The organism is Micromonospora sp. NPDC005324 (assembly GCF_040607155.1).
GTDB classification, from domain to species: domain Bacteria; phylum Actinomycetota; class Actinomycetes; order Mycobacteriales; family Micromonosporaceae; genus Micromonospora; species Micromonospora trifolii.
This window is the reverse complement of the sequence record NZ_JBEXGE010000007.1, coordinates 1-230,686: the sequence shown is the minus strand read 5'-3', so window position 1 is coordinate 230,686 and position 230,686 is coordinate 1. Positions and strand designations below refer to the sequence as shown.

Annotated in this window: 207 protein-coding genes and 3 pseudogenes (1 of these 210 cut by a window edge); 124 read left to right on the top strand and 86 right to left on the bottom strand. The window is 71.2% G+C overall.

Translation table 11 applies throughout. The features are described 5' to 3' along the window. The 10 genes from ABZS40_RS10355 to ABZS40_RS10310 all read left to right on the top strand — a co-directional run. A protein-coding gene (locus ABZS40_RS10355) for an ATP-binding cassette domain-containing protein (protein ID WP_354943024.1) crosses the window boundary here: on the top strand, window positions 1-658 show its 3' portion. 131 nt of this gene lie to the left of the window's left edge; 658 of the gene's 789 nt are visible here — the last part of the coding sequence; its start codon lies off the left edge, out of view; the stop codon is at window positions 656-658. Window positions 659-716: 58 nt separating this feature from the next. Then, complete coding sequence (locus tag ABZS40_RS10350) at window positions 717-1,439, top strand: ABC transporter ATP-binding protein (RefSeq protein ID WP_354943023.1); 723 nt, start codon at window positions 717-719, stop codon at window positions 1,437-1,439. Window positions 1,440-1,472: 33 nt separating this feature from the next. Beyond that, the gene (locus ABZS40_RS10345; protein ID WP_091399163.1) at window positions 1,473-2,351 is read left to right on the top strand and encodes a branched-chain amino acid ABC transporter permease; all 879 of its coding nucleotides are present in this window, start codon (window positions 1,473-1,475) and stop codon (window positions 2,349-2,351) included. Then, window positions 2,348-3,460, top strand: a complete 1,113-nt coding sequence (locus tag ABZS40_RS10340; RefSeq protein WP_354943022.1) for a branched-chain amino acid ABC transporter permease — start codon at window positions 2,348-2,350, stop codon at window positions 3,458-3,460. Before ABZS40_RS10345 ends, ABZS40_RS10340 begins: the two co-directional genes overlap by 4 nt. 85 nt (window positions 3,461-3,545) lie before the next feature. Further along, entirely contained in the window at window positions 3,546-4,832 is a 1,287-nt protein-coding gene (locus ABZS40_RS10335) for an ABC transporter substrate-binding protein (protein WP_354943021.1), read from the top strand. A 141-nt stretch (window positions 4,833-4,973) separates the two neighbouring features. Continuing rightward, complete coding sequence (locus ABZS40_RS10330) at window positions 4,974-5,741, top strand: SDR family oxidoreductase (RefSeq protein WP_354943020.1); 768 nt, start codon at window positions 4,974-4,976, stop codon at window positions 5,739-5,741. A gap of 94 nt (window positions 5,742-5,835) precedes the next feature. After that, window positions 5,836-6,447, top strand: a complete 612-nt coding sequence (locus tag ABZS40_RS10325) for a TetR/AcrR family transcriptional regulator (RefSeq protein WP_354943019.1) — start codon at window positions 5,836-5,838, stop codon at window positions 6,445-6,447. 82 nt (window positions 6,448-6,529) lie between these two features. After that, on the top strand, window positions 6,530-9,334 hold the full coding sequence (locus ABZS40_RS10320; RefSeq protein ID WP_354943018.1) for an AAA family ATPase: 2,805 nt from the start codon (window positions 6,530-6,532) through the stop codon (window positions 9,332-9,334). A 46-nt stretch (window positions 9,335-9,380) separates the two neighbouring features. Further along, window positions 9,381-10,529 carry an acyl-CoA dehydrogenase family protein gene (locus ABZS40_RS10315; RefSeq protein ID WP_354943017.1) on the top strand — a complete coding sequence of 383 codons (1,149 nt, stop codon included), beginning with the start codon at window positions 9,381-9,383 and terminating at the stop codon, window positions 10,527-10,529. A gap of 17 nt (window positions 10,530-10,546) precedes the next feature. Next, window positions 10,547-11,011: a MaoC family dehydratase gene (locus ABZS40_RS10310; RefSeq protein ID WP_354943016.1), complete on the top strand. Its 465-nt coding sequence runs from the start codon at window positions 10,547-10,549 to the stop codon at window positions 11,009-11,011. A gap of 50 nt (window positions 11,012-11,061) precedes the next feature. On the opposite strand, the gene ABZS40_RS10305 is transcribed toward ABZS40_RS10310, so the two are convergent. Both ABZS40_RS10305 and ABZS40_RS10300 read right to left on the bottom strand, forming a co-directional pair. Continuing rightward, window positions 11,062-12,060, bottom strand: a complete 999-nt coding sequence (locus tag ABZS40_RS10305; protein ID WP_354943015.1) for an acetylxylan esterase — start codon at window positions 12,058-12,060, stop codon at window positions 11,062-11,064. A gap of 22 nt (window positions 12,061-12,082) precedes the next feature. Next, window positions 12,083-12,403, bottom strand: coding sequence for a substrate-binding domain-containing protein (locus ABZS40_RS10300; protein WP_354943052.1), 321 nt, complete (start codon window positions 12,401-12,403; stop codon window positions 12,083-12,085). 68 nt (window positions 12,404-12,471) lie between these two features. Here ABZS40_RS10300 and ABZS40_RS10295 point away from each other — a divergent pair. From ABZS40_RS10295 to ABZS40_RS10260, 8 genes and pseudogenes are all read left to right on the top strand, one after another. After that, window positions 12,472-13,056 (top strand): annotated as a pseudogene (locus tag ABZS40_RS10295) (ABC transporter permease subunit); the annotation flags it as partial. Beyond that, on the top strand, window positions 13,053-13,961 hold the full coding sequence (locus tag ABZS40_RS10290) for a carbohydrate ABC transporter permease (RefSeq protein WP_354943014.1): 909 nt from the start codon (window positions 13,053-13,055) through the stop codon (window positions 13,959-13,961). The pseudogene ABZS40_RS10295 and the gene ABZS40_RS10290, both read left to right, overlap by 4 nt. Window positions 13,962-14,016: 55 nt before the next feature. Next, a complete protein-coding gene (locus tag ABZS40_RS10285; RefSeq protein WP_354943013.1) occupies window positions 14,017-15,654 on the top strand; it encodes an extracellular solute-binding protein in 1,638 nt (545 codons plus the stop codon). An 88-nt stretch (window positions 15,655-15,742) separates the two neighbouring features. After that, on the top strand, window positions 15,743-16,432 hold the full coding sequence (locus ABZS40_RS10280) for a DUF624 domain-containing protein (RefSeq protein ID WP_354943012.1): 690 nt from the start codon (window positions 15,743-15,745) through the stop codon (window positions 16,430-16,432). Then, entirely contained in the window at window positions 16,429-18,462 is a 2,034-nt protein-coding gene (locus tag ABZS40_RS10275) for a beta-galactosidase (protein WP_354943011.1), read from the top strand. The genes ABZS40_RS10280 and ABZS40_RS10275 overlap by 4 nt, the downstream gene beginning before the upstream one ends. Beyond that, window positions 18,459-20,597, top strand: coding sequence for an alpha-glucuronidase (locus tag ABZS40_RS10270; RefSeq protein WP_354943010.1), 2,139 nt, complete (start codon window positions 18,459-18,461; stop codon window positions 20,595-20,597). The genes ABZS40_RS10275 and ABZS40_RS10270 overlap by 4 nt, the downstream gene beginning before the upstream one ends. Before the next feature lie 309 nt (window positions 20,598-20,906). Next, window positions 20,907-22,262, top strand: coding sequence for a PHB depolymerase family esterase (locus ABZS40_RS10265; protein ID WP_354943009.1), 1,356 nt, complete (start codon window positions 20,907-20,909; stop codon window positions 22,260-22,262). Between the two features lie 118 nt (window positions 22,263-22,380). Further along, on the top strand, window positions 22,381-23,688 hold the full coding sequence (locus ABZS40_RS10260) for an endo-1,4-beta-xylanase (protein ID WP_354943051.1): 1,308 nt from the start codon (window positions 22,381-22,383) through the stop codon (window positions 23,686-23,688). Between the two features lie 157 nt (window positions 23,689-23,845). Here ABZS40_RS10260 and ABZS40_RS10255 read toward each other — a convergent pair whose 3' ends face one another. The 5 genes from ABZS40_RS10255 to ABZS40_RS10235 all read right to left on the bottom strand — a co-directional run bounded on the left by ABZS40_RS10255 (window position 23,846) and on the right by ABZS40_RS10235 (window position 28,772). Then, entirely contained in the window at window positions 23,846-24,289 is a 444-nt protein-coding gene (locus ABZS40_RS10255; protein ID WP_354943008.1) for a hypothetical protein, read from the bottom strand. Window positions 24,290-24,381: 92 nt separating this feature from the next. Beyond that, window positions 24,382-25,785, bottom strand: coding sequence for a Si-specific NAD(P)(+) transhydrogenase (gene sthA / locus ABZS40_RS10250; RefSeq protein WP_354943007.1), 1,404 nt, complete (start codon window positions 25,783-25,785; stop codon window positions 24,382-24,384). A 53-nt stretch (window positions 25,786-25,838) separates the two neighbouring features. Beyond that, entirely contained in the window at window positions 25,839-26,855 is a 1,017-nt protein-coding gene (locus ABZS40_RS10245) for a cellulose binding domain-containing protein (RefSeq protein ID WP_354943006.1), read from the bottom strand. Between the two features lie 88 nt (window positions 26,856-26,943). Beyond that, window positions 26,944-27,582, bottom strand: a complete 639-nt coding sequence (locus ABZS40_RS10240) for a response regulator transcription factor (RefSeq protein ID WP_354943005.1) — start codon at window positions 27,580-27,582, stop codon at window positions 26,944-26,946. Beyond that, entirely contained in the window at window positions 27,579-28,772 is a 1,194-nt protein-coding gene (locus ABZS40_RS10235) for a histidine kinase (protein WP_354943004.1), read from the bottom strand. The genes ABZS40_RS10240 and ABZS40_RS10235 overlap by 4 nt, the downstream gene beginning before the upstream one ends. Before the next feature lie 146 nt (window positions 28,773-28,918). Here ABZS40_RS10235 and ABZS40_RS10230 point away from each other — a divergent pair, with 146 nt between their 5' ends. Together ABZS40_RS10230 and ABZS40_RS10225 are read left to right on the top strand one after the other, a co-directional pair. Continuing rightward, window positions 28,919-29,677 (top strand): ABC transporter ATP-binding protein, encoded by a 759-nt coding sequence (locus ABZS40_RS10230; protein ID WP_354943003.1) that lies wholly within the window; start codon window positions 28,919-28,921, stop codon window positions 29,675-29,677. An 8-nt stretch (window positions 29,678-29,685) separates the two neighbouring features. Continuing rightward, on the top strand, window positions 29,686-32,205 hold the full coding sequence (locus ABZS40_RS10225; protein ID WP_354943002.1) for an ABC transporter permease: 2,520 nt from the start codon (window positions 29,686-29,688) through the stop codon (window positions 32,203-32,205). Between the two features lie 59 nt (window positions 32,206-32,264). Here ABZS40_RS10225 and ABZS40_RS10220 read toward each other — a convergent pair whose 3' ends face one another. Further along, window positions 32,265-32,687: a DUF2000 domain-containing protein gene (locus ABZS40_RS10220; protein WP_354943001.1), complete on the bottom strand. Its 423-nt coding sequence runs from the start codon at window positions 32,685-32,687 to the stop codon at window positions 32,265-32,267. Between the two features lie 50 nt (window positions 32,688-32,737). On the opposite strand from ABZS40_RS10220, the gene ABZS40_RS10215 reads away from it, so the two are divergent. Next, window positions 32,738-33,541, top strand: coding sequence for an AraC family transcriptional regulator (locus ABZS40_RS10215; protein ID WP_354943000.1), 804 nt, complete (start codon window positions 32,738-32,740; stop codon window positions 33,539-33,541). A 6-nt stretch (window positions 33,542-33,547) separates the two neighbouring features. Here the strand turns inward: ABZS40_RS10215 and ABZS40_RS10210 are convergent, their stop codons facing one another. Together ABZS40_RS10210 and ABZS40_RS10205 are read right to left on the bottom strand one after the other, a co-directional pair. Continuing rightward, window positions 33,548-34,381 (bottom strand): helix-turn-helix transcriptional regulator, encoded by an 834-nt coding sequence (locus ABZS40_RS10210; RefSeq protein ID WP_354942999.1) that lies wholly within the window; start codon window positions 34,379-34,381, stop codon window positions 33,548-33,550. A gap of 226 nt (window positions 34,382-34,607) precedes the next feature. Beyond that, window positions 34,608-36,032 (bottom strand): aldehyde dehydrogenase family protein, encoded by a 1,425-nt coding sequence (locus ABZS40_RS10205; RefSeq protein WP_354942998.1) that lies wholly within the window; start codon window positions 36,030-36,032, stop codon window positions 34,608-34,610. Window positions 36,033-36,068: 36 nt separating this feature from the next. On the opposite strand from ABZS40_RS10205, the gene ABZS40_RS10200 reads away from it, so the two are divergent. The 3 genes from ABZS40_RS10200 (at window position 36,069) to ABZS40_RS10190 (ending at window position 40,550) form a co-directional block, all read left to right on the top strand. Further along, window positions 36,069-37,121: a DUF664 domain-containing protein gene (locus ABZS40_RS10200; RefSeq protein WP_354942997.1), complete on the top strand. Its 1,053-nt coding sequence runs from the start codon at window positions 36,069-36,071 to the stop codon at window positions 37,119-37,121. Window positions 37,122-37,229: 108 nt separating this feature from the next. Continuing rightward, window positions 37,230-38,480: a DUF222 domain-containing protein gene (locus tag ABZS40_RS10195; protein ID WP_354942996.1), complete on the top strand. Its 1,251-nt coding sequence runs from the start codon at window positions 37,230-37,232 to the stop codon at window positions 38,478-38,480. Between the two features lie 489 nt (window positions 38,481-38,969). Further along, complete coding sequence (locus ABZS40_RS10190; RefSeq protein WP_354942995.1) at window positions 38,970-40,550, top strand: DHA2 family efflux MFS transporter permease subunit; 1,581 nt, start codon at window positions 38,970-38,972, stop codon at window positions 40,548-40,550. Window positions 40,551-40,601: 51 nt separating this feature from the next. Here ABZS40_RS10190 and ABZS40_RS10185 read toward each other — a convergent pair whose 3' ends face one another. The 3 genes from ABZS40_RS10185 to ABZS40_RS10175 form a co-directional block, all read right to left on the bottom strand. Continuing rightward, window positions 40,602-41,063, bottom strand: coding sequence for a DUF5709 domain-containing protein (locus tag ABZS40_RS10185; RefSeq protein ID WP_354942994.1), 462 nt, complete (start codon window positions 41,061-41,063; stop codon window positions 40,602-40,604). 121 nt (window positions 41,064-41,184) lie between these two features. Further along, complete coding sequence (locus ABZS40_RS10180) at window positions 41,185-41,766, bottom strand: alpha/beta hydrolase (protein ID WP_354942993.1); 582 nt, start codon at window positions 41,764-41,766, stop codon at window positions 41,185-41,187. Window positions 41,767-42,181: 415 nt separating this feature from the next. After that, window positions 42,182-43,105 carry a sigma-70 family RNA polymerase sigma factor gene (locus ABZS40_RS10175; protein ID WP_354942992.1) on the bottom strand — a complete coding sequence of 308 codons (924 nt, stop codon included), beginning with the start codon at window positions 43,103-43,105 and terminating at the stop codon, window positions 42,182-42,184. A 148-nt stretch (window positions 43,106-43,253) separates the two neighbouring features. On the opposite strand from ABZS40_RS10175, the gene ABZS40_RS10170 reads away from it, so the two are divergent. From ABZS40_RS10170 to ABZS40_RS10160, 3 genes are read left to right on the top strand one after another with little or no spacing between them, the layout of a single operon-like run. Continuing rightward, window positions 43,254-43,409, top strand: a complete 156-nt coding sequence (locus ABZS40_RS10170) for a hypothetical protein (RefSeq protein ID WP_354942991.1) — start codon at window positions 43,254-43,256, stop codon at window positions 43,407-43,409. After that, entirely contained in the window at window positions 43,406-44,587 is a 1,182-nt protein-coding gene (locus tag ABZS40_RS10165; RefSeq protein WP_354942990.1) for a winged helix DNA-binding domain-containing protein, read from the top strand. The genes ABZS40_RS10170 and ABZS40_RS10165 overlap by 4 nt, the downstream gene beginning before the upstream one ends. A 37-nt stretch (window positions 44,588-44,624) precedes the next feature. Continuing rightward, a complete protein-coding gene (locus tag ABZS40_RS10160) occupies window positions 44,625-45,389 on the top strand; it encodes a DUF2071 domain-containing protein (RefSeq protein ID WP_354942989.1) in 765 nt (254 codons plus the stop codon). Here the strand turns inward: ABZS40_RS10160 and ABZS40_RS10155 are convergent. Further along, window positions 45,383-46,360 carry an aldo/keto reductase gene (locus tag ABZS40_RS10155; RefSeq protein ID WP_354942988.1) on the bottom strand — a complete coding sequence of 326 codons (978 nt, stop codon included), beginning with the start codon at window positions 46,358-46,360 and terminating at the stop codon, window positions 45,383-45,385. The genes ABZS40_RS10160 and ABZS40_RS10155 overlap by 7 nt on opposite strands. Window positions 46,361-46,471: 111 nt before the next feature. Here ABZS40_RS10155 and ABZS40_RS10150 point away from each other — a divergent pair, with 111 nt between their 5' ends. The 10 genes from ABZS40_RS10150 (at window position 46,472) to ABZS40_RS10105 (ending at window position 57,963) form a co-directional block, all read left to right on the top strand. Beyond that, window positions 46,472-46,939, top strand: a complete 468-nt coding sequence (locus ABZS40_RS10150; RefSeq protein WP_354942987.1) for a dihydrofolate reductase family protein — start codon at window positions 46,472-46,474, stop codon at window positions 46,937-46,939. A 131-nt stretch (window positions 46,940-47,070) separates the two neighbouring features. Then, window positions 47,071-47,421, top strand: coding sequence for a metalloregulator ArsR/SmtB family transcription factor (locus ABZS40_RS10145; RefSeq protein WP_354942986.1), 351 nt, complete (start codon window positions 47,071-47,073; stop codon window positions 47,419-47,421). After that, a complete protein-coding gene (locus ABZS40_RS10140) occupies window positions 47,418-47,900 on the top strand; it encodes an SRPBCC family protein (RefSeq protein WP_354942985.1) in 483 nt (160 codons plus the stop codon). The genes ABZS40_RS10145 and ABZS40_RS10140 overlap by 4 nt, the downstream gene beginning before the upstream one ends. Window positions 47,901-48,005: 105 nt before the next feature. Continuing rightward, a complete protein-coding gene (locus ABZS40_RS10135) occupies window positions 48,006-48,608 on the top strand; it encodes a dihydrofolate reductase family protein (protein WP_354942984.1) in 603 nt (200 codons plus the stop codon). Between the two features lie 164 nt (window positions 48,609-48,772). After that, window positions 48,773-50,140: a cellulase family glycosylhydrolase gene (locus ABZS40_RS10130; RefSeq protein WP_354942983.1), complete on the top strand. Its 1,368-nt coding sequence runs from the start codon at window positions 48,773-48,775 to the stop codon at window positions 50,138-50,140. 227 nt (window positions 50,141-50,367) lie between these two features. Further along, a complete protein-coding gene (locus ABZS40_RS10125) occupies window positions 50,368-53,037 on the top strand; it encodes a glutamate--cysteine ligase (RefSeq protein ID WP_354942982.1) in 2,670 nt (889 codons plus the stop codon). Window positions 53,038-53,136: 99 nt separating this feature from the next. Next, window positions 53,137-54,915, top strand: a complete 1,779-nt coding sequence (locus ABZS40_RS10120; RefSeq protein WP_354942981.1) for an N-acetylglutaminylglutamine amidotransferase — start codon at window positions 53,137-53,139, stop codon at window positions 54,913-54,915. Further along, window positions 54,916-56,763, top strand: a complete 1,848-nt coding sequence (locus tag ABZS40_RS10115) for a prolyl oligopeptidase family serine peptidase (RefSeq protein ID WP_354942980.1) — start codon at window positions 54,916-54,918, stop codon at window positions 56,761-56,763. A 17-nt stretch (window positions 56,764-56,780) separates the two neighbouring features. Further along, entirely contained in the window at window positions 56,781-57,335 is a 555-nt protein-coding gene (locus tag ABZS40_RS10110; protein ID WP_354942979.1) for a hypothetical protein, read from the top strand. A 73-nt stretch (window positions 57,336-57,408) separates the two neighbouring features. Further along, window positions 57,409-57,963: a dihydrofolate reductase family protein gene (locus ABZS40_RS10105; RefSeq protein WP_354942978.1), complete on the top strand. Its 555-nt coding sequence runs from the start codon at window positions 57,409-57,411 to the stop codon at window positions 57,961-57,963. 7 nt (window positions 57,964-57,970) lie between these two features. Here the strand turns inward: ABZS40_RS10105 and ABZS40_RS10100 are convergent, their stop codons facing one another. Then, a complete protein-coding gene (locus ABZS40_RS10100) occupies window positions 57,971-61,009 on the bottom strand; it encodes a BTAD domain-containing putative transcriptional regulator (protein WP_354942977.1) in 3,039 nt (1,012 codons plus the stop codon). Window positions 61,010-61,241: 232 nt separating this feature from the next. On the opposite strand from ABZS40_RS10100, the gene ABZS40_RS10095 reads away from it, so the two are divergent. From ABZS40_RS10095 to ABZS40_RS10080, 4 genes are all read left to right on the top strand, one after another. Continuing rightward, a complete protein-coding gene (locus tag ABZS40_RS10095; protein WP_354942976.1) occupies window positions 61,242-61,514 on the top strand; it encodes a GlsB/YeaQ/YmgE family stress response membrane protein in 273 nt (90 codons plus the stop codon). Window positions 61,515-61,929: 415 nt separating this feature from the next. Further along, complete coding sequence (locus tag ABZS40_RS10090; protein ID WP_354943050.1) at window positions 61,930-63,723, top strand: adenylyl cyclase; 1,794 nt, start codon at window positions 61,930-61,932, stop codon at window positions 63,721-63,723. Window positions 63,724-64,095: 372 nt separating this feature from the next. Beyond that, window positions 64,096-64,242, top strand: coding sequence for a hypothetical protein (locus ABZS40_RS10085; RefSeq protein WP_181548476.1), 147 nt, complete (start codon window positions 64,096-64,098; stop codon window positions 64,240-64,242). Next, window positions 64,242-65,450: a putative sulfate exporter family transporter gene (locus tag ABZS40_RS10080; protein ID WP_354942975.1), complete on the top strand. Its 1,209-nt coding sequence runs from the start codon at window positions 64,242-64,244 to the stop codon at window positions 65,448-65,450. Before ABZS40_RS10085 ends, ABZS40_RS10080 begins: the two co-directional genes overlap by 1 nt. Before the next feature lie 65 nt (window positions 65,451-65,515). Here ABZS40_RS10080 and ABZS40_RS10075 read toward each other — a convergent pair whose 3' ends face one another. The 6 genes from ABZS40_RS10075 to ABZS40_RS10050 all read right to left on the bottom strand — a co-directional run bounded on the left by ABZS40_RS10075 (window position 65,516) and on the right by ABZS40_RS10050 (window position 71,385). After that, window positions 65,516-66,985, bottom strand: coding sequence for an acyltransferase (locus ABZS40_RS10075; RefSeq protein WP_354942974.1), 1,470 nt, complete (start codon window positions 66,983-66,985; stop codon window positions 65,516-65,518). 128 nt (window positions 66,986-67,113) lie between these two features. Next, window positions 67,114-68,274, bottom strand: coding sequence for a UDP-N-acetylglucosamine 2-epimerase (non-hydrolyzing) (gene wecB, locus ABZS40_RS10070; protein WP_354942973.1), 1,161 nt, complete (start codon window positions 68,272-68,274; stop codon window positions 67,114-67,116). A 6-nt stretch (window positions 68,275-68,280) separates the two neighbouring features. After that, entirely contained in the window at window positions 68,281-69,144 is an 864-nt protein-coding gene (locus tag ABZS40_RS10065; RefSeq protein ID WP_354942972.1) for a choice-of-anchor P family protein, read from the bottom strand. Between the two features lie 6 nt (window positions 69,145-69,150). After that, the gene (locus ABZS40_RS10060; protein ID WP_354942971.1) at window positions 69,151-70,707 is read right to left on the bottom strand and encodes a glycosyltransferase; all 1,557 of its coding nucleotides are present in this window, start codon (window positions 70,705-70,707) and stop codon (window positions 69,151-69,153) included. Continuing rightward, window positions 70,697-71,239 carry a hypothetical protein gene (locus tag ABZS40_RS10055; RefSeq protein WP_354942970.1) on the bottom strand — a complete coding sequence of 181 codons (543 nt, stop codon included), beginning with the start codon at window positions 71,237-71,239 and terminating at the stop codon, window positions 70,697-70,699. The genes ABZS40_RS10060 and ABZS40_RS10055 overlap by 11 nt, the downstream gene beginning before the upstream one ends. Beyond that, window positions 71,236-71,385 carry a peptidase gene (locus tag ABZS40_RS10050; RefSeq protein WP_088989215.1) on the bottom strand — a complete coding sequence of 50 codons (150 nt, stop codon included), beginning with the start codon at window positions 71,383-71,385 and terminating at the stop codon, window positions 71,236-71,238. Before ABZS40_RS10050 ends, ABZS40_RS10055 begins: the two co-directional genes overlap by 4 nt. A 188-nt stretch (window positions 71,386-71,573) precedes the next feature. Here ABZS40_RS10050 and ABZS40_RS10045 point away from each other — a divergent pair, with 188 nt between their 5' ends. Then, on the top strand, window positions 71,574-72,620 hold the full coding sequence (locus tag ABZS40_RS10045) for an LCP family protein (protein ID WP_354942969.1): 1,047 nt from the start codon (window positions 71,574-71,576) through the stop codon (window positions 72,618-72,620). A 76-nt stretch (window positions 72,621-72,696) separates the two neighbouring features. On the opposite strand, the gene ABZS40_RS10040 is transcribed toward ABZS40_RS10045, so the two are convergent. The 11 genes from ABZS40_RS10040 to ABZS40_RS09990 form a co-directional block, all read right to left on the bottom strand. Then, on the bottom strand, window positions 72,697-73,560 hold the full coding sequence (locus ABZS40_RS10040) for a TylF/MycF family methyltransferase (protein ID WP_354942968.1): 864 nt from the start codon (window positions 73,558-73,560) through the stop codon (window positions 72,697-72,699). Between the two features lie 87 nt (window positions 73,561-73,647). Beyond that, window positions 73,648-75,654 (bottom strand): hypothetical protein, encoded by a 2,007-nt coding sequence (locus ABZS40_RS10035; protein ID WP_354942967.1) that lies wholly within the window; start codon window positions 75,652-75,654, stop codon window positions 73,648-73,650. Beyond that, complete coding sequence (locus tag ABZS40_RS10030) at window positions 75,654-76,853, bottom strand: glycosyltransferase (RefSeq protein WP_354942966.1); 1,200 nt, start codon at window positions 76,851-76,853, stop codon at window positions 75,654-75,656. The genes ABZS40_RS10035 and ABZS40_RS10030 overlap by 1 nt, the downstream gene beginning before the upstream one ends. Further along, window positions 76,853-77,800 (bottom strand): glycosyltransferase family 2 protein, encoded by a 948-nt coding sequence (locus ABZS40_RS10025; protein WP_354942965.1) that lies wholly within the window; start codon window positions 77,798-77,800, stop codon window positions 76,853-76,855. The genes ABZS40_RS10030 and ABZS40_RS10025 overlap by 1 nt, the downstream gene beginning before the upstream one ends. Continuing rightward, window positions 77,797-79,113, bottom strand: coding sequence for an O-antigen ligase family protein (locus ABZS40_RS10020; RefSeq protein WP_354942964.1), 1,317 nt, complete (start codon window positions 79,111-79,113; stop codon window positions 77,797-77,799). Before ABZS40_RS10020 ends, ABZS40_RS10025 begins: the two co-directional genes overlap by 4 nt. Continuing rightward, the gene (locus tag ABZS40_RS10015) at window positions 79,110-80,273 is read right to left on the bottom strand and encodes a glycosyltransferase (RefSeq protein ID WP_354942963.1); all 1,164 of its coding nucleotides are present in this window, start codon (window positions 80,271-80,273) and stop codon (window positions 79,110-79,112) included. The genes ABZS40_RS10020 and ABZS40_RS10015 overlap by 4 nt, the downstream gene beginning before the upstream one ends. Next, window positions 80,266-81,573, bottom strand: coding sequence for a glycosyltransferase family 2 protein (locus tag ABZS40_RS10010; RefSeq protein WP_354942962.1), 1,308 nt, complete (start codon window positions 81,571-81,573; stop codon window positions 80,266-80,268). The genes ABZS40_RS10015 and ABZS40_RS10010 overlap by 8 nt, the downstream gene beginning before the upstream one ends. Beyond that, entirely contained in the window at window positions 81,573-82,424 is an 852-nt protein-coding gene (locus ABZS40_RS10005; RefSeq protein WP_354942961.1) for a class I SAM-dependent methyltransferase, read from the bottom strand. The genes ABZS40_RS10010 and ABZS40_RS10005 overlap by 1 nt, the downstream gene beginning before the upstream one ends. Continuing rightward, on the bottom strand, window positions 82,424-83,272 hold the full coding sequence (locus ABZS40_RS10000; protein WP_354942960.1) for a class I SAM-dependent methyltransferase: 849 nt from the start codon (window positions 83,270-83,272) through the stop codon (window positions 82,424-82,426). Before ABZS40_RS10000 ends, ABZS40_RS10005 begins: the two co-directional genes overlap by 1 nt. Then, entirely contained in the window at window positions 83,269-84,834 is a 1,566-nt protein-coding gene (locus tag ABZS40_RS09995; RefSeq protein ID WP_354942959.1) for an oligosaccharide flippase family protein, read from the bottom strand. Before ABZS40_RS09995 ends, ABZS40_RS10000 begins: the two co-directional genes overlap by 4 nt. After that, window positions 84,827-85,951 (bottom strand): sugar transferase, encoded by a 1,125-nt coding sequence (locus ABZS40_RS09990; protein WP_354942958.1) that lies wholly within the window; start codon window positions 85,949-85,951, stop codon window positions 84,827-84,829. Before ABZS40_RS09990 ends, ABZS40_RS09995 begins: the two co-directional genes overlap by 8 nt. A 211-nt stretch (window positions 85,952-86,162) precedes the next feature. Between ABZS40_RS09990 and ABZS40_RS09985 the strand changes: the two genes are divergently transcribed. From ABZS40_RS09985 to ABZS40_RS09960, 6 genes are all read left to right on the top strand, one after another. After that, complete coding sequence (locus tag ABZS40_RS09985; protein WP_354942957.1) at window positions 86,163-87,215, top strand: GDP-mannose 4,6-dehydratase; 1,053 nt, start codon at window positions 86,163-86,165, stop codon at window positions 87,213-87,215. Between the two features lie 124 nt (window positions 87,216-87,339). Continuing rightward, on the top strand, window positions 87,340-89,727 hold the full coding sequence (locus ABZS40_RS09980) for a discoidin domain-containing protein (RefSeq protein WP_354942956.1): 2,388 nt from the start codon (window positions 87,340-87,342) through the stop codon (window positions 89,725-89,727). 167 nt (window positions 89,728-89,894) lie between these two features. Then, a complete protein-coding gene (locus ABZS40_RS09975) occupies window positions 89,895-91,598 on the top strand; it encodes a PIN-like domain-containing protein (protein WP_354942955.1) in 1,704 nt (567 codons plus the stop codon). Between the two features lie 725 nt (window positions 91,599-92,323). Continuing rightward, window positions 92,324-94,036, top strand: coding sequence for an AAA family ATPase (locus ABZS40_RS09970; RefSeq protein ID WP_354942954.1), 1,713 nt, complete (start codon window positions 92,324-92,326; stop codon window positions 94,034-94,036). After that, window positions 94,036-95,793, top strand: a complete 1,758-nt coding sequence (locus ABZS40_RS09965) for an ATP-dependent helicase (protein WP_354942953.1) — start codon at window positions 94,036-94,038, stop codon at window positions 95,791-95,793. The genes ABZS40_RS09970 and ABZS40_RS09965 overlap by 1 nt, the downstream gene beginning before the upstream one ends. Window positions 95,794-95,825: 32 nt before the next feature. Then, window positions 95,826-96,380 carry an HDIG domain-containing metalloprotein gene (locus ABZS40_RS09960; RefSeq protein ID WP_354942952.1) on the top strand — a complete coding sequence of 185 codons (555 nt, stop codon included), beginning with the start codon at window positions 95,826-95,828 and terminating at the stop codon, window positions 96,378-96,380. Here the strand turns inward: ABZS40_RS09960 and ABZS40_RS09955 are convergent. Both ABZS40_RS09955 and ABZS40_RS09950 read right to left on the bottom strand, forming a co-directional pair. Next, window positions 96,368-96,838: an NUDIX domain-containing protein gene (locus tag ABZS40_RS09955; RefSeq protein WP_354942951.1), complete on the bottom strand. Its 471-nt coding sequence runs from the start codon at window positions 96,836-96,838 to the stop codon at window positions 96,368-96,370. The two genes, ABZS40_RS09960 and ABZS40_RS09955, sit on opposite strands and share 13 nt — an antisense overlap. A gap of 26 nt (window positions 96,839-96,864) precedes the next feature. Beyond that, entirely contained in the window at window positions 96,865-97,614 is a 750-nt protein-coding gene (locus tag ABZS40_RS09950; protein WP_354942950.1) for a helix-turn-helix transcriptional regulator, read from the bottom strand. A gap of 354 nt (window positions 97,615-97,968) precedes the next feature. Between ABZS40_RS09950 and ABZS40_RS09945 the strand changes: the two genes are divergently transcribed. Continuing rightward, window positions 97,969-99,228 (top strand): helix-turn-helix transcriptional regulator, encoded by a 1,260-nt coding sequence (locus ABZS40_RS09945; RefSeq protein ID WP_354942949.1) that lies wholly within the window; start codon window positions 97,969-97,971, stop codon window positions 99,226-99,228. A 54-nt stretch (window positions 99,229-99,282) separates the two neighbouring features. Here ABZS40_RS09945 and ABZS40_RS09940 read toward each other — a convergent pair whose 3' ends face one another. Further along, complete coding sequence (locus ABZS40_RS09940) at window positions 99,283-99,732, bottom strand: hypothetical protein (RefSeq protein ID WP_354942948.1); 450 nt, start codon at window positions 99,730-99,732, stop codon at window positions 99,283-99,285. A 139-nt stretch (window positions 99,733-99,871) separates the two neighbouring features. Between ABZS40_RS09940 and ABZS40_RS09935 the strand changes: the two genes are divergently transcribed. Continuing rightward, complete coding sequence (locus ABZS40_RS09935) at window positions 99,872-101,068, top strand: epoxide hydrolase family protein (protein ID WP_354943049.1); 1,197 nt, start codon at window positions 99,872-99,874, stop codon at window positions 101,066-101,068. A gap of 5 nt (window positions 101,069-101,073) precedes the next feature. On the opposite strand, the gene ABZS40_RS09930 is transcribed toward ABZS40_RS09935, so the two are convergent. The 3 genes from ABZS40_RS09930 to ABZS40_RS09920 are packed head-to-tail and all read right to left on the bottom strand — an operon-like array spanning window position 101,074 to window position 102,585. Then, window positions 101,074-101,940 carry a metallophosphoesterase gene (locus tag ABZS40_RS09930; protein WP_354942947.1) on the bottom strand — a complete coding sequence of 289 codons (867 nt, stop codon included), beginning with the start codon at window positions 101,938-101,940 and terminating at the stop codon, window positions 101,074-101,076. 43 nt (window positions 101,941-101,983) lie between these two features. Next, window positions 101,984-102,271: a hypothetical protein gene (locus ABZS40_RS09925; protein ID WP_354942946.1), complete on the bottom strand. Its 288-nt coding sequence runs from the start codon at window positions 102,269-102,271 to the stop codon at window positions 101,984-101,986. Then, window positions 102,265-102,585: a hypothetical protein gene (locus ABZS40_RS09920; protein WP_354942945.1), complete on the bottom strand. Its 321-nt coding sequence runs from the start codon at window positions 102,583-102,585 to the stop codon at window positions 102,265-102,267. The genes ABZS40_RS09925 and ABZS40_RS09920 overlap by 7 nt, the downstream gene beginning before the upstream one ends. A gap of 169 nt (window positions 102,586-102,754) precedes the next feature. Between ABZS40_RS09920 and ABZS40_RS09915 the strand changes: the two genes are divergently transcribed. Next, window positions 102,755-103,606: an alpha/beta hydrolase gene (locus tag ABZS40_RS09915; protein ID WP_354942944.1), complete on the top strand. Its 852-nt coding sequence runs from the start codon at window positions 102,755-102,757 to the stop codon at window positions 103,604-103,606. 89 nt (window positions 103,607-103,695) lie between these two features. On the opposite strand, the gene ABZS40_RS09910 is transcribed toward ABZS40_RS09915, so the two are convergent. Genes ABZS40_RS09910 through ABZS40_RS09885 form a run of 6 tightly spaced genes read right to left on the bottom strand, consistent with a single transcriptional unit; the run spans window position 103,696 to window position 109,313 of the window. Further along, on the bottom strand, window positions 103,696-104,712 hold the full coding sequence (locus ABZS40_RS09910) for a methyltransferase (protein ID WP_354942943.1): 1,017 nt from the start codon (window positions 104,710-104,712) through the stop codon (window positions 103,696-103,698). A gap of 42 nt (window positions 104,713-104,754) precedes the next feature. Continuing rightward, a complete protein-coding gene (locus tag ABZS40_RS09905) occupies window positions 104,755-105,384 on the bottom strand; it encodes a hypothetical protein (RefSeq protein ID WP_354942942.1) in 630 nt (209 codons plus the stop codon). Then, window positions 105,381-106,787 (bottom strand): selenium-binding family protein, encoded by a 1,407-nt coding sequence (locus tag ABZS40_RS09900; RefSeq protein WP_354942941.1) that lies wholly within the window; start codon window positions 106,785-106,787, stop codon window positions 105,381-105,383. The genes ABZS40_RS09905 and ABZS40_RS09900 overlap by 4 nt, the downstream gene beginning before the upstream one ends. Before the next feature lie 14 nt (window positions 106,788-106,801). Beyond that, the gene (locus ABZS40_RS09895; RefSeq protein ID WP_354942940.1) at window positions 106,802-107,533 is read right to left on the bottom strand and encodes an ABC transporter ATP-binding protein; all 732 of its coding nucleotides are present in this window, start codon (window positions 107,531-107,533) and stop codon (window positions 106,802-106,804) included. Then, the gene (locus tag ABZS40_RS09890; RefSeq protein WP_354942939.1) at window positions 107,506-108,339 is read right to left on the bottom strand and encodes an ABC transporter permease subunit; all 834 of its coding nucleotides are present in this window, start codon (window positions 108,337-108,339) and stop codon (window positions 107,506-107,508) included. Before ABZS40_RS09890 ends, ABZS40_RS09895 begins: the two co-directional genes overlap by 28 nt. Then, the gene (locus tag ABZS40_RS09885) at window positions 108,336-109,313 is read right to left on the bottom strand and encodes an aliphatic sulfonate ABC transporter substrate-binding protein (protein ID WP_354942938.1); all 978 of its coding nucleotides are present in this window, start codon (window positions 109,311-109,313) and stop codon (window positions 108,336-108,338) included. The genes ABZS40_RS09890 and ABZS40_RS09885 overlap by 4 nt, the downstream gene beginning before the upstream one ends. Window positions 109,314-109,490: 177 nt before the next feature. On the opposite strand from ABZS40_RS09885, the gene ABZS40_RS09880 reads away from it, so the two are divergent. After that, complete coding sequence (locus ABZS40_RS09880) at window positions 109,491-110,666, top strand: LLM class flavin-dependent oxidoreductase (protein ID WP_354942937.1); 1,176 nt, start codon at window positions 109,491-109,493, stop codon at window positions 110,664-110,666. Between the two features lie 34 nt (window positions 110,667-110,700). Here the strand turns inward: ABZS40_RS09880 and ABZS40_RS09875 are convergent, their stop codons facing one another. Continuing rightward, a complete protein-coding gene (locus ABZS40_RS09875) occupies window positions 110,701-111,246 on the bottom strand; it encodes a GNAT family N-acetyltransferase (protein ID WP_354942936.1) in 546 nt (181 codons plus the stop codon). A gap of 40 nt (window positions 111,247-111,286) precedes the next feature. Further along, the gene (locus ABZS40_RS09870) at window positions 111,287-111,697 is read right to left on the bottom strand and encodes a hypothetical protein (RefSeq protein WP_354942935.1); all 411 of its coding nucleotides are present in this window, start codon (window positions 111,695-111,697) and stop codon (window positions 111,287-111,289) included. 311 nt (window positions 111,698-112,008) lie between these two features. Here ABZS40_RS09870 and ABZS40_RS09865 point away from each other — a divergent pair, with 311 nt between their 5' ends. From ABZS40_RS09865 to ABZS40_RS09840, 6 genes are read left to right on the top strand one after another with little or no spacing between them, the layout of a single operon-like run. Further along, window positions 112,009-112,311 carry an urease subunit gamma gene (locus ABZS40_RS09865; RefSeq protein WP_354942934.1) on the top strand — a complete coding sequence of 101 codons (303 nt, stop codon included), beginning with the start codon at window positions 112,009-112,011 and terminating at the stop codon, window positions 112,309-112,311. Beyond that, a complete protein-coding gene (locus ABZS40_RS09860; protein ID WP_354942933.1) occupies window positions 112,308-112,655 on the top strand; it encodes an urease subunit beta in 348 nt (115 codons plus the stop codon). The genes ABZS40_RS09865 and ABZS40_RS09860 overlap by 4 nt, the downstream gene beginning before the upstream one ends. Continuing rightward, window positions 112,652-114,355, top strand: coding sequence for an urease subunit alpha (locus ABZS40_RS09855; RefSeq protein ID WP_354942932.1), 1,704 nt, complete (start codon window positions 112,652-112,654; stop codon window positions 114,353-114,355). Before ABZS40_RS09860 ends, ABZS40_RS09855 begins: the two co-directional genes overlap by 4 nt. Further along, a complete protein-coding gene (locus ABZS40_RS09850; protein WP_354942931.1) occupies window positions 114,355-115,047 on the top strand; it encodes an urease accessory UreF family protein in 693 nt (230 codons plus the stop codon). Before ABZS40_RS09855 ends, ABZS40_RS09850 begins: the two co-directional genes overlap by 1 nt. Further along, entirely contained in the window at window positions 115,037-115,822 is a 786-nt protein-coding gene (gene ureG, locus ABZS40_RS09845; RefSeq protein WP_354942930.1) for an urease accessory protein UreG, read from the top strand. Before ABZS40_RS09850 ends, ureG begins: the two co-directional genes overlap by 11 nt. Beyond that, a complete protein-coding gene (locus tag ABZS40_RS09840) occupies window positions 115,822-116,538 on the top strand; it encodes an urease accessory protein UreD (RefSeq protein ID WP_354942929.1) in 717 nt (238 codons plus the stop codon). Before ureG ends, ABZS40_RS09840 begins: the two co-directional genes overlap by 1 nt. 300 nt (window positions 116,539-116,838) lie before the next feature. Here ABZS40_RS09840 and ABZS40_RS09835 read toward each other — a convergent pair whose 3' ends face one another. Beyond that, a complete protein-coding gene (locus ABZS40_RS09835; RefSeq protein ID WP_354942928.1) occupies window positions 116,839-117,342 on the bottom strand; it encodes a MarR family winged helix-turn-helix transcriptional regulator in 504 nt (167 codons plus the stop codon). Window positions 117,343-117,438: 96 nt separating this feature from the next. Between ABZS40_RS09835 and ABZS40_RS09830 the strand changes: the two genes are divergently transcribed. From ABZS40_RS09830 to urtE, 6 genes are all read left to right on the top strand, one after another. Continuing rightward, a complete protein-coding gene (locus tag ABZS40_RS09830; protein ID WP_354942927.1) occupies window positions 117,439-118,521 on the top strand; it encodes a substrate-binding domain-containing protein in 1,083 nt (360 codons plus the stop codon). A gap of 417 nt (window positions 118,522-118,938) precedes the next feature. Further along, a complete protein-coding gene (gene urtA, locus ABZS40_RS09825; protein WP_354942926.1) occupies window positions 118,939-120,183 on the top strand; it encodes an urea ABC transporter substrate-binding protein in 1,245 nt (414 codons plus the stop codon). Window positions 120,184-120,258: 75 nt separating this feature from the next. Next, window positions 120,259-121,146 (top strand): urea ABC transporter permease subunit UrtB, encoded by an 888-nt coding sequence (gene urtB / locus ABZS40_RS09820; RefSeq protein ID WP_354942925.1) that lies wholly within the window; start codon window positions 120,259-120,261, stop codon window positions 121,144-121,146. Then, window positions 121,143-122,330 (top strand): urea ABC transporter permease subunit UrtC, encoded by a 1,188-nt coding sequence (urtC, locus tag ABZS40_RS09815; RefSeq protein WP_354942924.1) that lies wholly within the window; start codon window positions 121,143-121,145, stop codon window positions 122,328-122,330. Before urtB ends, urtC begins: the two co-directional genes overlap by 4 nt. Continuing rightward, window positions 122,327-123,160 carry an urea ABC transporter ATP-binding protein UrtD gene (gene urtD, locus ABZS40_RS09810; protein WP_354942923.1) on the top strand — a complete coding sequence of 278 codons (834 nt, stop codon included), beginning with the start codon at window positions 122,327-122,329 and terminating at the stop codon, window positions 123,158-123,160. Before urtC ends, urtD begins: the two co-directional genes overlap by 4 nt. Beyond that, entirely contained in the window at window positions 123,157-123,852 is a 696-nt protein-coding gene (gene urtE / locus ABZS40_RS09805) for an urea ABC transporter ATP-binding subunit UrtE (protein WP_225855394.1), read from the top strand. Before urtD ends, urtE begins: the two co-directional genes overlap by 4 nt. 15 nt (window positions 123,853-123,867) lie before the next feature. On the opposite strand, the gene ABZS40_RS09800 is transcribed toward urtE, so the two are convergent. After that, window positions 123,868-124,902, bottom strand: coding sequence for a LacI family DNA-binding transcriptional regulator (locus ABZS40_RS09800; RefSeq protein WP_354942922.1), 1,035 nt, complete (start codon window positions 124,900-124,902; stop codon window positions 123,868-123,870). Window positions 124,903-125,035: 133 nt separating this feature from the next. Here ABZS40_RS09800 and ABZS40_RS09795 point away from each other — a divergent pair, with 133 nt between their 5' ends. The 6 genes from ABZS40_RS09795 to ABZS40_RS09770 all read left to right on the top strand — a co-directional run bounded on the left by ABZS40_RS09795 (window position 125,036) and on the right by ABZS40_RS09770 (window position 130,908). After that, window positions 125,036-125,983 carry a LamG-like jellyroll fold domain-containing protein gene (locus tag ABZS40_RS09795; RefSeq protein WP_354942921.1) on the top strand — a complete coding sequence of 316 codons (948 nt, stop codon included), beginning with the start codon at window positions 125,036-125,038 and terminating at the stop codon, window positions 125,981-125,983. 37 nt (window positions 125,984-126,020) lie between these two features. Continuing rightward, window positions 126,021-128,123 (top strand): PQQ-dependent sugar dehydrogenase, encoded by a 2,103-nt coding sequence (locus tag ABZS40_RS09790; protein WP_354942920.1) that lies wholly within the window; start codon window positions 126,021-126,023, stop codon window positions 128,121-128,123. Window positions 128,124-128,224: 101 nt separating this feature from the next. Then, complete coding sequence (locus ABZS40_RS09785) at window positions 128,225-128,695, top strand: molybdenum cofactor biosysynthesis protein (RefSeq protein WP_354942919.1); 471 nt, start codon at window positions 128,225-128,227, stop codon at window positions 128,693-128,695. Between the two features lie 98 nt (window positions 128,696-128,793). Continuing rightward, a complete protein-coding gene (locus ABZS40_RS09780) occupies window positions 128,794-129,492 on the top strand; it encodes a nucleotidyltransferase domain-containing protein (protein ID WP_354942918.1) in 699 nt (232 codons plus the stop codon). Beyond that, the gene (locus tag ABZS40_RS09775; protein WP_354942917.1) at window positions 129,489-130,271 is read left to right on the top strand and encodes a nucleotidyltransferase domain-containing protein; all 783 of its coding nucleotides are present in this window, start codon (window positions 129,489-129,491) and stop codon (window positions 130,269-130,271) included. Before ABZS40_RS09780 ends, ABZS40_RS09775 begins: the two co-directional genes overlap by 4 nt. Window positions 130,272-130,380: 109 nt before the next feature. Continuing rightward, entirely contained in the window at window positions 130,381-130,908 is a 528-nt protein-coding gene (locus tag ABZS40_RS09770) for a hypothetical protein (RefSeq protein ID WP_354942916.1), read from the top strand. A 1-nt stretch (window position 130,909) separates the two neighbouring features. On the opposite strand, the gene ABZS40_RS09765 is transcribed toward ABZS40_RS09770, so the two are convergent. From ABZS40_RS09765 to ABZS40_RS09755, 3 genes are all read right to left on the bottom strand, one after another. Then, on the bottom strand, window positions 130,910-131,287 hold the full coding sequence (locus ABZS40_RS09765) for a nuclear transport factor 2 family protein (RefSeq protein ID WP_354942915.1): 378 nt from the start codon (window positions 131,285-131,287) through the stop codon (window positions 130,910-130,912). 236 nt (window positions 131,288-131,523) lie between these two features. Further along, entirely contained in the window at window positions 131,524-132,360 is an 837-nt protein-coding gene (locus ABZS40_RS09760) for an oxidoreductase (RefSeq protein ID WP_354942914.1), read from the bottom strand. A gap of 34 nt (window positions 132,361-132,394) precedes the next feature. Continuing rightward, on the bottom strand, window positions 132,395-132,727 hold the full coding sequence (locus ABZS40_RS09755) for a nuclear transport factor 2 family protein (RefSeq protein ID WP_238669123.1): 333 nt from the start codon (window positions 132,725-132,727) through the stop codon (window positions 132,395-132,397). Window positions 132,728-132,907: 180 nt separating this feature from the next. Between ABZS40_RS09755 and ABZS40_RS09750 the strand changes: the two genes are divergently transcribed. Continuing rightward, complete coding sequence (locus ABZS40_RS09750) at window positions 132,908-133,294, top strand: DUF2267 domain-containing protein (protein WP_196923406.1); 387 nt, start codon at window positions 132,908-132,910, stop codon at window positions 133,292-133,294. A gap of 68 nt (window positions 133,295-133,362) precedes the next feature. Here ABZS40_RS09750 and ABZS40_RS09745 read toward each other — a convergent pair whose 3' ends face one another. Then, a complete protein-coding gene (locus ABZS40_RS09745) occupies window positions 133,363-135,768 on the bottom strand; it encodes a ricin-type beta-trefoil lectin domain protein (RefSeq protein ID WP_354942913.1) in 2,406 nt (801 codons plus the stop codon). 248 nt (window positions 135,769-136,016) lie between these two features. Further along, window positions 136,017-136,880: a copper resistance protein CopC gene (locus ABZS40_RS09740; protein WP_354942912.1), complete on the bottom strand. Its 864-nt coding sequence runs from the start codon at window positions 136,878-136,880 to the stop codon at window positions 136,017-136,019. Between the two features lie 103 nt (window positions 136,881-136,983). On the opposite strand from ABZS40_RS09740, the gene ABZS40_RS09735 reads away from it, so the two are divergent. Genes ABZS40_RS09735 through ABZS40_RS09725 form a run of 3 tightly spaced genes read left to right on the top strand, consistent with a single transcriptional unit; the run spans window position 136,984 to window position 139,611 of the window. Then, window positions 136,984-137,460, top strand: a complete 477-nt coding sequence (locus ABZS40_RS09735) for a hypothetical protein (protein ID WP_354942911.1) — start codon at window positions 136,984-136,986, stop codon at window positions 137,458-137,460. A 5-nt stretch (window positions 137,461-137,465) separates the two neighbouring features. Then, entirely contained in the window at window positions 137,466-138,806 is a 1,341-nt protein-coding gene (locus tag ABZS40_RS09730; protein WP_354942910.1) for a hypothetical protein, read from the top strand. A 37-nt stretch (window positions 138,807-138,843) separates the two neighbouring features. Beyond that, window positions 138,844-139,611: a nucleotidyltransferase domain-containing protein gene (locus tag ABZS40_RS09725; RefSeq protein ID WP_354942909.1), complete on the top strand. Its 768-nt coding sequence runs from the start codon at window positions 138,844-138,846 to the stop codon at window positions 139,609-139,611. A 31-nt stretch (window positions 139,612-139,642) separates the two neighbouring features. Here the strand turns inward: ABZS40_RS09725 and ABZS40_RS09720 are convergent, their stop codons facing one another. Continuing rightward, complete coding sequence (locus ABZS40_RS09720) at window positions 139,643-141,037, bottom strand: FAD-dependent oxidoreductase (RefSeq protein ID WP_354942908.1); 1,395 nt, start codon at window positions 141,035-141,037, stop codon at window positions 139,643-139,645. A gap of 254 nt (window positions 141,038-141,291) precedes the next feature. Here ABZS40_RS09720 and ABZS40_RS09715 point away from each other — a divergent pair, with 254 nt between their 5' ends. Next, window positions 141,292-141,765 (top strand): hypothetical protein, encoded by a 474-nt coding sequence (locus ABZS40_RS09715; protein WP_354942907.1) that lies wholly within the window; start codon window positions 141,292-141,294, stop codon window positions 141,763-141,765. Between the two features lie 78 nt (window positions 141,766-141,843). On the opposite strand, the gene ABZS40_RS09710 is transcribed toward ABZS40_RS09715, so the two are convergent. The 3 genes from ABZS40_RS09710 to ABZS40_RS09700 form a co-directional block, all read right to left on the bottom strand. Next, entirely contained in the window at window positions 141,844-142,575 is a 732-nt protein-coding gene (locus ABZS40_RS09710; RefSeq protein ID WP_354942906.1) for a class I SAM-dependent methyltransferase, read from the bottom strand. Window positions 142,576-142,754: 179 nt separating this feature from the next. Continuing rightward, on the bottom strand, window positions 142,755-144,464 hold the full coding sequence (locus ABZS40_RS09705; RefSeq protein WP_354942905.1) for a hypothetical protein: 1,710 nt from the start codon (window positions 144,462-144,464) through the stop codon (window positions 142,755-142,757). A 252-nt stretch (window positions 144,465-144,716) separates the two neighbouring features. Then, window positions 144,717-146,291, bottom strand: a complete 1,575-nt coding sequence (locus ABZS40_RS09700) for a bifunctional NAD(P)/FAD-dependent oxidoreductase/class I SAM-dependent methyltransferase (RefSeq protein WP_354942904.1) — start codon at window positions 146,289-146,291, stop codon at window positions 144,717-144,719. Between the two features lie 76 nt (window positions 146,292-146,367). Between ABZS40_RS09700 and ABZS40_RS09695 the strand changes: the two genes are divergently transcribed. From ABZS40_RS09695 to ABZS40_RS09685, 3 genes are all read left to right on the top strand, one after another. Next, a complete protein-coding gene (locus ABZS40_RS09695) occupies window positions 146,368-146,964 on the top strand; it encodes a helix-turn-helix transcriptional regulator (protein ID WP_112589922.1) in 597 nt (198 codons plus the stop codon). Window positions 146,965-147,019: 55 nt separating this feature from the next. After that, complete coding sequence (locus ABZS40_RS09690) at window positions 147,020-147,859, top strand: alpha/beta hydrolase (RefSeq protein WP_354942903.1); 840 nt, start codon at window positions 147,020-147,022, stop codon at window positions 147,857-147,859. A 142-nt stretch (window positions 147,860-148,001) separates the two neighbouring features. Beyond that, window positions 148,002-148,424, top strand: coding sequence for a DUF4279 domain-containing protein (locus tag ABZS40_RS09685; protein WP_354942902.1), 423 nt, complete (start codon window positions 148,002-148,004; stop codon window positions 148,422-148,424). 327 nt (window positions 148,425-148,751) lie between these two features. On the opposite strand, the gene ABZS40_RS09680 is transcribed toward ABZS40_RS09685, so the two are convergent. Then, entirely contained in the window at window positions 148,752-148,967 is a 216-nt protein-coding gene (locus tag ABZS40_RS09680; protein WP_238659872.1) for a GntR family transcriptional regulator, read from the bottom strand. 438 nt (window positions 148,968-149,405) lie between these two features. Between ABZS40_RS09680 and ABZS40_RS09675 the strand changes: the two genes are divergently transcribed. Together ABZS40_RS09675 and ABZS40_RS09670 are read left to right on the top strand one after the other, a co-directional pair. Next, a complete protein-coding gene (locus ABZS40_RS09675) occupies window positions 149,406-149,624 on the top strand; it encodes a flavin reductase (protein WP_354942901.1) in 219 nt (72 codons plus the stop codon). Further along, complete coding sequence (locus ABZS40_RS09670) at window positions 149,621-149,794, top strand: hypothetical protein (protein ID WP_354942900.1); 174 nt, start codon at window positions 149,621-149,623, stop codon at window positions 149,792-149,794. Before ABZS40_RS09675 ends, ABZS40_RS09670 begins: the two co-directional genes overlap by 4 nt. A 620-nt stretch (window positions 149,795-150,414) precedes the next feature. On the opposite strand, the gene ABZS40_RS09665 is transcribed toward ABZS40_RS09670, so the two are convergent. Then, the gene (locus tag ABZS40_RS09665; RefSeq protein ID WP_354943048.1) at window positions 150,415-154,050 is read right to left on the bottom strand and encodes a hypothetical protein; all 3,636 of its coding nucleotides are present in this window, start codon (window positions 154,048-154,050) and stop codon (window positions 150,415-150,417) included. Between the two features lie 78 nt (window positions 154,051-154,128). Next, window positions 154,129-155,097, bottom strand: a pseudogene (locus ABZS40_RS09660) (choice-of-anchor A family protein); the annotation flags it as partial. Between the two features lie 345 nt (window positions 155,098-155,442). On the opposite strand from ABZS40_RS09660, the gene ABZS40_RS09655 reads away from it, so the two are divergent. From ABZS40_RS09655 to ABZS40_RS09620, 8 genes are all read left to right on the top strand, one after another. After that, window positions 155,443-156,426 (top strand): zinc-binding alcohol dehydrogenase, encoded by a 984-nt coding sequence (locus ABZS40_RS09655; RefSeq protein WP_354942899.1) that lies wholly within the window; start codon window positions 155,443-155,445, stop codon window positions 156,424-156,426. 2 nt (window positions 156,427-156,428) lie between these two features. Beyond that, window positions 156,429-156,827, top strand: coding sequence for a 6-carboxytetrahydropterin synthase (locus ABZS40_RS09650; RefSeq protein WP_354942898.1), 399 nt, complete (start codon window positions 156,429-156,431; stop codon window positions 156,825-156,827). Beyond that, window positions 156,824-157,870, top strand: a complete 1,047-nt coding sequence (locus tag ABZS40_RS09645; RefSeq protein WP_354942897.1) for a glycosyltransferase family 4 protein — start codon at window positions 156,824-156,826, stop codon at window positions 157,868-157,870. The genes ABZS40_RS09650 and ABZS40_RS09645 overlap by 4 nt, the downstream gene beginning before the upstream one ends. Continuing rightward, window positions 157,867-158,685 (top strand): class I SAM-dependent methyltransferase, encoded by an 819-nt coding sequence (locus ABZS40_RS09640; protein ID WP_354942896.1) that lies wholly within the window; start codon window positions 157,867-157,869, stop codon window positions 158,683-158,685. The genes ABZS40_RS09645 and ABZS40_RS09640 overlap by 4 nt, the downstream gene beginning before the upstream one ends. A 66-nt stretch (window positions 158,686-158,751) precedes the next feature. Then, window positions 158,752-159,690 carry a lysylphosphatidylglycerol synthase transmembrane domain-containing protein gene (locus tag ABZS40_RS09635; RefSeq protein WP_354942895.1) on the top strand — a complete coding sequence of 313 codons (939 nt, stop codon included), beginning with the start codon at window positions 158,752-158,754 and terminating at the stop codon, window positions 159,688-159,690. A 58-nt stretch (window positions 159,691-159,748) separates the two neighbouring features. Next, a complete protein-coding gene (gene ribA / locus ABZS40_RS09630) occupies window positions 159,749-160,441 on the top strand; it encodes a GTP cyclohydrolase II (RefSeq protein WP_354942894.1) in 693 nt (230 codons plus the stop codon). After that, on the top strand, window positions 160,438-161,181 hold the full coding sequence (locus tag ABZS40_RS09625) for a dihydrofolate reductase family protein (protein WP_354942893.1): 744 nt from the start codon (window positions 160,438-160,440) through the stop codon (window positions 161,179-161,181). The genes ribA and ABZS40_RS09625 overlap by 4 nt, the downstream gene beginning before the upstream one ends. Before the next feature lie 197 nt (window positions 161,182-161,378). After that, window positions 161,379-162,098, top strand: a complete 720-nt coding sequence (locus ABZS40_RS09620; protein ID WP_354942892.1) for a VOC family protein — start codon at window positions 161,379-161,381, stop codon at window positions 162,096-162,098. A 77-nt stretch (window positions 162,099-162,175) separates the two neighbouring features. Here the strand turns inward: ABZS40_RS09620 and ABZS40_RS09615 are convergent, their stop codons facing one another. Then, complete coding sequence (locus tag ABZS40_RS09615; protein WP_354942891.1) at window positions 162,176-163,705, bottom strand: FAD-binding protein; 1,530 nt, start codon at window positions 163,703-163,705, stop codon at window positions 162,176-162,178. An 80-nt stretch (window positions 163,706-163,785) separates the two neighbouring features. Between ABZS40_RS09615 and ABZS40_RS09610 the strand changes: the two genes are divergently transcribed. From ABZS40_RS09610 to ABZS40_RS09595, 4 genes are all read left to right on the top strand, one after another. Continuing rightward, a complete protein-coding gene (locus ABZS40_RS09610; protein ID WP_354942890.1) occupies window positions 163,786-164,598 on the top strand; it encodes a TetR/AcrR family transcriptional regulator in 813 nt (270 codons plus the stop codon). 1 nt (window position 164,599) lies between these two features. Next, the gene (locus tag ABZS40_RS09605; RefSeq protein ID WP_354942889.1) at window positions 164,600-165,067 is read left to right on the top strand and encodes a GNAT family N-acetyltransferase; all 468 of its coding nucleotides are present in this window, start codon (window positions 164,600-164,602) and stop codon (window positions 165,065-165,067) included. Window positions 165,068-165,169: 102 nt separating this feature from the next. Continuing rightward, the gene (locus ABZS40_RS09600; RefSeq protein ID WP_354942888.1) at window positions 165,170-167,860 is read left to right on the top strand and encodes a hsp70 family protein; all 2,691 of its coding nucleotides are present in this window, start codon (window positions 165,170-165,172) and stop codon (window positions 167,858-167,860) included. Window positions 167,861-167,897: 37 nt separating this feature from the next. Further along, on the top strand, window positions 167,898-168,470 hold the full coding sequence (locus ABZS40_RS09595) for a nucleosidase (RefSeq protein WP_354942887.1): 573 nt from the start codon (window positions 167,898-167,900) through the stop codon (window positions 168,468-168,470). A gap of 10 nt (window positions 168,471-168,480) precedes the next feature. Here the strand turns inward: ABZS40_RS09595 and ABZS40_RS09590 are convergent, their stop codons facing one another. Then, complete coding sequence (locus ABZS40_RS09590; RefSeq protein ID WP_354942886.1) at window positions 168,481-169,665, bottom strand: low temperature requirement protein A; 1,185 nt, start codon at window positions 169,663-169,665, stop codon at window positions 168,481-168,483. A 171-nt stretch (window positions 169,666-169,836) separates the two neighbouring features. On the opposite strand from ABZS40_RS09590, the gene ABZS40_RS09585 reads away from it, so the two are divergent. From ABZS40_RS09585 to ABZS40_RS09570, 4 genes are all read left to right on the top strand, one after another. Then, window positions 169,837-170,700 (top strand): S1 family peptidase, encoded by an 864-nt coding sequence (locus ABZS40_RS09585; protein WP_354942885.1) that lies wholly within the window; start codon window positions 169,837-169,839, stop codon window positions 170,698-170,700. 84 nt (window positions 170,701-170,784) lie between these two features. Beyond that, entirely contained in the window at window positions 170,785-171,810 is a 1,026-nt protein-coding gene (locus ABZS40_RS09580) for a sugar kinase (protein WP_354942884.1), read from the top strand. Between the two features lie 67 nt (window positions 171,811-171,877). Continuing rightward, window positions 171,878-172,486: a bifunctional 4-hydroxy-2-oxoglutarate aldolase/2-dehydro-3-deoxy-phosphogluconate aldolase gene (locus tag ABZS40_RS09575; RefSeq protein ID WP_354942883.1), complete on the top strand. Its 609-nt coding sequence runs from the start codon at window positions 171,878-171,880 to the stop codon at window positions 172,484-172,486. Window positions 172,487-172,738: 252 nt separating this feature from the next. Then, window positions 172,739-176,452 carry a S8 family serine peptidase gene (locus ABZS40_RS09570; protein ID WP_354942882.1) on the top strand — a complete coding sequence of 1,238 codons (3,714 nt, stop codon included), beginning with the start codon at window positions 172,739-172,741 and terminating at the stop codon, window positions 176,450-176,452. 58 nt (window positions 176,453-176,510) lie between these two features. Here the strand turns inward: ABZS40_RS09570 and ABZS40_RS09565 are convergent, their stop codons facing one another. Genes ABZS40_RS09565 through ABZS40_RS09550 form a run of 4 tightly spaced genes read right to left on the bottom strand, consistent with a single transcriptional unit; the run spans window position 176,511 to window position 181,463 of the window. Beyond that, on the bottom strand, window positions 176,511-178,559 hold the full coding sequence (locus tag ABZS40_RS09565) for a penicillin acylase family protein (RefSeq protein WP_354942881.1): 2,049 nt from the start codon (window positions 178,557-178,559) through the stop codon (window positions 176,511-176,513). Next, window positions 178,556-179,380 (bottom strand): ABC transporter ATP-binding protein, encoded by an 825-nt coding sequence (locus tag ABZS40_RS09560; protein ID WP_354942880.1) that lies wholly within the window; start codon window positions 179,378-179,380, stop codon window positions 178,556-178,558. The genes ABZS40_RS09565 and ABZS40_RS09560 overlap by 4 nt, the downstream gene beginning before the upstream one ends. A gap of 29 nt (window positions 179,381-179,409) precedes the next feature. Continuing rightward, window positions 179,410-180,438, bottom strand: a complete 1,029-nt coding sequence (locus ABZS40_RS09555; RefSeq protein ID WP_354942879.1) for an iron chelate uptake ABC transporter family permease subunit — start codon at window positions 180,436-180,438, stop codon at window positions 179,410-179,412. Then, the gene (locus ABZS40_RS09550; protein ID WP_354943047.1) at window positions 180,435-181,463 is read right to left on the bottom strand and encodes an iron chelate uptake ABC transporter family permease subunit; all 1,029 of its coding nucleotides are present in this window, start codon (window positions 181,461-181,463) and stop codon (window positions 180,435-180,437) included. Before ABZS40_RS09550 ends, ABZS40_RS09555 begins: the two co-directional genes overlap by 4 nt. Before the next feature lie 157 nt (window positions 181,464-181,620). Between ABZS40_RS09550 and ABZS40_RS09545 the strand changes: the two genes are divergently transcribed. From ABZS40_RS09545 to ABZS40_RS09520, 6 genes are all read left to right on the top strand, one after another. After that, window positions 181,621-182,652: an ABC transporter substrate-binding protein gene (locus ABZS40_RS09545; protein ID WP_354942878.1), complete on the top strand. Its 1,032-nt coding sequence runs from the start codon at window positions 181,621-181,623 to the stop codon at window positions 182,650-182,652. Between the two features lie 80 nt (window positions 182,653-182,732). Beyond that, the gene (locus tag ABZS40_RS09540) at window positions 182,733-184,271 is read left to right on the top strand and encodes an aspartate aminotransferase family protein (protein WP_354942877.1); all 1,539 of its coding nucleotides are present in this window, start codon (window positions 182,733-182,735) and stop codon (window positions 184,269-184,271) included. Between the two features lie 88 nt (window positions 184,272-184,359). After that, entirely contained in the window at window positions 184,360-185,637 is a 1,278-nt protein-coding gene (locus ABZS40_RS09535; RefSeq protein ID WP_354943046.1) for a SidA/IucD/PvdA family monooxygenase, read from the top strand. Then, the gene (locus tag ABZS40_RS09530) at window positions 185,634-186,242 is read left to right on the top strand and encodes a GNAT family N-acetyltransferase (RefSeq protein WP_354942876.1); all 609 of its coding nucleotides are present in this window, start codon (window positions 185,634-185,636) and stop codon (window positions 186,240-186,242) included. Before ABZS40_RS09535 ends, ABZS40_RS09530 begins: the two co-directional genes overlap by 4 nt. Next, the gene (locus tag ABZS40_RS09525) at window positions 186,239-188,086 is read left to right on the top strand and encodes an IucA/IucC family siderophore biosynthesis protein (protein ID WP_354942875.1); all 1,848 of its coding nucleotides are present in this window, start codon (window positions 186,239-186,241) and stop codon (window positions 188,084-188,086) included. The genes ABZS40_RS09530 and ABZS40_RS09525 overlap by 4 nt, the downstream gene beginning before the upstream one ends. A gap of 48 nt (window positions 188,087-188,134) precedes the next feature. Then, a complete protein-coding gene (locus ABZS40_RS09520) occupies window positions 188,135-188,635 on the top strand; it encodes an anthrone oxygenase family protein (RefSeq protein WP_354942874.1) in 501 nt (166 codons plus the stop codon). Between the two features lie 34 nt (window positions 188,636-188,669). Here ABZS40_RS09520 and ABZS40_RS09515 read toward each other — a convergent pair whose 3' ends face one another. Next, window positions 188,670-189,143: a MarR family winged helix-turn-helix transcriptional regulator gene (locus tag ABZS40_RS09515; RefSeq protein WP_354942873.1), complete on the bottom strand. Its 474-nt coding sequence runs from the start codon at window positions 189,141-189,143 to the stop codon at window positions 188,670-188,672. A gap of 138 nt (window positions 189,144-189,281) precedes the next feature. On the opposite strand from ABZS40_RS09515, the gene ABZS40_RS09510 reads away from it, so the two are divergent. Continuing rightward, window positions 189,282-189,842: an NAD(P)H-dependent oxidoreductase gene (locus ABZS40_RS09510; protein ID WP_354942872.1), complete on the top strand. Its 561-nt coding sequence runs from the start codon at window positions 189,282-189,284 to the stop codon at window positions 189,840-189,842. A gap of 149 nt (window positions 189,843-189,991) precedes the next feature. Here the strand turns inward: ABZS40_RS09510 and ABZS40_RS09505 are convergent, their stop codons facing one another. Continuing rightward, window positions 189,992-190,909, bottom strand: a complete 918-nt coding sequence (locus ABZS40_RS09505; RefSeq protein ID WP_354942871.1) for an RNA polymerase sigma-70 factor — start codon at window positions 190,907-190,909, stop codon at window positions 189,992-189,994. Beyond that, window positions 190,906-192,108, bottom strand: a complete 1,203-nt coding sequence (locus ABZS40_RS09500) for an FAD-dependent oxidoreductase (protein WP_354942870.1) — start codon at window positions 192,106-192,108, stop codon at window positions 190,906-190,908. The genes ABZS40_RS09505 and ABZS40_RS09500 overlap by 4 nt, the downstream gene beginning before the upstream one ends. A gap of 125 nt (window positions 192,109-192,233) precedes the next feature. On the opposite strand from ABZS40_RS09500, the gene ABZS40_RS09495 reads away from it, so the two are divergent. Continuing rightward, on the top strand, window positions 192,234-193,505 hold the full coding sequence (locus ABZS40_RS09495; protein WP_354942869.1) for an MFS transporter: 1,272 nt from the start codon (window positions 192,234-192,236) through the stop codon (window positions 193,503-193,505). Between the two features lie 22 nt (window positions 193,506-193,527). Here the strand turns inward: ABZS40_RS09495 and ABZS40_RS09490 are convergent, their stop codons facing one another. Continuing rightward, window positions 193,528-194,013, bottom strand: coding sequence for a GNAT family N-acetyltransferase (locus ABZS40_RS09490; protein WP_354942868.1), 486 nt, complete (start codon window positions 194,011-194,013; stop codon window positions 193,528-193,530). Between the two features lie 134 nt (window positions 194,014-194,147). Between ABZS40_RS09490 and ABZS40_RS09485 the strand changes: the two genes are divergently transcribed. Continuing rightward, entirely contained in the window at window positions 194,148-194,810 is a 663-nt protein-coding gene (locus tag ABZS40_RS09485) for a fasciclin domain-containing protein (protein ID WP_354942867.1), read from the top strand. 52 nt (window positions 194,811-194,862) lie between these two features. Here ABZS40_RS09485 and ABZS40_RS09480 read toward each other — a convergent pair whose 3' ends face one another. Then, window positions 194,863-195,882, bottom strand: coding sequence for an aminoglycoside phosphotransferase family protein (locus tag ABZS40_RS09480; protein ID WP_354942866.1), 1,020 nt, complete (start codon window positions 195,880-195,882; stop codon window positions 194,863-194,865). Next, on the bottom strand, window positions 195,879-196,952 hold the full coding sequence (locus tag ABZS40_RS09475) for a LacI family DNA-binding transcriptional regulator (RefSeq protein WP_354942865.1): 1,074 nt from the start codon (window positions 196,950-196,952) through the stop codon (window positions 195,879-195,881). Before ABZS40_RS09475 ends, ABZS40_RS09480 begins: the two co-directional genes overlap by 4 nt. A 93-nt stretch (window positions 196,953-197,045) precedes the next feature. Here ABZS40_RS09475 and ABZS40_RS09470 point away from each other — a divergent pair, with 93 nt between their 5' ends. The 9 genes from ABZS40_RS09470 to ABZS40_RS09430 all read left to right on the top strand — a co-directional run bounded on the left by ABZS40_RS09470 (window position 197,046) and on the right by ABZS40_RS09430 (window position 205,444). Beyond that, window positions 197,046-197,390 carry a cupin domain-containing protein gene (locus ABZS40_RS09470; protein ID WP_091398731.1) on the top strand — a complete coding sequence of 115 codons (345 nt, stop codon included), beginning with the start codon at window positions 197,046-197,048 and terminating at the stop codon, window positions 197,388-197,390. Beyond that, window positions 197,383-198,099 carry a cupin domain-containing protein gene (locus tag ABZS40_RS09465; RefSeq protein ID WP_354942864.1) on the top strand — a complete coding sequence of 239 codons (717 nt, stop codon included), beginning with the start codon at window positions 197,383-197,385 and terminating at the stop codon, window positions 198,097-198,099. The genes ABZS40_RS09470 and ABZS40_RS09465 overlap by 8 nt, the downstream gene beginning before the upstream one ends. Window positions 198,100-198,267: 168 nt before the next feature. Continuing rightward, window positions 198,268-199,239: an ABC transporter permease gene (locus ABZS40_RS09460; RefSeq protein ID WP_354942863.1), complete on the top strand. Its 972-nt coding sequence runs from the start codon at window positions 198,268-198,270 to the stop codon at window positions 199,237-199,239. Window positions 199,240-199,262: 23 nt separating this feature from the next. Further along, complete coding sequence (locus ABZS40_RS09455; protein WP_238681313.1) at window positions 199,263-200,267, top strand: ABC transporter substrate-binding protein; 1,005 nt, start codon at window positions 199,263-199,265, stop codon at window positions 200,265-200,267. A gap of 4 nt (window positions 200,268-200,271) precedes the next feature. Further along, window positions 200,272-201,066 carry an ABC transporter ATP-binding protein gene (locus ABZS40_RS09450; protein WP_354942862.1) on the top strand — a complete coding sequence of 265 codons (795 nt, stop codon included), beginning with the start codon at window positions 200,272-200,274 and terminating at the stop codon, window positions 201,064-201,066. A 38-nt stretch (window positions 201,067-201,104) separates the two neighbouring features. Continuing rightward, complete coding sequence (locus tag ABZS40_RS09445; RefSeq protein ID WP_354942861.1) at window positions 201,105-202,256, top strand: Gfo/Idh/MocA family oxidoreductase; 1,152 nt, start codon at window positions 201,105-201,107, stop codon at window positions 202,254-202,256. Further along, window positions 202,253-203,404, top strand: a complete 1,152-nt coding sequence (locus ABZS40_RS09440) for a dihydrodipicolinate synthase family protein (protein WP_354942860.1) — start codon at window positions 202,253-202,255, stop codon at window positions 203,402-203,404. The genes ABZS40_RS09445 and ABZS40_RS09440 overlap by 4 nt, the downstream gene beginning before the upstream one ends. 56 nt (window positions 203,405-203,460) lie before the next feature. Then, window positions 203,461-204,264 (top strand): sugar phosphate isomerase/epimerase family protein, encoded by an 804-nt coding sequence (locus ABZS40_RS09435; RefSeq protein ID WP_354942859.1) that lies wholly within the window; start codon window positions 203,461-203,463, stop codon window positions 204,262-204,264. Next, window positions 204,257-205,444: a hypothetical protein gene (locus ABZS40_RS09430; RefSeq protein WP_354942858.1), complete on the top strand. Its 1,188-nt coding sequence runs from the start codon at window positions 204,257-204,259 to the stop codon at window positions 205,442-205,444. The genes ABZS40_RS09435 and ABZS40_RS09430 overlap by 8 nt, the downstream gene beginning before the upstream one ends. A gap of 118 nt (window positions 205,445-205,562) precedes the next feature. Here the strand turns inward: ABZS40_RS09430 and ABZS40_RS09425 are convergent, their stop codons facing one another. The 3 genes from ABZS40_RS09425 to ABZS40_RS09415 all read right to left on the bottom strand — a co-directional run bounded on the left by ABZS40_RS09425 (window position 205,563) and on the right by ABZS40_RS09415 (window position 207,585). Next, the gene (locus ABZS40_RS09425; protein ID WP_354942857.1) at window positions 205,563-205,931 is read right to left on the bottom strand and encodes a nuclear transport factor 2 family protein; all 369 of its coding nucleotides are present in this window, start codon (window positions 205,929-205,931) and stop codon (window positions 205,563-205,565) included. A 131-nt stretch (window positions 205,932-206,062) separates the two neighbouring features. Then, complete coding sequence (locus ABZS40_RS09420; RefSeq protein ID WP_354943045.1) at window positions 206,063-206,782, bottom strand: protein phosphatase 2C domain-containing protein; 720 nt, start codon at window positions 206,780-206,782, stop codon at window positions 206,063-206,065. A 2-nt stretch (window positions 206,783-206,784) separates the two neighbouring features. Next, on the bottom strand, window positions 206,785-207,585 hold the full coding sequence (locus ABZS40_RS09415; protein WP_354943044.1) for a GntR family transcriptional regulator: 801 nt from the start codon (window positions 207,583-207,585) through the stop codon (window positions 206,785-206,787). 210 nt (window positions 207,586-207,795) lie between these two features. On the opposite strand from ABZS40_RS09415, the gene ABZS40_RS09410 reads away from it, so the two are divergent. After that, window positions 207,796-208,032, top strand: coding sequence for a hypothetical protein (locus ABZS40_RS09410; RefSeq protein ID WP_354942856.1), 237 nt, complete (start codon window positions 207,796-207,798; stop codon window positions 208,030-208,032). A gap of 59 nt (window positions 208,033-208,091) precedes the next feature. Here the strand turns inward: ABZS40_RS09410 and ABZS40_RS09405 are convergent, their stop codons facing one another. The 6 genes from ABZS40_RS09405 to ABZS40_RS09380 all read right to left on the bottom strand — a co-directional run bounded on the left by ABZS40_RS09405 (window position 208,092) and on the right by ABZS40_RS09380 (window position 215,872). Continuing rightward, window positions 208,092-209,651: an acetolactate synthase large subunit gene (locus tag ABZS40_RS09405; protein WP_354942855.1), complete on the bottom strand. Its 1,560-nt coding sequence runs from the start codon at window positions 209,649-209,651 to the stop codon at window positions 208,092-208,094. A gap of 137 nt (window positions 209,652-209,788) precedes the next feature. After that, window positions 209,789-210,082, bottom strand: coding sequence for a hypothetical protein (locus ABZS40_RS09400; RefSeq protein WP_354942854.1), 294 nt, complete (start codon window positions 210,080-210,082; stop codon window positions 209,789-209,791). Window positions 210,083-210,160: 78 nt separating this feature from the next. Continuing rightward, window positions 210,161-210,712, bottom strand: a complete 552-nt coding sequence (locus ABZS40_RS09395) for a hypothetical protein (RefSeq protein WP_354942853.1) — start codon at window positions 210,710-210,712, stop codon at window positions 210,161-210,163. A 330-nt stretch (window positions 210,713-211,042) separates the two neighbouring features. Further along, window positions 211,043-211,687: an alpha/beta hydrolase gene (locus tag ABZS40_RS09390; RefSeq protein WP_354942852.1), complete on the bottom strand. Its 645-nt coding sequence runs from the start codon at window positions 211,685-211,687 to the stop codon at window positions 211,043-211,045. A 61-nt stretch (window positions 211,688-211,748) separates the two neighbouring features. Further along, complete coding sequence (pyrE, locus tag ABZS40_RS09385; protein ID WP_354942851.1) at window positions 211,749-212,273, bottom strand: orotate phosphoribosyltransferase; 525 nt, start codon at window positions 212,271-212,273, stop codon at window positions 211,749-211,751. A gap of 134 nt (window positions 212,274-212,407) precedes the next feature. Further along, complete coding sequence (locus ABZS40_RS09380; RefSeq protein ID WP_354942850.1) at window positions 212,408-215,872, bottom strand: ThuA domain-containing protein; 3,465 nt, start codon at window positions 215,870-215,872, stop codon at window positions 212,408-212,410. 123 nt (window positions 215,873-215,995) lie between these two features. Here ABZS40_RS09380 and ABZS40_RS09375 point away from each other — a divergent pair. The 5 genes and pseudogenes from ABZS40_RS09375 to ABZS40_RS09355 form a co-directional block, all read left to right on the top strand. Further along, window positions 215,996-216,277 (top strand): annotated as a pseudogene (locus ABZS40_RS09375) (SAM-dependent methyltransferase); the annotation flags it as partial. Next, a complete protein-coding gene (locus tag ABZS40_RS09370; protein WP_354943043.1) occupies window positions 216,171-216,992 on the top strand; it encodes an alpha/beta hydrolase in 822 nt (273 codons plus the stop codon). The pseudogene ABZS40_RS09375 and the gene ABZS40_RS09370, both read left to right, overlap by 107 nt. Window positions 216,993-217,188: 196 nt before the next feature. Further along, window positions 217,189-218,007 (top strand): hypothetical protein, encoded by an 819-nt coding sequence (locus tag ABZS40_RS09365; protein ID WP_354942849.1) that lies wholly within the window; start codon window positions 217,189-217,191, stop codon window positions 218,005-218,007. A 196-nt stretch (window positions 218,008-218,203) separates the two neighbouring features. Beyond that, window positions 218,204-218,515, top strand: coding sequence for a CU044_2847 family protein (locus tag ABZS40_RS09360; RefSeq protein WP_354942848.1), 312 nt, complete (start codon window positions 218,204-218,206; stop codon window positions 218,513-218,515). Window position 218,516: 1 nt separating this feature from the next. Continuing rightward, entirely contained in the window at window positions 218,517-222,278 is a 3,762-nt protein-coding gene (locus tag ABZS40_RS09355; protein ID WP_354942847.1) for a serine protease, read from the top strand. Here ABZS40_RS09355 and ABZS40_RS09350 read toward each other — a convergent pair. After that, a complete protein-coding gene (locus tag ABZS40_RS09350; RefSeq protein ID WP_354942846.1) occupies window positions 222,217-223,770 on the bottom strand; it encodes an NAD(P)/FAD-dependent oxidoreductase in 1,554 nt (517 codons plus the stop codon). The two genes, ABZS40_RS09355 and ABZS40_RS09350, sit on opposite strands and share 62 nt — an antisense overlap. 175 nt (window positions 223,771-223,945) lie before the next feature. On the opposite strand from ABZS40_RS09350, the gene ABZS40_RS09345 reads away from it, so the two are divergent. From ABZS40_RS09345 to ABZS40_RS09330, 4 genes are all read left to right on the top strand, one after another. Next, the gene (locus ABZS40_RS09345; protein WP_354942845.1) at window positions 223,946-225,172 is read left to right on the top strand and encodes a hypothetical protein; all 1,227 of its coding nucleotides are present in this window, start codon (window positions 223,946-223,948) and stop codon (window positions 225,170-225,172) included. A gap of 34 nt (window positions 225,173-225,206) precedes the next feature. Beyond that, window positions 225,207-225,647, top strand: coding sequence for a hypothetical protein (locus tag ABZS40_RS09340; protein WP_354942844.1), 441 nt, complete (start codon window positions 225,207-225,209; stop codon window positions 225,645-225,647). Between the two features lie 80 nt (window positions 225,648-225,727). Then, on the top strand, window positions 225,728-226,288 hold the full coding sequence (locus ABZS40_RS09335) for a GNAT family protein (protein ID WP_354942843.1): 561 nt from the start codon (window positions 225,728-225,730) through the stop codon (window positions 226,286-226,288). 42 nt (window positions 226,289-226,330) lie between these two features. Continuing rightward, window positions 226,331-226,744, top strand: a complete 414-nt coding sequence (locus ABZS40_RS09330; protein ID WP_354942842.1) for a type II toxin-antitoxin system Phd/YefM family antitoxin — start codon at window positions 226,331-226,333, stop codon at window positions 226,742-226,744. Between the two features lie 95 nt (window positions 226,745-226,839). Here the strand turns inward: ABZS40_RS09330 and ABZS40_RS09325 are convergent, their stop codons facing one another. The 4 genes from ABZS40_RS09325 to ABZS40_RS09310 form a co-directional block, all read right to left on the bottom strand. Continuing rightward, window positions 226,840-227,907 (bottom strand): ABC transporter ATP-binding protein, encoded by a 1,068-nt coding sequence (locus ABZS40_RS09325; RefSeq protein ID WP_354942841.1) that lies wholly within the window; start codon window positions 227,905-227,907, stop codon window positions 226,840-226,842. Beyond that, on the bottom strand, window positions 227,904-228,740 hold the full coding sequence (gene modB / locus ABZS40_RS09320; RefSeq protein ID WP_354942840.1) for a molybdate ABC transporter permease subunit: 837 nt from the start codon (window positions 228,738-228,740) through the stop codon (window positions 227,904-227,906). Before modB ends, ABZS40_RS09325 begins: the two co-directional genes overlap by 4 nt. Further along, window positions 228,737-229,528, bottom strand: a complete 792-nt coding sequence (modA, locus tag ABZS40_RS09315) for a molybdate ABC transporter substrate-binding protein (protein ID WP_354942839.1) — start codon at window positions 229,526-229,528, stop codon at window positions 228,737-228,739. The genes modB and modA overlap by 4 nt, the downstream gene beginning before the upstream one ends. Before the next feature lie 188 nt (window positions 229,529-229,716). After that, entirely contained in the window at window positions 229,717-230,139 is a 423-nt protein-coding gene (locus ABZS40_RS09310) for a MerR family DNA-binding transcriptional regulator (protein WP_354942838.1), read from the bottom strand. Between the last annotated feature and the right edge of the window lie 547 nt (window positions 230,140-230,686).

Here is a 230,686-nt window from a genome sequence, read left to right as displayed (position 1 = left end):
CACGCTGTTCAACGTGATCTGCGGCTTCGTCGCACCGGAGACGGGTTCACTCACCCTCGACGACCGGCCGCTGCGGCCACGGCCGCACCGGCTGACCCGGCTCGGCATCGCCCGGACCCTCCAGGGCACCGGGCTCTTCGCCGGGCTCAGCGTGCTGGAGAACGTGATGACCGGCGCTTCGCACACCGCCCGTGCCGGCTTCGTCCCGGCACTGCTCGGTCTGCCGGCCAGCGACCGCGACGAGCGCCGGCTCCGTGGGGACGCCCTGGCCATCCTCGACGAGCTGGGCATCGCCGAGCACGCTGCGGCCGCACCGACCACCCTGCCCTTCGCCGTACGCCAGCGGGTCGCCCTGGCCCGCGCGCTCGCCGCCCGACCCCGGCTGCTCCTGCTCGACGAGCCGGCCGGTGGCCTCGGCGCGGACGACATCGCCGAGCTGGCGGAGCTGGTCCGGGAACTGCCCCGGCGGGACACCGACCCCTGTGCGGTGCTTCTGGTCGAGCACCACATGGACCTGGTGATGGCCGTCTGCGACGAGCTCGTGGTGCTCGACTTCGGCCGGGTCATCGCCGCCGGCACGCCGGACGAGATCCGCGACGACCCCGCGGTCACCGACGCGTACCTCGGTGCCACCGTCGAGGAAGAGGTATCACCGTGAGCGTGAGGAGTGAGCCGGGTTTGCGAGCCCCGCAGTCGCGAACGAAGGGCGGTGCGGTGTGACCTCGACCGACCTGCTCGTCGTGCGGGGACTGGTGGCCGGTTACGGCGCCGCGCCCGTGCTGCGGGCCATCGACCTCACCGTCCCGGCCGGCACCATCGCCGCGGTCGTCGGCGCCAACGGCGCCGGCAAGACCACTCTCCTGCGCGCGCTCTCCGGCATGATCCGCCCGGCCTCCGGCCAGGTCCTGCTGGCCGGGGAGGACCTTCGCGGTACGCCGGTGGAGCAACTCGTCCGACGCGGCATGGCGCACGTCCCGGAGGGCCGGGGCGTGATCAGCGAGCTGACCGTCGACGAGAACCTGCGGCTGGGCGGGTTGTGGCGGCGCGACCGGGCCGACGCGGCGCGGGCCCTCGACGAGGTCTACCAGCTCTTCGAGCCGCTGGCCCGACGCCGCCGGCACCTCGGTCACCAGCTCTCCGGCGGTGAGCGGCAGATGCTCGCACTCGGTCGGGCCCTGGTCGGCCGACCCCGTCTGCTGCTGCTGGACGAGCCGTCGCTCGGCCTGGCACCACGGGTGGTCGCCCGGACCATGGCCCTGCTCCGCCAACTGCGTGACCGCACCGGCCTGACCGTCCTGCTGGTCGAGCAGAACGTGCGTAGCGCGCTCGCCGTCGCCGACCAGGGCGTCGTGATGTCTCTCGGTCGGGTGGTGATCGCCGCCCCGGCGGTGCAGCTGCGCGACGACGTCGACCTGCGCCACGCGTACCTCGGTTTCTGACCACCACCACCTCGTCCCCCGGAGGGAGGACTGTTGGACCGCTTCGTCTTCCTCACCGTCGACGGCCTGTCCCGGGGCGCCGTGTACGCCGCGTTCGCGCTGGCCCTGGTGCTCATCTGGCGGGCGGCGCGGGTCGTCAACTTCGCCCAGGGGGCGATGGCCGTCGCCGCCGCGTACGTCGCCTACACCGTCAGCACCGCGACCGGTTCCTACTGGCTGGGCTTCGTTGTCGCGATCGTCGCCGGCCTGCTGCTCGGTGCGCTGGTGGACCGGGTGGTGATGCGGCACGTCGATCATGCCTCACCGCTCAACCCGGTGATCGTCGCGCTCGGGCTGGTGCTGCTGATCCAGGCCGTGCTCGGCATGGTGTACGGCAGTGAGTTCCGCCCCGCCGAGGCCCCGTTCAGCCGGTCCGCCCTCACCGTGGGCGGGGTTGCCGTGCTGTCCCCGTACGACCTGTTCGTCTTCGCCACGATCGGCGTGGTGGTCAGCGGCCTGGCCTGGATGTTCGCCCGTACCCCGGTGGGGTTGCGGATGCGCGCGGCGGCCTTCGCTCCGGAGGTCTCCCGGCTGCTCGGGGTCAACGTCGGCGGGATGCTGACCCTCGGCTGGGCGCTCGCCTCCGGGGTGGGCGCGCTGGCCGCCATGCTGGTCCTGCCGACCGAGCTGGGCCTGCACCCGCACGCGATGGACCTGGTGTTCGTCTCGGCGTTCACCGCGGCGGTGGTCGGCGGGCTGGACAGTCCACCGGGGGCGGTGGTCGGTGGTCTGGTGGTGGGGCTGCTGCTCTCCTACGTGAGCGGCTACGCCGGTAGCGACCTCACCCCGCTCGCGGTGCTGGTCCTGCTGCTGGCGGTGCTGCTGGTCCGGCCCGGTGGGCTGTTCGCCCCGGTCGCTGCGAGGCGGGTGTGAGCGCCACGAGGGCGGCGGTGCCGCCGAAACAGCAGCTCGACGACCCGGGCAGCCGACCTGTCGACCGGCGACGCGGCTCCACACTGCTGCGCCACCTCGCTGTGGTGCTGGCCGCCGGGATGCTGCTGGTGGCGGTCAGCTACGCCGTCGAGCCGTTCCGCAACTTCCAACTCGCCACAGTGGCCGCCTACCTCTGCGCGACCGCCGGGCTGACCGTCCTCACCGGGCTCAACGGTCAACTGTCGCTCGGTCACGGCGCGCTGATGGCCACCGGGGCGTACACGGTGGCGCTGTGCCAGACCGCGTTCGCCGACCGGGGGATGACCGGCGGCTGGCTGTTGCCGCTGTCGCTGGGTGCGGCGATCGTCAGCACGGTCGCGGTCGGCGCGGTGGTCGGTGTGGCTGCGGCCCGGCTGCGCGGCCCCTATCTGGCCGGGGTCACCCTCGCGGTGGCGGTGGTGGTGCCGGCGCTGGCGGTCACCTTCGACGGTGTGTTCAACGGCGAGCAGGGGTTGTCGGTGCCGGTGGAGCCGCCGCCGCTGTCGCTCGGCCCGTACTTCCCGTACGAGCGGTGGCAGCTCTGGGTCACCGGCGCGGCCACCCTGCTCGCGTTGCTGCTGTTGGCGAACCTGATCCGCAGCCGGTACGGGCGCACCTTCCGAGCGGTCCGCGACGACGAGGTGGCGGCCCGCCTCGCCGGCATCCACGTGGCCCGCACCCAGGTCCTCGCGTTCGTGGTCAGCGCGGCCACCGCCGGGCTCGGCGGCGCGCTGCTGGCGGTGCTCGCGCAGAGCGTCTCACCCGGGGCGTTCTCGCTGACCCTGTCGCTGTTCCTGCTGATGGCCGTGGTGATCGGTGGCCTGGGTCGACTGACCGGCGCGTTGTGGGGGGCCGTCCTGCTGGTCGCCCTGCCCGACCTGACCCACTCGGTGACCGAGATGCTCACGCTCTCGCCCGCGGTGGCGCAGCGGCTGGAGGGCAACCTCCCCTTGGCGATCTTCGGACTCACCCTGATCGTCGTCATGATCGCCGCCCCCGGCGGTGTGCAGGGTCTGCTGTCGCGTCTCGGCCGGGCGTTGCTGGCCAGGCGGCCGACCCGGCGTTCCTGAGCTGTCCTCGGTCCGGCCTCGGCCGGGCGCCCCACCACCACACCGTTCCCACAGACAACCGGACCGAGAAAGGTCGGTGTTTCCCATGCACCGTAAAGCGCATCGCGGCCTCGCGATCGCCAGCACCCTTGCCCTGCTCATCACCGCAGCCGGCTGTAGCGGCGACGACGGCCCCGGCTCCGGCGGGGCGTCGGTGCCGGGCGTCACCGACACCGAGATCGTCGTCGGCACCCACATGCCGCTGACCGGGCCGGCCTCGGCCGGCTACTCGAAGATCGCCCCGGCGACGAAGGCGTACTTCGACTACGTCAACGCCAGCGGCGGAGTGCACGGCCGCAAGATCACCTACAAGATCATGGACGACGGCTACAACCCGGCGAACACCCAGCAGGTGGTCCGTCAGCTCGTCCTCCAGGACAAGGTCTTCGCGATCCTCAACGGTCTGGGCACGCCGACGCACACCGGCGTGCTCGACTTCCTCAAGAGCAACCGGGTGCCCGACCTCTTCGTCGCCTCCGGCAGCCGCAGCTGGGACCAACCGGACAAGTATCCGGGCACGTTCGGGTTCAACCCGGACTACACGGTCGAGGGCAAGATCCTCGCCAACTACGCGAAGGCGAACCTGGCCGGGCAGAAGGTCTGCTTCCTCGGCCAGGACGACGACTTCGGCCGGGACAGCCTGGCCGGCGTGGAGAAGATCCTCGGCCCCGCAGCCGTGGCGGTCAAGCAGACGTACGTCACCAGCAACACCAACGTGGCGCCGCAGATCGGCGCGTTCAAGGCGGCCGGTTGCCAGGTCGTCGTGCTCGCCACGGTGCCCGGCTTCACCGCGCTCTCCGTCGGCACGGCGGCACGGCTGGGCTTCAAGCCGCAGTGGCTGGTCTCCAACGTCGGCGCCGACCACCCGACCCTGGCCAAGCAGCTCGGCGCCGCCGCGCCGCTGCTGGAGGGCATGGTCGGCACCAACTACCTGCCGATGCAGAACGACGCCGCGAACCCGTGGATCCAGCTCTTCACGAAGGTCAACAAGGAGCACAACGGGGACGCGCCGTTCGACGGCAACACCGTCTACGGCATGTCGGTCGGCTACCTCTTCGTGCAGACGCTGCTCGCCGCCGGCAAGGACCTCACCCGGGAGAAGGTGCTCCAGGCCGTGCAGAAGGGCGGATTCCAGGGCCCCGGGCTGGTGCCGTTGCGCTTCTCCGCCACTGATCACTCCGGGTACGGCGGCCAGCGGTTGAGCCGGGTGAGCGGGGGAGTGCAGACCTACTTCGGGCCGGCGTACGAGACGGACGAGGCGGACGGGTCGGTGAACGAGTACGCAGCGACCCCGGCCGCCCCGCCGGCGAACGGGGTGCCGACCGTCTCCTAGGCCCTGTCCCCGACGTCCGACCGGGCGTGGTCCCCCTGACCACGCCCGGTCGGACTGCTGCGCGCGTGCTGCCCGAGCGGCTCGCCGACCGATTGTCGGAGGCGTTGACCGATACCGATCGACGCTCCTACTATCTGCACCGTGAATGCATATTCGGGCCGACTGGCGGGCCGGGTCGCCATCGTCACCGGCGCCAGTCGGGGGATCGGTCTGGCCATCGCCCAACGCCTCGTGGCCGAAGGCGCGCGGGTGGGTCTGACCGCCCGCCGCCCGGAGGGGCTGGCCGATGCGGTCGCCGCCCTCGGCGGTCCGGCACACGCCCTGGCGGTGCCGGGCCGGGCCGACGATCCCGAGCACCGGGCCGCCGCGGTGCGCCAGGTGGGCGCGGCGTTCGGGCCGGTGGACCTGCTGGTGAACAACACCGGCATCAACCCGGTGCACGGCCCGCTGGTCGAGCTCGACCTGGCCGCCGCCCGCAAGATCCTCGATGTGAACGTGGTCGCCGCGCTGGGCTGGGTGCAGGAGGTCTGCGCCGCCGGCATGACCGAGCGCGGCGGCTGCGTCGTCAACGTCTCGTCGATCGCCGGGTTCGGCCCGTCGCCCGGCATCGCCTGCTACGGGGTCAGCAAGGCCGCGCTCAACCACCTCACCGCCAGCCTCGCCGTGGAGCTGGGGCCGACGGTCCGGGTCAACGCGGTCGCTCCCGGCGTGGTGAAGACCCGCTTCGCCGCCGCCCTGTACGACGGGCGTGAGGCCGAGGTCGCCGCGCGGTACCCGCTCGGGCGCCTCGGTCTGCCGTCGGACGTGGCGGGCGCTGTCGCCTTCCTGGCCTCCGACGACGCCAGTTGGATCACCGGGCAGAGCATCGTCTGCGACGGCGGCGTCTCGCTGACCGGCCGGGCCGGATGACGACGTCGGCGGAGCGTCCGGAGCCGCTGATCAACGGCTGTCTAGACTCGGCGGTGCGTCGGGGGACGCCGTGGCGGTGAGGGGGCGGGGGCGGATGGACGGGGTCGATGTGGCGGGCCGGGTCGACGGGCGCACCGCCCGCGCCGAGCGGACCCGCGCGGCCATCGTCGAGGCGCACCTCGCGCTCATCTCCGAGGGCGACCTGCGCCCGACCGGGGAACGCATCGCCGAACGGGCCGGCATCTCGCTGCGCACCCTCTGGACCAACTTCAAGGACATGGAGACGCTCTTCGAGGCCAGCGGCGCGGAGGTGCTCCGCCAGCAGGACGCCGCCTACCGGCCGATCTCGCCCGGGCTGCCGATGGCGAAGCGGGTCGACGCGTACTGCCGGCAGCGGGCTCGGCTGCTCCAGCTCATCGCGCCGTCGGCGCGGGCCGCCCAGATGCGTGAGCCGGTCTCCGAACAGCTGCACCGCAACCGTCTCAAGCACATCGAACGGGTCCGCGACGAGGTCGAGGCGCTCTTCGCCGTCGAGCTGGCCGAGGCCGGGCCGGGGCGGGAGCAGCTGCTCAACGCCCTGGTGGCGACGAGCACCTGGCAGGCCTGGTCGATGTTGCGCTACGGGCTCGGTCTGGGCGTGGACCAGGCCCGCGCGGTGATGGCCCGGACCGTGGGCGCCCTGCTGGCCGAGGTCGCGCCCGACTGATTCCGGCCCAGCCCGATATCGCCCCCTCTTTCCATTCGGTTTCCGATGGGTAACACTGGCAGGCATGGTTACTGCATCAAGAGTGCAATTAACCGTGCTGCGTGGCCGGGACGACGAGTGCCGGGCTGTCCGGAGCCTGCTCGACGGCATGACCAACGCCGGCGGTGCCCTGTTGTTGCGCGGAGAGCCCGGATCGGGCCGGACGGCGCTGGTCGGCTACGCCCATCGGCACGCCGAGGGCTGCACAGTCCTCGCCGGCAGTGGGCTCGCCGAAGAGGCCGCCCTGCCGTACGCCGGCCTGCAACGACTGGTCGACCCGGTGCTCGACCGGGCCGCCGCGCTCCCCAGCGAGCAGCGCCAACTGCTGCGCCGCGCACTGGCCGGGGAGAGCTGCCCGGCCGACCGGCAACTGACCCTGTCGATGGCGGTGCTCGGGCTGCTCGCCGCCGCCGCCCGGGACCGGCCGTTGCTCGCCACCATGGACGACATCGACCGAGGTGACCCGCAGACCGCGCAGGTGCTGGCATTCGTGGCCCGCCGACTGCGGCACCTGCCGCTCGCCGTCCTGCTCACCGCGGACGTCACCGCCAACCTCGACGGGATACCGGCGCACCGACTGCGCGCGCTCACCGAGCACGAGAGCAGCGCCGTCCTCACCGACCGGCTCGATCGGCTGACCGAGCGCGAGGGCGACGACCGGCTCCCCGACCGGGCCGCCGCGTCGGCCCTGACCGCGTTGGCCGCGATCGGCGGCGGCAACCCGCAGGCCCTGGTGGACCTCGCCGAGGTGCTCACCGCAGGGCAGTGGCGGGGCGAGGAGTCGCTGCCCGCCGCACCGCCGGCGGACGGAGCACTGGGTCGCGCCTACCGGGCCCGACTGGACCGGCTGCCCCCGGAGACCCGACGGGTGCTGCTGCTCGCGGCACTCGACGAGGACGGCGAGCCGGGCACGCTGATCCGGGCCGCGGCGGCCGCCGGCGCCGAGGTCGAGGCGCTCGCCCCGGCGGAGGTCGCCGGCCTGGTCCGCGTCGAGCAACGCGGCGTCACCTTCCCGCAGCCGCTGGTGCGCACGATGATCGCGGCCAGCGCGCCGCTCGCGGAGCGCCGGGCGGCGCACCGACTGCTCGCCGAGGTGCTGGTCGCGGACGGGCAGCGCCTGCGCCGGGCGATGCACCTCGCCGCCGCGACGGCGGGTGCCGATCCGGCCCTCGCCGCCGAGCTGGAACAGGCGGCGGTGGGCGCATCCGACGGCTGGGCCGCCGCCTCGGCGGCCCTACGGTGGGCCGCCGAGCTGAGCGACCATCCGAGGCTGACCGCCATCCGTCTGCTGACCGCGGCCCGGTACGCCTGGGCCGGGGGACAACCCGACGAGGCCCGGCTGCTGCTCGACCGCCTCCGCGCGTTCTGCGTGGACCCGGTCGTCCGGGGCCGCGCCGACCTGCTCCGCGGTGAGTTGGAGCTGCGCTGCGGCACCGCGTCGACCGCGTCGGCCACGCTGCTGGCCTCCGCCGCGGCGGTGGACGGCACCGACCGCGCCCTGGCGTTGACCGGGCTGGTGCGGGCCGGCGAGGCGGTCTGCTTCACCGGCGACCAGTACCGGTACGCCGAGGTCGGCCGCCGGGCGCTGGCGTTGCGGCGCCCGAACGACCCGCCGGCCCTGGAGGTCATGGACTGTCTGATCGCCGGGGTGGCGGCGACACTGCGAGGCGACCACGAGCGCGCCGGGCCTGCGCTGCGCCGCGCCGTGGTGCTCGGCGGCCGGCTGACCGGTTGGGCGTTGACCCCCACCGCGCTCAGTTGCGCCGCGGCGGCCGGATTGCTGGTGGCCGTGGACGGCGCGGCCCACCGGCTCGCCGAACGCGCCGTCGAGCTGGCCCGGGAACGGGGCGAGCTGTCGATGCTGTCGCGGGCGTTGGAACTGCGGGCGGTCGCCGAGTACTGGCTGGGTCGACACGAGGCGGCGGCGGAGACCTCCCGGGACGGGCTGCGCGTCGCCAGGGCCACCGGGCAGGTCAACTGCGCCAATGTCCATCTGGGCATGCTCGCCGTCCTCGCCGCGATCCGAGCCGACCGGGACACCAGCCTGCGGCGGATCCGCGAGATCGGCGAGTCGCCGACGCCGGGCAGCCGGCCGCACGCGCTCGCCGCGTGGGCTCTGGCGGTGCTCGATCTGGTCGACGGCCGGCACGCCGAGGCCGCGGACCGGCTGGCCTCGCTGGCCCGGATCGGCACGCGTCGAGGTCAGGTCCTCGTGCAGGTGATGGCCACCCCGTACCTGGTGGAGGCGGCGGCGCACCTGGCGCACCGGCCGGCGGCGACGGCCGCGCTCGCCGCGTTCGACAGGTGGGCCAGCAGCACCGCGAGCCCACTGCGCCGGGCCCTTTCCGCGCGGTGCCACGCACTACTCGCCCCTCGCGGCGGCGCCGAGGCGGTACGGGACTTCCAGACGGCGCTGCGCCTGCACCCGACGGAGGCCGGCACGTTCGAGCGGGCCCGCACCGAACTGCTCTTCGGCCAGGAGTTGCGCCGCAGTCGACGCCCTCGCGACGCGCGGACGCACCTGCACCAGGCCCGCGAGATGTTCAGCCTGCTCGGGGTCGAGTGCTGGGCCGAGCAGGCCACCACGGAGCTGCGGGCGGCCGGGGAGTCGATCGGTCCGCCGGACCTGCCCGCGGCGCGGTTGTTGACCGGCCAGCAACTGCGGATCGCCGAGCTGGTCGCCGAGGGCGCCACCAACCGGGAGATCGCCGCCCGGATGTTCCTCTCCACCCGCACTGTCGATCACCATCTGCGCAACGTGTTCCACCGGCTGGGCATCCGTTCGCGGACGGAGCTGGCCCGCGCGTTCACCGCCGAACGGCACGTCGGCCTGGCCTCGGACCGGTGAGCCTCCGGTCTGGACGCGTTTAACTATCACCGCTAGTTTGAGCGTCATGGACCTCACCCTCTCCGCCGAGCAGGCGGCGGTCCGCCAGCTGGCCGCCGAGTTCGCCGACCGCGAGCTGCTACCGCACGCCGCCGCCTGGGATCGCCGCGAATCGGTCGACCCCGCCATCGTCGGCATGCTCGGTGACCTGGGCTTCCTGGGGCTGACCATCGCCGAGGCCGACGGCGGCTCCGGCGGCGACCACCTCGCGTACTGCCTGGTCCTGGAGGAGCTGGGCCGGGGCGACTCGGCGGTGCGCGGCATCGTCTCGGTCTCCCTCGGCCTGGTCGCGAAGTCCATCGCCGCACACGGGAGCGCGGAACAGCGGGCCGAGTGGCTACCGAGGCTCTGCGCCGGCAGCGCACTCGGCTGCTTCGCGCTGACCGAGCCGGACAGCGGCTCGGACGCCGCCGCACTACGCACCCGTGCGGTCCGCGACGGCACCGACTGGCTGCTCACCGGCACGAAGACGTTCATCACCAACGGCACCACCGCAGACGTCGCGCTGGTCTTCGCCCGCACCGGCGGCCCCGGGCACCGAGGAATCAGCGCGTTCCTGGTGCCCAACGACAGCCCGGGGCTGACCCGGCAGGAAATCCACGGCAAGCTCGGCCTGCGCGGTCAGGCCACCGGCGAGCTGGGCTTCGACGAGGTGCGCGTCCCCGACGCGGCCCGCCTCGGCGCCGAGGGCGCCGGATTCCGGCTGGCCCTGGCAACCCTCGCCAAGGGCCGGATGTCGGTGGCCGCCGGGTGTGTCGGCATCGCTCAGGGCTGTCTCGACGCGGCGGTCGGTTACGCCGGGCAGCGCACCCAGTTCGGCAAGCCGATCGCCGGGCACCAGCTCGTCCAACAACTGCTCGCCGCCATCGCTGTGGACACCGCCGCCGCCCGGCTGCTGGTGTGGCAGGTGGCCGATCTGATCGACCGCGACCAGCAGTTCGCCACCGAGGCGTCGATGGCCAAGCTCTTCGCCAGTGAGGCCGCCGTCCGCGCGGCAAACAACGCGGTCCAGGTGTTCGGCGGGTACGGCTACATCGACGAGTATCCGGTCGGCAAGTATCTACGCGATGCCCGGGTGGCCACGCTCTACGAGGGCACCAGTCAGATTCAGCAACTGCTCATCGGCCGCGCGCTCACCGGCGTCAACGCCTTCTAGCTGTAGGGAGATCCGGGATGAGAGTCTTCACCTCGTTCGAGGAGTTGTCCGCCGCGACCGGTGAGAGCCTCGGGCCCGGTCCGTGGCAGCGCATCGAGCAGAGCCGCGTCGACCTGTTCGCCGACGCCACCGACGACCATCAGTGGATCCATCTCGACCCGGTCCGAGCCGCGGCGGGCCCGTTCGGCGGGACGATCGCCCACGGTTACCTCACCCTGTCGCTGTTGCCGGCGTTGGCGAGCGGGCTGTACCGGGTCGAGGGGGTGGCGATGGGCGTCAACTACGGGCTGAACCGGGTGCGTTTCCCCGCGCCGCTGCGGGTCGGCGCCGCCGTACGCGCCACCGCCACCATCGCCGACGTCTCGCCGGTCAGCGGCGGTGTGCAGCTGGTCGTGACGGTCACCGTGGAGAGCGACAGCGGTGGCAAGCCCGTCTGCGTGGCCGAGACCGTGAGCAGGCTCTACCGCGCCGTGGAGCAGTGACCACGCAGCGCTATGCATCAGCGTCCGACGATGCCGCAGGAGTGGCCCGTTCAGGCCCGCGCTGGATGGAGCATCGTGCCCAGCCAGCGCAGCTGACGCTTGACGTGGACGGCCTCGCCGCCCTCGTGGCCGTTGAACGGGTAGACGTGCATCTCCCGCTCGGGTGGGACCGGCCGCCCGTTCGCGGCGCCGTAGTGGTTGTAGGCGGCGAAGGCGGTGCGCGGTGGGCAGACGGTGTCACGCCGGCCGACCCCGAAGTGCGCTGGCGCTGTCGCCCGACGCGCGAAGCTCACTCCGTCGACATAGGACAGAGTGCGCCACACCGCCTCCTCGGCCTCCCGGTGCACCGCCAGGTACCGGGCGATCTCGCCGTACGGCGCGAGGTCGGTGAGCGCGACGGCCCGGCGCATGTCGCACAGGAACGGTGCGGTGGTCAGCACCGCGCTGAGGTCGTCGACGAGACCGGCGACCGCCAGGGCGACGCCGCCACCCTGGCTGTTACCGGCCACTGTGACCCGGTGACCCTCTACCCCCGGCAGCGAGCGGACCGCCTCGACCGCCCGCACCGCGTCGGTGATCAGACGGCGGTAGTGGTAGGTGCGCGGATCGAGGATCCCCCAGGTGGCCGGCCAGGGCCCGCCGGGCGCGCCGTGCGGGTCGGGGGTGTCCCCGGCGCCGTGCTGCCCCGCCTGGCCCCGGTTGTCCATCAGCAGGTGCGCGTAGCCGGCCACCGCCCAGGTCGGCCGTTCGTGGGGCAGGCCCCGACCGCGACCGTAGCCGGCGTACTCGACCACGGCCGGCAGCGGCTTCCGAACCCCCGCCGGGCGGGTGTACCAGGCGCGGACCGGGTCACCGTCGAAGCCGGCGAACGTGACGTCCCACGAGTCGAGCAGCCGCAGGTCGGTGGGTTCGGGACGGACGTCGACGAGCACCGGCACGGCGGCCGCCTCGGCGAGCGTGTCCCGCCAGAACTCGTCGAAGTCGTCGGGTTCGGCGACCTCTGGCGCGTACCGCTGAAGGTCGTCGAAGGTGAGGGCGGAGTGGGGCACGGGTCCTCGCAGGGGCCGGGGGTCAGTGCGGAAGGGCGGGGGGCGCGGTGCTCTCCCGGACGACCAGCTCGGTCACCAGGTCTATCCGGCTGGTCGCCGGCTCGTTTCCCCTGGTCAGGTCGAGCAACATCTGGGTGGCGATGCCGGCCATGTCGCGCAGCGGCTGGTTGATCGTGGTGAGGGCCGGGTCGGTCCAGGCGGAGACCGGCAGGTTGTCGTACCCGATCACCGAGAGGTCCTCCGGCACGCGCAGGCCGCACTGACGGGCGGCCCGGAGCACCCCCATGGCCTGGATGTCCGACCCGGCGAAGATCGCCGTGGGTCGGTCCGGCCGCTGGAGCAGTTGCAGCCCGTGGCCGTGCCCCGCTCCGGCGGAGAAACTGCCATAGCGAGGTTCGGGCCCGCCGCTTCAAGCGGTTCGTCCAGTCCGTGTCCTACCTGCCGCACTTCCTGTCGATCGTGATCGTGGCGGCGATGGTCATGCAGTTCACCTCGATCGACGGCACCGCCAACCAGCTCGTCAACCTGTTCGGTGGCGACCCGGTGGCGTTCCTGCAGAAACCGGAGTGGTTCCGCACCATCTACGTCTCGTCCGAGGTCTGGCAGACCGTCGGGTGGGGCACGATCCTCTATCTCGCCGCCCTCACCACCGTCGACGAGGACCTGTACGAGGCCGCCCGGATCGACGGCGCCGGCCGGCTGCGGCAGACCTGGCACGTCACGTTGCCCGGCATCCGTCCGACGATGGTGACCCTGCTGATCCTCAACATCGGCAGCTTCCTGGCGGTCGGGTTCGAGAAGATCCTGCTGCTCTACAACCCGTTGACCTACCCGACTGCCGACGTGGTCTCCACCTATCTGTTCCGGATGGGCTTCCAGTCGAGCAACTTCAGCTACGCGGCCGCCATCGGTCTCTTCGAGGCGGTGATCGGGCTGATCCTCGTCCTGTCGGCGAACGTCATCTCCCGTCGCACTGTGGGGACGAGCCTGTGGTGACCCTCGGCACGAAGATCGACGCCCCGAAGACGCGCGGGCCGGTGGACAGCCGGGGTTACCGGATCTTCCGGGTGGTCAACACCGTCGTCCTGCTCGGCGTCGTGGTCGTGACGCTGTACCCGTTCCTCAACATCGTGGCCCGCTCGCTCAGCGAAGAGGCGTACATCATCGCCGGCGAGGTGACCATCGTCCCGCGTGGGTTCGACCTGACCGCGTACAAGCTGCTGATGTCGGACGCGATGTTCTGGACGAACTACCGCAACACTGTGGTGTACACGGTGGTCGCCACGCTCATCTCGATCGTGCTGACCACCTGTTACGCGTACGTGCTGTCGAAGCCGCAGCTCAAGGGGCGCCCCTTCCTCATCGGTGTCGCGCTGTTCACCATGTTCTTCTCCGGTGGCCTGATCCCCAACTACGTGCTGGTCACCAGCCTGGGCATGAAGAACACCATCTGGGCCGTGGTGATCCCCAATGCCATCAGCGTGTTCAACCTGCTGGTCATGAAGGCCTTCTTCGAGAGTCTTCCGAGCGAGTTGGAGGAGGCCGCGGCCGTCGACGGGCTCAACACGTACGGCACCCTGCTGCGGATCGTGCTGCCACTGTCGAAGGCGATCATCGCGACGATGGTGCTCTTCTACGCGGTCTCCTTCTGGAACTCGTGGTTCACCGCGTTCCTCTACCTCGACCGGCAGGATCTGCTGCCGGTCACCGTGTACCTCCGCAACCTCATCGCGGGCGCCACGAGCGCCGAGTCGGCCGCGGCCGACGCCGACAAGGTCCAGGCCGCAGCCACCCTCCAGGCCGTGACGATCGTGCTCACCACCCTGCCGATCCTGGCGATCTACCCCTTCGTTCAGCGGTACTTCGTCCGCGGCGTGATGCTCGGCGCGGTCAAGGGATGACGCCGGCGCCGCACCGCTACCCCACCGAAACCCCCCACCACCGAAAGGACGAGCCATGCTCCACAAGACGTGGCGCCGCGTGGCATTGGCCACCGCGGGTCTGCTTGCGCTCTCCCTTGCCGCCGCCTGTTCCGAGGACCCAAGCGAGTCGACTGACCTCTCCGAGAACAAGGTCGGCGCGATGGCCAACTACGGCGTCGGTGACCAGTTCAAGGCCACTGAGGCGCTCTCCTTCTCCACCCTCTACAACAACCACACGTTCTATCCGCTCAAGGAAGACTGGCTGTTCTGGTCGGAGCTCACCAAGCGGACCAACGTCAAGATCGAGCCGGTGGCCGTGCCGCTGAGCGACTACGAGCAGAAGCGCAGCCTGCTGATCGGCGCCGGAGACGCTCCGCTGATCATTCCGAAGACGTACCACCCGCAGGAGAACGCGTTCGTCTCCTCCGGGGCGGTCCTCCCGGTGAGCGACTACCTGGACCTGATGCCCAACCTCAAGGACAAGATCACCAAGTGGAACCTCAAGCCGGAGATCGACAACCTGCGGCAGTCCGACGGTAAGTTCTACCTGCTGCCCGGTGTCCACGAGAAGCCCACGCAGGACTACACGGTGCTGGTGCGCACCGACATCATGCAGGAGCTCAACCTGGCGGTCCCGAAGACCTGGGACGACTTTTACACGGTGCTCAAGGCGATGAAGGCGAAGTACCCGAACGTCTACCCGTACTCCGACCTCTTCAGCAAGCCCAACCCGACCGGCGCCCTGCTGAACATCCTCGGCTCGGCCCACGGCACCCAGGCGGGCTGGGACTACCAGCACGCCACCTGGGACCCGGCGGCGAAGAAGTTCACCTACACCGGCGTCTCCGAGCAGTACAAGCAGATGGTCACCTACCTGCACAAGCTCCTCGCCGAGGGCCTGCTCGACCCGGAGAGCTTCACCCAGACCGACGACCAGGCACGCCAGAAGCTCGCCAACGGCAAGTCCTTCGTGGTCACCGGCAACGCGCAGACCCTGGTCAACAACCACCGGCCCGACCTGGCCAAGACCCTGCCGAACGCCAAGATGGCCAAGATCCCGCTGCCGATCGGCCCGGCCGGCGAGATCAACCCGTTCCCCCGGTTGGAGAACGGCATCATGATCTCCACGAAGGCCCGGGAGAGCAAGAACTTCGTGGCCATGATGCAGTTCATCGACTGGCTCTGGTATTCCGACGCCGGCCTGGAGTTCGCCCGCTGGGGCATCGAGGGCACGACCTTCACCAAGGACGCCTCCGGCAAGCGCACGCTCAACCCCGGAGTCGACTTCCTCGGCCTCAACCCGAAGGCCCCCAAGCACCTGCAGAAGGACTTCGGCTTCCAGAACGGCGTCTTCGCCTACGGCGGCAGCCCCGACCTGGTCCGCGGCTTCTTCTCCCCGGAGGAGCTGGAGTTCCAGAAGGTGATGGACGCCCGCAAGCCGAGGCTGGTGCCCCCGCCCGCTCCGTTGAGCGACGAGGAGCGCGAGCAGGTGTCGCTCTGGGAGACCCCGCTGAAGGACTTCGTCACCCAGAACACGTTGAAGTTCGCCCTGGGTCAGCGTCCGCTCAGCGAGTGGGACGCGTACGTGGCCGAGCTGAAGGCCAAGAACTCCGACCAGTACATCGACCTGGTCAACAAGGCGTACGAGCGGTTCCAGAAAGACAACGGCTGATCAGCGGGAGTCCGGTCGGGCGGCCTGTCGCGGCCCGACCGGAACCCCGGCGACCACGGATCAGCTGAGTCGACCGGAGGGAGCGACAGTGAGTGGCGCGACTCAGACCCGGCGACATTTCGGTGACGGACCACTGTCGCGGATCACCTCGCGCGTCTACATCCTGCTCGTGGTCGAGCTGCTCTTGCTGCTCACCACAGTGCCCGCCCTGCTTCCGCTGTTGGTGCTGGGCCGCGACCCCAGCAACCTGCCGCTGGCCGCGCTCCTCCTGGTACCGGTCGGCCCGGCGATCTCCGCCGCCCTGCACGCCCTGCGCCACCAGCGAACCGACCTGACCGACCTGCACCCGGCCGCCCTGTTCTGGCGTGGCTACCGGGCCAACGTGTTCGGCGCGCTGCGCGTCTGGGTGCCGACGCTGCTGTGGTTGACGGTGCTCGCCGTGAACCTCGCCTACCGCGGCGCGGTCGGCCTGCCGAGCTGGTGGGCGGTGCCGCTGGTGCTGATCGGAGTGGGCGTGACGCTCTGCGCGGCCAACGCCCTGGTGATCACCTCGCTGTTCGACTTCCGCACCCGGGACGTGCTCCGGCTGGCCGTGCACTTCCTCCTGCGTACCCCCGGTGTCTCCGTCGGCAACGCCCTGCTGCTGGCCGCGGCGGCCGGGATCACCGCGGTCTTCTCCGAAGCGGTGCTGATGCTGCTCGCCTCGATCGCGGTGCTGGCGTACCTGCGCGTCAGCGATCCGATGATCCACCTGATCCGGAAGGAGTTCACCAGATGAGCCTGCCGCTCAGCGCCAAGGTGCCCTTCGGGGGCGACTACAACCCGGAACAGTGGCCCGAGGACGTGTGGAAGCAGGACTACCGTCTCTTCGACAGCGCACGGATCGACCTGGTCACCCTCGGGGTGTTCGACTGGGCGTTCACCCAACCCGCCGAGGACACCTACGACTTCGCGCTGCTGGACAGGATCGTCGAGCGGGCCAGTGCCGAGGGACGCGGGATCTGCCTGGCCACCGGCACCGGGGCCCACCCGCCGTGGTTGGCGAAGGCGTACCCCGAGGTGACCCGGACCGACTTCGAGGGCCGCAAGCACCGGTTCGGGCAGCGACACAACTCCTGCCCCAGCTCGCCGGTCTTCCGCCGGCTATCCACGGAGCTGGCCCGCCGGGTCGCCCGCCGCTACGCCGACACCCCCGCGGTGCTCGCCTGGCACGTCGGCAACGAGTACGGCGGCGCCTGTTACTGCGCGCTGTGCGCGGCCGGCTTCCGGAGCTGGCTGCGCCACCGCTACGGCACCCTCGACGAGCTGAACGAGGCCTGGTACACCACCTTCTGGTCGCACACCTTCACCGACTGGGACGAGATCGAGCCGCCGTCGGCGCTGACCGAGCACTGGCGCGGCCCGGACCGCACCGCGTTCCCGGGCATGACAGTGGACTACCTGCGGTTCACCTCCGACGCGATGCTGACCAACTTCCGCGACGAGAAGACGGCCATCCGAGAGTCCAGCCCGACGCTGCCGGTGACCACGAACCTCATGGGCATGTACCGGCCGATCGACTACCACCGCTGGGCCCCTCATCTGGACTTCGTCTCCTGGGACAACTACCCGCCCGACGACGAGTCGGCGGCCCGGATGGCACTGACCCACGACCTGATGCGCGGGCTCAAGGACGGCCAGCCGTTCTGGCTGATGGAACAGACCCCGAGCTTCACCGCGTGCCGCGACGTCAACCCGTTGAAGCGCCCCGGTCTCATGCGGCTGTGGAGTTGGCAGGCCGTGGCGCACGGCGCCGACGCGGTGCTCTTCTTCCAGCTGCGTGCCTCTCGCGGGGCCAGCGAGAAGTACCACGGTGCGGTCATCGGGCACGCCGGTCGCTCCGACACCCGGGTGTTCCGGGAGGTCGCCGAGCTGGGCGCCGAACTGGAACGGCTCGGCCCGGCGTCGCTGGGCGCGCGGACCCCGGCCCGGGTGGCGCTGCTGTTCGACTGGGACAGCTGGTGGGCGTTGGAGCTGTCCGACGGCCCGTCCCGGCTGGTCCGCTACCAGCAGGTCGTGCTCGCGTACCACCGGGCGCTCTGGGACGCCGGTGTGGACCTGGACGTCGTCGCGGTTACCGCCGACCTGTCCCGCTACGACGTGGTCGTGGCCCCGGCCCTGCACCTGCTCAAGGGTGACCTGCCGCAGCGGCTGGAGGCGGTGGCGACGCGCGGCGGCTCGGTGCTGACCACCTACCTGTCCGGCCGGGTGGACGAGAACGACCAGGCGTTCCTGATGGACGTGCCGGGCCCGCTCGGGGAACTCATGGGCGTCCGGGTCGACGAGTGGGACGCCCGCGGCCCGGAGGTGGTCAACAGGGTCCGCCTCGGCGACGGCGCGGATCAGGTCGACGTCGACGCGCGGCTGCTGTTCGAGCTGGTGGTTCCGCAGGGCGCGCAGGTCATCGGCACCTACCAGGCCGACTTCTACGCGGGCACCCCGGCGGTGACCCGTAACCCCTTCGGTGCCGGCGACGGCTGGTACGTGGCCGCCGGGCTGAACCAGGTCGGGGTGTCCTGGGTAGTTCGGCAGGTGCTCGCCCGGCACGACCTGCTCGGGCCCTACCCGGACGTGCCGAACCTGGAGTCCGCCGTCCGGGTCGCGCCGGACGGGTCGCGGCTGCTGTTTCTGCTCAACCACCGCGCCGCGCCGGTCGAGGTGACCGCCCGGACCGGCGGCGTCGACCTGCTCACCGGCGACCGTACGGCGGCCGGCACGGCCCTGCGGCTGCCGGCGTACGGGGTTGTCGTGCTGGAGGAGGACCGGTGAACGCCGAAGAGTCGGTGGAGTTGGAGCAGTTGATGTTCGTCGAGGAGCCGATGGATGGTGACGAGCCACGCGTCCACCCGGCCTGGCTGCCCCCGGAGGCGTTCCGGTCGCTCGGCGCGCGCCGCGTCCTCCTGCACGGCGAGGGGTTGCTCGTCGACACCGTCCTCAACGAGGTCTCGCGCGCCTGCGCCCGTTACGGCGGACGGGTGTGGCACTCCCCGTCCTGGGACGTCGACGTCGACCTGGTGCTCGCCCTGCGCGGCGCCGGTGAGCTGCCCAACCCGGCGGTGGAGGCGGCGCGCGCCGCCGGCGAGGCGGCGCTGGTCGAGCTGGGCGACGGCGGGACGCTCGGCGACGAGGGGTTCGTGTTGGCGCGGGCCGGCGACGTCACCGCGGTGCTGGCCGACGCGCCCGCCGGCCTGCTGTACGGGCTCTTCCACGTGGTTCGGCTCTGTGCGGCGGCCTTCGACAGGGCCCGACCGCCGGAGCGGCACCGGCCGGCGCTGCGCCGACGCATGCTGAACCACTGGGACAACGTGGCAGTGCACCCGGTGATGGGCCAGGTCGAACGGGGGTACGCGGGCGGCTCCATCTTCTGGCAGGACGGCCGTCCGCGCGGCGACCTGGCCCGGGTGCGGGAGTACGGGCGGCTGCTGGCCTCCTGCGGGGTCAACGCGATCTCGGTGAACAACGTCAACGTCGCCCGCACGGAGGCGCTGCTGCTCACCGAACGACTCGGCGACGTCGCCGAGATCGCCGACGTGCTGCGCCCGTACGGCATCCGGGTGCACCTGTCGGTCAGCTTCGCCGCGCCGGTGGTCCTCGGTGGCCTGCCGACCGCCGACCCCCTGGACGAGGCAGTGCGGGTCTGGTGGGCCGCTACCACCCGGCGGGTGTACGACCGCATCCCCGACTTCGGCGGTTACCTGGTGAAGGCCGACTCGGAGGGGCAACCCGGCCCGTTCACGTACGGCCGCGACCACGCCGACGGGGCGAACCTGCTGGCCGAGGCGCTCGCCCCGCACGGGGGAGTGGTGCACTGGCGGGCGTTCGTCTACAACCACCACCAGGACTGGAGGGACCGGTCCACCGACCGGGCTCGGGCGGCGTACGACCACTTCGCCCCGCTCGACGGGCGGTTCCGCACCAACGTGGTCGTCCAGGTGAAGTTCGGCCCGGTGGACTTCCAGACCCGCGAGCCGGTCTCACCGGTGCTCGCCGCGATGCCGGCGACCCGGCTGGCGGTGGAGTTGCAGGTCACCCAGGAGTACACGGGCCAGCAGCGGCACGTCTGCCACCTCGGCCCGTGGTGGAGTGAGGTGCTGCGTTTCGCCCCCTGGGGGCCGGGCGGACGGACCATCGCCGACGTGGTCACGGGGGAGGCGGCGGCTGGCGGCGGGATGGTCGCCGTCGCCAACGTCGGCGACGACCTCTTCTGGACCGGGCATCCGTTGGCGCAGGCCAACCTGTACACGTTCGGCCGGCTGGCCTGGGACCCTCGGCGGGACCCGACGGCCATCCTCGACGAGTGGATCACGCTGACCTTTCCGCCGTCGGCGACCGCCGACGCGGAGTTGGTGCGGCGGACCCTGCACGAGATCATGGACGACTCGTGGCGCACCTACGAGCGCTACACCGCCCCGCTGGGCGTCGGCTTCATGGTCAACCCGGGCGGCCACTACGGTCCCGGAGTCGACGGGTACGAGTACACACGGTGGGGCACCTACCACTTCGCCGACCGCGACGGCGTCGGCGTGGACCGCAGCCGCGCGTCGGGCACCGGCTTCGCCGGCCAGTACCCGCCGTACTGGGCCCAGGTGTACGAGTCACCCGAAACCTGCCCCGACGAGCTGCTGCTCTTCTTCCACCACGTGCCGTACGGGCATGTGCTGCACAGCGGCTCGACAGTGATCCAGCACATCTACGACACCCACTTCGCGGGGGTCGAGGAGGTGACGGCGATGCGACGGAAGTGGCAGACGTTGACCGGCATGATCGACCCGAGCGTGTACGAGCGGGTCGCCGAACGCCTCGACGAGCAGGTGCGCTGCGCCACCGAGTGGCGCGACCAGATCAACACGTACTTCTTCCGCAGGTCCGGGGTGCCGGACGAGCGAGGGCGGGACATCTACTGAGCGGCGGTGAGGCGCGGCCCGGCCATCCGGTCGGGCCGCCCTCGTGCCGTGCGCCGCAACGGCCTGGCAGGTTCCGAAAACGTCCCGATAATTTATCGCGACCCATCGGCGCTGACCATGTCCGTCGATGCCCATTGCTGCGCTGGTGACCGCCGCAACCGTTGCGGCGAAAGGTTTCCGGAAGTCTTGACAATCGAGTGTCCTCGATCGAAGCTGACATGGTCACGCGAGCCGCGGTCAAGGTCGGGCGAAGGGCAGTCCTCGACTTAAGTCCCCTTCCACGCGCCTTTTTCGCAAGGGATCGCGACGATGACACTGAAGACGAGAATGCTTGGCGTCGTCATGGCGGCCGTGACACTGGCCGCCGCCGCGTTGACGTTCGCCACTCCCGCGTCGGCGGCGACGCTCACGCAGGTGACCAACTTCGGCACCAACCCCACCAACCTGCAGATGCACCTGTACGTCCCGGACCGGGTGGCGACCCGACCGGCGATCCTCCTGGCCATGCACTACTGCACCGGGACGGGCCCCGCGTTCCACTCGGGCACCCAGTACGCATCCCTCGCCGACCGGTACGGGTTCATCGTGATCTACCCGTCGGCCACACGCAGCAGCAGGTGCTGGGACGTCTACTCGCCGCAGGCGTTACGCCGTGGCGGCGGCAGCGACCCGGTCGGGCTCATGTCGATGGTCGACCACGTGCGGCAGCGCTACTCCGCCGACCCCGCGCGGATCTTCGCCACCGGCACCTCCTCCGGGGCGATGATGACCAACGTCATGCTGGGCGTCTACCCGGACGTGTTCGCGGCGGGCGCCTCGTTCGCCGGGGTGCCGTTCGCCTGCTTCGCCACCGGCGGCACCTCGGAGTGGAACAGCCAGTGCGCCAACGGCCAACTCATCCGGACCGCACAGCAGTGGGGTGACCTGGTCCGGGAGGCGTACCCCGGCTACACCGGCCAGCGGCCCCGGATGCAGATCTGGCACGGCACCAACGACGAGACGCTGCGGTACCCGAACTTCGGCGAGCAGGTCAAGCAGTGGACCAACGTGCACGGGCTGAGCCAGACCCCGACGTACACCGACTCCCCGCAGTCCGGCTACACCCGCACCCGGTACGGCAGCAGCGGCCCGATGGCGCCGGTCGAGGCGATCAGCATGCAGGGTGTCACGCACAACCTGCCGGTCGACGCCGCGCAGGTGATCCGCTTCTTCGGGCTGGACGGCACCGCGCCGCCGACGACCCCGCCGCCGACGACCCCACCGCCGACGACGCCGCCCCCGACCACGCCGCCGCCGACCACTCCGCCCCCGACCACGCCGCCGCCGACCACTCCGCCCCCGACCGACGGCGCCTGCCGGGTCGGCTACACGGTCAACGCCTGGAACAGCGGCCTCACCGCGAGCGTGGCCATCACCAACACCGGTGCCACCGCCGTGAACGGCTGGGCGCTGACCTTCACGCTGCCCACCGGGCAGCGCATCACCAGCGGCTGGAACGCCCAGTACGCCCCGGCGAGCGGTGCGGTGACCGCCCGCAACGTCTCCTACAACAACACCATCGCCCCGAACGCGTCGGTCGAGATCGGCTTCCAGGCCACGCACGAGGGCGGCACCGGCAAGCCCACCTCGTTCGCCCTCAACGGTGCCGCCTGTTCGGTGTCCTGATGTCCCTTCCCACCCCACCACCACCCGCAGAAGGAGTCACACGATGAGAAGTACGAGATGGAAGGCGGCATCGAGAGCCGCGCTCGCGCTGGCCGGCGCGGGCGCCCTCGCCGCCGGCATGGCGCTGTTCGCGACGGCGCCGGCAGCCGCCGGGACGACGCTCGGCGCGTCCGCAGCCGAGAAGGGTCGGTACTTCGGTACGGCGGTCGCGGCGGGCAGGTTGTCCGACAGCGCGTACACCACGATTCTGAATCGTGAGTTCAACTCGGTGACCCCCGAGAACGAGATGAAGATCGACGCGACCGAGCCGCAGCAGGGCCGGTTCAGCTACGGCGCGGCGGAGCAGATCGTCAACCACGCCCGTACCCGGGGCATGAGCGTGCGCGGTCACACCCTGGCGTGGCACTCGCAGCAGCCCAGTTGGATGCAGAGCATGAGTGGTAGCGCGCTGCGCTCGGCGATGCTCAACCACGTCACGCAGGTGGCCACCCACTTCCGCGGTCAGGTCGTGGCGTGGGACGTGGTGAACGAGGCGTTCGCCGACGGCAGCTCCGGAGGCCGTCGCGACTCCAACCTCCAGCGCACCGGCAACGACTGGATCGAGGCGGCTTTCCGGGCGGCGCGTGCCGCGGACCCGGGCGCGAAACTCTGCTACAACGACTACAACACCGACAACTGGACGCACGCCAAGACCCAGGGCGTCTACAACATGGTGCGCGACTTCAAGGCCCGTGGCGTGCCGATCGACTGCGTGGGCTTCCAGTCGCACTTCAACAACGAATCCCCGTACGTGAGCAACTACCGCACCACGCTGTCGAGCTTCGCGGCGCTCGGTGTGGACGTGCAGATCACCGAGTTGGACATCCAGGGCGCGTCGGCGAACACCTACCGCAGCGTCGTCGAGGACTGCCTGGCCGTGGCCCGCTGCAACGGCATCACGGTGTGGGGCATCCGCGACAGTGATTCGTGGCGGGCTTCGCAGACCCCGCTGCTGTTCAACAGCAACGGCTCGAAGAAGCCCGCATACGACGCGGTCCTCGCCGCGTTGAACAACGGCACCACGCCCACGGATCCGCCGACCGATCCGCCGACCGACCCGCCCACCGACCCGCCCACGACTCCGCCTCCGGGCTCGGGTGGCTGCACGGCGACGGTGTCGGTGAACCAGTGGACGGGTGGTTTTGTGGCCACTGTGAAGGTGACGGCCGGTTCGTCGGCCATCAGCGGCTGGACGGTCGGCATCGGTCTCCCGTCCGGCGCGACGGTCACCAACGCGTGGAACGCCAACCGCAGCGGTAACACCGGCACGACGAACTGGACGAACGTGGCGTACAACGGCCGGGTCGGCGCCGGACAGTCCACGGAGTACGGCTTCCAGGCCAACGGCACCGCCGGCAGCCTCAGCCCCACCTGCTCAGCAAGCTAGAGCCCCACCGGCCGGTGCGGAGGCCACGCCTCCGCACCGGCCAGCCCTCGTTGATCAAGAGGTTTGCGTCATCCTGCCTGGCCTGTCATGACGCAAACCTCTTGATCACCGGGGCGGGTGGGGGCGGGGGAGAGGCGGGGAAGAGGCGGTGGCCGGGTCAGTCGCCGGAGAAGCCCCAGAAGTAAATCTCCTCTGGCTTGCCTTCGGCGTCGTGCAGGACCGCGCAGCGGCCGAACCACCTCTGCTCGGCCAGCCCCTCGATGGCGGCCAGATGCTCGCGGGTGAGGCGCTCGGTGCCGGCATGGCGCAGTGCCTCGGCAGCGCTCACCGGCTCGACAGTGCCGAATTCGGGTCGCTCGCCCTCGTCGAGGACTCGGTAGACGTCGAGGATGGAATGGGTGCCTGATTCCTGCACCCATTCGTCGTTGAACAGCTCGTCCATCGTGGCGGGACGGTTCGGGTAGTCGCTCGCCGAGTTGGGGGTCTCACCCCGGGCCCACCAGTACTCGCCCTCGGCGAAGATCCTGTCCCGCAGCGCGTCCAACGCCGCGTCCAGGTCTGGCTGGTACGTGACGAAGTAGTTCCACCCGGATGCGCCCACCACTGCCTCTTTCCTCGACGTGTCAACAGTGCCGGCACGGTAGCGGGCAGCACCGACATCGGTGGCGGGGCAGGCTTCGTCGGAGGTGGTGGTTAGCCGTCGATGCGGGTGATGTTGCGGATCTTGTTGGACGCGTCCAGGGCGGCGACCTTGTACGCCTCGGCCAACGTCGGGTAGTTGAACACCGTGTCGACCAGGTAGTCGATAGTGCCGCCGCAGCCCATCACCGCCTGACCGATGTGGACGATCTCGGTCGCGGCGGTGCCGAACACGTGCACCCCGAGCAGCCGGCCGTCCTCGGGGGAGACGAGCAGCTTCAGCATGCCGTACGAGTCGCCCACGATCTGACCCCGGGCCAACTCGCGGTAGCGGGCGATGCCCACCTCGAACGGTGTGGAGCTCTCGGTGAGCTGTGCCTCGGTCTGCCCGACGAAGCTGATCTCCGGGATCGTGTAGATGCCGATCGGTTGCAGGCCGTGCATCTCCCGGATCGGTTCGCCGCAGGCGTGTTGTGCGGCCAGCCGGCCCTGCTCCATTGAGGTGGACGCGAGCGCGGGGAAGCCGATCACGTCGCCGACGGCGTAGATGTTCTCCACCGAGGTGCGGTAGTTGGCGTCGACGGTGATCCGGCCGCGTCGATCCGCCTCCAGCCCGGCCGCCTCCAGTGCCAGGTCGTCGGTCTGGCCCTGCCGCCCGGCCGAGTACATCACCGTGTCCGCGACGATCTTCTTGCCGCTCTTGAGGATGCACAGCGCCGCGGTCTGGTGCTTCTCCACGGCGGCCACCTCCTCGCCGAAGCGGAACGCCACCGAGAGGTCGCGCAGGTGGTACTTGAGGGACTCGACGACCTCGTCGTCGCAGAAATCCAGCATCCGCTCGCGGCGTTCCACCACTGTCACCTTCGTGCCGAGCGCGGCGAACATCGAGGCGTACTCCATGCCGATCACGCCGGCGCCGACCACGACCATGCTGCGGGGTACGGCCTGGAGGTTGATGACGCCGTCGGAGTCCACGATCGTCCGGTCGTCGAAGTCGACGCTGTCCGGGCGGGCCGGGCGGGTGCCCGCGGCGATGACCAACTTGTCGAAGGTCACCTTGGAATCACGACCGGAGCCGTCGTCGACCCAGATCGAATGGGCGTCGGCGAAACGCCCGGTGCCGGTGATCATCGCGACCCGGTTGCGGGCCAGCTGATTGCGGATGACGTCGGTCTGTCGGGTGATGACGTGCTGGGTCCGGGCGGCCAGGTCGCTGACCGTGATCTCCTCCTTGACCCGGTAGCTGCTGCCGTAGAGGTCCCGCTGGCTCAGGCCGGTCAGGTAGAGCACGGCCTCGCGCAGTGTCTTGGAGGGGATGGTGCCGGTGTTGATGCACACCCCACCGATCATGTCGCGGCGGTCCACGATGCCGACCCGCCTGCCGAGCTTGGCGGCGGCGATCGCGGCCTTCTGACCGCTGGGTCCGGAACCCAGCACCAACAGGTCGTAGTCATACACAGGCGCTAGCGTCGCAAGTTGTCGCGGCGCGCGCCAGCCCCCGGGGTCGAGCGTTATTCGTCTGCCACAGTGCAGAGGCCGCCATTCAGCGTGATCTCCTCCGGCGGTTGCGTGCCGGTGGCGACGAGCCCCAGCGACACGGTGCCGCCGGGCGGGATCACCGCGTTGCGGCTGGTGTTGGCCACCCGGAGGTAGCTGTTGTTGAGGCGGTCGACGACCTTCGCGCCCCAGATGCCCCGCACCTGCTGGCTGGCCCAGAATCGCCACGTCATCGTCCACCCGTCGACCGCCGTCGAGCCGGTGTTCGTGACGACGAGGTGCGCCACGAAGCCGTCCGACCACTGCCGCACGACGGATCGGACCGCGCAGCTCGGCGGTGGCGGCAGTGTGGTCACCGTGACCGGCGCGGACAGGGGGGACAGGTGTCCGACCTCGTCGCGGGCCTGCACCACGAAGGTGTACGTGGTGCTCGGCGCCAACCCGCTGATCTGGGCGCTGTTCACGGGCGGGTACTGGTACACCTCACGGACCCGGGTGAGAGTGCCGCCGACCCGGAACACCTCGTACCGGTCGAGCGCGACGTTCTCCACCGAGTGCGCCCACCGCAGCCAAACCACAGTGGCGGCGATGTCGTACGCCACCGGTTGACCCGGCGCGCTCGGCGGTTGGTCGTCGCCCGGTGGCATGGTCAACCGCACTGTCGGGTTGGACACCGAGCTGTTGCCGGCCGCGTCCTCCGCCCGCACCGAGAAGGTGTACGTGCGCGACGGCCGCAGGTTGGTGATCCGGATGCTGGTGGTGTCCGTCGAATACTGGGCGCCGGAGTCCTCGAACTGCGCGCCGACCGGATAGCGGACCACGCCCACGTCGTCGGTCGAGGCAGCCCAGGTCAGCTCGACCCAGGTGGTGTCGATGGCGACGACGGTGATCGGGCCGGGCGCGGTGGGGCGTTCGGTGTCGGCGGCGGCCTGCGCCGGGGTCGCGCCGGCGGCGACCAGCGTTGCCGTCAGTGCGCACGCAACCAGCGCGGCGGCCCTGGACCGGATTCCTCGGAACGAATGGTGACGCACGATGAAGTCCTCGCTTCCGGGTGACCGCAGCGGACCAGGCATAGACTGGCCTAGATTTTAGGGCAGCTGTGGCCAGGCCGGTGCCCCGTCAGCCGACGAGGCGGCGCTCCCAGGCCCAGGCGGCGACCTCGACCCGGTTGCGGGCCTTGAGCTTCATCTGCACGCTCGCCAGATGGGTCTTGACAGTGCCCACGGCGATGAAGAGCTGGGTGGCGATCTCGGCGTTGGTCAGGCCCCGGGCGACGAGCTTCACCACGTCGAGTTCCCGTGGCGACAGGCCGCCGTCGTCGCGCGCCGGGGCAGGCGAGCTGAGGTGCTCCAACAGCCGTACCGTGATCGACGGGCTGATCAGCGCGTCGCCGGACACGGCCGCGCGGACCGCCTCCACCAGCAGGGCCGGACCGGAGTCCTTGAGCAGGAAGCCGCACGCGCCGTTGGAGAGCGCCGTGTGCACGTACTCGTCGAGGTCGAAGGTCGTCACGACGACCACCCGGATCGGGTCGGCGACGCCCGGCCCCGCGAGCAGCCGCAGTGCCTCAAGACCGTCGAGGCGGGGCATCCGGATGTCCAGCAGCACCACGTCCGGGCGCAGTCGTCGGGCCAGTTCGACGGCCTGGACGCCGTCGGCGGCCTCGCCGACCACCTCCATGTCCGACTGAGCGCCAATGATCATGCCGAAGCCGGTCCGGACCATGGCCTGGTCATCGGCGATCAGCACCCGGATCACCGCGCCACCGCCACCTGGAGCGGGAAGGCCGCGTCGAGCACCCAGCCACCGGCGACGCCGGGTCCGGCGGTGATCGTGCCGCCGAGGGCGCGTACCCGCTCGCTGAGGCCGATCAGGCCGAAGCCGTGCCCGCGGGCCGGTGCGGTGCGCGGCGACGCGCCGTCGTCGGCGACCCGGACCAGCAACCAGTCCGGGGTGCGCCGAACGGCCACGTCCACCGACCGCGCGTCCGGCGCGTGCTGGCGGGTGTTGGTCAGGCCCTCCATCACCACCCGGTACGCCGACGTCGAGACCTCCACCGGCAGCCCGTTGAGGTCGCCGTCGACGTGCAGTAGTGCCGGCGCGTTCGCCGCGCCGTTGAACCCGGTGAGCAGCGGCTCCAGCTCGGTCACCCCGGCCAGCGGAGCCAGCGGCGCGTCCGGCGGTGCGTCCGGGTTGCGCAGGATCCCGACCATCCGCCGCATCGAGGCCATCGTCTCCGCGCCGGCCCGCTCAATCTGCTCCAGGGCCACGATCACCCGCTGCGGGTCCAGCTCGGCGACGAACCGGGCGCCCTGCGCCTGCACCACGATGCCGGTGACGTGGTGGGCGATGAAGTCGTGCAGGTCCCGGGCGAACTCGGCACGCTGCTCGGCCCGGACCAGCGCGATCGCCCGCTCCCGGCCGGCGGCCACGATGCGCAGGTAGAGCCCCACCCCGGCGGCGCCGGCCGCGGCGAGCACCTGGAGCAGGCCGAAGATCACCAGGAGGCTCTCGGTGCCGACGCGCAGCGGTAACGCGGCCACGGCGAGCCCGGCGGCCACCGCCGCCCACGGGGCGAGCCGCGGCGCGCCCCAGCGGGCCACCACGAAGACCACCCCGATCAGCCCGGCCGACTCGGCGAGCCCCCAGCTGCTGCTGATCAGGTAGCTGCCGTCGAAGAGGACCAGGACAGCTGCCGTCACGGCCAGTGAGGCGCAGGCGAGCACCAGCGCGGCCAGCGGCAGCAGCCGCGAACCCAGCCGGTGCACCGGCAGCCAGAGCGGCACCGTTGCCACCGCCAGCCCCATCCGCACCAGCAGGAGCAGGAGGGCGGCCATGCTCTCCGGCGCGCCGAACCGCAGGTCGAAGAGGGCGAGCAACCCCATGGCCACCAGCCCGGCGGCCTGGGCCAGACGTACCCACCATCGTCGAAGATCCGGCGTGCTCATGGTGACCCAGCGTAGCCAGCCGGGTGGTGATGGCGGATCGGCCAAAAGGCAGACCCGGCGTCGGCGATACCCGGCCCCGGGCCGATGCGCCCACCCGCCGGTGGCGGCGACGCTCTCCGGGTCACCACGCAGCCACTGGAGGAACGATGACAACCCACGCCCCGCCGGAGACCAGCCACGCCGCGGTCGCCGCGGTCGACCTGGTGAAGGTGTACGGCAGCGGCGACACCGCCGTCCGTGCCCTGGACGGGGTCTCGGTCGGCTTCGGCCGAGCCGAGTTCACCGCGATCATGGGCTCGTCCGGGTCCGGCAAGTCGACACTGATGCACTGCCTCGCCGGCCTCGACACGGCCACCTCCGGTCACGTCCTGCTCGGCGGCACGGAGCTGACCGGCCAGTCGGACCGAACGCTGACCCGGGTACGCCGGGAGCGGATCGGGTTCGTCTTCCAGTCCTTCAACCTGCTGCCGCAGCTCACCGCCGCGCAGAACATCACGCTGCCGCTGGACCTCGCCGGTCGGCAGCCCGACGCCGAACTCCTCGCGCACCTGGTGCGGGTGCTGGGCCTCGGCGACCGCCTGAACCACCGGCCCAGCGAGCTGTCCGGCGGCCAACAGCAGCGGGTGGCGCTGGCTCGGGCGCTGGTGGCACGGCCCGAGGTGGTCTTCGCCGACGAGCCGACCGGCAACCTCGACTCCCGCTCCGGCGCGGAGGTGCTCACCATCCTGCGCGACTCGGTCCGCGACCTCGGCCAGACCGTCGTCATGGTCACCCACGACCCGATCGCCGCCGCGTACGCCGACCGGGTGGTGATGCTCGCCGACGGGCGGCTGGCCGGCGAGATCGACAAGCCGGACCAGGTGTCGGTCACCGACGCCCTGCGTGATCTGGCGGCCCGCCGATGAGGGCGACGGTGCTGCGTACCCAGACGACCGCCGCGGCCCGGCGGCCCGGCCGGCTGATCCTGACCGGCCTGGCGATCCTGGTCGCGTCGTTCGTCGTCTTCGGCACCGTGCTGGTGCAACAGATCACCGAACGCACCGTGCGGGACAACCTCAGCGGCACCCCGGCCGTCACCGACCTGGTCATCGGCAGCGTCGACGTGCCGCCACCCACAGTGACCGACGTGCGGCAGATCCGGGCCGTGCCCGGTGTGGCCGAGGCGGTCGCCCGGGTGGCGACCGGGGTCTCCATCGGCGAGGGGTACCTCAACCTCCAGTCCGATCCGGGCACCGGCCCGCTGAGCATGGTCCGGGTGATCGAGGGCAGCTACCCGGACCAGCCCGGCGAGGTCGCGATCACGCCGCGCACCGCCGAACGGCTCGGGCTCTCGGTGGGCACCACCACCAGCGGTACCGGCGGTGAACTCACCACGCCCGCCCCACTCACAGTGACCGGCGTGGTGGACGTCGGCGCCGACGCCGGCTACGACGCGTACGCCACCGACAGCGCCGTGATCGCCTGGGCACGCCTGACGACGGTGGAGCGCGTCGACGTGCGGGTCACCCCCGGTGCTCCGACCGAGGCGGTCCGCCAACGGGTGACCGCTGCGGTCGCCGGCCAGCCGATCCGCTCCGGCGCCGAGGTGCGCGAGGCCGAGGCCCAGGCGGCGGCCCAAGAGGTCGGGAGGCTCTTCATCCTGGTCGGCATGTTCGTCTCCATCGCGGTCGTCGCGGCCGCGCTGGTGGTCACCTCGACCTTCCGCATCGTCTTCGCCCAGCGGATGCGGCAGCTCGCGCTGCTGCGGGCGGTCGGCGCGAGTCGGGCCACCCTGGTGGGGGCCCTGACCGCCGAGGGAGCTCTGACCGGGCTGGTCGCCGGTGTCGTCGGGGTCGCCGGCGCCCTCACCCTCGGCTACGCGCTGCCGGCGATCCTGCGCGCCACCGGCCACGCGGTCTCCTCGCCGGGCCTGCCACTGGCGGCGGCGGTCACTGTGGTGCTCGGCGCCGTCGTGATCACCGTGCTGGCCGTGCTGGCACCGGCGCTCTCCGCCGCCCGGGTCTCCCCGCTGGAGGCACTGCGGGCGGCGAGCGTCACCGCCGGCCGCCGTGGCATCGGCGTGGCGCGTCTGGTCTTCGGGCTGCTCCTGGCCGTCGGCGCGGTCCTGGCGGCGGTCGGGACGATCAGCCAGTTGCCGAAGCCGGACCAGTCGGACTACGACCCGTCGATGCCGCTGCTCCTGCTGGTCGGGTCCGGCGCGCTGGCGTTCTTCGCGCTGGTGGCACTCGGCCCGCTGCTGGTGCGCCCGGTGCTGGCCGTGGTGGGTTGGCCGCTGCGCCAGCTCGGGCCGCTCGGGCGGATGTCGGTCGGCGGGATCGGCGGGGCGCCGCGCCGGGCCGCCGCGGTCTCCGTCGTGGTCGCGCTCGGCGTGACCCTGATCTCCGGGGTGGTCATCGGCGGCGCGTCGTTGCAGATCCTCGCCGACCGCGAGATGGCGCTCTCGGCCCCGACCGACTTCGAGGTCACCAGCAACGGCGGGACGCTGCCACCGGCCGTCGTGACCCGGGCCGAGGCGGCGCGCGGTGCGCTGGCCACCGTGGTGCCGTACCGGATGGTCGGCGACGCCACGCTGCTGCGCGGCACCGACAAACTCGGCGACGCCGAGTCCGGTTACCCGACCAGCGACCTGAACCTGGCGGCGTTGCCGAGCACCGGTGACCTGGACGTCGCCCAGGGCACCCTGAGCGATCGTGGCCCCGGCCGGATCGTGCTCAACAGCTGGGTCGCGCGGGACGCGGGCCTGCGGGCCGGCGACACTGTCACGCTCGCCGTCGCCGCCGGCACTGTCGACGTGCGGGTGGCAGCGGTCCTGCCCGGCGACGGGCCGCTGCACGCGGGCATCCTCGCCGATCCGGCCGACCTGGACCGGCTCGGTGTGCCGGCCGCGTACACCGGTCTGCTGGCCGACGCGGCCGGCGCCGGCGAGGACGGTCGCACCGCCGGCGTGCGGGCGCTGCGGCAGGCGATCGAGGGCAGCGACGGGGTGGGCCTCGCGGTGCTCGCCGACGAACGGGACCGCAACGACGCGTTGGTGCGCACCCTGGTCTGGATCGCTGTCGGTCTGGTCAGCCTGACCGTGCTGATCGCGGTCGTCGGCGTGGGCTCCACGACCGCGCTCTCGGTGGTGGAGCGGGTACGCGAGTCCGGCCTGCTCCGGGCGATCGGGCTGTCCCGGACCGGCCTGCGCACCATGCTGACCGTCGAGTCCGGCCTGTACGGGGTGATCGGCGCGACCATCGGTCTGGCGCTCGGCATCCCTTACGCCTGGTTGGCGGTCCAGACCCTCGGGATCCAGGCACCGCTGACCGCACCGCTGCTGCCGCTGGCCGGGCTCTTCGTGGTGCTCGTCGGGCTGACCGCGCTGGCCGGGGTGCTGCCGGCCCGTCGGGCGTCGCGGGTCAGCCCGGTGGAGGCGCTGGGGGCCGACAACTGAGCACCGTCATGGGGTGGCGCCGCCCGCCGGTATCAATGTCTTCGTCGCCACGGATGCCGTCACGGGTGCATGGACGCACCCTTGAGCACCTTGTCCACCACGTTGCGCGACGCGTGCAGCGCCAGGCCCACCAGGTCGAGCTTCTCCCGTCCGACCGCCTGGACGGCGGCGCGGTTGTCCCGGTCGTTGCCGGTGGCGAACAGCTCGGAGGTGAAGATCGCCACCCGTAGGCCACGGGCGAGGGCGCGGGAGTGTGCGCCGACCAACGTCGCCCGATCCCCGGCGAAGACCAGCACCGGCTGGCCGAACATCGGCAGGTAGCTGGTGCCGTCCGCGTCGCGGTACTCCTCGCCGACCAGCTCCGGCAGCGTGCTCGCGATGCCGCTGACCAGGAAGGCGGTGATGTTCAGCAGTTGCCAGCTCGCCAGGTCGTTGCGGAGCAGTGCGGCGATCTTGGTGGGAAAGCGGATCGGTTCGGTCATGGCGTCGAGCCTGCCCGCCCCGACGCCTACCGGTCTTGTACGTTCTTAGCGTGGCCACCCGCCCGGCGGGCTCGCACGTCAGCGCGTGGCGACCCGCGGTAGCCGGGGTCGCCGAGGTCTTCCACGCCCATTTCGTGGACCACGCCTACCCTCGGCACATCCACGAGGTGTGGACGCTGTTGATCGTCGACGACGGCGCGGTCCGCTTCGACCTGGACCGGCACCGGCACGGCGCGCTGCGCACGTCGGTCACCCTGCTGCCGCCGTACGTGCCGCACGACGGCAGCTCCGCCACACCGGACGGCTTCCGCAAGCGGGTCCTGTACCTCGACACCTCGGCGCTCGACGCCGAGCTGGTCGGCCGGGCCGTCGACGAGCCGGACCTTGCCGATCCACAGCTGCGCGACCGGATCCACCACCTGCATCAGGCGCTGGCCGAGCCCGGCGCCGAGTTCGAGGCCGAGAGTCGACTCGCGTTCATCCTGGACCGGCTGCGCCGCCAGCTCCGCCAGCGCTCCCCGGCCGCTGGCCAGCCGGCCGGCCGCGGCCTCGCCGTCCGACTACGGGAGCTTCTGGACGCCCGGACCGTCGAGGGCGTCACGCTGGGGGAGGCCGCGCAGTTGCTGCACGCCCACCCGACCCACCTGGTCCGGACGTTCACCCAGGTGCACGGCGTGCCACCGCACTCGTACCTGACCGGCCGTCGGGTCGAGCTGGCACGTCGCCTGCTCCTCGCCGGGCAGCGGCCCGTCGAGACAGCCGTCGCGGCCGGCTTCTTCGACCAGGCGCACCTGACCCGCCACTTCCGGCGCTACCTGGGCGTCAGCCCGGCCCGCTACCCCGCTCGGAGCTGATCGCGGTCAGACGAGCTGGGCACCGATGACGGAGAGCAGCCGCAGCTTGTCGTCGCTCGGCGACCCGGGCACGGCGGTGAAGACCAACAGGGTCTGCGACTGGTCGGGGTCCACCAGCGTCTGGCAGTGCAGCTCCAACGCCCCGACCTCCGGATGCACGAAGTGCTTCGCCGGGCAGTAGCCGGCCGGCACCGGGTGCTCCCGCCACAGCCGCGCGAACTCGACGCTCCTGGCCAACAGGTCGTCGACGAGCGTCGCGGCCCGCGAGCCGCGCCCGTCACGGGTGTACGACGCGTGCAGGTGCGCCACGAGCAGGCGACTCTGCGTCTCGTGGTCCTCCGCCGGGTGCAGCTGCCGTGCCGCCGGGTCGGTGAACCAGCGGTGGTGCGCGCTGCGCGCCAAACCGGTGTACCGGGTCTCGTCACCGAGCAGGGCGATGGCCGGCGCGGTCTGCGCCAGGGTCTCGCCGAGGTGGTTCACCACCTGGGCCGGGGTGTCGTGCATCCGGTCGAGGATCCGCATCATTCCCGGGTTCACGTGGTCGGCCCGCACCGCGCGGCGCGGAACGGCGTGATCGGCGAGCTGGAACAGGTGGTCGCGTTCGGCGAGGGTGAGCCGCAGGCCCCGGGCCAGGGCGGCGAGCATCTGCTCCGAGGGGTGCGGCCCCCGCTGCTGCTCCAACCGGCTGTAGTAGTCGGTGGACATCCCGCTCAACGTGGCGACTTCCTCGCGCCGCAGCCCCCCGGTGCGCCGGCGCGGGCCCCGGGGCAACCCGACGTCCTCGGGCTGGAGCGCCTCGCGGCGGGTGCGCAGAAAGCTGGCGAGTTGGGCGCGGTCCACGGTGACTCCGTTCGGTGGGTGCCGGCGGGTGGACCGGCACGTGGATTGCAACAGACCAGCCCCGCCCCGGTGTTCCACCCCGCGCCCGCCCCGCCCCGCCCCCGGTTTCGCGATCTTGCACTTCCTGTCGAGACATAAGGTTTGTAACACCCCATGTCGGCGACCGTAAGTGCAAGATCGGCGCGGGCGTTGGTACGGGGGGCAGGGGGCAGGGGGGTTGTGGCGGTCAGCGCTGGATGGACTTGGTCTCCAGGAACTCCTCCAGGCCGAAGCGGCCGAACTCGCGGCCGTTGCCGGAGTGCTTGTAGCCGCCGAACGGGGCGAGCGGGTTCCAGTGGCCGGCGTTCACGTCGACCTGGCCCACGCGCAGCCGCCGGGCGATCGCCAGCGCGTGCTCCGGCTCACCGAAGACGCCGCTGGTCAGGCCGTACAGCGTGCCGTTGGCGATGGCCACGGCCTCCTCCTCGTCGGCGTAGGGGATGATCGTCAGCACCGGGCCGAAGATCTCCTCCTGGGCGATCGCGGAGGCCGGGTCGACGTCGGCGAAGATCGTCGGCTGGACGTAGGCCCCGACGGTCAGCCCCTCGGGCCGCTGCGGGCCGCCGAACACCAGCCGGGCGCCGTCGGCGATGCCCCGCTCGATGTAGCCGACGACCTTGTGCCGGTGGGTCTCGGACGCCATCGGGCCGATCCGGGTGGCCTCGTCGCCCGGGTCGCCGACTGTGTACTGCTTCGCGGCCTCGACGGCCAACGCGACGACCTCGTCCTGACGGGAGGCGGGTACCAACATCCGCGGCCACGCGCCGCAGACCTGACCACCGTTGGCGAACGCCATCATCACGCCCCGCTCGACTGCGGTGGGCAGGTCGGCGTCGTCGAGGATGAGGGTCGCGCCCTTGCCGCCCAGCTCCAGCGCGACCCGCTTGACGGTCGCCGCGGCCACCGCGGAGATCCGCTGCCCCGCCCGGGTGGAGCCGGTGAAGGAGATCATGTCGATGTCCGGGTGGGCGGAGATCGCCTCGCCGACGGTCGCGCCGGTGCCGTAGACGACGTTGAAGACACCCGCCGGTACGCCGGCCTCGGTGGCGGCCTCGGCGAGGATGCGCGCGGTCAGCGGCGCGTTCTCGGACGGCTTGAAGACCATCGTGTTGCCGGCGAGCAGGGCCGGCGCCAGCTTGGAGACGATCTGCTGAAGCGGGAAGTTCCACGGCGTGATCGCGCCGACCACGCCGATCGGCTCGCGGACGATCAGCGAGTTGCCGACCTCCTCGGACCAGGCGAAGTCGTCGGCCAGGCCGGCGATGGACTCGACCACAGCGGCCGGGAACGCGACCTGGGCCGTCCGGGACATACCGATCGGAGAGCCCATCTCGGCGGTGATCGCCTGGGCGATCTCCTCCGTGCGGGCGGCGAGGCCGGCGCCGAGGCGGCGCAGCACGTCCGCCCGGTGCTGCGGCGTGGTCGCCGACCAGGCCGGGAAGGCGGCTCGGGCGGCCGCGACGGCGCTGTCGACATCGGCGGCGGTGCCGGCCGGGGTCTCGGCGACGACCTCGCCGGTGGCCGGGTTCACGACGGGAAGGGTGCCGGCGGAGCCGGTGACGGTCTCGCCACCGATCCAGTGGCCGGCGACGGTGTAGGTGGAAGGTGTCATGGACCGACCGTCGCACCGCTGCCGAACCCCAACCAGGTGCGGTCTATCCACGGTTCCGCGATCCCCGGCTGGGGCCCGGCCCACTCAGAGCGCGAGGACGATCCGGCCGGCGGTGGTGCCGGCGTCCTCGCCGAGCCCAGCCGCTCCGGCATCACGCCGCGCTGGCAGCCCTCGCCGGGCGACCTCGACGCCGTGCTTCGCGAGGTCCGGGCGAAGGGCTGGGCGCTCGCCGACCAGGACCTGGCGCCGGGAATCCGGTCCGTCGCCACCGGCGTACGCGACGGCGACGGGCGCGTCGTCGCCGCCATCAACGTGACAGTGCACGCCGCCGAGACCTCGCTGGAGACCCTGATCGAGGAGCACCTTCCGAGGTTGCTGCGCGCGGCCGCCGACATCGGGGCACGACTGGGCGCTCACCGCCGCCGTGCCGGTGGTCACGGCCCAGCCGAGCTAGACCTCACGTCGGATCGTCCGGGGCAACGCCGACACCCGACCGGATGTCATAGTGCCGCAATGAAGGAAGACCTGCACAGTTACTTGAAGGGCGGCCGCGAGTCGCTGCTGTGGAAGCTCGACGGGCTCGGCGAATACGACATTCGGCGTCCGTTGACCCCGACCGCGACCAACTTGCTCGGTCTGGTGAAGCACTCGGCAGCCATGGAGATCCTCTACTTCGGCGTCGTGTTCGGCCGACCGTTCGAGCAGGAACTGCCCTATGTCGGCGACGGGGCGGAGACCAATGCCGACATGTGGGCGAGCGCGGAGGAGACCCGCGAGGAGATCGTCGCACTGTACCGTCGCGCGATCGCCCACGCCGACACCACCATCGAAGCCCTTGCACTGCATGAGGTTGGCCACGTGCCGTGGTGGGGCGGTGCGGCGGTCACGTTGCACCACGTCCTGGTCCACGTCACAGCGGAAACCCAACGGCACGCCGGCCACGCTGACATCGTGCGCGAACTCATCGACGGCGCGGCCGGGCTGCTGTCCAGGAACGACAACCTGCCTCCCGTGGCCGAGTCATGGTGGCTGGGCTACCGCCAGCGAGTGGAGCAGGCTGCCCTCGACGCCAGCAGGTGCAGCAGCTAGTTCTCCGCCGGCCATGGCAGCCAGATCGCCGGCTTGCCGCCTGGGCCGGGCTGGCGTGAATCGATCATGGTGACTGAGGATGTCGTACACCTGTTCTAGTCTCGGGTCATGGTTGAGGAGCTGGCGCTGGCAGACGACGCGGTCGCGGCCTGCGTCGACGCCGCCGCCTGGGCCCTGCCGGAACATGACCTGATCGCCGCGCTCGACGCCGCCCACCGCCTTGAGCAACGCCTCGCCGCCGTCACCCTCACCCTCGTCCGCGAGATCGACGGCCGCGGCACCGCCCGCACCCAAGGAGCCTCCTCCACCGCCGTCTGGCTGCGCGAACGCCTCCGGCTGACCGTCCCCGCCGCCCGCCGCCTGATCGACCTCGCCACCGCCCTCGACACCGGCAACCCCGGCATCCGACAAGCCCTGGCTGATGGCGCCATCAGCCTGGACCAGGCCCGGGTCATCGCCGACACCGTCGACACCGTGAGCACGTCGGCCGACGCCGAGACCGCCGACAAAGCCGTCGGTGTGCTCGTTGGCTGGGCCGCACAATTCGACCCCACCCTGCTGCGCAAACTTGGCACCCGCATCCTCGACCACGTCGCCCCCGACCTCGCTGACGCCGCCGCTCAAGCCGCCCTCGACGCCGAAGCACGCCGCGCGACCCGCGACCGTCACCTCACCCTCTCCACCCTCACCGACGGCCGACTCCGACTCACCGGCACCCTCGACACCGAGACCGCCGGGCTGCTGCGCGCCGCCATCGACCCACTGACCGCCCCGTCCGGACCGGACGACTCGCGGTCCCCCGGGCAACGCCGCCACGACGCCCTCGCCGACATCTGCCGACTCACCCTGCGCACCGGCGAGCTGCCCGACAGCGGCGGCGACCCGGCGCAAATCGTCGTCACCACCAGCTACGACGGATTGACCCGGCAACTGGGCAGCGGCAACCTCGACACCGGCCTACATCTCACCCCCGAGGCCGTGCGCCGCCTCGCCTGCGACGCCGCCATCCTTCCCGCCGTCCTCAGCGGAGCCGGCCAACCACTCGACCTCGGACGACAACGCCGTCTCATCACCGGCACCCTCCGGCGAGCTCTGGTGTTGCGGGACGGGGGGTGCGCCTTCCCGGGCTGCGACCGACCACCGCGCTGGTGCGACGCCCACCACATCCACCACTGGGCCGACGGCGGCCCAACCAGCCTCGACAACGCCGTCCTCCTCTGCGGCCACCACCACCGGCACCTGCACCACACCGACTGGGCCGTGCGATTGGCAGGCGACGGCCACCCGGAGTTCGTGCCGCCGGCCTGGCTCGACCCCGAACAGGTTCCCCGCCGCAACCACTACCACCGACGAACGTGAGCACCACCAGCACAACGATCACCTCGGTCAGCAGGCCGATCGAGTGGCCAGCCCGGCACGCCCCGACCCCGCCCGGCCACTGACGCGAAGAGAGGCGCGCGGAGGCGGTGAGAGGCGCGCGGAGGCGGTGAGAGGCGCGCGGAGGCGGTGAGAGGCGCGCGGAGGCGGTGAGAGGCGCGCGGAGGCGGTGAGAGGCGCGCGGCCAGGACCCGGCAGCGATCCCCGGGCCTCGCCGCGCAGATCCGGACCCCGATCCGCCTCCAGCTCGCGGTTCTGCCGGCTGATCGCCACCCCGACGTCCGGCCACAGTCGCAGGGCCGATCGGATACGCGGTCGGGCGGTCACGAAATCCGGCGGCGAATCGTCACAGCTGGCGGTTAGTCTTCCTGCGCGCGTCGTCGTCCTGGCACCTCGCGCCCCGCGCCCGGTTGGCGCGGCATCGCCGCCACCGCCCACCAACGGCCGGCTCAATCGACTTCAGGAGAGTTAGTGACACAGCAATCCCTCGCGACCTCGGACAAACTCGACGCCGCGGTGCTCAAGGTGGCCGGCGTCGTCGTCCTTGGCGCGATCATGTCGATCCTCGACGTGACGGTGGTCAGCGTGGCGCTGCCCACATTCCAGAATGAGTTCGACGCGTCCTACGCCCGCGTCGCCTGGACCATGACCGCCTACACCCTGGCGCTCGCCACAGTGATTCCGCTCAGCGGGTGGGCGGCGGACCGGTTCGGCACCAAACGGCTCTACATGGTGGCGCTGGCCCTGTTCACGATCGGGTCGGGGCTCTGCGCCATGGCCGACACGATCGGCGAACTGATCGGTTACCGGGTCCTGCAGGGCCTCGGTGGCGGCATGCTCATGCCGCTGGGAATGACCATCATGACCCGGGCGGCCGGGCCGCACCGGATCGGCCGGTTGATGGCCGTCCTCGGCATCCCGATGCTGCTGGGGCCGATCGGCGGTCCGATCCTCGGCGGCTGGCTGATCGACACCGCGAGCTGGCACTGGATCTTCCTGATCAACCTGCCGATCGGCGTTGTCGCCCTGATCTACGCGCAGGTCGCGCTGCCGAAGGACGCGCCCGAGCCGTCCGAGTCGTTCGACTTCGTCGGCATGCTCATGCTCTCGCCGGGCCTCGCCCTCTTCCTCTACGGCGTCTCGTCCCTGCCGGAGACGGGCACCTTCGCCGAGACCAAGGTCTGGGCCCCGATGCTGGTCGGCGGCGCGCTGGTGGTGGCGTTCGTGCTCTACTCGTTCAAGCCCCGGCACCCGCTGCTCGACCTGCGGCTGTTCCGCAACCGCAGCCTGACCATCGCTTCGGTGACGATGTTCGTGTTCATCATCGCGTTCATGGGCGCCGGGCTGCTGTTCCCGAGCTACTTCCTTCAGGTGCGCGGTGAGTCGACGCTGGCCGCCGGTCTACTGATGGCCCCGCAGGGCATCGGCGCGATGATCACCATGCCGATCGCCGGCACGCTGGCCGACCGGGTGCCGATCGGGCGTACCGTCCCGTTCGCGCTGGGGCTCATCGTCGTCGGGTTCTTCGGCTTCACCCAGGTCGACCCGCAGACCTCGTACTGGCTGCTCGGTGGGTCGCTGTTCGTGATGGGTCTGGGCATGGGCGGCACGATGATGCCGATCATGACGTCGGCGCTGCGAACGTTGTCGGCCAACGACGTGGCCCGCGGCTCGACGCTGGTCAACATCCTCCAGCAGATCGGCGGCTCGGTCGGCGCCGCCGTGATGTCGGTGATCCTCACCAACGAGCTGAACGGCTCCCGGCCGATCCCCGGCCTGGTGGACGACAGCGGCAAGCCGGTCACCGAGGCCGGGCTGGCCATCGCCTCCCAGCAGCGGCCGGAGCTGCTTCAGCAGATGCCGGTCGACCCGTCTCTCATCGAGCGCGGGCTCGACTTCGCCGCCAAGTCGTTCGCCAGCACGTTCTGGGTGGCGTTCGCGCTGGTCGTGCTCACGATCATCCCGGCCGCGTTCCTGCCGCGCCGACGTCAGCCGGCGCCGCTCGACGACCCGCAGGGCGAGCAGGTCAGGACGCCCGTCGTCATCCACTGACCGACACCGCCGCGCCCGGCACCTCAGGTGCCGGGCGCGGCGGGTACGGCGTCAGCGCAACGGACCGTCGCCGGGCCCGTCCGGGTCCTCGACCAGGTGGATCGCCGCTTCCTCCGCGCTGGCGGCACCCGCGTCGATGCCGGCGTCCCACGCGACCGACTCGGCCTCGTCGTCCTCTCGGACGCCCTCGTCGTAGGCGACGAGGCGGCCGGCACGCGCCTCCGCCTCGTACCCCCGGCGGGTCAGCTCGTCCTCGTCGTCGCCATCCTCGGCGTACGGGTCGACATCCGGCACCTCCTGGGCGAGGTGCTGCTCCAGGGACTCGCCAGCCCGCTGCTCGGCCGGCGTGGTGCCGAACCGGTTTGCCGCCGTCCAGTGGTCCTCGGCGATGATGCCGGTGTCGAGGGGGTCGCCGACCCGGTCGTCGTCGAGGGTGTCGGAGGCGTCCAGGACGCCGTCGTCCTCGGCCACGTTCCACTCGTCGACGGAATCCATCCGTTCGGTCTGGCTCACGGCGGTCTCCTCTTGGTCACGGTGCAGCAAAGCGTTCAGCCTATGACCGTGCAACGCGCCCGCACCCCGAGGCCTGCCCGCTGTGACGAACGGACCTCGGGGCGGGCGGCGCCGCTGTGGGTCAACGTTTCAGCAGCTCCGCCACGGCGTCGGTGAACTCCACCGGTTGCTCGATGTGCGCGAAGTGTCCGCTTCGCTCCAGCGTCACCAGCCGCGAGTCCGGAAGCCCCGCGTGCAACTGCTCGGCCCAGCGGGGGCCACAGATGAAGTCGTACGCCCCGACGATCACCACAGCGGGCACGGTGATCTCAGCGAGGTTTCCCCGCACGTCGAAGGGCGTGGGGTCCTGCGCGCCCGCCGGCGTCGCCCAGATCCGGACGGCCGCCTGATACGGGGCGAACTCGTCCTGTCGGCCCCAGAAGTCCGCGAAGTACACCGGCAGCGCGGCGCGCAGAGCGGCCCCCAACGACTCGTCGTCCGTCGCGCCGCCGATCTGCGCGAAGGCAGCCGGGACCGCCGCCGCCTCCGGCCGGTCCGGGTGCCGCTGCGGGTAGGCGGCGAGGCCGGCCTTGGCCTCGCCCCAGAACTCGGCGCCGGTGACGGGCGAGGTGTCGTACAGGGCGAGGCCGGCGATCCGGTCCGGGTGGGCGAGCGCGTACCGCTGGACGACGAAACCGCCGTGCGAGTGCCCGAGGAGGTACACCCGGGCGCGCCGAGGTGGTCGACGACGGCGTGCAGGAAACGGACATACGTGTCGAGACGGTAATCGTCGGCGTTGTTGAGCTGCCCCGACGCGCCAGTGCCCACCGGCTCGACGTAGACCATGGTGAAGTGCGTCTCAAGGCTGGGCGTCCGCAGGTACGCCCACTCGATGCCCGGGCCGCCGGAGTGCGCCACGCAGACCGGGCCGGTGCCGGCGACGTGGTAGACCTGCCGAACGCCATCCACTGTGAACGTGTGGGCACCGGGTGCGAGGGCGCTGACGTCGTGGCTGGTGGAACCCATGAACTATCTCCCGATCCGAGACCCGCGCGGCGTCCGCCGACACGGCAACTGGTGCATGACACGGACCAGATGCGCGGGTCGAGGCAGAAGTTCGCTCGGTCGGGAAAGTTTTCTCAGACCAGCGCCGGGACGGGGTGGAAGAGGGTGAGTTGGCGTACCCGGCCCTCGCGCAGCACCTGCAACCACAGCGCCGCGGGTGGGCAGTGCTCCGGGTCGTCGGGTGGGCTGATCAGGTCGGTCTCCCAGATCAGCACATCGCCGCTGGCCGCCACGTTGCGCAACCGCTGACGTACCCCGGCGGCCAGGTCGCGGTTCATGCCGCTGATCGCGAGGTCCCGGCCACCGCGCGGGCCGCCGGGCACGATCATCTCGGCGTCCGGCCACCAGCTCTCGCGGACCACCCGCTCGAAGTCGCCGCCCATCGCCGTGGTGATCATGTCGCGGCCCTCCCGCCACCGGGAGTCGTTCGAGGCGGCGACGTCCGTGTGCGCCGCGTCCGCCGCCATCCGTAGGCCACCGGCGAGCGCCCGGCGGGCGTGGCTGAGGCGGCTGCGGACGGTGCCGACCGGCACGCCACACACGGCCGCGATCTGCTCGTACGAGGACGCGTCGCTGAAGTACCGCAGCAGGGTGACGAGCCGGTCGGGTTCGGACAGTTTTCCGATGGAGTGCCACACCCAGTCGCGCATCGCTGCCCGGTCCAGTGCCTCCTCGGGGGTGGGAGTGTCGGCGGGGCGGGTGAACCACTCGGGTTCGGCGACCGGGACGGCTCTGGGCCCGCGCAGCGCCATCCGGCTGTTGTTGCGGACGATGGCCCGCAACCAGGGGCCGACGGCGTTCGGGTCGCGGACCTCGCCGATGCGACGCAGGGCGACGAGCATCGTGTCCTGCACCGCGTCCTCGGCGTCCGGCCCGTAAGCGAGGACGCTCAGCGCGACGGCCCGCATCCCGGCCTCGTGCCGGGCCAGCAGTGCCCCCAGCGCAGCCGCGTCTCCCGCCTGCGCGAGCACGACCAGCTCCCCGTCGCTCTGCGTCACGCCCAGTTCCTCCCCGAGACGCCTGTTCTGAACGCTTATGCTCCATCAAGCGTACGGCGGTCCGGCGTGCCGAAGCACCCCATCCGCAACCGAGGGTCAGCAGGCGCCACGCCAATACCTGTCCTACCTGGGCCGTAGCGTCCCTGGCATGACGCCCTATCGCATCGACATCGCGCAGTCGTCGGCGGCCGGGTCACGATCGACCGGCTCGCCCGGATGTGGGCGGAGCAGTCACTACCTGGCGATGGACGAGCCGCTGGCGCACGCCGCCTACATCCGTGCGTTCTTCGGGGGCCTGAGATGACCGAGCTGAGCTGGGCGCAGGTGTCGGCTCGACGGCTGCGGCGGCACCGGCTCTGCGCACCGGCACCGGCAGCGGACGCGGCACCGGCAGCGGACGCGGCACCGGCCGCCGGCCGGGTCGCCGACGTGGTGTCGGCGATCTGCGGCGCGCACGCCCAGATCGCGTCGGCCGCCGAGCTGTCCATCGGGCTGCGGGTGCCGGGCACGACCCGCGCGCTGGTGCGGCGGGCACTGTGGGCGGATCGCACCCTGGTCAAGACCCGTGGGCCGCGCGGGACGATGCATCTGCTCGCCGCGGCGGACCTGCCGATGTGGGTCGGCGCCCTGTCCGCGTTGCCGGCCCCGTCCTCGGAGCGGAGTGTGGTCCTACTGACGCCCCGGCAGACCGAGCAGGTCCTCGCGGCCATCGCTGACGCGGTCGCCGAGGCCGACCTGACCACCGCCGAGCTGACCGAGGAGATCGTCGCCCGTACCGGCCCGTGGGCGGGCGACCTGGTGATGGAGGCGTTCCAGGACAAGTGGCCCAGGTGGATCGCCGCGATGACCGCCGCCACCCGGGGCGGAGTGGTCTGCTTCGGCCCGAATCGCGGTCGGGCCAGCACATACACCAGCCCGACCCGATGGCTGCCCGACTTCGCGCCGATGCCCGGTCCCGCCGCACTTGCCGCCCTCGTCCGCAGCTACCTGCACGCGTACGGGCCGGCCACCCCGGCACAGTTCGCCCGCTGGCTGGCGGTGGCGCCGGGGTGGGCGACGTTGCTGTTCGACTCGCTGGACCTGGCCGAGGTGACGGTCGAGGGCACCCGGGCCTGGGTGGCCGCCGACGACACGGAATTTCCCGACGACCAGCCGTCCGGGTTGCGGCTGCTGCCGTACTTCGACGCGTACGCGGTCGGCTGCCACCCCCGCGAACGGCTCTTCCCCGGTGCCGCCGCCGAGCGGGCGCTCGCCGGTGGCCAGGCCGGCAACTATCCGGTGCTGCTGGTCGACGGGGTGGTCGCCGGTGTGTGGCATCAACGCCGCTCCGGCCGCTCGATCCGCGTGACAGTCGAGCCGCTGCGGACGCTCGGTGCCGCTCAGCAGCGGGCCTTGGGGGAGGAGGTCGAGCGGGTCGGCGAGATCCTGGAGGGCAAGGCGTCGCTGACCATCGGCACCGTCAGTGTCGGTCCGCACGCCTGAGACCACGCCGGCCCACCGCCTGGGCCACGATGGGAGCGTGCACCCCGAACCGGTCGACCACGCGCCCCGGCAGGCGTTCCCCTGGGCGCTCCTGCGCCAGCGCTGGGAGGACCTCACCTTCCTGCACTGGGAGGTCGCTTCGGAAGTCGTCGCGCCGTTGCTGCCCGCCGGCACTCGCCCGGACACGGTGCAGGGGGTCAGCTATGTGGGCCTGATCGGTTTCCGGATGGTCGGGCTGGGCTTCGGCCGTGGCCCGGGGGTGCCGTACTTCGGCACCTTCTCCGAGACCAACGTCCGGCTCTACTCGGTCGACGACGCCGGCCGCCGAGCGGTCGTGTTCCGGTCGCTCGACGCGTCCCGCCTCCTGCCGGTGCTCGTGGCGCGGGCGACGCTGCGCCTGCCGTACCTCTGGTCGTCGATGCGGTTGGATCGCGACGGCGACCGACGCAGCTACCGCTGCCGGCGGCGCTGGCCGGGGCCGGCGGGCGCGACGAGCCGGATGGTGGTGCGGGTGGGGGAGCGAATCGTCGAGCCGACCCCGCTCGAACACTTCGTCACCGCCCGCTGGGGGCTGCACACCCGGGCGTACGGGCGCACGCTGCACCTGCCGAACTGGCATCCGAGCTGGCCGCTGCACCGGGCCGAGGTGCTGCATCTGGATGACGAGCTGGTCGCCGCCGCCGGGCTGCCGGCACCGCTCGGACCGCCGGTCAGCGTGCTCTACTCGCCAGGTGTCGGGGTCAGGTTCGGCCCGCCGGTGGCGGCCCGGCCGCGTGGAACCGGACCGCCGGAGGCTCAGTAGCGGCCACCCTCGGGTGCGGGCAGCGCGTCCAGGTCGGCCTCGTCCTCGGCGCTGAGCCGCACGTCAGCGGCCGCGCAGTTGTCCACCAGGTACTTCGGGGTCTTGGTGCCGGGGATCGGGATGACCTGGTCACCCTGGGCGACCACCCACGCGAGGGCGACCTGCGCGGGGCTGAAGCCGGCCCGGTCGGCGATCTCCCTGACCCGGGCCACGATGGCGAGGTTGGCGCGCAGCGCGTCCTGCTGGAAGCGCGGCAGGCCGCGCCGGAAGTCGTCGGTGGGCAGGTCGTCGAACGAAATGAACCGGCCGGCGAGGAAACCGCGACCGAGCGGGGAGAACGGCAGGAAGGCGATGCCCTGCTCGGCGCAGTACGGCAACACCTCGGTCAACGGGTCGCGCGTCCACAGTGACAGCTCGGACTGCACCGAGGCCACCGGGTGCACCGCCTGGGCCCGCACGATCTGCGCGACACTCACCTCGGACAGCCCGATCTGCCGGGCCTTGCCCGCCGCGACGACCTCGGCCATCGCGCCCCAGGACTCCTCGATGGGCACCTCCGGGTCGACCCGGTGCAGCTGGTAGAGGTCGACGTGGTCGGTGCCGAGCCGGCGCAGGCTCTCGTCGATCGCCGCGCGGATGTGCTCCGGGCGACCGTTGTTGCCGATCTTCGGTGAGTTGCCGGGGCCACCGCTGGGGGAGGTGGCCACCAGGCCGACCTTCGTGGCCAGCACGGCCCGCTCCCGGTGACCGTCGGCCAGCGCCCGCCCGACCAGCTCCTCGTTGGTGTACGGCCCGTACACGTCCGAGGTGTCGATCAGCGTCGCGCCCAGGTCCAGTGCCTGTCGGATGACGGAGATCGACGTGTCGTCGTCGCGAGGGCCGGTGATGTCGTAGCCGTGGCTCATGCCCATGCAGCCGAGGCCGATGACGCCGACCTCGGGACCGGTGCTGCCCAGCGTGGTGGTTCGCATGCGCCCCACGCTACGACCGGCGCGGACGGACCGCACTCGCGGTGGCGGTTCAGTAGGGTCCGACGTGGTGACTGCCGTCTCTGTCCTGCGACTGGAAAGGAGCCCCGAGGTGTGTTCGAGCGGGCGGACGCGATGCTGCTGGGTCGCAAGTCCTATGACACCCTCTCCGCGCACTGGCCCCACGTCGCCGACGAGGACGGCGGCGCGAAGATCAACAGCATGCCGAAGTACGTGGCGACGCGTAGCCCGATGACCGCCGACTGGCGCAACACCGAGGTCCTGGTCGGTGAGGCCGCCGAGACCGTCGCCGCGCTCAAGCAGCACACCGACGGTGAGTTGCTCGTGCAGGGCAGCAGCGACCTGCTGCGTACGCTGCAGACGGCGGGGCTGGTCGACGAGTACCGCCTACTGATCTTCCCGGTCGTCCTCGGCCAGGGAAAGCGACTCTTCGCCGACGGGACCGCCCCGGCGGGGCTGAGGTTGACCGGGTCGCGCACCACCGAAGCCGGCGTCGTCTACGCCACGTACGAGGTGGCGGGCACGCTTTCGTACGGCAGTGTCCTGCACGCGGCATCGTGAACCATGTTCGCGAGTTTGGGTGGCACGACCACGACCACGACCACGACGGCGGCGCAGCGCTGTTGACCGCGTAAGTGACCCGGGTGGCCCAGGTTTGACTTCGGTAGTGCCGCGGTGCAATGGTTAGGCATATGCCTAAGCATTCGGACGGGTCGGGCGGCGGCCTGGATGGCGTGTTTCACGCGCTCTCCGACCCCACGCGCCGCCAGGTTGTGGAGCGCCTCGCTCAGGGGCCGGCCACGACCAGCGACCTGGCTCGTCCGTTTGACATGGCGCTCCCGTCGTTCGCTCAGCACCTGCACGTCCTCGAGCGCGCCGGTCTGGTGACGTCGGAGAAAACGGGCCGGGTGCGCACCTACCGGCTCGTACCCCAGCCTTTGGACCACCTCGACACCTGGCTCGCCGCGCAGCGCACGCGATGGACCCGACGCCTGGACCAACTCGACGCACTTCTCTACGACCTCAAGGAGCAACAGCAATGACCGTCTACACAGTGAACCCCGAGCTCGACCTCGTCCTGGAGCGAACCGTCGACGTGGCGCCCGAGCTGGTCTGGCGGGCCTGGACCACGCCCGAGCTGCTCATGCAGTGGTTCACTCCGAAACCGTGGTCGACCGTCGCCTGCGAGATCGACCTGCGGCCCGGCGGCAGGTTCGACAACACGATGCGCTCGCCCGAGGGCCAGGAGTTTCCGCACAGCGGTTGCATCCTGGTGGCCGAGGAGGGCAGGACGCTGGTCTTCACCTCCGCGCTCGGCCCTGGCTTCCGCCCGCAGGTCGTCCAGGAGGGTTTCGCGTTTACCGCAGTGATTCGGATCGAGCCCGACGGCACCGGCACGAAGTACACTGCCATCGCCATCCACCCCGACGCGGCGGCGAAGAAGTCGCACGAGGAGATGGGCTTCCACGAGGGCTGGGGCGCGGCCCTGGACCAGCTGGTCGACCTCATGAGGTCCCACTGAGCTTCAAAAACTGGGCGGACGTGTCGAGGACAGGCCGCCGGCTTCGACCATGTGGTGAAGGGCCGGCCGCACCGGACGGCGCCACGCAGACCAGGGAGTAATTCGATGACGAAGGTGACGACCGGGGCGACGATGTCGTTGGACGGCTACATCGCGGACGCGTCCCACGGCGGCTTCGAGTACCTCTTCCAGTGGTACGAGAACGGCGACGTCGAGACGCCGACGGCCAACCCCAAGATGACCTTTCGGACGTCCGCCGCGAGCGCCCGGCACCTGCGGGCTCTCACCGAGCGGACCGGCGCGCTCGTCGTCGGCCGGCGACTGTTCGACATGACCAGCGGGTGGGGTGGTCGGCATCCGTTGGACGTGCCCGTCGTGGTGGTCACGCACAGCGTGCCGGAGGGCTGGGAGCCGGAGAGCGACTCCTTCGTCTTCGTCACCGACGGCATCGAGAGCGCCATCGCCCGGGCGAAGGCGATCGCCGGCGACAAGGAGGTCGGTGTCAACGGCGGCACCATCGCCGCTCAGGTCGTCGAGGCCGGCCTGCTCGACGAGGTGCACATCGATCTCGTTCCGGTCCTGCTCGGCGCCGGCATCCCGCTCTTCGCCGACCTGAAGATCGCACCACTTCAGCTGGACGGCCCGTTCAGCGTCGTCGAGGGCGACGGCGTCACTCACCTGGCCTACCGGGTACGTCCAGCGGCCTGAACCCAGCGGGAACCGGCCCGCGCAGGGCCGGTCCCCGTTGCGGGGCGCTGGTGTCGACCCCCCGGCCAGTGCCGCCGCCTTGCCTACATCGGTATTGATCGATATTCTGCGCGCAGGCGCCGCCCCGCCTCAGACCACCACTGTCGATCCGAAGCGGGTTCCGCATGCGCACACTGAGACTTGTCACGACCCTGGCCGTCGCCGGCCTGCTCGCCGGTGGGGTGGCAGTGGTCGCCGCCACACCGGCCAGCGCGGCCACCGCCGTGTTCTCCGTGACGAACAACTGGGGCAACGGCTACCAGGGGCAGGTCACCGTCACCAACGACACCTCCGCACCGATCACCAGTTGGCGGGTCGAGTTCGACCTGCCGTCCTCGTCGACCGTCAGCCAGTCGTGGAACGCGCAACAGACGACCTCGGGCAGCCACTACACCTTCGCCAACGTGTCCTGGAACGGCACCCTCGCCGCCGGCGCCTCCACCTCGTTCGGCTTTCTCGTCAACGGCACCGGCACCCCGGTCAACTGCACGGTGAACGGCGCGTCCTGCGCCGGCGGCCCACCCCCGACCACGCCGCCACCCACCACGCCGCCGCCCACCACCCCTCCGCCCACCACGCCTCCGCCGACCACCGGCACGCCGGTCGAGCGGCACGGGCAGCTGCGGGTCTGTGGCACCACGATGTGCGACAGGTCCGGCGCGCGGGTGCAGCTGCGGGGCATCAGCAGCATGTGGCTCAACTGGGAGACCGCCCCGTACGCCGAGAACCTCTCCGCGTTGACCTGGATGCGCGACAACTGGAACCTCCAGGTGATCCGCGCGGCCATGGGCGTGGAGCCGGCGGGGGCGTACCTCAGTGACCCGACCAGGGCGCGCGCCCAGGTGGAGACCATCATCAACAACGCGGTCACCGCCGGGGTCTACGTGATCGTCGACTGGCACGCGCACGAGGCGCAGAACAACCAGTCCCAGGCGGTGGCGTTCTTCGGTGACCTGGCCCGCCGGTACGGCCACCTGCCCAACGTCATCTGGGAGCCCTACAACGAGCCGCTCCAGGTCAGCTGGACCAAGGTCATCAAGCCCTACCACCAGGCGGTGGTGTCCGCGATCCGTGCCGCCGACCCGGACAACATCGTCGTGCTCGGCACCCCGACCTGGTCACAGGACGTGGACGTCGCGGCGGCCAGCCCGGTCACCGGCACCAACCTGATGTACACCCTGCACTTCTACTCCTGCACGCACGGGGCGTCGCTGCGCGCCAAGGGTGACGCGGCGATCCGCGCGGGTCTGGCGCTGTTCGTCACGGAGTGGGGCGCCAGTAACGCCGATGGCGGCCTCGACGGCCGGGCCTGCCTGCCCGAGGCGCAGTCCTGGATCGACTGGATGAAGGCGAACGGCATCTCCTGGACTGCCTGGAAGCTCGACGTCGGCACCGACACCACCAACCTGCTCAGCCCGGGAGCACCGGTGACCGGCGGGTGGACCAACTACCTGCACGGCCACGCGCCGTTCGTGGTGGCGAACATGAGGTGATCCCGGCCGCCCCTTGACCGCTATTGGTCGAATCGAGACTGCTGATGTCGGGGTGTCCAGGCCGGCGGGGCACCCCGACATCGCCGACTCCGTGTCGATGATGCGCGTCGCTGAGCAGCCCGGACAGAACGGGCGCGTCACCTTAACGCGCCGGAAACACCCCCGGTACCAACCCTGGGAACGCTCGTCGGACAGTCGAGACCACCGACACGCGAACCGGGGTGACCATGGCCGACAACACCACGAACGCGCCGACGTACGACGAGCCGGTGGGCCGGTCCGGCAACGGCCGGACGCTGCCCACCCCCCGTACGAACCCGGTCCTGTCGCTGAACGACGGCGACCCGGCGGACCTGGCCACGATCGGGGTGGAGGAGGAGTTCCACGTCGTCGACCTGCACACCAGGGAGTTGGTGCCCCGCGCCGGGGAGTTGCTCGACCGGCTGCCGCCCGCCTCGTTCACCGCCGAGTTGCATCGCAGCGTGGTGGAGACCAACACCGCGGTCTGCCGCACCCTGGACGAGATCCGCGCCGAGCTGACCCGGCTGCGTCAGGCGGCCGTCCAGGTCGCCGACCGGGCCGGTCTGGGCATCGTGGCGGCCGGTACGGTGCCGCTGCGCGCCGACGGCGACCCCAGCGTCACCCCCACCTCCCGCTACCGGCGGATGCTCGACGAGTACCAGCTGCTCGCCCGGGAGCAGTTGATCTGCGGCGCGCAGGTTCACGTCGGCGTCTCCGACCGGGACCTGGCGGTGGCGGTCACCCGTCGGGTCCAGCCGTGGCTGCCGGTGCTGCTCGCCCTCTCCACCAGCTCGCCGTACTGGATGGGCCAGGACAGCGGCTACGCCAGCGTCCGCTCGCTGGTCTGGCAGCGCTGGCCCACCGCCGGCGACCCGGGCGAGGTGACCAGCGCCGCGGACCACGAGGCGTTGGTCGCCGAGCTGATCTCCTCCGAGACCATCACCGACCCCGCCATGATCTATTTCGACGTCCGACCGTCGGCGCATGTGCCCACAGTGGAGCTGCGGATCACCGACGCCAACGCCGACGTGGAGACCATCGTCCTGCTCACCGGCCTGTTCCGGGCGCTCGTCCGGCGGGAGGTCGCGGCCCTGCGCGCCGGGGTGGAGCGTACGGCCGTACGACCACCGGTGCTGCGCGCCGCCGTGTGGCGGGCCGCCCGCTCCGGGTTGGAAGGTGACCTGCTCGACCTGCCCCGGTCGGCTCGACCGGTGCCGGCCGCCCAGGCGGTCCGCCGCCTGGTGACCGACCTGCGCCCACAGCTGGAGGCGACCGGGGACTGGGAGCAGGTCAGCGAGCTGACCCGCTACGCGCTGCAACGCGGCAGCTCCGCCGCCCGGCAGCGGCGGGCGTACGAGCGACGGGGCCGGTTGGCCGACGTGGTCGATCTGCTGCTCGACGAGACCCGGGGCCGGGTCCGCGGTCCGTTGCCGGGCGCGCCGACACCGCCAGAGCTGCCCACGTACGCCGACGCCGGCGACGAGGTCTTCGGAGCGGCCGGACCGCAACCGGCGTACGCCCCGATGCTCGCGGCCCTGCGTCAGCTCGGCGCCGGCGCCCTGCGGCAACGCGAACACGACCGGGACGAGGAGCAGCGCGCCCGAGGTGTGACGTTCAGCGTGGCCGGCGAGGCGAGCACCCGGCTCTTCCCGGTCGACCTGGTGCCCCGGGTGGTGCCCGCCGCCGACTGGCGGACCCTGCGTACCGGCCTGGTGCAGCGCGCCCGCGCCCTCGACGCGTTCCTGCGCGACGTCTACGCCGACCGGGCCGTGGTGGCCGACGGCGTGGTGCCGGCGTGGGTGGTGGAGTCCTCACCCGGGCTGCGCCCGACCGGGGCGCTGATGGGCCGGCGGGGCACCCGCGCCCAGGTGTCCGGCACCGACCTCGTCCGGGACCCGGACGGCGGCTGGTACGTGCTGGAGGACAACCTGCGGGTGCCCTCCGGGATCGGCTACGCGGTGCAGAACCGTCGGCTGACCCGGGCGGTGCTGCCGGAGCTGCCGGTGCCGGAGGGTCTGCTGCCCGCCGACGAGACGCCGGCGATGCTGTACCGGGCGCTGGTCGCCGCCGCGCCCGCCGCGGCCGACGACCCCGCCGTGGTGGTGCTCAGCAGCGGCCCCGGTGATCCGGCGTGGTTCGAGCACCGGCTGCTCGCCGACGAGATGGGGGTGCCGCTGACCGAGACCAGCGACCTGCTGGTGGAGGAGGGCCGGGTCCGGCTGGTCCGCGAGGGCTGCCGCCGCGAGGTCGACGTGATCTACCTGCGGATGGACGAGGAGGCGCTGCTGCACGCGCCGGGCGCGGACGGCGTGCCGCTGGGGTGGCCGCTGCTCGCCGCGGTACACGCCGGGCGGCTCACGCTGGCCAACGCGCTGGGCAACGGTGTCGGTGACGACAAGGCGCTGTACGCGTACGTGCCCCGGCTGATCGAGTACTACCTGGGCGAGAAACCGCTGCTCGGGGACGTGCCGACGTACCTGTGTGGGCTGCCCGAGCAGCGGGCCGAGGTGCTGGGCCGGCTCGACGAGCTGGTGCTCAAGCCGGTCGACGGGTACGGCGGTGACCGGGTGGTGATCGGCCCCCGCGCCGAGGCGGAGGAGTTGGACGCCGTCCGGGAGCAGATCCTCGCGGCCCCGCACCGGTGGATCGCCCAGGAGATGATCGCGCTGACCACGCACCCGGTCTTCGACGGCACGGCGCTGGCTCCCCGCCACGTCGACCTGCGGGCGTTCGTGTTCCTCGGTGACACCGCCGAGGTCGCGCCGGTGGCGCTGACCCGGGTGGCGCCGGCCGGCAGCATGATCGTCAACTCGTCGCGCGGCGGCGGGTCGAAGGACACCTGGCTGCTCGGTGGAGCCGACGAACCGTCGGCGTAACCGACGCTTGACCCACCCGTCATCCGGACGCAACCCGGCCCGCCAAGCCTGGACCGGTCAGCGGCCCCCAGCGGAATTAGCCGATGAGAGGTGTGTGCCATGTGCGGTATCGGAGGCGAGTTCCGCCTCGACGGGGCGCCACCGGACCTGTCCGCCGTCGAGCGGATGCTCCCCGCCCTGGCCTCCCGGGGCCCGGACGGCGAGGGTCGGTGGCAGCAGGGGCCGGTGGCCCTGGTGCACCGCCGGCTGCGCATCATCGACCTGTCCGACGCGGGCGCCCAACCGATGGTCGACAGCGAGCTGGGTCTGGCCATGGTCTTCAACGGCTGCATCTACAACTACCGGGAGCTGCGCGACGAGCTGACCGCCGCCGGTTACTCCTTCCGGTCCACCTCGGACACCGAGGTGATCCTCAAGGCGTACCACAGGTGGGGAACGGCCTGCGTCGAGCGGTTCTACGGGATGTTCGCGTTCGCCCTGATCGAGCTGGCCACGCACACCCTGGTGCTGGCCCGGGACCGGCTCGGCATCAAACCGCTCTACCTGGCCGAGGGGCGGGGCCGCGTGCGCTTCGCCTCGACAGTGCCGGCGTTGCTCGCCGCCGGTGGCGTGGACACCGACCTCGACCCGGTGGCGCTGCACCACTACATGAGCTTCCACTCGGTGGTGCCACCGCCGCGCACGATCCTCGCCGGGGTCCGCAAGCTGCCACCGGCCACCGTGCGGGTGATCACCGCGGACGGCCGGAGCACCGACACCCTTTACTGGCGGCCGGAGTTCAACCGGGCCGCCGCCCCCGCCATGTCCGCCGACGAGTGGCAGGAACGGCTCATGGCGGCGTTGCGCACCGCCGTACGACGGCGGATGGTCGCCGACGTACCGGTTGGCGTGCTGCTCTCCGGCGGTCTCGACTCCAGCCTGATCGTCGCCCTGCTGGCCGAGCAGGGCCAGACCGGCCTGGCCACCTTCAGCATCGGTTTCGAGGCGGCGGCGGGGGAGAGCGGCGACGAGTTCCACTACTCCGACCTGATGGCCCGCCACTTCGACACCGACCACCAGCAGATCCGCATCGGCGCGAAGCGGTTCGTCCCAGCCGTGCACCAGGCCATCGCGGCGATGAGCGAGCCGATGGTCAGCCACGACTGCGTCGCGTTCCATTTGCTCTCCGAGGAGGTCTCGCAGCGGATCACCGTGGTGCAGTCCGGGCAGGGCGCCGACGAGATCCTGGCCGGCTACGACTGGTACCCGCCGATGGCCAACGTGGCCCGAGCGGACGCCGTCGAGGCGTACGCCCGGGTGTTCTTCGATCGTCGTCACGACGCGCTCGGCGGGCACCTGGCGCCCGAGTGGATGCTCGACCACGACGCCAGCCTGGAGTTCGTCGCCGCGCATTTCGGTGCGCCCGGCGCGGACACCGCACTGGACGCGGCGCTGCGCCTGGACAGCCTGGTGATGCTCGTCGACGACCCGGTCAAGCGGGTCGACAACATGACGATGGCCTGGGGGCTGGAGGCCCGCGTGCCGTTCCTCGACCACGAGGTGGTCGAGCTGGCCGCCGCCTGCCCACCGTCCATGAAGCTGGCGCAGGGCGGCAAGGGGGTGCTGAAGGCGGCGAGCCGGGGCATCGTCCCGGACGAGGTGATCGACCGGCCGAAGGGCTACTTCCCGGTGCCCGCCATCCGACACCTCTCCGGTCCGCTGCTCGACGACGTGCGGGACGCGCTGACCGCCCGACCGGCGCGTGAGCGGGGTCTGTTCCGCAAGGACTACCTGGAGGAGTTGCTGGACGCGCCGAACGCCCGGCGGACCACGCTGGGCTCCAACGCGCTCTGGCAGCTCGGGCTGCTGGAGCTCTGGTTGCAGCGGATCGGGGTTTAGATGAGCGTACGGATTGAGCCGCCGCGCACCACCCGGCGGGCCCGACCCGCGAGCCACCGGCCGGCGTCGCCGCCGGTGCCCATCAGCGAGGACTTCGCCCCCGCGCCGTCCCCCGACGGCCGCCGGGTGGCGTTCCTCTCCGACCGGGCCGGCACGCCCGGCGTCTGGGTCGGCGAGGTCGGCGCGGGAGCGCCCGTCGCGCTGCCCGTCGGTGACGAGCCGGTCCTCGCGCTGAGCTGGTCTCCGGACGGCCAGTGGCTGGCCTGTGTCGTCGCCCCCGGTGGCGCGCCCCGCACCGAGCTGTGGGTGCTGCGCCCGGACGGCACGCGACGCCACCAGGTCGCCGGGTTCGGCCGCCGCAGCGCGGCGCTGGCCGGCTGGTTGCCCGACGGCGCGGTGCTGGCGGTCACCGAGACCGACGAGCACGGGCAGGCGCTCCTGGTCGACGCGGACACCGGGCACCGGCGGGTGCTCGCCCAGGGCGAGCTGCTCACCCTCCTGGACGTGACAGCGGACGCCGGTGTGGCGCTGCTGCGTCGCGGCCCGCGCAACGCCCGCTGGCTGGAGCTGCTCGACGTGGCCACCGGTGCTCGGCGGCGGCTGTTTCCGGACACCGCGCGGGGCAGCACCGACCAGGGTTGGTTCGGCCCGGACGGCACGAGCGTGCTGGCCCGCACCGACGCGTACTCCGAACTCGCCGCGCTGGTGCGGGTCGACCTGACTCGACCGGAGCAGCCGCCGACCCGGCTCGCCGGGCGACCGGACGCCGAGTTGGAACACGTCACGCCCAGCGCTGACGGGCAGCGCGGCGCGTTGCTGTGGAACACCTACGGCGGGCGCAGCGAGCTGAGCCTGCTCGACTTCGCCAGCGGTGTGCAGCGGGCCGTCACCGCTCCCGGCGAGGTGCTCGGCGACGCCGTCTTCGCCGCCGCCGGCGGCCTGCTCTGCCTCACCGCGCAGGGGCCTGTGCAGCCCCGGGAGGTGTGGCTGGTCGACCCGTCGACCGGGGCGCCGCGCCCGCTGCGGCCGGACACCGGCGTCCCACGTACTGACGATGCCGGTGTCGCGCCGCAACTTCTCGACCTGCGGGCCCGGGACGGGATGCCGCTCTCCGGCTGGCTGTACCGCCCGGCCGGGCCGGGCCCCTGGCCGACCGCGATCAGCCTGCACGGTGGCCCGGAGGCGCAGGAGCGTCCCGGTTACAACCCGCTGTTCCAGGCCCTCGTGGCCCAGGGCATAGCGGTCTTCGCGCCCAACGTCCGGGGGTCGTCCGGGTTCGGCCGCTCGTTCGTCGCCGCCGACAACCTCGCCGGCCGCTACGGTGCGATCGCCGACGTGGCGGCCTGTGCCGACTTCCTCGTCGACGCAGGCGTCGCCCGGCCCGGCCAGCTCGGCGTTCTGGGCCGCTCCTACGGCGGTTACCTGGTCCTCGCGGTGCTGGTGAACTTCCCCGGTGTGTTCGCCGCCGGGGTCGCGGAGTGCGGCATCTCCGACTTCCGGACCTTCTTCGCCGGCACCGAGCCGTGGATCGCCGCCGCCGCCGTCAGCAAGTACGGCGACCCGCAGCGGGACGCCGACCTACTGCGCGACCTCTCCCCGCTGACCCACATCGACCGGCTGGACGTGCCGGTGCTGCTGATCCACGGCGCCAACGACACCAACGTCCCGGCGGGTGAGTCGGCGCAGGTAGCCCAGGCCCTCGCCGACCGGGGTGTGCCGCACGGGCACCTGGTGCTCGCCGGGGAGGGGCACGACTTCCTGGCGCGGACCAACGCCGAGGCGGCCCGTACGGCCACCACTGGCTGGCTGACCCGGCACCTCGCCGCGACCGCGACCGTCGTCGCCTGAGGCGATATCCTGCGCCGGTGGAGGTCGCGGCGCAGGACGAGCGGTTGGCCGCGGACCTGGGTCGCTGGCTGACCGAGGTGACCTTCGTCGACCTGGACACCGACGAGGTCACCGCGCGGGTGATCGACTCGGTGGTGCGGTGGGCCGAGGCCCAGGGCTGGCGGGTCTACCGGCGCGCGCCCAGCGTGCTGCCGTTGCCACCGCCGCTGGAGCAGCGGCACTCGGTGCTCGACGTGGCGTGTGCCCGCCCCGACGGTCCGCCCGTCGTGGTGGAGGTCGACCACACCGACCGGGCCCGTACGGTGCAGAAGCTGCGCGCCGAGGCGGACGCCGGCCGGATCCCGATCTGGGTGCGGTGGGGCGTCGGGCGTTTCACCGCCCCGCCACCGCCGGTGCGGATGGTGACCGTCGAGGTGACCCGGCGGGCCGGTCCGGCTGGGCGCGGGCGTCTGCACAGCCGCGGCGGCGACCGCCCCGCCCCGGCCCACTCGACCGGCGGCGGCACTGTCACCCCGCAGGCGCTGCCGATCCCGTCGCCAGGCCCGCTTTCGAACCCCCGCAAGGACACCTGAAGCGAATCGTAAGCGGCTGCCGGCAGAGTTCTGGGTGTCACCGGAGAGCACGACAGACACCCAGGAGATCCCGATGCGCAAGCTCGTCAACTCGACCTACATCACCCTCGACGGCGTCATCGACAACCCGATGTGGACCATGCCGTACTTCGACGAGGAGGCCGCCAGCCTCGCCGGGGCGCAGACCGAGGAGGCAGACGCGATGCTGATGGGCCGGGCCACCTACGACGGCATGTCCGCCGCCTGGCCGACCAGGGACGAGAGCGACCCGACCACCGGCGCCGCATACTTCAACAACGTCAAGAAGTACGTCGCCTCGACCACCCTGACCAACCCCACCTGGAAGAACACGGAGGTGCTCCAGGGCGATCTGGTCGAGGCGGTCACCGCGCTCAAGGCCCAGCCGGGCAAGAACATCATCCAGTACGGCTTCGGCTCGGTCACCGCGCAGCTGATCCGGGCGGGCCTGGTGGACGAGGTCCGGTTCTGGATCCACCCGGTCCTGGAGGGCGGCCCCAGCCTCACCGCGCCGCTGGCCAACGTCAAGGCGTCGTTCGACCTGGTCGACACCCGGGTGCACAAGAGCGGCGTGATCGTCGCCTCCTACCAGCCGAAGGTGACCCCCTGAGCACCGATCAGAGCTGGGCCCGGGCCTCGCCCGGGCTCAGCTGCGCGCCCTCGGCGAGCAACGCGTCGAAGCGTTCCGGCCCGAGTTCGGCTCGCAGCCGTGCGGTCACCCGGTCGGTGTCGTCGCGTTCGGCCGGTGCGGCGGGGGACTGCGTGGCGAGCCGGGCGGCGGCCGCGGCGCCCAGCAGCCGGGCGGCGACCTCGGGGGAGCGCACCGCCGCCGCCATCCCCTCCAGCGGGCCGACCGCGTCCCGCATCGTCGCCATCGCCTCGGCGACCTCGAACGCCTCGATGTGCAGGGCCAGCGCGGCGTCCGGGTCACCGCCCTGCTCGACCGCGTAGCCCAGCTCCACCAACACCATCGGCAGGTAGAGCGCGGTTTGGCTCTCTCCCCGACCCAGGTCGGCGAGGTGGCTGAGGTGGGTGACGGCCAGGTCGAGCTTGCCGTCGCGGCGGGCGGCCAGCCCGAGGCTCATCTCCGCGAAGATCAACGCACCGGGCGAGCCCTGCTCCACCGCCAGGTCGTACGCACGTTCGGCCAGCTCCCGACCCTGGGCGTAGTCACGGGTCTGCACGGCGAGCCAGGCCAGCCAGGACAGCTCGGCGCAGACCTGCGGCCACAGCGCCAACTCCTCGGCCCAGCGCAACCCCTCCCGGTGCAGCGCGGCGGCGCGCTCGTGCTCGCCGCGCATGTCGGCGAGCCCGCCCACCCAGTCGGTCGCCCGGAGTCGACCCCACCGGTCGCCGAGGTCGGCGAAGAGCGCGGCGCTGCGGGTAGCGGTGCGCTCCAGGGTGCTCTGGTCGCCGTTGGCGTGTGCGATGTGGGCCAGGGAGGTGAGCACCGCGGCCTCGGTCCACGGGTCGGCGGTGGTGGGCAGCAGCTCCGACACCAGGGCCAGATCGCCGTGTTCGATCGCCGCGTTGGCCGCGAACCATGCGGCGGGGCTGTCCGGGTCGACGGCCACGGCGGCCCGCACGTCGTCGGGTGCGATCACCTCGCCCTGCGACAGGGCGAAACCGACCCGCCAGGGTGCCGCGCGGGCCTCCTGCTCCGGGTCGCCGGGCACGGCCAGCGCCCGCCGTGCCTCGGTGAGCCGGCCGCGCAGGAACCAGTACCAGCTCAGTGCGACCGCCAGGCGCAGCCCGCCACCGTTCGCCAGCGCCGACCGCAGGTTCGCCAACTCGGTGTCGAGCAGCGCCAGCCACCGCTGCTGGTCGGCCCCGCGCAGCCCAGGGTCGGCGCGCTCGGCCAGCTCGGTGTAGTAGGTGGCGTGCCGCCCGCGTACCCCGTCGGCGTCGGTGAGGCGTTCCAGGCAGAACGCGGCCACCGATTCGAGCAGCCGGTAGCGGGGGGCCGCGCCGGAGTCGTCGAGCACCACCAGCGACCGGTCCACCAGCCGGGCGAGGGCGTCCAGGTCGGTGCGGCAGACCTCTTCGGCGGCCTCCGGGGTGCAGCCGTCCGGGAACACCGCCAGTTGGGCGAGCACCACCCGGTCGGACTCGTCCAGGAGGTCCCAGCTCCAGCCGATCACCGCGGTGAGCGTCCGCTGCCGGGGTGGCACGTCCCGCTGCGCGGTGGTGAGCAGCCGGAACCGGTCGTCGAGCCGATCCACCACCCCGCGGACGCCCAGCGCGCGAACCCGGGTCGCGGCCAGCTCCAACGCCAGCGGCAGACCGTCGAGGCGGCGGCAGAGCTGGGCCACCACCGTCGCGGTCTGCCCGTCGAGGCGGAAACCGCGCTGCTGCGCGGCGGCGCGGGCGACGAACAACCGGGCCGCCGCCGAGCGCCGGACCGCGTCCAGGTCACCGTCGTCGGGCACCGGCAGCGGGGGTACCTCCCAGAGCAGCTCACCGGTCAGCCCGAGTGGCTCTCTGCTGGTGGCCAACACGCTCACCCCGGGCACGTCGCGCAGCAGCCGGGCGACCAGCTCGGCGACCGGTTCGATGACGTGTTCGCAGTTGTCCAGCACGAGCAGCAGCTGCCGGTGTCGCAGGGCCGTGACCACCCGGTCGGCGGGGGACACTGTCGTTCCGGCGGCCTCGTGGGCGCCCAGAGCGCCGAGCACCTGCTCGGCGACGCGCTCGTCGCCGGCCGGGAGCGGGGCCAGCTCGACCAGCCGGACACCGTCCGGACAGGACGCCGCGCGGGCCGTCTCGGTGGCCAGCCGCGTCTTGCCGACGCCACCCGGCCCGACCAGCGTGACCAGCCGCTGCCGGGGCAGCAGCGCGCCCAGCTCGGCCAGCGCCTCGGCCCGCCCGATCAACTCGTCGAGCGGGGCCGGCAGATTGTTCCGGATGACCGCCGCCCTCGGCGGGGCATTCAGGCCGGCGTCCTGTTCGAGGATCCTGCGGTGCAGGGCGACCAGCTCCGGGCCGGGGTCGAGGCCCAACTCCTCGGCGAGCCGGGCTCGCAGCTCGGCGTAGCTCTCCAACGCCTCGGACTGGCGGCCGGCCGCGTACAACGCGCGCAGCTGCACCGCCCGCAGGCCCTCGCGCAGCGGATGCTTGGCGACCAGCTCGGCCAGGTCCGCGGCCACCAGGTCATGCTCACCCCGGGCCAGCCGGGCCTGCGCCAGCCGCTCCTGGACGACGAGGCGCTGCTCGGCGAGGCGGGCCGCCTCGGCACGCACGAACTCGGCGTCGGCCACGTCGGCGTACGCCTCGCCGCGCCACAACGCGAGGGCCTCGGTCAACCTTTCGACGTCGGCGCAGCGGGCCAGCTCGTCGAAGCGGCCGACGTCGACCGCGTCGACCCGCAGCAGATAGCCGGGTGGCCGCGACTCGACCAGCTCGCGGGCGCCGGGCTCGGCGTCGTTGAGCGCCTTGCGCAGCTGCGACACCCGCACCTGGAGGGCGCCGGCCGGGTTGGCGGGGGCGTCGTCACCCCACAGGTCGTCGATGAGGCGGTCCGCCGAGACCACCTGGTTGCGGTTGGCCAACAGGTCGGCCAGCAACGCCCGCACCTTCGTGCCGGGCACCACCACCGGCTCGCCGGCGTCCGTGGTCACGGCGAGCGGCCCGAGCACCCCGAACTGCACGGCGATCATCCTAGTGCCGGTGAGGCGACCCGCCTCGGCCCGTTCTCGCCCCTCGCCCCTGTTGGCCTCCCACGCGATCTTGCACTTTCTGTGGCGACATACGTCGTGAAAGCCGCAAGGCGGCAGCACAAAGCGCAAGATCGCGTTGGGGTTGGAGTCGGGGGGCTGTGGGGATGTTTCGCAGTTAGTTGCTTGGGGCAATCAGGCGTCGACGACACACCTCTTTCGAAGGACGGCTCCCGTGGAAATTCCCGGCTTCTTCGCCGCCATCATCATCGGCCTGGTCATCGGCGCGCTGGGCCGGCTGGTCGTACCGGGCAAGCAGAACATTCCGATCTGGCTGACACTGCTCATCGGTGTGGTCGCGGCGATCCTCGGCACTCTCGTCGCCGGTGCCCTCGGCGTCGACGAGACCGACGGGATCGACTGGATCGAGCTGATCCTGCAGGTCGCCTTCGCCGCTATCGGCGTGGCGATCGTCGCCGGTGCCCACGGGCGCCGTCGGGTGCGCTGACCTTCCGCACCATCGCGCCTCTCGCATCATCGCGCCGGCCCGCCCTCCGCAGGAGGGTGGGCCGCGCTGCGTTCTCATCCGGATCGGGCCGACCGGCGACACGTCGACAGGGCACTGCTGACGACGACTCGGGCCGCATCACCGTATGACCGTTCATTTCCACCCGCCGGCTTGAAGTTCGCCCGTCCGTGGTCATGGCGCGCGACCGGCTCAGGAGGTAGAAACATGTCAACCCTTCGGTGTAACCCCGTCTTCGGCCGCAGGGATCAGAGAGCGCTCTCACCGCCCCCAGCTGCGCCGGAAGTACGCCCGGCCAGCGGAGAGGACGAACCACGTGACAACCCCGTCCCGAGGTGTACGCCGGAGATCCGGTCGTACCCTCCTGCTCGCAGTGGTGTTGACCACCGCCACCACGATGACCAGCACGGCGGCCAGCGCCGACCGCCCGACGCACGGCGCACCCGACTTCGGCCCGAACGTGACGATCTTCGACCCGTCCATGCCGGGCGCTGAGATCCAGCAGACCCTCGACGCGGCGCACGCCCGGCAGGTCGACAACGAGATGGGCACCGAGCGGCACGCCTACCTGTTCAAGCCGGGCACGTACGGCACGGCCGCGCAGCCGTTGCAGGCCAAGGTCGGCTACTACACCGAGGTGTCCGGCCTGGGCGCCTCGCCCACCGACGTCACCGTCAACGGCAAGCTGGAGGTCTACAACCGCTGCCTCGCCGACGGCGGCACCGGCAACTGCCTCGCGCTGGTGAACTTCTGGCGCACCCTGTCCAACCTCTCGCTCACCATCAACGCGGCCGGTCAGGACGACTGCCGGTCGTCGGCGAACTTCTGGGCGGTCTCCCAGGCGGTGTCGATGCGCCGACTGAACATCGGCGGCGGTGGTCTGTCGCTGATGGACTACTGCACCGCCGGCCCGCAGTACGCCAGCGGCGGGTTCATCGCCGACTCACGGCTGCCGGCCACGACCAACGGTTCGCAGCAACAGTGGCTGACCCGCAACAGCGAGGTCGGCGGCTGGTCCAACGCGGTGTGGAACCAGGTGTTCGCCGGGGTCGAGGGCGCGCCGGACGACGCCACGTTCCCCGACCCGCCGTACACCACACTGCAGACCACCCCGCTCAGCCGGGAGAAGCCCTACCTCTTCGTCGACGGCAGGGGTCGCTACCAGGTGCGGGTGCCCGCCGCGCAGCGCGACAGCCGGGGCGTCTCCTGGGCTGACGGCATCACGCCGGGGCGGACCATCGGGATCGGCGACTTCTTCATCGCCAAGCCGTCCGACTCGGTGCGCGTCATCAACAGCCAGTTGGCGCGTGGCAAGCACCTGCTCCTCACCCCCGGCACGTACGACATCGCGCGCAGCATCGAGGTCCGGCGTGCGAACACCGTGGTGCTGGGGATCGGGCACGCCACGCTGACCGCCGTGAACGGCGCGATCCCGCTGGACGTGGCCGGTGTTCCCGGGGTGATCGTCGCCGGTGTCACGATCGACGCCGGCCTCGTCGAGTCGCCGGTCCTGCTGCGGGTCGGACGTGAGCACGGCCGCAACGCGAGCAGCCCGCACAACCCGACAACGCTCTCCGACGTGTACTTCCGGGTCGGTGGCCCGCACATCGGACGGACGAACACCGCGCTGGAGGTCAACAGCGACAACGTGCTCATCGACCACACCTGGGTGTGGCGCGGCGATCACGGCGTCGAGGGCTTCACCGAGGGCGTCAACGGTGACACCGACCGCTGGCGTACCAACACCGGTCGCTACGGGGCCGTCATCAACGGCGACCACGTGACCGCGACCGGCCTCTTCGTCGAGCACTTCCAGCGCCACAACACCGTCTGGAACGGCGAGCACGGCACCACGATCCTCTACCAGAACGAGCTGCCGTACGACCCGCCGACGCAGGCCGACTGGATGAACGGCGCGGTCGAGGGCTGGGCCGGGTACAAGGTCGGTGACCGGGTGCGTCACCACACCCTTTACGGCGGCGGGGTGTACGTGTTCAACCAGAACAACCCGTCGATCCACACCGAGAACGGCTTCGAGGTCCCGAACCGGCCCGGGGTGCGGCTGCACCACATCATGACCGTCAACCTCAGCGCCGGCACGATCGACCACGTGGTCAACGGCGTCGGGGACGCGGCCGACATGACCAAGGTCGGCGCTCCGGTCTACCTGACCCAGTACCCGGCCCCGTAGCGGGTATCGGGCGTACCGACGGGGCCGGAGCCGGCGACGGCTCCGGCCCCGTCGTCCGTGGCGGGGGCGGCGCGGCAGAGCGAGAATCCGCGTGGACAGTCTTGAATTCCTATCGAGTCGGTAGGAAAATAGGTGAATGCCGGTTGGTCCGCTCCTCACCTCGCGTCGGGTCGTCGACCTGATGCGAACCGCCAGCGAACTCTGTCCGGGCGCACCGGGCACCGACTGAGCACCGCAGCACCGCACTCCTCTTTCAGCCGCATCGTCGGCTCGCGCGTCGAGTCGTGACCCGACGCGGCTCCGCACGCTCGTCACCGCGCTTCTTAACCGATCCGGCACGGCCGGATCGGTTCACCACCATGGAGGTACGCCATGACATCCGACCAGCCACCGCCCACCCCACCGACGGCCGGTGCGTCCCGGCTCGCGTTCAACGAGGACTGGGCGGCGACCATCCTCGGCCTGGCCCTGCTCGCCCTGGTCCTGCTCGGTGCCATCCCCGCCGGGCTGGTGCCCTGATGACCGCCGACGCGACCCGCACGGGCAACGAGCCGGCCACCTCCGCCGACGACCCGACCGCCGCCGACGTGGTCGAGCGAGACACCTCGTCGACCACCGCCGATCCCGTCGAGCCGACCAGCGTGGCGCGCGACGGGGCGTTCTGGGCCTGGACGGCGCTCGGCCTGCTGATCGTGGTCGGTCTCGCCGCGCTCTCCCGCTACCTGGAGCAGAACGTCCCGGCCTGGGCCGAGGGCAGCGCCGTCGAGGACATCGGAGCGGCGGTCGAGTACCCGGTCTACGCGATCCTGCTCGGCCTGCTCGGCAACGTCGCCGTCACACTGCTCGGCTGGCGGGACCGGATCGCCGCCGCGTTCCGGACCGAGTTCTTCATCAAGACCGGTCTGGTGCTGCTCGGGGCGTCGATCAACCTGGCCGTCATCGCCAGCGCCGCCGGCCCGGCGATCGCCCAGGCGATCCTGCTGATCAGCGGGGTTTTCTTCTTCACCTGGTGGTTGGCCGGAAGGTTCGGCCTCGACGACAAGCTGCGGGCGCTGCTCGCGTCGGCGGTGTCGATCTGCGGGGTCAGCGCCGCGATCGCCGCCGCCGGCGCGGTACGGGCGCGCCGTGAGCAGTTGGCGTACACGGCGACTCTGGTCATCATCTTCGCGCTGCCGTCCATCTTCATCCTGCCCTGGTTGGCCGACGTGTTCGGGCTCTCCGACGCGGTTGCCGGCGCCTGGATCGGTGGCAACATCGACACCACCGCAGCGGTCACCGCCGCGGGAGCGCTCGCCGGTGAGGAGGCGCTCCAGATCGCCAGCATCGTCAAGGTCACCCAGAATGCCCTGATGGGTGTGGTGGCGGTCGCGCTCACCGCGTACTTCACCCTGCGGGTGGAACGACGGCCCGGCGCGGCCCGACCGGGCCTCGGTGAGCTGTGGACGCGGTTTCCGAAGTTCGTCCTCGGCTTCATCGCGGCCTCGGTCATCGCCACCTGGTACCTCGACGGGGCGGGAGCGGACGGCAAGGCCACCATCGCCATCGTCAACGACCTGCGTGTGTGGTTCCTGATCCTGGCCTTCGTCAGCATCGGCCTGGAGGTCCGGGTCGCGTCGCTGCGGGAGGCGGGTTGGCGACCGGTGGCGGTGTTCGCCAGCGCCACAGTGTTCAACCTGGCGTTGGCGCTCGCCCTGGCATCCCTGCTGTTCCGCAACTTCTCGGCCTGAGTCGGCCGGCCGCCCTCGCGGACGGTGGTGGGGCCGGAGCCACGCTGGCTCCGGCCCCATCGCGATCAGCGGGGTGGTGTCGTCGAGGTGGTCGGCGCGCGGTGTGACCGACCCGATCGGGTGTGCGAGGCGGGCGTCCTCACCGGGTCGAACGGAAGGTCCTTCCTGGTCCGTTCCGGCACCGCCAGGAACGACGCCGCCGTCTCGGTGGCCCGCTCGGCGCGGCGCGGTGTGGCTGCCGCGGCCGGGATGTTCTTCGCCGACCGGCTGTGCCGGGCGCCGGCCTTGTGTCGGCCGGTGCGCGCCTCGGCTCCGGCCACGCTCACCGGGCTGGGGATCAGCACGGGGCGAGGGCTGGCGGTGCCGCCCGCGCGCCGGTGCCGTGCGCGCCCGCTGCCGGTCTTGAACCCGAGGGCGGGCCGTTCGACCAGGTGCCAGGAGAGGACGGCGAACAGGAGGGCGCCGAGCAGGCTCAGCACGATGTAGCCGAGCATCCCGAACCGGGCCCCGCCGAGCAGGGCGATCATCTGCTGTACCGGGAAGCCGTAGATGTAGATGCCGTACGTGTAGTCGTGCCGGCGGCTGATTGCGGACAGCCGCTTCGGCAGCGCGACGGCCGCGAAGAGCACCAGGTAGGCGAACGCCGGCAGGCCCACCGCGAAGAACCCGCCCAGCCACAACGAACCGACCAACGCGACGCCGGCCAGAACGGCCAGCTCTCTGGTCACCGGGATCCGTTGCGCGTACAGGCGGGCGGCGGCGCCGAGCAGGAACAGGAAGCCGAGCATCAGCGTCCAGTCGGCGGCGAACGCGCCGAGTAGCGGGAACGGCCCGATCGCGCCGTGCTGCGGCGGGCGGGAACTCCAGGTCGGTGCCGTGAAGAAGTCCCGCAGGACCAGGGCGTAACAGACGGCGGTGAGGACGAGCACCGCGCGAGGTGCCCGGTGCAGCACCGAGGTCACCACCAGGATGCCGACGATCCCGTAGAAGGCCAGGTCGTACCGGAGGGTCCACAGTGAACCGTCGAACGCGCTCGGCCCGCCGACGATCTGGCCGTACGGGGTGTCGGCCAGCAACCCGGAGATGGGGAACTGCTCCATCGAGGCGAGGAAGTTCGTCGTGACGTAGTCGAAGGGCCCCTGCGAGTGCCCCCAGAACCCGTCGAGGTTGCCGTTCTCGTACAGCGCAGCCAGCGGCGCGAAGACGAACGCGGTGACCAGTAGGCAGGCCCACAGCCCGGGGAAGACCCGCAACACACGGGCGCGGACGTACTGGCGCAGCGTGGAACGCAGCGCGCTGTCGGTGATGAGGAATCCCGAGATCAGGAAGAATCCGTACAGGCAGAGGGTTCCGAGGTCGCTCTGCCGGCCGAAGGTGGCCGCGCCGAGGTTGTGCTGGCCGAAGCCGAGCGGGCCGGCGTGCGCGATGATCACACCACACGCCATCGCCAGGCGAAGGACGCCGAAGGCGTTGTGCTGGGCGGAGTATCTGCCCTGCAGCGTCGCGGAACGCTGCCCGTTCAACTTCGCCTGCACCTGACGACTCCTCTGATCACTGAACTGATTGGACCCACGGATCGGAGCGCTGCCGATCGATGTGCCAATTATCAGTGGGTAAAGGAGGTTTGTCCGGAAATTTGGATGATTGTCCAGATTGGCCGACGTCAGCCGATGGCGGCGGCGGTGCGCCGCCGCTGCACGACCCGACGGGCCGGTACGTTCAGGAGCCCCGCCAGGGCAACGACGGAGCGGTCGCTCGCCCGCCCGTCGCCGAACGGCGAGCCCACGACGGCGGCCCGCCCGCTGGCAAGGTGGCGGAGCCCCGCCGACAGGAGCCGTTCGGGGTCGGTGCCCACCAGCTCGCCGCGGCCCGGCGTCAGGGCCTCCGGACGTTCGGTGGTGTCCCTGGTGACCAGCAACGGCACCCCCAGGGTGGCGGCCTCCTCCTGGAGCCCGCCCGAGTCGGTGACGACCAGGTCGGCTTCCCGCAGCAGCCCGACCATCTGTGGATAGGGCAGTGGTGGCGTGACCCGGGCGTTGGCGACGCCCGCGAGGCCCGCGGTGACCTCCGCGCTGAGCTGTGGGTTCGGGTGGGTGACCATCACGACCTGGGCGTCGGGGCACGCTCGCGCCAGGCGACGGAGTCCGTCGACAGTGGCAGCCACTCCGTGGCCCCAGTTCTCCCGCCGGTGCACGGTGGCCACCACCAGCTTGCGGGCCCTGTCGACCCAGTCCGGCGCCTGGGCCATGCCGCGCTCGATGAGGTCGTGAAGGGCGTCCACAACGGTGTTGCCGGTCACCACGATCGCGCTGGAGCGAATGCCCTCACCGATGAGGTTCGTCCGGGCCGCCTGGGTCGGCGCCAGGTGCAGCGCGGCGATCCGGGCGAGCATGGCCCGGTTGGCCTCCTCCGGAAACGGCCGGTCCAGGTCGTTGGTCCGCAGCCCGGCCTCCAGGTGGACGACCGGGACGTGCCGCCAGAACGCGGCCGTCCCGCCGGCCAGGGCGGTCGTGGTGTCCCCCTGCACCACGACCGCCGCTGGACGGTGGTGTGTGAGCAACTCGTCGATGCCCGTGATCAGTGCCGCCGCCAGTTCGGCAAGCGAGCCGGTACGCCGTTGCGGGCGCAGACTCACCTCCGGGCGGAGACCGAACGGGGCGAGTGCCTCGGCGACGCGTCCCGGCTGTTGACCGGTATCCGCCACCCGTACCGTGAACCTCGGATCATTGAGGAGACGGCGGATCAGAGGCGCGGTCTTCACTCCCTCCGGCCTGGTGCCGGCCAGGATCAGGACCTCTCGCGGTGTCGAGCTGCTCGCACACATGTGGGGTCAGCTCCTGGCAGCCGCGCGGCGACGCCGGTAGAGCGAGAACCCGCCGGTGGTGCCGGCCACGAGCGCGCCGAGACCGAGCGCGAGCGGTGCCCCGGCGAGCGGGATCACCGGAATGGGCGGTGCGATCGCGTTCGCGCCGCAGCTCGATGTGCCGATGGTCACCCCCGCCAGCGCTCCGCCGAGCGCCGTCAGGTTCAGCGCCGTGACGGTCAGCTGACCGACGCCCGAGCTGGACTGGCCGTTGAGGGTCAGGTTGATCAGCCCCGGGATGTTGAGCCCGGTGTTCGGCGCCGGGTTGGCCGGCAGACTGAGCAGGGTGGTCTCGATGCCCAGCAGGGTCGAGGTGATCCGGGCGTTGACCAGGCTCGTCGTGCCCGTCGCCGACGGGCTGCTGGTGGCGGTGCAGGACGAGTAGATGGCGTCGGCGACCAGGGCGATAGTGGCGAGGCCGCTGGTCCCGAGGGTCAGCGTCACCGCCGCGCCGGGCGTGACGAGGCAGGACCCGCCGGGACCGATGAGCACCGTGCCGCCGGTGCCGAGCACACCGGCGCAGGCCGCCGAGGTGCCGTCGTTGAAGGCCCGGACGTTCTGAGCCAGCACCCCTGCCGTGATGACGGTCTGCCCACCCAGCACGGCCAGCGGGGGAGTCTGGTTACCGGAGATCGACTCGGTGGTGCCGTCGTTGGTGGCCGACGCCGTGCCGGAGCTGGCGAGGCCACCACCGAGCAGGCTGATCTGAAGCGCCGAGGCGGAGGACTGGGAGGTGTCGGCCATCGCCGGAGAGGCCGCCAGGACGACCATGGCGAGACCACCGGCCAGCACCGCGGCGGTGCGGGCGAGACCGGATCTAACTCGTGGCATAGATGTCTACTTTCTGGTGTGGGCGATTGTGGGGCGGTCAGTGGTGGGGGTGGTGAGGTGCGTGAGGTGAGTGAGGTGCCGGGGCGGTCGGATCGACCGTGGCCCGTCGTTGCGGCCCGACCGGCGTGCCGGTTGGGCCCGGCGCGGCTGGGCCGGCACGGCGGCCCTACCCACTGCCGCCTGGCCGACGGCCACCCGGCCCACGGCCCGAGCCGGGGCCGGCTGGGGCTGCGGATCGGCGGCACGGGCGGTCTTCTGCCAGTCCGTGCGGGCCGTCACCATGCGGGCGAAGGCCAACCAGACCGCCAGCGACTGGGCGTAGCTGTACAGCCAGTGGCAGACGCCGAGCAGCAGCGCCTTGGGGATCGACAGCTGCGGCTCACAACGGATCCGGTAGACGATGCCCCACAGGGCGAACGGTCCGATGCCGAAGACGAGCACCAGCGGGGGTACGCCCCAGCCGCCACTGCTCCACCAGCCGCGCAGTCCACCCATCGTGTTGTCGATGTAGTAGGACATCACCACCAGGCAGGCGACGTAGATCGGTGTGCCGAGCAGTTGGGTCCACGGTGCGGCCAGGAAGTGGGCGATCTCCAGGGTGGCCGAGTTGCCGATTCGCGGCGAGCGCAGCACCTTGCCGAGATAGCGGCCACACTGCATCGACCCCTGGGCCCAGCGGGTGCGCTGCCGCACCAGCGGGCGGATCCGGGTCAACGCCTCCTGGGCCACCCAGCTCTCCGGGCAGTACTCGGTGCGCCCGCCGGCCAGCAGGATGTGCAGGCCCAGCTCGAAGTCCTCCAGGAGGGCGCCGTGCCACGGTGTGCCGTGCTGGTCGGCGATCTCGTTGAGCAGGGACAGCCGGGTGAACTGCCCGTTGCCGCCCATCGCCACGCTGCCGGTGCGTCGCCGCAGCGACTGCATGGCGGCGATCGGGGCGCGGAACTCCATGTCCTGCAGCCGGATCAGCAGCCGTCCCCAGCGACCGACCTCGGTCGGCTGCGCGTACCGGCGCGGCGCGCACTGGAGCATCCGCACCTCCACCTGCACCGCGCCGACCTGCGCCGAGCCGAAGTACTGACGGCCGGAGAGGGCGACCGGACCCTGGGGGTCGAGTCGACTGTCCGCGTCCAGCACGCCGACGATCACCCGGGTGCGGTCCGCGTTGGTGGGCAACGACTGCTCGATGCGGCGCCAGGCGGCGTTGAGTGCGGCGCCCTTGCCCTGTCGCGCGTCAGGCAGTTGACGCTGGACCACGTGCACCCGCGGTTGGTCGGTGAAGGCCGCCAGCTCGGCGAGGGTGCCGTCGTCGGACGCGTCGTCGACGCACCAGACGGTCGCCTGCGGGAAGTCGCAGAGCAGACGCCGCACGGTGTCGCCGATGACCGACGCCTCGTTGCGGCACGGCACGATGATGTGCCAGTCGAAGCCGTCCGGGCTGCCGCCTCGGCTACGCCCGCTCTTCAGGTGGAACACCAGGATGCTCAGCACGTACGCGCAGAAGCTGACGCACAGGAGGAACGCCGCGGTGTTGAGCAGGGCGAGCGACTGCGTCTCAGTGGACACCGGCGACCGTCCCGGAGATCCGCTTGGTCCGGCTGACCAGGACCACGAAGAGGATCGTGACGGCGATCAGACCGGCGGTCGTGATCACCGAGCCGATCAGCACGTGGCTGCGTTCGTAGCCCAGCTTGAAGCCCCAGGTCTGCATCGAGACCACCACCGCGCCGAGTCGGATCTGGTTCACGGTGACCAGCAGCACGACGGCCAACGCCAGGGCGTTCAGTCCACGCGTCAGTGAGATGCGGCGGAACCCGATCAACGTCGACGCGAGCACGATCGGCGGGATCAGCAACATGGCGACCGAGCAGCCGCTGGAGACCATGAAGCCCACCCAGCGCTCGTCCAGTGGGAAGATCACGGCCGCGCCGATGGACCTGCTGTCCGCCAACCCGACGGCGTTGACGAGATGAGCGTTCAGCCACGCCTCCGCGCTGGCGATGTCGTGCCACCGCCAGAGCATGGCGACGGCGGCGGCGACTCCGATCAGGCCCCCTGCGCTGGCGCGCAGCCACGACCCGCGTCGGGAACCTGTCATCGTTCGCGGCCCAGCATGGCGACGAGCCACAGTGCCAGACCCAGCACGACCAGCCCGACGCCGACCAGCAACCAGGACTGGACGGCAACCCCGGTGGCGGCAAGGCCACCTCCGATGTGTGGCCCCTTGGTGGGTACTCCGTACATGCCAACTCCCTCGCTAACTTGAAGGCCAGAATGGCACCGCCGAATCGGGCAAAGAGGATAAAGCGGCATAGAGACCCTAAAGAGTGATTAAATGCTTCATGAGTGGGGCGAGCGGGTGACCCGAACGGCTGCATCCCTTGCCCCGCAACAGGTTCAGCGTCCCGAGAGTTCGTGCAGAGGTGGTCAAGATGGTGACCGGTATCCCCGGCCGCACGGTCACGCCGGCGCCGTCGAGGTGGCGGGCGATGGCCGGCTGGAAGAAGGCAAGCCTCGCCCTGCTCCTGATGTTCGGCGTGCTCTGCGCGGGCCTCGTCACCGTCGGCTTCGGGCTGAAGCACCGGTACGAGAGCAGGGTGCAGCGCGAGGACATCCTCGGCGAGGGCACTCACGACGATCGCCGGTGGGAGTCGGGGCCGCTCAACCTCCTGCTGCTCGGGTCGGACTCCCGTGACGGCGAGCCGGACCAGGCCCTCTACCCCGGGCAGCGGTCGGACACCATCATGCTGGTGCACGTCAACGCCGCGCGGGAGGCGGCCACTGTCGTCTCCATCCCCCGGGACAGCTACGTCGACGTACCCGCGGCGGGGCAGACCTGGGCCGGCGGCCCCAACAAGATCAACGCCGCGTTCGCGTTCGGCGGGGCCGCGCTGGCCGCCGAGACGGTCGCCAAGCTCACCGGGCTACCACTCGACGGCGTGCTGGTGGCCAACTTCGCCGCCGTCCGCAAGCTGGTGGACGCGGTGGAGGGAATCAACGTCTGCCTGCCGTACACCGTCAAGTCCTCGGACACCGGCGTCACCTGGCCCGCCGGCTGCCACGACCTCGACGGCAAGGCGGCCGACGACCTGATGCGGCAGCGGCACGGCGTGCCCGGCGGCGACTTCGGCCGCATCTACGACCAGCAGCTCGTGGTACGCGCCCTGGCCGAGCGGGTCACCGCGACGAGTCTGCTCACCAGCCCGGCCCGACTCGACCGGGTGCTCACCACAGCGGCCGAATCGCTCATCGTCGACCGCGACCTGAACCTGACCGACCTCGCCCTCGTGCTGCGCAAGGTGAAGCCGGAGACGGTCCAGTTCGTCACCGTGCCGTTCAGTGACGCGAACCTCCAGACCCCGGCCGGGTCCTCGGTGCGGTTGGACGAGGTCCGGGCCCCGGCGCTCTTCGCCGCCCTGCGCGAGGACCGGGTGGCGCAGTGGCTCGCGGCCAATCCGCAGACACCGCCGGCCAACTGAGCGCCGACCACGGGCACGAAGACGGCGGGTGGGAGGTCGCAGGACCTTTCACCCGCCGTCTGTGTCGAAACGCGCCCTAGCGCGACCGCCGCCAGTAGCGGCAGGTCCAGTCCACCTGGTGCAGCTCGTCCTCGATGCCGTGCTCGGCGCGGAAGTCGTCGACGGCCTGCTTGCAGCCGCGTACCGCGTGGTAGTCGTCGATGATCACGTAGCCTCCGACGGAGAGCTTCGGGTAGAGCGAGCGCAGCGCCACCATCGTCGAGTCGTACAGGTCCCCGTCGAGACGCATCACCGAGATCTGCTCCACCGGCGCGGTCGGCAGGGTGTCCGAGAACCAGCCCTTGAGGAACCGGACCTGGTCGTCGAGCAGCCCGTACCGCTCGAAGTTCGCCTTCACCTGCTCCAACGACACCGCCAGGAAGGGCACCTGCCAGAGCGCGTCCTCGACGTCCTCGACCCGGTGGGCAGCCGGCTTCGGCAGGCCGCGGAACGAGTCCGCGACCCACACCGTCCGGTCCCGGTCGCCGTAGGCGCGCAGCATCCCGCGCATGAAGATGACCGCCCCACCCCGCCACACGCCGGTCTCGATGAGGTCGCCGGGCACGCCCCGCTCCAACACGTCCTTGACGCACCGCTCCAGGTTGTCCAACCGACGCAGCCCGATCATGGTCTCGGCCTCCGGCGGCCAGTCCCGGCCGGTGGCCCGCGCCTCCTCGTCGAAGGGGAACTGGAGCACCAGCTCCAGGCCCTTGCGTTGCAGCAGGTGCCGGCCGCGCTGGAGGATCCGGCCGTGCAGGGACCCCTGGCGTGGGTGGTAGGGCATCCACGTCTCGCGGAAGACGTAGCGGGTCAACGCCTTCTTGAGCAGATCGCAGTAGAGGGCGCGGGGGTCGTCCAGCGACGGCTCGGACGTCTGTGTCGGTAGCAACATCTCACTCATCGGCCTATCTCCTTGTCAGTGTCGTTTGTAGCCAGCTGGGCGGCCCGCCTGTCGTGGGTGGGCCGCCGACCGTTGCTTCGGCCGTCGTCAGCCCCAGCGATCGGCGTCGCCGACGGCTACCGCCCGCCGCAGGACGACGGGCCCGGTGGAGGGTTGTTGCCCGCTCGGCCGCCCGGCGGCCATCAGCTCCTGCCCGAAGACCGGCCAGCGGTCCGCGAGGTCGGCCATCGGGGCGTCCGGGGACGGCTCCGGCAGCGCTGCCTCCGCCACCGGCGGCCGCCAGGCCGTCTCGGGCCGGGCCAACGGTCGGCCGAGAACACCCACCACGGCGGGACTGCCGCCCCAGGCCGGAGCCGCGGGCTCGGGCTCGGGCTGGGCGGTGGGCGTCGGCACCGGCTCGGGCTCGGTCCGGTCCGGGACATCCGTCACCACCGGGTTCGGCTGGGTGACCGCATCCTCGATCCGGGTCGGCCCGGCCGGCGCCTCCGGGGCCGCCACGGTGCCGACCGGAGTACGTCCGGCCGCCGTGCTCTCGACCGGCTGACGGTCGACCGGCTTGCGTTCGACGGGCTTGTGGTCGACCGTCGTGCCGTCGACCGTCCTGCCCTCGACGGTCCTGCCGGCCGCGGCCGGCTCACCCGAGCTCTGTCGACGGTGCCGTCCGGGTGGTCCGGACTTGTCCTCGACCAGGGCGCTGACCAGCTCACGGATGACCGCGCCCTGGGCGCCCGCCTTCGTCGCCGGCAGCGCCAGGGCATCCTGGGCCGCACCCGGCACCAGGGCCGGTTGCTCGCTGCTCGGCCGGTGATCCGTGCGGGACACCGCCCCGATCACCACGACACCGGCCAGCGGAAGCCCGAGCTGTTGCACGAGCCGGGCCGCCCGGGTGCTGTCGTCCAGGTTCGTCCGGCCGGAGCGGACGACCAGCAGCACGCCGTCCGCGTGCTGGGCGAACGCCGAGATCTCCCGTCCGGCCAGGATCGGCGGCGCGTGGACGATCACGCAGTCCTCGTCCTCGCCCAGCGCGTTGAGCAGCCCGCCCAGCTCGTGCAGGGCCTCCGTGTCGGCGCCCTCGCGGGGCTCGGCCGGCAGCACGGTCAGGGTGGGGAAGTCGACCAGGCGCACCGGCGGGCACTTCTGGGCCAGCACCTGCTGCCAGGTGTGCGGCGCCTCCGGGAAGTGGCCCGACAGCACCGGGTCCCGTACCGCCCCGTCCACCAGCGTGGCTCGACAGTGCTCGTCGGCCATGCCGAGACCGAGCAGGGCTGTCACCAACGCCTTGCCGTCGTCGTCGTGGGCGCTGGTGACCAGCAGCCGTCGACGGGGCAGGGGAGCGGTGAGCACACTGAGCGTCGAGATCGTGGCGCGTACCGCGTCGGCGACGTCGGTGCGGGCGTACAGCGCGGCGGCGTGATGGCGGGCGAAGCGGCGCGGCAGCTTCGGCAGCACCCCGATTACCGGCAGGCCCAGGCGCGCCTCGATCTGGCCGATGTCGCGCAGCCGGCTGTCGAACCTGTCGCGCAGGATGGTCGCGCCCCAGCCGGCCAGCAGCCCGGCCAGGGCCCCGAGCACGCCGTTGAGCAGCGGCTTCGGGAAGGCCGGCCGGGCCGGCGGGCTGGCGGTGTCCAGCACCCGCGCGTTGATGCTGGTGGAGCCGCCCATGTCCAGCCGGCCCAGCTGTTGGCTGACGGCGCGGGAGGCGGCGTTCGCGATCGCGGCGGCCTGCGTACCGGTGCCGGCGCTCGCGTGCACGGTGATGATCTGGAGACCGAGTTCGTACTCGCCGCTGACGTGACCGAGCACCGCCCGCTCGGGCAGTTGCAGCGAACGCGCCGCTTCCAGCGCGACCTCCCGGGAACCGACCAGTCGGGCGATGGTGGGCGTGAGGTTCTGCGCGAGGGCCAGGTCCACCGGTCGGTCCTCGTCGGTCTGCTCGGCGCTGACCAGCACGGAGGCCTCCGCCTCGTAGCGCGCCGGGAGGAGCTGGGTCACTCCCTGGGCGGCGGCCAGGCCCGCGCACAGGCCGAGCAGTGGTACGCCCACCCGGCGCCAGGAGGCACCGAGCAGACCCTTGACATCTATCGACGCGCTCATCAGGCGATCGCCTCTCTGGTTGGGTGCCCGGCCTCGGCGGGCGATGTGCGCAGCGACCGGGCCGGGGACCGCAGTCCGCGCCAGGTCGTGCAGAGGGTGTCGGCGATGCGGTCCCAGCCGAACTCGGCGCCGGCGCGGGCCAGCCCACGGTTGGCCAACTGGCCGGCGAGTGCGGGATCGTCGCGCAGCCGCGCGAGGCGGGCGGCGAGCGCGGAGACGTCGCCGGCCGGAAAGACGAGACCGGCGTCGCCCACCACGTAGGGGATCTCGCCGACGTCGCTGCCCACGACGGGTACGCCACACGCCATCGCCTCGACCAGCACCCGGCCGAACTGCTCGCGCAGCGGAATGCCGATCCACGGCAGGGTGTTGCGCTGCACCACCTCGACCGACGGCATCGCCAACACGTCCATGTCGTTCAGCAGCGTGGGCAGCTCGGCGTGGCCGGCCCAGCCGTGCCGGTGCACCCGGCCCGGTCGGCGCGCGGCCGCCCGCGCGATGTCGTCGCCGAGGCTGCCGTCCCCGACCAGCGACACGTCGCAGTCGATCAGCTCGGCGGCGCGCAGCAGGTCGACCACCCCCTTGTGCGGCTCGAACCGCCCGACGAACCCGACAGTGAACGGGCGGGCGGCCGGATCGGTGGGCAGTGGCCGGAACATCCGGGTGTCCACGCCGAGCGGCACGATCGTGGCCGGGCCCCGGTAGCCCTTGATCCGCAGCACGTTCAGCGCCGCGGGCGTGATCGGGAACGCGTGGTCGACGGACAGGTAGGACTGTCGCTCGATCCGGGGGAACGGCACCGGAAACCGGGTGACCACGTTCTGCGCGGCGTACAGCGTGGTGGGCACTCCGGCCCAGCAGCGTTGACGCAGCCGCAGGGCCTGCCAGGTGGTGAGGTACGCGGCCTCGCCGATGACGTGCAGGATGTCCGGGCGGGCGGTGGTCACGTCGTGCTGGCCGGGCAGCCGGAACAGCACCGAGGCCATGTGCCCGGTCAACGACTCACCGAGCAGGTGCGGAACGATGTGGTACCGCAGCCTTCGGTGTCGGCGGGCCAACCGGGCCAGTTCGCGTCGGGTCGCCGGGGACACGTCCGCGGCGAGCACGGTGAGGGTGACGTCCGGCTGTTCGCACAGGACGTCGAACAGGTCCGTCCAGTGTTCGGTGCGCTTGCCGACGACAGTTGTCAGGACGTGCATCACGCTCCTCCTCTCGTCTCAGGTCGGGTGACAGCGATTCGGCCGACGCGGGTCCAGGCCCGCAGCCGGGCCGTCCCGGCTCGGGGTTGCACCGGCATCCGCGCCCCGGCCAGTCCGATACCGATCAGCGCGCGCAGCAGCACCACGCCGCGTACCGCGCGTAGGGTGCCGGAGCGGTGGCGGGCGAAGAACCGCAGCATGCTGCGGTACAGGTGGGGCCAGATCCAGGCCGGGTCGGAGCTGCTCGCCCCGCCGGTGTGCACGGCGGTCACCGAGGGCACGTACAGCACCTCGGCGCCGCGCCGGGCCGCCTGGAGGCACAGCTCCTCGTCCTCGTAGTACAGGAAGTAGCCCTCGTCGAGGCCGCCGATCGCCACGAACAGCTCGCGACGCACCGCCAGGCAGGCACCGGAGAGCCAGTCCACGGCCACCGGCTGCGCCCCGCGCACACAGGCGTCGTACGCGGCGCGGCGCTGCCGGCCGCTGAGCAGCCGCCGTAGCGAGACCGGCACCAGCGACCCACCGAACCGGCTGGCCAGCACCGTGGCGAGGGATTCGAACCGGTGGGCGCTGATCGCGACCCGGCCGTGCGCGTCGGTGAGCCGTGGTCCCGCGATGCCCACCGACGGTCGGTCGCGCAGGACCCGGACCAGTTCCGCCACCGCGCCGGGGGTGACCACGCAGTCCGGGTTGACCAGGAGCACGACGTCGGTGTCGACCCCGGCCGCGGCCCGGTTCACGGCGGTGGCGAACCCGGTGTTGGTGGGGCTGGCGAGGACCGTCACCTCCGGGAAGCGGCTTCGGACGAGGTCGAGCGTGCCGTCGGTGGAGGCGTTGTCCGCCAGTCGCACCGGCACCTGCGCCTGCCGTAGCGCGGTCAGGGCGGCGACGATCTGTCCCGCCGAGTTGTGGGTGACCACCACGGCGGTGGCGTCGGCCGCGCTCATGCCGCCACACCCGTTCGGGTCAGAGCGCCGCGCAGCAGCGGAGGCCGGGCGGGTCGCCGCAGCCGCGCCCCCTCGTGATGTGCCGTGAGGAGGGTCAGCGCCGGCAGCAGACCCAGCTCCCAGTGCCCGTCGGTCGGCGCCGCGAAGAGGGCGGCGGCCAGGAAACCGCAGGACAGCGCCGCGAAGGGCAGCGCGATCCCGTCCCGACTGCGCAGGCCGACGCGGATGCTGCGCAGGATCGGCCAGAGGACCAGCAGGAGCCCGACCAGCCCGAGGTTGGCAAGCACTGTGACGTAGAAGGCGTGGTACACCGGCCCCACGTCGGTGAAGGTGAAGCCGGACAGGTAGATGTCCGGCGTGGTCTGTCCGAGGCCGGCCCCGACCAGCGGTTGGTCGGCGAAGACGCCCAGGCCGACCTCGGACTCCACCCCCCGGTAACCGGCGGACTGCTCGAACCCCTTGGTGATCTCCGTGGCCCGCTCCCGTACCCCTGGTTGCAGGGCGAGGATCGCGGCCACCGCGACCGCCGCCGCGGCGGTCGCCGCCAGGCCGGTCCGGACCGTGCGCCCGCCGCGAACCAGCATGATCAGCCCGGTCAGCGCCGCGGCGAGCCAGATCCCCCGGTACGACGCGAGGAGCACGTCGACGGCGAAGAACCCGCCAAGCAGGAGGGCGCCGGCCCGACGCCAACCCCGCACCCGGCCGGCGATCCAGATCAGCGCGGGGATGGCCATGAGGGTGATGAGCCCGCCGTGCCGCCCCGGTGCCGCCACCGAGATGGCGGTGAAGAGCCCCGCCAGCACCACGTACAGGATGCCTGCGGCCAGGATCCGACGGGGCGTGGTGAGGGTGTGGGTGGCGACGAAGAAGTACACCGGGATCGTGGCCACCTGGTACGCGGCGACCAGCACCTCCGCCGGGAGGTTGCCGACGGCCAGACCGTAGGTGGCCGCCACGACTGTCAATGCGACCAGGACCAGCATCCCCACGTCGGCGGCGGTGCGCCGGGTGCCCCGCTCCGCCCCGAGCCAGTGACGGGCGGCCAGCGCGGCGCCGCCGGCGGCCAGCAGCAGGACCTTCACCGCGATGTAGCCGCGCACGTCGCCGCCGCTGAGCAGTGCGCCGACCACGGCGCCGCCGATGATGCCGACCGGCAGTACGGCCCAGGGCCAGAGCAGGAACGCGCCGAAACACAGCACTCCGATGGCGGCGGCCAGGCCGACCGGCCCGGGCAGCAGGGTTACCACTGTCACGACTCCGCCCAGCGCGGCTCCGGCGAGCACCACACCGGGCGCGACGATCGGCACTCTCATCGCGGCAACCCCGCCAACAGGGAACGCAGCTGGACGCCCCGTACCGACCAGCTGTTGCGGGTGGCGACCTCCCGGCGTCGGGCGGCGTCCTCGGGCGTGCCGGCGCGGTCCAGCGCGTCGGCCAGGGCCGCGGCGAAGCTCGGCGGGTCGGCGGCGAGGGCGATGGTGTCGCCCAGTGCCCGCAGCGCCGGCAGCGGCGTCGCGACGACGGGCTTGCCCAGCGCCAGGTATTCGTAGCACTTCTTCGGGTGCACGTAGTCGATCAGCCCACCGACCCGGTAGGGAATGATGGTGACGTCGCAGGCCCGCAGGATGCCCGGCACGTCCGCGAAGCGGACGGCGTCGACCAGCACCACGTTGGACAGCCCGGCGAGCGGGGCACGACCGGCTCGGGTGGACGGGCCGATCAGCACGAACGTCCACTCCGGGTGGGCGCGCGCCACCGCGGCCACCAGGTCCGCGTCGAAGGCCCGTGTGTCGACCGCCCCGCTGTAGCCGATCAGTGGTCGGCGCAGGCTGAGCAACCAGGGCGCGACAGGGCCGTCCGGCGAGAAGCGGTCCGGGTCGCATCCGTTGGCCAGCACCACAGGTGCCGGGTGGGAGGCGGGCATCCGGTCGGGTAGCGCGCTGGAGGAGGCGAGGACGAGGTCGGCGGCGCCGACGGCGCTGCGCAGCGCTCGGCGCAGGTGCCGACGGTTCCAGGGCCGGGTGAACGTCCAGTCCAGGTCGGTGGCGTCGTAGACGACGGCGGACGCGTCCAGCCGGGCGGCGACCGGCGCGGCCAGGTCCTCGTCCAGCCACAGCAGTCGTACGGATGCCTCCCGCCGCTGGAACCAGCGGCGCAGCACCCGCGCGGCGAGCCAGCGGTTGACCCGGTTGACCGGAGGCAGGTGCCGGCCGAACGGCAGCAGCGCCGGCGCGGCGCACTGCCACAGACCGTCGGCCACCTGCCGGGCCTGGACCCGCCAGCGCGGGAGGTGCCCGGCCGGGTCGACGAAGAGCACCCGATGGTCGACGGTCAGCTCGCGGGCCAGCGCGTGCTGCCGGTGGGCCCCGTTCGCCCACTGAGTGCCGCTGAAGATGACCACCCAGCCGCGGTCGTCGGTGGGCGACACGACCGCTGCGGCCGCCGGTCGCAGGGTGGTGGTGTGCTCAGCCACGGCCCGACCGCTCCATCGGACGTGGCGCTGCGGCGGGCAGCAACTCGTCCTCGCCGAGGCGGCCGAGCACCGGGCGGGCACGCTCGTCGTCGAGCCGCAGCAGACGGGCGCCGGCGTGCCGGTCCAGCCAACCACGCAGCGCACCGGCCGCGATCCGCCGGTTGATCCAGTTGACCAGCGGCACCGCATTACCCAGCGGCAGCGCTGTCGGTGCGACGGCGTGCCAGGCCGCCGAGCCGATCGGGGTCACCTCGCACCGCCAGCGCGGCCGGCGTCCCGGCGGGTCGACGAAGAGCAACCGTTGTCCGGGAGCCAACTGCCCCAGCACCGTCGAATGCCCGTCAACGGACCATCGGGTCCGGCTGAACAGCACCACCCAGTCGCGGGTGTCACCGTCGGGCAGCGGACCGACGTCGCCGCGCAGCGCGGCGAGCAGGTCGCCCAGACCCAGCTGTACGGATCGACCGAAGAGCCGCTTGACCAGGTGGTCGACGAGCAGCACGGCCCGGAACACCGGCAACCGGGAACGGGGCTGGGTCAGCCGCAGATACCCGACCAGGCTGCCCAGCAGGTGTCGGAAGCGGATGGTCGGCCCGAGCAGGCGGCAGGACGCGCCCCGGCTGTGCGTCACCACCGCGTCCGGGAGCATCCACAGCTGGTGCCCGGCCTGGTCGAGTTGCCGCGCGAGGACCGCGTCGTTCCAGTAGACGGGGAACGTCTCGTCGAAGATGGTCTGCTGTCCGAGCACCGCGCGGCGCAGCAGCATGCAGCTGCCCGAGGCGAGTTGCCGGGGGCGGCTGAAGTCCTCGCCGCGCATCTGGAAGTGGTGCAGCGCCTGGCGGAACCCGGGCAGTCGGCGCAGCGCGGTCACCAGCGCGATGGTGGCGACGAAGCTGGGCTGTTGGACGTAGTGCTGCTGGAAGGTGCCGTCCGGGTTGAGGTACAGCGGGCTGACCCCGGCCACGTCCGGACGCTCCCGCAGGTGGTCGACCATGCGGGTCAGCGCGCCCGGGTGGAACCGGATGTCGCTGTTGAGCAGCAGGATCAGCTGCCCGTTGGCCCGGCGGTACGCCTGGTTGACGGCGGCGGCGAACCCGGTGTTGTGGTTGTTGCGGATCAGCCGGACCCGGGGTTGGTCGGCGAGCAGGTCGGCCGAGCCGTCGGACGAGCCGTTGTCGACGGCCACCACCTCGTAGTCCAGGTCGGGGTCGGCGGTCGACGCCAGCGACTCCAGGCACTGCCGGGTCTGCTCGCGGGTGTTCCAGCTGACCAGCAGCACCGACAGCAGCGGGGCTCCCATCACGACACCGCCCGGTCGTCGCGGCGGGCGAAGATCCGCAGCAGGTCGCCGAGTTGTGGGTGCGTCACCCGGGGCGAGCGGCTGGCGGCGACGTCGGCGACCAGCAGATTGCGGGCGTTGCGCAGCCGCGCCGCCGGCTGCCAGTAGAACCGGGAGAAGACCGTGTCGTGGGAGATCACGCGGAACCCGGACTCCACAAGCATCCGGCTCAGCGTGTCCGGGGTGAAGTGCCAGCGGTGGTACGCGGGAGCGATAGCGGGCCAGTCGGTGCCGAGTCGGTGGGCGGCGGCGGAGGCGATGTTGGGTACTTCGAGGGCGAGCCAGCCGCCGGGGGTGAGGGCGGTGTGCGCGGCGCGGAGGAAGGCGCGGGGGTCTTCGACGTGTTCGAGGACGTGGAAGGCGCAGACGACGTCGGCGGTGACTGTGGGTGCGATGGTTTCGAAGTAGCCCTGGCGTACGGGCATGTGGAGGTGGTCGCGGGCGAAGCTGGCGGCGGCGTGGCTGACCTCGATGCCGCTGGCGGTGATCCCGGCGCGGTGGGCGGCTTCGAGGAAGTAACCGCCGGCGCAGCCGGCTTCGAGCAGGACTGTGGGGTGGACGCCGGACAGCAGCCAGCGCAAGCGTCGGCTCGCCTCGAACCGGCGCTGAGCGGCGGAGGCGAAGTAGTCCTGGTACCCGTCCGTCGTGTAGTAGGCCTCGTCGTACAGCTCCTCCGGTGCCGGGGCGCTGCCAGCGGTCCACACGAAGCCGCAGTCCGGGCAGCTCCACAGCAGCTCGCCGAGGGTCGGCGAGTGCCCACCGGCGCGGCCGCAGAGCTGGCAGCGGACCAGCTCGATCCCATCCAGTTTCATCAGGTGCTCCGTCCGGTTCGTGGCGCCCGGGCGATCACCCGGAGTAGGTCGCCGAGGCGTGGGTGGGTCAGCCGCGGTGAGCGGAGCCCGAGTACGTCGGCGGGGAGTAGATGTCGTGCGTGCCGCAGGCGGTAGGCGAGCGGCATGTAGTAGCGGAAGACAGTGGTGTCCTGCCGGACCACCTCGAAGCCGAGGTCGGTCACCAGCCGGACCAGGGTGTCGGGGGTGAAGTGCCAGCGGTGGTAGCGCGGTTGCAGGCCCGGCCATTCGGTGCCGAGTCGGTGGGCGGCGGCGGAGGCGATGTTGGGTACTTCGAGGGCGAGCCAGCCGCCGGGGGTGAGGGCGGTGTGCGCGGCGTGCAGGAAGGCGCGGGGGTCTTCGACGTGTTCGAGGACGTGGAAGGCGCAGACGACGTCGGCGGTGACTGTGGGTGCGATGGTTTCGAAGTAGCCCTGGCGTACGGGCATGTGGAGGTGGTCGCGGGCGAAGCTGGCGGCGGCGTGGCTGACCTCGATGCCGCTGGCGGTGATCCCGGCGCGGTGGGCGGCTTCGAGGAAGTACCCGCCGGCGGGACCGGCTTCGAGCAGCACCGTGGGGCGGACGGTGGAGAGCAGCCAGCGCAGCCGCCGCCGTGCCTCGAACCGACGTGGCGCGGCCCGGAAGTAGTCGTCGTAACCGCCCTCGGCGAAGTAGTCCTCGTCGTAGCGCCCGTCCTCGGTGGCCTGCTCCTGCGCGGTCCAGCTGAAGCCGCAGCCTTCGCAGCGGCGCAGCAGCCCACCGAGTTGGGGCAGGTGGGCCTGCCGTGGCCCACACAGCACGCACCGCGCGGTGCGGTGGTCGACGCTCATCGCGGACCACCGGTGCTCGGCGACAACACGGCCGTCGGCGCGCGCAGCAGCCGGTGCAGTCGCATCCGGTCGCTCGCGCCGACGTGTCCGCCGGCGATCAGCAGCGTGCCGGCGACGAGCACTGTCAGACCCGCCCGGGTGGACACCGCGAGGGCGGCGTCGAGTCGTCCCGGACCGTCCGGCAGGAACTGACTGGCCGCCGCCGTGACCAACCCGGCCGCGACGGCCGCGGCGAGCGGCGGCCAGATCGCCCGCGCCAGCGGGGCCAGCGGCCGGGCCGTGGCGGTGTGGAAGTAGACCAGGAAGTACCCGGTGCTGAGCACCACCGCCAGCGCTGTCGACAGCGGTACGCCGAGCGGCCCGCACAGCAGCAGCATCGGCACGGTCAGGGCCAGGTTGAGGACGACGGAGAGCAGCACGTACCGCGTCTCCAACCCGGGCCGGCCCTCGGCGCGGGCGGCGATCGTCGCCGCCCCGGTGATCAGGTTGAGGGCGTACGCGGGCGCGAGGATCATGATGTTCGCCGCGGCCCAGGGAACGTCGTGGCCCAGCCAGAGCCGGACCAGCGGATCGGCGCTGACCATCAGCGCCGCGGTGGCCGGGGCCAGGAACAGCGCGAGGTAGCGGGTGGCGGCCAGGTAGAACCGGTCCAGCCAGCCGGTGCCCCGGGCCACGGTGCGGGCGACCGCCGCGGGGAACAGCACGATGAGGGCGAAACCCGGGGGCAGGCGGAGCAGGTTGAGCAGGCGACTGCCCAGGTCGAAACCGCCGGCCACGGCGGGGCCGAAGGCGCCACCGAGCACGAGGCGGTCGAGCTCCACATTGACCATGCCGGCGCCACTGGAAACCTGCACCCGCAGGCCGTAGCCGCCGATCCGGCGGATGTCGGCCAGGTCCGTTGGTCCCCACCGTGGGGACAGGTCCGGGCATTGGCGGTGGGTCGTCGCGGCGAGCAGGAGTGTGCGGATCACCCCGGTCGCGGCGGCCGAGGCGGCCAACGCCACCAGGCCGCCGCCGAGGCGTACCACCAGAATGGCAAGGACGGCCGCGAGGATCGCGGTGCCGGCGCTGATCGCGGCGAGCGAACCGTACCGTTGGCCGCCTTCGAGCACGGCCCGCCACGGCAGCTCCACGGCGCCGGCCACCAGGCCGACGACCAGCCAGAGGGTGGCCTGCCACGCCTCGTCGGCCAGGTCACCGAGGCGCAGCAGCCCGACGAGCCACGGCCAGCAGGCACCGAGCGCCCCCACTGTGAGCACGCCCAGCAGCACGGCCCAGCCCAGCCCCAGCCCGAGCAGCCGGCGTACCAGGTCCCGGTCGGCCGCGCTCTCGGCTCGGGCCACCTCGCGGACCAGTGCGGAGCCGAGCCCGAGGTCGATCAGGGCGGCCATCGCCAGCAGGCCGGCGAGCACGACCCAGATCCCGAACTCCCGCGGCCCGAGCCGCTGGTAGATGACTGGCACCGAGACCAGCCCGGACACCGCCATGATCACCCGCGCGGCCAGCATGCTGGCCGTGTTGCGGGTGACCCGGGTTTCGACAGCGTGGGTCGCGTCAGCCACGGGGGAACCCCCGGAACAGCTCGACCACTGTCAGCAGGAGCAGGGTCAGGTCGACCCGCATGGAGCGGCAGTTGAGGTAGAGCAGGTCACAGCGGAGCTTGTCCTCGACGGTGGCCGCGTATCCGCCGGTGAGCTGCGCGATGCCGGTCAGCCCCGGTCGGATCAGGTGCCGCAGGTCGTAGTCGGGCAGCCGGCCGAAGCCGGCGATGAACTCCGGTCGTTCCGGGCGGGGCCCGACGAGGCTCATCTCGCCGCGCAGCACGTTCCAGAGCTGGGGCAACTCGTCCAGCCGGGACCGTCGTAGCCAGCGACCCAATCGGGTGATCCGGACGTCGTCCGGCAGGGCCAGGACCGGGCCGGTGGTCTGCTCGGCGCCGACCCGCATGGTCCGGAACTTGACCACCCGGAACAGCCGGCCACCGGTGCCGACGCGTTGCTGGAGGTAGAACGGCGGGCCGGTGAACGACACCACGGCGGCGATCACCGCGATCAGCGGGATCACCACGGCGGCGCTGAGCAGGATCACGCTGAGGTCGAAGAACCGCTTCAGCCGCTCGCCACGGGGGCGGCCGGCGCCACCGGACCCCAGCCGAATCCAGGGCAGCCCACCGAAGCGCGCCATCGCGGGTGCCCGTAGCAGACCGTAGACGGGGCGGGCCAGCACCATGATCTCGACGCCGGCACTCATGCACCTGGTGATGATGCGGTCGTCGACGCTCTCCAGGGAGTGCTTGAGCAACAGGAGTCGAGGGCGGACGCTGGCCAGCACCCTGGCGAGTTCCTCGGCGCAGGCCGGCACCGGGAGTCGGACGGCCACGTCGAACTCCTCGTCGAGGCGGTCGGGCGTGGTGGCCGCGTCGTTCGCCTCGAGCACCACCACGCGGGCCCGCCGTCGGTGCTGGTCGGACCGGGTGGTGGCCTGCTCGTGTCGGTCGAACAACTCGTGGAGCTGGAGCGGGATTTCCGGGCGCTGTCGCGTGTCGGACCTCGGTGTCGTGGCGAGGTCGTGCGGTGTCGCGCTGTCGTTGCCCGGCATCGGAGCTGAGTCCGCGGTCACGGGTCCCGGGATCTTTCTCAACGCGCCGACCTCCTTCTCCGTCAGGTCCTTCGAGGGCATGCGGGGGAGCACCCCGGGAGTAAGCTACTAGTCACAAATGCCCCAATAGTCCCGGATAGGTAAAAACGGGACGTCTTGCTCTGAAGCTCGCATATCGGCCCAGAACGTTGGGTGAAACGTACCTTTGGGGAGTATTTGGTGGGTTACGGTCGTGCCCGGTCGTCCGGTTGCCGCTGAGGGCCGAGAACCCCGTCGTTGCAAGGAGTTCCACATGGACCTGCCAGTTGTTGCCGTCGGCGTCGACCCGCCGACGGACCTGATCCCCGGGCGCGTGCTGGTGACCGGAGGCGCCGGCTTCATCGGCAGCCACGTGGTCGCCCGGCTGATGCTGATGGGCAGCCAGGTCCGGGTGCTCGACAACTTCTCCACCGGCCGGATCGAGAACCTGGCCGACGCCGCGTACGGCGGGCTGACCGAGGCCGACGTCGTGCCGGGTGACATCCGTACGCCGGAGGGTGTCGAGATCATCCATCAGTGGCAGCCGGACGTGGTGGTGCACCTCGCCGCGCAGCCGAGCGTTCCCGCGGCCCGTCGTTCACCCCTGTACGACGCCGACGTGAACGTGTTCGGCACCGTCAACGTTCTGGACGCCTGTGCCCGCGGCGGCGTACGGCTGGTGATCAACGCGGCCAGCAGCGCCATCTTCGGCAGCGTCGCCGCCCACGACCTGCCGGTCCGGGAGGACCATCCGATCGCTCCGGTGAGCCCGTACGGCGTCAGCAAGGCCGCCGGGGTGCACTACCTCGACTGGTACGGCCGTCAGCACGGCCTGCCGTACACCTCGATGGTGTTCGGCAATGTCTACGGGCCCCGGCAGGAGGGCAGCGACTGCGGCGTGGTGTCCCTGATGGCCGACGCGCTGCTCGGGGGCCGGCAGGTGGTGATCTACGACGACGGCACGCAGACGCGGGACTTCATCCATGTCAGCGACGTCGCCGAGGCGATCGCCGTCGCCTGCCACCACCCCGGGGTGGGTCTGGTCAACATCTCCTCGGGTCGGCAGACGAGCGTCAACGAGGTGTACGACACGGTCCGGGAGGCGTCCGGCGTCGGCAATGCGGCCCGTTACGAGCCGCTGCCCTGGCCGGGGGAGGTGCGCAACATGGCTCTGGACACCAGGAAGGCGCGCGAGCTGCTCGGGTGGTACCCGAAGATCGGCTTCACCGAGGGCGTACGGATGACGGTGCGCGACGCCCGTCGCCGCCAGGCCGGCGGCCAGATCCTGTCCCCGGTGCGAGCGTTGGAGAGGGCCATCAGCCACTGACGATCCAGCGCGTAATTCCCGTCATCTGATCCGGTTTTTCATCGATCAGTCTAACTCTTGCGGGTCGGCATCCAGTGCTGCCACGATGGCCGTCAATGCCTTCCGTCCCGAAGGAGTGGTCGTCATGGCGGTCTCCCGCCGCAGGTTCGTCACATCGGTGCTGGCCGGGTCCGCCCTCGCCACCGCCTCCACCACCGAGCTGCTCACCAGCATGTCCAGCCCCGCGCAGGCCGCCAGTCCCCCCGGGGACGTGGTCGGCAAGGTGACGGTCGGCTACCAGGGCTGGTTCAGCGCACCCGGCGACGGGGCGCCGATCGGCGGATGGTGGCACTGGGGCCGCGACCGGTTCCAGCCGCCCTCACCCGCCAACACCACGATCGTGTCCTGGCCGGACATGCGCGAATACACCCGCACCTATCCCACCGCGTACCCCAACCTGGGCAACGGCCAGCCGGCCACCCTCTTCTCCTCCTACGACCAGCAGACGGTGGATACCCACTTCCGCTGGATGCAGGAGAACGGCTGCGACACCGCCGCGCTGCAACGGTTCAACCCGATGGGCGACGAGGGCCCCACCCGCGACGCGATGACACAGAAGGTTCGCTCCGCCGCCGAACGGAACAACCGCAAGTTCTACATCATGTACGACGTCACCGACTGGCTGACCTTTCAATCGGAGATCAAGACCGACTGGACGACGAAGATGGCCGCGCACACCGCGTCCTCCGCGTACGCCCGACAGAACGGCAAACCGGTCGTCTGCATCTGGGGCTTCGGCTTCAGCGAGCCCAGCCGACCGTTCACCCCCGGGCCCTGCCTGGAGGTCATCAACTGGTTCAAGGCCCAGGGCTGCTACGTCATCGGTGGTGTGCCCACCTGGTGGCGGCAGGGCATTGAGGACTCCCGCCCCGGCTTCCTCGACGTCTACCACGCGTTCCACGCGATCTCGCCGTGGATGGTCTACCGGGCCAGGACCGTTGAGGAACTGGACTCCTACTACAACAACGTCAACGTCGGCGACATGGCCGACTGTGCGGCGCGCGGCATCGACTACCTGCCCTGCGTGATGCCCGGCGACCTCGCCGGGGGGCACCGCAAGCACGGCGACTTCTACTGGCGGCACATCTACAACATGGTCCGGCTCGGCTCCCAGGGCCTGTACGTGTCCATGTTCGACGAGTACAACGAGGGCAACCAGATCGCCAAGACCTCCGAGACCCAGGCCACCACCCCGGCCGGCGCGAACATCCGGGCCCTCGACGAGGACGGCGTGGCCTGCTCCTCCGACTACTACCTGCGGATCACCGCCGACGGCGGCCGGATGCTCAAGGGGCAACTCGCGCTCACCGCCGTACGCCCCACCCCACCGATGGTCGGCACTCCGCCCCCGACCGGCGGCGACCTCGCGGCCGGCCGGTCCACAGCGGCCAGCAGCCAGGGCGGCGGGTTCCCGGCGTCGAACGCTGTGGACTCGAACGCCGGCAGCTACTGGGAGAGCGGCGGCGGCTCCTTCCCGCACTGGTGGCAGGTCGACCTCGGCGCCAGCCACCAGGTCAACAAGCTGGTGGTGCGGCTGCCCGCCGGCTGGGGCGCGCGCACCCAGACCATCACCGTGCAGGGCAGCGTCAACGGCTCCTCCTTCACCACCATCGCCGGGGCCTCCGCGTTCGCCTTCGACCCGGCCACCGGCAACACCGTCACCCGCACGCTGACGGCCACCACGGCCCGCTACGTCCGCCTCAGCATCAGCGGCAACACCGGCTGGCCGGCGGGCCAGCTCGCCCAGGTCGAGGTGTACGCCGGCAGCACCGTCCCGGACAACCCGCCGACCACCCCGAGCGGCCTCACCGTGACCGGCAAGACGTCGACGAGCGTGTCCCTGGCGTGGACGGCGTCCACCGACGACACCGGGGTGACCGGTTACCAGGTACGCCAGGGCGGCACCGTCGTCGCCACCGTCACGGGCACCACGGCGACCGTGAGTGGGCTCAGCCCGTCCACCGCGTACACCTTCACTGTCACCGCCCGCGACGCCGCCGGCAACACCTCCGGCGCGTCCCCGGCGGTCACCGTCACCACGGACGCCGCGGCCAACGCGGACCTCGCCCGGGGCCGACCCACGTCGGAGAGCAGCCACGTCCAGAGCTACGGGTCGGGCAACGTGGTCGACGGTGACGCGAACAGCTACTGGGAGAGCAACAACAGCGCGTTCCCGCAGTGGGTGCAGGTCGACCTGGGTTCCTTGCGCACTGTCGGGCGGGTGGTGCTGAAGCTGCCCCCGGCCACCGCCTGGGCCAGCCGGACGCAGACCCTGTCCGTGCAGGGCAGCACCGATGGGGGAAGCTTCAGCACGCTGGTCGGATCGGCGGGGCGGACCTTCAACCCGGCCACCGGCAACCAGGTGACGCTGACGTTCACCGCAGCGCAGACCCGCTACGTGCGGATCACTGTCACCGGGAACACCGGCTGGCCGGCCGGGCAACTGTCGGCGCTGGAGGTCTACGCCAGCTGACCGAGGCGTGGGCGGCCGCCGGGGGAGCGGCGGCCGCCCATGGGGCGGGCAGCACACTCTTCATATCAGAACTCAACCTTCGGCCAGGAGGAAGATCCTCGCCGTCGACGTGAGTCGCCCGCCCCTGAGACCACTGCATTCGAAAACTCCCCAAACGGCCTCCTGGCATGTGTCGAGATCGGCCGAATCGAGCTGACGACCCCTTGACCCCCAGAGATCGACAACGCGGTCCGGCACGGCTCGCACCGCTGGTCGGCGGTCTGATGGCGGTCATCATGGTCCCGCATGGTGTGGTCGGTTGCTGTACCTCGCTGCTGTACCGCCTGGTTTCGCCGGCCGGCGGCTTCCGCTCCCCAGCGGCTTCCGGCCACTCCCTCATCAGGCGGGCGGGTGGTTACTTGAAGACGCCAATGTCCCCAGTCACGGTACCGACGATGCCACTGACGGCCGCCGGCTTCGCGGAGGACCCAGCCCAAATGCCTCTGCCAAGCCAAGCGTTCTGGTGCTTGTGGACGATGCCGCGTAGATTACCGTCAGATCCCGCGAAGCCGCACTCCGACTGCGAAGTGGCGTACTACCTCATGGCAGAGTTTAGCGAACAGTTCCGACAGTACATTACCCCCAGCGAACAAAGCGTGCGCGACGGAATTACCGCAGGCCTTATCGTTCTTGACACAAACGTTATCCTGAGCGCTTACCGGTTCGCACCGAAAGCGCGCGAGGAACTACTAAGCATCCTAACTCTCGTTAAAGATCGCCTCTGGATTCCCTACCAAGTAGGGCTAGAGTTTCACCGAAACCGGTTTAGTGTAATAATGGAACACGACGCGGCCTACAAAGCAGTGATCGAAGCTCTGGACACCCACCGCAGCACGTATGAGGAGGATCTCGAAAAAAAGATTCGGGAGTTAGTGAACCGTGCGGCGCTGTCTGACAACGAGCAAACCGACCTCCTGAATCTGCTGCGGAACAGCCTCACGCCCCTTGCGTCTGCCGTTGGGAACCTACGTAAGCAACACGGAGTGGGTCGCCCCGCAGCGCACGATGCAATCCTGGCGAGGCTACAAGAAATCTTCTCCGGTAAAGTTGGAAAGCCATACGAGAAAGAGGAGGAAGAGGCGGAGAAGGTTGAAGCCGCCAAACGAGTACAGGACCAGATTCCCCCTGGCTACAAGGACACGAGTAAGCAGGAGAGCCACGGCGACTACTTCCTCTGGTCCCAGACGTTGAAAGAGGTACGGGAGCGCGGCGCGCAGTCGCTCGTCTTTGTTACCGGCGACGTGAAGGAGGATTGGTACCTTCGCATGAAGGGCCAAACCGTCATGGCCAGACCCGAGCTGTCGTTAGAGTGTCGAGAGAAAACCGCAGCTAACCTCGTGATGCTACCGACTAGATCCTTCCTAGCGCATGCAGAGACCTACCTACACGCGCAAGTTAGCGATGACACCCTTCGCCAAGCGGAGAAGATCGCCACGACTGCGAGTGTCGATCGAGCCACCCACCTTCGGGTACTACTGGAGCGTGACCGCGCAGAACTCGTGGCGGCTACGATGGCACTTGATGAGGCTCGCGTTAAAGTTGACTCCACCGAGGCGGACCTCGCAATGCTTATGCAACTCGAGCACGAAGCCGGGTCCCGGCTCGAAGTTATTACTAAGTACATCGAAGCCACGCAATCAATCAAGGGCCAACCTGCCCTAGAAAAAGCTCAGGCGAATCTCTCGAAACTGCACGAACACCTGGCGGTAGTTCAGACGGCTCGAAGAGACGCCCTTGTTCGTCGCGACCAACTCGCCGCCGAACTTGCCCGCGCCCACCAGCGGCGCGAATTTCACGCCGAGAAGTTCGATCAGACCTCTCGCTCCACCTGAGTGCAGTACCCCTACGTTCGCCATCCCGTCTGCCGTCGACCCACCCGCCGGGGAGCGGGCCAGGGCCAGGGCGCCAAGGTGGAGCGCGCTACCGGACGAACGACCTTGGCGCCCTGGCCCTGGTCTGCTCGGCTCTGCCTGGGTCGACGGTGGGCGGGATGGCTTTCCCCCATCCTGGAGCCAGAGGCCTGAAAGTCCTTCCTGCTCTTGGGACCGTCGACCTCGGCTCCGCGACTGCCACAGCACCCCCGTGATTCGCCTGGCACTCCCCTCGTCTCCCCGAAGCCCCGGAACCGCTCCCCTCATCGGCGGCCCGGGGCTTCTTACTATCTGCCGTCGCGCCGCCCGGCGGGGCTGGAACCGGCGACGCCGGGAGCGAAGCGGCAGGCGTCGGCGGCGGGCCGGCAGGCCCGGCCCCTGGTCGGCGGCGCGAGCGGCCTGCGGAGCGGGCCGCCTTGATCTCGTACAGAGAGTTCTCACATGTGGTGTAGACATTCGACAGTTCCTGCTGTTCGAGCAGATGGCGCAACAGGAGCGACGCCAGCGGTTCAGTCATTCCGCTGACGTCGCCTCAGCTAATGTCGAAAGCCGCACCGAAATCACGGATCGCCGGAGATTACCTTGCCTTCTTGATCCTTCCAAGGCTTTGAGCGCGACAGATTGCCGACAGGAGAGTTGCCAACGTCAACAACTTGGCGGGAATACCACGGTGTAGCGTCCACGCCATGCGCGTAGACCGACTGATGATCCGAAACTTTCGCAATCTTGCCGATATCGATATACCCCTGTTGCCAGGTACCGTCATCGTCGGCGAGAATCGGGCTGGGAAATCGAACCTGCTTTATGCGCTGCGCTTGGTGCTTGACCCCCGTCTCCCTAATAGCGATCGGGTTCTGGCTCGGGAAGATTTCTGGGATGGGCTGAGTGACGGAAGCACGACCTGGGACCCTATGGCGGCCGGCGAGGAAATCATAGTTTCAGTCGAGATGACCGACTTTGAGGACGACGATAATGTCGTCGCGGTGCTCTCCGACTGCATCGATCCGGCAAGCAGTCCAATGCGGGCAAAGATCACCTACCGTTTCGGGCCCGACGATTCGGATCCGCCGTCAGCGGCCACCTACTCCTGGGGTATTTGCGGTGGCCTTCTAGCTGATCAGCCCATGCCCGGCGACCTTCGGAAGTATCTTGGGTTGGCATACCTGGGTGCTCTGCGCGACGTCGAGAGCGACCTTCTGAACTGGCGGAAGTCCCCGCTTCGCCCTCTTTTAATTGCAACGGCCGAACAAGTGAAAGAGGAGGAACTGGAAAGAATCGGCAAGGCGGTCCAAACTGCCAACGAACAGGTGTCCGCGCTTGAACCCGTTCGGGATCTGGGCAACCGCATCAGCTCACGTACCGCCGAGATGGTTGGAGGGAGCCAAGCACTTGAGACTGAGTTGAGTATCGCCTCACAGGATCCCCTTCGCCTATTACGCACTCTCAGGATGTATGTCGACGGGGAGGCGCGGCGCCCCCTTGCAAGTGCCAGCCTTGGCAGCCTCAATGTTCTGTACCTGGCGCTCCTTGAGCTACTTCTTGACCAACGTGCGGCTTCTCTCGACGAGGCTCATACCGTTCTTGAGATCGAGGAGCCCGAGGCACACCTACACCCGCACCTCCAGCGGCTCATCTTCAAGCGTCTTCTTCACAGCGATGTCGCCAACAGGACAGTTCTCCTCACGACTCACTCGCCCCATATCGTGAGTGTGGCTCAACCAAGAAGTCTGGTTGTCCTCAGACCGGATGGCACCAAGACAAGGGCCTACGTCGCCTCTCACGCGCAATTGGATGAGGCTGACTGGCTCGATATTGAGCGTTACTTCGACGCGACGCGAGCGGAGTTGGCGTTTGCGAAGAGAGTCCTGCTCGTCGAAGGGTATGCGGAGCAGGTAATCATTCCTGCAATCGCACGGAGTTTAGGCCTCAACCTGGACAAGGTGGGTGTCACTGTCTGCGCGATCCACGGAACCCACTTCACACCCTACGTAAAGCTGTGCGAAGCGCTGGGTATCCCCTGGTCGGTCATCACTGACGGCGACCCCGGCGAGAAGGGCAAGAAGGCCGGCGACGATCGCAAGCAGGCGATCATTGATTGCTTGCCAACAGACAGAAAGAGTGACGCTTCGGCGCAGATCGCCGTCGGGGATTCGACTCTTGAATACGACGTGTACCGGGCCTCTTTGGACAACGTAGAGAGCTATAAGCGGGTTCTCGGTGAGCTGTGCGGTCCACAGGTGAGCAAGAGAGTAGCCGAGTGGGACAATCCGAGTTGCGATGATGTTCTGGCGGCGATCAAAAATGGCGGCGGAAAGGGCCGGTTTGCCCAGCGGCTCGCGCAGGAAAAGATTGCAGCGCCGGACTACGTGGCCGCCGTATTGCAGCTGCTTGCGCCATAATGGGGCGACTAGAGGACTCTATTGCTGAGCTGAGCACCAACACGGAGCAGTGGGAGGCCTTCAGCGCAGAAGGAAACTGCGTTGTTCAGGCTCCACCGGGAAGCGGAAAAACGAAGCTTCTTGCTGCCAGGATCGCCTATGACCTAAAGCATCGAATCACGGCTCCTCGGGGTGCGGCTTGCATTACCCTAACCAACGCGGCTGCTGAAGAACTGACGGAGCGCGTGCTATCTCTCGGGGTTGGGTGGTCTTCGACCCTTTTCCTAGGTACCGTGCATTCGTTCGCCCTCAATCGGATCCTGCTTCCGTTCAAGTCAGCCACCGGCGTTCTGCCGATCGGCGGCATTAAGATTGCTACGAAGCAGCAAATCAGCGACGCAATGCGCACAGCCATGGCAGTTTGGCCGGCCGGACTTGATGACAGATTGGTCGGAGCGACCGTCAGGCGTATGCGGAGGCTCATGCCCACTCAAGAAGAGTGGACGGGAGTCGGGCCCAATATTCGTGCAGTGGCTGATGCATTCGACCGAGCGCTGCGTGGCATGGGTGTAATCGACTTCGACGGAGTCATTGCAGAGTCCGTCGGGCTAGTGGAGACCTTCCCTAGTATCCGCAGGTCACTGGTTGCTCGCTACCATGGCCTCTACGTCGACGAGTACCAAGATCTCGCCCCCGGGCTTCACCGTCTCGTAGAGGCGCTGTGTTTTGGGGAAGAGCGCCGAAGCTCGCTGTTCGCGGTAGGGGACCCGGATCAAGCCATCTTTGGATGGACCGGCACCCGGCCAGAGCTGCTTAAAGAGTTGTCGGAACGGACTGGCGTTACGCCGGTGGATCTCAGGACCAACTATCGGAGCGGTAGCCAAATCATCGACATTGCTGGTTTGGCTATCGGAAGTGGCCGCCAGGTAGTGGGGACGCGGCCTGGAGGCGAGGTTCAAGCTCACCGGTGCCCCCGCGGCTTCTTGGAACAATCGGACTGGGCCGTTCGACGCGTACGGACCCTGGAAGACCAAGCTGTTCCACTCGAGGAGATAGCGATCGTCGTTCCGGCTAATGATGATGTCGCGACGGTTGCCGCCAGCCTAACGACAGCAGGAGTCCCCTTCTACGTTCGAAAGACTGAGTATCCAGAGACTAGGACGACACGCCTGGTCGCCGCTGCGGCTGCCTGGGTTGCATCGCCAGCAGATTCAGGCATCAGCTTAGGCGAAATTCTTCGTTCATGGCGAGCGTTGCTCGGCACGCGAGTGGCTAGGTCGCAAGATGTGGCTCTAGTTCGTACCTTGCGCGAACTACGGCAGGACTCGAAGGCTCGCGTAGTCGCTCTAATTGATGGCTTCCTCCTTGCTGGTCTAGGTGAGGCTCTGGCGGACGCCTCCAAGGCGGAGGAGCGCAATGCGGTTAGCGAGATGAGATCATACTTCTCCTCGGCGACCGCGCATGCGGGTGAGATAGTGACACTGGGTCAGAGGCTAAAGCCTCTCGGACGAGTTGAAGTGCTGACGATTCCGTCTTGCAAGGGTCTAGAGTTTGATTATGTGATAGCACTAGGGTTGGATCAAGAGAAGTTTCCTTTCTTCGCCAGCCTCCGAGATCCCGAGAAGCTTGCCGAGGAAAGGCGCAAATTCTACGTGGTTCTGACCAGGGCTCGAAGTCATGTCGACCTGCTTTACAGCGGTTTCGTCATGTGGAAGCGATCGTTTCGGCCAAATTATGCGGGCCCTAGCATGTTTCTGCGTGAAATTGGGTTGGCGTAGACAATGCTACCCGTCCTGCTTATCATGTCTTGATGAGCGCGCTCAGGGCCAAAGCGGCGGCGACCGCCCAGCAACATCTTGCCGCTGAGCTTCCGCGTCGTTGGCGACATGTGCAAGCAGTTGCAGCGAAGGCTGACCGGCTTGGGGGGCTAGTAGGGGAGGACGCTGAGTTCCTCACGGCGGCAGCGTGGCTCCACGATATCGGGTATGCAGTGGACATTAGGGATACCGGCTTCCACGCCCTCGACGGTGCGCGGTGGCTCCTAACTGTGGGGTTCAGTGCTCGGCTCGCTGCTCTGGTTGCCCATCACTCCTGCGCCTCATACGAGGCAGCAGAGCGGGGCTTGGGTCACGTTCTTGCTGCTGAATTCTCCCTGGAGATGTCGCCTGTGTCAGACACTCTCTGGTTTGTCGACATGACTACTGGCCCCGATGGCCAAGACATGACTGTCGGAGAGAGGCTCGCGGAAATCCGCGAGCGATACGGCCGGACCGACTTGGTCACGAGGTTCTGGATCAAGGGAGAGTTGCCGCTGCTCGACGCTGTGCAGCGAACACAGGAGCGGATCGCACTTCACCCGATGTAGGGCTCGACGAGGTGCTCGAAGCCATGGTCAATGCGGAGCCGCATCGAGGGGTGGATAGACAATCCATCCAACTCGTCACGCTCGACCCACGCGACTGCCGAAGACTCGCTGCTGGTGACTGTCCGGCCTCGGACGTATCTTCCTCGGAAGCAGATGGAGAACTGCTGCCGCACCTCGCCGTCGCTGTACTCGACCACGTGGTTCGGGTTGGTGTAGATCCCGACCACGCCGGTTACCTCGATCTCGACGCCGGTCTCCTCGCGCGTCTCTCGTACCGCTGTGTCGGCAACGTACTCGCCGAAGTCCTGGGCGCCACCGGGTAGCGCCCACAGGCCGTTGTCGGTGCGCTGGATGAGCAGCACCCGCCCTAGCTCGTCCTGAACAAACACGGTCACTGCGACGACGATGCCGTTCGGCTTCGGGGCGTTCGGGTTGTTGTAGTGCTCGATCCGGGCCATGTTCTCAGCCTCTCACCGCTTGCAGGTCAGTGCTCAGGCCAGACGGCCCGCTTCTTCCCGAGGACTCGGTTGAAGCTGGCGACGTAGCTGTCGAACAGGTCCCCGCCGCCGAGGCGTCGCAGGTGCAGCACTGGCGCGTAAGCGGCCGGCGTGCCGTAGAGATGGGTGTTGACCAGCATCTCGTCGTCGAAGCGGTAGATGGAGTTGTAGAGAATCGTGTCGTGGTAGTAGATCCCGACGTTGTCCAGGTCCCGTAGGTCTTTGTAGAACGCCAACGCATTCAGGATCTTGTTTGACATCGCTGCGCCGATGCCCTCGGCGTCGCCACGCTCGGTGATGTGTTCGCCCTCTGGGTCGCCGAATAGCAGCTCCACCTGCGCCCCGGCCAACGCCTTCTCGCGGAGCGTCGCGATCCACCGGTGGTTGAACTCGGGCAGGAACAGTCCTCCATATACCAAGACGCCGACCTGTCGGGTGGCCTGCTCCAGGAGCCGCTGCCAGAGGTCGGTGGGAACGGCTCCGCGGCGCGGGTAGATGTGGATGAGTTCCGACTGGCTGATCTGCACGGCCCGTTGCGTCGGAAGCGCGTCCGGCCAGAGGTACGACTCACTTTCGCTCAGCAGTTCGGCGATGGTGTGGCGGTAACGCGGGTACGGGTTGCGGGTCTGTGTCACCCACCGCTCGACGGTCTTCGGGTCGACACCGAGCTTTTCCGCCAGCGTCGATGCCGTCAGACCGTTCTTGAGCATGCCGTTGCGAAGACGGTCGTTCGGCATCGCATCTCCTGCGCACTGGGCTGGGGGACGGCATGGGGACAACTCAGCCTAACAAGGACGTCCCCAGTCGTCCGTGACTCGCGGTGAAGTCGTCATTACCAATCGGCGGAGCCTGGTTCCACAGGACAGGTCATCCAAACAGGACGCGAGAGGCACAGCCGAGGTTCGGTGAGTCCAAGCGTCGGCGCCGGCTGGCGGAGGTGGGCATGCAAGGGGACGAGCCGACGAGCAGGGCCGAGCAGTGTGAGGCGGCCGAGCGGGAGGCTGCCAAGCAGCGCCTTCTGGCGCAGGCGGAGGCGGAGCGCGTACCCGTAAACGACACGACCCGCGCGGTCCCGGACCGGCGGTGGCGGCGTGACCAGCGATGACGTCCCGATCGGCCGCCGTGTCGCCCGCTGGCGGGTGCGGCGGTCGATGACGCAGCAGATGCTGGCCGACCGGTTGCGCAGGTCGAAGAGTTGGGTGGACAAGGTGGAGCGGGGCGTACGCACCCTGGACCGTTATTCGGTTATCCAGGAGCTGGCTCACGTCCTGCGGGTCGACCCGGAGGTGCTGCTCGGTCAGCAGCGCAGCACCTCGGCGGGCCCGCCGGATGGGGTGGACGACATCCGCGCCGCGCTCGCCCGCTACGACACCCCACAGGCTCCAAGGCAGGCACCGGAAGAGCTGAGAAGGCAGGTCGGGTACGCCTGGCTGAGCTACCAGCACGCGCACTACGGGCAGTTGGTGCGGGTGTTGCCGGGTCTGCTCGACACCATCCAGGCCGTGCGGTCACCCGAGTTGCTGGTGCAGGCGTACCGGATCACGTCGTCGCTGCTGGTGAAGCTCGGCGAGGCCGACCTCGGCTGGTTGGCCGCCGACCGGGCAATGTCCGCCGCCGGCGACAACCCGATCCTGGCGGCAACGGCGGCCATCTCGGTAGCCCAGGCGCTTCGCGCGTCAAACCGCGACCGCCTAGCCCTGACAGCGGCCCTAACCGCAGCGAACCGCCTCCTCCTAACCCCTGTCTGCCCGGCTGATCATGAGGTTGGCGGGCTTCGTGGAGATCAAATCGCCCGTCAACCCCATGATCAACGAGGCGAGGGCGAGGGCGAGGGTGCGCCCGCGCGGCAGCGACCGCCGGGGGAGTGGGCGCTGGGCGGGACCCTGCTACTCCAGGCGGCCCTGGCCGCCGCTGGCTGCGGCGAGCACGGCCGCGCCGAGGAGCTGACCGATCGGGCCGCGGGGATCGCCGCCAGCCTTCGGGGGTACGACGATCCGCACCGCACCAGCTTCGGGCTGGTCGCCGTCGAACTGGCGCGGGTGCTGGTGGCGGCGCAACGGGGTGACGTCATCGGGGCGCTACGACGGCACTCGACCGTCATGCGGCGGGAGGGGTGGCGGCGGTTGCCGGCCGAGTACCGGGGTGCGTACCTGGTCGACGTCGCTCGGGCGTACGTCCAGGTGGGTGACCTGCGTGGGGCCGCCCGCGCCCTCGTGGACGCGGACAGCGTCGCGCCGGCTGAGGTTCGGTGCCGGCCGTTGGCGCGTACCGTGATCGCCGATGTTGCCCGCGCGCAGCCGGCGCCGGCCGGCGTGGCGCGACTGGCCACGGTGGTCGGCCTCACCCGCTGACGGACGTGCGCCGGCGCAGGTCGGAGGCCGGGTGGACGGTGCGTAACAGCAGCGTCAGTGCTCCCAGAGGTGCTCGGTGCGGAAGTACCTGGCGGTGAACGCCTCTTCCAGGGAACCGGTGTCCGTCTCATCCGTCCACCAACCCGGCCAGACGTCGACACCGGAGGGCGCGCTGATGGCCGTGAGGACGGTGGAGCACCGGTGGCAGCGCCGAGGTGCCGAATCCCGGAACCGCCCGCCGCAGTCGCATCGCCGTAGCCGTGCCTCCAGCGCCGCCATCAGCGCCGGGTAGGGCTCGTCACGGGACGGCAACGCGTCCGCGATGGCCGTACACGTGCTGTCGTAGTCACTGAGATCCACCCGCATTGGGCAGCTGTCGCAGTAGAGGAAATGGCAGTCCAGCAGCGGCGAGTGGTCGAGGCGGTAAAGGCGCTCGTGGCACTCCGGACAGGTGACTTCCTCGCCATTTAGCCAGTTGTCGTCGAATTCGTCCGGTTGGCTCACCGGTTGATCATCCCACGGGCGAGGTGCGTCGGCGATTCGCGTTTTGGCCCGGGTGGCGCCGGCCCGCTGTGAGACTGAGCGAGTGCCGATTCCGTCGGTGCATAGGCACTGGCCGACTCGACCTGGCGAGGTGGGGAAGATGTCCAACGACAACGAAATTCGTCCCTTCCGGCTCGACACCCCAGAGGACACGATCGCCGACCTGCGTCGCCGGATCGCGGCTACCCGCTGGCCCACCCGCGAGCTGGTCATCGACCGCTCGCAGGGGGTGCAGCTGGCGACGATCCAGGAGTTGGCCCGCTACTGGATGACCGATTACGACTGGCGCGCCTGCGAGACGAAGCTGAACTCGCTGCCGCAGTACACGACGACCATCGACGGCATCGAGATCCACTTCATCCACGTGCGGTCGCAGCATGAGAACGCCCTGCCGCTGGTCATGACGCACGGCTGGCCGGGCTCGGTCGTCGAGCTGCTCGGAGCCGTCGGCCCGCTGACCGACCCGACCGCGCACGGCGGCACGCCCGAGGACGCGTTCCACCTGGTGCTGCCGTCGTTGCCGGGCTACGGCTTCTCCGGCGAGCCAACCGAGCCTGGCTGGAATTCCGCGCGGATGGCGCAGGCGTGGGCGAAACTCATGGACCGCCTCGGTTATTCGCGCTACGTCGCGCAGGGCGGCGACGTCGGCGCCGCCGTCACGGACGCCATGGGGCGCCAAGGTCCCCAAGGGCTGCTCGGCATCCACGTGAACCTGCTCGCCGGGGCGATCGGCATCAAGGACACGTTGCCGGCCAATTCCGAGCATGAACGTGCCGCGCTCGACGCGCTGAACCTGTTCGCCAAGGACGGCTTCGGCTACTTCCTGGAGCAGTCCACCCGGCCGCAGACGATCGGCTATTCGGTGCTGGACTCACCTGTCGGTTTGGCGGCCTGGATGCTCGACCACGACACGGACAGCTACTACAAGATCTCCCGCGCGTTCCTCGACGGCGAGCCGGCCGGCGGCCTCACCCGGGCCAGCATCCTCGACAACATCACGCTGTACTGGTTGACGGGTACCGGCGCTTCGTCCGCCCGGTGGTACTGGGAGCAGGGGCGGTTTCAAGCGGCGGCCCAGGCCGCCGGTCAGGCTCCTCCGCCGGTCACAGTGCCGGTTGGCTTCACCACGTTCCCCGGCGAGATCTGGCCCGCTCCGCGTAGCTGGGCCGAGGCGGTCTACCCCGGCATCGCGTACTTCAACGAGGCTGACAGCGGCGGGCACTTCGCGGCCTGGGAGGAGCCGGAACTCTTCGCCGCCGAGGTGCGGGCCGCGTTCCGGCCGCTGCGGAAATCCTGACGGCGTCACCCCCTGACGGACGAGCGCCTGCGTACGTCGTCGGCCGGGTTGATGGTGCGGACCGGGTCGGGCACCGGACCTCGGGGCTGCCACTCGCGGGGGTAGCCAAGAGAAACCTCCTCGAAGCGCACCCCGTCGTGGAACGTGGTGCGGGGGATGTGCAGGTGCCCGTACACCACTGTGGCCGCGTCGAAGCGCAGGTGCCAGTCGCTGGTGCGGACGGTGCCGCACCACTGGGCGAAGACCGGGTACCGCAGGACGTCGGTCGGTTCCCGCACCAGCGGGTAGTGGTTGACCAGCACCGTCGGCAGCGCCGGGTCGCGCTCGGCCAACCGGCGTTCGGTCTCGGTGATCCGGGCCGCGCACCACGCCTCCCGACTCGGGTACGGGTCGGGGTGCAGCAGCGCCTCGTCGGTGCACACCACACCGGCCGCGTACGCCAGTGCCAGCGACTCCTCCTGGGTGTGCGCCTCCGGCACCCGGAACGTGTAGTCGTAGAGCACGAAGAGCGGGGCGATGGTCGCCGGGCCGCCGTCGCCGTCCCACACCGGGTACGGATCCTCCGGTGTGAACACCCCCAACCGCCGGCACATCCGCACCAGCTCGCGGTAGCGCTCCTCACCGCGCAACGTGACCGGGTCCCGTGGTGGTGTCCACAGCTCGTGGTTGCCGGGCGCCCAGACGACCCGCGCGAACCGGCTGCTCAGCAGCCCGAGCGCCCACTCGATGTCGGCGAACCGGTCGGCGACGTCACCGGCGACGAGCAGCCAGTCGCCGTCGTTGTCGGGGTGCAGTTCCTGAACGAACGCCCGGTTCTGCGGGTGCCCGACGTGCAGGTCGCTGACGGCCCGCAGCCGGGGCGGAAGGCTCACCACCCGAGGCTAGGCCGATCAGGACACCCCCGCCAGGGCGCAGTCAGCAGAACCAGCCGTCCTGCACCCAGCCGCGCCGGTTGATGTGCCCGTAGGCGAAGCCGTAGACGTAGCCGCCGCTGCGGGGACCCTCGACCAGGAACGTCTGACCCTGGTAGAGGGTGCCCATCCAGGCGCCGACGGGCTGGGTACGGACGAACAGGTCGCTGGCGCACACCCTTTCCCGTTCCCCGATGGTGCCGTTGGCGGCCTGCGCGGGGGACGGCAGGGCCACGGTGGCGGCGACGACCCCGGCGAGCAGGCCGGCGAGGGCGCGACGTCGGGTCACCATGAGTCGTACCCGCCGATGCACTCGGCGCGCAGGTAGCCCCAGTCGTTGGGGCCGAAGTCGAACGACGCCGCCCAGCCGTTGTAGACCGGGTGCGCCCCCGGCGTGTGACCGATCTTGTTGCCGTAGACCAGGGTGCGCTTGAGGCCGGTAGGCCCGCCGGCGGAGTCGTAGTTGGCGTAGAAGCTGGCGCTCTGGCAGACCACTATGGCGTGCCGTGGCACCACCGGGTCGGCCTCGGCCGGCGTGGCGCCCAGGGCGGCCACCGCCGCTCCGACGGCCAGTGCGGCGGCCCTCGTGCGGACTCGTCGAAGCATGCCCACCTCCCGTACGGCGAAACTTACTACCGGCGAGCCTACTGATTGCGTCGATAAATGTCGATGGGTGAGCTGGGTCCCGGAGGGGCTCCCGGTGGCCGGCATATCCATCGACCCGACGGGAAAGCGCGGGGCGTCCGACAGCCCGAGACCGGAGCAGGAGACAAACATGCCTTTCATCACCGTGGGGACGGAAAACTCCGCGCCCATCGACCTGTACTACGAGGATCACGGTTCCGGTAAGCCGGTGGTGCTGATCCACGGGTTCCCGTTCAACGGGGCGACCTGGGAGAAGGTGACCACACAGCTGCTCAACGCCGGATACCGGACGATCACCTACGATCGGCGCGGATACGGCAACTCTGCCCAGCCGACGTTCGGGTACGACTACAACACGTTCGCCGCGGATCTGGACGTGCTGATGACGGAGCTGAACCTGAGCGACGTGACCCTGGTGGGGCACTCGATGGGCACCGGCGAGGTGATCCGGTACCTGGGCAACTACGGCTCCCAGCGGGTCAGCCGGGCCGTGGTGCTCAGCCCGCTGCAGCCGATGCTGGCCAAGGCGAGCGACAACCCGGAGGGCGTCGACCGGAGCCTCTTCAAGGGTTTCCAGGACGCCATCATCAAGGACCGGTTCGCCTACCTGACGTCCTTCTGCGACGCGTTCTTCAACCCGGACCAGAACATGGGCAAGCGGGTCAGCGAGGAGGCGTACCGGGCGCACTGGCAGATCGGCGCGATGGCCTCCGCCAAGGGCACCCACGACAGTGTGGACGCCTGGCAGGAGGACTTCCGCCAGGACCTGCCGAAGGTCGACATCCCGGTGTTGATCGTGCAGGGTGACCAGGACCGGGTGCTGCCCTACCCGGTGACCGGGCAGCGGCTCGGGCCGATGATGCCGACCGGCCAGCTCGTCACGCTCAAGGGCGCGCCGCACGGCATCCCGTGGACCCACCCCGACGAGGTCAACAAGGCGATCATGGACTTCATGAAGCAGCCGGCGAAGGCTCGCGCCTGACCCGTACCGGTAGCCGATCGGACGCCCGCGCCGTGAGGCGCCGCGACACCCGGCCCACGGTTCGCACCGGGGCCGGGTGTCGTCGTCGGTCAGGGCCGGCGGGCTACCACCGCGCCGTTGGCGCCCGGCGCGTCGAACGGCACGGTACGCACGTCGACGAAACCGGCGTCGGTCAGCCAGGCCGTGTACTCGGCGCCCGAGTAGTTCCGGCCGCCCTCGGTCTCGACAAGCATGTTCATCCCCATCAGGGCCGCCTCCGGCGGTCCGGTGCGTTCGTCGTTGAGCAGCAGTTCACAGACGACGATCGCCCCGCCGGGCGGCAACGCCGCGTGGCACCGGGCCAGCAACGCCCTGTTCGTCGGCTCGTCCCAGTCGTGCAGGATCATGCTGAGCAGGATGACGTCGTGCCCGTCCGGCAGCGCCGGGTCGGCGAGGAAGTCACCGCCCACCGCGTCGATCCGCCCGGTCAGGCCCGCCTCCGCGATCCGCTCCCGGGCCCGGACGCAGACGTGCGGCAGATCCAGGACCGTCGCCCGTAGGTCGGGCAGGCGTCGGCAGAACTCGATCGGGAACGCGCCGGCACCGCCGCCCACGTCGAGCAGTCGACGATGCGCGGAGAAGTCGTACGCGTCGGCCAACGCGCTCGCGGTGAAGCTGGACGTCGAGAACATCGCGTCCCAGAACTGCGCCAGCATCTCCGGGTCCTCGGTGTCGAACATCGACTGTTGGGATTCCGGGTCCCAGGTCAACGGCCGGTCCGTGCGTAGAGCCTCGCCGATGCGGTGCCAGGGCAGGTAGGTGCGCAGGTCCGAGTAGCGGACCTGCGCCCCGAAGTAGTACGGGCGGCCCTCGACCAGGAACTGCTCGGCCAAATCGGAGTTGCGGTAACCGTCGCCGGCCTTCTCCAACAGGCCGAGCGACGCACTGGCGGCCAGCAACAGGTCAGCGGGCCGGTCGGGCAGCCCGAACTCGGCTGCGGCCTGCTCGACGGTCATCGTCCGCCCGCCGGCCAACCGGGTGAAGAGGCCGAGTTCGACGCCGGCCGCGAGGGTCTTGAACCCCCACACACCGGCCACCAGGCGCATGAGGGGAGTCGGAGTGATCACCACGACATGAGACCACACATCACACGTTTCCACGATGGATGGTCACGCTCGGATCAGCGTCACCAACCCGGCGGCCACCAGCACCCCGGCCCAGAGTCGGTCGACGTTGAACCAGGCCCGACGCAGCACACCGACCCCGAACACCCGGTAGACCAGCATCGCCACGGCCAGGGCGACGCCGAGCATGGCCACTGTGTGCACGCCGGCCGCCGCGAGGCCGGACAGCGCGCCCACCGGCGCGGCGGCCAGGTGCCCGGAGTGACCCCCTGGCACCGGCTCGGCCACCAGCACCGGCAACAGCATCAGCCCCGCGCCGTGCGCCGACGACATGAGGAACGACCAGGCGGCGAGCTGCGCCGCCGACAGCCGCATTCCCGCCCAGCGGAAGTGCCGCTCGGAGAGCAGCCGCCACAGCCCGAAGGCGACCAGCAGCACGCCGCCCACCACAGCGAGGGCGCTGCTCGTCGTCACCGACCGGGTCGCGGCGACTAACGCGGCGACGATGGCCACCGAGGCGAGATGCCCCGCCGCGATCGGCGGCAGGGCGCGCAGCAACGCCAGCCGGCTGCGCTCCTGAAGGCCCCGGGCCATCGCGAACAACCAACCCATCGCCGGGTTCAGACCATGGAACGCGCCGAGCGCGGCGAGCGTCGCCACTGTGGTGACGGTCATGGATAGCAGTACGAGTCGGAGGAAGCGTCCCCGCCCTGCAACCGGGTCTGGTGCACCCGCAGGCCCCGGAACTCGTCCCCGTGCGGAAAGAACCGCTCATCCGGGGTGAGCCCGCCAGCGTCCACGTCGACGTCGAGCTTGGCCAGCCAGGCACCCACCCCGTCGGGGTAGAACTGGTCGTCCCACGCGCCGTAGAGCGAGTTGCTGACGTAGACCCGCCGGCCGTCCCGGCTGACCTCCACCATCTGCGGGCCACCGGCCAACGCCTCGTCCGGCACCGACGGGTGCGCGGTCCGGCGGACGATCCCGCCGAGGTGCACCGACCCCGTCTGCACCGGGTGCAGCGGGTCACTGACGTCGTACTGGCGTAGCTCGCCGGTGCCCCAGCAGGAGACGTAGAGGAACCTGTCGTCGACCGACAGGTCGATGTCGGTCACCAGCGGCGGCACCGCCCCGAACGGCTTGAGCAGGTCGGGCAGGTCCGCCGGGTCGGCCGGTTCGGCCGGGATGTCGATCACCTTGGTGACCGCCCAGGCGTCCCCCTCACGGTGCCAGAGCCAGATCGAGGCGGACAGGTCCTCGACGCTGATCACCACCCCGACGAACCCGTACGACTTCGTCGGATCGTGCGCCGGACGCAGCTCCAGCGGCATCTGGTACTGGTCGCCGAGATCGACCCGTTGGACGTGCCGGCGTTTCGCCAGGTCCCAGAAGTGGATGGCGTGCCCGTAGCGTCGGCCCAGCAGCAACTCACCGATGATGCCGTCCTCGATCATCGACGGTGTGCCCCACTCGCTGGTGACCAGCACGTCCTGGGTCAGGTGCCACCACACGTCGTACGCCAGGAACTGTGGCCCCCGGTCGGCCTCCCACGCCCCGCGTACCTCGAACGTGGTGTGGTCGAGGATGGCGATGCCACCCGGGCCCTCCGCGCCGTCCGCGCCGCCGAGGGCGGAGAGGTAGATGCCGTCCGGGCCGCAGTGCACTGTGTGTGGCCGCGAGTAGCCGGCCCGCTTCGCCAGCTCCTCCGCCCCGATCACCTTGACGATCTGCGGCTGGCGCGGATCGGGCTGGGTGTCGAGGACGTGGATGCGCGACGACCGCAGGCCGGGCACGATCAGGTAGCGCCGCTCGACGTGCGGGTGCGGAGCGGTCGGGCAGAGCGCGCTGCTGCACGCGTTCCAGCCGAAGTGGTGCAGCTCGTCACCGACGTACGGCAGGTCGGTCCAGCCGACGACCCGGCCGTAGTCGGGGGAGTCGGGGTCGGTGTCGAGCACCACGATGGCGTCCGGACGGCTGGCCGTGGGGTCGAAGGCCGCCACGTAGGCGAGCTTCTCCGCCGGTGCGGTCACCGCCTCCCGGGGCGAGGGGTAGAACGTGGGGTCGGGGGTCCAGCGGGTCATCGCAGCTCCGCTCGTCAGGTGGTGGGAACGCCGAGTCGGTCGAGCAGGTGGCGGCGCAGCGCGCCGAAGGCCGGGTCGTCCGGCGTGCGGGTGGGGCCGAGATCGACGGGCAGCTCCGCGGCGATGCGGCCCTCGTCGAGGAGCAGGATCCGGTCGGCGAGCAGCAGCGCCTCCTCCACGTCGTGGGTGACCAGCAGGGCGGCGAAGCCGTGCTCGGCGCGCAGCCGGCGCAGCAGGATCTGCATCCGCAGTCGGGTCAGCGCGTCCAGGGCGCCGAACGGTTCGTCGAGCAGCAGCAGGGCCGGTTCGCGAACCAGGGCCCGTGCCACTGCCACCCGCTGCGCCTGCCCACCGGACAACTCGGCCGGCCAGGCGCGATCTCGCTCGGCCAGACCGACCTCGGCCAGCGCCCGCCGGATCCGCCCCGGGCCATCGGCGCCGGACAGGCCGAGCCCCACGTTCTCCGCCACGCGTTTCCACGGCAGCAACCGGTGCTCCTGAAAGACCACCGCGGCGGTGCCGTGCACGACGCTCGTCCCGCTGGCCTCGCCGTCCAACCCGGCGAGAATCCGCAGCAGCGTGCTCTTGCCGGAACCGCTGCCGCCCAGCAGAGCCACCACCTCACCGCGGGCGATGGTCAGGTCGACCCCGGCCAGCACGACCGTCGGCCCGAACGCCCGGCGCACCGCGTGGGCGGTGAGCACCGGCTCGGCGCCGTTCAGGTGGCCCGCAGTCCGCGACGCCATGTCAACATCCTCCTCTCCAGGACGCGCAGCGCACTGTCGGATAACAGCCCGAGCAGGGCGTAGACGAGCAGGCCGAGCACCACCACGTCGGTCTGGCTGAACTCCCGCGCCTCCATCATCAGAAAGCCGATTCCGGTCTGGGCGTTGACCTGTTCGCCGACGACCAGGCTGAGCCAGGCGGCCCCGATCGCCAGCCGAAGGCCGAGGAAGAGAGACGGCAGCGCCCCGGGCAGCACCACGTGCCGCAGTCGGGCGGCCTGGCCCAGACCACAGGTACGGGCCGCTTCCACCAGCCGCTCGTCGATGTCCCGGATGCCGGCGTAGGTGTTGAAGTAGATGGGGAAGAACGCGCCCAGAGCCACCAGGCTGATCTTGAGTGATTCGCCGATGCCGACCCAGATGATCAGCAACGGGACCAGCCCCAGGTGCGGCAGCATCCGGGCCATCTGCACCGGCGGATCGACCAGGTCGTCACCGAGCCGCAGCAGCCCGGCCACGGTGCCCAGGACCAGGGCCAGGAGGCCGCCGATCAGCAGGCCCGCCCCGGCCCGGGTGAGGGAGTCCAACAGGTGGATGCCGAGCGTCCCGTCCCGGCTCAGCCGCCAACCGGTGGCCAGGACGTCGCTGGGCGCGGGCAGCTTCTCGGCCGCCAGCAGGCCGGTCCGCGCGGCCAACTCCCACCCGAGGACCAGCACCACCGGGCTCACCACCCGCCGCCAGCGTCGGGCCGGCCGCTGACGACGGGGTACGACCGGCACCGCCGCCGTGACCTCGTCGGGCGCCTCGACGAGGCTCGTACGACTCACTGGAACACCGCGCTGAACCGGTCGTCGACCCGGGATCGGAGGTCGACCGGCCCCGGGATGAGTTCCAGGGCGATGAAGCTGTCGGTGATCGCCTGAAGCTCGTCGCCGATGGCCGGGGTGACCGGGGCCAGGGGCTTGGCGCTGCGGGCCAGGGCGCGGCTGGTGACGTCCTGCGGGATCTTCAGCTCCGGCGCGAGGGTGCTGGCTCGCTCCTCGGGGTGGGCGATGCCCCAGTCGGTCACCTCGCGGTAGCGCTGGAGGAACGCCTTGACGTCGTCCGACCGCTTGCTGACCGCATCGGGCGCGGCCAGGACGTACTCGCGGTTGCTGGCCAGGCCGGTCGCGTCGGCGAGCACCTGGACCCCCGGTTGCTCGGCCAGGGCGAAGTACGGGTCCCAGATCACCCAGGCGTCGATCTGGTTGCCGTCGAACGCGGGCCGCCCCTCGGCGGGCTTGAGGTACTTGACCTGGATGTCCTTCAGGGTCATGTTGTTCGCCTTCAACAGGCGGACCAGCAGCCAGTGCACGTTGGAGCCCTTGTTGAGGGCCACCGTCCTGCCCTTGAGGTCGGCGAAGCTGCGGAAGCCCCGGTCGGCCTTGACCAGCACTGCCTCACCCTGCGGGATCGGCGCCGAGGTGCCGATGATGGAGAACGGGATCTTCCCGGCGGCGGCGAAGACGGGCGGCGCCTCGCCGGTCTGCCCGATGTCGATGGAGCCGGCCTTGAGCGCCTCGGTGAGCGCCGGGCCGCTCTCGAACAGCGACCACTCCACGTCCGGTGTGGCGCCGCGCGCCTTGACCAGGCTCAGCCCGCCGAAGCGCTGGTAGCCGATCCGGAGCTTGTCCGCGCTGCCGCCCGTATCGGCGGACCCGCCGCACGCGCTGACCGCGACCGTGGCGAGCAGCGCCACGGTGGTGAGCGCGGCCGTCAGGAGGCGGCGATGCGGGGGACGGCTCGTCGACGGGCTGGGCATGGCGGCTCCTCGGGTCGGGGCAGGCGGACAGTGGCGCATCGACAGGTGTCGGCGCCGGCATTAGCCTACTAACCCGATAGGTTTTATGGGTAGGCTGTCGGCGGGATCGTCCCACCCCTCAGGAGGTGCCCGCCTCGCCGCGTGCGCCGACCGCCCCCGCTGGAGGAAAGAGCCCCGATGACCCTCACCTTCCACTGGTTCCTGCCCACCAACGGCGACAGCCGGGACATCGTCGGCGGCGGCCACGGCGTACCGACCGGCGCCGCCGGAGGCGCCCGCCCGGCCAGCGTGGCGTACCTCGGGCAGATCGCCCGCAGCGCCGAGCAGCTCGGCTTCGTCGGCGCGCTCACCCCGACCGGCGCCTGGTGCGAGGACGCCTGGCTCAGCACCGCGATGCTCACCGAGGTGACCGAGCGACTCAAGTTCCTGGTCGCCTTCCGGCCCGGGCTGCTGGCCCCCACGCTCGCCGCCCAGATGGCCTCGACCTTCCAGCGGCTGTCGGGGGGCCGGCTGCTGCTCAACGTGGTTACCGGTGGTGAGTCGCAGGAGCAGCGGGCCTACGGCGACTTCCTGGACAAGGACGCCCGGTACGCGCGGGCCGACGAGTTCCTGCACGTGGTGCGTGCGCTGTGGCGCGGCGAGACCGTGGACCACGAAGGCGCCCACGTCCGCGTCGAACAGGCGCGCCTGCACCGGCTGCCCGACCCGGTGCCGCCGGTCTACTTCGGTGGGTCCTCCTCCGCCGCCCTTCCGGTGGCGGTGCGGCACAGCGACGTCTACCTCACCTGGGGCGAGCCGCCGGCCCTGGTCGCCGACAAACTGGAGCGGGTCCGGGCGCTGGCCGCCGGCGCCGGAAGGGAGCTGCGCTTCGGCATCCGGTTGCACGTCATCGCGCGCGACACCACCGAGCAGGCCTGGGCGCAGGCTCAGCGTCTGCTCGACGGGGTCTCCGAGGCCGACATCCGGGCCGTGCAGGAGGGGCTGCGCCGCAGCGAGTCCGAGGGGCAGCGGCGCATGCTCGACCTGCACGGCGGCTCCCGCGACGGCCTGGAGATCGCCCCCAACCTGTGGGCAGGGGTCGGGCTGGTCCGCGGCGGGGCCGGCACCGCTCTCGTGGGAAGCCACGCCGAGGTCGCCGACCGGATCGCGGAATACCACGCGCTCGGCATCGACGAGTTCATCCTCTCCGGCTATCCGCACCTGGAGGAGGCGTACTGGTTCGGTGAGGGCGTGCTGCCGATCCTGCGCGACCGAGGGCTGTGGCGGCACCCCGACGGCCCGCAGGGCACGGCGGACCACGTCGACGTCCCGTTCGCCGGTGCTCCCGCGCCGCAGCCCGCCGGGGCCCGCTGACCGGCCCACCCGCGGCAACCGACGGCACGGCCGCTCACAGGTCCATCGCGTAGACCCGGACCTGGCGGCCGGTGTCCGGCTGCACGGTCTCGCGCTCCAGCGACATGCCCAGCTTGACCATCACCCGCGCGGACGCCTCGTTGCCGACGACGTGGATGCTGACCAGCCGCCGCAGGCCGAGCTTGGCACGAGTGTGGGCGACAACGGCTTGGGCCGCCTCGGTGGCCAGGCCCCGACCCCAGTACGCGCGGCCGAGCCGCCAGCCGATCTCCACGGCTGGCATGATCTCGGGCAGGAAGGTCGGCACCGCCAGTCCGGTGAAACCGGCCAGCTCGCCGGTCTCTCTGATCTCCACCGCGTACAGGCCGAAGCCGTGCTCGTCCCAGTGCCGCTGATAGGTGGCCAGACGCTCCGCGGTCGCGGCCCGGTCCAGGGTGCGGCCGTCATGGATGTAGCGCATCACCTCGGGCTGCGCGTTGACCGCGGCGAACCCGTCCAGATCATCGCTTCGCCAGCGGCGCAACAGCAGCCGCGGAGTCTTGAGGGACGTGGCATCAAGGGAGCTCGTCAGGTCAGGCACGTCCCCTTCGTAGCATTTCGGCGCCCACGAGGGCGATGGGTTATCTCTCGGCGGGTCGGCCGGTCATCCGCCGACCGATCCGCCGCCCGACGAGGCTCACCACGGTGCTGCCGACCGCCATGCCGACCAGCACCAGAATCCCGCCGACAGCCCACAACCCGCTGTCGTCGGTCGACGCGGCCCGCCACGACCAGGCCGCCGTGAACGCCACAGTCATCACCGGTGCCACCAGCCACGGGCTGAGCCGCGTCCCGGCGAGCGCGGCCAGCAGCACGAGCGTCAGCACGCAGCCGATCACCTGCCACGCCTCGTACGGGCCGCTGCTCGCGCCGGTCTGCGCGTCGACGGTGTAATCGTCGTCCCAGCCCAGCCAGAGGATCCACGCCCCGACCGTGGCCACCGCCAGGAACAGAACACCGAGCAGTGCGCGCGTACCCCTCGTCGCCGTCATCTGGTGATCATCCCCTGCCTGCCGCCGTACCGGTAGCCAGCGGCGAGCCGCCACGATCCCCAATGGACTGTTGCCTCGGTCGGTGGCGATCCTCTACGGTCTGCTCAGCGGTGGGCGGTGCGGTCCGCATCCGACCCGACACCGCCGGTCGCCCGTCGTGCGGGCCGGGATGGTGGAGTCCCGGGTCGCCCCGTCGGCGGTGACCCGGCGGTCGTGTGACTCCCAGCTCGTCCCCTCGGGTCCTGTGGCCCGGGTGGCTCCGTCTGGAGCCGACGGCGAGCCGGGGCACGCCGACCCACCGGGAGAGCCCCGTGTTCCTCAGCCCGCACGAGCAGGACCGCCTGCTCGTCCACGTCGCGGCCGATGTCGCCCGCGCCCGCCGCGAACGCGGCCTGCGCCTCAACTACACCGAAGCCGTCGCGGTGATCACCGCGTTCCTCCTCGAAGGGGCCCGCGACGGGCGGTCGGTGGTCGACCTGATGTCGGCCGGCCGGGCGGTGCTCGGCCGCGACGACGTCCAGGACGGCATCCCCGAGCTGCTGAGGGAGGTGCAGGTGGAGGCGACGTTCCCGGACGGCACCAAGCTCGTGACGGTGCACCACCCGATCCCGTGATCCCGGGGGAGATCCTGCCGGCGGCCGACCCGGTTCCGATCAACGTGGGCCGTCCGGTGACCACAATGCTCGTGGTCAACACCGCCGACCGCCCGGTGCAGGTCGGCTCGCACTACCACTTCGCCGAGTGCAACCCGGCGCTGTCGTTCGACCGGGCTGCCGCCTGGGGGCAGCGGCTCGCCGTTCCGGCGGGCACCTCGGTCCGCTTCGAGCCGGGCATCAGCCGCACCGTCGACCTCGTCCCGTTCGGCGGCGCGCGCGTCGTGCCGGGCCTGCGCGGAGAGTGCGCGGGACCGTTGGACCCGTCGCCGTACGCGGTCACGGAAGACGGGTCGTCGCGGTGAGCGCCGTGCGGCGGGACCGCTACATCGACCTGTACGGGCCGACGACCGGTGACCGGATCCGGCTGGCCGACACCAACCTGCTGATCGAGGTGGAGACCGACCACTGCGTGGGCGGCGACGAGGCGGTCTTCGGCGGCGGAAAGGTGATCCGTGAGTCGATGGGCCAGTCCCGTGCCACCCGCGCCGAGGGAGCACTGGACACCGTCATCACCGGTGCTGTGGTGCTCGACCACTGGGGCGTGGTCAAGGCCGACGTGGGGCTGCGCGACGGGCGCATCGTGGCGCTCGGCCGGGCTGGCAACCCGGACACCATGCCCGGCGTCCACCCCGACCTGGTCATCGGCCCGTCGACCGAGGTGATCGCGGGCAACGGGCGGATCCTCACCGCCGGCGCGGTGGACACCCACGTGCACTTCATCTGCCCGCAGATCGTCACCGAGGCGCTGGCCAGCGGCATCACCACGATGGTCGGCGGCGGCACCGGGCCGGCCGAGGGGACCCGCGCGACAACCGTCACACCGAACGCCTGGCACCTGGCCCGGATGCACGAGGCGCTGGACACCATGCCGGTCAACGTGCTGCTGCTCGGCAAGGGCAACACCGTCTCCAGCGAGGCGCTGTGGGAACAGCTGCGGGCCGGTGCGGGCGGTTTCAAGCTGCACGAGGACTGGGGCACCACACCGGCGGCGATCGACGCCTGCCTGCGGGTGGCGGACGCGTCCGGGGTCCAGGTGTCGATCCACACCGACACGCTCAACGAGGCCGGGTTCGTCGCCGACACCCTGCGGGCGATCGGTGGACGGGCGATCCACTCGTACCACACCGAGGGAGCCGGTGGCGGGCACGCACCGGACATCATCACCGTCGCCAGCGAACCGAACGTGCTGCCGTCGTCGACGAATCCGACCCGGCCGTACACCGCCAACACCCTGGCCGAGCACCTGGACATGTTGATGGTCTGCCACCACCTCAATCCGTCCGTGCCGGAGGACCTGGCCTTCGCCGAGAGTCGGATCCGACCGTCCACGATGGCCGCCGAGGACCTGCTGCACGACCTCGGCGCGATCTCGATCATCGGCTCCGACGCGCAGGCGATGGGCCGGGTCGGCGAGGTGATCATGCGGACCTGGCAGAGCGCCCACGTGATGAAGGACCGGGTCGGCGCGCTGCCGGGTGACGGGCCCGCCGACAACCACCGGGCTCGACGGTACGTGGCGAAGTACACCATCTGCGCGGCGATGGCCAACGGGCTGGAGCGGGAGGTCGGCTCGGTCGAACCGGGCAAGCTCGCCGACCTGGTGCTCTGGGATCCGGCGTTCTTCGGCGTCCGGCCGCACCTGGTCCTCAAGGGCGGCATGATCGCGTACGCCCAGATGGGCGACGCCAACGCCTCGATCCCGACCCCGCAGCCGATGCTGCCCAGGCCGATGTTCGGGGCGTACGGCGCGGCGGCGGCGGCCACCAGCCTGGCCTTCGTGGCCCCGGCGGCTTTGGACGCTGGGCTCCGCCTGGACGTGCGTCGCCGGGTGGTGCCGGTGAGCGACGTACGGTCGCGGGGCAAGGCCGACCTGCCGGAGAACAACGCGATGCCGCGCATCGAGGTGGACCCGGACACCTTCACGGTACGGATCGACGGGCAGGTGGTGGAGCCGGACCCGGTGACCCGGCTGCCGATGGCCCAGCGGTATTTCCTGTTCTGATGGCGACTCCGAGCCTGCTGTTGTTGTTGGCCGACGGGCGCTTCCCGGCCGGGGCGCACGCGCACTCCGGTGGTCTGGAGGCGGCCGTCGCCGCCGGTCGGGTCACCGACCTGCCGTCGTTGGAGGCCTTCCTGGCCGGCCGGTTGGCCACCGCCGGGCTGGTCGGCGCGGCGTTCGCGGCGGCCGCCCACCGAGCGGCGGTGCTGGCTGGGTCCGCCGCCCGGTCGGGCGCGCTGGCTCGGCTCGACGCGGAGCTGGACGCGCGTACCGCCGCCCCGGCGTTGCGGACGGTCTCGCGCCGGCAGGGCCGGGCGCTGCTGCGCGCCGGCCGGTCCATCTGGCCGGACGCCCCGTTCGCCGACCTGCCCGCGACGCCCGGCGGCCCACACCAACCGCTGGTACTCGGGCTGCTCTGCGCCGCGGCCGGGCTGTCGCGCCTCGAGACCGCGACGATCGCCGCGTACGGGACGCTGACCGGGGCGGCCAGCGCCGGCGTACGTCTGCTCGGCCTCGACCCGTACCAGGTCCAAGCGCTGCTGGTCGGCCTGGCCGACGCCTGCGACGGTACGGCCGCCGACGCGGCGCGGGCCGCCGATGATCCACCGGAGCGGCTGCCCGCGGCCGCCGCTCCACTCGCCGACATCCATGCCGAAATCCATGCCACCTGGGAGGTGCGTCTCTTTGCGTCCTGACACCGTTGTGCCGAGCGCTGTGCCCGCCGTCGAACCGATCACACCGCCGCCGGCCACCCCACCCCACGACGAGACCGTTGCGCACACCCATCCGGAGCCGGGGGTGGACCCCCATCCGCCGTTGGCGCGTGCCGGCCGTGCCCTGCGGGTCGGCATCGGCGGCCCGGTCGGTTCCGGCAAGACGGCCCTGGTGGCCGCGCTCTGCCGTGCCTTCGCCGACGAGCTGCGGCTCGGCGTGGTGACCAACGACATCTACACGACCGAGGACGCCGACTTCCTCCGGCGGGCCGGCGTGCTGGACCCGGCCCGGATCCGCGCTGTGGAGACCGGTTGCTGCCCGCACACCGCGATCCGCGACGACATCGGCGCCAACCTGGACGCCGTCGACGAACTGGCCGAGGCGGTCGGCCCGTTGGACCTGGTCCTCGTGGAGAGCGGTGGGGACAACCTGACGGCGACCTTCAGTCGGGGGCTGGTCGACCGGCAGATCTTCGTGGTCGACGTGGCGGGCGGGGACAAGGTGCCCCGCAAGGGCGGGCCGGGGGTCACCGCCGCCGACCTTCTCGTGATCAACAAGACCGACCTGGCGCCGATGGTGGGTGCCGACCTCGCCGTCATGGATCGTGACGCGCGGGCCCGACGGGGCGACCTCCCGACCCTCTTCCTGTCCATCGTGGGAGACCCCACGGCGACGTCGGTGGCGGACTGGATCCGGCACGAACTGGCCCACCACGCCGCCCTGCACCCACTGGCCGCGCCGGTCGGCCCGGCCTGATGCGAGCGCGCGCTCGGCTGGTCGCCAAGGCCGACGGTCGGGGCGGCACAGCCCTGGTCGAGCTGCACGGCGAAACGCCGTTGCTGCTGCGCCAGACCCCGACCGACGGCGGTGTCGCCACTGTGCACCTCGTCGGCGGGGCGGCCGGACCGCTCGCCGGGGACGATCTGCGCCTGGAGATCGACGTCGGGCCGGGCGCGGCCGTCCGGGTGCACAGCGTCGCCGCGTCGATCGCCCTACCGGGTCGCGCGGGTGCCGTTTCCCGGATGGTGGTGCGAGCGATGGTGCACGCCGGTGCCACGCTGCACTGGCTTCCGGAACAGTTGGTCGCTGCGGCCGGCTGCGCGCACCTCGCCGAGTCCCGGATCGCGCTGGCCGCCGGTGCGAGCCTGCGGTGGCGCGACGAGCTGATCTGCGGCCGGTACGGCGAGGCCCCCGGCGGCGCCGTCGTACACACCCGGGTCGACTACGCGGGTCGACCACTGCTGCGCCAGTCCCTTGCGGTGGGCCCGAACGCGCCCGGCTGGGCCGGACCGGCGGTGCTCGGCGGCGCCCCGGCCACCGGATCGCTGCTGGTGGTCGACCCGTCGCGACCCGCCGAACCTCCAAGGGCCGAGGGCAGCGTCGCCCGGTTACCGCTGGCCGGCGGTCCGGCGACACTGTGGACGGCGACAGCTCCCGACGCGCACACCCTGCGCGCCCACCTGACGGTCTAAGGAGCCGCTACCGGGCCGCGACGCCGTCCTGGCCCTGCGCGACGCCGCCATGGCCCGTGTCACCCGTGGCAGCCGAGACCGTTCCCGGGGCCAGGTTGGTCCAGAGCACGACGGTGCCGGCCGGCGGACACCCCAGAGAGCGTGATGTCTGTGAGTCATCACGATGACTCACAGACATCACGCTCCTTGGCATGTGGGGTGGGAGGTCGGGCCGCGCTCAAGGCCGTGCCGATTGCCCCGCAAGCCCGACCGCCCGCAAGCCCAACCGTCCGGAAGCCCGGAGCCCGGAGCGGGGGAGGGTCAGCGGTGTGGGCTGGTCGCGTCGGCGTGCACTCGTTGCCGGGCCGGGTCGAGGCGGCCGATCAGGTCGTCGAGCTGGCGTACGAGGTTGGCGGCCGGGGGCGTGCCCGGCTCGCTGGTCTGCGCGACGCCCATCTCCGTGATGCCCAGTTCGGCGATGCTGGCGCGGACCCGCTCATCCAGGCGGGCGTGCTCGTGGCGGCCCCGGGTGGTCAGGTACGCCCGGATCCGCCGGCGGTCGATCGGATCGATCCGGCGGAAGACGAGGTTGCGGTCGACCAGCTGGTCGACCAGCTTGGTGAGGGTGCCCGGCGGCAGCGACGCCTCGGCGGACACCTCGCTCATCGGGTGACCCTGGCCGTCGGCGAGCAGGCAGAGCACCCGCCACGCCTCGATGCTGATCGCGTCGTCGGCCAGTACGGCGCCCAGCCGGCGGGAGAGCAGCCGTTCGGCGCGGGTGAGCGAGCGCAGCAGGTCGGCTGGCGCCCCGGGCACGTCTGACATGAAACTCCCTGGTCCGGTGGCCCTGTCATGGTAGCGAGTCGTCCCGGTCAGTGGTGAGCGCTGGTCTTCCGTCGTGGGCCGGGCAATCATGTGCTCATGTCCGCGCCGGCACCGCCGTGGCTGACCGTCGACAGTGCCGTGGTCAGCATCGCGCTGGTCTACCCGATGCGCGGGCCGGCCGGCATGTTCGGCCCCACCTGTGAGCTGTGCGCGCAGCTCGCGGTGGAGGAGATCAATCGGTGCGGTGGCGTGCTGGGCCGGGAGGTCCGGCTGGTGCCGGTCGACGGTGGCGCACCGCCGGCCGAGGTGGCCGCCGAGGTCGAGGCGTTGGTGTCGGTGGGGGCCGTGCAGGGGGTGACGGGGTGGCACATCTCCTCGGTGCGCCAGGCGTTGGCGCCCCGCGTCGCGCACCGGGTCCCGTACGTCTACACCGCACTCTACGAGGGCGGCGAACGCACCGAAGGAGTCTTCCTGACCAGCGAGACACCCGATGCCCAACTGTGGCCCGCGATGCGGTTGCTCGCCGGGGAGCAGGGCGTGCGCCGCTGGTTCGTGGTCGGCAACGACTACGTGTGGCCGCGCCGTACGTCACGGGCCGCCCAGCGGTACGCGCTACGCGGCGGCGGGCAGGTGGTGGGCCGGCACTTCCTGCCGTTGGACGCGCACGACTTCACCGAGGTGTTGCGCCGCATCGAGCACAGTGACGCGGACGCGGTGGTGATGCTGCTGGTCGGTGCCGACGCGGTGCGGTTCAACCGCGCGTTCGCCCGGTCCGGCCTGGATCAGCGCTGCCTGCGGCTGAGCACTCTGATGGACGAGAACATGCTGCTGGCCAGCGGTGCCGGCGCGACCCGGGGGCTGTACAGCACGGCGGGCTTCTTCGCCGGGCTGGTGACACAGGAGAATCTCGACTTCCACGGCGAGTTCGCGCGGCGCTTCGGGGTGGAGGCGCCGCCGCTGGGCAGCCTGGGGGAGTCCTGCTACGAGGGCGTCATGCTGCTGGCCGCGCTGATCGGCCAGGCCCGCACCCTCGATGTGCGGGCCATCGAGACCGCCGCCGACACGGTCGCCTACCACGGGCCACGTGGGCGGCTGCGGCTGCGGCAGCGGCACGTCCGGCAGCGCATCTACCTGGCCGAGGCCGACGGGCTCGACTTCACGGTGCTCGCTCAGCTCTGAACCGCGCAGTGCAGTCGGCCCACCCGACCCTTGACAGCGCCACCCGATCCCGCCCTAAGATGCTTCCTGAGTGAAGTATCTGGCCACGGGTTCAGATCTCGCTATTGTGCCCACCTTCGACAGATTCTTCCGTCGACCATTGTGGTGGCACTTATCCTGCGTCTCTCCGAACGGCCGACACCGTTTCCTCCCCGACGGTGTCGGCCGTTTTCGTGCGCGCCTCGACGGCGGCTCGGAAACAGTCAATTAAGGACCGGGAAACACCCGCGCAATCATGCCGGTCGACGCTTTCCCTGCCCATATCCGATCCGGTGCCCTGCGCGGCGTCCACCCGTCGAGCTTGGCATCGCCCACGTCAGCTCCATCGGACCGCACCGACCGTCCTTCCGCCTTATGAGTGCACCGCAGGGAGAGTAGATGTCATTATTCCGGGGCCGCCGCATCCTGGCGGGTGCCATGACCCTGGTCGCCGCGGCCGCGATGACCGCGTGCGGCAGCAAGACCACCGACGAGGGCGGCGCGACCGGCGTCACCGCCGACGTCTCCGGCGACACCGTCAAGGTGGGCCTGCTCAACTCGCTCTCCGGGACCATGGCCATCAGCGAGGTCACCGTCCGCGACTCCATCATGCTCGCCGTCGAGGAGATCAACGCGGCCGGCGGTGTCCTCGGTAAGAAGATCCAGCCGGTCGGTGAGGACGGCGCCTCGGACTGGCCCACCTTCGCCGAGAAGGCCGAGAAGCTCATCTCCGAGGACCGGGTGGCCGCCGTCTTCGGCTGTTGGACGTCGGCCAGTCGCAAGGCGGTCAAGCCGGTGTTCGAGAAGAACAAGGCGTTGCTCTTCTACCCGGTGCAGTACGAGGGCCTGGAGCAGTCGCCCTACATCTTCTACACCGGAGCGACGACCAACCAGCAGATCGTTCCCGGGCTCGACTACCTCAAGGCGCAGGGCGCGAAGTCGGTCTATCTGGTCGGTAGCGACTACGTCTTTCCACGCACCGCCAACAAAATCATCAAGGCGTACGCGACCGCGAACGGAATGACGGTGCTGGGTGAGGATTACGCGCCTCTCGGCTCCACCGAGTTCGGCACCATCGTCAACAAGGTCAGATCATCCGGCGCGGACGCGGTGTTCAACACGCTCAACGGTGACAGCAACGTGGCCTTCTTCAAGGAGTACAAGTCCGCGGGTCTGACCGCCGCCGCGATGCCGGTGGTGTCGGTGTCGATCGCGGAGGAAGAGGTCAAGGGCATCGGCACCCAGTACCTGGAGGGGCAGCTGACGGCCTGGAACTACTACCAGACCACTCCGGGCGCGGCGAACTCGAAGTTCGTGGCCGCGTACAAGGCGAAGTACGGCGCGGACAAGCCGACCAGCGATCCGATGGAGGCCGCGTACGTCGGCGTGCACCTGTGGAAGGCGATGGTCGAGAAGGCCGGCGCCTTCGACGTGGAGAAGGTCCGCTCCGCCTCGGACGGGATCACCTTCGACGCGCCGGAGGGTCTGGTCACCGTCGACGGCAAGACCCAGCACATCGCCAAGACCGCCCGGATCGGCAAGATCGGCGCGGACGGCCTGATCACCGAGGTGTGGAACTCCGGCAAGCCCGTCGCGCCGGACCCGTACCTGAAGACCTACCCGTGGGCGAGCGGCCTGAGCTGACGACGCCGGCCCGGGCGGAGCGCGTTGCCGCGCGCTCCGCCCGGGCCACCCGACCAGCAGTTCGGAGTACCCACCGTGACAGTCCTTTTCGGTCAACTCTTCACCGGCATCAGCATCGGCGCGGTGCTGCTGCTCATCGCGCTCGGTCTGGCGCTGACCTTCGGCCAGATGAACGTGATCAACATGGCGCACGGTGAGTTCATCATGGCCGGCGCCTACACCACCTACGTTCTGCAGCAGAGCATCACCGGTGCGGGCCTGTCGCTGGTGGTCGCGCTGCCGGTGGCGTTCGTGGTCGCCGGCGCCATGGGCGTCCTGCTGGAGGTGCTGCTCATCCGCCGGCTCTACGCCCGGCCACTGGACACCCTGCTGGTCACCTGGGGTGTGTCACTGATGTTGCAGCAACTGGCCCGGGACATCTTCGGCAGCCCGAACGTGCAGACCCGCGCGCCCGAGCTGCTCACCGGCAACGTGGCGCTGCCCGGCGGGCTGACCATCGCCAACAACCGGCTGTTCATCCTCGCCTTGGCGCTGGCCGCCGTCGCGGCGCTCACCCTGGCGCTGCGACTCACCCCGCTCGGGCGTCGTATCCGCGCGGTGGTGCAGAACCGCGACCTCGCCGCCGTGTCCGGCATCGCCACCTCCCGGGTCGACCGGACGACCTTCTTCCTCGGCTCCGGCCTGGCCGGGCTCGCCGGGGTGGCCCTCACCCTGCTCGGCCCGATCGGCCCGACCATGGGCACCAACCTGATCATCGACGCCTTCCTGGTCGTCGTGGTCGGCGGGATCGGCCAGCTCAAGGGCAGCGTGATCGTCGCCTTCGCCCTCGGCGTGCTCCAGGCCACCGGGGAGTACCTCACCACCCTCAGCGTCGCCAAGGTGATCGTGTTCGTGGCGATCGTCGCGTTCCTCCAGTGGCGGCCACAGGGCCTGTTCACACTGCGGACCAGGAGCCTCGCATGACCGCCGTCACCCCCGCGCCACCCAGCACCGCCGTCCGCCCGGCGCCCGACGGCGCCGTACCACCGGGCCGCCCCGCCGGCCGCTCGCGGCTGCGGACCCTGGCCGGCTTCGCCTTCGGCGCGGCGCTGCTGTTCGCCGTCGCCCCGCTGGTGCTGTCGGACTTCCGGCTGGCGTTGCTCGCCAAGTACCTCTGCGTCGCCATGGTCGCGGTCGGCATCGGGATCGCCTGGGGCCGGGGCGGGATGCTCACCCTGGGCCAGGGCGTCTTCTTCGGCCTCGGCGGCTACGCGATGGCCATGCACCTCAAGCTCGCCGACGCGGGCCCGGGTGGGATGCCCGACTTCATGCAGCTGTACGGGCAACTCGACGAGCTGCCCCTGTGGTGGCGACCGTTCGCCAGCCCGTGGTTCGCGCTGCCCGCCACGGTGCTGCTGCCGATGGCGGTCGCCTTCGGGCTCGGCTCGCTGGTCTTCCGTCGCCGGGTCCGCGGCGCGTACTTCGCCATCCTCAGTCAGGCGCTCGCCGCCGCGATGGTGATCCTGCTGATCGGCCAGCAGGGCACCACCGGCGGCACCAACGGGCTCACCGACATCAAGGGCTTCTTCGGCTACGACCTGGACGACCCGGTCAACCAGCGGATGGTGTACTTCATCATCGCCGGGACGCTGCTGGCGTTGCTCGCGCTGACCCGTCAGCTCATCCACAGCCGCTACGGCGAGCTGCTGGTGGCGGTCCGCGACGGTGAGGAACGGGTCCGCTTCCTGGGCTACGACCCGGCCTCGGTCAAGCTGGTGGCGTACGTGGTCGCGGCGGGCATGGCCGGGCTTGCCGGTGCGCTGTTCGTGCCGGCGGTGGGCATCATCTCGCCGGCGCTGATCGGCATCGTCCCGTCGATCGAGTTCGTCATCGGCGTCGCGGTGGGCGGCCGGGCGACACTGCTCGGGCCGGTGCTCGGCGCGGTGGCGGTGGCCTGGGCGCGTACCGCCCTCTCCGAGCGGTTCCCGGGCACCTGGACGTACCTCCAGGGGTTGCTCTTCGTGGTCGTGGTGGCGTTCCTTCCCGGCGGCCTGGCGTCGTTGTGGGCGTTGGCCCGCCGCCGTGACGTCGCCGCGCAGCCGCTGCGGCGCGGCCGGTTGTCGCTGGGCCGACGACGCGCCGAGCGGACGGAGGTGCCGGCGGCATGAGCGAACGCACCGAGCGAAGCGAGGGCCGTGAGCGCATGCCCAGCCAGCACGGCATGAGCGGCGAGCGGTTGGACGGGTTGTCCGTCCGTGACGTGCGGGTCAGTTTCGACGGCTTCACCGCCGTGGACGGCGTCTCGTTGGAGGTGCCCGCCGGCGACATCCGGTTCCTGATCGGGCCGAACGGCGCCGGCAAGACCACACTGGTCGACGCGATCACCGGCCTGGTCCGGGCCACCGGCTCGGTCCGGTTCGGTGACGAGGAACTGCTCGGCCGACCGGTGCACCGGATCAGCCGGCTCGGCATCGGGCGGACCTTCCAGACCTCGACGGTCTTCGAGGAGCTGTCGGTGTTGCAGAACCTCGACATCGCGGCGGGCGCACGGCGCAGCTGGGCGACACTGGCCCGCCGCCGCCGCGGTGTCCCTGACGAGGTCGCCGCCGCGCTGGAGACCATCGGTCTCGCCGAGCGGGCCGCACACCTCGCCGGGACGCTCGCGCACGGCCAGAAGCAGTGGCTGGAGATCGGCATGCTGCTGGTGCAGGACGCGCGGCTGCTGCTGCTGGACGAGCCGGTCGCCGGGATGAGCCACGAGGAACGCGACGCCACCGGCGTCCTGTTGGAGACGGTGAGCCGGGATCGCACTGTCGTCGTGATCGAGCACGACATGGACTTCCTGCGTCGGTTCGCGCGCAGCGTCACAGTGCTGCACGCCGGCCGGGTGCTCAGCGAGGGCACAGTGGCGCAGGTTCAGGCGGACCCGCGCGTGCAGGAGGTCTACCTTGGCCACCCGGTCGACGCCGGGTCGGCCCGCTCTGGCCTGGAGGCATGATGCTGACGCTGCGCGGGGTGCACGCCGGGTACGGGCGTTCTCGGGTGCTGCACGGGGTCGATCTGGCCGTCCCGCCCGACGGGGTGGCCGCCGTGCTCGGGCACAACGGCGCGGGCAAGAGCACACTGCTGCGGGTCGCGGCCGGGCTGCTGCGCCCGAGCGCCGGCACCGTCGAGCTGGACGGCGAGGACGTCACCCGCGCCGGACCGCACGAGCGGGTGGCGCGGGGAATGGCGTACGTCCCGCAGGGTCAGCAGTGCTTCCCGCACCTGACCGCGGCGGAGAACCTGCGGCTGGTCGCCGACGGCCGGCGCGACGGGGCGGTGGCCACGGCGGAGGTGCTGGATCTGTTTCCGGCGTTGCGCCCGCTGCTGCGGCGTCGGGCCGGGCTGCTCTCCGGCGGTCAGCGCCAACAGTTGGCCATCGCCCGCGCCCTGATCACCCGACCGAGGCTGCTGATGCTCGACGAGCCGACCGAGGGCATCCAGCCGTCGGTGGTCGCGGAGATCCAGGAGCGGATCGTCGAGCTGACCCGGCAGTCCGGGTTCAGTGTGCTCCTCGTCGAGCAGCACCTGGGCTTCGCGCTGCGGGTGGCGGACCGCTACCACGTGCTGGAGTCCGGTCGGGTCACCTCGCACGGCGACGGGGGTGTCACGGCGGAGCGGGAGGTCCGGGCGGCGTTGGCGGTCTGACCGGCGCGGCGTCGGTCAGGTCCTCGGTGCGGGCCCGGTCGAGTCGCGGACGACCAGCAGGTGCCCGGTGGGGCGGCGGCGGGGGCGTGTCGTTCGCGGCTTGAGGGCGAGGGTGAGTGCCGTACGGCCCATCTCGGTCATCGGCAGGCGGATGGTGGTGAGGCTGGGTGCGAGGTCGGCCGCCACGGAGACGTCGTCGAAACCGACCACTGACATCCGCGCGGGCACCGGCACGCGGCGGGACCGCAGCGTCGACAGCACGCCCATGGCCATCGCGTCGTTGAGCGCGACGATCGCCGTCGTCTCCGGATGCTCGTTGAGAATCTGCTCGGCGGCGGCGCGCCCACCGCCGCGGGTGAAGTCGCTGTGCACGACGACGAGGTCGGCGGGGGAGCGCCCGCGCTGCCGCACTGCCGACGACACCCCGGCCAGCCGGTCGGCGACGGTGGTGAGGCCGGCGCTGCCCGCGGCGACAGCGATCCGCCGGTGGCCGAGATCCATCAGGTGCTGGGCGAGGGCGTGGCCGCCGGCCTCGTTGTCCGGCAGCACGGCGTCGACGCCGAGCGCGTGTCGTCCGATGGCGGCGGCCCGTCCGCCATGGTCCTGGAACGCGGCCAGTTCGGCGCGGGCCGCGCTCTCCATCCGGGGGTCGTCGTAGCCGGAACCGCTGATCAGGACGATGCCGACCCGCTGGGCGATCAGGTGGCGCAGCTGTTGCAGCTCGTAGCCGGGGTCACGGCCGGACTGGCAGATCTGCACCAGCAGCCCCTGCTCGGCGGCGAATTGGATGACCCCGGCGGCGATCTCGGCGAAGTACGGGTCGTCGACCTGATGGACGATCAGACCCACTGTGGAGGTGGCCCCGCTGGCCAGCGTGCGGGCGTACGGGTTGGCCACGTAGCCCAGCTCACTGGCGATCTGCCGGATCCGGTCGGCCACCTCGGCGCTGACCCCCTGGCGGCCGGCGAGGGCGCGGGAGGCGGTCGCCAGCGAGACGGCGGCGTGTTCGGCGACGTCCACGAGGCGCGGCCGGTGGCTGGCCCTGGGCATCGGCAACTCCCCGAAAACAGCCATGTTGCCCGATCTGTTGCGAGCGACATCGATCGAAGCCTAGGGTACGTAAGCGCTTTCGTAAGCGCTGACGTGACCGGCATCCGGCATGCCGCGAAACGAGGTGACAGCCATGTCCAGGGCCCGACGAGCGGCCGTCTCCCTCCTGGCGATCGGCGCGCTGACCGGCGCCAGCGCGCCACCGGCGCAGGCGGATCGCAGCCTCTCGCACGACGTCCATCCGGCGCTGCGCGCGCACCTGGTCGCCGCGTACGACTTCGACCACCCGGTGCCCGGCGATCCCGCCCTCGAACGCGACCAGGGGCGTTCCGGCACCGAGATCGAGCTGATCAACGGCGGCGCCGCCATGCGGGTGCCCGACCGTGCCTACCGGGGCAGCCGCAACGCGGTGCAGACCCGGCAGGTCGACCCCGCCGTCGCCGGCAACGACGACTGGAAGGCCGGCACCTGGTCGGCCAGCGGGGTGCGGACGTTGCGGGCCTTCAGCGCCACCGCGGGCACCACGGTCATGGGCTGGTTCAAGCTGAACATGGACAGCCCGTTGCCCAACTCCACCACCGCCGACCCGGACGACAGGTACAACGCGATCGGGCTGGCCGGAGTGCTGACCGGCGACTCCGACGGCCACGGCGTCCGCGCCCTGCTGGAGCTGATCGACGTCGACGGGGAGTTGCGTCTCGTCGCGCTCGGCCGGCGCCTCGACGGTGGCAACTCGCAGACCTTCGCCGCCGCCCGGGACTGGCGAGAGCTGCTGCCGGTGGGGGAGTGGGTGCACCTGGCCGCCACCTTCGACTTCGACACCGGCGCGCTCGCCCTCTACCGCAACGGCGAACCGGTGGACGGCTTCTACACCCGGGCCGACGACCCGTGGTTGGTGTCCGGGCCGGGCCCACACGTGACCACCGCGTCCGACCCCCGAGGCATCAAGATCGGCGGCAGCTTCCCCCAGGACACCGTTGAGCGCAACCCCTGCGACTGCCGGATGGACGGCCTGATGTTCCTCGACAGTGTGGTCTCCGCTCACGACGTGCGGAGGCAGTACCGCCACCTTGCCCGCTGACCACCCTCGGCACCGTCCCACCGAGAAGGAGACACGCGTGCGCACCCTGCACCGCCGCGCCGGCACCGTCCGCCGGCCCACAGTGAGGGCCGGCCTCACCGCCCTCATGCTGATCCTGTCCACACTGGTCGCCACGCCCGCGCGGGCCGCCGACGCTGTCGACGACCCGATCCCCGAGATGCCGGTCCAGTCCCGAATCGGGCTGGTCCTCAGCGAGTACGCCAGCTTCCCGCAGTCGTACCCGACGCCGGCGCCGACCGACGCGCGGCTCATGCGTACCGCGCGGATCAACACCATCATGGAGGTGCCCGACGGCTCCGGCCGGCGGGCGGTGCCCGACCTCAACGGCAGCCTCTACCTGGTCGAGGGCGGCGTGCCGCACGTCTACCTGGACGTGGCGGCGACGTTCGCGCCGCGGTTCTTCTCCGGTCGTGGGCTCGGCCAGGGCTTCGGGTACGTCGCGTTCCACCCGGAGTTCGGGGTGAACGGCCGGTTCTACACCATCCACACCGAGTTGGCGTCGACGACGACCGTCACACCGGACTACGCCCAGCCCAACGCGCTCTTCCACGGCGTCATCACCGAGTGGACGGCGACCGATCCGGCCGCCGCCACCTTCGCCGGTACGCACCGCGAGGTGCTGCGCATCGGCTTCGGCGGCCAGGTGCACGGCATCCAGGAGATCAACTTCAACCCCACCGCCAAGCGCCACGACCGCGACTACGGCCTGCTGTACCTCGCCGTGGGCGACGGTGGCCAGGGCGCGCGCAACACCGACCCGCAGAACCTGGCCCTACCCCACGGCAAGCTGCTACGGATCGACCCCCGGGGCACCAACTCCGCGAACGGGCACTACGGCATCCCGGCCGGGAACCCGTTCGTCGGCCGGGCCGGCGCGCTCGGCGAGCTCTACGCAGTGGGTTTCCGGGACCCGCACCGGTTCAGCTGGGACCGGGCGACCGGCCGGATGTACCTCGGGCACATCGGTGAACACGCCGTCGAGGCCATCTACGAGGTCCGCGCCGGGGACAACTTCGGCTGGAGCGAGCGCGAGGGCTCCTTCGTCTTCGACAAGACGGCCACGAACCCGTGCGACCGGCTGCTCCCGCTGCCCGCCGACGACGACACGTACGGCTACACCTACCCGGTCGCCGCGTACGACCACGACCCCGCCGCCGGTTGGAACTGCACCGACGACGTCGGTGTCGCGGTGGCCGGCGGCTTCGTCTACCGGGGGCGGGCGCTGCCCGCGCTGCGCGGCAAGTACGTCTTCGGCGACCTCGTCGACGGCCGGGTGCTCTACACCGAGGCCAACGAGATGCGCCGGGGCCGAGGGCTGGCCACGATCCACCAGCTCGCGCTCTTCGACGCGGCGGGCGCCCCGGTCCGGATGCGCGACCTGTCCGCCCCCGGAGCGCCCGGTGACCCCAACCGGGTGGACCTGCGCTTCGGCACCGACGCCGCCGGCGAGCTCTACGTCGTCGCGAAGGCCAACGGAAAGGTGTGGAAGGTGACCGGCACCCGGGAGTTCGCCAGCGGCGACGTCGGGGACGTCACACTGCGCCGCACCGCCGGGGCCGCGAACTGGGCGCCGGTGACGCCGGCGAAGTGGCAGTTCACAGGCGACCAGGTCATCCTGGCCGAGGCCGGGGAGAGCCGGCCGGGCCCGCGCCGGCCCTTCGAGTACGCCGTGCTGACCAACGGCCCGGCGTGGTCGTCGATGCGGGTCGACGCCCAGGTACGACTCGACACGCCGGTGGAGGTCACCAACCGGGACGTGATCATCGTCTTCGGCTGGCGCTCGGACAGCGAGTTCTACTACGCCCACCTCTCCACCGACAACACGATCTATCCGCACAACGGCATCTTCAAGGTGGACAACGCCGACCGGGAGCGCATCGACCACCAGTGGAACGGCCGGTCCCGAGGCGCCAACGCGGCGATCACCGATGCCCTGTGGCACCGCGTCCGGGTGGTGCACCTGCCGGCCACCGGCGAGATCGCCGTCTACGTCGACGGGCACCGCGACCCGCTGCTGACCGCGAAGGACACCACGTTCGGCTCAGGACGGGTCGGCTTCGGCTCGTTCGACAACGTGGGCCGAGTGCGCAACCTGACCGTCACCGGCACGCCGGCCTGAACCGGGGCGCAGTGGGGACGGCGACGCTCGCGCTGCCGTCCCCACCGGCTCATCCGTCGACCTGCCCCGGCCGGCCCGGTCCGGTTCGTAGAATTCCTGCCATGCCGGAGATCGTCGAGTTGCTGGCCTCGCCCGTGCACCGCTTCCTGGGCCGGCCCGCCGACGGCCCGGCCCCGGCCCCGCCCGGTGAGTTGGTCGGCGCCATCCGGATCCGGGCCGGCCTCGGCATCGTCGGCGACCGGTACTTCGGCCAGCAGGCACACCGCGACGCGAGCGTCACCGTCATCGCCCAGGAGTCGCTGCCGGTCGGCATCGGCCTGGCCGAGGTGCGGCGCAACATCCTCACGACCGGAATCGCCGTGGACGAGTTGATCGGCAGAGTGCTGGTGCTGGACTCCGGCGACGGCCCGGTCAGCCTGCGGGTCAACCGGGCGGCCCGGCCGTGCGCCTGGATGGATGTCACCGTCGGCCCGGGGACCTGGAAGGCGCTGCGCACCACCGGCGGCATCCGCTGTACGCCCCTCAACGACGGCACCCTGCGCGTCGGCCCGGTCGACGCCGTCGTGAGCTGAGGAAAGGGCTCGACGTCGGCACTCCCGGACCGGCATGGTGTGCACCGGACAAACGGCCGCCTGGGCGGTCGGCGCAACGCTCGGGGGAGGCGGCGGCAGTGGAGCACACACTGACGGATCAGCTCGTCGACGACCACACGATCTTGCAGGTGGTCGTCGGTTCCCGCGCGTTCGGGCTGTCCAGCGTGGCATCGGACACCGACCGACGTGGGGTTTACGCCCTGCCGGCCGCGGCGTTCTGGGGGCTACGGAAACCTGCGCGCCACCACGACGGGCCGCTCGACGAGCAGGTGCGGTGGGAGGTGGAGCGGGTCTGCACGCTCGGCTTGGCGGCGAATCCCACGGTCCTGGAAGTGCTGCACTCGCCGCTTGTCGAGACGTGCACCCCGCTGGGCGTGGAACTCCGGGCGCTCACGTCGGCCTTCCTGTCCCGGCGGGTGGCCGACACTTACCTGCGGTACGCCACCGCCCAGTTCGGAAAGGCCGAGCGTGGGATCGCCCGCGCCGGCGTTCCGGCGTGGCGGCACGTCATGCACCTGATCCGACTGCTGACCGCTGGGGGTGACCTGGTTCGCACCGGCCGACTGGTGCTGGACGTGGGCACCAACCGGGACCGTCTGCTGGCGGTCAAGGCGGGTGAGGTGCCCTGGGTGGAGATCGTCGCCTGGCGGGACCGGCTGGTGAGCCGAATGACCGCGGACCTGGCCACCAGCCCGTTACCCGACCAGCCCGACGAGGCAAGGGTCGAGCAGTGGCTGGTCTCGGTCCGGGAACGCTCCGTGCGGTGCTCCGCATGACGGCCTGGGAGGCCGCAGGTCTGCCGGTCGGCGTCGACCTGGCCGGCATCGTCGCCGAGCAGCCGCACCCGCTGGTGTTCGCCACCGTCTCCGGCGCCCACCTGTACGGGTTCCCGTCCACCGACTCCGACGTCGACCTGCGCGGCGCGCATCTGCTTCCCGTGCGCGATCTGATCAGCCTGGCGCAGCCGGTCGAGACCCACACGGTCATGACCGACCGCGAGGGCGTGGAGCTGGACCTGGTCACCCACGACCTGCGCAAGTTCGTGCGACTGATGCTGCGGCGAAACGGCTACGTGCTCGAACAGCTGCTGTCACCGCTGGTGGTGCACACCACCGCGGTGCACTCCGCGTTGGTCGAGCTGGCACCGCTGGTGCTGACCCGGCACCACGCGCACCACTACCGCGGGTTCGCCGCCACCCAGCGGCGGCTGTTCGACACGACCGGCGAGCTGAAACCACTGCTGTACGCCTTCCGGGCGCTGCTCACCGGCGTCCACCTGATGCGCGCCGGCCGGATGCTGGCGCACCTGCCGAGCCTGCTGCTCACCGAGGCGGCACCGGCATACCTGCCTGAGCTGATCGCGGCGAAACGGTCCGCCGAACACGGCGCGCTGAACGGCCTGGTCGCGGGCCCAATCCTCGGCCGGGACCTGGCCGAACTGGCGTCGCGACTGGACGAGGCGCAGCACGACAGCCGTCTGCCGGAACAACCGGCCGGATCGGCTCAGCTCGACGAGCTGGTGGTGACGGCCCGGCTGGCGGATTCGACGAGGTGACGCCGCGGCGGGTCGGTGCGTGGTAGAACCAAACCGCGCAACGGCTCGCAGGTCTCCGGGCAGCCGGGGGCATTGCCGGACGGGACCTCATCCGAACAGAGGTGATGCGGTGAACCTCGAGCTGCGACAGCTCATTGAGGAGCTGCGGGCTGAGCTGGCCGATCTGCCGGACAGCCCGGCCTACGCCGAGTTCGGCGAGGGGGCGGCCATCGACGCCGTACCGGCGGGACTCCCGGCCGACCTGCGGGACCTCCTGCTGGTGGCCGACGGGCTGAGGGCGGGTCGGGTCGAGCTGGCGTCCTCGTCGACCCTCGCGGGGATCCAGTACCACCTGGACTACGCCCCGGACTTCTCGTCCATCCCGCAGGACCGGGCGGGCTGGCTGGTGGTCGGCGTCCGCAGCGACGAGCCGATCTTCATGGATCGTGGCACGGGGGCGATCTGGTACTTCCCACCCACCGGCACCGAGTGGTTCATGTCCGACGCGTTCGAGGAGCTCGCCCCCGACGTGGAATCCTTCGTGGACTACTACCTGCTCGGGCCGGGCTACGCCGACCTGACCCCCGCCGACGACCGGTGGTTCGCGTTCCTCGACGAGCAGGGCCTCCTCGACGAGGACGACGAGGACGGCAGCTGAGTCAGACCGGGCTGATGTGTGCGGCCAGCACCCGCCAGCCGTGCCGGTCGTCGTGGACCCACGTCCGGGTGTAGCGCAGCCGCGCCGCGAACGGCGCCCCCTCGAAGACGCCGGACACCCGGCCCAGGAAGAACGTCACCCCCGTGGCCCCGACGACGAGCAGATCCAGCTCCTCCTCCACCAACTCCTCGACGACCGAGCGGCGGTCCCGGTGGGCGGCCAGGTCATCCTGCTTGGTCTGCACACGCCCGTCCGGGCCGATCGCGATCAGCTGCTCGACCAGCAGCTGATCGAGGGCGGCGATGTCGCCGGCCCGCTGGGCGGCCTGGAGGGTGCGCTCGGCGTCGAGCAGCTCAGCCTCGCGCGCGCTGTCCGGCATTGTGGCGTCCTCCCGTTCGGGTCCGACCCGGTGTCAGCGTCGGCCCGGGCTGACCGCATTGTGGCAGCCAACCTGGCCCGGGCGGGTAGGGATCGCCGCCGACGTTCACAGACTCAGGCGAATCCGTACGACGGTCTGCCCGGGGCCGGTTGACCTCTTGACCGTCTCGTCCGTTCGGCGGTTGATCACCTGCGGGCCGATCCGACCAGCCTCGCCGCTCCGGCAGCGGAGTCGGCTCAGGGAGTCGCGTCGAAGGCGATCGACTCGCTCAACTCCCGCCACCGCGCGTCCGAGGCGGCGAGGGCCTCGGCGGCTGCCTGGGCGGCAGCCACGGCGTCGGCGCCGAGCAACAACCGGAGTGGCGGGTCGTCGACCCGGGTGATCTGGATGATCGCCTGGGCGGCGCGGGCCGGGTCGCCCGGCTGGGCGCCGCTGGCCTGGCGTAGCCGCTGCACGGCCGGGTCGATGACCGGACGGTACGGCTCGCTGATCGGCAGGGCGCTCATCGACGAGCCGGCCCAGTCGGTGCGCAAGCCACCCGGCTCGACTGTGGTGATCCGGATCCCGAACGCCTCGACCTCTTTGGCGAGCACCCCGGAGAAGCCGCTGACCGCCCACTTGGCGGACTGGTACGCGCCCAGACCCGTGCTCGCGACCCGGCTGCCGACACTGGAGATCTGCACGATGTGCCCGCGTCCCTGCTCGCGCATCACCGGCAGGGAGGCCCGGGACAGGTTCACCACACCGAAGAAGTTGGCCTCGATCTGCGCCCGGAAGTCGTCCTCCGACATGTCCTCGATGGCGGCGACGTCGGCGTACCCGGCGTTGTTGACCAGGATGTCCAGTCGTCCGAACTCGTCCACAGCCGTGCGGACGGCGACACGGGCGGCGGCGGGGTCGTTGACGTTGAGAGCCACCGCGCGGACCTGGTCACCATGCCGGTCGACCAGGTCGTCGAGCTGTGCCGGGTTGCGGGCGGTGGCCACCAGGTGGTCGCCGTCGGCCACAACGGCCTCGGCGAGGGCGCGGCCGAGACCACGCGAACAGCCGGTGATGAGCCAGACTCGTGGCACGGCTCTCCCTTCGTGTCGCTGGACCAACCCGCCGTCAGGGGCGGATGTCCAGGGCGCCGATCAGCCCGTCGCGCAGCGTGAACCGGTACCGCAGCTCGATCGGGCTGCCGGGGAAGTCGCCGGACACCCGGGTGAGCGCCAGGTACGAGTCGCCCGCCTGCGACGTGACCCGGACCGGCTCGGCCGTGTACGAGTAGGCGTCCATCGTCTTCTGCCGCCAGGCGCGGATCGAGGCCCGCCCGTCGTACAGCCGGTCCTCGTCGGCGACGCTCGCGGTGTCCGCGAAGCAGGCGACGAAGGCGTCCAGGTCCCGGTCGTTGACGGCCCGGAAGTACCGGTCGATCACGTCGGGCAGGTCGAGGGCCATCTGCTCCTCCTGCGGCACGGGCCGCCGTCGGGCAGCCGTCGGGTTCCCGGTCCGACCTCACGGTACGAGAAGCGGAGGGCACCGCGCTGCGCAACCAGCAGAACCATCCCGCTGCGGCAGCCGGGTTTGCTGCCGGTGGGCCCGGGTAGCCACGCGTTTCCGAAAGCGAAGGGCGGGGGCATGGCCGAGCTGGCGTTCGTCGACAAGGTTGCGGCACGGGCGGGTCTCCCGCCGGAGCAGGCGCGCCCGCTCACCGAGGCGGTCCTGCGGACCCTCACCGAGCGGCTCAGCGGTGGGGAGGCGGGCGCGTTGGCCCCCCACCTGGCCGACGAGCTGAGCCCGCTGCTGGTCAAGGCCGCCGAGCCGCCGGAGACGTTCGGCTACGACGAGTTCCTGCGCCGGGTGGCCGACCGCGCCGGGATCGACCGTCCGGCCGCCGAGCGGGGCACCCGCGCGGTGCTCCAGACGATGCACCGCGTGGTCGGGCACCGGGAGTTCGAGGACGCTCTGGCCCAACTCCCGGCGGACCTGCGGGCACTGGCGCAGCCGCTGCCGCACGGCCCCTGACCGACGGCCGGCGCGCCGGCTGGGGCGCGGCCTGACCCGTCGGTCAGACCACGCCCCTTCGTCCGAGGTCAGCCGGTTACCCCGCTACTGACCACCCACTTCTGGTGTGCGCCGCCCGCGTACGTGCCGAGCTGGATCTGGGTGCGGTCGGCGCTGCTACCGCCGGCGGCCTCCAGGACCTTGCCGGACTGCGGGTTGCGGATCGACCCGTCGGCCTGCGGCTGCCAGACCTGCGCGCCGCTGCCGTTGCAGGTCCAGAGCTGAACCTTCGTGCCGTTGGCGGTGCCGCCGTTGTCCACATCCAGGCACTTGCCCAGCACCCGGTACGTGTCGCCGACCTTCGTCCACGACTGTGCCGTGGTGCCGTTGCAGGTCCAGAGCTGGATCTTCGTGCCATCGGCGGTGCCCGCGTTGTCGACGTCCAGACACTTGCCGCCGACGCCGGTGATGGTGCCGCCGGTCGGCGGCGGGGGACTGCCCGGGATCGAGTTGAGCGTGTACCACGCCTCGGTGCTCCACAGTGACTGGCCGCTGGTGGAGGTGAACGGGCGCGGCGAGCGCAGGTGCACCACCCGGCCGGCCTTGCGACCGGGCACCGTGAGGCTGACCTTCTTGCCGTCGGCCGAGAGGGTGGCCGAGGTGACGGTCAGGGTCTCCTCGTCGATCTTCGGACCGCCGTAGTTCGACGTCGCCACGTACCGCCACTGCTTGAGCTTGTAGCGCGCGGCCAGTTCGGCGGCGGTCGCCGTCGACACCGGCTGGGTGTACTCCACCTCGAAGCCGGTCGTGGTGGCCCGCATCGCGAGCATCTCGAACGTGGTGGCGGTGTTCGGGGTGAGCTTCTGCAGGCCGTACGACAGCTTGCCGGTCTGGCCCCAGTTGCCGCCCGCGCCGAGCCCACCGACGTAGATCGCGCCGTCCGGGCCGACGTTGACCTCGGAGACGCCCGCCTCCAGGCCCTGGGTGAGCCGGAACAGGGCGCCCTGGTACTCGCCGTTGACCTTCTCCACATTCGCCCGCTGCAGGCCGCCGTACGTCACGTCGCCGATGACGAACTGGCCGGCGTACCGGCCGGTGGTCAGGTACATCGGCGTGCTCGGCGAGTTGGCGATCTCGTTCTGCGGCATCCAGAGCACCGGCTGCGTGACCGCGGCGGTGTCGAACGGGCCGGCCGGGTTCGTGAAGTGGTTGAAGAACCGGCCCTGCTTGACGTGCACCAGCTTCGACGAGGGCAGCCAGCCGCCCTGGTTGTCGGTGACGAAGATGCCGCCCTCCGGGCCCCAGCCGATGCCGTGCGGCGTACGCAGGCCGCCGGCGACGTAGCTGACCGCGCCGGTGTCCTTGTTGACCTTGAGGGTGGTGCCCCGGTTGGTGGCGGGCTGCGGGTTGGTGGTGGCGCCGCCGGAGTTGATCGACACTGACAGGTTCAGATAGAAGAACCCGTCCTGGTAGAGCAGGCCGAACGCGAACTCGTGGAAGTTCCCGCCGTACGGCCAGGTGGCGACGGTCTCCAGGCGCTCGGCGACCTCGTCACCGCCGGTGTTCACCAGCCGGGTCAACCGCTGCTTCTCGGTCACGTAGACGACCCCGTCGACGACCTTGAGCCCCATCGGCTCCTTGAGGCCGCCGGCGATCTTCTTGGTGGTCACGTTGCCCGGGCTCGTCGACCCGCCGGTGTTGCCGAGGATCCAGACCTCGCCGTCCTGGGAGGTGCCGGACTGGTCGCTGCCGCCCCAGGTGCTGATGACCAGCCGGCCGTCGGCCAGCCAGTCCATGCCGGTGACCTTCGGCTGGAAGCCGCTGGGCCGCAGGTTGGTCAGGGTGTAGCCGGGGTGCACACCGGTCAGCGGGAGACCGTCGCCGGGGGTGTCGGAGACACCCTCGCACTCCTTGCGTCCGGGTGCGGTCACCCGGACCACACCGGCGTCGGTGCTCAGCGCCGAGTTCGGTACGACCACGAAGGTCGACGAACCGGGCGTCTTCCACTCCAGGGTGATCTGCTGCCCACCCCCACGCTCGAAGTGGTCGATGCGCAGCGCGTGCAGACCGGCGGTGAGGGTGACAGTGCCCTCCTTGGGCGGGGTCGCGCCGTGCAGCCCGTCGTGGTTGATCACCACGGCGTTGTCTATCGACAGCTTGGAGCCGTCGTCGCTGCTGAGCCGGAAGGTGTAGCTGCCGGCCTGGGTGGTGGTGATGTTGCCGAGCACCTGCGAGACGAAGTTGTCCTCGAAGCCGAAGTCGGCCGCCGAGGTCCAGTTGATGGTGGACATCAGCTTGTCCACGTTCGGGGTCTGGGCGGGCTTGAGGGTGCACAACTCGGACAACGGCACCTGCACGTCGAAGACGCGCAGCGTAACGCCCGGTTCCTGTGCGGGGGCCGCGTTGGCGGGGACGGCCCAGAGGCCGGCGGCGAGGACAAGTGCCAGCGCACCCAGGACGGGATGGTGGAGTCGGCGTAGCAGGCGTGTGCCCATCGTTCCTCCAGGAGGCAGTGGAGTGTCCGACGGCCGGCGTGGATCAGCGGTGAGGATGGCCGTCGGCCCGGCTCCGTAACGTCCTCGACGCCGACGAGTGACGTTGCGGAAACACCGGGTGGATGGCTCGGAACATTAAGGCGTTTCGATTGGACTGTCCATGGCTTCGCCTCGATGCATCAAAAGTTCTTGATGTCCGTGCGAAAGTTCGTATGGGTAAGCGAAGAATGCCCGGTTGCTGCGGCGGCCTACCGTCGTCCGCGTCGCTCCGAACCACCGGTCCGACTGCCGCTCTTCCGAGTCGGGTTGGCGGACTTGCGGGTCGCGCCGCCCCGGCCCGTGCCGCCGACGGGCCGGCGGTCCGCAGTGGAGGTTCCGCGCGTCGCGGGCCGCCGGCGGGCCGCCACCAGCACGATCGCCGAGACCACGACGACGATCAGGGCCGGGACCAACCAGGCCGGGAACCCGGTGTCGCGCTGCTCCTCGGCGGCGCCGGTTGGGTCGTCCGTCGCAGCGCCGGTGGGGGCGATCGGGCTGCCGGTGGCCCCGGGGTTGGTCGAGCCCTCGCCCTCGGCCTGGGCGAGCAGCGCCGGATCCGGCCCCGCCGTGGGCGCCGACCAGCCGGCCGGGGCCGGCGTGCCCGGGCCCTGGTAGTCGAAGGTCACCTCGCCCCGCACCGCCTCACCGTCCGAGGCGACGGAGAGGTAGCTCGCGGTGTAGCGGCCCTTCGCCGGCCAGTGCGCGACGGTCACCATGGCCGGGAAGCCGGTGTGGTAGAGCCGTGGCTCGAACACGCCGTTGACCATGAAGTATTCGGTGACCGGCTTGTCCAGCCGCTTCGGCTCACCGTAGGACCAACCGTTGTCCACCCGCGACCCGTCCGGACCGCTGATGGCGAAGTGGGCGTTGGACGCGGGCTTCTCGGTGAAGTACAACGCCAACTGGGTCAGCGGCTCGCGGACGACGGTGCCCTTCAGTGGCGTGGAGGTCGCCAGCTGGCCGTGCGCGGACGCCGGGGCGACCGGCAGCAGCAGCGACACCACCACGGTAGCCGCCAGCGCCGCCACGGCACGGCTCAGGACCTTACGCACAGTGACCAGCTTCGATCGCATCCGTTCATCATGGTCATTTCCCCGGCACCGAACAAGACGTAGAGTTCTCCTCCCCGCCGATCAACCCGACACCCGTCCCCCTCGCGTCGTTCGGAGTCCGCCCGTGTTCGTCAGTACCCCCGCCGCCCGGACCGCCGCCACCCTCGCCGCCGCCACCCTCGGCACCCTGCTCCTCGCCGGTTGCGGGCAGGACGACGACCCCTCCGTGGCCACCCCCTCGACGGCGCCCACGTCCGCCGCGCCGTCGAGCGTCACCCCCACCGCGCCGACCTCGACGGCCACCGGCACGCCCAGCGCCTCCGCCAGCACCGCCGCGGTCGACCAACAGATCACCGTCACGATCGCGAAGAAGCGGGTCGATCCGCCGACCGGACGGGTCACCGTCAGTAAGGGTCAGCTGGTCCGGATCACTGTCACCTCGGACGTCGCCGACGAACTGCACGTGCACGGCTACGACCTGGGCGCCCGGCTGCCGGCCGGCACGCCCGGCTCGGTGGAGTTCCGCGCCGACAAGACCGGGCTGTTCGAGGTGGAGACGCACGAGTCCGAGCTGGTGCTCTTCCAGCTCGTCGTCCGCTGAACGACATGACGGCCGCTCCCGAGGTGCTGGCACACGGCGTCGGTGGCCGCCAGGACCTGCCGATCACGCTGCCGCAGCTCGTCGTCGCCGCCGCGCTGACCCTCGTCGTCACGTTCGTGGCGCTGGGTCTGCTCTGGCGCGAACCCCGGCTCGACCGCGACGCCGTCGGCGGTCGCCCGGTGCCACGCTGGCTCGCTCGACTCGTCGACGCGCCTGCGTTCCGCTGGGCGCTGCGCGGGCTCGGCCTGCTCGCCGCCGCCTGGTTCTGCCTCGGTCTGCTGGGCGGGCCGGACACCGCGGACAACCCCACCGCCGGCGCGCTCTACGTGCTGCTCTGGGTCGGGCTGGCCCCGCTGTCGCTGCTGCTCGGCCCGATCTGGCGGGCGGTCAACCCGCTGCGTACGGTGCATCTGCTCGCGGCGCTGGCGGCGCGGCGCGACCCGAACCGTGGGCTCCGTGAGCTGCCCGACAGCGTCGGTTGGTGGCCTGCCGCCGCCACAGTGTTCGGCTTCGTCTGGCTGGAACTGGTAGCCCCCGACCGGGCCACCCTGCCGGTCATCACCGTCTGGCTGGCCGGGTACGCGGTGATCCTGCTGGCCGGCGCTGTGCTGTTCGGCGCCGGCTGGTTCGACCACGCCGACCCGTTCGAGGCGTACAGCACAGTGATCGGTCAGCTCGCCCCGCTCGGCCGGGCCGCCGACGGCGTGCTGGTGTGGCGCAACCCGCTCGACGGGATCGCCGGCCTGCGACCCCGCCCCGGGCTGGTCGCCGTGGTGATCGTGCTGCTCGGCTCGACCATGTACGACAGCCTCTCCAACGCGCCGGGCTGGTTGCGCTTCAGCCAGGAGAACGGCCTGCACCCGGCTGTCACCGGCAGCGCCGGTCTGAGCCTCGTCATCGCCGCCGTCGCGGTGGCGTACCTCGCCGCCACCGGCGCCGCGGCGCGCATCGGTCGCGCCGACGCCGCCGAGGCCCGTGGGGTGCCGGGCGAGATCGCCCACTCCATCGTGCCGATCGCTGTGGGGTACGTGGTGGCGCACTACTACTCGCTGCTGATCCTGGAGGGCCAGCGCACCGTCGCGTTGCTCTCCGACCCCCTGGGCACCGGCGCCAACTGGCTCGGCACCGCCGACTGGGAACCGCAGGCAGCGCTGATCACGCCCTCCGGGGTGGCGACCCTCCAGATCACCGTCATCATCCTCGGGCACCTGCTCGGCACGCTGCTCGCCCACGACCGCGCCCTGTACCTGTTTCCCCGGGCCCGGGCGGTGGCCGGCCAACTACCCCTGCTGGCGCTGATGGTCGCCTACACCGTCGCCGGTCTGCTGCTGCTCTACGCGGGGTAGTCCCGCCGGGCTCCGATTATGTGCGCCATGATGGCCCGTGGACTCCGATCTCCAGCGGTACCTCGACGACCTCGTCAGCATCGCCCGGGACGTGCTCGGCGCCGACCTGGTCGGCGCGTACGCGGCCGGCTCGGTGGGGCTCGGGGCGTACCAGCCTGGCCGCAGCGACGTGGACCTGGCGCTGCTCAGCGCCGGGCCGCTCACCGACACCGCCAAGCGGACATTGGTGGCCCGGCTGCGGCACGAGGCGCTGCCCTGCCCCGCGCGCGGACTGGAGTTGGTCGTCTACGACCGGGCGGTGGCCGCCTCCGGCACCCCGGAGCCCGGCTTCGAGGTCGAACTGAACACCGGGGCCGGCATGCCGTTCCGGCGCACCCTCGACCCCGCCGACCGCCCGGTCGCCGACGGCCGATTCTGGTACGGCCTCGATCGCAGCATCCTGCACCAGAGTGGACTCCCACTGCTCGGCCCGCCGGCGGGGGAGGCCTTCACCGACCTCGCCCCGGCCGACCTGCGCCGGCTGCTCATCGAGGCGCTGTCCTGGTGGCTCGCCCTGCCCACACCGCCGGGCGACCAACCCGCGCCCGGCACCGAGGACGCCGTACTCGGCGCCTGCCGGTCGCTGGTGCGCCACCGCGACGGCGTCTGGCTCGCGAAGGTGGCCGCTGGCCAGCGTCTGATCGATGCCGGCGACCGGGCCGAGGTGATCGGTCAGGCGGTCGCCGCACGGCACGGCGGGCCGCCGCCCACCGGGGCGCGGGCCCGCGCCTTCCAGAGACGGGTACGCGACGAGATCGCCGGCTAGCCGTCGCGCTGTTTGCGGGACCGGGCGGCGCTCAGCGGACCGGGCGGGACTCCAGCGAGGCGAAGAGCAGGTTGAGACCCTCGGTCATGGTCGGGTGGGTGATGACGGCGTCCCGCAGGGCGGTCCACGGCATTCCGGCGAGCATCGCCAGCTGCACCGAGGTGATCACCTCACCGGCCTCGGCGCCGAGCAACGCCGCGCCGAGGATCCGGTCGGTGCCGGTGTCGATGACCGCCTTCCACATGCCCTGGGTCTGGCGCAGGGTGCGTGCCCGGGGGATGGCGGCGACCGGCAGGTGGGCGACCTGGACGTCGTACCCGGCGCGGCGCGCCTCGGTCTCGGTCAGCCCGATCCGCGCCAGCTCCGGGGTGGTGAAGACGGTGTACGGGATCAGCCGGTCGGCGGTGCTGCGCTGGCCGCCCGCGAGGTTGGCCCGAATGATCCGGTAGTCGTCCAACGAGACGTGGGTGAACTGCGGGCTGCCGGCGACGTCCCCGGCCGCCCAGGTGCGCTCGGCGCTGGTGCGCAGGTGCTCGTCCACCTGCACGAAGCCCCGCTCGCTGAGCCGTACGCCGGCCACGTCCAGGCCGATTCCGTCGGTGACCGGCTCCCGGCCGGCTGCCACCAGCACGTCGTCGCCGACCACCACGCTGCCGTCGTCCAACGTCACCCGCAACGAGCCGTCGGCCTCCCGGTCGACCCGCGCTACCGCCACACCCACCCGTACGTCGATGCCATCATCGAGGAAGACGCGCATCACCGCGTCGCTGATGTCGGGGTCCTCGCGGGTGAGCAGCCGGGGACCGCCCTCGACCAGCGTCACCGCGCTGCCGAACAACGCGAACATCTGCGCGAACTCCACCCCGACGGTGCCGCCGCCGAGCACCACCAGCCGGGCCGGCAGCCGGTCCAGGCGCAGCAACTCGTCGCTGGTGAGCACCCCGGCCTCGGCCATCCCGGGCACCGACGGCAGGTGGGGGCGGGTGCCCGTGTTGATCACCACGTCGCTGCCGCGCAGCAGCCGCTCACCGCCGTCGGCGAGTGCCACCCGGACGGTCCGTGGGCCCACGAACTGGGCATCGCCGATCACCAGGTGCAGGCCGGAGTCGAGGAACTGCTGCCGGTTGGCGGCGACCATGCCCTCCACCACGTCCTGCTTGTGCGCGCGCAACAGGTCGATGTCGACCCGGCCGCCCTCCACCGCCAGGCCGAGCGCCGCCGCGTCCCGCAGTTGGCGGGCGGCCCGCGCGCTGGTCACCAGCGCCTTCGTCGGGATGCACGCGACGTTGATGCAGCTGCCGCCGATCATGCCGCGCTCGACCATGGCGACCCGCTGACCGGATCGGGCGACGTCCATGCTCAACGTCTTGCCGGCCTTGCCGCCACCGACGACGAGCAGGTCGAACTCCTCCGGTTGGTCGGTCACCGGGTGCTCCTCTCGGTCACCGCCACCGCTGGTGCGCGGCGGCCAGCCCAGCCTGCCAGCTCAACCGGGCATGGCGACCCGGTTCCGCGCAGAATCCGCCCGGGCCATCACCCGTTGCTTGATCAGGTGATGGAAAGTAGGTCTCCGAACCTCTTACGACCTACTTCTCATCACTTGATCACCGCTGGTCAGCCATCGTCCGTGAGCTTCGTCGGCGTACCCACGCTGCGAGCCCGGTGGGGGATCATTGTGGGATGCCTGACCTGCCGCTGCGGTTCCGTGCACGGGTTCGCCACGAGCCGGATCGGTCGTACGCGGTGCTGGTCGAAGGACCCGACGGGGAGGTGCTGGTCGGTGCCACCGGCAGCCTGAAGGAGGTGCGCACTGTGGCAAGCGAGGGTGCGGCCCGTCTCTTCGGGGTGACGACGGAACGGATCGCAGGGCAGTGCCTGGACGTGGTGATTCCTCAGCCGCCGTACGGGCGCGACGGGCAGTGGGTGCGAATCGTCTCGGCAGGTGAGTCCGCCGCGCCGGACGACGCCGTCGACCTCGGCGCGGCCGGACAGGCGCACTGGTTCGGCCACGGGGGCGCGTGGTTCGTCACGGTGGCCGGCTCCGGCGCAGCCATCTATCCCAGCGAGCACCTCGACTTCGCCCCCACCGTCACCGACGAGGAAATCGCCGACCTGCGGAGGTACCTCGCCCGATCATCCCCATCCTCATCGTGAGTGGCTCAGAATTGTCCTGCCCGCCGGTGCCGCTCCGGCCGAGGGACATCACGGCAGCACGGCCAGCTGGGTGGGCACTCACCGGAGCACCAGGAGGTCGAGAGCGTCGATGACCGGGCCCGACTGCATCCGCGCGGCATCGTTCATGCGGACGACGCCCGCCGCGTACTCCTCGTCGCTGATCAGCTGCAGCGGGGTGTGGGCTTCGCGATGTAATCCGGCGGCAGCCTCGGCGAGCGACAGGGCGGTCACCTGCGAAACCGGCTCGCAGGCCACGGTCGTGAACGCGGCGGTGGCGAAGGCCGCCTCGGCGTCGGAGATGCTCGGATAGCGGTCGAGCACGGCGACGGCCTCCGGGAACCAGCGAAACAGGCTGATCGCCTCGTGCCGGCCGGCGAATGCGGACCGGATCAGCACCGGCGCGCCCGGTTTCAGCACCCGTCGGATCTCTCGGGCAGCCGCAGCGAGGTCGGGAACATGGTGAATCACGGTGGAGAGCCACACCCCGTCGAGGCTCCCGTCCTCGCACGGAATGTCCTCGGCGGACCCCGGCACGACCGGCTGGAACACTATGCGTTCGCGCATCGCCGCCGAGGGTTCCACCGCCACGACGTCCAGCTCGGGCCACCACTCGCGAAACGCCCGTGCCCAGCTGCCGGTACCGCAACCGAGGTCGAGAAGGCGCATCTTAGACTGAGGCTCGAAGTGCCGGCCGATCGCCTCACGCCAGGTCGCAAGGTCGTCGTCGCGCAGGTGGCGGGTCATCTGGAACGCTGCCGCGTCCACGCTGTCGTACGCGATCAGAGCCATGGACCGACCCAACCCGGCAATCCGGAGGCGAGCAAGAGGAAGTGCACTGGTTCACATTGATCCACTCGCCGTCCACAGGTACAACTACCGCCGGCACGGCTTCATGGCCCTGCCGGCCGGAACTTCGTCCCCGGGTCCGTGCGGATCCGCTTCGGGCCCGGGGACGAGCGCTGCTGAGATCAGTGTCGGGCGGCGCCGTTCTCACTCGGCTGCCCGAATGCCAGGAACGGTACGGGCGTAGGCGCGTCGGTGCCGATGTGCCGAGGAAAGGTCGGCTCGGCGTCGTCGGCGCTCACCTCCCGTGCTGCCGTACGGTCGGGTGCGGTCGACTCGTCCGCCACCGTCGGCGCGCCACCGTGCTCGCCGGTGGCCTGCTCGAACGGGGCCCGGTCGCCGTTCGCCTGCTCGAACGGGGCCCGGTCGGCTGGGAAACTCTCGACCGGCGCGCGGTCGACAGGTGCGGGGTCGTGCCGTGCATGGTCGGAGGTGGAGCGGTCGGCGTCCGCATCGTCCACTGTGGGTCGCTCCGGTGAATGCCTGTCGACGCCGACGCGGTCGACGGTGAGCCGCTCGACGCCTACCCGCTCGGGGGCGGGTCGGTCGGCGCTGGAGCGGAAACCCACCATCGGATATTCGGCGGTCTCCGTACCGCCGGCTGCCGCGGCCATGACCGCGGCGGAGGCGAGGTCGGCCACCCGCTTCGCCTCCCGCTGTACGCGGGCGCGGACCTCCTTGGCGTGCCGCTCGGCGGAGTCCCCGGCGCGGCGGGCCTCGTCCAGCCGGGCGCTCTCGGCGGTCAGGTCCCGACGGACCTCACTGAGTCGCTGCTGCATCCGGGACAGCTCGTTCTCCAGCGTCTCGCCCTCCTGGCGGATCTCGGCGAGCTGCTGGCGGCCGGTGTCCAGCTCGGCGTTCAGCTCGGCGGCCTCCTGCCGGCGCTCCTCAAGCTCCTTCTGCAGGGTGGCGAGCTGCTGCTGATGGCTGGCGGCCTGCTCGTCGGCGCGGTTGCGCAGCTCGGTCACGTGCTGCTGCGCCTCGGCCAGCAGCGCGGCGATCTGCTGCTCGGTCGCGCTGCGCTGCTCGGCCAGCTCCTGCTCGGCGGCGGCCTGCTGCTCGGCGATGTCCTGCTCGGCGGCGGTACGCCGTTCGTTGACCTCTCGCTCCACGCTGGCCTGCCACTGGGCCATCTCCTGCTGGTTCTTGGCGCGGGCCGACTGGAGTTCCTGCTGGATCTGGGTACGGGCCGACTTCATCAGCGCGTCGGCGGCGACCCGGGTCTGGTTGAGCTGCTGTGCGCTCTGCTCGGTGATCCGCTTGGCCTCGTGCTGGGCGCGCTCGTGCGCGGCCTCACCGTCGGCCCGCAACTGCTCGGCGTGCTCGCGAATCGCTGTCAGTTCGGCTTCGGCGTGGGTGCGCCGTTCCTCGTGCGCCTGTTCCTGCTCGGACCGCCGGGCGGCCAACTCCTCGGCCAGATCCTGACGTGCCTGCGCGGCCCGCTCACGGGTGTCGGCGAGGATCCGCTCGGACTCGCTGCGCAGCTCGTTGGCCCGGTCGGTGGCCGACTCGGTGATGATGCCGGCCTGCTTCTCGGCGAGCGCCATGATCTCGCCGACCATCGGGCCCAGATCGTGGAAAGAGGCGCGGTCCACCTGCACGGGTTGCTCCTGAAGCTCGGCCAGCTCGGCGCGCAGCCGATGCACCTCGGCGGTCAGTTCACGGACGCGGACGGCGGAGCGCCCGTGCTCCCCGCTCAGCATTGCGATCTGGCCGTCGAGCTGCTCCAGGTGCCGGTCCACCTGGCGTTTGTCGTATCCGCGCAGGGCGAGCTCGAAGCTCGGCCGGGAGGCCGCATCGTCGCGTGCTGCGTGCGGCTCAGCGCCGATGGACATGCACCATCCTCCGTACGATCGGGGCGTCAGGGTCGGCGGTCGCCTGCCCCACGGGCCGTCAGTGTGGCGCAACGCTACCGCCGAGCGGACCTCATGCGAAGTCCTGCCCCACCTCCTCTCACGTTGCCGTCCCACGTTCCCCCGATCCCGCGCCGATCATGGACTTGTGGTGCCGGAAAGGTGGTGCTCCACCACCTTTGTCACCCAGCACAACTCCATGATCGACGCAGGTCACCGTGGAGCGGCGCGAGGTCAGCGTCGGCGGGCGACCAGGACCGCGTCGTGGTGGGTGATGTCCTCGCCGTTTTGGTTGGTGACGAGGCGGGAGCGTTCCTCCGCCGCCAGCACCTCCCACTGGGCCGGCTCCAGATCGGCGGCCACGTCCTGCGCGGTGTACATCATGTCCGGCATGTGCATCCGGTGCGCCGACCCCCACAGGTCCGACGGGTGGTGCCCGACGATCAGCAGGACACCGCCCGGTGCCACCGCCGCGGCCAGCCGGCCGAACAGCTCCCGCCGCTGCGCCGGGGGCAAATGCATGAACTGCGCGGACACCAGGTCGTACGCCTCCTCGGTGGGTGGCTTGTCCCGCAGGTCGGCGTGGGTGAACTCGATCCGGTCACCCACGCCGGCGGCCTCGGCGTGAGCGGCGGCCCGGCTCAGCGCCGTGCTGGAGATGTCCACCGCCGTCACCTGCCAGCCGCGCTCGGCCAACCACACCGCGTCGGCGCCCTCGCCGCTGCCCACGTCCAGGGCGCGCCCCGGGGCCAGGTCGGTGACCTCGGCGACCAGCTGCGGGTTCGGCCGGCCACTCCACACAGTGGGCCGGGACTGGTAGCGCTCCTCCCACGCCGGCTCCTCGAACGTCGTGGCCACCAACTGCCGGTACGCGGCCACCGCCTCCCGGGTCTCCTCGGCGATGAGGTCGGCGTTGATCGCCGCCGCCGCGTTCAGGCCGGCCCCGGCGGACGTGATCACCTGACCGCGGATGTCGGCCACGTTGCCCGCCACCCAGACACCGGCGACGGTGGTCGCACCGGTGGCATCGGCGGGGATCTGGGCACCGATGACGTGCTCACCCATCGTCACCTCCTCCGGGGCCAGACCCAGCCCCACCAGCACATCGGTGCGGGGAGTCAGCCGCGTCGCCACCACTATCGCGTCGAGCGCCACCACCCGGCCGTCGGCGAGCCGTACGCCGGTCAGCGCGTCGTCGGTCACCTCCACCGCGGCGACCGGGCCGGGCACCACAGCGATGCTGCGGGCGGCGAGCCGCTCGGCGGTCTCCGCGTCCGGCGCTGGGGCGTCGTGCAGCAGGAGCAGCACGCTGGGGCTCCACTGTCGCCACATCTCCGCCTGGTGCACGGCCAGCGGCCCGGTCGCCAGGATGCCGATCCGACGGTCCCGCACCTCCCAGCCGTGGCAGTACGGGCAGTGCAGCACGTCGCGCCCCCACCGCTCGGCCAGGCCGGGCACGTCGGGCAGCTCGTCGGTCAGACCCGTGGTCACCAGCAGCCGCCGGGCCCGCACCGACTCCCCGCCGTCCAGGCTCAGCCGGAACCCGTCGTCGTCCCGGGTCGCGGCCCGCACCCGCCCGGTGCGGAACTGCCCGCCGTACCCGGCGACCTCGGCCCGTCCGATCGCGAGCAGCTCGCCCGGCGGCGTCCCCTCCCGGCCCAGGTAGTTGTGCACCCGGTCGGCCGGCGCGTTGCGCGGCTCACCCGAGTCGATCACCAGCACCGACCGGCGGGCCCGGCTCAGCGCCAGGGCTCCGCTGAGCCCCGCCGCGCCGCCACCCACCACCACCACGTCGTATGTCTCGTCCACCGCTATCTCCCTCTTGCTCTGTCGGCTGCGCCCACCATCCGTCGCCGTCAGCAAGGTGGCAACTATCCTTGCCGTTATGGCAAACGAGGACAGCGCCGCGCTGGCGGCCGTCGGCCCCCGGCTGCGTGCCCTGCGTCACCAACGCGGGACCACGCTGACCCAGCTCGCCGACCTGACCGGCATCTCGGTGAGCACCCTGTCCCGGCTGGAGTCCGGCAGCCGTCGTCCCACCCTGGAGCTGCTGCTCCCGCTGGCGAGGGCCTACCAGGTGGCGCTGGACGAACTGGTCGACGCCCCCGCCACCGGCGACCCCCGGGTACGCCCCAAACCGATAGTCATCCATGGCGTGACCTACCTGCCGCTGACCCGCCGACCGGGCGGTGTCCAGGCGTTCAAGCAGATCTTCCCGCCGGACCCGTCCGCCGGGGGCCGAATCCCGCAGGCCCATGAGGGGTACGAGTGGCTCTACGTGCTCTCCGGCCGGCTACGCCTGCTGCTCGGTGACCGTGATCTGACGCTGACCCCGGGGGAAGTGGCCGAGTTCGACACCCGCATCCCGCACCTCTTCTTCAACCCCGGCCCCGGCACCGCCGAAGCCCTCAGTCTCTTCGGGCCGCAGGGGGAGCGACTGCACGTCCGCGCCCGCCCGGCCACGCCCGACAAGCAGCAGTGATCAACTCGGTTTCGGTGAACGGGTACGGCGGCACCGTCGGTGCGAGGATGGCGCGATGACCGATACGGGACACCGAGGCTGGAACGACCGGATCGAGCACCGCGACATCGTCGTCAACGAAGCGCCGGGCTTTCGCCCGCTGACGTTGGACCTTGTCGTGCCGGCCGGGGCTCTCGCACCAGCCCCGGTCCTGGTGTGGATCCACGGCGGCGCGTGGCTGTTCGGCTCGCCCAAACACCCGGCGGACTGGCTCATGGAAGCGGACCCGTTCACCGCTGCCATCCGCGCCGGATTCGCTGTCGCCTCCGCGCAGTACCGGCTCAGCGGCGAGGCGCACTTCCCCGCTCAACTCGACGATGTCACAGCGGCGGTGCGCTGGCTGCGCCGGCACGGCGACACGGTGGGCGTGGACCGCGAGCGGATCGGGGTGTGGGGCGAATCGGCCGGTGGGCACCTGGCTTCGATGGTTGCGCTGACCGGAAACGACCAGGACGACAGCGGCGTCGGGGCGGCGGTCTGCTGGTACGCGCCGTCGAACCTGTTGACCATGCAGTCGCAGGCACACCCCTCCGGGACGATCGACCACGACGCGGCGGACTCGCCCGAGTCGCTTCTGATCGGCGCCCCGTTGGCCGACAACCCGGAAGCGGCCCGGGCAGCCAGTCCGATCACCTACGTCACCGACCAGGCCCCACCCATGCTGCTGATCCACGGCGACCAGGACCTGGTCGTACCGGTGGGGCAGAGCGAAGAGCTTGCCGCAGCACTGACCGCTGTGGGGGCCGCTGTCGAGTTGTCGGTGGTGCCGGGGGCCGACCACTGCTTCGCCGGAGTGCCGCTGGAGCCTCTTGTCCGCGACAGCCTGGCGTTCTTCACCCGAGTCCTGACCGCTTAACAGCCTCCTCTGCCTTGTCCGCATCGTCCGACCGATGACGTGTCCACGTGTCCGTGTTGGTTGCCTGGGGGTCAAGGGGTCGGCGTCGGCTGACGCCTTGAGGGCAGGGGTTGGCGGGCTGCGGTCGAGCACACTGAGGTGCATGAGGACCATGGCGACGTTCCGCCTTCTTGGTGGCGGGGAGCGTACCGCTGCGCACGTGACGCAGCTCCTGGGCATCCAACCGAGTGACGCGTTTGAAGTGGGCACACCAGTCGGTGTCAGGAGTGCGGCGCGGCACGAGGGGTGCGGCTGGTTGCTCAGCAGTGCGGGGAGTCCTGAGAGTGAGGTCGAACTCGCCGAGCCGTTGGAGAGCCTGCTCGACAATCTTGAGCCAGTCGCGGACCGGTTGTGGCAGCTCGTCGAAGCGGGCTACTGGGCGAATTGGCTTTGTTTCCTGGGCTCCCACGCCGCTGAACATGCCGCCGAACTTGACCGCGACCTTCTCCATCGGTTGCTCAAGTTGCCGGGTGATCTGTGGCTCGATGTCTACGGGGACGACGAGGGTGAGGAGGGCGACCGCTGAACGCCGAGATGCGGGACGGCTAGAGCCCGACCTTGACGGGCAGCAAGGAGTCAACGACGGTCGAAGTTCAGGAGGTCGCTGAGCCGATAACCAGTGCCGGCGGCAGGTCATCCATCCGCACGGCCCGCTTGCCCCAGGACGTCAACCGTGTCTCTCGAGGAGCCGGCGACAGCAACGTCGGCAGCAGTCGGCTAGCGAGGACGCCTGGCGATGGAGACGTGCGGACAGTCGGTCGAGGTCGCGGGCGCGGACGGGTGATGCCGGATGACCCGCCCAGGACTTGAGGCGTGGAGTCCCGGGTTGCGGCGGCTGGCTCTGCGGAGGGATCTATTCGGCGACGAAGACGCCTACGCCGGGAAGTGTTTCGGTCATCCCTTTGATCCGTAGTACCTGCATCGCGCGGTCGATTACCGGCTCGGTGACCCCGTAGTGCTCGATCAGCTCTCGCCGACTGGGCAGCTTGGAGCCGGGCTGGAACTCGCCGGACTTGATGCGTTCAGCGAGGTCGTCGGCGATCTGCTCGTAGCGGTAACGCGGTGGCACGTGGCTCTCCTCGGTTGGCAACACGAGTAGACCACCTACGTCAGCCCTTGACTACCCAACGGTACCTATGGGAGGTTGCCGAGGAGGTCGATTCCCTCGGTTGGCGCTGTGGGCCGTCCTCGCCGGCGTGGATGTTCGGCGCGTCCCCCGCGTTCGAGCATCCACGCCTCCAGATCTCTCCAGCACAAGGAGGCGGCAGTGCTCCCTTCGACCTGGGCAGGGAAGCCCTTGACGCGAGCAGGCGAGACGAGCCGGTGAAGCGAGTCTCATACGACGAGTACGTGCTGGCGGTGGCCTTGACCTTTGCTCGCCGTCACCGGCCCGTCTGGTCCTGGCGACACTGGCGGCGCGTCTGCCGCTCGGAGCCGATCTGCCATGCCGAAGTCGCCACCGTATCCCGATCAACCGCGGCCACTGGCCCAACCAGGACGGCACGCGGTGACCACTCATCACCCCATCAAGCCGGCCTGGACGTGCGGCGGCTGTGCGGGGGAGTGGCCATGCCAGACCCGGCGCCGAGAGTTGCGAGCCGAGTACGAGGGCGCCCCGGTGTCACTCGCTCTCTACCTGGCCGCCCAATTCGTCGACGCCGCCCAGGACCTGGCCCACGCTCCCGCCGGCCACCTGCACTACCGATTCCTCGGCTGGACCCGGTGAGTATCCTGCGGCTCGGTGACGAGAAGTTCCACTACAGCGACGGCTCGCACAAGTGGATTCCACCTGACCCCGACTACGACCAGGAGGTCTGGGACGAGCAGGTCCGTCAGCACAAGCACGGGCACCTCAGGAACGAGCGCCCGAAGGTTCGCATCCAACGCCTCGTCTGACGCCGGCAGTACAGCCGCGAATTAAGGAACCGTGCCAGCCAAACCCGGCCGAGAAGCGCGACAGCAGGCCGTCTGACCTCGCATCGAGCCTGAGCCGAGCGGTGCGCCGACCGGTCACACCGAAGAGATGACTGGCCGTCGTCCAAGCCAACACCGTTGCGTTAACGATCGGATTGCTGGGCGCAAGGGCACGCTGAAGCTAGGTCCGTCACTCTAGAAACGCCCCGCCCGCGCCGATCTTGCATTTTCGGTCGCCGATATGCGCGGAATACTCCGTTATGTGGCGACAGTAAACGCAAGATCGCGGAAGAGGGGCAGCCCACCCTCGTCGATCATGGAGTTACGGTGCCTGGTTTGGCTCGATGCGGGCACTTTGCCACCCACCACAACTCCATGATCGACGGGACAGCGCGGGGTTGACGAACAGCCACTCCGTCTGACGCAACGGTGTTGTCGTCCAAGCAGTCACCGCCATCGACGCTGTTCACGCGAAGGTGCCGGGCCAGCTCGTTGCGCTGACGCTGAAGCGGATCGCCCGCCGTGTCATAGCCGTGGGGGGTGACGTGCCGCGAGGGCCGGACCGGTTCCCCTCCGGTCCGACCCCCGCGATCAGGTGCGCGTCAGGCGCGGATCCTGCGCTGCCGGACGACAAGCAGGAGCGCCGCGCCGAGGAGCACCGCCAGCACGCCGGCGCCCATCCAGAGCCCGGCCGGGAACGACGTTCCGGTCACCGGGAGCTTGCCCTTCACCGGGATGGCGATGGTGGACTCGGGTGAGACCGGCGCCGGGCCGTCCGGGGGGGTGCCGGTGGCCGTCGCGGTGTTGCGCAGCGAACCGTGGTGGTAGTCGGCCTTACTGACCGTGTACGTCGCGGCGCAGGTCACGGCGGCGCCGGCCGCGAGGGTGACGGCGCCGTTCGGGGTCCGTTCCGGACCGCAGGTGATCGGGCCGAGGTTGGCCGCCGAGGCCGGCGCGGTCAGGGCGTCGGTGATCGTCACGTCGGTCAACGGCACCTGACCGGTGTTGGTGACCACGAACTGGAACGGCACGTGCTGCCCGGGCCGGACGATCCTGTCGGTGCTGCTCGACTTCACCACAGTGATCGCCGCGCCCCGGGTGGCGGTGACCTCGGCCGAGGCCGGCGCGGAGCGTACCGGTGCGGGTGGTTCCTGGCCGGGAATGGTCGGCGGTGTGCCGGCCGCGACGGCCGTGTTGGTGATCCGACCGGCCTGGATGTCCGCGGCGGTGACCGCGTAGGTCGACGTGCAGGTGGTGCTCGCCCCGAGGGCGAGGGTGACCGCGCCGCAGGTGATCGCCCCGGGCGTTCCGGTGCCGGAGAAGTCGGTCTCGTCGACAGTCACCGCGCTCAGCGGCGTGGTACCGGTGTTGCTTACCACGAACCGGTACGTGACCACGTCCCCGGCCGCGGACACCACTGTGGGCGTCACCGATTTGGTGATGGCGATCGCCGGGTGCGGGATCGGGATGTCCACCGGCGACGGCGGTGAGACCGGCGGCGGCCCGAACGGCGGCGTACCGGTGGCCGTGGCGACGTTGCGCAGCGACGAGCCGGTGAAGTCCTCAGCGGTCACCGTGTAGGTCGTCCGGCACTGGATGGAGGCGCCCGGCGACAACGTCACAGCGCCGTTCGGGATGTTCTGCGGACCGCAGGTGATCGGCCCGAGCACACCGCGCTCGGAGGGCGGCAGCACTGTGTCGTTGACCGTCACGTCGGTCAGGGTGAAGCCGCCGCTGTTGACGACCAGGAAGGTGTAGGGCACCTGCTGGCCCGGCGCGGCGATCGCCACTGTGGTCGTCGACTTGATCACCTCGATGTTGGCGACGAGGCCGGACTCCGGGATGGTCAGTGTCGACGGCGGCGAGTCGACAGGCGCGCCCCCGCCCGGCGGTGTGCCGTGCGCGGTGGCGACGTCGGTGACCCCGTTGTTGTCGAGGTCGGCCTGCGTGACCGTGTACGTGGCGGTGCAGGTGGTGCTCGCGCCCGGGGCGAGGGTGGTGGCGGCGCAGGTGATCGGGCCGAGGTCGGCGTTGGACGACGGCGGTGTCTGCACGTCGGTCACGTTGACGTTGGTCAGCGTGAGCCCACCGTTGTTGACCACGTGGAACCGGTACGGCACCTGCTGTCCGACCGCGTTGATCAACACAGTGGTGGACGTCTTCACCACCTGGATGCTGGCGACGATCCCGGCGTCCGGGATGGTCAGCGTGGCCGGTGGCGAGTCGATGGGCGTCTCGCTGCCGGCCGGCGTGCCGTGTGCGGTGGCGACGTCGGTGACCCCGTTGTTGTCGAGGTCGGCCTGGGTGACGGTGTAGGTGGCGGTGCAGGTGGTGTTCGCGCCGGGGGCGAGGGTGGTGGCGGCGCAGGTGATCGGGCCGAGGTCGGCGTTGGACGATGGCGGCGTCTGCACGTCGGTCACGTTCACCGAGGACAGCGTCACGGTGCCGGTGTTGGCCACCAGGAACCGGTAGGGCACCTGCTGCCCGACCGTGTTGATCGAGACGGTGGTGGACGACTTCAGCAGCGAGATCGACCGGATCAGGTCGGCCGCCGGAATGGTCAGCGTCGAGGGTGCCGAGTCGATCGGGTCGTCACTGCCGGCGGGTGTGCCGTGTGCGGTGGCGACGTCGGTGACCTCGTCGTTGTCGAGGTCGGCCTGGGTGACGGTGTAGGTGGCGGTGCAGGTGGTGTTTGCGCCGGGGGCGAGGGTGGTGGCGGCGCAGGTGATCGGGCCGAGGTCGGCGTTGGACGACGGCGGGGTCTGCACGTCGGTCACGTTCACGCCGTTGAGCGTCACGCCGCCGGTGTTGGCCACCAGGAACCGGTACGGCACCTGCTGCCCGACCGCCGTGATCGACGTGGTGGTCGACGACTTCACCAGGGAGATGCCGGGGATGACCACGTCGCTCGGGATCGTCAGGGTGGCGGGCGGCGACTGTACGGGTGGCCGGCCGCCGGGTGGTGTGCCCTGCGCGGTCGCGCTGTCCCGGACCGAGCCGAAGTCCAGGTCGGCCTGGGTGACGGTGTAGGTGGCGGTGCACAGGGTCTGCGCGCCGGGCGCGACGGTGGTGGCGGCGCAGGTGATCGGGCCGAGGTTGGCGTTGGACGACGGCGGGGTCTGCGCGTCGGTGACGGCCACGTTGCTCAGGGTCAGGCCGCCGGTGTTGACGACGTGGAACTGGTACGGCACCTGCTGCCCGACAGTGGTGATGGACGTGGTGGTGGAGGTCTTCAGGATCGCGATGGAGGCGACCAGGCCGGTCTCCGGAATGGTCAGCGTCGCGGGCGTCGAGTCGACCGGGGTGCCGCCGGGCGGGGTGCCGTGCGCGGTGGCGACGTTGGTGACGCCGTCGTTGTCGAGGTCGGCCTGGGTGACGGTGTAGGTGGCGGTGCACAGGGTCTGCGCGCCGGGCGCGAGGGTGGTGGCGGCGCAGGTGATCGGGCCCAGGTTGGCGTTGGACGACGGCGGGGTCTGCACGTCGGTGACGTTCACGCCGGTGAGGGTGAACCCGCCGGTGTTCAGCACGTGGAACTGGTACGGCACCTGCTGACCGACAGTGGTGATCGACGTGGTGGTCGAGGTCTTCATGATGGCGATCGACGCGATCAGGCCGGCCTCGGGGATGGTCAGCGTCGAGGGCGGCGAGGTGACCGGCGTACCCCCGCCGGTTGGGGTCCCCCGCGCGGTGGCGACGTTGGTGACACCGTCGTTGTCGAGGTCGGCCTGGGTGACGGTGTAGGTGGCGGTGCAGGTGGTGCTCGCGCCGGGCGCCAGGGTGGTGACCGGGCAGGTGATCGGGCCGAGGTTGGCGTTGGACGACGGCGGGGTCTGCGCGTCGGTGACGGCCACGTTGCTCAGGGTCAGGCCGCCGGTGTTGGCGACCAGGAAGCGGTAGGGCACCTGCTGCCCGACCGACGTGATCGACGTGGTGGTGGACGACTTGACCACAGTGACGGCGGCGGTGAGCTGCTGCGCCGGGATGGTCAGGCTGTTCGGGTCGGAGACGACAGGTGGACCGGTGGGTGGGTTGCCCTGTGCGGTGGCGACGTTGGTGACGCCGTTGTTGTCGAGGTCGGCCTGGGTGACGGTGTAGGTGGCCGTGCAGGCGGTCTGCGCCCCGGGCGCGAGGGCGGTGGCGGCGCAGGTGATCGGGCCGAGGTTGGCGTTCGACGACGGCGGGGTCTGCACGTCGGTGACGGAGATGTTGGTCAGTGGGACGCCGCCGGTGTTGACCACGTGGAACGAGTACGGCACCTGCTGACCGACGCTGGTGATCAGCGTGGTGGTCGACGACTTGATCAGGGCGATGTCGGCCGGGGTGGCGCCCTCACAGGACAGGGTGGTGCTGAACGGGAAGTAGTGGATCTCGCCGCCGCGGTGGTCCAGCGTACGGGTGATGACGCTGCCCTCGGTGTTGCTGGAGGAGAGGTCGGTGAGGCTGGCGTTGGGGGCGTAGATGGTGCCCTCGACGGTGGCGGCGTTCGGGGTGAGGGTGAGCGCGGTGGCGGTCGGGAAGTTGAACAGGATGTAGCGCGCCTGCGGGCCACCGATCCCGGCGAAGTTCGGGGCGGTCCAGGCGAACGTGTTGCCCACGCCGCTGGTGTCCACGTTGACCAGCAGTGGCGTGTTGGCGCTCGGCTGGCTCGCGAAGGTCAGGATCTGGATGTTGGCCAGGTCGGCGGCGGTCAGGTTGAGCACGTTCGTCACACCCGGGGTCAAGGTGACGACCGCGTTGCTGCCCGGTGGGATGGGTCGGGGCAGCACGTCACCGTTCGGCGTCCGCAGCACCACGGTGTTGTCGCAGGTGGCCAGGCCGGCGGTGGTGTCCCGGAACGCGGCGAACGCGCCGGCGAAGTTGATCGGCGAGGTCGGCCCGACGCTGGCAACCGGCTGCCGGGTGACCAGCTCCACCCGGGGTGAGGCGTCGTAGTCGTTCGCCGGCAGGATCCGGGTGTTGACCTGAGCGCCGTTGTTGTCGGTGTTGCGGACGAAGGTGCCGCTCAGGTCGCCGACCTTGGCGTAGCCGTTGGAGAGCACCTGGAGACGGCTGCCGCCGACGCTGCCGGCGAAGTTGACCCGTCCACCCACGACCAGGGCGCTGGGGTTGGCGTCGCCGGGCACCACGAACGACCCGGCTGTCGCTCCGGCGAGCTGGTAGGTGCCGAAGGTGAGGTCGCCGCCGACGGCGAGGGTTCCCTCGTTCTCGTCGTTGTTCACAGTGGCGTTGCCCTCGGTCATCACGCCGAAGCTCAGCGCCTCGGCGACCGGGTCGACCGGGCCGATGGCCTCGTCCACGGCGGCCAGTACCGGGTTGATCGAGGTGGGCGCGGCGGGTGCCGGCACCAGCAGACCGTTGACCGCCAGCACGCCCGCGACGGCGGCCAGCGCCGTCGCCCGTGACCTGCGGCTACCCCACCACGAAATCCTCATCACGCCCCCATTGGTTCGAATGTGCCAGGGGAGCTTATAAGGCTAAAAAGCACCTTATGCCGGGTTTGTTCGAATGGCGGTCCTGCCGGGCGGGCTTCGAACTGTGCGCCCCGTACTTCCGTGTTTATGATCGACAACCCGAACGGGGACCGACACGGCCGATCGGTGTGGCCCGGAGCAGAGGTGAGGTGCGCGACGGTGATCCGCGAGGCGTACGCCTGCTGGGTGCGTGAACCCGGCGTGGCCGAGATCCAGCCGGTGTCGCTGACCGCCCCGGGCCCCGACGAGGTTCTGGTTCGGGCCCGCTACTCCGGTGTCAGCCGGGGCACCGAGACGCTGGTCTTCGCCGGCCGGGTTCCCGCCGACCAGTACGCCACGATGCGCGCGCCCTTCCAGGAGGGCGAGTTCCCCGGCCCGGTGAAGTACGGCTACCTCAGCGTCGGCGTGGTCGAGCAGGGCCCGCCGGAGCTGCTCGGGCGGACGGTGTTCTGCCTGCACCCGCACCAGAGCGCGTACGTCGTGCCGGTGAGCGCGGTGGTGCCGGTGCCGGAGGGGGTGCCGGCCGCCCGAGCGGTGCTCGCCGGCACTGTGGAGACCGCCGTCAACGCGCTGTGGGACGCGGCGCCGCTGGTCGGCGACCGGGTCACCGTGATCGGTGCGGGCATGGTGGGCTGTTGCGTCGCGGCGCTGCTGGCCCGGTTCCCCGGCGTGCACGTCGAGTTGGTCGACACCGACGCGCGCCGGGCCGGCGTGGCCGGGGCCCTCGGTGTCAACTTCGCAAGCCCGGCCGACGCCCGCGGTGACCGGGACCTGGTTGTGCACGCCAGCGCCACCGCCGCCGGCCTGCAACAGTCGCTGGACCTGCTCGCCCCGGAGGGCACCGTCATCGAGCTGAGCTGGTACGGCGACCGCCCGGTGCAGGTCTCGCTGGGCGGCGCGTTCCACTCCGGTCGACTCAGCCTGCGCAGCAGCCAGGTCGGCATGGTGGCACCCGCCCGACGGGGACGGCGCAGTTACGCCGACCGACTGGCGCTCGCCCTGGACCTGCTCGACGACCCGGCCTTCGACGCGTTGATCACCGGCGCGTCGCGCTTCGCGGAGCTGCCCGACGTGCTCGCCAGACTGACCTCGGGCGACCTGCCCGCGCTCTGCCACCTCATCACCTACGAAGACGGAGAGTGACAGTGTTCAGCGTGACCGTTCGGGATCACATGATGATCGCCCACAGTTTCCGAGGCGAGGTGTTCGGGCCCGCCCAACGGCTGCACGGCGCGACGTTCGTGGTGGACGCGACGTTCCGCCGGCCCGACCTGGACGCCGACGGGATCGTGGTGGACATCGGCCTGGCCACCGAGCAGCTGCGCACCGTACTGAGCGAGCTGACCTACCGCAACCTCGACGACGAGGCGGCCTTCGCCGGGGTGAACACCACCACTGAGGTGCTGGCCCGTACGGTCGCGGACCGACTGGTCGAGCGGGTGCACGCCGGTGAGCTGGGCGCGGGCGCGCGCGACCTGGCCGGGATCACTGTCACCCTGCACGAGTCGCACATCGCCTGGGCGAGCTACGAGCGGTCGTTGTGACCGATGCGGGCCGGGCGGTGCACGTCGTCCTGCCCGGTGACATCGACGACCCGGCCACGCCCAGCGGCGGTAACTCCTACGACCGGCGGATCTGCGCGGGGCTGAGCGAGCGCGGTTGGTCGGTGCGCGAGCATCCGGTGCCCGGCACGTGGCCGCACCCCGAGCCGGCCGACCGGGCGACGCTGGGCGCTGTGCTCGCCGCCGCGCCCGACGACGCCGTGCTGCTGATCGACGGCCTGATCGCCTCGGCGGTGCCGGACCTGCTCGCCCCGCACGCCCGTCGGCTGCGCCTGGTGCTCCTGGTGCACCTGCCGCTGGACGACGAGCCGGAGGCCCGCGCGCTGGCCACCGCTCGGGCGGTCGTCACCACCAGTGAGTGGACCCGCAACGCCCTGCTGGCCCGCCACCCGGCCCTCGCCGGCCGGGTCCGGGCCGCGCCGCCCGGGGTGCGGCCCGCGCCGCCGGCAGCCGGCTCGGTGGCCGGCGACCGGTTGCTCTGCGTCGCGGCGGTCACCCACCACAAGGGGTACGACGTGCTGGTCGACGCGTTGGCCACGCTGGTCGGTCAGTCCTGGACGATGGCCTGTGCGGGCACGCTGACCCGGGAACCGGATCTCGTGCACCGGCTGCGCGACCGGTTGACCGGAGCGGGCCTCACCGAGCGGGTGCGGCTGGTCGGCCCGCTGACCGGCGCGGCGTTGGACGACGCGTACGCCGCCGCCGACCTGCTGGTGCTGCCGTCGAGAGGCGAGACGTACGGCATGGTCGTCACCGAGGCGCTGGCCCGCGGTCTGCCGGTGCTGACCACCGAGGTGGGCGGGCTGCCGGAGTCGCTCGGTCAGGCGCCCGGCGGTGAGCGCCCGGGACTGCTGGTCCCACCCGGTGACCCGGCGGCGCTGGCCGCCGCGCTGATCCGCTGGCTGGACGACGACGCGCTACGCGCCCGGCTGCGGCGTGCCGCTCTCGCCCGGCGCGAGACCCTGACCGACTGGCCGGAAACCACCGCGCTGCTGGCCGGCGTGCTGAAGGAGGTGGCGGAATGACCGCCGAGGAGACCCTGCCGTTCGCCGACTGGCTGCGGTTGCGTGAGCCGGCCGACGCGGCGGCACGCGCCGAGGACCTGCTGGATGCCGTCCGGGCCCGTTTGACCGGGGACGCCCCGACGGTGATCCACGACCTGGGCAGCGGCACCGGGTCGATGAGTCGTTGGCTGGCCGCCCGGCTACCCGGACCGCAGCACTGGGTGCTGCACGACCGGGACGCCGACCTGCTGGCCCGTGCCGCCGAGGGCATGACCGGCGTGACCGCCGCCGACGGCGCCCCGGTGACCGTCCACACCCGCTGCGGTGACCTCACCCGGCTGACCGCCGCCGACCTGGCCGACGGTTCCCTGGTCACCGCGTCCGCGCTGCTGGACATGCTCACGGCTGAGGAGGTCGAACGGGTGGTGGCCGCCTGCGTCGGCCGGCCCGCCCTGTTCGCCATCTCGGTGACCGGGCGGGTCCGGTTCACCCCGACCGACCCGCTCGACGAGGCGGTCGAAGCGGCGTTCAACGACCACCAGCGGCGTACCGTCGAAGGCCGGCGGCTGCTCGGCCCGGATGCCGCCGCCGCCACCGCCGCCGCGTTCACCCGGCACGGCGTCGACGTGCGGGAACGGCCCAGCCCGTGGCGCCTCGGGCCGGAGCGGGCCGACCTGGCCGCCGAGTGGTTCCGGGGGTGGCTAGGGGCGGCCTGCGAGCAGCGCCCCGACCTGGCCGGCCCCGCCCAGGCGTACGCCCGCAGACGGTTGGCCGACGCGGCGGCTGGCCGGCTCACCGTGCTGGTCGAACACACTGACCTCCTCGCCGGTGGATGAACCGTTCACGCCCTGGGTACGTGCACTAGGGCAAGTGGACGATCTTCAAGGGGGAGGCCGGCGCCGATGTTCTGGGCCTGGGCACGAGTGGTCGGCGGGGTGGGTCTGCTCGCCGTCCTGCTGTGGCAGGTGGGCAGCGGCCCGTTCCTCGCCGGAGTACGACTGATCGACGCGCCGGCGTTGGCAGCGGCGCTGGTCATCGGGGTGCTCACCACTGTCTGCGCGGCGTGGCGGTGGAGCCTGGTCGCCGGCGGCCTCGGCGTACGCCTGCCGCTGGCGACCGCTGTGGCGCACTGCTATCGGGCCGTGTTCCTCAACGCGACCCTGCCCGGCGGGGTGCTCGGCGACGTGCACCGGGCGGTACGCCACGGCCGCGACGCCGGTGACGTCAGCCGGGGCATCCGCGCGGTGGTCTGGGAGCGCGCCGCCGGACAGGTGGTCCTGATCGGGGTCGCGCTGGTGGTGCTCGCCGCCTTCCCGTCCCCGGTCCGGCCCTACCTGCCGGTCGCCGCCGCTCTGCTCGTCGCCGGGGGGCTTGTCGCCGTGCTGCTGGCCCGGCTCCTTCCGAACGGTGGCGGGTCGCGCTGGTCGACGGCACTGCGTACCGCCGTGGCGGACGTACGGTCGGGGCTGCTGGCGCGGCGCACCTGGTTCGGGGTGCTGGTCGCCTCGGCAGTGATGGTCGCCGGTCACCTGGCCACCTTCCTGGTGGCGGCGCGTACCGCCGGATCGGACGCCCCGCTGTCCCGACTGCTGCCGCTGACGTTGCTCGCCCTGCTCGCCATGGGCCTACCGTTGAACGTGGCCGGGTTCGGGCCGCGCGAGGGGGTGGCGGCGTGGGTGTTCGGCGCGGCCGGCCTCAGCGCGGCCGAGGGCGTCGCCACCGCCACCGTCTACGGTGCACTGATCCTGGTGGCCAGCCTGCCCGGGGCCGCCGTGCTGCTGGCCCGTCGGCGTCGAATTCCGGTCGCCGCCCGGGAAGCCGCCTCCGGCGGCGGATGTTGAGTCGGTTGTGAGACGGTACGCGTCGCCGGACAATGGTGGCGCCGGACAAAGGAGTCCCATGCCCGAAGCATTGCCGGTTGCCACGATCCGCACGCAGGTCACGGTGCCGCTGGCGTTTCCGGACGGCTACACCACGACCGCACGGGTCTTCACCTTCAAGGGCCTGGTGGACGGTCGGGAGCACCTGGCCCTCGGCCTCGGCGACTGGGCAGGCGCCCTGGACCGGCTCGCCGCCGGGGAAACAGCCCCGCTGGTCCGACCGCACAGCGAGTGCCTGACCGGGGACGTGTTCGGCAGCCAACGCTGCGACTGCGGGCCGCAGCTGCGCGAGGCGGTGCAGCGGATCGCCGAGACCGGCGGTTTCCTGCTCTACCTCCGACAGGAGGGCCGGGGCATCGGCCTGTACGCCAAGCTCGACGCGTACGCGTTGCAGGACGCCGGGTTGGACACCTACCAGGCCAACGTCGCGCTGGGCCGGGGCGAGGACGAGCGGGACTACACCGCCGCCGCGCAGATGCTGGCCACGTTGGGCGTGCCGCGGGTCCGACTGCTGAGCAGCAACCCGGACAAGGCCGAGCAGTTGACCCGGCTGGGTGTGGACGTGGCCGAACGGGTGCTCACCAGCGTCTTCCTCTCACCGGCCAACGCCGACTACCTGGCGGCGAAGGCGGCCAAGGCGGCAGAGGTCGAGGCAGCCGATGCGGCGGACGCGCACGCTGGTCGACCGTCTGAGCGGCCCGTCTCCCGATGAGTCGGCGGCCGGAGCCGACGCGCCCGTACGTGCTGCTGAGTTGTGCCGCCTCGATCGACGGGTACATCGACGACGCCTCGGAGCAGCGGTTGCTGCTGTCCAACGAGGAGGATCTGGACCGCGTCGACGCGGTCCGGGCCAGCTGCGATGCGATCCTGGTCGGCGCCGGCACCGTCCGACGGGACGACCCTCGACTGCTGGTGCGTTCCCCGAGTCGCCGGGCCGAGCGGGTCGCGGCCGGTCGGCCCGCTTCGCCCACCAAGGTCACCCTGACCGCTCAGGGTGACCTCGACCCGACCGCCCGCTTCTTCACCGCCGGTGATTCAGCGCGGCTCGTCTACTGCGCCACGGGAGCGCTGGAGAAGACCGAGGAGCGGGTCGGCCGTCTGGCCACCGTGATCGACGCGGGTGAGCCGGTCGACCCGGGGTGGCTGTTGACCGACCTGGCCGCCCGGGGCGTGGAGCGGTTGATGGTGGAGGGCGGCGGAACGGTGCACGCCCAGTTCCTCGCGGCCGGTCTCGCCGACGAACTGCACCTGGTGGTTGCCCCGTTCTTCGTCGGTGACGGCCGGGCCCCCCGATTCGTCGGGGAGGGTCGCTTCCCCTGGCACCCGGGTCGCCGCGCCCGCCTGGCCGAGGCCCGCCAGATCGGCGACGTGGTCCTGCTCCGCTACGCCCTCTCCGACCGCTGCCCCGTCGACCCACCCGCCCTATTGGTTGATCATGAGGTTGGCGGATGATTTTCCGATGTCCGTAGCGCCCCTGGCCCTCCTGCGCTGGCAGTTCGACCGTTGAGGGTGCGGTGGTGGAGCGCGGGCGTGCCGCTCGGACCGGCCCTGCACGCCGACTGCGGTCGCATCGGCCGATCGGATGGGACCAGGCGATGATCGGCTATTTCCATGTGCGAAGGACGGTCCGCGACGCCTAGGAAAGAGCCATGACCAACGAGGTAACCGTCCCCCTGCTGCCCTGCGCGTCGATCGACGACATCGTCACCTTCTACGAGGTCCTCGGTTTCAGAACCACGTACAAGCAGCGCAAACCCAACCCCTGCGCGGGACTGCAACGTGAAGACCTGCACCTGCAGTTCTTCCAGATTGTCGGGTTCGACCCAGAGCAGTCCTACGGCTCCTGTCTCGTGCTCACCTCGGACATCGCGGAACTGCACAGGGCTTTCGCCGCCGGCATGCGGGCCGCATACGGCAAAGTCCTGGTGTCCGGAATACCGCGGATGACCCGACCCAGGGCTCGAAAGAACGCCGACGGGGTGGGCGGGTTCAGCGTCATCGACCCGGGCGGCAACTGGATCCGCGTCTTTCAGAACGCCGCCACGATGCCCACGCCAGCATCCGCACCCGCCGGACGACTCGCCAAAGCGCTGGCGAACGCCGTCGTGCTGGCCGACTCCAAGGGTGACGTCGGCCAGGCAGTCCGCATCCTCGACAGCGCGTTGGCTCGCCCGCAGGCCGACGATGACCCCGTCACACACGTAGAGGTTCTGGTGTACCGAGCAGAACTGGCGATGGCGCTCCATGACCGGGAGACCGCATCGGAGATGCTGGCCCGGGTCGAGCACATCGCGCTGAGCGCAGACGAGAGCGGGAGGGCGGCACCGACCTTCGAGATCGCTTCCGACCTCACAGCGGCGCTGCGATGAGTTCGGGGTGCAGTGAAGGTCGAGGCGATCCTCCTCATCGGCTGGGAGCGCGTCCCTGAAGAAGGTGCGGGGTGCGGTCAGTGGCCGGGTGGTCGTACCGCCAGGTCGTGGTGGAAGACGTCACGGGGGTCCCAACGGGCCTTGACCTGTTGCAGCCGCCGGTAGCCGGACCCGAAGTAGACCTCCGGCCACGGTCGGGTCGCGGTGGTGAGGTCGACGTCGGGATAGTTGACGTAGGCGCCGTCCGGGGGCACACCGCCGGTGTCGGCGTACATGTCCCGGTAGAACTCGCGGATCCAGGCCAACTGCCGGGGGTCCGCGGCCGGGTCCGTCCAGCCGGCGAGATAGAACAGCAGCATGGACGCGTTCCGCTGGACGGTGGCGGTGGCGGTCGATGCCACGGCGTTGATCGCCCCGCCGTAGGTGTTGAGGCTCAGCGAGCCGGCCGGCAGGTCACTGTCGCGGGTGAGGTGGCGGTAGGCCGCGTGCAACTGCCGCTCGGTCAGGGGCGCGCGGTGGAAGGCGGACTTGACCTTCAACCGCCAGCCCTTGCCGTCGTCGCTGTGGCCGCCGAGGGTCGCGGTCAGCCACGGCAGCGTCTGCGCCGACACGGTCGGCGTGACACCGACGCCGTCGCCGAGCGCCCGGACGAGTTCGTCGAGCAGGTGTCGGCTGCCGTGCGGGACCTGACCGGCGAGGGTGTGACCGCCGGCCTGCGGGCGGGACAGGACCAACTCGCCGTACAGGTGTCGGCCCCGGGAGTCGGGCGCGCTGTTGTGGGCGCACCAGCGGCCGAAGTTGCCGGCGAGTCGGTGAAAGCCCGGCTCGTCCAGGCCGGCCCACGGCCAGGTGACGGTGAAGTCCCGCACCCGCGCGGGTGGGGAGGGGAGCGAGCGGAACCAGTAGCGGGTGACGACGCCGAAGGTTCCTCCGCCGCCACCGGTGTGCGCCCACCACAGGTCGCGGTGCGGGTCCGTCGGCTCGCGGGTGGCGACCACCGCACGGACGGTGCCGCCGCTGTCGACCACGACCACCTCCACCGCGTACAGGTGGTCCACCACGAGTCCGTGCAGGCGGGAGAGGCGACCGTAACCGCCACCGGTGATGTGACCGCCGACGCCGACTCCCGGGCACGAGCCACCGGGAAGGGTCACCCCCCAGCCCAGAAAGAGCCTGCGGTACGCCTCGCCGAGCGTGGCGCCCGCCTCGACCGCGAAACCGAACCGTCGGGGGTCGTGGTAGACGTCGGTCAGTCCGGACAGGTCGATCACCATGCGGACCGCTGGGTCGTCCACGAACCCCTCGAAGCAGTGCCCGCCGCCGCGTACCGCCACCCGTCGGCCGGTGCGCACGGCATCCTGCACGGCCGCGACGACCTGCTCGGTCGAGCCGACCACGCGCACCTCGTCCGGCGTGCCCACGAACCGTCGGTTGCCGCGGCGGACCAGGTCCGCGTACCGGCGGTCGTCCGGCCGTACCCGGACCGGGCCGAGTGGGGGCACGCCGTCCGCCGGTGGCGCGGCGGCGGAGACCGGGAACGGACAGAGGACGGCGGCGGACGCGACTGCGCCGACGCGGAGCAGATCTCTGCGGCTGGGCGGATTCATGCCTCCGATCCTGTCGCCGCCGGGCGGACGACGTGCAGTAGTTTCGTCACACGGAGTGCCGTGACGAAACTGGAGGCTGCGTGCTCAGTGTCCGGTGTGTCGAGTGCGAGGCGGACCTGCCCGTCGGCGTCGGCCGGGGTCGCCCGCGCCGCTACTGCTCCCGGCGCTGCCAGGCCCGCGCGTACCGCAGGCGTCGTGAGCACGGCCCCACCGGCGCCCCGCGTCGGGTGCCGGACCTGCCCGCGCCGACCGGCGGCGATCCCCGCCACCGGTTGGTCGCCCTCGCGGTCGAGCTGGCGGACGCCGGCGGCCTGGACGCCGTCTCCATGCGGGTCCTCGCCCAACGCGCCGGCCTGCCCGCCCACGCCGTGTACCGGCACGTTCGCAACCGGGCCGACCTCCTCGCCGCGATGGCCGAGCAGATCACCGCCGCCCGCCCGCCCGGCGCCGCGCCGCCACCGCCTGATCCGCGCCAACGGCTCGAACGGCTGGCCGAGGACGAGTGGGCGATGTACCGCCGCCACCCCTGGCTGCTGGCCGTCCTCGCCACCGACCGGCCGCCGACCGGGCCGGCGGTACTCGCCATGGTCGACCGGGTGGTGGCGGCGTTCAGCGGCGCCGGATACGACCCGGCCGAGGCGTTCCGCGCCTACCTGGCGCTCAGCGGCTACATCCAGGGCATGGCCCTGCTCATCCGGCGTGACCCCGTCGACACCACCGACCACGCCTGGTGGTCGGCGACCCTCACCCGGCTGGAGCGGACCGGTCGTACCCGGGACCGACAGTGGCTGGCCGCGGCCGGGCAGACCAGACCCGACACCGACCTGGACACCTGGTTCCAGTTCGGCCTGCGCGGGCTGCTCGACGGCCTGTTGCACAGACCCGCTCGGTAGGGTGGCCGGCGTGCCGCAACTGGTGAAGGTAACCAAAGACAATGTGGAGTCCGCGTGCCGGGTGAGCGTGCGGCCCGACCAGGAGAAGTTCTCGTCCCCGGTCGCCTGGTCCCTCGCCGAGGCCTACGCGCAGCCCGAGATCGCGTGGCCGCGTCTGATCGTCGAGGATGACGAGATCGTCGGCTTCCTGATGGGCTTCTTCGACGTCGTGTGGGAGCCGGCCCATCCGGCCGACAGGCGCTCGGGGCTGTGGCGGCTGAACATCGCCGCCGAGCACCAGGGCCGGGGGTACGGCCGCTTCGCGGTGCAGGCCGTCCGCGACGAGGCCCGCCGACGTGGCCACGACCGCGTCTACACGACGTGGAATCCGGGGCCGGACGGCCCGGAGCGGTTCTACCTGAAATTCGGGTTCCAGCTGACCGGGGAGACCAGCGAGGACGAGGTGGTGGGCGTCCACTCCACCCACTGACCGGATGCCACCGACCACCCCGGACCGAGTGATCAGCGGTGCGGCGGGGCCTGCGTACGATGCGGGGTCGAGTTCCCCTCGTCGCGGCGGAGGTATCGGGCAATGGCAGGCCAGCACGAGGGTTTCGCTCTCGGCATCGACCTCGGCACGTCCAACACCGTCGCGGTGCTGCGCTGGCCGGACGGGCGGACCCGTCCGCTGCTGATGGACGGTCAACCGCTCAGTCCGTCCGCCGTCTACGCCGACCCGGACGGCACCCTGCACACCGGCTGGGACGCCCGCCGGTTGGCGCAGGCCGACCCGGCCCGGTTCGAGGCGAACCCGAAGCGTCGGGTGGACGAGCTGACAGTGCAGCTCGGCGACCGGGCGTACCCGCCGGCCGAGCTGCTCGCCGCGGTGCTGGCGGCGGTCGCCCGGGCCGCTGTGGGCGCTGTGGGTTTCCTGCCGCCGGCCGTGGTGACCTGCCCGGCCGCGTGGGACGCGACGCGGCGGCAGGTCCTTTTCGACGCGCTGCTGCGGGCGGGCTGGCCGCAGGCGGCCGAGCACACCCTCGCCGGGCCGACGCCGCCGGGCACCCGTCTGCTGCGGGAGCCGGTAGCCGCCGCCCGCTACTACACCCAGGTGCTGCACCGTCCGGTGCCGGTCGGTGGGGCGATCGCGGTGTTCGACTTCGGCGGCGGAACGCTCGACGTCGCGGTGCTGCGCAACGAGGGCGCGGACCCCTGGGGTGACTCCGGGTTCAGCGTGGTTGCCGACGGTGGCCTGCCCGACCTGGGCGGTCTGGACCTGGACGCCGCGCTGGTGCGGCGGGTCGGCGAGCTGGTCGGTGAGCGGCACGCCGCGCAGTGGGCCCGGCTGACCCGACCGGCGGATCCGGCGCAGCGCCGCGACCAGGTCCGGCTCACAGACGAGGTACGAGGTGCGAAGGAGACCCTGTCCCGGTCGGCTGTCGCCCCGGTAGCGGTGCCGGGAGTGGCCGAGACGGTCCAGCTGACCCGGGCGGACGTCGAGCGGGTGGCCACGCCGCTGCTGCGTCGGGCGGTGCAGCGGGCCCGGGAGGTCATCGCCGCCGCCGGTCTGCGCCCCGATCAGCTCGACGGGTTGTTCCTCGTGGGCGGGTCGTCACGGATCCCGCTGGTGGCCCGCATGCTCCACGCCGAGCTGGGGATCGCGCCGACGGTGCTGGACCAGCCCGAGTTGCCGGTGGCCGAGGGCGCCCTGACCGACCTGCCGCTGCGCAAGCCGCTACCCGCCCCGGCGTACGCGGGACCGCCGCTCGCGCCACCCGCGCCGGCGCCGGCGAGCCCACCCGCCCCGGCCGGAGCCCCCGCGCCGGTCGTACCGTCGCAGCCCTGGCCGGGATCCACCCCGCCGGCGGGCCCACCCCCCGGGCCGGGCCTGGTCGGCGCCACCCCGACCCCGTCGGGCGGCGCGACCCGCTGGCGGCGGGCGCGCTGGGTGGTGCTCGGCGCGGTGCTGGCCCTGGCCGGGGTGGCCGCCGCGGCGACGCTCTACCTGACCCGCGACCGCTACCCGGATCTGGAGTTCGCCTCGCTGCGCGAGCTGTCCCGGCTGTCGGCCGGCGCCGAACGGCTGGTCGACATGTGGACCGCGGTGCTCGACGATCGGGCCTACCTGGCGTTTGCGCTGCCGGACGACCGGCTGGAGGTGGTGGCCGTCGACGCGGGAGACGGCCACCAGCTGTGGCGGAAGCAGACCGACGTGCGGGCTGACGACTGGGAGGCGATCATCGCCGTCCCCGGGGCGGTCGCGGTAGTGGCCGACGCGCCGGGCGACAGCACCCCCCGACCGCTGGCCGTCCTCGACGGTAGTACCGGCGAGCAGCGCTGGCAGCGCGTTCTGCGTGGTGACGACGACGTCTACTTCGCCGACGACACGGCGGTGCTGGTGGACCGGGCAGCGGACGAACTGGTCGGCCTCCGCCTGACCAACGGCTCGGCGAAGTGGACCCGGCCCAACCCCCGCGGCCAGTACGCCGGTGGCCGTACCGTGGTCCGGCCGGTCGGCACCGACGCGGCGGCGGGCGGGCCGGCCTTCCTCGACGGCACGCCCCGCAACCCGTGGACGAGCAAGGGGCGGCGACTCGTCCAGGTGGGTGCGGACCGGTCGGTGCGGCTGCTCGACATGGCATCCGGCGCGGTGCTGCGCCAGTGGGGCAGCGTCGCCGACCTCGACGACCTGGTGGTCGCCCATGAGGACCGGCTGTATGTGGCCGCCAACGAGGGTGGTTACCAGCTGCTCGCGTACGACCTGGGTTCCGACGCCGAGCCGGTGGTGCTGCACCGCTCCGGCAACGACGGGTACCGCCCGAAGGAACTCATGGCCTGCGGTGAGCGGCGGGCCTGCCTGTTGCAGGTGCCGGACAATGACGCCGCGCGCACCGAGGTGGTGGCGGCCACCGAGGGTGAGCGCACGATCAGCTGGTCGGCGCCGGGCGTGACCGGTCTGGTTCCGTTGGGTGAGCAGGTGCTCGCCCAGCGGGAGTTGCCGGAGCCGACAGTCACCGTCTTCGACGCCGCCGGCAAGCCGGTGCTGCGGGACCGGGGCGGGGTGGCGGTCCGCCTGGACGCGGGCAACCTGCTGGTCTTCGCCAAGGCGCCCAGCGGGGTCGCGGACAACCGGGTGCTGGCCGGGGTGTGGGCCGAGTCCGGGGAGGTCGACGAGTTGGGCGAGCTGAAGGACGTGCGCAGCTCGTCCTGCTCGTGGAACACCCGCGTGATCGCCTGCGGCGCGGAGAAGGATTTCGTGCTGTACCGCTTCACCGACGACTGACGTCAACGGCCCACCGGTCGGCTCGTACGATGCTCCGGTGAATCTTCGAGGTACGGTCCGCGCCGATCGTCCGCTGGTGGTGCTCGCCGTCGGGGAGGAGGCCCGCTACCTGCCGCCCGAGCTGCCGGTCCTGCTCACCGGCATGGGCAAGGTGAACGCCGCCAGCGCGGTGGCCGCGGTGCTGGCCGCCGGGCCGCGCCCCGCCCTGCTGCTCAACCTGGGTACGGCCGGCGCGTTGCGCCCCGGGATGGCCGGCATCCACGAGGTCGCCACGGTGCTCCAGCACGACCTGGACACCGACCTGCTGCGCACGCTCACCGGCGAGACCTACGGAGCGCCGCTGTCGCTGGCCGCCGAGGGCGCGGTGCTCGCCACCGGTGACACCTTCGTGGCCGACGACGCGCAGCGGGACCGGTTGGCGCAGCGCGCGGACCTGGTCGACATGGAGGGGTACGCGGTGGCCTGGGCCGCCGCGCAGGCCGGTGTGCCGTGTCGGCTGGTCAAGCAGGTCAGCGACGAGGCGGGGGAGGGCGCGGCCCGGACCTGGCAGGAGTCGGTGGAGGCGTGCGCCCGGGACCTGGCCGAGTGGGCGGCTCGACACGTCGCCTGAGCGAGCAGTATCAGCCGTCGGCTTGCCGCATCCGCAGGCCCGGTGTGGTCTCCCGGGCCGCTCCGGGAATCAGGATGTGTGCCGCCAGCGCGAGCGCCACGACCGCGGTGACCAGCAGCGGCGGCCAGCGGCCGGCCCACGGCAGCGTCAGCAGCGGCAGAGGGAGGCAGAGCATTCGCCGCCACGGCAACACCATGGACACCAGCAGGGTGAACAGGGCGCGGCCGATCACGAACAGCGCGGGGCCGCCCAGGATCAGTAACAGCCACCCCACCGGCGTTGTGCCGGTCGGCCGGGTGACGACCAGGTCGAACGAGGCCGCCGTGGCGACCACCCCCGCCAGCATCACCAGATGGGTGTACGGAGCCACCCGGGCCGGCCGCCCCGACTTCGGCCCGGCCCCAGCCTCCAGCAACTCGCCGGCCCGGAAGACGTAGACCTGCCAGAGCAGCAGCATGATCGCGAACGCGCAGAACAGCGCGGCGACCCGGAGCCCGGCCAGCGGGCCCCGGCTGACCTGCAGCGTGGGAACCAGGATGATGTCGCCGAGGGCCAGGATGATGAACTGCTGGTACCGCTCGCCCAGATGCGCGGTGGTCCGCTCGTACTGCTCGGAGGGCACCCGACCCAGCCAGGGGGTGGGGTAGCGGGCCGCCGCGGAGAGCAGGTCGATCGTGATGGCGATGGTCCAGAGGGTCCAGTTCACAGTGCCGGACGCCGCGCCGGTGATCCAGAGGACGCCGGACACCACGAACCAGAAGAAGAACCGGGTGGCCCGGACCATGGCCGCCCGATGTCGCTTCCGGTACAACGTCGTGACCAGGATGATGCCGCGGATCACGTGCGTGCCGACGTAGGAGATCGCGAAGACCATCGCGTGCCCTTCGGAGACCATCGGCAACGATGCCGCCATCCCCACCGAACCGACCATGGCGACCATCAGGATGGCCTGGATGGGGCGCTGCTGAGGGTCGTAGAACTCGGTGGTGGTGGAGGTGACCGACCAGGTCCACCAGATCGCGGTCAGCATCAGCAGGACCATCGCGGCGCCGGACGAGTTGTGACGTTGCGCGAGCAGGGTGGAGGTCAGCGCGAGCGAGGCCACGAAGACCACGTCGAAGAGCAACTCCAGCAGCGTGGCCCGGGTCGAACCGTCCGGCCGGCGTACCAGTGCCGCGGTGCCTCCGGTGGTCATGCCCGGCCTCCCGCCGTGTCTTAAGAGGATTATCGGCGGTGCCAGCGCGGCCCGTCCCCGGATCGGCGATTCCCGCCGGTCGGGGAAGAGGGCGGCTTGAGGTTGCCACGGCGTCGGACGCCGGGTGATGCTTTACCGCATCCATCAATCTCGATCTCTTCGGAGGTTCGGATGCGTCGCTCCCCGTTGGCCGCCCTCGTCCTGACCATCCTGCTGCTCGTCGCGCCCGGCGCGGCCCAGGCCGCCGTCCACGACCGGGCCGCCGCGCCCGCCGCCGACCCGGCGGCCCTGCTGACCGGGGTACGAACCCCGGGCGCCGCCTGGGGTCTCGACCCCGCCACCGGCCGGATGACCCTCACCGTCGACGACACCGTGGACTCCAGCGAACTGGCCGCGCTGCGGGCGGTGACCGACCGGGCCGGCGTGGTGCTGCGCCGCGAACCCGGAACGCTGCGCCCCCTGATCGCCGGCGGGCAGGGCATCTACGGCGGCGGTGGCGCGCGCTGCTCGCTCGGCGCGAACGCGCGCAGCGGCAGCACCTACTACGTGATCACCGCCGGGCACTGCACCACGGCCGCCGCCACCTGGTACGCCGACAGCGCCCAGACCACAGTGCTCGGCACCCGCACCGCCACCAGCTACCCCACCAACGACTACGGGCTGATCCGTTACACCGGCCGGATCGCCCACCCGAGCGCTGTTTACACCTACCCCGGCCTGCTGACCATCAACGGCCCCGGCACCGCGTACATCGGTCAGGCGGTGTGCCGCAGTGGCACCACCACAGGCGTGCGCTGCGGCACCGTCACCGGTCTCAACCAGACCGTCAACTACTCCACCGGCGTGATCTACGGCCTGATCCGCACCAACATCTGCGCCGAGCCGGGAGACAGCGGCGGACCGCTCTACGTGGCCTCCACCGGCAGGATCCTCGGCATCCTCTCCGGCGGCACCGGCAACTGCACCGCCGGCGGCACCACCTACTACCAGCCGATCGCGGAGGTGCTGGCCGCGTACGGGCTGACGTTGCCCTGAGCGGCGGGACACCGCTTGCCCGTCCCGCGTGGGACACCTAGGCTCGGCGACGCCCAGCACCCCCGCCGCGAGGACGTGTGCCCGATGCCGACCGCCCCCCGACCTGACCAGGCGAGTGTCCCGGCCGGCCTTCCGTCGATCGAGGTGGCCGCGGTGGGGGAGACGATGGTGGTGCTCTGCCCCGCGCCGGGTGAGCCGCTGGAGCGCGCCGAGCGGGTCGTCGTCTCGGTCGGTGGGGCCGAGTCCAACGTGGCCGGTTACCTGGCCCGCCTGGGACACGTGACGACCTGGGTGAGCCGGGTCGGCGACGACCCCTTCGGTCGGGCCGTCGTCCGGCACGTCGCCGCGGCCGGCGTCCGCGTCGACCAGGTGTGCGTGGACCCGACCGCCCCCACCGGCCTGTACGTCAAGGACCCCGGCCCGGAGGGGACCGCCGTGCACTACTACCGGGCCGGGTCGGCGGCCGCCCGGATGGACCCCGCCACGCTGGCCGACCCGGCGCTGGCCGGTGCCCGGGTGCTGCACCTGTCCGGGATCACCCCGGCGCTCTCCGCGTCCTGCCGGGCGCTGGTCGAGCACGCGGTGACCGACCGGCCGCTGGCGGAGGCGTTGGTCAGTTTCGACGTCAACCACCGGGCCCGGCTGTGGCCCGCCCAGCAGGCCGCGCCGGTGCTGCGCGACCTCGCCAACCGCTGCGACCTCGTCTTCGTCGGGCAGGACGAGGCGGAGACCCTCTGGGGCACCACCGACCCGACGGCCGTACGCGAGTTGTTGCCCGACCCGGAGACGGTGGTGGTCAAGGACGGTGCGGTGGGCGCCACCGCGCTGGCCCGCGACGCCGAACCGGTCTTCGTGCCCGCGCCCCGGGTGGCGGTGGTCGAGCCGGTCGGCGCCGGAGACGCCTTCGCCGCCGGCTACCTGGCCGGGCTGCTCCGCGGCCTCGACCCGGTGCGGCGGTTGCGCCTCGGTCACCTCGTCGCGGCACAGGCGTTGACCAGCAGCGGCGACAACGCCCCGGTCCCACCGTGGGCCTGGTTCGAGAAACTCATCGACGCCCCCGCCGACGCCTGGTCGCCGCTCGACCTGACCGATCCGGGAGCGACGATCTGAGTCGGGCCACCGGGTTGCGACCCGACCAGCAGCAACAGTCCCACCGCGACCTCGGATGGAGTGCACCATGACCACACCGGACTTCGACCACATCTTCGGCGGCGCCCGGGTGATGGCGATCCTGCGCGGCCTGCCGGTCGCCGAGACCGTTCGGCTCGCCGAGCGCGCCTGGGATCTCGGCATCGACGTGGTGGAGGTTCCGGTGGCCACCGCCGACGCGGTGCCGGCGCTGCGGGCCGCCGTCGAGGCGGGGGCCGAGCGCGACCGGATCGTCGGTGCCGGCACCGTGCTCGACGTCGACCAGGTCGTCGCGGCGGCCGACGCGGGCGCCCGGTTCACCGTCGCGCCCGGCCTGGACCTCGCGGTCGCCGACGCCGCCGCCGCGCGTGGCCTGCCGCACCTGCCCGGTGTGGCCACCCCCACCGAGGCCCAGCAGGCACTGCGGCACGGCCTCACCTGGCTCAAGGCGTTCCCCGCGATCTCCCTCGGCCCGGCCTGGTTCAAGGCCGTCGCCGGCCCGCTGCCGCAGTTGCGCTTCGTCGCCACCGGCGGCCTGGACGCGGGCAACGCGGGAGCGTTCCTGCAAGCAGGCGTACGCGTGGTGGCCGTCGGCTCCGCCCTCTCCGACCCCACCCAACTCGACGCCCTAGCCAAGCTGACCCGCCCCACCCTCTAACCCGCCCCACCCCGCCCCACCCCCCGCCCCGCCCTCCCGCCCCTCCCCGCCCCCGTCGATCATGGAGTTGTGGTGGGGTGCGAAAGGCGCATTTGACCTGACGTCGGGCACCACAAGTCCATGATCGACTGAGGGTGGGGTGGGTGGCGGGGTTGCGCCATGGCGTAAGTGCGTCGGGGTGCGGTGCGCGGTTGGGGTGGGCTCTGCGTCGATGCTGTGGTGCGTACCACTTCTCGACACAAAGAGGTCATCGTGGCTCTGTCTCACCGGCGCCGCCGAACCGGGCTGATCGCCCTCGGCGCCGCCCTCACCCTGGCGGCCGGGTTCACCCCACCCGGCGCGGGAGCGGCCGCCGCCCCGCCGAACAACCCCGACCGCCCGGCGGGTCAACCCCCGGCCGCCGCCGGACGTGCGTCCACCGTCACCCTGATCACCGGTGACACGGTCACCGTCACCACCGCGGCGGACGGCAGCACCGTGTCGACAGTGCGCCGGCCGGACGGCAGCACCCCGAGTTTCCACCGCACCGTGCGCGACGGCGACACCTACGTCTACCCGGACGCCGCGCTGTCCCATGTGACAAGCGGTGTGCTGGATCGGCAACTGTTCAACGTCACCGACCTCATCGCCGACGGGTACGACGACGCGCACACCGAGGCGCTTCCGCTGATCGTCACGATGACCGACGCGGCGGCCCGTAACCGCACCCGCCCCGCCGTCGACGGCGCCGAGCTGGTCCGACCGTTGGACAGCGTGCAGGGCGCGGCGCTGACCCGCAAGCGTGCCACCGCCGAGCGGTTCTGGACCGCGCTGACCGCCGGTTCGACCCGGCGTACGGGTGACGCCCCGACCCTGGCCAACGGCATCGCCAAGGTCTGGTTGGACGGCCGGGTGCACGCCGACCTGGCCGAGTCCACCGCACAGATCGGCGCGCCGAAGCTGTGGGCCGAGGGCAACACCGCCGCCGGTGTCGACGTCGCTGTGCTCGACTCGGGGGCGGACGCCGAACACCCCGACCTCGTCGGCCAGATCGCCGAGTCCAGCAGCTTCGTGCCCGAAGAGCCCGACATCCTCGACTACAAGGGCCACGGCACGCACGTCGCCTCGACGATCGCCGGCACCGGCGCCGCGTCCGGTGGCGCCGAGCGGGGCGTCGCACCGGGCGCCCGGCTGCACATCGGCAAGGTCCTCAACAGCGAGGGCAGTGGACAGAACTCGTGGATCATCGCCGGCATGGAGTGGGCGGCCCGGGAGCAGAAGGCCCGGGTGGTCAGCATGAGCCTGGGCGGTGAGGCCACCGACGGCAGCGACCCGATGAGTCAGGCGGTCGAGCGACTCAGCGCCGAGACCGGCGCCCTCTTCGTGATCGCCGCCGGCAACAGCGGCCCGGCCACCATCGGCAGCCCGGGTGCCGCCGACTCCGCGCTCACAGTGGGCGCCGTCGACAACACCGACCACCTCGCCGACTTCTCCAGCCAGGGCCCACGCGCCGGCGACGGCGGGCTCAAGCCCGAGATCACCGCCCCCGGCGTGGACATCCTGGCGGCCCGCTCGCACCTGGTGCGGGGCGGCTCCGGCGACTACACGCTGATGAGTGGCACGTCGATGGCCACCCCGCACGTGGCCGGCACGGCCGCGCTGGTCGCCGCCGCGCACCCGGAATGGACCGGTCAGCGGATCAAGGAAGCGCTGGTCAGCACGGTCAAGGCCACCCCCGGGTACACCCCGTACCAGGCGGGTGCCGGTCGGGTCGACGCGGTCGCCGCCGCGCACGCCACAGTCTTCGCCACCCCGAGCGCCTACTCCGGCTTCCAGGCGTGGCCGCAGCAGCCGGGCATGTCCGTCGACCGTACTGTCACCTACACCAACGTCGGCAGCGCGCCGGTCGCCCTGAAGCTGGCCCTCGACGCGGCCACCACGCCGGCCGGCCTGTTCGCGCTCTCCGCCGACCGGGTCACAGTGCCCGCGGGCGGCACCGCCACCGTCACGGTGACCGCAGCGTACGACAAGCTGCCGGTGGAGAAGCAGGTCAGCGGCATGATCGTCGCCACCGATGACGCCGGTGGGGTACGCGGTCGCACCCTGATCGGCGCCGGCAAGGAGGGCCAGCGGCAGAACCTGACGCTGGTCGCCAAGGACCGGGACGGCAAGCCGCTCGTCGGCAAGGTCATCCTCACCACCGACACCCTGTTCACCGCCGTGGACCTGCCCGAGAGCGGCACCGCCACGCTGCGGCTGCCGGTGGCGAGCTGGAACGGTTGGATCTCCGCGGACGTGCGCGGCGCGCACGGGCCGCACTCCAGGGGCATGGCGATGCTCAGCTTCACCGACGTGTTCCTGGACCGGGACCGCACCGTCACCCTGGACGCGCGCGCCGCCCGACAGGTGCAGGCCCGGGTGCCGCAGGAGGCCACCGCCAGCGCGCTGCGGATGGACATCCACCGGTCCACCAGGAACGGTCTCACCGAGAGTCAGGTGCTGCCCGACGACTCGTACGACAGCATGTGGGCGTTGCCGACGAGCCGTCCGGTGACCGACGGCGAGTTCGAGTTCGGCGCCCGGTGGCGGCTGGAGCAGCCGGCCCTGACCGTCTCGGCGGGCGGTCGCTCGTACGACGATCTGTTGGTGAAGCGGGCGACCCCGGCGCTGCCGGCCGGCCGTCGTCAGCTGGACGCGGTCTACGTCGCGGACGCGTCGGCGGCGGGGCTGGCCAAGCGTCCGGTCCGGGACCGGGCCGTGGTGGTGCGCCGCAGTGACAGTGTGGACATCGCCACCCAGGCGCAGGCCGCCGCGGCGGCCGGAGCGAAGCTGCTGCTCGTGGTCAACGACGGCGTCGGTCGACTCCAGCCCTGGGACGAGGCGGCGTGGAGCCCGGAGAGCCCGGCCCCGGTGACAGTGGCCACGCTCGGCGCCGACGAGGGTGGGCAGCTCATCGCCGCACTGGAGCGCGGCGCGGTGCGGCTCAGCGTCGAGTCGCACCCGGAGACCAGCTACCTGTACGACGTGGCGCACCACTGGAGCGGCACTGTGCCGGCCGACCCCACCTACCGGCCCACCAAGCGGCAGCTGGCCCGGGTCGACGTGGAGTTCCGCAACTACCGGCAGGGCAAGGCGCTGGAGTTCCGCACCGACGTCTGGCGCGGCTGGGCGTCGAGCAACCAGGAGCCGGCCCCGGCGCAGGGCCGGCGCACCGACTGGGTGAGCGCCGACCAGCGGTGGATCGACGACGCGTTCATCGTCGGCGAGACCGGTCAGCACCTGATGGCGGTGACCACGTACCCGGCCGGTAAGCCGAGCGCCGTCACCTGGTTCGGGCCGATCCAGCGACCCCGGATGGGCGGCAACTACGTGCCGGTCCGGTACCTGGACACCGTCTACCTGCCCGCGCCCGGGTGGGGCGACGGGGGCGGCCACATCGGTGAGGCGTACGCGAACTACGACATGGTCAACCGGACCACCCTCTACCAGGGTGACAAGGAGCTGAACTGGGGTAACGCCGAGTACCTCCAGGTCTCCGGGCTGGCGTCCCAGCGACTGCCGTACCGGCTGGTGGTGGAGAACGACAGGGCCGCGTGGACCAACCCGTACTCCCGGCAGACCCGCACCGAGTGGGGCTTCCACTCGGCGGTCACGGGGGAGGAGTCGGCCGAGGTGCTGCCGATGATCCAGCTGGACTACCAGGTGGCCATCGACTCCGCCGGCAGGGCGTCGCGGCGGGCACCGCTGACAGTTGTCGCCTCCCACCTGCCCGACGTCACCGGCACGATCGGCGCGGTGACCGTCGAGGTGTCCTACGACGATGGGGCGACCTGGCAGAAGCAGCGGCTGAACCGGCACGGCGACGGCTGGCGTACCTCGTTGGCCGCACCGGCGAAGGCCGGCTTCGTGAGCCTGCGCACCACGGCGCGGGACACCGCCGGCAACACCGTGAGTCAGAGCATCAGCCGGGCGTTCGGCCTGCGCTGACTGTGCGGCCGGCCGCCGTCCGGGGTGCCTCGCGCAGCCCGGACGGCGGCCGGTGCCGTCAGTGGAGTTCCTCGGCGAGCTGGTCCCAGTCCGTGATGACCGGCAGCAGGTCCCCGGCCAGCCAGGCGGGGCTCTGGTCGTCGTGGTGCGGGTCGCCGGGCACCCCGCAGGCGCCCAGCGGGACCACCCAACGGCTGTCCGCGCGGTCGGCCAGGTCCCAGACGAAACGCGCCGCCGGCCCCCGGAAGCACCAGTGGGTGACCCCGGGCACGCTGGAGGTGGCCAACACGCAGTCGTGGTCACCGTCGAGCCGGGGGCCGGGCCCGGTGTCCGGGCCGGGCAGGGCCCGCCACGGCGCCAGCCGGTGCAGGTCCCCCCAGGACACCTGCCCGGCCGCCGCGTCGGCGACCTCCTCGGCCGCCGCGCGTACCAGCGCGGTGATGTCCACACCGGGCAGGCCGGTCGCGCCGAGCAGGTGCTCCAGCGCATGACCGACGCGCGGCGTCAGCGCCAGCCAGGGCGCGAACACCTCGGGGTACGCGGGCAGCTCGGCCAGTGCGGCCAGCGTCGGGTGGGCGGCGATCCGGCGTACGACAGCCGCGCGCAGGATGGCGTACGCCGCCGCGTCAGTGCTGTCGGCGGCCATCCGGCGATCCCAGCGCAGCAGTCGTTCCCGCAGCGCGGCGGCGGCCGGACCGAGCCCCGTCGACTCGGCGAGGACCGCCAGCAACGGCCCGGCCGCACCCAGGTACGTGTCGGTGTGCACCGAGGCCATCGCGTCGGCCGTCCACGCCGAGCGGGCGTCGAGCAGCTCGGCGATGCGATGTGCCCGGTGCGGTGGGGCGAACTCCACCCCGAGCGGCGCCGCCAGCCCGCGCTCGTTGGCCATCACCGACCGACCGACCACCTCGGCGCGGGGCATCGGCGCGTGCCAGCCCTGCCAGGCGTACGCGGTGTCCCATCCGGGGACCACCCGTCGGCCGTTCTCCGGGTGCCGCACCGGCACCGCCCCGGCGACCCGGTACAACAGCCCTCCGGCGGTGTCCGCCGCCTGCACCACGTTGACCGGCTCCACCCAGTGCCGCAGCGCGTGGTCCACGTCGGAGACGGTGCGGGCCCGCAGCAGCTCCGGCAGCGTCGCGAAACCGAGGTCACCCCGGACCCGGGGCGGGTAGCGCAGGCTGACGGCGGTCTCGTCGTCCGGCCCACCGGCGATCACCGGACCACTGTCGGTCTCCACCACCTCGACCTCGACCGGGTCGGCCCCGGCCACCTCGATCGTCTCGACGTGGCGGTGCACCGGTCGCCAGCCGTCCGGGCCGAGCGCCTGCACCCGTGGGCCGTCGCGGCGCAGCCGCTCCGCGTACACGTCCTGGTAGTCGGCCATCGCGTTGGTGATCGCCCAGGCCACCGGACCGGTGTGCCCGAAGTGCGCGATACCCGGCACACCCGGCACCGCCAGCCCGACCACGTCGTACTCCGGGCAGGCCAGCCGGATCTGCTGGTAGACGCCGGGATCCTCGATGAACCGGTGCGGATCGCCGGCGAGCAGCGCGGCCCCGGTGCCGGTGCGCTCGGCGGCGAGCAGCCACCCGTTGCTGCCGGCCACGGCCGGCCCGTCGGTGGCGAACAGGTCGATGGCGTCCGGCCCGAGCCGTTGCGCCACGTGCTCGCGCCAGAGCTTGCCGGGAAACCCGGCGAACAGGATGTGGTGGCCCAGCCAGACCGCGAGCGGTGTCCACGGCTCCCACCGACCCGGGCGCAGCCCGCTGGCGGCGAACTCCGGCGACCGGGCCGCCCCGGCGGCGAGACCGGCGTTGACGCCGTCCACGTAGGCGCCCACCCACTCGGCGGTAGCCCGGTCCAGTGAGGCGTGGCAGCGGCGTGCCGTGTCGTCGAGCCGGACCTGCCGGACGAACCGGTCCCAGCCGAGCGCGTCGGGGCCGAGGAACGCCGCGCTGGTGCCCTGGGCGCGGTGCCGTTCCACCTCGATCTGCCAGGCCCGGTCGTACGCTGTCACCCGGCCCTGCGCCACCGCCAGCGCGATCGGGTCGTCGGCCCGCAGGTGCGGCACCCCCCACGGGTCGCGGAAACGCTCCCCACTCACGCCGGCTCCGGGGCGAGGGTGGTGGCGCGGCGTCGGGCCGCGGGGACGACCAGCGGGGTGCCCGTCTCCGGGTCATCGATCACCCGGCAGGGCAGCCCGAACACCTCCGCCACCAGCTCGGCGGTGACCACCGACGCGGGTTCCCCGGCGGCCACCACGCGTCCGTCGCGCATGGCGATCAGGTGGGTGGCGTAGCGGGCCGCGTGGTTCAGGTCGTGCAACACCGCGACAAGGGTGCGGCCCTGCTCCTCGTGCAGCCGGGCGCAGAGGTCCAGGATCTCGATCTGGTGGGCGATGTCGAGGTAGGTGGTCGGCTCGTCGAGCAGCAGCAGGGGCGTCTGCTGGGCCAGCGCCATGGCGATCCAGACCCGCTGCCGCTGCCCGCCGGACAGCTCGTCCACCGCCCGGTCGGCGAGGTCGTCGACAGCGGTCGCGGCCATCGACTCCTCGACCACCCGCTCGTCCTCGCGGGACCACTGCCGCAGCAGCCCCTGATGGGGATAGCGACCCCGGGCGACCAGCTCGGCGACGCTGATGCCGTCCGGTGCGATCGACGACTGCGGCAGCAGGCCGAGCGTACGGGCCACAGCGCGGGCCGGCCGGTCGTGAATGTCCCGTCCGTCCAGCAGCACCGCACCGGCGCTGGGGCGCAGCATCCGGGACAGTGCGCGCAGCAGCGTCGACTTGCCGCACGCGTTCGGCCCGATGATCACCGTGAAGGACCTGTCGGGCACCGCCACGGTCAGGTTCTCGGCGATGGTGCGCTGGTCGTAGGCGAGGGTCAGCGCGGTGCCGCCGAGCCGGGAATCGCCGGGTCGCATGGGTGCTCCTTCGAGGGCGTCACGGATGTTCACAGCCGGCCCGCCCGGCGTTCCATCGCCAGCAGCCAGACCAGGTAACCGCCGCCGATCACTCCGGTCACCACGCCGACCGGGAGTTGGTGCCCGGCGAACGCGCGTTGCGCCACGAGGTCGGCCCCGACCAGCAGCGCCGCGCCGACGGCCATCGACGGCAGCAGGTTCGGACCCGGGGCCCGGGTCAGTCGTTTCGCCACGTGCGGTGCGACGAGCGCCACGAAGGACACCGGCCCGGCGGCGGCCGCCGCGAACGAGACAAGCAGCACGGCGGCGGCGAGCAGCACCAGGCGCAGCCGGCGTACCGGCACTCCCAGGGCGCTGGCCGCGTCGTCGCCCAACTCCATCATCCGCAGCGCCGGGGCGCAGCCGACGAGCACCAGCGGCGCCAACACGACCAGGACGACGAGCAGCGGCCCGGCGTTGGCCCAGCCGCGCCCGTCCAGGCTGCCGGTGAGCCAGAGGACCGCGCGGGCGGCTTCCATCAGGGGCGCCCGGGTCAGCAGGTAGCCGTTGACGCCGGTCAGGATCGCGGCCACCCCGATGCCGACCAGGATGAGCCGGTAGCCGTGCACTCCGCGCCGCCAGGCGAGCGCGTAGATCACCACACCGGTGCCGAGGCCACCGACGACCGCCGCGCCGGCCAGCGCCAGGCTGCTGCCACCGAGGACGACCACCACCAACGCCCCGGTCGACGCGCCCTGGGTGAAGCCCAGGATGTCCGGGCTGCCCAACGGGTTGCGCACCAACGACTGGAACACCGTGCCGGCGAGAGCCAGCGCCGCACCGACCAACAGGGCGGTGACCAGCCGGGGCAGGCGCAGGTCGAACACGATGAACTGCTCCGCCACACTGCCGCCGCCGGTCAGCGTGCGCAGTACGTCCGCCGGCCCCATCGGGTAGTCACCACTGCCCAGGGCCACCAGGCCGAACCCGGCTGCGAGCACCGCCGCGCCGGCCCCGACGCCCAAGGCGCGAGGCCGGAACCGCAGCGACAACCCCCTTGAAGTACGAATGACACTCATGGCTGCGCCACCGGTCGGCGGGTGACCAGCCACAGGAAGAGCGGGCCGCCCAGCACGGCGGTCACCATCCCGACCTGGAGTTCTCCGGGGCGGCCCAGCACCCGGCCGAGCACGTCGGCGCCGAGCAGCAACGCGGGCGAGAGCACCGCGCAGTACGGCAGCAGCCAGCGCAGGTCCGGGCCGGTCAGGGCGCGGACCAGGTGCGGCACCAGCAGCCCGACGAAGACGATCGGGCCGCACGCGGCGGTCGCCGCGCCGCAGAGCAGGGTGACAGCGACGATCACGGCGGCGCGGATCATCGCCGGTCGGGCGCCGAGGGCTCGCGCCGCGTCATCGCCGAGCGCCAGCGCGTTCAGCGGACGGGCGGCACCGAGCGCGACCAGCAGCCCGATGAGGATGAACGGCAGCACCCGGGTCACTGTCGCGGAGTCCGCGCTGGCCAGTGAACCAACCGTCCAGAAACGCAGCCGCTCCAGCGACGCGGTGTCCAGCAGCATCACCGCGCTCACGTAGGAGTAGAGGGTGGCGTTGAGCGCCGCCCCGGCCAGCGCGAGTCGGGCCGGGGTGGCGCCGCGTCCGCCGCCGACGGCGTAGACGAGCGCGGTCACCGCCGCCGCGCCGAGCAGCGCGAACCAGACGTACCCGCCGACGGCGGTGACGCCCAGGAACGCGGCGGCGGTGGCGACGGCCGCGGACGCGCCGGCGTTGATGCCGAGCAGCCCGGGGTCGGCGAGCGGGTTGCGGGTGAGGGCCTGCATGACCGCGCCCGCCACACCGAGGGCGGTGCCGGCGAGCAACCCGAGCAGGGTCCGGGGCAGGCGCATCCGGTGCACCACGGCGTACTCGGTGGCGTCGCGGTGCAGCAACCCGGACCAGACGTCGGCGAGCGGCATGGCCTTCGCGCCGACCGCGATGCTGAGCACCACGATCACCGCGAGCAGTGCCACGGCAGTGACCAGGCCGGCGGCGCGGGCCGCCCGGCGGCCACGCCGGCTCGGGGGTGCTGCCGTTCCCCTGGCCGGCACGGGCGGTGCCCCTCGGGTGACGGTGGGTGTGGCGTCCAGTGTGGGCTCCGGGGTGATGGCGACACGACGTACCGCTGTTGACAATGACCGAGGTTAGGCTAACCTAACCCCGCTGCCCTGGTCGACCCCGGCCAACCCTTGATCGAAAGACAACACCATGCCCGATGCCCTGTCCGCCCGCCGCCTCTCCCGCCGTGGCCTGCTGGCCGCCGGTGGCGCTGCCACGCTGGCCACCCTGCTCGCCGCCTGTGGCACTGACGACGCCGCGAAGCCCGCCGGCGGAAACGGAAACGGCCCCTGGTCGTTCACCGACGACCGCGGCACGAAGGTGGAGGCGGCGGCCCGTCCGACCCGCGTGGTGGCCTTCACCGGCGTGGCGGCGGCCCTGATCGATTTCGGCCTCGACAAGCAGCTCGTGGGTGTGTTCGGTGAGACCAAGCGCGCCGATGGCACGGCCGACCCGCAGGCCGGCGACCTGAACGTCGAGGGCGTCGAGATCCTCGGCAACGTGTGGGGCGAGTTCAGCCTGGAGAAGTACGCGGCCCTGCGCCCCGAACTGCTGGTCACCCACATGTACGACCCGGACGCGCTCTGGTACGTGCCGGACGAGAGCAAGGCCAAGATCCTCCCGCTGGCGCCCAGTGTGGCGATCACCACCGCCCGGGTGCCGATGACCAAGCCCATCGAGCGGTACGCGGCGCTGGCCGAGTCGCTCGGCGCGGACCTGTCCGCGAAGAAGGTCACCGACGGAAAGGCCCGCTTCGACGCCGCCGCCGAGGCGGTCCGGCAGGCGGTCAAGGCCAATCCCGGGATCAAGGTGATGGCCTGCTCCGGCAGCCCCGACCTCTTCTACGTCTCCAACCCGAAGGTCAGCACCGACCTGATGTACTTCGCCGAGCTGGGCGTCGACATCGTGGTCCCCACCAAGCTCGAAGCCGGCGACTACTTCGAGGCGCTGAGCTGGGAGAGCGCCGGCAAGTTCCCGGCCGACCTGATCCTGCTGGACAACCGCAGCACCGCCCTGCAGGCCAAGGACCTCACCGCCAAGCCGACCTGGCAGCAACTGCCGGCGGTCAAGGCCAACCAGGTGAGCCCGTGGGACGCGGTTCCCCGCTTCTCGTACGCCGGCTCTGCGCCACTGCTGGAGAACCTCGCCACCGCCATCCGGAACGCGAAGAAGGTCAGCTGACGAACCCCACATCCCCGGGCGCACCGCCGCGCCCGGGGTGGGTTCCGGCTGCCCTCGTCCAGAACGTGGAAGGACTACCAGTGACCGTGCCGACGTACCCCGTCGAGACCACCACGCCGCCACCGGCGTCAACCACCGCGCGGGCCCAGCTGCTGCATGGCGGCTCGGTCGAGCAGTACCGCCGGACGATCGCCGACGGCGTCGACCGGGTCGCCCGCCGGGTTGCCACAGTGGACCGTCCCGGCACCGGAATCACACCCGCCGAGCTGGCCCCCCTGGTCGACCGGGTGGACCTGGACCGTCCGCTCGGCGACGCCGGCGCTGCGCTCGACGAGCTGGAGAACGTCTACCTACGCGACGCCGTCTGGTTCCACCACCCCCGCTACCTGGCCCACCTCAACTGCCCGGTGGCCATCCCGGCGCTGCTCGGTGAGGCGGTGCTCACCGCCGTGAACTCCTCACTGGACACCTGGGACCAGAGCGCCGGGGCCACCCTCATCGAGCGCCGGCTGATCGACTGGACGGCCGAACGGATCGGCCTCGGTCCCCACGCGGACGGCATCTTCACCAGCGGCGGCAGCCAGTCCAACCTCCAGGCGCTGCTGCTGGCCCGGGAGGAGGCGTGTGCCGACGCCATCGACCCGGCGGCGCGCGCCGAGCTGCTGCCCCGGCTGCGCGTGATCACCTCCGCCGCCGGTCACTTCAGCGTGCAGAAGTCGGCCAAGCTGCTCGGCCTCGCCCCGGACGCGGTCATCGCGGTGGCCACCGACACCCGGCGACGGATCAGCGCGGCGGCCGTCCGCGAGGAGATCGTGCGGTGCCGCAAGGCCGGACTGGTGGTGATGGCCGTCGTCGGCACCGCCGGCACCACCGACTTCGGCTCGATCGACCCGCTCACCGAACTGGCCGGGATCTGCGCGGCGGCCGGCGTGTGGCTGCACGTGGACGCCGCGTACGGCTGCGGTCTGCTCGTCTCGCCGACGCGCCGGCACCTGCTCGACGGCATCGAGCGGGCCGACTCGGTCACCGTCGACTTCCACAAGTCGTTCTTCCAGCCGGTCAGCTCCAGCGCGCTGCTGGTCCGCGACCGGCGGACGCTGCGCCACGTCACCTACCACGCCGACTACCTGAACCCGGCCCGGATGGTGGAGCAGCGCATCCCCAACCAGGTCGACAAGAGCTTGCAGACCACCCGCCGTTTCGACGCGCTGAAGCTCTGGCTCACCCTGCGGGTGATGGGCCCGGACGCGCTCGGCGGGCTCTTCGACGAGGTCGTCGACCGGGCCGCCGACGCCTGGCAACTGGTCAGCGAGGATCCGCGCTTCGAGGTGGTGACGCGCTCGGAGCTGAGCACAGTGGTGTTCCGCTACCTGCCCACCGGTCCCGGCCGGGAGTTGGCCGACGCCGCCAACCTGCACGCCCGGGAGGCCCTCGCGGCGTCCGGTCTCGCCGTGGTCGCAGGGACCCGGGTGGACGGCCGGCACTTCCTGAAGTTCACACTGCTCAACCCGGAGACCACAGTCGACGACGTCGGGTACGTGCTTGACCTGATCGCCACCCACGCCGGCCAGTACGTGCACGACCACGTCGCCGTCGACCTGACCTGCCCCGTCGGCTGACGCCGATTAACCTGCCCCGTCGGCTGACGCCGATGAACCTGCCCCGTCGGCTGACGCCGTGACCACGAACCCGCGCCTGGAGACCCCGATGTCCACCCACGACTTCATCGCCATCGGGTTGGGCCCGTACAACCTGGGCCTGGCCTGCCTCACCGCGCCGATCGACGAACTCGACGGTGTGTTCCTGGAGGCGCGACCGAGCCTCGCCTGGCACCCCGGCATGCTGCTGGAGTCGGCCCGCTTGCAGACCCCGTTCATCGCCGACCTGGTCAGCCTCGCCGACCCGACGTCGCCGTACTCCTTCCTGAACTACCTCAAGGAGATCGGCCGGCTCTACCCGTTCTACATCCGGGAGAGCTTCTACCCACTGCGCAGCGAATACGACGCGTACTGCCGGTGGGCGGCGGCGAAACTGCCGAACCTGCGCTTCAGTCACACAGTGACCACTGTGGAGTACGACAGCGCCGACGAGCGGTACGTGGTGCGGGCCAGCACCGGCACGGGAGAGAGCGTGGAATACCGCGCCCGGCACCTGGTGCTCGGCACCGGCACCCCGCCGCACCTGCCCCCGGCAGTGGCCGAGCTGCCCGGCGACGCCGTGCACAACTCTCACTACCTGGAGCACCGCACCGCGCTGCGTACCAAGCGCAGCATCACAGTGGTGGGCAGCGGGCAGAGCGCCGCCGAGATCTACCACGACCTGCTCGGCGACATCGACCGGTACGGCTACCAGCTCAACTGGGTGACCCGGTCGCCGCGGTTCTTCCCACTCGAATACACCAAGCTGACGCTGGAGATGACCTCACCGGACTACGTGGACTACTTCCACGCGTTGCCCGAGGCGACCCGCTACCGGCTGGAGTCCGAGCAGAAGGGCCTGTTCAAGGGGATCAACGCCGACCTGATCAACGACATCTTCGACCTGCTCTACGCGCACAGCGTGGACGGGCCGGTGAACACCCGCCTGCTCACCAACACCGAGCTGGTCAGCGCAGACCACCAGGACGGGCAGTACACGCTGGGGTTGCGTCAGGTGGAGCAGGAACGCGACTTCGCCCTGCGTACCGAGGGCCTCGTCCTGGCCACCGGCTACCACTACCGGGTGCCGGAGTTCCTCACGCCGGTGCGGGACCGGATCCGCTGGGACGCGCACGGCCGCTTCGACGTGGCCCGCAACTACAGCATCGACCACAGCGGGCGGGGCATCTTCCTGCAGAACGCGGGCACCCACACCCACAGCATCACCTCACCGGACCTGGGCATGGGCGCCTACCGCAACTCCTGGATCATCAGCGAGCTGCTCGGCCGGGAGCACTACCCGATCGAGAAGAGCATCACCTTCCAGGAGTTCGGGGTGTCGTCGTGACCAGCGTCTTCACCCACGTCGACGAGGGGCTCGGTGAGTTCGCGCTGCGGCCGCTCGACCTGGACGCCGACGCGGCGCTGCTGCACACCTGGGTGACCCACCCGAAAGCGGCGTTCTGGATGATGCAGGACGCCGACCTGGCCCAGGTCACCGAGGAGTACCGGCGGATCGCCGAGCACCCGCACCACGACGCGTACCTCGGCCGGTGGCGGGGGAGTCCCGCCTTCCTGGCGGAGCGCTACGACCCGGCCCACGTCGAGCTGGTCGGCCTGTACGACCACCAGCCCGGCGACGTGGGCATGCACTTCCTCTGCGCGCCGGTCGACGCGCCCGTGCGCGGCTTCACCCGGGCGGTGATCGGCACCGTCATGGCGTGGCTCTTCGACGACCCGACGACCCGGCGGGTCGTTGTCGAACCAGACGTGCGCAACACCGCGGTGCACGCGCTGAACGCCGCCGTCGGCTTCACTGTCGTCGGCCCGATCGCCAAGCCCGAGAAGGACGCGCTGCTCAGCGTCTGCACCCGAGCCCAGTTCCAGGCCGCCGCCGACCGCGCCGCCGCCGACCGCGCCGCCGCCACCCGAACCGAAGGAGCCCCGGCGTGACCACCACCGCCGTCCCCACCCACCCGCCCGTCGCCACCGCGCACAACGCCTCCGGCGACCCGGTCGGGCACCTCACCCCGCAACGCTGGGCCCGGGCCAACCGGCTGCTGGTCCGCAAGGCGCTCGCCGAGTTCACTCACGAGCGGCTGCTCAGCCCGGACGCCGTGGCCGGCCCCGACGACCGGCAGTGGTACGAGATCCGCAGCGACGACGGCACCGTCACCTACCGGTTCGCGGCGCTGGTGCTCGCCCTGGCGCACTGGCAGATCGACGCGGACAGCATCACCCGACACCGCGACGGCACCTCCCTGGCCCCGGACGCGGTGGACCTCATCGTGGAACTGCGCGACACTCTCGGGCTCTCCGCGCGGGTGCTCCCGGTCTACCTGGAGGAGATCACCTCGACGCTGGCGGGAACGGCGTACAAGCTGGCCCAGGCCGCGCCGAGCGCCGCCGAGCTGGCCGAGGCGGACTTCCAGACCATCGAGACCTCGATGACCGAGGGCCACCCCTGCTTCGTGGCGAACAACGGCCGGCTCGGCTTCGGCGTCGACGAGTACCACCGGTACGCCCCGGAGGCCGCCGCGCCGGTGCGGCTGGAGTGGCTGGCCGCGCACCGGGACCACTCGACGTTCAACAGCGCCGCCGACCTCGACTACGACACCCTCATTGAGAGCGAGTTGGACGCCGAGACCCGCGCCCGGTTCGCTGCCACGATGGCCGATCTCGGGCTGGACCTCGCCGACTACCACCTGATCCCGGCGCACCCGTGGCAGTGGTGGAACAAGCTGGCGGTCACCTTCGCCGGGGAGCTGGCCGAGCGGCGGCTGGTGCACCTCGGCCCCGGGCCCGACGTGTACCTCGCCCAGCAGTCCATCCGCACCTTCTTCAACGTCAGCGAGCCGGGACGCCACTACGTCAAGACGGCGCTGTCGGTGCTGAACATGGGCTTCATGCGGGGGTTGTCGGCCGCGTACATGGCGGCCACCCCGGCGATCAACGACTGGCTGGCCGACCTGATCGCCTCCGACGAGGTGCTGACCGGCACCGGCCTGACCGTCATCCGGGAGCGGGCCGCTGTGGGTTACCGGCACCGGCAGTACGAGGCGGCGACCGAGCGCACCTCGCCGTACCGCAAGATGTTGGCCGCCCTGTGGCGGGAGAGCCCGGTGCCCGAGCTGACCCCGGGGCAGCGACTGTCCACCATGGCCGCGCTGTTGCACGTCGACGACGAGGGTGGCTCACTGGCGGCGGCGCTGATCGCCCGGTCCGGCCTGGCGCCCGAGGTGTGGCTGCGCCGCTACCTGGACGCCTACCTGACCCCGCTGCTGCACAGCTTCTACGCCCACGACCTGGCCTTCATGCCGCACGGCGAGAACGTCATCCTGGTCTTCGACGAGCAGGACACCGTCCAGCGGGTGATCTTCAAGGACATCGCCGAGGAGATCGCGGTGATGAGCGACAGGGTCGAGCTGCCGGCGGCGGTGGAGCGGATCCGCGTCGAGGTGCCCGACGACACCAAGCTGCTGAGCATCTTCACCGACGTGGTGGACTGCTTCCTGCGCCACCTCAACGCGGTCCTGGTCGAGGCCGGTGTGCTCGCCGAGGACGACTTCTGGCGCACCGTCGCGGCCTGTGCCACCGACTACTTCGACCGGGTGCCGCACCTGGCCGATCGGGTCCGCCACTACGACCTGTTCGCCCCGGAGTTCACGCTGTCCTGCCTCAACCGGCTGCAACTGCGCAACAACCAGCAGATGATCGACCTGGCCGACCCGTCGGCGGCGCTCCAGTTCGTCGGCACGCTCACCAACCCGCTCGCCGCCCACGCTCCGGCCCGGTGACAGCTGTCCCGTCTGGTCAGCGCGCACGCCAACGGGTGCAATAGGCGGATGGGAGTTCTGAGTACCGCCAGCCTGTTCGCCGCCACACTGACCACCGGCCTGACCGCCGGGCTGTTCGCCGCCTTCGCGTACGCGGTCATGCCGGGTCTGGCCCGCACCGACGACCGGACATTGGTGCTCGCCATGCGGCGGATCAACGAGTCGATCCTCAACGGTTGGTTCGCTGTGTGCTTCGGCGGCGCGCTGCTGTTCACGCTGCTGGCGGCGGCGCTGCACCTGGGGGACGGGCGTCGGGCGGTGCTGCCGTGGATCGTCGCCGGGCTGCTGCTGTACCTGGTGGTGCTCGGCGTCACCGCCGTGGTCAACGTGCCGCTCAACAACGTGCTGGCCCGCGCCGGCGATGTCGACGACGCCACCGACCTCGCGGCGCTGCGGGCGCGCTTCGAGGTCACCTGGGTCCGCGCCAACGTGGTCCGCGCCGTCGCGTCGACCGGCGCCTTCGGATCGCTGGCGTGGGCGCTGGTGGCCGAGGGCCGGCTTCCCGGCTGAGGCCGGACGGGCGACCGACTGGGCCCGCGTCGGCTCAGTCGGTCGGCTCTGCCGTGCCGGCCCGCTGGAACGCGCGGGCCAGCTGGGCGAGGTCGAAGCCCTCGAGGTGCCGGAGGAACCGGCGGCGTAGGGCAGCCAGGTGACTGGGCCAGGACTCCTCCAGGCGGGCGAAACCCGCGTCGGTGAGGACGGCGTTCCAGCCGCGCGCGTCCTCCTCGCAGCGTTCCCGCCGGACCAGACCCTGCGTCTCCAGCCGGATGATCGTGCGGGTCATGCCGCTGAGCGAGAGGTAACAGAGCGCGGCGAGCTCGTTCATGCGCATCCGCCGGTCTGGTGCCTCGGAGAGGTTCATCAGCGCGGTGTACTCGGTGAGCGGTAGCTGACGGTCACCGACCATGTCCGCGTCGATCGCTCGGGGCAGGACGTGCATCACCTGGCCCAGAGCGCGGACCAGGGCTTCCTCGTCCGGGGTGAGAGGGTGCGGAGTCGCTGCGGAGGGGCTGGCCATCCTCTTACCATACTTGTTTGACTAAGCAAATGCTCACCCTCCGTGTGACAACGCCCATAGGCTAGATGTTTGCTTGACCAATCAAGCACCGGATAGCTTTCCCGTCGTCAGGCAAGGACCTCTGAAAGGGCGCCACACATGACCAGGATCGGGATCATCCTCGGAAGCACCCGCCCGGGGCGTAACGGCGAGGCCGTCGCCCGCTGGGTGCTCGACATCGCCAAGCAGCGCTCAGACGCGGAGTACGAGCTGATCGACCTGCTCGACTACCAGCTGCCGCACCTCGACGAGGCGTACCCGCCCTCGATGGGCCAGTACACCCAGCCGCACACCAAGCGGTGGGCCGAGACGATCGCGTCGTTCGACGGTTTCGTCATCGTCACCCCCGAGTACAACCACTCGACCTCGGGCGCCCTGAAGAACGCGATCGACTTCCTCTACGCCGAGTGGAACAACAAGGCAGTCGGCTTCGTCAGCTACGGCTCGGTCGGCGGGACGCGCGCCGTGGAGCACCTGCGTCTGATCTCCGGTGAGCTCCAGATGGCCGACGTGCGCTCGCAGGTCGCGCTGTCGCTCTTCACCGACTTCGAGAACTTCAGCGTCTTCAAGCCCAACCAGTTCCACCAGGACTCGCTGACCGCCACGCTCGACCAGGTGGTCGCCTGGAGCACCGCGCTCGCCCCGCTGCGCAAGGGCTGAGCTCAGCGACTTCGGAAACGGCCGCGGGGGATCCCGCGGCCGTTTCCGGACGTTCGGGCATGCTGTGCCCGTCAGACTCGTCGAGCAGCACGGAGCTCGCGGCGACGACCGACCTCACCAGCACCGGCTGACGGTGAGCCGGGCCGGCCTCAGCGCGTCGCGAGGTGGTGGGTGGTGCCGTCGGCGACGGCGCGAAGCTTGTCGGGGTTGGCGACGTTGTGGATGGTCGTGATGCGGCCGCTGGCGTCGATGTCGCAAGAGAGGGTGGCGACCACCCGGCCCGCACCGCTGAACACCAGCCCAGGCCCCCCGTTGATCTCGACCAGGGCGGCACGCATGTCGTGCGGCGCAATGCCCTGGTAGGCGACGGTGCCGATGGCCGCGAACCACGCCGCGACTCTCTCGGCACCCCTGATGGGACGCAGGGCCTGGCGGACCTTACCGCCACCGTCGGTCCGGAACGCGACATCCGGGGACAGCAGCTGCAGCAGGGTGTTGATGTCGCCACCGGTCGAGGCGGCGAGGAACCGCTCGGTGACCCCGCGCTGTTGCGATCGGTCCGCTGTGAAGCGTGGCCGCTGGCCCCGCACGTGCTCGCGAGCACGGTGGGCGGTCTGGCGGACCGCGGCCTCGGAGCGTTCCACCGCGACCGCGATCTCCGCGTGGCTGAAGTCGAAGACCTCCCGCAGGACGAACACGGCACGCTCGAGCGGGCTGAGCGTCTCCAGCACCACCAGCATCGCCATCGACACCGACTCGGCGTCGGTGACGGCGTCGGCGGCGTCCGCAACGGTCAGGACGGGTTCGGGCAACCACGGCCCCACATAGGTCTCGCGGTGGTGCCGCGCCGTGCGCAGGCGCTGCAACGCGAGGTTCGACACGATGCGGGCGAGGTACGCCTTGGGGTCGGCGACCTGGGAGCGGTCCGCCGAGGACCAGCTGATCCAGGCGTCCTGCACCGCGTCCTCGGCATCGGCCGCGCTGCCGAGGATCCGGTAGGCAACCGAGAACAGCAGGTTGCGATGACCGTGGAACACCTGCTCGTCGGCGTCCGGCGGGTGCGTCACCGCGCGTCCCGCAGGCGGGTGAAGCGGCCACCGCGCGGCCAGAACGCACCGGAGGAGGGCAACCGCGACATGCGACGGTAGGTCGGCCAGGGCGAGGCGGTCACGGTCTCCTTGTACCAGACCGCCATCCGCCCGGTCAGACACCCACGGCGAGGGCTGTCGTCGGGGCGGGTGAACTGCACGACCGCATCGTTTCGGCCCAGGCTCACCGGCTTGTGGTAGTAACCGAACCGGAACGGTCTGGGTTGCCTACCCCGCAGCGTGCGGGCGATCGACACCGCCGCGTGCACGCCGGTCGGCATGCCGCTCTGGCAGGTGCCGTGCAGCACCCCGTAGCCCTGCCGGATCGCTGCCGCATCGCCGATCGCGTACACGTCGGGGTGCGACACCGACCGCAACGCGGCGTCGGTGACGACGCGACCGCGCTCGTCGACGGTCAGCCCGGCGGCGGCCGCCAGCGGCGCCACCCGGGTACCACCCGACCAGAGGACGATGTCGGCCGCCACGCTCTGCGCACCGGCCAGCTCGACCCCGTCGGGCCGGACCCTGGTGACCTGCGCTCCGGTGATCACCTGGACGCCGAGGCGGGTCAGCGCGGCCCGCAGGTACGCCCGGGCCTTCGGGTTCATGCTCGCCCCCGGGTCCTGCTGGCCCACCAGCGTGACACCGACCTGCGGGTGTCGTTCCGCGATCTCCGCGGCCGCCTCGACCCCGGTCAACCCGCTGCCGACCACGACGACAGTGCCGGCGCCGAGCCGTGCCAACCGGTCCGCCAGCGTGGTCGCGCCGCTCGGACCGTCCAGGGCGTACGCGTGCTCCTCGACGCCCGGGACCGCCGCCGTGTCCGTCACGCTGCCCAACGCGTAGACCAGGGTGTCGTAGCGCAGCACCCGGCTGTCGTCGACGCGGACGGTCTTCGCGTCGGCGTCCACCGCCGTCACCCAGCCGCGCACGAACTGCGCGCCCGTCCCCGCCAGCAGGTGGGGGATGTTCAGCTCGGCGAGCCGCTGACCGGTCGCCGTCATGTGCAGCCGGAGGCGCTCGGTGAACCGCTCCTGCGCGTTGACCACTGTCACCTGCACGTCGGCCCGCCTGGTCCGTGCCGCGAGCTGGGTCGCCGTGGCCATGCCCGCGTAGCCCGCGCCGAGGATCAGCACGCGGTGCGTGCCCGCCGGGACCTGTCGATGCGCTGTGCTCATTGTCTCGCCTCTCTGATCGGACTGACGACCACGAGATGCGTGCCGCTGGTTGGTTCGTGACATCGCAGCGGTGTGACGCCCGCCACGGCCAGCGTCGCAGGGGCGCGTTCACTACCCTTGGCGCGATGAGCCGATCCGCCGCCGCTGGTAGGGCTCCGCTCTGGCGGGACCGCACCTTCGGCACGTACTGGGTCGCCCAGTCGCTCTCGGCGGCCGGCGACTCGTTCGCCTACCTGGCGGTGCCGCTGCTGGTGCTCCAGGCGACCGGGTCGGTGGCGCAGATGGGCCTGATCACCGCCGCCGCGGGCGCGGCGTCCGTCGTCGCCGGGATCTTCGGTGGGGTGCTGGTCGACAGGTACGACCGCCGCACCCTGATGATCGTGGCGGACCTGGCCCGACTGGTGCTGTACGCCCTGGTGCCACTGGCGTGGCTGGCCAGCCCGCAGGTCTGGCTGCTCTTCGTCGTGCTGCCGATGTGCGAGGCGGCCGGCATGCTGTTCCAGGTCGCCGCAGTGACAGCGGTTCGCAACCTCGTCGACTCCGACCGGATCACCGAGGCCAACGGCCGGTTGCAGGCGACGTACGCGGCGGCGGCCGTCCTCGGGCCGCTGCTCGCCGGTGTGGTGGCGGCCCGCTTCGGCCCGGCCACCGCCATCGCCGTCAACGCGGCGAGCTTCGCGCTCTCGGCGGCCGGCCTGTGGCTGATCCGACTGCGCCCTGTCCAGGTGGACCAGGGGGTGGCGCGGCAGCGCCCGCTGGCCGAGTTCCTGGCCGGGGCGCGGTTCCTGTGGCGGAATCCCGTGCTGCGCGCGCTGACCGTCCTGTTGTCGGTCTTCATCTTCCTCACCTACGGCTTCGTCGACGTGCTGATCTACCACGTCACGCACGATCTCGGCGGCTCCGAGGGCACCGTCGGCACGGTGCTCGGCCTGGCGGCGTTGGGCACTGTCGCCGGCGCGCTGCTGGTGGCGCCGCTGCGCCGCCGTCGCGGCTTCGGTGCCACCTGGATCGGCGCGCAGGCGATCTGCGGTTTCGCCGTGGCGGGGGTCGGCATCGCCACCACAGTGCCCGCGGTCACCGCGCTGACCGCGGTGTACCTGTGCTGTCTCAGCGTCGGCGGGATCTGTTCGATGTCCCTGCGGCAGGAGATCACCCCCGATCATCTGCTGGGCCGGGTCACGTCGGCGTTCTGGAGCACGCACTACGCCCTCGGTCCGGCCGGCGCCGTCGTGCTGACCTGGGCCGCCGGCCGGTACGGTGCCGCGGCGGTCACGCTCGTGGCGGGCGCGGGGTGCCTGCTGGTCGCGGTCGGCGGCCTCTTCACCCCGATCCGCCGGGCCGGCGCGGAGCCGGCCGCCGGGCAGCCCGGACTGCGCCCGGCCCCGGCTGGCGGCTGAGCCGCGAGCGGGGGCGGAGGCCTCAGAACTCCTGGTACATGACGTGCAGGCCGACCCGGCCCACAGTGGGGTGACGGAACGCGCCCGGCACGGTGCCGACGACCTCGAAGCCCTCTCGCCGGTACAGCCGCACCGCCGACTCGTTGCTCTCCACCACGGCGTTGAACTGCATGCCGGCGTACCCCTGCCGGCGGGCCCAGCTCAGGGCGTCACGGCACAGCGCCGTGCCCACGCCCCGGCCCCGCGCCTCGGTGGCGACCATGAAGCTGGCGGTGGACACGTGCGCGCCCGGCCCTGGCCGGTTGGTGCCCATCTTCGCGGTGCCGAGCACCCGCTCGCCGTCGACCGCCACGACGGTACGCCCCGGGGGCGCCTCGACCCACATGCCGTACGACTGCTCGGCGGTCATCGCCGGGTCGTAGGGGAACGTCTCCTGTGCCCGGATCATCTCCTCGATGATCGGCCACACCTGCGACCAGTCCCGGTCGACGAACTCCCGAATCAGCACCCGGGGAGGTTAGGCCCCGGCAGGAGCCCCGGACAATCCGTTATCCGCTGGTGCATCCGCGCGGCCCACCCGGTGCGAAGCATGGATCGTGACGAGACGTCACGGATCCGGTCGCTTCGACGAAAGGCCCGCTGATGAAGATCGCACGAATCGCCGCCCGGATGGCGGTGGGCGCCGTGGCCACCGCGCTGGCCACCACCGCAGTCGCCGTACCGGCGGCTCAGGCCACCAGCAAGCCCAAGCCGCTCGGCACGACGTCACTCGCTCAGGTGCTCACCCGCGACAGCAGCGGCTTCGACCACAACTCGCGTGACTTCGACGTGCTGACGGCGGCCGTGCTGGCAGTGCTGGAGGCCAAGCCGAATTCTCCGGTCAAGGTGCTCACCGACGGCACCGTGGCGCTGACCGCGTTCATCCCCACCGACGCCGCCTTCCAGCAGTTGGTCCGCGAGATCACGCAGGCCCGGAAGCTGCCGAGTGAGAGCGCCGCCTTCACCGCCGTGGCCGGGCTGGGCATCGACACCGTCGAGTCGGTGCTGCTCTACCACGTGGTCCCGGGTGCCACCATCGATCGCAAGGCGGCGGTCCGGGCCGACGGCACTGACCTGACCACCGCGCTCGGCTCGTCCGTCGAGGTCGACGTGCGCACCTACCTGTACTTCTTCCGCCAGGTGCGGCTGGTCGACGCCGACACCGACGACCGTGACGCGCGGGTCGTCTCCTACGACGTCAACAAGGGCAACCGGCAGATCGCGCACGCCGTGGACCGGGTGCTGCGCCCGATCGACCTGCCCTGACCGCGGGCGGGCGGCGTCCGACCACGCGGCGGACGCCACCCGCGCCGGGCCGTCAGCCTACGGCGAGCGCGGCGAGTTGCTCGTCGAGCAGGGCCGCCAGCCGGGCGTACCGGCCGGGATGGCTGCGCGCGGTCATCCCACGGCTGGGCATCTCCACAGTCATCAGCAGGTACAGGTGCAACCGGTAGAGACCGAGCCGGCGGCGTGCCGACGCGTTCAGCACCAGCGGCTGGGGCGCGGCGGCCTGGTAGCCGCGCAGCAGGGGGTGCTCCGGCTCGTCCTCGACGCGTCGGAAGAGCAGCGGCGAGACCAGGTCCAGCAGTGGGTCGCCGTAGAGGAACCGCTCGCCGTCCACCAGGCCGCACAGCCGCAACCGGCCGTCCTCGTCGGGTGCCGCCAGCACGTTGCCGTCCCAGCAGTCGACGTGCAGCAGCGCCGGCCGGCGCACCTCGTCGAGCACGTCGGCGTGCCGCCCCACCAGCGCGCGTAGCTGCTCCGGGGTCACCGGCAGTCGGACGTCCCAGTCGACCGCGTCGGCCAGGAGCGCGTCGAGCATCGCGGTGAACGCCGCCCGCCAGGTCGGCCCGCCGGCCCGGTCGTCGTCGTACCCGAACCGCTCACCGGTCACCCGGTGCAACGCGGCGAGGGCCACCCCGAGGTCGTAGCGCGCCGGGCCGTCGTCGACCACGACACCGGCCTCGGCCAGGTTGGACAGCGACCGGCCGGGCAGCATCGCGGTGACCAACCACTCGCCGTACGCCGGGTCGGCGCCGCGCCGGAGCACCGGTGGGACGGGCACCTGCGGCGCCCGCTGCGCGACGAGCCGGAAGTACCGTTCCTCGGCAGCGCAGAGCCCGCGCTCGTAGCGCAGCAGCGGCGTTCCGGCCGGCGGAGCCAGCTTCAGCACCACCCGACGGTCGTCGTCGAGCAGCACCCACCAGACCGTCGCGTACCCGCCGCCGGCCAGCGGACCGGCGTCCCGGACCCGGGTGTGTGGCCCGAACGACGCACCGACCAGGTACGCCACGTCGGCGCCTGTGAGGGGCCGCTGGGTCGGGCTGGCACCGGTCACGACGTGGTGTCACCTCGCCGCGCGCGGGGCGCGGAACCCGCTGTGGCGCGGGTGGACAGTGGGACGGGACCGGCGGTGTCACGGCGGACCAGTTCGGCGGGGAGCACCTCGACCCGGGGCGTCGGGGCGCCGACGCCGAGCACCAGGGACATCGCCCGCACCCCCATGTCGACCAGGGGCAGTCGCACGGTGGTCAGTGCCGGGGTCACGTCCCGGGCGATCGGCATGTCGTCGAAACCCAGCACCGAGATCTGCTGCGGCACGGCCAACCCCCGCGCGCGCAGGGTGGCGAGCGCGCCGATGGCCATCGAGTCGTTGAGCGCCACGATCGCGGTCAGCTCCGGGTCGGCGTCGAGCAGTCGGGCGGTGGCCTCGGCGCCACCGTCGCGGTCGAACTCCGCGTACCGGATGCGCGGTTCGGGTAGCTCGCGGCCCTGCTCGGTGAGGGCCTGCCGGAGGCCGGCGAGCCGGTCGGTGGTGGTGGTCAGGATGCGCGGGCCGGCGACCACGCCGATCGCCCGGTGCCCCAGGCCGCACAGCTCCCGCCCGGCGAGGTAGCCACCGGTCCGGTTGTCCGGCATCACCGCGTCGCCGGAGTGCTCGTGCCGACCGATCACCGCCACCCGCCCGCCGGTGGCCTCGTAGGCGGCGAGCTTCTCGTTGAGTTGCCGGGTGAACACCTCGTCGTGGTAGCCCGAACCGGCCAGGATCAGCGCCGCCACCTGGTGGCCGCGCAGCAGCTCCACGTACTCCAACTCGCGGTCCGGGTCCCGGTAGCTGTTGCAGATCATCAGCAGCCGGCCCTGGTCGGTGGCGACCCGTTGCAACCCGCGAGTGATCTCGGCGAAGTACGGGTCGGAGACGTCGTGCACGATGACGCCGACCGCGCTGCGGTGCGAGCGGGCCAGCAGTTGGGCGTGCGCGTTCGGCACGTACTGCAACTCGGCGACGGCGGCGAGCACCCGTTCGCGCAGCTCGTCGGTGACCGGCTTGCTGCTGCCGTTGATGACGCGGGAGGCGGTGGCGGGCGAGACGCCCGCTCGGCGGGCCACATCGGACAGGGTCGCCATGGCCCGCCCCCTCGATCTGTTGACGGCGTTTCGTCGTGCCGGCTAGCGTCACCGTACCGCAGAGAAAGCCCTTTCCCGCAGGGAGGCCCGGCCGTGTCCGATCGCTTCGCGGTACTTCAACTTGACGACCTTCCCGCCCGCCGCTGCTCGTGTGGGACCACCCGCCGGGGTTTCATCGCCGAGAGCGAGGGCCAGGCCAGCGTTCACCTGCTCCAGGTGCAGGACGCGGTGACCCACCACCACCGGATCGCCACCGAGTACTACGTCGTCCTCGCCGGTGAGGGCGAGATCGAGCTGGACGGCGTCCGTCACCCCGCCCGGCCGATGTCCGCGTTCCTGATCAAGCCGGGCTGCCGGCACCGGGCCATCGGCGATCTCACAGTGCTGCTGGTGTCCCTGCCGGCCGCGGACGACACCGACGAGTACTTCGATGCGTGATCGCCCGGCACCGCTGCCCGGCGGCGTCGGGGTGTCCCGGCTGCGCGTCTACGACACAGTGGCCCCGGACGGCCTGGTCGGCGGCACCCCACACGTGCACCTGTGCTGCACCGAGGGGTACGTGGTGACCGACGGCGAGGGTGTGGTGCAGACCCTGAACGCGTCCGGCTACCGGGAGACGCCGCTGCGGCCGGGGGTGGTGGTCTGGTTCGAGCCGGGCACCGTGCACCGCCTGGTCAACGGGGGCGGGCTGAGCATCGTGGTGCTCATGCAGAACAGCGGCCTGCCCGAGGCCGGCGACGCGGTGCTGACCTTCCCACCCGAGGTGCTGGCCGACCCGGCCGCGTACGCCACGGCGGCGGCGTTGCCCGACGGGGGAGCGCCGGGCGCGGACGTGCACGTCGCGTACCGCCGTCGGGATCTGGCGGTGACCGGCTTCCAGGCGCTGCGGTCCGGCGGTCCGGCGGCGCTGGCCGCGTTCCACGCCGCCGCGATCGCCCTGCGCCAGCCGTTGCTGGCGCGGTGGCGGCAGCGGTGGGAGGCCGGCGCCGGCCGTGCCGCCGCCGACACCGTCGCCCAGCTCGACGCCCTGGAGCGGGGGGATCCCGGCCACCTGGGCGACGCCGGGGTGTACGCGGTGAACGAGCCGGTCGAGCGGGGCCGGTTGGGCATGTGCGGCCTCCTGGACACCTACCCGGCGGCCGGCTGACCGTCCCTTCGGGACAGCTGTCGGGCTGCCGGGGCATCGGTGGAAACAGATCGAGGAAAGGCCTTGCCCGGCGTGAGGGGGCCGCCTACGCTCCAGGAAAGCGTTTGCCTGATGCGCCGACCGGCCCGGTTCATGGGTGCCGTGCCGGGCCCCCCGAGGAGGTTCCGCGTGACCGAGAACTCTTTGGACACGGCGGGCCGGAAGGCCGCCGCCGCCCAGGCCGGTGGTGCGCGAGAAGCCGCCGCCGGGCCGGGCAGCGATGGTGCGGCGGACGGCCTCGACGGCACGAACACGTCCACTGTGACAAAACCGCCGCCCGGCGGCGGCCGTCGACCACGTCCCACGCTCGGTCGCCGGGCGGTGGCCTTCGCCGACTCGCTCTGGCGCCCGGCGCTGGTGCTCGCTGTCTTCTTCGCCGCCTGGTGGTTCGTGGCGGCCCGGGAGTACGTCCCGAACTACCTGGTGCCCACCCCCGGCCAGGTCTGGGAGACGATGACCACGCAGTGGTCCGAGCTGGCCCGGCACACACTGGTCACCCTCTACGAGACGGTGCTCGGCTTCGTGCTGGCCGCCGCGCTGGGTCTGGTCACCGCCGTCGCCATCGCCTACTCCCGCACCCTGGACAAGGCGCTCTACCCGATCGTCCTGTTCGCACAGGTCATTCCGAAGATCGCCATCGCGCCGCTGCTGGTGGTCTGGTTCGGCCTCGGCCTCACCCCGAAGGTCATCCTGGCGGTGCTCATCGCGTTCTTCCCGGTGGTCATCTCCGGCGTGGCCGGGCTGCGCTCCACCGACCCGGAGCTGCTCGACCTCGCCGCCACGATGGGCGCCGGGCCGTGGCGCACCTTCCGCAAGATCCGCTTCCCGAACGCGTTGCCGCACCTGATGGCCGGCCTGAAGGTGGCCGTCACCCTCGCCGTGGTCGGTGCCGTGGTCGGCGAGTTCGTCGGCGCCAGCGAAGGGCTCGGCTACGTCCTGTTGCTGGCCAACGGCAACCTCGACGCCCCACTGCTGTTCGCCGACCTGATCCTGATGTCCGCCATCGGCATCGTCCTGTTCGTCCTGGTCGAGATCGCCGAGGCACTGCTCATTCCGTGGCATGCCAGCCGCCGGGCCAGCGTGTCCCTCACCACCTCCTAACCGACCCCATCACGGAGGCACCGATGAAACGCACCGCCACCACCATCCTGGCCACCGCCGCCCTGCTTCTCGCCGCTACCGGCTGCGGTGGGGACGACAACGCCGGCAGCACCAACGCCGACGGCAGCAAGCAGGTCACCCTCACCCTGAACTGGGTGCCCTACGGCGAGCACGCGCCCTTCTACTACGGCCTGCAGAAGGGCTACTACTCCGCCGAGGGCATCGACCTGAAGATCCTGCCCGGCAACGGCTCGGGCAACACCGTCAAGCAGGTCGCCCAGAAGCAGACGGACTTCGGCTGGGCGGACAGCCCGGTGCTGCTGAAGTCGGTGGCCAGCGGCATGCCGGTGCGCAGCCTCGGCGCGTACCTGGAGAAGGGACCCTCCTCGGTGGAGTTCTTCACCGAGGAGAACATCAAGACGCCGGCCGACCTCAAGGGCAAGACCGTCGGCGGCACCCCCGGCGACGCCCTCTACGCGACCTTCCCGGCCTGGCTGGAGAAGAACGGCCTCAAGAAGGACGACGTCAAGGTGGTCAACGTCGACGCCGCCGGCAAGATCGCCGCCCTGGCCGAGGGCAAGGTCGACGCCATCATGGGCTTCTTCCACGACCAGGCGCCCACCATCGAGAGCAAGACCGGCAAGAAGGTCGACGTGCTGCTCTTCGCCGACTACGGGATGAACCTGCTCGGCACCGGCCTGATCGCCAACACCCAGACCCTGCAGAAGGACCCGGAGCTGGTCCGCAAGTTCGTCCGGGCCACCCAGAAGTCCTGGGCCGACGCCGCCCGGGACCCGGCCGGCGCGGTGAGCGCGATGACGGCTCTGGCCGAGAACGAGCCGGCGCCCGAGGTGCTCACCAAGCAGCTCACGCTCAACATGCCGCTGATCGGCGCGGACGGCCCGCCCGGGGTGAACACCGAGGCCCAGTGGACCGAGACCATCGACCTGATGTCCCGCTACGCCGAGCTGAAGGACCCGGGAGCGCCCAGCGCGTACTGGGACTCCTCGTACGCGGCGCAGGGGTGACCCGGTGACCGCCGCGCCGGCAGCCACCGGCACCGCCATCGGGATGTCCGGGCTGACCGTCCGGTTCACCACCCGGCGGTCGCAGACCACAGCGTTGGACGACGTGTCGCTGGACATCGAGCCGGGCGAGTTCGTCTCGATCGTCGGCCCGTCCGGCTGCGGAAAGTCCACCCTTTTGAAGATCGTCGCGGGGTTGGTCAAGCCGACCAGCGGCGAGGTGTCGCTGCTGGAACGCCCGGTGCGCGGCCCGCAGAAGGAGATCGGCTTCGTCTTCCAGAAGGCCGCGTTGCTGGAGTGGCGCGGTGCCCGAGCCAACATCCTGCTCCAGGCCGAGATGCGCGGCATGGACCGGGCGCAGGCCGCCCGCCGCGCCGACGAGCTGATCGAGATGACCGGCCTGACCGGCTTCGAGAAGGCGTTGCCACACGAGCTGTCCGGCGGCATGCAGCAGCGGGTGGCGCTCTGCCGCGCGCTGCTGCACTCCCCGCCGGTGCTGCTCATGGACGAACCGTTCGGCGCCTTGGACGCGCTGACCCGCGAGCAGATGAACGCCGAACTGCACCGGATCTGGCGGGAGACCGGGACCACTGTGGTGCTGGTCACCCACTCCATCGCCGAGGCGGTCTTCCTCGGCACCCGGGTCGTGGTGATGAGTCCCCGGCCCGGCCGCATCATCCGCACCTTCCCGGTCGAGCTGCCGGCGCACCGCGACTACGCGCAGGTGATGTCGGATCCCCGCTTCGACCGGCTCGCCACCGACCTGCGTGGGTTGCTCGGCAGCGCGGCCGCCAACCACTGAGCGCGGATCGGCACGACCAGCACGACGGAAGGAACACCATGACCCGCAGGTCGATCGGCATCATCGTCAACGGCGTGACCGGACGGATGGGCTACCGGCAGCACCTCGTCCGGTCGCTGCTGGCCATCCGCGAATCCGGTGGTGTGGCGTTGGCCGACGGCACCACCATCTGGCCGGAACCGGTCCTGGTCGGGCGCAACGAGACGAAGCTCCGGGAGCTCGCCGAGCGGCACGGGCTGACCGACTGGACCACCGACCTGACCTCGGCGCTGGCCCGCGACGACGTCGAGATCTACTTCGACGCCCAGGTCACCCAGCAACGGGAGAAGGCGATCCGGCAGGCCATCGAGGCCGGCAAGCACATCTACACGGAGAAGCCCCTGGCCGAGGACACCGCGGCCGCCCTCGACCTGGCCCGGGCGGCGGACGCGGCCGGCGTCCGCACCGGTGTCGTGCAGGACAAGCTCTTCCTGCCCGGTCTGCGCAAGCTCAAGCGCCTCATCGACGGCGGCTTCTTCGGCCGCATCCTCTCGGTGCGCGGCGAGTTCGGGTACTGGGTCTTCGAGGGCGACTGGCAGCCCGCTCAGCGGCCGTCGTGGAACTACCGGAACGAGGACGGCGGCGGCATCGTGGTCGACATGTTCCCGCACTGGCACTACGTGCTGGAGGAGCTGTTCGGCCGGGTCACGGCCGTCTCCTGCGTGACCGCCACCCACGTGCCCGAACGGGTCGACGAGGCCGGTCACGGGTACGCGGCCACCGCCGACGACGCCGCGTACGCCACCTTCGAACTCGACGGCGGGGTGATCGCGCAGATCAACTCGTCCTGGGCCGTGCGCGTGTACCGCGACGAGCTGGTGGAGTTCCAGGTCGACGGCACCGAGGGCAGCGCGATCGCCGGCCTGCGCAACTGCCGGGTGCAGCACCGGGCGGTCACCCCGAAGCCGGTGTGGAACCCGGACCTGCCGGCCACCGAGGACTTCCGCGCCCAGTGGGCCGAGGTGCCCGACAACGAGGAGTTCGACAACGGCTTCAAGGTGCAGTGGGAGGCGTACCTGCGGCACGTGGTGGCCGGCGAGCCGTTCCGGTGGGACTTCCTGGCCGGCGCGCGCGGCGTGCAGCTCGCCGAGCTGGGGCTGCGCTCGGCCCGCGAGGGCGGTCGCATTGAGGTGCCGGAGCTGCGCTCATGAGTGCCGAGGTGGCGTTGCCGGGCGGGCGGCGGCACCGGCTGGCCGGGGGGAGCGGCTTCGCCCCACCGGACGTGCCGGCGACCAGCCGGATCGCGTACGCCGCCGCGCACGTGGTCGCCGACCCGCGCGCGGAGAACGTGCCGGGTGCCCCGGCGACGGTGGACTGGGACACCACCCTCGCCTTCCGGCGGCACCTGTGGTCGTACGGGCTGGGGGTCGCCGAGGCGATGGACACCGCCCAGCGGGGGATGGGGCTGGACTACCCGGCCACTCGGGAGCTGATCCGGCGTAGCGCCGCCGAGGCCCGCGCGGTGGGCGGGCGGATCGTCGCCGGGGTCGGCACCGACCAACTGCCGGTCGGCCCGGCCACCCTGGCGGCGGTCACCGCCGCGTACGCCGAGCAGCTCGACGACGTCCGCGCCGCCGGGGCCCGGCCGGTGCTGATGTGCAGCCGGCACCTGGCCGCCGCCGCGCGCGGCCCGGAGGACTACCTGCGGGTGTACGACGAGCTGCTGGGCGCCGCCGACGAACCGGTGGTGCTGCACTGGCTGGGCCCGATGTTCGACCCGGCGTTGACCGGCTACTGGGGTTCGGTCGACCTGGACCTGGCCGCCGACACGGTGATCGAGCTGATCAAGGCGCGTCAGTCCGCTGTGGACGGCATCAAGGTGTCGCTGCTCGACGCCGACCGGGAGGTCGCGTTGCGCCGCCGCCTGCCGGCCGGGGTACGCCTCTACACCGGTGACGACTTCCACTACCCGGAGCTGATCCGCGGTGACGAGGTGGGTCACTCCGACGCGCTGCTCGGGGTGTTCGCGGCCATCGCGCCGGCCGCCGCCGCCGCGCTGGCCGCGCTGGACCGGGGCGACCTGACGGCGTACGACGAGATCTTCGGGCCCACCGTGCCGCTGGCCCGGCACCTGTTCGCGGCGCCGACCTGGCACTACAAGACGGGGATCGTGTTCCTGGCCTGGTTGGCTGGCCACCAGGACCATTTCACGATGGTCGGTGGCGCGCAGTCCGGCCGGTCCCCGGCGCACCTGGCCACCCTGCTCACCCTGGCCGACGCGGCCGGGCTGCTGCCCGACGCCGACCTGGCCGCCGCCCGCGCCCGGGCCTTCTTCACTGTGGCGGGGGTGGAGCAGTGAGCGCGAGGAGTGAGCCGGTTCTACGAGCCCCGCAGTCGCGAGCGAAGACCAGCCCAGTGAGCCTCGCGCGCTTCTCCTTCAACCAGGCCACCGCCCAGCGCTGGCCGCTGCCCGAGGTGGTGGCCGGGTGCGTGGCGGCCGGCGTGCCGGGCATCGGCCTGTGGCGCGAACCGGTGGCCGAGTATGGGCTGGCCCGCTCGGCGAAACTGGTCCGCGACGCCGGCCTCGCCGTCACCTCGCTGTGCCGGGGCGGGTTCTTCTCCGCCGACGACTGGCGCGCGGAGAACCTGCGGGCCATCGAGGAGGCCGCCGTCCTCGGTGCCCCGGAACTGGTGCTGGTCTCCGGTGGGTTGCCGGCGGGCAGCCGGGACGTCGACGGCGCGCGGCGTCGGGTGGCCGACGCGATCGGCGAGCTGGCCCCGCAGGCCGAGGCCGCCGGCGTGCGGCTGGCCATCGAGCCGCTGCACCCGATGTTCGCCGCCGACCGGTGCGTGATCGCCACTCTCGGCCAGGCGCTGGACATCGCCGAGCAGTTCGACCCGGCGGTGGTCGGCGTGGTCGTCGACGCGTACCACATCTGGTGGGACGACACCGTGTACGCGCAGATCGCGCGGGCCGCAACCCGGATCGCCGCGTTCCAGGTCTGCGACTGGGTGACCCCGCTGCCGGAGGGGGTGCTGCTCGGCCGGGCGCTGCCCGGCGACGGCTGCATCGAGCTGCGTCGGCTGCGCGAGGCGGTGGACGCGGCCGGCTACGTCGGCCCGATCGAGGTGGAGGTCTTCTCCGCCGAGGTGTGGGCGCGTCCGGGCGCGGAGGTGCTCGACGCGGCGATCGCCGGCTACCTGCGCCACGTTGTCTGACATCCCCGAACGGCGGTGGCCGGCGGCGGTCGGCGCCTGGCTGGGCATCGGCACCGCTCCCGCCACGCTGGTGCTCGGCGCGGCGATGGCCGCCCGCCACGGCGGCGCGGTGCCGGTGGCCGGGCTGCTGGTCGGCGGGGCGCTGATGGCGGCCCTGCTCTGGGGGCAGGGTCGGATCGGGCTTCGCCGACCGCTCGGCGACGGCGGGACGTTGACAGCGGTGCTGCCCGCGTACCTGGGGGACACCTCGCGGCTGCTGCTGGCGGCGGTGCTGGCCGTGTCGATGGTCGGCTGGAACGGGTTCAACGTCGGGCTCGGTGGGGCCTCGCTGGCCGCGCTGACCCACCTGCCGGGCTGGGCCGGGCCGGCGCTGCTGGAGGTGGCGGTCCTCGCCGTGTCCTGGGCGCCGGCCCGGCTGGGCAACCGGGTCGCGGTGGTCACCACGCTCAGCGCGGTGGTGCTGGTCGGCTGGTGCCTGACGGTGCTGCCACCGCCCGGCGCGCCGGTCCGCCTCGCCGGCGGTGGGCTCGCCGACGCCGCCGCGCTGATCGGGTACGCGGCAGTGTTCGCGTTGCGGGCACCGGACTTCAGCGTGGGCCTTTCCCGGAGGCGGGACCTGGTCTGGTGCGTGGGGCTGCTGATCGGGCCTGCGGTGCTCGGGGTGCTCGCCGGCGCCGGCCTGTGGTTGCGGACCGGCTCGGCCGACGTGGTCGCGCTGCTCGCCTCCGGGTCGGGGCTGGCCGCGTACGCGAATCTGTTCGTCGCGGTGGCGGTCTTCGCGGCGGCGCTGACCACCACCTACTCCGGCTCGTTGGCGTTGCGGGGCCTCGCTCCCCGCCTGCCGGCGCGGGCGGCGATGCTGTTCGTCGCGGTGCTCGGCGGGATGCTGGCGGTGGCGCGGTTCGACCGTCTGGTGCTGCCCTGGCTGACCCTGCTGGCCGCCGCCTTGCCGGTGCTGGTGGTGCCGATGGCAGTGGAGGCCGCGGCCCGTCGGCGCGGTCGGGCCCCGCGTACCGTGCCGGCCTGGTGCTGGCTGCCGCCGGCGCTGCTCGCGGTGGCCTGCACGCTGGCCGGGATGGGCGTCGCCCCGCTGCTCGGGCTGGCCGTCGCCGGAGTGCTCACCCTGCTTTGGCGGTGCCGGGAGCTGCGATCTACGGTGGAGAGAAACGGTGGCGTCTGAAAAATGCGCTGGTTCAGCCTGTAAATCGCGAGGTCACATGTCATGGTTCTCGCGCCGGGCCGGTGGCGCGAGACCGATCGGTTTCGTTCCAATCGTGGACGCGGCCGGGAAGTGCGGCCTACTTCCACTCGCCTTCCCACGTGTACAAGTCAGCGGTCGTGGCGTACTCGCGCAGCGCCGCAATCTTGCCATCCCGTACGGTGGCGATCGTCAAGCCCTCGAAGGACCGATCCTCGTTCTTCTCGCGGTGGTCGAAGCGCCACTCAGCGACGATCGTGTCACCAGAGGTGAACTCGTTTGTGATGACCCAGTTCAGAACACGGCTGCCCCGGCCGAACCACGTGTCCGCCCACTCTCGGATGCGCTCCTGCCCGTGGTACACGGGTCCGTAGCTTTCGGTCACGACGGCGTCAGGTATGACCGTTGCGACGATGCTCTCCGTGTCGTTGCTGTTCCAGGCGTTGATGTAGTCGGTGAGGGCGCTCATACCCTCAACCCTACTGGCGTTGGACAGAAGAAAAGCGCGATGGCGTTCAAGGCCGGTGTCCGGTATTGGTGCGCAAGCGGTCGGTTTCTGCCCAACCGTAGCCGCGTCGACGAGAGTGTGGATCGGGCGTGCTAGCGCTGGGTCACATCGATGACGATTACCGTGACGTTGTCGTGCCCGCCCTGATCAATTGCCATGGCGATGAGTTGGTCGGCAATCTTTCCAGGACTCTCGCTAGATGAGAGCGCAGCCCGGATCTGCTCGTGGGGCACATAGGAACTCAGACCGTCCGAGCACAACAAGATCCGGTCACCGGGATGGAGCTGGAGAGGCGACAGGTCGGGCGATCGGCCGTCGTTGCGACCATCGAGAAAGCGGGCCAGCTTCTCACCCAGATCCGGCACCGCGCCAGCGTTGGCGACGAGGTGTCCGTAGGTGTGGTCCTCGCTGATCTGGAGCAGAGAGTTGTCGCGGCGGTCGTAGCGTCGGATCAGGTAAGCGCGGGAGTCCCCGACGTTCGCCACGACCGCCTCGTCGCCGGAACAGAGCAGAGCGACCAACGTGGTTCCCATCCCAGCCAGCTTCGGGTCTTTACGGATCTTCCGGCGTAACGCCTCGCCCGCTTCGTTGATCGCCCGTCCCATAGAGCTGGCAAGATCCTTCGCTTCTACAGGACGATCAAATGTCTCCATGACACCTGTCACCGTGCTGCTGGCGATGTCACCGGCGACGTGGCCGCCGAGACCGTCTGCGACGACAAAGAGCCATTGCCCTTGGCTGTGGGAGTCCTCGTTTCGTCTACGAACGAGGCCCTGGTGCGTTCGGCTGGCGGCTTCGAGGGCGAGGGCCACGGTCACGAGTCAACTCTCGATCCGATGTCGGGCCATGGCTTCTGGGCGTTTTCGGCGCGGTGCAGAACGTGGACCGTCTCGACCCGGTCGCTCGCCACGACGTACTCGGTCACCTCGACCGGCTTGTTGTTGGCTCCGGAGGTGCCGACCCGCACGATCTCCAACACGGGCAGGTTGGTCGGGATCTCCAAGAGAGCGGCCTCGTCCTTGCTGGGCATCCGGGCTCGGTGGATCTCCATCCAGCTGATGGGCCAGTGGCCGGCGTTCTCAATGTGGTAGAGCCACCCGCCCGCAGCGGGGTTCGCGTCCAGGTCGGCAATGATGGTGGCGACGCGCGGGTGAACCCACGAGATGTTGATCTGAAATGGGGCTTCGGACGCCGGCCCGGTAACCCGGAATCGGCGGAGTACCTCGGTGCCAGGGTCTACGCCGAGAAGCTTGGCGACGCGGGGATTGTCCAGCCGGGCTGGCGCGCTGACAGCCTTGCCGTGGCGAACCCATACCTCCTGGCTGCTCGCCGAGGGGAACGAGTATCCGGTTGCTTGCTCATTGCGCTTAACCACGTCGCCGCGCGGTCGACGTGGGCGCATGGTGCCGTACCGAACGGCGATTCCTCGCCCTTGGACGGCCCACAGGTAGCCCTCCGTCTCAAGAAGGGCGATGGCCCGACCGATGGTGTCGCGGTTGGCGTCGTACTCGGCAGCGAGGTCGTTGAGAGTCGGAAGCCGTGCGCCTGGCACCCATTCTCCAGCTTCGATCCGCTGTCGGATCATGGAGGCGATGTCCAGGTAGCGCGAGTGCACCGGCACGTCCACACCCTTCCCGGTTGTCCCATGACAATCCTTGACTCTGAGCCAGATTGTCCCCACACGATCCTAGATAGATTGTCCCAAGACAATCTGACGATGTTGAGGCCCGCCGGTTGAGGTCTCCCGTCGGGACGGGCGCTTCGTGGTGTCCCGGAAAGGGCGTACATGATGGGAACTCTTGGCGAGCCAGAAGAGCAGTGGGCGGTGAGCGAACCGCCGATGCCTGAGGTCTCAACGGTTGTCGTGGCGAAAGTGCCACAGGTCTTCGTTCTCATCAGGGACGAGGAGGTTGTTGGCTACCTTTTCGATCTTCCATCCGGAGCAGTCGCCATCCTCGATGGCGCGCGGGAAATTCTTCGATCGGACTCGCTGGAAGACTTCACCAGGTTCTTCGGCCCCAAGCTGGATCTGAACATGGCGAGGGTCCGGCAAAATCCCTGAACGCGCGCCTCCGGCGTACTGTCGGCTCCTGCCCTGGGTTGTCCTGCTGAGCAGGTGACCTAGGCGGCGGGCGGGATGGTGGCGTCGATGAGGTGCGGGCCCGGCTGGTTCAGTGCCGCGGAGAACTGCTCCGCGAGTTGCTCGGCGGTGGTGGCGCGGGTGGCGGGCATCCCGAACGCGTTCGCCAGCCCGACGAAGTCGATCTGAGGGTTGGTCAGGTCGAACAGGGGATTCGTGTCGGGGTTGGCCGAGCCCGGCTGCTTGCTGAAGTATCCCCACTCCTGGCGCAGGATCGCGTACCCGTGGTTGTTGAGGATCACGTTGGTGATGTTCAACCGCTCGCGCACCTGGGTCCAGAGCGCGGTGGCGGTGTACATGACGCAGCCGTCGGCCACCAGCGCCACCACAGGTCGGTCGGGTGCGGCGACGGCGGCGCCGACGGCCAGAGGCAGGCCGTCGCCCATGGCGCCACCGGTCTGCATGAGCACGTCGTGTCGGGGAGCGCCGGCGGTGGCGGTGGCGAGAGCGAGGCCGGAACTCACTGACTCGTCGATGATGATGGCCCGTTCGGGGAGCAGCGCCGCGATGACGTCGGCCCAGTTCTGCACTGTGAGCGCGCCAGTGGGGAGTGCCGGTCGGTGCGGGTCGGTGACCTGGGCCGCCGCGTCCGGTGCCACCAGGTCGGCGAGTCGGATCAGCGCGGCGACGGCGTCCTGACCGACCTCGGCCAGGACGTGTGTCTGCGCGCCCTCGGGCACGAGGAGGCTCGGCTGGTCGGGGTAGGCGAAGAACGAGACCGGTGCCTTGGTGCCCGCGACGATGACGTGCCGCGCCCCGTGCAGTTGGTCGAGCACCTGGTCGGGATAGAAGCCGAGCCGGGGGAACGCGGGTAGGCCCGCCCCTCGTTCGACCCGGTTGGAGTAGAGCTCCTGGAAGACCCGCGCGCCGGTCGCCGCGGCGACGCGGCCCGCTGCCAGCAGGCCCGCCTCCCGCAGAGCCGGTCCGCCGATCACCAGTGCTGTCGTCTCGCCGCTCCGAAGAGCCTCCGCGACCTGCGTGATCGTCTCCTGCTCGACGGTCGGCGCCGGCCGGGACCGCACGGGAGCACCGGCCGCACCTCCGTCGGACCAGGACACGTCCGCCGGCATGATCACGGTGGCGATCTGTCCGGGTGGCTCCAGGACGGCGGCGAGGGCGGCTGCGGCGTCCGGGCCGGCGCCGGCGGCGTCCTCGGGACGGCGGACGGGGCCGCGCAGCCATCCCGCCAGCGCGGCGATGTCGGAGTTCAACGGTGGGTCGAAGGCGGTGTGGAACGTCGCGTGGTCCCCGACGATGTTCACCACCGGCGAGTTGGCGCGGCGGCTGTTGTGCAGGTTCGTCAGGCCGTACGCGAGACCGGGCCCGAGATGCAGCAGCGTCGCGGCGGGCTTGCCCGCGATCCGGGCGTAACCGTCGGCCGCACCGCTGACAACGCCCTCGAAGAGAGCGAGTACGCCGTGCAGCTCGGGAACCGACTCCAGCGCTCCGACCAGGTGCAGTTCGGTGGTGCCGGGGTTCGTGAAGAGGACCTCGACCCCGCCGTCGACCAGTGTCCGCAGCAGTGCTTCCGCGCCGTTCACACACGTCACCCCATCGCCGGTCGGATCAGCAGCGATTAGATACTAAACTCGCATTCCGGACTAGTGCTGCTAGGTTCAGCGAAGTAGCCCGGTAGGTGACGAGGGACGCCGATGGGACGGGGATGGGCCGAACGTCGCTACCAGTCCCGGTGCCTGGACATCAGCATCGATCGCTCTTTCGAGGATTTCGGCAGCAGCACGAGCAGGCCGTCCCGGCCTACGACGCGACGGCGTTCAACGCGGACCTGCGACCGATGATGAATCTCGCGGGCGACAGCAGGCACTGCGTCGAATACCTGATGGGCAACCACACCACGGCTGAGCGCATGTTCCGCCACGACCCGGCGGTCATGCTGTACGCGCCGCTGCGCACGTTGATCAGCGACGGCCCCGACGGTGGAGCACGGTTCATCATCGAGCAACCCAGCCACGCGTTCGGCTCGTTGGGAGTGGACGCCATCCACGAGGTGGGCCTGGAACTCGACAGTGAGGTCGCCGCCCTCCTGGCGTCAAGCCTGCTGCGGGCCGGCAGCGCCGTTCTGCCCGGATTGGGTCGTCGTCCAATGTGGTGGGCGGCCGGTCGCTCCGCCCAACCACGTCGACAGCGGCCCCTGACTCTGTCCTACGGATCGGCGCATGGCATTGACCAAGGCCAGTTGCGCTCGGGCCGGTGCCACCATCGCTTGCTCGAACTGGTCCTGCGACAGTGGCGCCGTCGTCGTGTCCACCCCTGTGGTGACGTCCAGGAGTCCCTGCACCGCTTGGCCGAACTTGTCGATCTCGGTGGTGACCGCGCGCGGGGCGACGAGGCTGGCCGACATCAGTGCGGCGCTCCACGCCCCCCAGTCATAGTCCCAGCCCGTGCGTTCCAGGTGAGCGCGCCGCAAGATCATCGAGAACGTGGCGTACTCACGCAGCAGGTCCTGGTAGGCCATGAGTTGCCGGTCCCGTAGCCAGTGTCGGTCCTGTGCGTGGCGGGTGACCATCCCGCCGACGAAAACCCCGACCGTCGCCGAGAGCGCGCCGCCAACGGTCGTGACAACGATATCCAGCAGCGCCATGGCAGTAACCGTTCAGCCGGGGTGAGGCGGTGCCGATGTGCACCGCCTCACCCCGGAACCACAGTTCAGGTGACGACGTACGCCGGCCGGCCGCGGACGAGGGAAACCTTATCGCCGGGCTCGCCCTCGTCGGAATCCTCGCAGCAAGCGCCGTCGCTGGAAATCGCCAGAGATGCTGCGACAGTGAGCCTGTCGCACATGCTCCGATCGCACAACTCCCGGAGGATCCACGGGCCGGAGCACGTCAGCCCACCTCCGAGACCGGGATAACCTATTTCTGTCTTCCTGGGGTGCCCGGAGGTTCGGACCGTGACGGCCCTGGTTCCGCCTTCAGGGCAACAGGTACGCGGTCAGGCGGTCGGCGAGTTGCTTCGGGTGGCTGAGCGCCACCGAGTGGCCCCCGTCCATTTCGTCCGGGGTGGTGCCGAGCCGGTCGGCGGCAACCCGGTGCTGGAAGTCCGCCGGGAAGAACCGGTCCTCGCGTGCGATGAGCACCGTCGTCGGCACGGCTGGCCAGGTGTCCAGGGGCCACGGCTCGTCCCCATCCGCGCTGACCTGGTCCCGGACGTGTGCCGCTGCCTCCGCGATGATCTCGGCCGGCACACAGTTGTAGAACTGCTGCTCCTCGCTGAGCCCTTCCGCGCTGCGGTAACCGGTGTTGGCCCACCAGTCACCAGGCCTCTCACCGGGCTTGGGGACCATCGGTGTGAGCAGGACGATCAGCCGCACCGGCAGCTTGTCGGCAATGAGCGGCGCGGTGAACGCACCGTAGGAGTGCCCGACGACCACGAGGTCTCTCCGGTCGCCGATCGCGTCGACGACCGTCTGGCAGAACTCGGCGAACCCCGCGGACGTGTCCTCGATCGGCAGTTCCGGTACGACCACGTCGTGGCCGCGGCTGGTCAGCTCGGGGGCAAGGAGATGCCAGTCCCAGGCGCTGCCCCCGCCACCGTGGATCAGAACGAAAGTCGCCATGCCCGAAGCCTCACACACAGGTACGACAGCCATCGCTCACCGTCGAGCGGCAGCAGAGCTGTCACGCCAACAGGGAAGTTTCCAGGTCGCGGCGGGTGAGGGCGGCGCGGAGTTGTAGCGCCTCGGCCGCCAGATTCTCACGACCGCCCTGCTCCCGGTCGATGGCGCAGACCACTGTTTCCACCTGAGCGCCGATGGACCGTAGCTGCGCGCACGATGCCAGCAGCGCTCCTCCCGTGGTGACGACGTCCTCGACCAGTACGACACGCCGCCCGTTCACCGGACCGCCCTCGGCGGCCTTTGTGGTGCCGTACTCCTTGGCGTGCTTCCGCACGAAGACCGTGGGCAGCCCCGTCAGCTGTGACATCACAGTGGCGAGAGGGATGCCGCCCATCTCCATTCCCGCCAGCACGTCGCACTCCGGCAGCATGGCCACCATCGTCTCGGCGACCTCGCGCAACAGAGCCGGCTGCCCTTCGAACAGGTACTTGTCGAAGTACTCCTCGCTGACCTGCCCGGACCGCAGACGGAAACGTCCGGTGAGATGGCAGGTGTCGTAGACGCGGCGCGCGAGCGGGTCAGTCACCTGCTCAGCCTCGCATCCCGCCTGGATGAGGCAATCAATGCCCTCGACGCTTTGGTTGAGCGCGCGGCTGCGACGCGGCACGCCCTGCCGAGCGGCGGCGGGCGGGGTGGACCCCCGCCCGCCATCGCCCGACGTCAGGTGACAGTGATGGTCAGGTTGAGCGAGCGGGTCTCCCCACTGGTGTAGGTGACCGTCACCCGGGCGGTGAAGGTCCCCTTGCGGGGGTAGCTGTGGGACGTCGACCGTAGTGTCACTCCGTGCGCGATGGCGCTGTTGTCGCCGAAGTCCCACGCGTAGTCGGTGATGCTCTGCCCGGACGGCGCCGTCGCCGTGGCGGTGAGCGTGGTGGTCAGCGGCGCGGTGCCGCCGGTCGGGTTGGCGGCCAGGGACAACGTGCCGCCCGGCTCCTGTTTGACCCCGGCGCCGTTGAACCGCAGCCAGTCCAGGGCGAGCAGGTCCGGGGTGCCATTGACCTGGGCGGCGTTGACGAACTTCGCGTACAGGGTGGTCGTGCCGGTGGGCTTGTTGGTCAGCGTGACGGTGGGGGAGACCAGGTTGTCCCAGCCGCCGGTGGAGCCGATGGTGGCCGTGCCGATCAGCGTGCCGGTGGGCGAGCCGGTCCGCAGTTCGATGGTGCCGCCGAGCCCGCCGTTGGTCACCCCGAGCGTCACCGAGCCGACGTTGCGCAGGTCCGCCGGCCCGAACGCCACCCAGTCGTTGTGGTCGACCTCGCCGAGCCGCTTGCCGGCGCGGGCGGTGGCCCGGTCGTTGACAGTGACGCCGGACTGGGCGCTGAAGTGCTCGGCCTCCTTGCTCTTGGGCTGCAACTGGACGCGGGTCGAGCCGGTCAGCGCCGGTACGCCGCCGGCCGCGCCGCCGTCGGTGTACTGCGCGGTGACCAGGGTGTAGAGGTTCTGCCCCGGCCCGTGGCCGTCACCGGCGTCCGCCTCGGTGGCGAGCAGGCCGGAGCAACCGGTGTAGACGTCCAGCGGGTGGGCGTGCGAGTCGTGGCCGAGCTGCGTCTGCACTGTCACCTTGGCGCAGTCGATGGTGCTCTCCTCCGGGTCGGTGACCGTCACCGTGTACGGGATCTTGTCCCCGAAGTCGAAGAATCCGCCGTTGGGCACGGTGATGGTCACCGTCGGTCGGGTGTTGCCGACCACCACGTCGGTGACCGCGGTGGCGGTCAACCCGTTGCCGCTGTTGCGCACTGTCAACCGGGCGGTGTGCTTCCCGGCCGTCGAGTAGGTGTGGCTCGGGTTGGCCGCGGTGGAGTCGGTGCTGCCGTCGTTGGTGAAGTCCCAGGCGTAGCTGAGCGCCGACCCGTCACCGGCGGACGACCCGGCCGAGGAGAACGTCACCGCGAGCGGCGTACGTCCGCTGTCCGGGGTGGCGGCGATCTTCGCTGTCGGTGGCCGCCCGTTGGCGACGTAGTCGATCCGGTAGATGCCCGCGCCGGCGTTGCTGCCGCCGCGACCACTGCCGGTGCCCTCGCCGAAGTCGATGACGTAGAGCGAACCGTCCGGGCCGAACTCCGCCTCGAAGGGCTGGATCCAGCTCATGTTGCCGAAGATCCCGTTGATCGACTGAAGGTCACCCACGGCGGTCGGGCCGAAGCGCGCGTTGCTGAAGGTCTGCGCCGTCTTGTGGATCGACAGCGTCTTGAACCACTTGCGGGTCAGCTCATAGGTGATCCACTTGCCCTCGAAGTACTCGGGGAACTTCGTGGTGCGGGTGTTGGCCGGGTCGTAGTCGTAGACCGGGCCGCTCATCGGCCCGCCACCGCCGGTGCCCAGCTCGGGGAACTGGGTGGAGGCGGAGTACGCGTACCAGACCAGCGCGGACTTCGCCGCCGGCAGGGTGGTCAGGCCGGTGTTGTTGGGTGAGTTGTTCAACGGTGCGGCGCAGGTGAACTTCGCCCCCGAGGTGTTGGTGGCGAAGTTGTAGTCGTTGAACGGAATGTTGTTGCCCACGCAGTACGGCCAGCCGAAGTTGCCGGCGCTGGTGATCCGGTTGAACTCGACTGTCCCCTCCGGACCGCGGTTGGGGTCGGCGGCGCGGGCGTCCGGGCCGTAGTCGGCCACCAGCACCGCGTTGGTCTGCGGCTCGACGGTGATCCGGAACGGGTTGCGCAAGCCCATCGCGTAGATCTCCGGCCGGGTCCTCGCGGTGCCGGCCGGGAAGAGGTTGCCGCTGGGCACTGTGTACGTACCGTCGGATTGCGGGGTGATCCGCAGAATCTTGCCACGCAGGTCGTTGGTGTTGCCGGCGGTGCCCTGGGCGTCCCAGGCGGCGCGGCCGGCGCGTTCGTCGACAGGCGTGTAGCCGCTGGAGGCGAACGGGTCGGTGTTGTCACCGATCGCCGCGTAGAGCCGTCCGGTGGCGTCCATGGCCAGCGACCCGCCCATGTGCGAGTTGGCCCGGCCCTCACCCCGGTAGGTGGGGACGGTCAGCAGGCGTTTCTCCGAGGAGAGCGCGACGCTGTTGTTGGCCACGGTGAACCGGGACAGGTTGAGCTGTTTGAGGGTCTTGTCCGACCAGAGCAGGTAGATCCAGCCGTTGCTGGCGAAGTTGCGGTCCAGGGTCATTCCGAGCAGCCCGTCGGACTGGTCGGTCATCGCCGAGGTGTACGCGAAGTCCAGCAGCGTGGTGACCTGGAGGGTGTCGGAGTTGACCACCTTCAGCGCGCCGGTGCGCTGGATGTAGTAGACCTTCCGGTCCGGGCCGACGGCCAGCTCGAAGGGGTCGGCCAGGTTCTCGGTGACCAGCCCCACGCGTTCGAAGTTGCTGGTCTTGGTGGCCGAGCAGTCACCGGCGACCGCGCCGGCCGCCCACTCGATCCCGTAGCGCAGGTGCTCCAGGAACGTCGGCGTGCTGAACTGGGAGCTGGCGTGCCCGCCGGCGGTGAACCAGGACCGGCCGCCGTCGTAGCGCTGACACCAGGAGTACGCGTGGTCGACGCCCTCGTCCAGGCCGTTGATCCCGTCGCGCACCTTGATCTGGGCGAGGGTGTGCACGTTGCCGGTCGGGTTGGTCCGCCAGTTGTACCACTCCTCGCTCTGCTCCCAGAGCTCCGGCAGGTTGCGCGTCGAGGGGTGCGCCCGGTCGAGCACCTTGACCCGGCCGGGGAAGGTACCGCCGGTGGACGAGAAGTCGGGGTGGTAGTCGAAGATCGTGCCGACCAGGCCCTCGTACCACTGCCAGTCGCGCTCGCTGGCCGAGGCGGCGTGCAGCCCGGCCCAACCGCCGCCGTTGCGGATGAACGTCTGCAACGCGGCCCGCTGAGCGGCGTTGAGCAGGTCACCCGAGGTCGGAAGGCTGTTGGTGTTGTTGAACACCAGAGCGTCGAAGGTGGCGAGGTTGGCATCGGTGAACGCCGCTGCGTCGGTGGTGGCGACGACCTCGAAGTTGTGGGCGGCACCGAGCTGCTGGATCGCGGCGATGCCCGCCGGGATCGAGTCGTGGTAGAAGTTCGTGATCTTGGAGAAGACCAACACCCGGAAACGCGGGGCGGCCTCGGCGGGCAGGGCGGTGGTGGTGCTCACCACTGTGGCGATGGTGAGCAGGATCAGGCAGAACGCACGGAGGTGTCGGGGCATGGGGGCGCTCCCTGTCGGACGGAGAGGGGTCGGAAAGCGCTTTCTCGCTGCCCGCATCACGGTACTGACAGCCAGTGACGACCGTCAATAGCGTCCTGGTAAGCGTTTTCCTGGCGGCGTCCCCGCGACCGCGCCGAGTTCGCCCGCTTCCTCACCGGCCTGGAGCTGGCCGAACCGGGCATCGTCCCGGTCACCGAGTGGCGGCCGCAGCTGCCACCGGATGTTTGCTCGGCGGGTGACCGGATACTTGTCACGAATGTTCGACGGTTTCGAGGACGAGCGGGTCGATGTCGGGGAGGTGGAGCTCCGGGTCCGGTATGCGGGGCACGGGCCTCCGGTCCTCCTCATCCACGGACATCCGCGGACGGGGTCGACGTGGCATCGGGTCGCGCCGCAGCTGGTTGATCGCGGGTTCACCGTTGTCTGCCCCGACATGCGCGGCTACGGGCAGTCCGGCAAGGCCCGCATCCTCGCGGATCACTCGCAGCAGTCCAAGCGGGTGGTTGCCGCGGACCTGGTCCAGCTGATGGACGAACTGGGCCATCCGACGTTCGCGACGGTCGGGCACGATCGTGGGTCGTACGTGGCGTTGCGCCTGGCGCTGGACCATCCCGATACGGTCAGTCATCTGGTGGTCATCGACGGCGTGCCGATCAGTGAGGCTCTTGCCCGGTGCGATGCGAAGTTCGCCCATGGCTGGTACCACTGGTTCTTCTTCGCCCAGCCGGACAAGCCGGAGCGCGCCATCGCGGCCGACCCCGATGCCTGGTATGCCGGTAAGGCCCAGCCCGAGAGCATGGGAGCCGAGAACTACCAGGAGTTCCGGCAGGCCATCCACGATGCGGCCACAGTGCGGGCGATGCTGGAGGACTACCGAGCCGGCCTCGGCGTCGACCGGGCGCACGAGGAAGCCGACCGGCGTGACGGCCGCACTGTCCGCTGCCCCACTCTGTTGCTGTGGTCGACCCGGGACGACCTGGAAGACCTGTACGGCGATCCGCTAGCCATCTGGCGGCCGTGGGCCGCCGATCTCCGCGGCCACCCGATCGAGTCCGGTCACCACGTCGCCGAGGAGAACCCCGACGCCCTGACCGCGGCGCTGCACCACTTCTTGTCCTGAACCATCGGACATTCGCGGTCGGCCGCGGGTCGAAGCTGATGCCGCCCCGTTCGCCCATCCTGAGCACTCGATTGCCGTAACGCGGGGGTTGGCGCAGGTGGAGGGTGTAGCTCGGCCGGCCCGCGGGACGTGTCTCCTGACCCGCCCGACTGGCCGTACCCACAGCGGCGACGCGATTCCCGACAGGAGCCCACGAGTGCACGTCAGCCTGGCGACGAGCGCCGGCAGGGTCGACCGGCCGAACGAGGACTTCGTCGGTGCGGTTCCCGACGCCGTCGTCCTCCTCGACGGTGCCGGCATTCCGGGCTCGGAATCCCTCTGCTTCCACGGAGTCGCCTGGTACACGCACCGCCTCGGCGGCGCGCTGCTCGGTCACCTGTCGCGCGGCGACGGGCGAGATCTCGCCACGATCCTCGCCGTCGCCATCGGTGAGGTCGCCGCCGAGCACGGCGACACCTGCGACATCGCGGACCCCAGCAGCCCGCAGGCCACCGTCGCGATGGTCCGCGCCCACCAGGACCGCTTGGACTGGCTCCTGCTCGCGGACTCCTTTCTCGTCCTCGACCAGGCCGACGCCGGCCCGCTGGTGATCACCGATGAGCGCGAGACGACTGCCCGACGCGAATGCTCCGCGCCGCTGGCCGGCATTGCTCAGGGCACGCCGGAGTACGACCGGGTGCGAGCCTCCTGCGTCACCGCGCTGCGTGCCCGCCGGAACCAGCCGGGTGGGTACTGGATCGCCAAGGACGACGCGCGCGCGGCGCGGGAAGCGATCAACGGCAGCCGGTCCCTCGCCGACCTGTTCGGTGTCGCGCTGCTCAGCAACGGTGCCAGTCGCATCGTCAACCAGTACGGTCGGACCGACTGGTCGGGCGTACTGGACCTGCTTCGCGCCACTGGGCCGGCCGGCGTCATCGCCCGCGTCCGGCAGGCCGAGGCAGAGGCCACCGGTGGCGCGGATGCGCACGGCCCGGACGACGCCACAGTGGCCCACTGGACGCGCCTGCCGAGTTGAGCATCTGCAGGCAGAGTGTCGACGATCCGATAGACGCCTCGATCGACGGGAATTCCCTGGCAGAAGGGCGCCGGGGTTCGGGACGCCCAGGAGAGCGAGGCCGAAAGGGCTGTCCGGCCCACGGTGTCCACACTTCGCCGATGCAACAATCGCTGCGAAATGGACTGATCAGCGCCTCACCGAAGAGAGCGGGCCAATGCACGGCGACCTGATAGCGCTTGAGTTGAAGGACGAGACGACGTTTGCCGCGTTGGCGATGGACATCGACTCTGAGGAGGAGGTCTCCCTTCGATCGCTCAAAATCAAGCTCAGCGACGTGGCGGAACAGGTGGCGAAGGTCGCCGAGGAGTTGGTGGAACACGCCCGCAAGGCCGCCCCGACGGAGATCGAGGTCACCATGCGCGTCGGCTTCTCGATCACCAACGGCAAGGCGGTGGCGCTCCTCGTCGATGGAAAGGCCGAAGGAGCTGTGGAGCTGAAGTTGGCCTGGAAGGACCTCGCCGGTTGAGATGGCTGACGTCGAGGCCGGCCGGCATCTGTGGGCGGGGCTTGTCGGCGTTCACCAGGGAGCCGTGAAGCAGACCGGCTTCATGATCGGACCGCGGGCGGTCGCCACTGCCACGCACGGGCTGGACCGGTCCGGGCCGGTGAAGGTCCGTCGCATTGGTCGGTCTGCCGACGCGGTCAACGAGCCGGCGACCATCCTGATGTGGGACAAGCAGCGCGACCTCTGCCTGCTGACCGTCGAGGACGCGGACGAGTTCTGGTTCATCCCGGACACCCGTCCGCCCGCTCTCGCTGCGGAGTACATGGTCGTCAGCTGCGTCGACCGGCGCGCCGAGACGACGCTGGTCGTCAACGAGGGGCTCGTCGAGGACGACGGGATCGCCTGGCTCAAGCTCCGGTCGGGGCAGATCCAGCGGGGCTACAGCGGCGCACCGGTGCTCGACCGTCAGGACGGCCGGCTCGTCGGCATGGTCCGCGTGACGCGGGGGCGGCAGACGGATCTGGGCGGACACGCCCTGCTGGGTACCGAGATCGTCCAGATCCGCAGCTTGCTGGGCCTGGACACCGACGATCGTCGGATGCAGATCAGGCACGCCGCCAGCGGACTCACCTGGCCTCCGCGCAGTCTGATCCGCGGAGACGCGCCCTCGGAGCTGGTACAACTCATCGGCCGGGAAGAGGAAATCGCCGCGCTGGACTCGCGCAACGGACCCCGCCACAGGCTCGTCGTCGGTGACGCCCTCGCCGGTAAGTCGGCGCTGGCCGGCGTCTGGGTGCGCCTCGCGCACGTCCCCGCCGGCGACACGGCGTACGTCGACGCGGCGTTGGCCCCTCCGGTCCCCGCGCAGCATCCCGTGGTGGGGATTGTCCTGCCGGTGCTCGGTGTGCACATCCCGCAGGACCCGTTCGGGAGCCGCTCCGACGAGGAGACGCTGGCGTTGGCCTGCTGGACGATCATGCGCGACCTGCGCGGAGGCCGGCTCGTCATCGACCTCCAGCACCAGGTCGTCGACGCCGCTGCCGACGCGGATCTCGCGGCGCTCATGAGGGCCGCCGAGCGGATGAGCGCCACTGTCGTCCTCGTCGGACGGGACCTTGGCGACGAGTTGTCCTGCGTCGGTCTCTGCACCGCCGTCAAGGTGGGGCCGATCAGCCGGACGGACGCGGCGACGCTCATTGCACGCGCCACCCTCGGCCGGGTGTCCCGGGAGGAGGCCGAGAACGCGCTGGAGCTGGTTGACCCGCAGTGCCTTCTCCCCGGAGAGATCCTGGCGGCCTGCCGACAGGACGAGGACGACGCGATCGACCTCGCCGTCGCCCTGTCGGCGCGATTCGACCTGCCGATCTTCGACCCCACCACAGCGCCCCTGGACGACCCGATCGTGGCCCTCGGCGACCCCGGGACGGTCGCCGGTGTCGGACCCGGCCCAGACGGAGAGGCCTCCCACGACGTGCCGCCGCTCACCGGGGAGGATCTCGAACGGCAGGTGCTGACCTCCGCCCACGACCCGCTCGGCATCCGCGCGCCCGCGGCCACCCGCCGGGAACTGGCCCCTGGCGCGTTCAGCGCCGACGCCATCTGGCTCGACGAATGGCCCGGCATCGCCCCGTTCGTCTTCGAGGTGGACGCGCTGACCTCCGAACAGGGGCTCGCGATGCAGGACATCGCGCATCGTGTCTCCAACCGATCGATGAGACCCGAGTGGGTGGAGTCGCTCTACCGGCAGATTGTCGAGCTCGAGGGCCGGGGGAACGAACGCGGACCGTCGACGCGGGTTCGCCTGCGGCTCTGGCGCAGCCAGATCCACGCCGGCGATGTGGCCGCCGCCAGCCGCACGTTCACCGAGATCGGCGGTGTGCGCACTGTCGACCGCATCGTCGAGACGGGGAGCCACTTCGAGCAGGTCCAGGACGCCCAGGTGCTCGTGCTGGCGTGGTGGCTGGGGGTGGGCACGGACGGTGCCGTCGGTGCCGCGGTCGGGGCATGGATGAGCGCCGTCGTCGTCGACGAGCGCCTGTCCGGCCGTGCCGACGTGCGGATCGTGCTGCACGACGTGCTCCGCGCGGTCACCGTCCGGCCGCTGCCCTCCCCGGACGGCCTGCGCGCCGTCGGCGAGTGGTGCCTGTCCCAGGTGGAGGACGACCGTTCCTTCCTGGCTGACCCGGGCACCTGGACGATGTACGTCTCGCTGATCGGCCGCGCCGGCGACTTCAGTGGCGACCAGACGCTCACGGAGGTCTTCCTCACCCGGGCGCTACGAGCGCTGACAGTGCACGTGGAGTTGCTCAGATCGCTGGCTCTGGCCGGGGACAGCCGTCCCCTCCTGGCCATCGCGAGGCAGCAGAGGCGGCTCCATCGGCTGGAGCGGAGCCGGCGCACCGGAGAACCCGGGCGTCTCCAGCTCGCGCGGGACCTGCTGACGTGGACCGTGGAGAACGCCCCGACCGCCGACGCGTTCCTGAGTCTGCTCGTCGCCGATCCCACGCTCAAGGTGACCCGGGAGGGTGACAACGCTGTCGATTCCGACCTGCCCGCGCACCGCTCCGCCGAGAGTCAACTCGCGCCGATCAAGCGCGCCTACCGTCGGTGGCGGAAGAGCAACCCGCAGGTCACTCCGCTCATCGTGGAGATCGAGTACCAGTTGGTGCGTACGGAGTGGGCGATCGCCGGTTCGCTGCTGAGGCAGGCGAGGGTGTCCGACGAGCGCTGGTTGAACCGACCGATCCCGCACAAGCTGGCCGTGCTCGAACAGCTCGGCGAGGTACGCCGGAGGAGACTCGCCTCCCTGGCGAAACGATGCGGCGACTCCGTCGAGGCGGTCGAGCGGGAGGCGCACAACGAGCTACAGCTCCAGACGGCCCTCGCCATCGTGGCGCACACTCCCATCGACCTCCGCCCGGTCGACGAGATCCTGGCTCGCGGGCGGCGGACCTTCCCGTCCAACCCTCGGATGGCACACCTGCTCGCGGCGCACCACCGGCACCGGCGGCAGTTCACCACAGCGGCGGCCGCCTACGTCGACGCCTACCGCCTCGCGCTCGGGGACCCGCTGTTGCGCATGCGTGCCGCCGTGGGCGCCTGCGAATCGCTGTCGCAGGCATACGCGGCGGGGGAGTGCGCCCGAGATGAGCTGGTGGTGGCGTCGGCACGAGCCGACCTCCACGAGTCCACCGACTTTTCCGCGTCGATCGTCTGCGCCCTGGCGCGGCTCGAACTGCACGGCACCCTGTCGGAGGGTTACGGCAAGCTTGCCCACACGATCGCGCGGGTGGGGAGCTTCTCCCGGCTCGCCACCGACATGCGCTCCATCCGGGCCGAGATCGCGACCGCCGTCGGGCCGGAGAGCGCGCCGTTGGTCGACAGGTTTTTGCACGACTTCACGGATGCGGGCCTGCTCGTCGCCCTCGGGGCGATGTTCGTCCGCTCCCACACGTTGTCGCCGAGCGAGGGGCTTGAACGGCTCACGGCCGCGCTCGTCCTGCTGGACGGGGTGCGGATCATGGCCGGCACCGTCTGGAACGTGCCGTCGGTGAACTTCCAGCAGGGCCGCGCGCTGTTGGCGGCCTGCAGGCAGTTCCAGACGCCGAATCCGATCGGCTGGGACAAGGACCGCGAGCGATCCGACATCGACCTGGCCTACGCGAAGTTCCAGTCCGCCGTCGATCTGTCGGTCGACTCGTTCCGCGAGATCGTGCTCGGCTTCATGCGTGAGACGGGGGAGCTGCGACAGAGGCTCGGTCGCCCGACCCCTCCGGCACTGTGATCGGCGCCGCGATGATCCGGCTGGGCACCACCGGCGCGTCCCGGCCGGTGCCCCGCCGGCCGTCGCCGCCGGAAGATTCCTCGTGGTAGTCCTGCTCCACGTTGACCGACCAGACGTCGTGCGTACTCCCGGTGGCGATGTTCTCGGCGGTGAGCATCGCGGTCATCATCGAGTGGTCCTGGTTGTTGTAGCGGTGCATGCCGTTGCGACCCACCGGGTGCACGTTCGGCACCGCCTCGCTCAGCCAGGCCCGGATCACGTCCACGTTGTGCTGGTAGCGCTCGTCGTACACCGGGTAGGCCTTGGGCATCCGCACGACGTAGCCGGCCTCCACCACGCCCTGTCGCACCAACCCCAACCGCTCCAGCTCCGCGGTGGCGAGGGCCACCAGGTCGGCATCCGGGGTACGCCACATCGCGTCGTCCTCGAACACGAAGTACTCCAGGCCGAGGCAGGTGCGGCCGTCCTTGACGAGGTACGGCGACCAGGAGCCGAAGTTCTGGATCCGGCCCACCCGTACCCCCGGGTCGTGCACGTAGATCCAGTTGTCCGGGAACGAGAACTCCGCCGGCACGACCAGGGCGACGGTCAGGAAGTCGCGGTAGCGCAGGTCGGCCGCGCAGGCCAGCACCTCCGGCGGCGCCGGCGGGTGGAGCGCGGTCACCAGCTCCGAGATCGGCATGGACGAGATCACGTGGTCGGCAGCTTCGGTACGCTGCCCGCCCGCGCCGTTGACCGTCACGCTGATCGCCCGCCGACGGGCCGGGTCGCGGTGCACGGCGGTGACCCAGCTGCCGGTGGACAGCTGCCCGCCCCGCTCTCGGACCTGCTCGGCGCAGCGCTCCCACATCATTCCGGGCCCGTACTTCGGGTACTGGAACTCCTCGATCAGGCTGGTCACGTCGGTACGCCGACGCCGGGGCAGCAGCGCGTTGCGGATCGCCGTGCCCAGCGACAGGTTCTTGATCCGCTGCGCCGCCCAGTCGGCCTGCAACCGGTCCGCCGGCATACCCCAGACCTTCTCGGTGTACGTCTTGAAGAAGATCGAGTACAGCCGCCAGCCGAACCGGGCCGACACCCAACCCTCGAAGTGTGACTGGTCCCGCGGTGGCCGCAACCGGGCGCGGGCGTACGAGCCGAGGCAGCGGACGGCCTCCGGCAGACCCAGGTTGCGCAGCGCGTTCACGGCGCTGAGCGGGTAGTTGAACAGGGCGCCCCGGTAGAAGATGCGGCTCATCCGAGGCCGGGTCAGGAAGTCCTCGTCCGGCAGGATCTCGTGCCAGAACGCCTCCACCCGGGGCACCTTGGTGAAGAACCGGTGCCCGCCGATGTCGAACCGCCATCCGTCGCGCTCGACGGTCCGACTGATCCCGCCGACCACTTCGTCGGCCTCGAACACCTGAACCGACCGGCCGTGCCGCAGCAGCTCGTACGCCGCGGTGAGCCCGGCCGGCCCCGCACCGATGACCACCGTGCCGTTCTGCTCGCTCATGCTGACGCGCTCCCTGCTCACCGCCATGGTTGAGGCGCGGCGTCTACCCGTTACGGGCAGAATGTCACACTTGGTGGTAGCTGGTCCTCGCTTCGGCGGGGGCGCTGCGGCGTACCACGAGAAGAGCGACTCCCTCGCGCGGCCGGCGGGCCGGGGGAGCGGGGAGGCGGGGCGGATGGACCGGTGGCGCAGCGGCGCGGCGACGCTGGCCGCCCGGGCGGTCGCGGCCGGCCACGGCGCAGCGCGCCTGGCCCGTCGGGTGCCGGCGCCCTGGCCCTACGTCATCGGCCTGTTCCTCGGCGCGAAGCTGCTGCTCACAGTGCTCGGGCTCCTGGTCCTGCACGCCTGGGACGGCGTCCCCGGTGCCCCGCCGCCGGACGAGGCGTTGATGTGGGCGCAGCAGCGGGACATCTCCGGGCACCGGTGGCTCTCCTTCTGGTTCGCCTGGGACTCGCTGCTGTACCTGCGGCTGAGCGAGCTGCCCCTGAGCGGGCCGTGGCGAGACTTCGGCTTCCCCCTGCTGTACCCGTTCCTGGCCCGACCGGTCGGCGCGGTGCTCGGCGGCGACAACGCCCTCGCCCTGCTCCTGATCAGCAACGTCGCGTTCCTGCTGGCGCTCTGGTACGGCTACCGGCTGGCGGAGCTACTGCTCGGCGACGCGTACGCGGCCCGCCGCTTCACCCGGTACCTGGCGCTGCTGCCGACCGCGTTCCTGTTCCAGGCCGCGTTGACCGAGTCGCTCTTCGTCTGCCTCGCGTTGGCAACCTTCTACTACGCCGAGCGACACCGGTGGCTGCTGGTCGGCGTGATCGGCTACTTCCTGGCGATGAGTCGCTCCGTCGGCCTGCTCGTGGCGCTGCCGCTGGCCCTGGTGCTGCTCCGCCAGCACGACTGGCGGCTCGGGCCACGCGCCCTGCTCGGCTACCTTCGGATCGGCTGGCCGTTGCTGCTGCTCCCCGCCGGGTGGTTCACCTTCATGGCGTACTGCCGGTGGCGGGGCGGGGACTGGTTCGCCTACCAGCACGCCCAGCAGACCGGATGGGGCATCGAGGTGCAGAACCCCGTTCCGGTGCTGCTCAACGGGTTGGCCGGGGAGCCGCGCGACGCCGCTCGGGCGTGGTTCGCGGTGGCCGTCCTGGCCGTGCTGGTCGCCGGGTTCCGCCGCCGGGAGCTGGCCTACCTGGTGTACGGCGTCCTCATGGTGCTGGTGCCGCTGTCGATGGGCCCGCCGGTGTACAAGAGCCTGCTGCGCTATCTGCTCGCCGCCTTCCCGGTGGCGCTGGTGCTGGCCCGCTGGGCCCGCCACGCCGGCGTCGACGTGTGGCTGACCGCGACGCTCGCCGTGGTGCAGGGCGTGCTGTTCGTACTCTGGCTCACCTACTGGACCCACATGATCATCTGATTGGAGTCGCCGTCGGCCGGGCAACAGGTACCCGATGACCGAGCCACGGGTACGCCTCGACGACCTGGGCGCCTGGCTGATCAAGGGCAACGCGGACCTGGTCGACCTCGCCGCCCGGTTCGCCCGGAAGCCACTGGTGACGAGCTGGTGCGTGCGTCCCGGCTACCGGGCGCGGTTGATGTGCGCCGGGCAGCCGGTGGTCTTCTGGGCCAGCGGCAGCCGGGGCAGACTGTCGTACGGGGTGTGGGGCGTCGGGCGGGTCACCGGGGCGGCCGAGCCAGGCGCACCGGGGCAGCCGTGGTCGGTGCCGCTGGATCTGCCCATCCTCGCCGAACGGGACCGGGTGTCCCGGCTGCTGTTGCGCGCCGATGACCGGCTCGCCGCCCTGGAGGTGTTCCGTCAGCCGCAGGCCGCCAACCCCTCCTACCTGACAGTGGCCCAGTTCGCCGCGCTGCAGACCCACCTGCCGGTGTGAGCGCGGAGGCGGACGTGCCTCGACCGAGGTGCCTGTGCGAGCCTGCTACCGACGTTGCAAGCGCATTGAGTGGAGGCCCGGTGTTCGCCCTGCCGCTGACCGAGGACGTCGAGCTGCGCCCGCTGAACCCGTGGCGGGCCGAGGAGTTCCTCGCCCACCTCGATCGGGCCCGCGAGCACATCCAGCCCTGGGTGTCGCCGTCCTTCGTCGCCACCGACCTGCCGTCGGCCCGTGCGGTGTTGCAGCGGTACGCCGACCTCTGGGCCAGTGACAGCGGTGGCATCTGGGGGCTGTGGTGGCAGGACGCCCTCGTCGGTGGGGTCATGTTCGTGTCGTTCGACGTGACCCGGGGCGTCTGCGAGGTCGGTTGCTGGGTGGAACCGGCGGCGCAGGGCAGGGGCCTGGTCGCCCCGGCGGTGCGTCGCATCGTCGACTGGGCGGTGCGCGAGCGCGGCATCCAGCGGGTGGAGTGGCGTACCAACGCCGACAACACCCGCAGCAAGGCCCTCGCCGACCGGCTCGGCCTGCGCCTCGACGGCACGCTGCGCCAGGTCAGCCCGGGTCCGCACGGTCGAATCGACAGTGAGGTCTGGTCGGTGCTGGCCGACGAGTGGTCCGCCACGCCACGCACCGTCCACTGACGACGGCGAATAGTTGTCATACCCGCGCGGCACCATGCATCCATGGCCGTCCCCGCGCTCACCCCTCATTCCGACCCGCCGCGTACCGTGCCGCTGCGTGAGGCGCGCACCCGGTTCAGCCAGCTCGTCGCGCTGGCCGAGCTGACCGACGCGGTCACCGTCGTCACCCGCGACGGCGATCCCCGCCCGGTCGCCGCGATCGTCCCCGCCGCCGCCGCCCGCAGCGGCGCCCAGGCCCGCGCCGACGCCGACCGGCTCGCCACGGTCACCGCCGGCTGGGCCCGCCGTCTCGAGGAGCAGCACCGACGCAGCACACAGCGGCACGCCGCCGAGCTGGGCGCGGTCCGCGCGGCGCTGGCCGAGGTGTGGGCCGAGCTGGACAGCCGGGTCGTCCCGGGCAGCGACCCGACGCTGGCCCGGCTGCGCGCCGCACACGCCGACCTGCTCGCCGGCTGACCCGCGTCCGCGCGAGCCGGCGGTCGGCCTGACACGGGCGGCGGCGAGGGACGCGCCGGCCGGGTCGACCCGGTGACGGTGTGGCCGGCGTCGGGTCAGCCGGTGGCCGGGTACGCGTGGGTCTCGGTCGCCTTGACCGCCACCCAGACCCGCTGGCCAGGGATCAGCCGCAGTTGGGCGGCGGCGGCCGGCGTGACGTCGGCGGCCACAGCGATCGGCCCGTCCAGTTGCACCCGCACGTTGTCCCCGTGGCGCTGGACGCCGGCCACGGTGCCCGCCCAGGTGTTCCGTGGGCTGCCTTCCGGCCGGGCCGGGTGCAGCGCCACAGCGGCCGGGCGGAACGCCACGAACGCTTCGCCGTCCAACCGGTCGGCGACAGTGAGGGTCAGCTCCGGTGACACCCGGACTCCGTGCCCGTCGGCGCGACCCCGGTACAGGTTCAGCCCGACGAGCCGGGCGACGTAGTCGGTGCGCGGGCGGGCGGTGACACTCGGCCCGTCGCCCTCCTGCACCACCCGGCCACCCTCGACGATGACCAGTCGGTCGGCCAACGCCAGGGCGTCCAGCGGGTCGTGGGTGACCAGCACCGTCGCGCCCGCGTGCGCCGACAGGTGCCGGTGCAGCTCCGCGCGGGTGTCCAACCGGGTGCGGGCGTCCAGCGCGGCGAGCGGCTCGTCCAACAGCAGCAGCGACGGCGCCACGGCCAGCGCGCGGGCCAGCGCCACCCGCTGCGCCTGACCGCCGGAGAGCTGCCGAGGCCGGCGCTGCGCCTGCGCGTCAAGGCCCACCCGGCCCAGCCACTCGCGGGCCGTGGCGCGGGCGGCCCGCCGGTCGACGCCGTGCCGGCGCGGCCCGAAGGCCACATTGTCCAATGCGCTGAGGTGCGGAAAGAGCAGATAGTCCTGGAAGACGACGCCGATCGACCGTCCTTCGGTGGGCACCCAGCCCCCGGTCGCCGGGCGGTCCAGGTCGACCTCGTCGAGGGTGACGTGCCCGTCGGTGAGGGGATGCAGCCCGGCCAGCGCCCGCAGCGCGGTGGTCTTGCCGGCGCCGTTCGGGCCGAGCAGCGCCACCACCTCTCCCGGCGCGACCCGCAGCGGCACGTCGAGCCGGAAGGCACCCCGGTCGACGACGAGCCGCGCGTCGAGAAGTGGGTCGCTCATGCGGTGGTCATCCAACGGTCCCGCAGCGCCACCAGGATGCCCACCGACACGACGAGCAGCACCAGGCTGAGCACGATCGCGGACTCCAGGTCCGTCTCCAACGCCAGGTAGACGGCGAGCGGCATGGTCTGCGTCCGACCGGGGTAGTTGCCGGCGAAGGTGATGGTGGCACCGAACTCGCCGAGCGCCCGTGCCCAGCAGAGCACCGCCCCGGCCGCCAGACCGGGCGCCACCAGCGGCAGCGTGACGTGGGTGAAGGTGGTCCACCGGCTGGCGCCCAACGTCGCCGCGGCCTCCTCGTAGCGGTGGTCGGCGGCACGTAGCGCACCCTCCACGGCGATCACCAGGAACGGCATGGCGACGAACGCCTCGGCCAGCACGACACCCGTTGTGGTGAAGGGCAGGGTGGCGCCGAACGTGCTGTCGAGCCAGCCGCCGAGCAGGCCACGCCGACCGAAGACCAGCAACAGCGCCACCCCACCGACCACCGGCGGCAGCACGAGCGGCACGGTGACCAGCGCGCGTACCAGCCGACGGCCGGGAAACTCGACCCGGGCCAGCACCCAGGCCAGCGGCACCCCGAGCAGCAGACAGAGCGCGGTGGCCAGGGTGGCGGTCTGCACCGACAGCCGCAGGGCGGTCAACGCGCCCGGCTCGGTGAGCCGCTCCGGCAGGGTCGTCCACGGTGCCCGGACCAGCAGCCCCGCCAACGGCAGGACGAGGAACAGCAACCCCAGCCCGGCGGGGATCAGCAGCGCCGCCGGCACCCGACCCCGCCGTCGAGGCGTGGCCGGGCGCCCGCTGGGTGCGCTGTGGTCGTGGACCTGCCTCACGGAGCCTGGAACCCCGCCTCGGCGAGGACCGCCTGCGCCGGCGCCGAGCGGACGTACGCGACGAAGGCCCGGGCGCCGTTCGGATTCGGCGCGTCCTTCAACGCCACGATCGGGTAGTCGTTGACAGCCCGTGCCGACTCGGGAAACTCCACGCCGGTCACGTCGGCGCTCGCCGCCCGCGTGTCCGTGCGGTAGACCAGCGCCGCGTCGACCTCGCCGAGCCTCACCTTGGAAAGCGCACCCTTGACGTCGCGCTCCAGGGTGACCGGCGTCAGCGCGACGCCGGCCGCGTCCAGGGCGGTGCGGGCCGCCGCGCCGCAGGGCACCTGACTGGCGCAGAGCGCCACCTTCACACCCGGTCTGGTCAGATCGGCGAGGCCGGCCACTGCCTCAGGGTTGCCCCCTGGGACCGCGATCACCAGCTGGTTGCGGGCGAAGACGCTCGGCGTGCCGTCGGCGTCGCCGGCCTCGATGACAGCGGTCATGTTCGCGGGGGCGGCCGAGGCGAACACGTCCGCCGGCGCGCCCTGGGTGATCTGGTTGGCCAGGGCGGAACTGCCGGCGACGTTGAGGGTCACGCGACTGCCCGGGTTGGCGGCCTCGAAGTCCTTCCCGATGCGGGTGAACGACTCGGTCAGCGAGGCGGCCGCGAACACGGTCACCGGCCCGGTCACCCGCCCGTCCCCGCCGCTGCCGGTTGCCTGGTCGTCGCCCGCGCCGCAGCCGGCCACCGCCAGGCCGGCCGCCACCATTACGGCCACCGCCGCACGTCTGCTCCGCGCGTTCATCCGCCCGCCTGTCCCCGCGTTCGCTCGTCCGACCATGCCCGCGTTCGTCCGCCCGACTGTCCCCGCGTTCGTCCGCCCGCCTGTCCCCGCGTTCGTCCGCCCGACTGTCCCCGCGTTCGTCCGCCCGCCTGTCCCCGCGTTCGTCCGCCCGCCTGTCCCCGCGTTCGTCCGCCCGCCTGTCCCCGCGTTCATCCGGCCGACCGCCCTCGCGCAGGGGCGGGTGCGGCCCGTTCCACCACGACCGTGGTCGACTTGATCACCGCAACGGCCACTGAACCGACCCGCAGGTCGAGCTCGTCGACGGCCTCCCGGCTCATCAGCGACACGACCCGGAACGGGCCCGCCTGGATGTCGACCTGCGCCATCACCGTGTCCTTAAGGACGTCCACGACGATGCCCCGCAACCGGTTGCGGGCCGAGGAGAACCCGGCGCCCGCGTCCGGGTCGGCGGCCTGAGCGCGAGCGAACGCCGCCAGGTCGACGCCGTCGACGACCCGGTGGCCGTGCTCGTCGCGCCCAGCCGCCAGGCGCCCGGCGTCCACCCAGCGGCGAATGGTGTCGGCGCTGACGCCGAGCAGGTCGGCGGCCTCCCCGATCCGATACGTCGTCACCCGCACACCTTAACGCCCGCATTTACGAGCGCGACACCCCGAGATGGCCAGCAAGCACGTGGGTCAAGGGCTACCAAGGCCAGCAGGTGCGTCTTCCTGCACTGTCTCAAGACGCCTGCTCCCTCGGGCGAGCCCCGCAAGATCGCGGCATCAGGACAGCCCTGCTTCGTCGATCATGGGGTTGTGGTGCCTGATTTGGTGCTGTGCGGGCCGCTTTGTCGCCCACCACAACTCCATGATCGACGGGGCGAGGCGAGGCGGGGCGGGGCGAGGCGAGGCGGGGCGGGGCGGGGCGAGGCGGGGCGGGGCTGACGAACAGCCACTCCGCCCAACGCGACGGTGTTGACAAAAAGGTAGTGGTGTCGGCGATCGATGAGGCCACCACATCCTGGTTCGAGCGCGATCTCGGCGTCGGCGTGCGGGCGTGGGCGGGGGGGGGGGGGGGGGCCCCCCCCCCCCCCCCGGGGGCCGGGGGGGGGGTTGGGGGGGGGGGTGGGGAATTGTGGGCGCGAGAGGGAGAGGGTCGGGGTGGGGAAGGGTGTGGGGA

Coding starts and splice junctions, on each gene's coding strand:
- ABZS40_RS09990 (WP_354942958.1), bottom strand. CDS start 85,951: ATGCCCTCGAAGGACCTGACGGAGAAGGAGGTCGGCGCGTTGAGAAAG.
- ABZS40_RS10285 (WP_354943013.1), top strand. CDS start 14,017: ATGCTCCACAAGACGTGGCGCCGCGTGGCATTGGCCACCGCGGGTCTG.
- ABZS40_RS10055 (WP_354942970.1), bottom strand. CDS start 71,239: ATGACAGGTTCCCGACGCGGGTCGTGGCTGCGCGCCAGCGCAGGGGGC.
- ABZS40_RS09600 (WP_354942888.1), top strand. CDS start 165,170: ATGGCAGGCCAGCACGAGGGTTTCGCTCTCGGCATCGACCTCGGCACG.
- ABZS40_RS09870 (WP_354942935.1), bottom strand. CDS start 111,697: ATGACGGCGACGAGGGGTACGCGCGCACTGCTCGGTGTTCTGTTCCTG.
- ABZS40_RS09740 (WP_354942912.1), bottom strand. CDS start 136,880: ATGCGATCGAAGCTGGTCACTGTGCGTAAGGTCCTGAGCCGTGCCGTG.
- ABZS40_RS10205 (WP_354942998.1), bottom strand. CDS start 36,032: ATGACACCTTCCACCTACACCGTCGCCGGCCACTGGATCGGTGGCGAG.
- ABZS40_RS09965 (WP_354942953.1), top strand. CDS start 94,036: ATGGGGCGACTAGAGGACTCTATTGCTGAGCTGAGCACCAACACGGAG.
- ABZS40_RS09690 (WP_354942903.1), top strand. CDS start 147,020: ATGACCGATACGGGACACCGAGGCTGGAACGACCGGATCGAGCACCGC.
- ABZS40_RS10145 (WP_354942986.1), top strand. CDS start 47,071: ATGCCTAAGCATTCGGACGGGTCGGGCGGCGGCCTGGATGGCGTGTTT.
- modA (WP_354942839.1), bottom strand. CDS start 229,528: ATGAACGCGCGGAGCAGACGTGCGGCGGTGGCCGTAATGGTGGCGGCC.
- ABZS40_RS09620 (WP_354942892.1), top strand. CDS start 161,379: ATGACCAACGAGGTAACCGTCCCCCTGCTGCCCTGCGCGTCGATCGAC.
- ABZS40_RS09710 (WP_354942906.1), bottom strand. CDS start 142,575: ATGGCTCTGATCGCGTACGACAGCGTGGACGCGGCAGCGTTCCAGATG.
- ABZS40_RS09445 (WP_354942861.1), top strand. CDS start 201,105: ATGACCCGCAGGTCGATCGGCATCATCGTCAACGGCGTGACCGGACGG.
- ABZS40_RS10130 (WP_354942983.1), top strand. CDS start 48,773: ATGCGCACACTGAGACTTGTCACGACCCTGGCCGTCGCCGGCCTGCTC.
- ABZS40_RS10170 (WP_354942991.1), top strand. CDS start 43,254: ATGACGCCCTATCGCATCGACATCGCGCAGTCGTCGGCGGCCGGGTCA.
- ABZS40_RS10000 (WP_354942960.1), bottom strand. CDS start 83,272: ATGAGCGTCGACCACCGCACCGCGCGGTGCGTGCTGTGTGGGCCACGG.
- ABZS40_RS10325 (WP_354943019.1), top strand. CDS start 5,836: ATGGACGGGGTCGATGTGGCGGGCCGGGTCGACGGGCGCACCGCCCGC.
- ABZS40_RS09960 (WP_354942952.1), top strand. CDS start 95,826: ATGAGCGCGCTCAGGGCCAAAGCGGCGGCGACCGCCCAGCAACATCTT.
- ABZS40_RS09850 (WP_354942931.1), top strand. CDS start 114,355: ATGGCGACTCCGAGCCTGCTGTTGTTGTTGGCCGACGGGCGCTTCCCG.
- ABZS40_RS10335 (WP_354943021.1), top strand. CDS start 3,546: ATGCACCGTAAAGCGCATCGCGGCCTCGCGATCGCCAGCACCCTTGCC.
- ABZS40_RS10135 (WP_354942984.1), top strand. CDS start 48,006: ATGACGAAGGTGACGACCGGGGCGACGATGTCGTTGGACGGCTACATC.
- ABZS40_RS09880 (WP_354942937.1), top strand. CDS start 109,491: ATGACCCTCACCTTCCACTGGTTCCTGCCCACCAACGGCGACAGCCGG.
- ABZS40_RS10310 (WP_354943016.1), top strand. CDS start 10,547: ATGAGAGTCTTCACCTCGTTCGAGGAGTTGTCCGCCGCGACCGGTGAG.
- ABZS40_RS09515 (WP_354942873.1), bottom strand. CDS start 189,143: ATGGCCAGCCCCTCCGCAGCGACTCCGCACCCTCTCACCCCGGACGAG.
- ABZS40_RS09920 (WP_354942945.1), bottom strand. CDS start 102,585: ATGCTTCGACGAGTCCGCACGAGGGCCGCCGCACTGGCCGTCGGAGCG.
- ABZS40_RS09765 (WP_354942915.1), bottom strand. CDS start 131,287: ATGCCGGACAGCGCGCGCGAGGCTGAGCTGCTCGACGCCGAGCGCACC.
- ABZS40_RS10125 (WP_354942982.1), top strand. CDS start 50,368: ATGGCCGACAACACCACGAACGCGCCGACGTACGACGAGCCGGTGGGC.
- ABZS40_RS09975 (WP_354942955.1), top strand. CDS start 89,895: ATGTGTCGAGATCGGCCGAATCGAGCTGACGACCCCTTGACCCCCAGA.
- ABZS40_RS09560 (WP_354942880.1), bottom strand. CDS start 179,380: ATGCGACCCGGCGATTCCCGGCTCGGCGGCACCGCGCTGACCCTCGCC.
- ABZS40_RS09535 (WP_354943046.1), top strand. CDS start 184,360: ATGTCCACCCACGACTTCATCGCCATCGGGTTGGGCCCGTACAACCTG.
- ABZS40_RS09775 (WP_354942917.1), top strand. CDS start 129,489: ATGACGGCCTGGGAGGCCGCAGGTCTGCCGGTCGGCGTCGACCTGGCC.
- ABZS40_RS09615 (WP_354942891.1), bottom strand. CDS start 163,705: ATGAATCCGCCCAGCCGCAGAGATCTGCTCCGCGTCGGCGCAGTCGCG.
- ABZS40_RS10080 (WP_354942975.1), top strand. CDS start 64,242: ATGACCGCCGACGCGACCCGCACGGGCAACGAGCCGGCCACCTCCGCC.
- ABZS40_RS10045 (WP_354942969.1), top strand. CDS start 71,574: ATGGTGACCGGTATCCCCGGCCGCACGGTCACGCCGGCGCCGTCGAGG.
- urtE (WP_225855394.1), top strand. CDS start 123,157: ATGATGCTGACGCTGCGCGGGGTGCACGCCGGGTACGGGCGTTCTCGG.
- ABZS40_RS10275 (WP_354943011.1), top strand. CDS start 16,429: ATGAGCCTGCCGCTCAGCGCCAAGGTGCCCTTCGGGGGCGACTACAAC.
- ABZS40_RS09520 (WP_354942874.1), top strand. CDS start 188,135: ATGGGAGTTCTGAGTACCGCCAGCCTGTTCGCCGCCACACTGACCACC.
- ABZS40_RS09395 (WP_354942853.1), bottom strand. CDS start 210,712: ATGGCGCTGCTGGATATCGTTGTCACGACCGTTGGCGGCGCGCTCTCG.
- ABZS40_RS09380 (WP_354942850.1), bottom strand. CDS start 215,872: ATGCCCCGACACCTCCGTGCGTTCTGCCTGATCCTGCTCACCATCGCC.
- ABZS40_RS09590 (WP_354942886.1), bottom strand. CDS start 169,665: ATGACCACCGGAGGCACCGCGGCACTGGTACGCCGGCCGGACGGTTCG.
- ABZS40_RS10220 (WP_354943001.1), bottom strand. CDS start 32,687: ATGACCGAACCGATCCGCTTTCCCACCAAGATCGCCGCACTGCTCCGC.
- ABZS40_RS09640 (WP_354942896.1), top strand. CDS start 157,867: ATGACCGCCGAGGAGACCCTGCCGTTCGCCGACTGGCTGCGGTTGCGT.
- ABZS40_RS10195 (WP_354942996.1), top strand. CDS start 37,230: ATGGTTGAGGAGCTGGCGCTGGCAGACGACGCGGTCGCGGCCTGCGTC.
- urtD (WP_354942923.1), top strand. CDS start 122,327: ATGAGCGAACGCACCGAGCGAAGCGAGGGCCGTGAGCGCATGCCCAGC.
- ABZS40_RS10115 (WP_354942980.1), top strand. CDS start 54,916: ATGAGCGTACGGATTGAGCCGCCGCGCACCACCCGGCGGGCCCGACCC.
- ABZS40_RS10165 (WP_354942990.1), top strand. CDS start 43,406: ATGACCGAGCTGAGCTGGGCGCAGGTGTCGGCTCGACGGCTGCGGCGG.
- ABZS40_RS10260 (WP_354943051.1), top strand. CDS start 22,381: ATGGCGCTGTTCGCGACGGCGCCGGCAGCCGCCGGGACGACGCTCGGC.
- ABZS40_RS09580 (WP_354942884.1), top strand. CDS start 170,785: ATGCCGACCGCCCCCCGACCTGACCAGGCGAGTGTCCCGGCCGGCCTT.
- ABZS40_RS09455 (WP_238681313.1), top strand. CDS start 199,263: ATGAAACGCACCGCCACCACCATCCTGGCCACCGCCGCCCTGCTTCTC.
- ABZS40_RS09345 (WP_354942845.1), top strand. CDS start 223,946: ATGGACCGGTGGCGCAGCGGCGCGGCGACGCTGGCCGCCCGGGCGGTC.
- ABZS40_RS09795 (WP_354942921.1), top strand. CDS start 125,036: ATGTCCAGGGCCCGACGAGCGGCCGTCTCCCTCCTGGCGATCGGCGCG.
- ABZS40_RS09475 (WP_354942865.1), bottom strand. CDS start 196,952: ATGGCGACCCTGTCCGATGTGGCCCGCCGAGCGGGCGTCTCGCCCGCC.
- ABZS40_RS10065 (WP_354942972.1), bottom strand. CDS start 69,144: ATGCCACGAGTTAGATCCGGTCTCGCCCGCACCGCCGCGGTGCTGGCC.
- ABZS40_RS10155 (WP_354942988.1), bottom strand. CDS start 46,360: ATGCGAACCACCACGCTGGGCAGCACCGGTCCCGAGGTCGGCGTCATC.
- ABZS40_RS10005 (WP_354942961.1), bottom strand. CDS start 82,424: ATGAAACTGGATGGGATCGAGCTGGTCCGCTGCCAGCTCTGCGGCCGC.
- ABZS40_RS10040 (WP_354942968.1), bottom strand. CDS start 73,560: ATGAGTGAGATGTTGCTACCGACACAGACGTCCGAGCCGTCGCTGGAC.
- ABZS40_RS09500 (WP_354942870.1), bottom strand. CDS start 192,108: ATGAGCACAGCGCATCGACAGGTCCCGGCGGGCACGCACCGCGTGCTG.
- ABZS40_RS10100 (WP_354942977.1), bottom strand. CDS start 61,009: ATGATCGCCGTGCAGTTCGGGGTGCTCGGGCCGCTCGCCGTGACCACG.
- ABZS40_RS09635 (WP_354942895.1), top strand. CDS start 158,752: ATGTTCTGGGCCTGGGCACGAGTGGTCGGCGGGGTGGGTCTGCTCGCC.
- ABZS40_RS09425 (WP_354942857.1), bottom strand. CDS start 205,931: ATGAGCGCCCTCACCGACTACATCAACGCCTGGAACAGCAACGACACG.
- ABZS40_RS09695 (WP_112589922.1), top strand. CDS start 146,368: ATGGCAAACGAGGACAGCGCCGCGCTGGCGGCCGTCGGCCCCCGGCTG.
- ABZS40_RS09970 (WP_354942954.1), top strand. CDS start 92,324: ATGCGCGTAGACCGACTGATGATCCGAAACTTTCGCAATCTTGCCGAT.
- ABZS40_RS09545 (WP_354942878.1), top strand. CDS start 181,621: ATGCCCGATGCCCTGTCCGCCCGCCGCCTCTCCCGCCGTGGCCTGCTG.
- ABZS40_RS09800 (WP_354942922.1), bottom strand. CDS start 124,902: ATGCCCAGGGCCAGCCACCGGCCGCGCCTCGTGGACGTCGCCGAACAC.
- ABZS40_RS09980 (WP_354942956.1), top strand. CDS start 87,340: ATGGCGGTCTCCCGCCGCAGGTTCGTCACATCGGTGCTGGCCGGGTCC.
- ABZS40_RS09785 (WP_354942919.1), top strand. CDS start 128,225: ATGCCGGAGATCGTCGAGTTGCTGGCCTCGCCCGTGCACCGCTTCCTG.
- ABZS40_RS10140 (WP_354942985.1), top strand. CDS start 47,418: ATGACCGTCTACACAGTGAACCCCGAGCTCGACCTCGTCCTGGAGCGA.
- ABZS40_RS09390 (WP_354942852.1), bottom strand. CDS start 211,687: ATGGCGACTTTCGTTCTGATCCACGGTGGCGGGGGCAGCGCCTGGGAC.
- ABZS40_RS09745 (WP_354942913.1), bottom strand. CDS start 135,768: ATGGGCACACGCCTGCTACGCCGACTCCACCATCCCGTCCTGGGTGCG.
- ABZS40_RS09985 (WP_354942957.1), top strand. CDS start 86,163: ATGGACCTGCCAGTTGTTGCCGTCGGCGTCGACCCGCCGACGGACCTG.
- ABZS40_RS09585 (WP_354942885.1), top strand. CDS start 169,837: ATGCGTCGCTCCCCGTTGGCCGCCCTCGTCCTGACCATCCTGCTGCTC.
- ABZS40_RS10020 (WP_354942964.1), bottom strand. CDS start 79,113: ATGAGAGTGCCGATCGTCGCGCCCGGTGTGGTGCTCGCCGGAGCCGCG.
- ABZS40_RS09895 (WP_354942940.1), bottom strand. CDS start 107,533: ATGGCGTCGCGGACTGCGGGCCACCTGAACGGCGCCGAGCCGGTGCTC.
- ABZS40_RS09730 (WP_354942910.1), top strand. CDS start 137,466: ATGACGGCCGCTCCCGAGGTGCTGGCACACGGCGTCGGTGGCCGCCAG.
- ABZS40_RS09330 (WP_354942842.1), top strand. CDS start 226,331: ATGGCCGTCCCCGCGCTCACCCCTCATTCCGACCCGCCGCGTACCGTG.
- ABZS40_RS09925 (WP_354942946.1), bottom strand. CDS start 102,271: ATGGTGACCCGACGTCGCGCCCTCGCCGGCCTGCTCGCCGGGGTCGTC.
- ABZS40_RS09905 (WP_354942942.1), bottom strand. CDS start 105,384: ATGACCGTCACCACAGTGGCGACGCTCGCCGCGCTCGGCGCGTTCCAT.
- ABZS40_RS09840 (WP_354942929.1), top strand. CDS start 115,822: ATGCGAGCGCGCGCTCGGCTGGTCGCCAAGGCCGACGGTCGGGGCGGC.
- ABZS40_RS09935 (WP_354943049.1), top strand. CDS start 99,872: ATGTCCAACGACAACGAAATTCGTCCCTTCCGGCTCGACACCCCAGAG.
- ABZS40_RS10315 (WP_354943017.1), top strand. CDS start 9,381: ATGGACCTCACCCTCTCCGCCGAGCAGGCGGCGGTCCGCCAGCTGGCC.
- ABZS40_RS10090 (WP_354943050.1), top strand. CDS start 61,930: ATGACCAGCACGGCGGCCAGCGCCGACCGCCCGACGCACGGCGCACCC.
- ABZS40_RS09955 (WP_354942951.1), bottom strand. CDS start 96,838: ATGGCCCGGATCGAGCACTACAACAACCCGAACGCCCCGAAGCCGAAC.
- ABZS40_RS10230 (WP_354943003.1), top strand. CDS start 28,919: ATGACAACCCACGCCCCGCCGGAGACCAGCCACGCCGCGGTCGCCGCG.
- ABZS40_RS09495 (WP_354942869.1), top strand. CDS start 192,234: ATGAGCCGATCCGCCGCCGCTGGTAGGGCTCCGCTCTGGCGGGACCGC.
- ABZS40_RS10010 (WP_354942962.1), bottom strand. CDS start 81,573: ATGGGAGCCCCGCTGCTGTCGGTGCTGCTGGTCAGCTGGAACACCCGC.
- ABZS40_RS09715 (WP_354942907.1), top strand. CDS start 141,292: ATGCCTGACCTGCCGCTGCGGTTCCGTGCACGGGTTCGCCACGAGCCG.
- ribA (WP_354942894.1), top strand. CDS start 159,749: ATGCCCGAAGCATTGCCGGTTGCCACGATCCGCACGCAGGTCACGGTG.
- ABZS40_RS09755 (WP_238669123.1), bottom strand. CDS start 132,727: ATGGCCCTCGACCTGCCCGACGTGATCGACCGGTACTTCCGGGCCGTC.
- ABZS40_RS09350 (WP_354942846.1), bottom strand. CDS start 223,770: ATGAGCGAGCAGAACGGCACGGTGGTCATCGGTGCGGGGCCGGCCGGG.
- ABZS40_RS09465 (WP_354942864.1), top strand. CDS start 197,383: ATGCGTGATCGCCCGGCACCGCTGCCCGGCGGCGTCGGGGTGTCCCGG.
- ABZS40_RS09575 (WP_354942883.1), top strand. CDS start 171,878: ATGACCACACCGGACTTCGACCACATCTTCGGCGGCGCCCGGGTGATG.
- ABZS40_RS10265 (WP_354943009.1), top strand. CDS start 20,907: ATGACACTGAAGACGAGAATGCTTGGCGTCGTCATGGCGGCCGTGACA.
- ABZS40_RS10035 (WP_354942967.1), bottom strand. CDS start 75,654: ATGAGCGCGTCGATAGATGTCAAGGGTCTGCTCGGTGCCTCCTGGCGC.
- ABZS40_RS09835 (WP_354942928.1), bottom strand. CDS start 117,342: ATGTCAGACGTGCCCGGGGCGCCAGCCGACCTGCTGCGCTCGCTCACC.
- ABZS40_RS10025 (WP_354942965.1), bottom strand. CDS start 77,800: ATGAGCGCGGCCGACGCCACCGCCGTGGTGGTCACCCACAACTCGGCG.
- urtC (WP_354942924.1), top strand. CDS start 121,143: ATGACCGCCGTCACCCCCGCGCCACCCAGCACCGCCGTCCGCCCGGCG.
- ABZS40_RS09885 (WP_354942938.1), bottom strand. CDS start 109,313: ATGCCCAGCCCGTCGACGAGCCGTCCCCCGCATCGCCGCCTCCTGACG.
- ABZS40_RS09705 (WP_354942905.1), bottom strand. CDS start 144,464: ATGTCCATCGGCGCTGAGCCGCACGCAGCACGCGACGATGCGGCCTCC.
- ABZS40_RS09750 (WP_196923406.1), top strand. CDS start 132,908: ATGGCCGAGCTGGCGTTCGTCGACAAGGTTGCGGCACGGGCGGGTCTC.
- ABZS40_RS09950 (WP_354942950.1), bottom strand. CDS start 97,614: ATGCCGAACGACCGTCTTCGCAACGGCATGCTCAAGAACGGTCTGACG.
- ABZS40_RS09900 (WP_354942941.1), bottom strand. CDS start 106,787: ATGACCCGCTGGACCCCCGACCCCACGTTCTACCCCTCGCCCCGGGAG.
- ABZS40_RS09915 (WP_354942944.1), top strand. CDS start 102,755: ATGCCTTTCATCACCGTGGGGACGGAAAACTCCGCGCCCATCGACCTG.
- ABZS40_RS09485 (WP_354942867.1), top strand. CDS start 194,148: ATGAAGATCGCACGAATCGCCGCCCGGATGGCGGTGGGCGCCGTGGCC.
- ABZS40_RS10085 (WP_181548476.1), top strand. CDS start 64,096: ATGACATCCGACCAGCCACCGCCCACCCCACCGACGGCCGGTGCGTCC.
- wecB (WP_354942973.1), bottom strand. CDS start 68,274: ATGTGTGCGAGCAGCTCGACACCGCGAGAGGTCCTGATCCTGGCCGGC.
- ABZS40_RS10120 (WP_354942981.1), top strand. CDS start 53,137: ATGTGCGGTATCGGAGGCGAGTTCCGCCTCGACGGGGCGCCACCGGAC.
- ABZS40_RS09440 (WP_354942860.1), top strand. CDS start 202,253: ATGAGTGCCGAGGTGGCGTTGCCGGGCGGGCGGCGGCACCGGCTGGCC.
- ABZS40_RS10105 (WP_354942978.1), top strand. CDS start 57,409: ATGCGCAAGCTCGTCAACTCGACCTACATCACCCTCGACGGCGTCATC.
- ABZS40_RS10030 (WP_354942966.1), bottom strand. CDS start 76,853: ATGCACGTCCTGACAACTGTCGTCGGCAAGCGCACCGAACACTGGACG.
- ABZS40_RS10050 (WP_088989215.1), bottom strand. CDS start 71,385: ATGTACGGAGTACCCACCAAGGGGCCACACATCGGAGGTGGCCTTGCC.
- ABZS40_RS09325 (WP_354942841.1), bottom strand. CDS start 227,907: ATGAGCGACCCACTTCTCGACGCGCGGCTCGTCGTCGACCGGGGTGCC.
- ABZS40_RS09355 (WP_354942847.1), top strand. CDS start 218,517: ATGGCTGACGTCGAGGCCGGCCGGCATCTGTGGGCGGGGCTTGTCGGC.
- ABZS40_RS09555 (WP_354942879.1), bottom strand. CDS start 180,438: ATGAGTGTCATTCGTACTTCAAGGGGGTTGTCGCTGCGGTTCCGGCCT.
- ABZS40_RS09340 (WP_354942844.1), top strand. CDS start 225,207: ATGACCGAGCCACGGGTACGCCTCGACGACCTGGGCGCCTGGCTGATC.
- ABZS40_RS09830 (WP_354942927.1), top strand. CDS start 117,439: ATGTCCGCGCCGGCACCGCCGTGGCTGACCGTCGACAGTGCCGTGGTC.
- ABZS40_RS09510 (WP_354942872.1), top strand. CDS start 189,282: ATGACCAGGATCGGGATCATCCTCGGAAGCACCCGCCCGGGGCGTAAC.
- ABZS40_RS09360 (WP_354942848.1), top strand. CDS start 218,204: ATGCACGGCGACCTGATAGCGCTTGAGTTGAAGGACGAGACGACGTTT.
- urtA (WP_354942926.1), top strand. CDS start 118,939: ATGTCATTATTCCGGGGCCGCCGCATCCTGGCGGGTGCCATGACCCTG.
- ABZS40_RS09625 (WP_354942893.1), top strand. CDS start 160,438: ATGAGTCGGCGGCCGGAGCCGACGCGCCCGTACGTGCTGCTGAGTTGT.
- ABZS40_RS10235 (WP_354943004.1), bottom strand. CDS start 28,772: ATGAGCACGCCGGATCTTCGACGATGGTGGGTACGTCTGGCCCAGGCC.
- ABZS40_RS09685 (WP_354942902.1), top strand. CDS start 148,002: ATGAGGACCATGGCGACGTTCCGCCTTCTTGGTGGCGGGGAGCGTACC.